We start from the raw sequence: 230,686 nt of genomic DNA, 5'->3' as shown, positions 1-230,686 counted from the left end.
AACATTGCCACGATCAGACAGCCCGAAAAGGTACTAGAGATTGGTACCTCAACGGGCTTTTCGACATTGTGGCTGGCATATGGTCTGCGGCATCAGGCTGAGTGTGACTTTATATCGCTAGATATCGACGAAAGCCGCAGTGAAGCCGCTCGCCAGCATCTGCAAAATACAGGGCTATCTGACTCTGTTAGATTAATCGTGCAAGATGCCTTTATTTTCTTAAATAGCAATGAAGATGTCTTTGACCTAATATTTTTGGATGCAGAGCGGCAATTTTATCTCGATTATATCCAAGGTCTACATAATACTTTGGACATAGGTAGTGTGCTTATTGTCGACAATGTCATCTCTCATCGTGATGAGGTTTGTGCGTTCTTAGCAGAATTCACCAATGATTCTCGTTATATCTGTCATACGTTAGATGTTGGTGCTGGATTATTTATTGCAGTACGCCAGGAACATTGAGTATTATGGATACATCCAACACGACTGCTCTGCGCATCTATCAGACGCCAGTACAGCATCTACCAGACGATCTTTATGTCCCGCCGCAAGCGTTTGCGATTTGGCTAGAACAATTTGCAGGTCCGTTAGATTTCTTATTGTATTTGGTCAAAAAAAACAATGTTGATTTGACGCAAATGCCGATTCTACCCATCACTGAGCAGTATCTTGCCTATATCAGTGAGTTAGATACCGAGCACTTTGAATTGGCAGGCGATTATCTGCTAATGGCGTCGACGCTCATTGCGATTAAAACCGAATTACTATTGCCTACACCTGATACCCCTACCGACGAACGCGATCCGAAAGCCGAGCTGATTGAGCGCCTAGAAGAGTACGCGCAAATCAAAGTGGTCAGTCAGCGCTTAGATGGTTTAGTACGTTTAGAGCGTGATGTTTTTTTAGCAATGGTCAGTATGCCCAGTCAAGACGTTATGAATGCTGAGTTGCCTAGCTACTCGCCTACTCTGCTGATCGATAGCTTGTTCAAAATGCAGCTACAGCCAGACTATCAAATGCATACCATCAAAATTGATGCCGTACCACTTTCTGATCGTATCGCTAGTATTAGCAGGCAACTGAGCACTGATGGTGCCCGCTCCTTTTATGAGCTACTAGACAAAGCACAGGGTAAGATAGGCGTGGTCGTGAGCTTTGTCGCCGTACTTGAATTGATCAAGCGGCAATTGGTTGGTGTGGTACATACAGAACCCAACAATGATGCAAGCACGTTAATGAAATATGATACCGATCCATCCGATATAGACAATCAATCCCAAGAGCTAACCCTACAGTGGTTGGCATAACAAGCATTAGATTAATTTTCTAGCTTGACCGTTATTGAACACATAATATTAAGATAAGAGCATACTTTAGATGGTAGATACTGACGACCCGAAGCAGCATGATAAAGCAGAGCCTACACGTGCCGCTGCTACTGCCTCTATTGAGGATAATCATACCTCTCTTGAAGACGTGAGCAAGCGCATCGAGGTACTCTTACACGCTTCAGAAGCGCCGCTGACAGCACAGGCACTAAAGAAGCATTTGTCATTGTCTAGCAAGGCATTAAAGCAAGCCTTAGAGGTGCTAGAGCGACGGTTAGAGACTGGTGTGCTGAACCTACATGAGACAGCAAGCGGCTACCGCTTACAAATTTCCGATGCCTATAGCGGCTTAATTCAGCAGGTTTTTCCACAGCGTCAAGAGCGCTTGAGCCAAGCCTTGCTTGAAACTTTGAGCGTTATTGCGTACAAGCAACCTGTGACACGTAGTGATATTGAGCAAGTGCGCGGTGTGACGTTATCAAGCAATATACTACGCCAGCTATTTGATAAAGGGTGGATCATTGAGAAAGGCTACAAAGAGACCTTAGGCCGCCCAGCATTACTTCATACCACTGCGCAATTCTTAGATGCATTTGGGCTAAGTCATTTAGATGAGCTGCCCCCAATGCCAGATATGGAATCTATACGAGCTATGTCTTAATTTTTCTGCTGACCAAACTATCATTACGCTCATAAAAAAGGACAGATCACATAAGATCTGTCCTTTTTATTTGGCTATCACTCTTAGGTGCCTTCAATCTTAGATACTTTCAACCTTAGGTAAATAGCAAAATATAACTAATTAGCTGGTCCTTATTGATTGATGACATCAACACCTTTTGGTGGAGTAAACTTAAACTGACTGCTACCAATACTCGGATTCATTTTGATACCACTAAACTTAATAGAGGTCGTTTGACCAAGCGTATCATTCAATACCATCATCACAGGTTTGCCGCCGCTAAAGCTCATTGATAGACTCTTAAAGCTGGCATTATCAGATTTTGGGTACAACACATAGTAGTTCTTATTGCTATATGGCTGAGTGATTTTAAAGTTTTGATCAATCTTACTTGGATCACCTGATAGTAACAGTGCTGGCGTATTACCTACTTGGCTGTCCACATTTTGTTTAGTTGCTTGCTCTAGATCTTTGTCATAGATCCACATAGAGTTGCCATTGGCCACGATCAGCTGATCTGATGGTGACTTGGTTTCCCAGCGAAAGTTATTAGGACGCTGTACACTCATAGAGCCTGTAAACGTACCACTGCTAGCGCCTTTGGTGGTTTGGCTAAAATTAGCTGTCATGCTTTTGGTATTGGTCAATAATTTGTTCAGGCGCTTGGCCGCTGTCATATTATCAGCAGGCGCTGCGGTAGCAGACTGAGTCAATGCCATCATAGGCGCTGCTACGCCGAGTGACGTCATCAAAACACCAGCTAAAGCACCAGTCATCATTTTTTGTTTGGTCGATTTTTTGGTAGATAAAGTCATCAGTAATCCTCTCTAAAAAAGCATCATCGCTTTAAAAATAGTCGCTTAAAAATAAAATAGCTTATTAAAATTTTTCCTATTAATGCCGATTTCACCCTTATAAAACAGGTATCAATCAGCAATGGCAACAGTGTGCCAGTTTTTTTATTACGCGCCTAGTCATGATTTGCAATCATTACTACGCCTGCCATACACACTTGTAACCAAGACAGTTACACGGTAAAAGTTTGCATTTATCATGATAAATTATTAACACTGTGCTAATAAAAAGCCAGTGAGCCAAGTGTTACGAGTATTTATGCTATATAAAATTGCTGACCAAACCTCTAACAAAAATTAGGTATTGATTGAGAAGGTCTTATAAACGCAAAAAGCCCCTACTACCATCAGGCAGTAAGGGCTATTTAGTTATCCAACCATTTCATTCAAAAAATAAAATGACCTAAACGGATAATTATGCGTTTTCAACCGTTACATAACGACGGTTAAATTTACCTTTGGTCTCAAACTTTACAACACCATCATTTAGTGCAAATAAAGTATGGTCACGACCCATGCCAACGCCTTCGCCTGCGTGGAATTCTGTACCACGTTGACGAACGATGATGTTACCAGCTGTGATAGCTTGGCCACCAAAGATTTTTACGCCTAGCATTTTTGGGTTTGAATCACGACCGTTACGGCTCGAACCGGCAGCTTTTTTATGTGCCATGAGAAAATCTCCTTGTTAATGTGACTTATCGCTTATGCGATAACTCTTAAGCATTTAGTGCGCTATTTAGCAAACATTGCTAAACGGGTAATTAGGCATTAATGGCTTTGATTTTTAACAAGGTGTACCATTGGCGGTGACCTTGCTCTTTGTGATAATGCTTACGACGGTTGTGCTTGATGATACGGATTTTTTCGCCGCGACCATGCTCAACAACTTCAACTTCTACGCTAGCGCCATCAACAACAGGCTGACCGATTTTGACGTCATCGCCGTCAACAACCATCAACACGTCTTCAAATTTGATTGTTTCGCCTTTTTCTGCTTTAAGCAATTCAACTTTAAGCAATTCATCGACGACTACACGGTGCTGTTTACCACCAGTTTTAATTACTGCGTACATTGTATGACTCCGTTTAACCCGTGTGCCGTGGCTGATGTTATACCAACGCTTTTACGACGAACACGACAGGGAAAAATTAAAGGCAAGATTTTACGGCTTTTTGCTTATAAAAGCAAGCCGCGCGTCTTGTTTTTGCAAGGTGGTTACACTAAATCACCATCATCTGCATTGTTATATACGCTACAAATTATCAGCCCGTCGTAGACGACAGTACTGATAAAAGCATCATAACAATGGTTATAAATAATGGCTTTAGCCTAACGGGGGCTATTATAACTTATATAATCAGTTACTTACAGCCTTTTATCTATCATTTATGTGACGACAAAACCTCGTGATAAGTTAACAGTCTTACCATCAAACTATTGAGTGGTTTCATCAATTTGCCCTGCCTTCTATGCATGATAATAGGCGCATAAGCTAACTCTGAGCTACCCTTGTGATGTACTTTAACCAACAATTTTCAGAGACAGCTATGCTATGATAAGCGGAACCATACCTTACCCCTAGATAAATGAAGTCAAGGTTATAAAAACTCTCTTTACTCTTATTAATATGACTATTTATTATGACTATTACCTCTTTAAGTAACACCGATTCCATTCCGCAATCAACCCCTAGCTATGCTGATATTCAAAGTATCGTGGCCAATGATTTTGAGGTGATGGACAAACAAGTATTTGGTAGTCTCAACTCAAAAGTACAGCTCGTCATGAGCGTCTCTCAGCATGTAATCAATGCTGGTGGTAAGCGTATGCGCCCGCTGATTACGCTATTGTGTGCCCGTATGTTCGATGACAATCCATCAGAAAAAGCGATGCACCTAGCAGCCATTACTGAGATGCTACATACCGCAACCTTAGTCCATGACGATGTGATCGACGAGTCAGGACAGCGCCGTGGTAAGCCGACAGCAAACGCCACATGGGACAATGCCACCGCTGTGTTAGTCGGTGACTATCTGATTGCGCGCGCATTTAATCTCTTGGTTGGTTTTCAGAGCTTGCCATTGTTACAAGTATTCTCAGACGGGACTTGTGATATTGCTGAAGGCGAAGTATTGCAGCTACAACATCAGCACAATCCTGCCGCAACAGAAGAAGACTACTTACGCATTATCGATGGCAAAACCTCTCGCCTGTTTATGATGGCGACTCAAGGCGCTGCTATTTTGCAAGACAAAACAGAATATATGGCCGCATTAGGCGACTTTGGACAACACTTTGGTAATGCGTTTCAAATTATCGATGATGTCCTTGATTATAGTGGCGATAGCGACGTAATGGGCAAAAACCTAGGCGACGACCTTGCAGAAGGCAAACCTACTCTGCCGACTATCAAAGCCCTTGAGTTACTCAAAGACAGTGATGCTGAAGGTTATGAGCAGCTACGAATCGCTGTGCAAACGGGTAAAACACCAAATGCTGAGCAATTGATTGAGTTAGTACGCAGCTCAGGCTCATTAGATTATTGTAAGCAACGCGCGTTGGAAGAAACCAAACTGGCGCAACAAGCCCTCAGCACACTGCCTGACAATCGCTATCGTACAGGTCTGTATCAATTGACTGAGCTCGCTAGCGCACGATTGGTATAATTAAAGTTGAGTCGTCTGCGTTGTCGACTAATTAAGACAACCAGCTAATCAAAACAACCAGCTGGTTAAGACGACTCATTTTTTAGCAGTGCTTTTAGTAATCAATGAACAGCGACTCCGTAACTTAAAAGCGATACTCTTAAAAAACCACGCTCTTCAAAACCAATGTACCAGCTAAATAGTTACCTTTCTTTAAGTTTCATACATTCTTGCAGTACTATAATCGTATAAGGCTTTTTGGACAGTCGGTCAAAGTTTGATGACGTTTGTTAGAGAGATACTGATAGTTATTTTTTATGACTGTAATTAGGGGTTGCTAAAATTGTCATTTTGTTGACAAAGTCGATTTTCTATCGTTTAAAAACCTTAGTTACTATAGGGTTTTAGATTTATAACAAAAGTTTACAATATATTTTGATACTAGGTTGTGCATGGTTCTATTAGCTGTTAATAGAGACGACGCTTACTATGACGGTAATCTATTAATTCGTAAACTGTAATATTACCGCTTTTCGGTCCAGCTCATATCTGAAACTACTTGACTGTGGGGTTACCCCAATAGTTTATAATGACTCATTAAATTTATTAATCCATTCTGTGGTTTGCTTAAACAATTAATGCTAAATAATCCTTTCGATACTCAATCCATATCGATGTCAGATTTTCTATTAGTCGTATTTCACTGACGGAATAATCTGAAACTGGAATAAATAATGCTAGCTTAGGCTATTTATTCTTTTTATTTAGCATTAGTAAGTTATTTAGCATTAGCAAGACCCTTATATTCAGTACGCCAAACTTATTGATCGATTTTTATACTGTCACTATTTATATATATTGCCGAGGACATTGATGAAGCACTCTTATCTTGCGCTTGTAATAGCATCTGTACTATCTGGAGCTGTACTGGTTGGCTGTGACAAAAACGAGGACGCCGCTGGTGAGCAAGCCGCACAGCAGCAAATGCCGCCTGCGGTTGTCAACGTTCAAACAGTCACTCTCGATACCGTCCCTCAAGTACAAACTTTTTCTGGACGTACTGCAGCTTATCAAACTGCTGACGTCCGCCCACAGGTCAACGGCGTGATTGACGAAGTACTATTCCGTGAAGGAAGTAACGTCAAAAAAGGTCAGCCACTGTATCGCATCAACACCGATAACTATGCCTCATCTGTAACGAGTGGCCAAGCTGCCGTACAGCAATCACAGGCTAACTATCAAACTGCTGTGGCAAACAATGCCAATGCAAAAGCTGAGCTAGTCAGTCGTCAAGCGTCATTAGCACAAGCACAAAATGACTTACAACGTCTGCAAGGTCTGGTCAGTATTGATGCCATCTCAAAGCAGCAGTACGATCAAGCACAAACAGCCGTGCGTACAGCACAAGCGGCAGTACAAAGTGCCGCCGCAGCTGTTGGTCAAACTCAAGCAGGTATTGAGAGTGCAAAAGCAGGAATCCAGACCGCAAAAGCAGGTTTAGAGGCCAGTACCTTAGATCTAAACCGTACAATCGTACGTGCACCGCTAACTGGTCGTACTGATCGCTCTAGCGTCACTGCTGGTACTCTAGTCAGTGCTGGTCAAGCTGATCCTTTAGTGACTATTTCACGCTTAGACCCTATCTACGTTGATATCAGCCAGTCTTCTTCTGAGTTGCTTAAGCTTCGTCAGCAGATCGCAGATGGTACTGCTCAGCCAGGTATGAACTCAGTCGAATTGGTGCTAGAAGATGGTTCTGTCTATCCAGTACGCGGTAAGCTTGCACTGTCTGAAGCCAAAGTTGATGAGTCAACAGGTGCTGTCACCTTACGTGCTATTTTTCCAAACAGCAACAATATCCTGCTACCAGGTATGTATGTCACGGCACGTTTGACGCAGAGCGTTATTACCAACGCAGCTCTCGTCCCGCAAAGTGCGGTCACTCGTACGCCTAAGAGTGAGACACAAGTCTATATCGTTGACGAAAATAATAAAATCCAAGTACGTCCGGTCACCATTAATGGTACTTACGATGGACAATGGGTCGTCACTGAAGGCTTGAAAGCGGGTGACAAAGTGGTTGTGATTGGCGGTGCTAAGGTCAAGCCTGACCAAGAGGTGGTCGCCAAACCACTAGAAAGTGCAAATCCAGCACCAGCTGCTGCAAAGAATGCGCCTAATACCAAAACGCCGCAGCAAGCCGCAAAAACGATGGATAAAAAGCCAGCTGGCGATGAGACTTCTACCAAAAAACCAACAGAAGCCGCTGCCAACTAATTCCATTCAAGACAGGAAGACTTAGGGATACACTATGTCACGTTTTTTTATTAATCGCCCTATTTTTGCATGGGTGCTGGCTGTTTTGGTCATGCTCATCGGGGTGATATCCGTTATTAATCTACCGATTGAACAATATCCACGTATCGCACCACCAACGATTTCAGTCAGTGCAAGCTATCCTGGTGCCAATGCGCAAACCGTAGAAAACTCAGTGGTACAGATCATTGAGCAGCGTATGAAAGGCCTAGATGGTCTGATGTATATGTCATCGTCGAGCTCGTCAAATGGTAGTGCGTCTGTGACGCTAACCTTTGAAAACGGTACCGACTCTGACACAGCTCAAGTACAAGTACAGAACAAACTGCAAGCAGCGATGAGCTCCTTGCCTGAGTCTGTTCAGCGTCAAGGTGTCAACGTCAATAAATCGTCTAGCAGCTTTTTGATGGTGCAAGCATTTATTTCTGAAGATGGCACCATGGATCGGGCAGATATTGCCGATTATATTAACTCTAATGTCGTCGATTCGATCAGTCGTGTAGAGGGTGTGGGTGAAGTTCAAGTCTTTGGCTCTACTTATGCGATGCGTGTATGGCTTGACCCTTCACGCCTACGTAGCTACAACATGATACCTTCAGATGTGGTCAATGCGATACGAGCGCAGAACGCGCAAGTATCTGCCGGTCAGTTAGGTCAAGCACCTGCTGATACCGACCAACAGGTTATCAATGCCACGGTCACGGTGCAAAGCTATCTTCAAACGCCTGAAGAATTCCGAAACATTCTGCTAAAAACAGATACCTCAGGCGCACAAGTACGCTTAGGCGATGTGGCAGATGTCGAAATCGGCAGTGAAAACTATAGCGTTGTGTCTTTATACAATGGTAAAGAAGCAGCCGGTTTAGGTATTTCACTCGCTGGTGGCGCAAACGCCCTTGAGACTCGTGAAGCCGTCGGCGCACGTATGGCTGAGCTGGAAAAAAACTTCCCAATTGGTCTAGCCTCAGTCGTTCCGTATGACACCACACCATTTGTACGCTTGTCTATTGAACAAGTCGTTATGACCCTCATTGAAGCGATTGTGTTGGTATTTATCGTTATGTTCATTTTCTTACAGAACTGGCGTGCAACCATTATTCCAACGCTTGCAGTACCTGTGGTTCTATTAGGTACCTTTGCAGTACTATACGTTGCTGGCTTTAGTATCAACGTATTGACCATGTTTGCCATGGTATTGTCCATCGGTCTACTGGTCGATGATGCGATCGTCGTTGTAGAGAACGTCGAGCGAATACTAGAAGAAGATCCTCACATCTCTATCAAAGACGCAACTATCCAGTCAATGGGTGAAATCAGTAAAATCGTTATTGGTATTGCGCTTATCTTGTCTGCAGTATTCGTACCGATGGCCTTCTTTGGTGGCTCAACAGGTGTGATTTATCGTCAGTTCTCTATCACGCTGATTACCAGCATGGTGCTCTCTGCCATGGTCGCGCTTGTATTTACCCCTGCCCTATGTGTGACATTGCTGAAACGTGGCAAAAGTCATGAAAAAGGCAGTACCGAAAAGCAAAAAGGCTTCTTTGGTTGGTTCAACCGCGGCTTCTTCAAACTTAGCCGTTCGTACGAAAACTTTGTAGGCAAAAGTATTCGTTTTAAATGGTTATACATGATTGGTTATGCAGCCATCATCGGTATTATGGCGGTCGTGTTCTTACGTATTCCAGGCTCGTTTTTACCAGAAGAAGATCAAGGTATTATGTTTACCTTGGTTCAGCTTCCGGCTGGCTCTACATTAGATGAAACACAAGACGTATTGGATAAAGTTAGAAACTATTACGATACCCAAGAAACCGATAATATCGCTTCGGTCTTTACCATTGCAGGCTTTAGTTTTGCAGGTCAAGGTCAGAATATGGGTCTGGCGTTTGTGCGCTTATCAGACTGGGAGGAACGCTCGGGCGATGAAAACACCGCTCAAGCTGTCGCTGGTCGAGCAATGGGGTATTTCTTTACTCAGCTAAACGAAGCACAAGTATTTGCCATCGTCCCACCAGCAATTACCGAGCTTGGTAATGCCAGTGGTTTTGACTTAATGATTCAGGACAGTGGTAACCTCGGACATGACGGGCTACTTGAAGCCCGAAACATGCTCTTAGGTATGGCCGCGCAGAACGATCAAGTAGCGGGCGTACGTCCTAACGGGCAAGAAGATTCGCCACAACTTAAAGTAAATATCAATCAAGAACAAGCGGCAGCCTATGGCCTGTCACTAAGCAATATCAACAGTGTTATCTCAACAGCGTGGGGCTCAAGCTACGTTAATGACTTCATCGATCGTGGCCGTATCAAACGTGTCTATGTACAAGGTGAAGCCAGCAGCCGTACCAACCCTGATGATATTGGTAAATGGTATGTACGAAACGAGACGAATGATATGATTTCGTTTGATGCCTTCTCTAGTAGTGAGTGGCAGTCAGGCTCACCGCGTCTTACTCGTTACAACAGCCTACCGTCAATGAACATCCAAGGTAGCGCCGCACCAGGACTAAGTACTGGTGAAGCAATGAGCTCAATGGAAGCGATGATAGACAAGCTACCTGAGGGTATCAGTTACGAGTGGACAGGTATGTCATTGGAAGAACAGAAGTCAGGTGCCCAAGCGCCGATGCTTTATGCGCTTTCAATTCTAGTTGTCTTCTTGTGTTTGGCAGCTTTGTACGAAAGCTGGTCGATTCCTTTCTCTGTGCTACTAGTGATTCCACTTGGGGTATTGGGTGCAGTGATATTTACCTGGCTACGTGGTTTTGCCAATGATATCTACTTGCAAGTTGGTCTACTGACTGTCGTTGGTCTATCCGCCAAAAACGCCATTTTGATTATCGAGTTTGCAAAAGAACACCAAGAGGAAGGTTACAGTCTCAGAGAAGCCGTCATGACCGCAGCACGCCAACGTTTGCGTCCGATTATCATGACCTCACTTGCCTTTGGTCTGGGTGTTGTGCCATTATTCTTGGCGAATGGGCCAGGTTCAGGCAGTCAAAACGCTATTGGTACTAGTGTTGTTGGTGGGGTAATCACAGCAACCCTCTTAGGTATCTTCTTTATCCCAATGTTCTATATCTGGGTGCGTAGTGCGTTCCCGCATAAGTATGAGAACAACACACCCAATGATAAAGATGGTGGCAATGGTACGCCTAACTCGCATAACCCAACACCTTCTGAGAGTTATCAGCCTGCAAGTCTTGGAGACAATACACAATGAGTGCTCAAAAAACATCTATCACTAACTCGTCATCGGTAGCTATTACAGCTATCGATGCGCAGCCAGCACTATCTCGTTTGCGCAAAAACAGTGGCCGCCTGTTAGGGCTGACTGCATTGGCAATCAGCATGGCCGCTTGTAACACCATTCCAAAAGCGGATATGCGTCCTGTGCTAGCAGAGCCGAATATTCCTATGCAGCAATCTTACGGTGCATTTGATAAAGAGACTGTCAGTAGTGCTGACCAAGCAAGCATTGCCAGTCAACGCTGGCAGAATTTTTATAGCGATGAGCGCCTCAAAGGTCTGATTGCTCTCGGTCTTGAAAAAAACAAAGACTTTGAAAGTGCGCGCCTAGCCATTGAAAAAGCACGTGCACAGTATCAGATTACCGATATTAACGACTTACCAGCTATCAACGGCAGTGCTGGTTATACTCGCTCAGCACAGAATCGTACTGATCGAAACGCTAGTAGTAGCTACAGTGTCAACTTGGGCCTTGCCAATTACGAGCTCGACTTTTGGGGTAAAATCTCAAGCTTAAAAGATCAAGCATTGCAGAACTTTTTGGCGACTACGGCGGCCAAAGATGCGACCCAAATCAGCTTAATTAGTAATATTGCGCAAAGCTACGCCAATCTAAGCTACAGCTTAGCGCAATTAAAACTGGCTGAGGCTACAGTCGAGAGTCGTGAGCGTTCGCTATTTATCGCGGATAAACGTTTTGAAGCAGGTATCGATCCTAAGCTGCCTTCGTTACAGTCTTCTGCCTCATTAGAGAATGCCAAGCTTGCCGTATTACGTGCCCAGACCAGCGTTCTTCAATCACGCAATGCATTGCAGTACTTGGTTGGTGGCGCGATTCCAAACGAGCTTATCCCAACACCTGCCGTCAGCAATATCACCAGCCAGCAGATATTTAATGCCGGTCTACCAAGTGAATTACTACGTTATCGTCCTGACGTCCTACAAGCGGAATACAATCTAAAAGCGGCTGGTGCGAATATCGAAGTGGCCCGTGCCTCTTACTTCCCTTCTATTAGCTTGACCAGTAGTGTGGGCGTCAGTAGCGGCAGCCTAAATGACTTGTTCAAAAATGGTGCCGTTGGCTGGTCATTTGGACCTAGCGTGAGCGTCCCTATCTTTGATGCAGGTCGTCTAGATGCCAATTATGATGTTGCAAAAATAGAACGCGAGCAGACTCTAGCCAGCTATGAGCGCTCTATTCAAACAGCATTCCGCGAAGTGTCAGATGTACTTGCTACACGTGCGACGCTCGGTGAGCAGTTAGAGGCGCAGTATCGTCTGCAAGATAATTTTGAGCAGACATATCAGATAGCAGATGCGCGCTTTAAAGCAGGTCTGGACAATTACTTAGACGTACTTGACGCGCAGCGTTCACTATTCTCTACTCAGCAAGGTATCCTAGATTTAGAGCTACAGAAAATCGTTAGCCAGATTGAGTTGTACCAAGCGCTTGGTGGCGGTGCGAACCTTGATGTACCGTCTGTCATTCCTGTAACGCAGCACACCAACTTGGCACAGATTGTCACTGGATCTGCCAAGAGTGCAAAAGCCAAAGCAACAAATGCTATTCAAGCAGCTGGCTCAGCACCTGTTGTATCTCCACAAGAGGCTTTAGCAATCAAGCAATCTCAAACGACAAAAACCACCACTTTTGAACCTACCGCCATCGTCGATGTGAATGATGATGGTAGAAAAGATGCAGCTGTCGGTGTGGTCACTGAAGAGACTCGCTTCAATGATGCGAGCGTTGAACAAGTGCCTGTGACACAGATTGTCGAGCCTTAAATGATGGGCTCATAATCTCGTGACGTAATCGTATCTTTACGTTGATAGTCGATAAGTATCATCAGCCCTACCGACTTAACTTGGTAGGGCTTTTTGCTTTATTTTGAGCCTGTTAGTTATAGTAAAATCGTTTTATAAGTCGCTTTTTCGAGAAGCCAGTGCCATAAAGCATGACGCTATAAAAAATGACTTATAAAATAATTTTCACTCGAGCAACACCATAACTACTAAAATGATAGTAAGGAATTATTATGAGCTATACCTTTAACCGTCAATACCCTGCCACTCGCTTACGTCGTCTACGCTACAACGACAATGTACGTTCAATGATTCGTGAAGTGGAGCTGCACCCTAAACACTTTATTGCCCCTGTCTTTGTCTTAGAGGGTGAAAACCAGCGCGAAACCATCGCTAGTATGCCGGGCGTTGAACGCTTATCGATTGATTTGCTAATCAACTATGCCAAAGAACTGTTAGCAGAAGGTGTCACAACCATCGACCTTTTTCCTGTGATCGATAACGCTTTGAAAACACCGGACGGTAGCGCCGCTTATGACGAAAACGCCCTAACTGCACGTACGATAAAAGCGGTCAAAGACGCTGTGCCAGAGATGGTCGTTATGACTGATGTAGCGCTAGACCCTTATACCTCACATGGTCAAGACGGTCTGCTCGACGACAGTGGTTATGTTATTAATGATGCAACCACCGAAGTATTGGTCAAGCAAGCCCTTGTGCATGCTCGTGCTGGTGCTGATATCATCTCTCCTAGTGACATGATGGATGGGCGTATCAAAGCCATGCGTGATGCCTTTGAAGCAGAAGGCTTTGTTAATACCGCGATCATGGCCTACTCAGCTAAATATGCTTCTGCTTACTATGGTCCGTTCCGCGATGCTGTTGGTAGCGCTGGTAACTTAAAAGGCGGGCACAAGAAGCAGTATCAAATGGACTTTGGCAATCGTGCAGAAGCCTTGCATGAAGTCGCTATGGACATCAATGAAGGCGCTGACATGGTCATGATCAAGCCAGGTCAGCCATACTTAGACCTCATCCGTGAAGTCAAAAACACCTTTGGTGTACCGACCTTTGCCTATCAAGTCTCTGGTGAATATGCCATGCACATGGCTGCTATCCAGAACGGTTGGCTCAGTGATGCTGTGATTTTAGAATCTCTGATTGGTTTCCGCCGTGCTGGTGCTGACGGTATTTTGACTTACTTTGCATTAGAGGCAGCCCGTCAGCTAAACAATGCTTAATATCAATTAAAATGCCTTTTGCATCGTAAAACACCCCAGCTGCTTCATAGTCGCTGGGGTGTTTTTTATTGAGATTCTATTTATGCTGAGCCTTTCTCACTCACATGTATAAAGCAAACATGTCTATAGCTGATCACGATGATGTGCTGTCGTAAAATCAATAGCAGGGCCAATAGGGATGATACGAGTGGGGTTGATATTGGCGTGGCTGGTGTAATAATGTTGCTTGATGTGCTCCATATTCACTGTCTCAGCGACACCTGGTACTTGGTATAGATCACGCAGATAGCCCCACAGGTTTGGATAGTCGATAATGCGGCGCAGGTTGCATTTAAAATGCCCAACATAAACCGCGTCAAAACGAACTAATGTGGTAAATAGTCGCCAATCAGCTTCGGTGATAGTACTCCCTGTGAGGTAACGCTTATCTGCCAGACGTGCTTCCAGTGTATCTAATGCAGCAAACAGCTCAATCACCGCCTCTTCATAAGCCTCTTGTGTGGTCGAAAATCCAGCCTTGTATACACCGTTATTAATCGTCGTATAGACAAACGCATTAATGTCATCGATTTCTGGCAATAACGATGCTGGCGAAAAATCTCCTGCTAGTGCGCCAACCTCATCAAAAGCTGAATTAAACATACGAATGATCTCTGATGACTCATTACTCACAATCGTATTGGTCTTTTTGTCCCATAAAATCGGAACAGTAACTCGTCCCGTATAGTTGGGTTTTGCTTTAATATAAAGCTCATAAGCATAATCTGCATGGATAAGCGGATCAGCAATCACGCCCTCGCCCTCCGTAAACGTCCAGCCGTGCTCTCCCATAAAGGGATGAACCACAGATATCGGAATGATATCCTCTAGACCTTTGAGCTTACGATAAACCAAAGTGCGGTGTGCCCAAGGACAGGCTAGCGACACGTATAGGTGATAACGATCGGATTCAGCTTTAAATCCGCCAACACCTGTAGGACCTGCACTGCCATCTACCGTTACCCAGTTCCTAAATCCGGCATCTTCACGCTCAAATCGACCACCATTTTCTTCCGTGTCGTACCATTTATCTTGCCACTTACCATCTACCAATAAGCCCATGTTATCCTCCGACTAATTCTAGTTTTCATTGAATGCTTGTTTAACACGAATGACTTTGAGTCATTGCTATTATGACCATCGCATTTGTTAGAGAGATATAATACCAGTTATAGGCGCTGATCCATTAGGTTTCACCCTATTATTAACAATAAAAACTAAACGTGTTAAATTAAATATTTAGAAAACATACATAAAAAACATACTGCAATATTTAATAATGGCGCGCAACATCAAATATTATGATAATAAAATAGAATTATTATAAAAAAGGCTTGCAAAGTCTGAGAAACTTGCTAAAATGCTCAACCTAAATAGGCGTATAGCTCAGTTGGTTAGAGCGCTACCTTGACATGGTAGAGGTCAGCAGTTCGAATCTGCTTATGCCTACCAAATTTAGAAAGCCCCGATCTCACGATTGGGGCTTTTTTTTGTCCGTAAAATATGGGCTGTAGCGGAAAATACTTGTCTTCATCGACTCATAGTCATGATTATACAATCAGATTTAAATCATTTAAAAAAGTGACGGTGACCAAATGGTGACTAAAACGTGACCGACCCTTAAAAACCATTAAAATTAAAACCCTCTTTTTGACCTCTACTTTAAACTGTAAGCTAAAACCTATTTCTGAGTATTTTTCTCTTTATCCTCTTTTACATATTCAAAAATATCCCCCACCTCTACTTCTAAATACTCACAAAGCTTATCTATAGTATCAAAATCAATTCTAGATGATTGATCATTATATATCTTATGTAATGTCGTCTTGCTTACCCCTGTTGCTCGTACGGCATCCGCTACTTTTAGCCTTCTTTCAGCTAACAAAGTTGGGAGATGGTTAACTATCATTCTATAAACTCCAATTATAATTATAAAAAGTACTTGCATAGTTATAAATTTATGGTAAATTACAACTATGGTATTTAAAAGTACCATTATGGTTAAACTTTATATAAGGAACATATTATGTCACATACCTACCTAACTACCCAAGAGCTTTCTGAGCTCATCAAATACAACCCTCGTACTATCCGTAATGAGCTCAAGGATAGTGTGCTTATCGAGGGTATTCATTACATACGTCCATTTGGTGGTCGTAAGATTTTGTACATTTGGGAAGAAATTGAAAAGGATATGCGCACTGGTATCGCCGGTAGCGTCAATGCCATGGCACTTCAATAAGGAGAAATAGAATGGCTAGTATCAGAAGTAGATACGGCAAGCTTGTTGTAGATTTTTACTATATGGGTATACGCTGTCGGGAGACGACAAACCTGACAGACACACCAGCGAATCGCAAGAAGCTTGAAAAAGTGATTGAGAAAATGGAAGCGGAAATCGTTTTAGGACTGTTCAACTACGCTAAGTACTTTCCAAAAAGTGATAAAGCGGCACAGATGGTTGCGTTAAACGATCGCAAGGAATGCATTAGTACCGATACGCCTTCTTTTGAACAGTTTGCAGAATTATGGTTCTCTGAAAAAGAAATTGAATGGCGTGATACTTACAAGCGCAAAATAAAGGAGATTATTGATATGTACTTGATTGTTAAGTTTGGGACTAAGCCCATTCATCTCATAAAAAAGACAGATGTATTAGCCTTCCGTTCATCGCTCGCCAAAGTAACGTACGGAAAAGCTAACAAACATCTGTCAGCGGCACGCATCAATTCGATCATGGTACCTTTAGGTATGATACTAAAAGAAGCAGCGAAACGCTATCAGTTTGATAATCCTTACTACGATATCAATGCGCTCAAACAGCCTAGAACGGATATTCAACCATTCACACTGAACGAGGTTTGGACGTTTATCAACGGCGTAAGAGCAGACTATCGCAATTATTATCTGGTACGTTTTTTTACAGGTATGCGTACGAGTGAGATTGATGGGTTAACGTGGGAGAACATTGATTTTAATCGACGTGAGATTGTGATCAAACAAGCTTATGTTAAAGGCAAAATTGTTCCTCCTAAAACTCAAGAGTCTTATCGTGCGATTCAAATGTCACCTTGGGTCTACGATGCTCTAAAGGAACAGCAGGCCATCACTTATAAGCGATCTGACTATGTGTTTTGCGCGCATACCGGTGAGCCACTTGATTATAACAATGTGAACAAACGTGTTTGGCACCCTACTCTTAAGATTTTAGGTCTGAAGAAGCGTAATGCTTATCAGACTCGTCATACCGCAGCAACGCTATGGTTAGCTGCTGGCGAAAGTCCTGAGTGGATTGCCAGTCAAATGGGACACGCTACGACCAAGATGCTATTCAATACGTATAGCCGTTACGTACCGAATATGACTAGGCAAGATGGTAGTGCATTTGAAGCATTGGTCAATCGGAGTCAGATTGCTCAGGTATCTACTGACAAGGAGACGTCACAATGAAAATGATTGATTACGATAAATTGCATGCGACGTTTAAACCTAGTAGCTATGTCAGTAATGACGCAAATCATATTGCTAACTACCTCATTTGTGAACTCTGTATTCAATCAGGTACTGGTTTGGCTCGTTTCTTAAATGTGGATAGCAGCTTTGATAATCATATGGCAATGCGGGTATGGGTTCAGAAGCGCTTAGATGCCAATCCTGACTATGTCGTTGATGATATGTATAGTCAGCTACAGAGTGAACTTTACGAGTTACTACCACACGCTGGCTATGGGTACTAAGGAGGATATTATGAGCGTAAACTTTGTATTTGATTCAGCTTTTGATGATACAACAAAGCGTTTGTGCCTTGAGTATTGGTCATATGTATCGCCCAATGATTATATCACTCATTTGGAATTACTTTGTTATGAGCACAACATAGAGATTGATGAGTTGTTTACCACGCTTGCGAGATTTCAGGTTTATTTGGATGACATACGCTGTGAGTACTGTAGTCGTCCCTATCAGTTAGATGTACCAGCAGATATTCCTCATGCAAGGAAATTGAATTCTTGGTTTTGTGAAGGATGTATCAGCTTTTCTGGTGGACAGCTTATTGTAGATAGATAGGTTTTTATAGGTAACTTATTGCCAGATAACTTAGGTTGTCTGGTTTTTTATTGCCTTTTAAATCTTTAACGACATCCGTTGTCGTAAAGATTTTTTTATAAGTTGTTTTACCAACATAGTTCCGTTAATGTAAAACCATGACTTAATTATGGCGATATTTCTAACAAATGGAATTATTATGGCAAAACCTACCAATGCTTATACCGACAATAGTTTTGCCTCCTCTGATCTTAAAACCATCTTGCACTCCAAACGTGCCAATATCTATTACCTCTCGCACTGCCGCGTTATGCAAAAAGTGGCTTAGAAATTGCGTATTGATCCAAATCGATACGACCTCGCCTTCACCACCGCATAGGTGGCTTAGAAAGCCATGGGCTGATCTTGCCGCCCATACCGCAACTTCACCACCGCATAGGTGGCTTAGAAACCTAAAAAGCCTGGGGGCGCAGCTAGCCTTACCTTCACCACCGCATAGGTGGCTTAGAAAGCTTGAAATGCTCACAGTGATGCAGGAGGTAGCTTCACCACCGCATAGGTGGCTTAGAAAGCACATGCTATCGCAGTGGCGTTGACCATGGCCTTCACCACCGCATAGGTGGCTTAGAAATTATATACTAAATCGAATTGACGTAACGCCCACTTCACCACCGCATAGGTGGCTTAGAAATCACGTGTCGATGGCTCTTTACTGATTAGTACCTTCACCACCGCATAGGTGGCTTAGAAAGTTGAGAGTATGATTGCTAATACAGGCAAAGCCTTCACCACCGCATAGGTGACTTAGAAATAATCGGATCGCTAGCAATGAATCCAGTCGAGCTTCCTCACCGCATAGGTGACTTAGAAATAAGTTGTGCAAGGATAGCGTAAAGGCATCTACTTCCTCACCGCATAGGTGACTTAGAAAAGTGACAGGTGAGATAGGCGGTGCTGAGTTTGCTTCCTCACCGCATAGGTGACTTAGAAAATAACGCAGATAATTGACGCTTGGCGTAGGGGCTTCCTCACCGCATAGGTGACTTAGAAATATATTACTGAACGGTATTAGTCCTGAGGGCACTTCCTCACCGCATAGGTGACTTAGAAATTAATCCACCATCAGGCATGTTGGAATATGAACTTCCTCACCGCATAGGTGACTTAGAAAAAAGATAAGCCTATTGATATCAAGAAAGGCTTCTTCCTCACCGCATAGGTGACTTAGAAATTAGCAATCTGCCTACCACTGAATCCTAGATTCTTCCTCACCGCATAGGTGACTTAGAAATAACATATCTCCATAAATTGTTACAAGCTCTACTTCCTCACCGCATAGGTGACTTAGAAAACAACTTACCACCCCACTCGTGAAGCTGCTTGTAGAGCTGCTTCCTCACCGCATAGGTGACTTAGAAATCACAGGTAACGCAGCTGCTTATTTTCCTTTCCTTCCTCACCGCATAGGTGACTTAGAAATAAAGTTGTAATAGACATATCACCCTCTGGAGCTTCCTCACCGCATAGGTGACTTAGAAATTTAGTAAGTCAAGCATTTCATCGCAAAATGCCTTCCTCACCGCATAGGTGACTTAGAAATGTAACGGTGGCGGTCATACCAGTAGTCACAACTTCCTCACCGCATAGGTGACTTAGAAAACACAAGCGACCGCCATTAAAGACTGGGTAAACTTCATCACCGCATAGGTGACTTATAAAACTCCTTATTAAGCTGATAGCTTCTAATTTGAATTCTCGGGTATATTCGCGACGTTTGGTAGTCATACCAATTATTCTCTCTAAGATAGTATAACCTCTTAAACATGGTCCGATTTAATTATGCCACTACACTTTAGCAGTGGTTAATGAGATGACAACAGATGAGCGTATGATTGCCTTTGGAAAGCGTGTCCGTGAGATGCGAAAAAGCAAAGGAATATCCCAAGAAAGATTAGCGGAGATGGCAGGTATTGATCGTAGCTATATGGGAAACATTGAGCGTGGTGAAAAAAATATTACTCTGAAGAAAGCATATGAGATATGTGATGCGTTAGATATTGAGATACAGGATCTAGTCCAAGGTTCAGACTAGATTTCGTGAAATTATATACTTTTGGGGATTGATTAGATTATACCTAGGGTTAGGTATATAGCTGCTTAGTCGTCTGTTTCAAATATGTTTTGATCAACATAGGCACTTTCATAGTCTGTTTGAAGTGGTTCCATTATAGCAGTCTATTTTAAGTGGTCTATTAATTGGTTTTTGGCACTTTTTAGGTGGTTCCGCTAGGGTATACCCATAAAATTACTTCAATCTACTATTTTATTATGAATATAAAATTGCATCGAGACTCGGGTATTGCGTAATTAGTGTTCTTCAAGTTTACGAGAAATAACTATAGAAAAGATATTATTGCATCATAAATACGGATAACCATACGATAACGACTAATAAAATGGCTAGTGAGCGGTTAATTAAATGCTCCCATTCAGAAAATTTATTAATTGATTTTGCCGCTTGACCCAACCAACTCCAACTTAACAAGCAAGACATCGCTACAATAAAGAAAATAAGTGCTAAATAAAAAAGTGGTATGGAATACTCAGAGCTGGATGTAGTAAAGATAGCATTGACAGTAATCGCCATGATCCAAGTTTTTGGATTCACTACTTGTAGGATCACACCTTCAACCCAACCTGCTATTTTCGACGGTACTGGCAAATGTGAATGAGTGGTAGAGTGATATAACTTCCAGCCTAACCAGCTCATCCATAAAGCGCCAATCCAAGTTATCAGCGTTTGTAGTAATGGAAAGTCTATAAATAGTGAGGTTAACCCAAAGCCTGATAACCACAAAATCAAAGCTGCACTAAAGGATGAACCAATAACAAAAGGAATCGCAGCTGGGACACCTTGTTTGGAACCGATCATTAATGATATTAAGTTGGTAGGTCCTGGAGTGATAGACGCTACAAAGGCAAATACACAAAAATTAAAATACAAGCTTATCATTGAACACTCACCGCATTTATTAAAAGCTAATCTTGCCTTGTATTCATTTAGCTTTATAGAATAAATGTGCGACGTTGATACTCTGCAGGAGTAAATCTATAGCAGCGTTTGAACCATCGTCCCATGTGACTTTGATCAGAGAAGCATAACTTATTAGCAACATCAGCAGGATTTTCCCCGTGCGCAAGCAATTCTCTTGCTCGTACTAATCGTAATTGAATAAGATAAGCATGTGGGGCAAGACCAAAAATAGCCTTAAACGAACGAGTGAGATGGAAACGATTGACTTTCAGTGTCTCAGCTATCTCTGTAAGACCAATATTAACATTCAAATTAGCATGTAATATTTCTTGAGTTAATAGTGCAATATTTACAGAATCGGTATGCTGCTCTGTCGTTTTGCGCCAAAACATGTGCTCAGTAAGTTGTTTCATCATCTGATCAAGACAGGCATCTTGAATTATTTTAGGTTCTTGATAGTGAATGGCTGCAAAAGCGGATGAGATACTAGCTGATAGTAGATTATCTTGAGATAACGTTTTATTGACCCTAAATTCAAAATTATCAGGAACCTTTGGGAATAACTGTCGAATACGCTGTTGAAATAACTCTGGGCTTATAAATAGCATTCTGTAAGTAAAACCATCTTCACTTGGGGCAGTACCATCATGAATTTCTTCTGGATCTAGCAAAAAGCTGGTTCCTGGCACACATACCTGTTGCTTGGCGCGACACTTAAATTGCTGCACACCCTGTTCAGTAACCCCAATTAAATAGCTATCGTGCCAATGAGGATCATAAGCATGTCCTGTAAAATGAGCTCGAATGGTTTCTATTCTAGAGCAGGGGTCTCTATTAAGCTCATACCAGTCTTTTTGATTGTAGTGGCGCATATTTTTTTCTATCAATAAATTCTGCTTTAATCATACTCATCATGATAGGTTTTTCTAGAAGATTTGTGCACTTTAATTTCTTATTATGAGAATCTATACATGTATGGCTCGTAGGTTTTGGGAACATTGGACTCAAAATGAGACAGATTATCGTGCTCATATTGATTACACTCATACGAATCTTGTTAAATATGGGTATGTTGAACGTGTTCAGGATTGGCCTTAATCATCATTGAGCTATGCTGACAATCATCTATAAACTAACTTGAGAGATTTTAATCAGAAAGCTTAATGAGAATTATCCATTTTATCGATTACATAGTCATTAAATCCGTATCTAACACTAATAGTTTGATACCTGTATAGTGCACCGATTACGAATAGAGTATGTATGGTAAGTACACCATCAAGTACACTGTGACTATTTCAGTGAGTTAAATCGTTGATACCATTACCCTATACTCTAACGTTCAATTCCTCACTAGGGTACCGAATCAATGGAGGACTGATTGGTTAGCCATAGGTATACTCAATAAAATTCAGAGGAGCAATAGACGCTCTAAAAAACAGCGTACGTTCCTGCGTCATTTAGTGTTGTTAACTCTTTTACGCCTGCTGACTCCGACTGTAAATCCTCGATTTTGGATTGTCATTAGTAAAGTAAAAGCATAACTAATGGAGGCTAAAAGGGTATGTATCTAAACCATCAAGGCTTAGGTGGGTTTATTATTTTAGAATAATGAGCATGTAACAGTTGTATTAATTCCTCATTGGTAGCAATTCTACCTTCCACAAAATCGTCAAAAAGGTACTGAGTGTCAGGGTTCGAAGGTATATTGTCTACTGCAAAGCTACCTGCAGTCAGTGCGTTGCTATGCCGGCGCTTCGCAATTTCGGCTTCACTTACAAGGATAGGGCGATCATCAGACATTTTTCTTTCCATTTCATAAGTTGAGTCAGTTATCGCAATTTTTGCGATAACTGCATTTTAGAAAATGGTGTAACTGTCGCAAAATCTGCGATAGTTGCCCATTAACCATTTCTCATTATTTTTTGGGCTCTCGATTTCTGCGTCATTTTGTGTGATAGCGCGTCATTTAGTGTTTTTAACACTTTTTCTTTCTTGGAAATAGCTAATAGTAAGCAGTCCGCTATTTCTTGAATACAAGCTTGGCTCTCTGGAGAGCGACTAGATAACAAACCTTGCAATGTTTAAGCTATTTTATCTGTCTCCCAAAGCTGTCAACAGCGTTACGATAACCTATTTTAACTCTCGCTTTTTATGAATATTGGCTGATAGCTCATGGTACTGCTTATTCAAAGCCTTCTATCCCACAGTAGCTTCGAGCCGATACCTTATAATAGGAAGCCCTGTGATACTACTAAGGCTCATATGATTAAACATAGGTGGTATAGTAGTTGAAATGCGATCTGAAAAATTAGCTACTTCAGGTAACTCAAAATTTGCTTCTACCCAAAGCTTTCTTTCATTAGGAATTTCAGATTCATTGTGAGAAACGTGAAAATCAGGTCTTTTCAATCTGCGTATTGATAGGTCAATAGAAAACATTTTACAAAGTGCTTGTAGTACAGCTGTTTTCCCAGAGCCGTTAGGGCCAATTAACTAAGTTATTTTATCAAATTTTATCTCTGTTGGTTCTTTGCCGAAAGATTGAAAAAAATTGACGACATTGGCGCTGACTACGACTTCATCACCGCTCAGGTGACTTAGAAACATATAAGCAGTCTGTGCGTCTTCATCATAAAGTTCTACTCTAAGTGGCATTTATCCTACCTACCAGATAGTTATTTAAGTACATATCGATCTATACCCGATATCCACTCTCTACTCTTCAAATAGTATTCTGCTTTGTCTCCACTTTCCACCCTAAGCTATCAGCCTAAACTACTTTTCTAGTTATCTTATCCATTCATACACCTATAAGCTCTAGCTAAACTCCTAAAATACTACAGATAAGATCATCATAGATTCTATATAAAAGCTCAAAATTATGGCAAGGCGTCATTAGCTGTCGCTTAGTTCAAGTTTTTGCTTCAAAACCTCACAAACTGGCTTTCAATTGTTTACTAATCCTCGTAAATTATTAGTGGAGGTCATTACACAGGATGTAACGACCAAGTCATCAACTCTATATCTTAGTGGGAAAGATATGAAATCACTATCGATCGCTAAGCTACAAACACTGAATGTGCTTGTATATCCAGAAATCATTAGTCTGTTTAATATTTATACCTGCCATATCAGACCACTTCTGAATAGCCAGGCTATCGAACTTGAGCAAAGTAATGCTTGCTCAAAACTTACCTGCTTTATAAAAGAGGAGGAAAAGTGGTTCTTGCTTAATAACTTTGAGCTATTTCATATAGCAAAAAGCCCTTATATTGATTTTGATGTACTAAGAAAAGAAGTAGCCGTGAAATATATATCAAAGAATCAGTTTGATTTTGACATCAGCTTTTACGAGCTTATCAATCTCATTGCTCAACATAACAAGACAATAGATATCAGGCTTGTTTACTCGCAGCTAAATCAGATCTTTGATCAAGAGATAAACCAAAAATTATTTGGCAAAAATATTTTTGCTATTACTACATTTTGTCAGCTTATAAAGATAAATGCACAAACTTATTACAAGCGACCTTCTGAGGGTGTTTTATGACTGAGAATAATCATGAAGAGCGTGGGCTTAATCTGAAAGCATTAATAGAAATCATTAAAAAAATTGATAATGACCAAAATTTTATATATCCAGAAGCAGTATCGACTGCCATATCTGAGATCACTTTAGCAGTACACAATAGCTATAGCCAGCCAGATGATAATCACCAAAACCTACTAAGATTAATATTACAGGTATTACAAAGAAGGCCAGTTCCTCGGCTTTCTCTGACTATTAGTAGATCAGAATTGGCAAAAAAACCACTCATCATGCAATTGCTTATTCTCATGCAACATTCTATCAATGAACATCAGCATGACTACCTGCAGAAACGGTTAATCTGGCTAGCCATAGCAATGCATACCAGCGTACTACTGATGCAACATAGTACAAAACAACACACCAAAAATATACTGATGCAATTCAAACAGGCACAGTTTTCGTCATCTCCTAGACGAATATGGATTTGGCGGGAATTACCTGATTTACCTCAAATGACCATGAGTGTGAAAACCATATGCACCATTTTCACTGATCTATTAGAGCAGCAAAAAAGCACATTTGAATTACTAAGTGATAAGCAAGCTATTCATACCAAAGAAAAGAAAATAGCAAAAGATAAACTGAGCCAAATAGAAAAAATAACGACCGCATATAAAAATGCGCATGCGTTACGCAAGCCTAGACCCAAGCATAAGAAGCCACCTAAACATATTAAAATTAAAGCCATCAACTTAGCAGACAACACATCGAGATTGCTCTTAGACTCTACTGCAACGAGTCACAACTGGAATACCACGCCTAGCAATGATGCATGGGGTACCACACGTGATGATATAGAACAAAGCGCTATCGCCATAGATCTTGCATTTTTAGAAGCTAATACTGAAAGCCATGAAGGATTAACCACCAGCTTTGAAGAGCGTATTGACCACTATGAAGCACCCTATGTCAGCTATGGCGAATATCCAAATCCATTATTCAAAAACTCTATACCGCTCCAAACTATAGATTTATCGCTACAGCAAAACTACATGTCTCAGCGCAATCTCGCGCTTAACTCTAACACGCGTTTACTCTCCCTTGCCGGCTACCAAGCGTTATTTGCTGCACTCAACCAAGACGCTAGCACCTTACCAGAATCAGAGACTGATAAAACCTGTGCTGGCATTTTATTGCTATCGATGCTTACTAGCCTTCCAGTTAAGTCCTTACTAATACCCGGCTATATCGGTCATCCTAGGATTTTCAATCCTTAAAGGTAAAAAGTATTACATTGAACACAGCTTAGGTATTACCGACAGGTCCACAAGCCAAACACTGCTCGAAAATGATTATGAAAATACTTCTGATACCATCAAAGTTCCACTGCCGTTGTGGCTGATAGATGATTTACTTGCTTGCGAGTTGCCATTAAAAGAAGATTTTACGGCTTATCTTGCCGCCTTACGTAGCAGCCTTGGATTGCCGTACCTGTCCGTCAATCGTATAGAGACTGCACTACATGTCGTGCTCTCTCGCTATACGCCAGATTGCCATGCGCATATCGCTGATATCATCTGTCGTACGCCTGCGCCCCATGCTCCTGCGATGTATTATAGTAGCCACACCAGCGAAGAACTTATGTCTCATTATAAATCAGCACTGTGTATACTTAATAGCAACAGTGATTTTGACTTAACTTATATCACCGCTTGGCATAAATATACGGTTGGCTCAGGGTTTGCGCTGAAGATTGAAACCGTTTGCGACATCGTAAATGAGATAAAGTACTGGACTGATCAAAGTTCAAACGATGAGGAGCACTTTAATAGAACCAGTATTTTTGTATGGTTTGTATTTTGCCTTTTAACCGGTGTGCGACCAAATAACGGTCTTGGCAAGATGTACGATATCGATCTTGATATGGGTTGGCTGCTCATCAATGACAAGCCTGTTAAGAAGGTCAAAAGTGATCGTCTCATTCCGCTGTGCCCTATACTTATACGCCATCTAACAGACTATAGAGCGTATTTAATCAACTATCAGGCAAAGCACCAAGACTATCATGAAGTCAGCGCTATCATTGACAATATCCGTTTAGGTAATGATGAAGCACTACTAAAGCTGTTGTATGAGCGAGCTCCTACTGCTAACTCCCCTACTCTTAAGGACATTAAGCGTGGCGATGCTTATCATATGACCAAGCATATCATTGACGCCAATCCCTATTGGACACGCCACTTTGTTCGTACGCAGCTTGAAAAGCTTGGCGTTTCCTTATCGCTGATTAACACGGTTATTGGTCATGAAAAGGCTCGTCAAGAAGTATTGGGGCGCTTCTCATCAAATAGTAAAGCAGATATTAAGCGTGTAGCGTCCGTGTTTGAACAGATCGCAGCACAGCTTGGATTATCAGATATCACAATCAACCACTATCCAAATCATATTGGCACAAGCACTACAGAGGTTGACCATGCTAATAAATGAAATGCAGCTGCCAAAAATTATTGATGGCTTAGCAAAGTTTGATGGTAGAAAAAAGCGCTACGTGCCTTACCCATCTATACTCAAAGACAGTGACACGGCAAGGAAACGTGAGATACAGCTACTTGCCGACTTACAAACCGAATGGGAGTCGTTGAGAAGGATTCATCCTGGAAGTATCGGATTCATAAAGTCTTTCAATAAATACTACCAACAAGCGCTTTGGCCCAATGAACGCATCTTTTTATTTTCGCCAAGCTCTAGCGATTATTTTGATTTGTCATGGCTATCTTGGAGTCAATCTTTAAGCCAGTTTCAGGGAGCGCTTCATAAGCAACTGGAACCATTGTCTCAAGAAGGATTTGATAAGTTTCAGTCAATCATTGAAAACAAAATTGCAAAAGCTTACGAGTCATCTAGAACACTCAAACATGTCTGGCAAGTCGTCGTTAAGTTCGTTGACTATCAAAATAAGTACCATATGCTTGCTGAGCATCACTATCCTAAGATAATTGCACCACAACCTACTAAAATTAATCCACTAATTACAAATACAGCTTGGTTAAAAGACGGTAAGGCGCTGGTCAAAATTATTCGCGCAGTAGAGCATAATTGGGAGCAAACAGCCGATTATAGCCAAGATCAGATTATAGGATGGCTGATATTCTCAGGAATTGTATATGGCGGCATCAACGAGGTACAAATGCTTCAAGGGTGGCTTATCTCCTTGTTCACCAAAGAATATCAGCCATTCATCAAAGAAAGGATAATGCTCTCGCCACGCTTTGTACAAAAGCGCTTTGGTAACGAGCGCGAAGAAGAAAGTGACCAGCTTTATAACACCAAGCAAATCATTGTAGATATGGTCAGTCAGTGTTGGCTAATGCGTTATCATGAAAAAAGCAGTCAATCAGAGATTAAACCTATCATTGCCAAGCTTTCAAAAGGTAAGATAAAACAATATTTGACCGTGGCTTTGTCTGACGTGATCAAGCCTTTGGGTATTAAGCCACTTCCCTTTTCAAGGTTTTTATATTACGCCAGTTATTACTGGGAGGGGCTGGAGGGCGCTGATATTGATCATGCTTCAGTTGGGGTGCTGCGAGGTATGCATAATACTGCAGGACTGAGTACGCAGGACTTTGGTCGGTTTTTGAACCAAAAATATCAGCATAAAGAGGAGCCGTATGATCTAGAACATATTTTGACGCTATCTATCAGCAAAAACTCTGTTAATCAAAACGAGACACCTAGTAGCTCTACCAAAAAGATAGAGGTTAGAAAGTCTGATTTAATTATGAATCTGACTAAAGACTTCAAAATGGATAAAAAACAGAAACAGAAAAAAACCAGCAGAAAGCCGCCTACTCTTATCGAAAGGGTACAAAAACGCTATGAACAATACGATGACTTGAGTGAAAAGATTTTATTAGATTGGGTACTCAGTTTGCTAAGCCGAGAAGCACCACCGAACAACGTAACTATTTTGAAATATATTAGAACTATAGGCTATGAATGGTTATATTTCACAACAGCGCAGCCGCTTGATATTTGGTCAGAGGAAGAGTTTGAGGAACTTTATGAAGATATTTTAGAGTACAAAGCTGTCGTACGAAACAATACTGACATTGGATATTCTGCCAATTTATTGAAGAGTATGCACAACTTTGCCAAGAGCAAATACAACCTACCCTCCTTGAACTTCCAACACTCCAAAAATGGTCGGCGTGTACGTGCAGAGCTGATATCACCGCAAGCGTACCAAGCCATTATCATACAGATACTGGGTTCTGTAGATATATTGGAGCGAGAGATGTTCGCGCTTTTATTTGTCTTAGTCTATCGTACTGGCATGCGCAAAAAAGAGCTGTTGGGACTTAAGTATAATGACATCGAAGGTCTAAAAGCAGCCACACCCTCAGTGGTAATAAGGCCCAATAGCTATCGTCCAACTAAGACTCAAAGTAGTATTCGCCGCGTTCCCTTATTTGCCCTTCTCAAGCCTGATGAGCTGAATTTTTTTATGAACTTTGTGCAGAGTAATATTGGCGATAGTTCAAACAAGTTTATCTTTACCTTATCATCGGATCAGCGCCCTATTGATGACCATGTTCCGTTGCAATTACTTAAACGAGTCTTAAAAGACATATCGGTAGATGATAATGTTACAGAGCATACCTTTCATGGCTTCAGGCATACGGCAGTGAGTAACCTATCTCTGGTGCTAGTAGGCCATTCAGATCTCGTAGAAGCCCTCACCGATTATGACGAAAGCGACGTACTGCGTATAGAAGAAGGCCTACTCGGGGAGCATAACAAGGGACAAGATCGCTGGTACGCTCTATCAGGCATTATGGGACACCTGTCGCCTGAGCGTAGCTTTGAGTATTACAACCATTTTGCCACGCTGATGGCGACCTATGCGCTTAGTAAAGCAGATATAACATTGCCAGAGGGTACGCTGTATAACGTAACAGGTTTTACGAACAAAAAGCTTAAGGAGAATAATGCAACTGTTAGTAATAGTAGCGTCAGCATACCTAGTATACGTACGCTTTTATTTAAAAATATCATAGAGGGCAAACGTAAGTCACCGAGATTTACAATCGAAACCTGTGGTGAGCCATTTCTCTTGAGTACCAATACGCCAGCTAATAATGAGCTGTTTGGTCGTTATGGTTTAAACCGAGTACAGCTGCTACTACAGACCTATGATAAAGAGATACCTTTAAATAAAGCAGCCCAGCTAGCCAATATTTCTATTCACGATGCAAAGGTTCTAATAGAACGTGCCAGCGAGGTTGCCGCTATCACTACCAAACGCGGCAAACCTCGCTTTGTTAAGCTATCAGATTCAAATACCTCTGTACTGAGCCCACTGAGCATTCAATACCAAAGTGATTTAAGATTACTATCGCTTTTGTTAAATAATGCCTATCGTCTACGAGAAAAATCAGGGACTGAATGGACTTGGTTTATTGAGATATGTAGTCAAAAACTCTCTAGTAGCCGAGCATACCTACCATTTGGAAAAAGAGATGAAAAAGAATTGCAGCGGTTCATTGGTATTGCTGAGAAGCTGTTACCTTTGAAGCGTTGGCTGGTGAGTAGCAACGAAGATCTATTGATGAAAACTATGTCATCTACTGACTATCAAGATATTAAGCAGCAATCTAATGAGTCGAAAAATGCTCTTCATATCGGTATTGCTAGTCAAGACCATAGAGAACAAACGAATAAATGGCAATACTCGCCGCTACTACGGTTTTTTGTACATATGATGCTGATTACAGATGAGAAACTATCTATTGTGAATTAATTTTTCTAAATTATTCACAGATTTTTTTAGATTCAAGTCTAAGGCCAATCATCATAAGAACTAGAATGTGCTTGAAAATTTCATGAGCATATATATGCCCATACCGACCATCATGATGTTTTCGGTCAAAGATACAAAACCAAGCGGTACATTTGAGTTACCACCAACGCAGGCACATTTTAACTCACGCTTGTCTATATAGACGGCCTTAAATACTGAGAGGCCATTGATACCGCCTATAAATATAGCCACGATAGCCGCTACTACACTTAGCCATGCGACACCTGCTAACATGGCAATACCTACAAACGCCTCAGCAAAAGGATAAACGTAGGCGTAACGGACCATCTTACGTGCTAATAAATCATATCCCAAAAATTGATTGGTAAAGCTCTCCAAGTCTTGCAACTTTTGAATAGCAAGCACGATCATGGATAAGGCAATAAACCAAATGATAGTTTGTACCGAAAACAATGTGCTGCTAAACCTCCAAGTCAGTGCAATACTAGCGAGTGCTGTAGTTGCGAATATTGCGATCACTGGCGTGTAGCTCATCTCAGTACTTTCAGAAACCTCTTTGCCAAAAAACGCTTGCAGATCGTCATACCCGCCTATGCGCTCGCCATCGATAAAAATCTGCGGCGTAGTTTTAACATTGAACTTGTCTTTAAGTGCTTGAGTTTCAGCATCATTCGTCAAATGCTTGTCCTCGACCTGATAACCATTACGCTCTAAAAGATCGAGTGCTTTTAAACCAAATGGACAAACATGATCAGGTTTGACCATGCGATAAACCACGGCTGTTTTCATAATACACACTCCTATCTAACATATAGATTCTATCTTTTAAACCTTTTACGCTTCATTCAAGCTCTTCAATCAACTGCTGCATTTCATCAATTTCACGCTTTTGTGCTTTTATAATGTCGTCGGCAAGCTGCTGCACACGCGGATCTTCAATATCAGCACGACTACTAGTGAGAATAGCAATCGAGTGATGCGGTATCATGGCCTGCATCCAATCGACTTGATCGACAGTTGCTTGAGATCTAACGCCCCAAATACCAACAGCAAACATCAACACGCTCAGACCATAGATCATCAAATTGACCTTGGTCTTCTTATACATATTAGTCATAAATGCCAACATGACCACTGCCATACCAGCACCCATGTAGAGCGCCATATAAGCTCGGGTTTCACTAAAATAAATATGACCCCATTCATAAGTGTTGAAATACATCATGATGTACATCACAATCGTAGACGTTAGAATCATCAGAGTGAACTTTACATAAGGGTTCATGCCCTGTTGATGATTCATGTTGTTTTGATCTGAAGCATTCATAGTATATCTCCTATTATTTTAATAATATTAAAACCAGAACTTAACCCCCGCAGTTAAACTACTGCTATCAACCGATTCATTATGTTGACGTCGTTGACCACGAGCCTTGCCAAGCGCTGTCTCATAACTCACACCGATGTAAGGCGCGAGTTGGCGACTGAATGTCTCATAAGTAAGCCTAACTTCCGTTTCCATCTCATTAAAGCCCTTGGTAATGTCATTATCATGGTCATCTTTACTAAAGGCAGTCAACCCCACCTCCGGTATAACTACCCAATGCTGATCCAAACGCCACTCGTATTCTGCACCTAAATCAAGACGAAGTTGACCATCGGTATATAAGTACGCCCTAGCGTCCGTTTCGATGAAATACGGCGCGGTACCGACAATACCTGCCATCACTGCAGATTTGTCGTTTTCAGTATCGTAAGCGACACCGGCCTCACCGTTCCAAAAAATACTCAGTGGTTTCCAATAAGCGAGCGAGCTCAAACTATCGATTTCTTTATCATCTTTAGTCTGAGCACTACCTTCAGTGCGTAGCCTTACACGATTACTATCCGTACCGTACCAGCCCGTTGCTTCGAAGTTGATTTGATCGTCATCAAACTGATAGCCCAAGTCGTCTACTGACACTCCCCATAATGGCATGCTGCCCATCATCATTGGCTTACCATACTGCCCATAGGGAACCCCATTTGAATAGTCTGGACTACGAGCATCAGCCGGTGGTTCACCACCCTGCATACCCGACATGTCCATACTGCTGTGATCCATGCCAGACATATCCATGCTGCTATGATCCATGCCCGACATATCCATACTGCTGTGATCCATATCAGACATGTCCATACTGCTATGATCCATGCCCGACATATCCATACTGCTATGATCCATGATCGGCATCTCAGCAGCATTTGCTAACGGTGACGTTAATAACATCAAAGATGACATGCCAATAAACGGTAGACCTACTTTATATATTTTCATAATAAGGCTCATATTCGAAGGTTTATTAAACAACGGCAACTTCTCTGAACATGCCGGCTTCCATGTGATAAAGCAGATGGCAATGCCATGCCCATCGTCCAGCCTCTCCTGTCACATCAAAGCTAATCTTTTGTGCTGGCTGAACCACAATCGTATGTTTACGTACCTGAAAGTCTCCGGATGGCGTTCGTAAATCACTCCACATACCATGCAAGTGCATCGGATGATTCATCATTGTGTCATTGACTAAGGTGATGCGGACACGCTCGCCCGGCTTAATATTGACAGGGGTTGCATCCTTAAACATGACACCATCTAAAGCCCAAATATAGCGCTCCATGTTACCAGTCAAATGTAGCTCGATCTCTCGAGTAGGCTTGCGCTGCTCCGCAAATATTGCCTCATCGACAGAGCGCAGCTGACTATAATTCAAAACCTCTCTGTCAATATTACGCAGGTTAATACCTGGGTCATCGAGGTTCATACGTGGACTGTCAACGCGCATATCAGATTTAAAGTCATACTCGGTCTTAGCATGGCGTGCTTTGTAGCCTTTATCGCCCATAGCACCCATCATATCAGCCATCGTTAACCATTCGATTTTGTCCATAGCAGGTATCGCAGGACGAGCGCCTTTTTTGGTCGCAAGTGTGGTAGCGACATAGCCTGACCGATCAATATTTTGGGCAAATATAGTATGTGCGTCTTTAGTAGGCGTGACGATGACATCATAAGTCTCAGCCACGCCAATTCGGAAATCATCAACATCGACAGGCGCGACATCATTACCATCTGTTGAGACGACGGTCATCTTCAGACCTGGTATACGCACGTCAAATATCGTCTGCGCTGAGCCATTGATGAAGCGCAGTTTAACAGGCTGTCCCGCTTTCACTAACTGCGTCCAATTGGCGGCTGTCGTCTTACCATTCATCAGGTACGTAAAGGTCTTTTCACCAGATAGGTCGGTAAAATCCGTTGGCATCATACGCATCTGATTCCACATCTTGCGCTTGTCATAAGCGGCCTCTAGATCTGTTGCGGCAATATCAGACAACAGCTTTTTGAAATCTGGCAAGTGGTAGTTATCAAAGTCAGCACGTTGCTTTAATAGCTTTAACAAATTATGCGGATCGCGGTGCGTCCAATCACTTAATAAGATGACATGATCTTCTGCAACAGGATGGCGTTCACGTCCTTTGGGCTCAATAACGATAGCACCGCGCATGCCTGTTTGTTCTTGAAAGCCACTATGGGAGTGATACCAATAAGTACCTGATTGCATCAGCTTGAATTGATAGGTAAAGGTACTGTTTGCTGGAATACCATCGAAGCTAATGCCTGGTACGCCATCCATCTCAAATGGGACGAGCAGACCATGCCAATGGATAGATGTCGATTCATTCATCTGATTATGGACACGGATGGTGACGGTCTCGCCTTCTTGCATCTTAAGTGTTGGCGCTGGCAGCGAGTCATTGATCAGCGTTGCCATACTGGATTTGCCGTTCACGGTAATCGGCTTTTTGCTGACATAAAGGTCAAACTCATTACCAGTTAAGATGGGTACGATATGGTCGGCTTTGTCACTGTTGACGGCTACGTTTTGTTGACCTTTACCGAGCGCACCATTCGCAATAGATGGCAGTGTGGATAGCATGGATACCCCTAACAAAGTAGAGGATCCCGTCAAAAAACGCCTGCGGTTAAGCATATTCTTGTTCATAATGATTTACCTAACTTAATCCGTAAAATGGGAGTTGAGTCTATATATCGGGCAGCTCGTTAATAGAACCAGATGAGCTATTTTAAGCGTCAACCAAACTATATCTGCTGCTGCGGTGATTCGATGGTTGCATAAATAGCTGTTGAGCCATCCTTGTTAAGCTGCATCACTTTATACGGCATAAATTGATCTTGATATTCCATACCAGGGCTACCGACTGGCATGCTAGGTACGGCAAGTCCAATCGCATCACTTGGCGGATTTTCTAGGAACTGCGCCATATATTTAGCAGGGACATGACCTTCAAAAACGTAACCATCTGTGGTGACGGTGGTATGGCATGAGCGCATTTGCTGCGGTACGCTGTATCGCTCTTTAAATAAGGAGACATCTTCAACATTCTGCGCGCTTGCATTTAGCCCATGACCTTGAGCATAACCGACCCACTCTTTACAGCAGCCACAATTGGCGTCTTTATACACGGTAGCTGAGATGTTTTGCAGAATAGTTGACTGGGTATCTGAATGAGCACTGGCAGGTATCATTTCGGCTGTTAGTTGCTCTGCTAGCACGGTCTGCGTAGCGATAGATGCCTCAGTCGCTGGTTTTGGTTCACCAGCAGCGGTATTAGTATTAGGTTGACTACAAGCAGCAAGCATTAGTGAGGATGTCACCATCAATAACAGAACACGACCAGACATCAGATTATGTCCGTTAACAAATGTATTCGTATAGCGTCTCATAAATCTACTCCTGAGCGTTTGTTTGTTCATTAAGTATTCTAAAAACTAGAACCACACCACTGATTATTGAAGTAGTACTGGCGAAACTCAAATCGCAAAAAGTAGCACTATATTTAGCACTGCATTTCTTACGAAAATCAATGTTGCATTCCAGATCCATCACCTGACATATCCATATCACCATCAAAGGTCATGTCCATAATGTCACTATCTATCCTCGTGGTTAGCATCGTATACTGAGCTTCATTTAATTCGGGTAACGACCTAATAAAAGCGACCATTGCCCACATTCTATCATCATCATGAGAAGCACCCCATGCAGGCATTCCTGATGCCATGATGCCATGTTTGATTGCCCAAAAGCTTTGTCTGGCACCAGCCTCATTCTGGTAATGTTTAACGATATTTGCTTTAGTAAAATTCGGCGGTTTTGGATAGAGACCATTACTCAAATCTGTACTTGTGACACCAGGTGATAAATGACAGCCTGCGCACATGTCTTTGTAATCGGCCCCACCTGAACTGATCATTTCTGCCTGTTCTAAGTTTGGAACTAAAATATCTTTACTAGCATGCTCAATTGAACGATTGCGAGCAGTTTCTAAAAAGCCATACATCATTGGGCTATGCTCTTGGTCTGCACCCACATTGACCCTACCACTCGTGACGACAGCAAAAATGCCAATAACAACGGTTACAACAGCAAAGAGTATTCCTAGTAAAAACTTCATAAGTTCATCCAAAACAAATAATTTGTGTGCCCGCATCATCATTTAATAAAACAGATAAAATCATGATAGGTATTTAACAATATTATTTTTTAAGAGTCGCTATCACTGCTCACACAGTGCTTTTGGTACATCTGTTTCATTTTGCCCATGTTGGTCATCATAGCTTTCATCGCAGGATCGTTCATATCCATCTTGCTATGATCCATCTTCTGCATCATTTGCATGTGCTTTTCCATTTTTTCACAGTTCATCTGATCTTTTTCAGCATGCATTTTTGGGTCATGTGCCATAGCAGACGTTGAAACGGCTAAAGCGATAGCGGTTGCTACGATTGATTTAAATAGCGACATAGTAAATCCTTATTTGATTTGGTATGAAATCGACAAGACTTCAAAGTATTAAGTTACTCTAAAGCATACTTTATTGATTCTGACAGAGACATGACCGCAAGATTACAATATTGTCATCTTGAGAATTTTTGATGTTCAAAGCGGGGTTATGCTTTACTATGCTAGGTAAGCGTGAAAGGTATATGGGAAGCTATTATGAAAGTACTGCTGGTAGAAGATGAGTTGAAACTTGGCGAATATATAAAAAAAGGCTTAACTGAAGCTGGGTTTATTGTGGATCATCATCTAACAGGTCTAGATGGCTATCACGCATTGATGACTGAAGAATTTAGCGTGATACTGATGGATGTCATGCTACCGGATGTTAGTGGCTTTGAGCTGGTGCGTAACTACCGAGCGGCAGGTAAGCATACTCCCGTGCTATTTTTAACGGCAAAAGATGACTTAAGCGATAAGATAAAAGGGATTGAGATTGGTGGCGATGATTATTTAACCAAGCCTTTTGCATTTGCAGAATTGATAGTCAGAATAAAAAGCTTATTGCGACGTGCTAATCAAGTCGATTATCAAAGTACGATCATGCAAATAGCAGATCTCAAAATGGATATTGCAAAGCGTACCGTACATAGAAGAGACCAACCTATTAAATTGACCGCAAAAGAGTTCTCGTTATTACAGTTTTTATTAGAGCGCCGAGGTGAAGTCCTACCACGCTCAGTCATCGCCTCTCAAGTATGGGATATGAATTTTGAAAATGATACGAACGTGATTGATGTGGCAATCAGGCGGCTTCGTATAAAAATAGACGATGAACATGAGGCAAAACTGATTCATACTGTGCGTGGTATGGGCTACCGATTAGATGCTGTCAATACAATCGCTGATAGCAGTCCATCTTATGAAGCTGACGATATCTAATATGAGATATTGGCTAGATAATCGACGCTTGCCTCTACTATGGCGCACTGTTTTTCTACTAACTGTATTCGTGATTATCTCTCAAATGATTATTTATGCGTGGGTGCAACGTTCTGTTAGTGGACATTTTGAACAAATGGACTCTGAGATTATCACGCATGCGGCTTTTAACCTGCGCAGAAGCATCAATGATATTGATGCTGAGACAAAGTCAGCAGCAGCTTCAAAACCTCAGTCATTAACTGGCACCAATCATCTACATCCTTCTCGGCTTGATTATGACTTAAAGACTGTCATCGCAAATAAAAGCGGTGCACTATTATCTAGCGATCCAACCCATTTTGCCAACGACTTACCTTCAGATTTCAGCTTGCCACAATTGTGGCAAGTCTATCGTGATCAACAATTCACGGTTGAGATAAAGAATAGAAATTACCGAGCAATTATCATCGAAAACCAAGAGTTTTTGGCGCTTATTGCACTGCCCATTGATGTCCATCACCACTATCTGATGCATTTCAATCGTCAGCTTAGTATGATTTTGTTCGCTATTACATTACTGTTGGTGTCGGTAGCAGCATTAAGTGTGTATTGGGGGTTCGCACCTTTAGCCACTATCGTACAAAAAATGAAAAGGATTAACCCTGAAAGACTAGATGAAAGAATAACCGTCAGTGATATGCCTTTAGAGCTACGACCACTAGCAAAATCTTATAATTCAATGATGGTCAAGCTTGAGAGTAACTTTGAATCCTTGTCTCGGTTTTCAGACAATATAGCCCATGAGCTCCGCACCCCAATTGCAACGCTTAGTACACAAACGCAAGTCATGTTAAATAAACCAAGAGACGGCAATGAATACATTGAGCAGCTACATCATCAACATGACACGTTAGAGCATCTATCGGCTATGATTAATAATATGTTGTTACTGGCAAAAACTCAAAAAGGATTAAGCGACTCGCAAGTTAGTAACGTAGATACCGAGAGTCTAATCACAAAGCTGATTGACTACTATGAAATGCTTGCCGAGGATCGTGAGATAACTTTTGTAAAATCGGGTGAATTTGCGACAGTACTAGGTGATGAAGGTTTGCTGCAGCGGTTATTTGCTAATCTGCTGTCAAATGCCATCTATTACGCCGCTAGTGCCAGTACTATCACAATATCAGCTACCATCATTACCTCAGATATGACTCTTGAGAACTCAAAAGAAGATCCTCTAGCCTCAAAACAACCATTGTTGAGAATAGTCTTGACTAATCGCTTAAACAAACCGCTAGAGCAGAGTGAAGCTGAAAAGCTGTTTGAACGATTCTATCGTCATGATAAGACAAGCAGTCAACATTTAGGGACAGGACTAGGATTGTCTATTGTTCGGGCTATCGCCAATGCCCATAAAGGCAAAGTAAATATTGCTATCAAAGATGAGTATTATTTTGAGGTTACTGTAGAGTTATTGATGGCCAAATATTAACTATCTTCATACTACGATGCTTGAATTTTATGAACTATAAAAATCAATGAGTTAATAAGATATTAAGATATTAAGATATTAAGATATTAATGACGGCACCCTAGTGAGGACTTGAATACTAGGCTATGGGATAGTGATAGCAATGGTTCGAGTTATCTAAATAATTGCAGTGTACTTCACAATGTACTTTCTGAGAAGTGACACAGAATATGGGGTATTCTCTATCAAAGTAAGCCGTTCTAAGCTTACAACAATCAAATAATATTGGAATCAATCTATGAGCCAAAAATACGCCATCCGTGCAATCTCTTATACTTACGACAATTATTTTTTTACGGAAAAACCCGATAGTATCACCATTGATGAAATTTTTGATAGCAAAGAACAAGCACAAAATAGACTCAAAGAACTATTAAGTGACACTTATTGTAAGTATCAGGCAGTTGAACAAAACATACAACATGGCGAAACATTTAGCTCATTTGATATCTTCGCAGGATATGGCTCGGACGATGTGATTCAAAAGCTTGAAGATTTCTACGAGAAAAAAACAGGTGAAACCCTAGAATCCTTCGAGCAACTATTGACCCTGCCATTAACTGACGAAGACATGGTCGAATTTATGATGGTATCGGGTATTAATCAATATGACATGATTGCACTTCTTGATGAGGGAACAGATTTATATGCGGTTTGGATAAACGACGCCCAAAAATACTTTGGACAAATCTATGGACAAACCATTACTCCTTTTAGGGCGTGTTGAACATTGGGAATAAAACGATGGCAAAAAAATAGCAAACGGTTAGTCTTTAAGTTCTCACACAAAAAAGACATCGTTTGCTATGCCTCGTACAATGCTCAAAGATCAACACTGGACAAGACTAAGACCTATATTACTAGAACTTAATATCTATGACAAAGGGAATCTTAGACAAACAGTCGAAGGCGTATTATATCGTATGCGTGTTGGCTGTCCTTGGCGTGATCTGCCACCTTACTTTGGTAAGCCTAATACCGTCTACAAGGCTTATCAGCGCTGGTTTCGTAGCAATAAACTGATTGCGCTGTTTGCTTTATTAATGAAAGACTCAGACTGTGAATGGGTGTTTATCGATGGCACACACATTAAAGCACATCAGCACAGCAATGGTAGCAATGAGGTGGAACAAGCCATTAGTAAAAGTGTGGCAGGACGCGCCACCAAGATTCATTTAGCGGTTGATGCTCACGGCAACCCTATTACTTTTATCTTATCAGATGGTACGACTCACGATGTAAAGGTGGCTCCAGACTTAGTTGATAAGATTAATTTAAGTGGTACAGACAGGCTATGTGCCGATAAGGGCTATGATTCTGATCCGCTGCGAGCGCATATTGAACAAGCGGGTTGCTTCAATAATATTCCTCGAAAACAGAATACTAAGTCCACCAATAACCATATGGACTGGCACTTGTACAAGGCTCGACACTTAGTTGAAAATGCTTTTGCTAAGTTGAAAAACTACCGGGCGGTTGCAACTAGATTTGATAAGCTCAAGCAAAGTTATGAGAATACGGTGGCTCTCGCTTGTGCCTATCTTTGGTTGAAACTTTGAATGTTCAACACGCCCTAGGAATAGTTGCTCTAATTTGCATACTAACAATAATATTTGCCACTAATTTTATTAATCCGTTTGAGTGTGACTCCTACAGTAGGAACCAAACTAGCGTCCGTATTCTTTGCTTACAGTGACGCTCAGTAATTGGCTTTTGAAATATACCGCAATATGACAAGGTGACTAGCTCTGATCTGTCTGTTTGACTACTAAATAGCTTCATTCCCAAAATTTTCGGGTCTATACTCAAAAATGCAATGTATAGATGTTCCAGAATACTACATTTACTACATGGCTTAAATGTCACACGATATTAATACAAGGAGCATTAACAATGAAAATCAAACTATTAGGTTTAATATTATTATCTTTGTTTACTGTTAATGCGCAAGCAGAGGATTGCTATTATGGAGATGATGATACTTCATGTGCTAAAAACATTCGCATATGGGAAGATACGGAATATGATTCTAACGGCTCCCCTTACTTTCCTGATGCTGAGAGAGAAGCAGAAGAAAATGAAGAAAGTTATGTTAAATCATGTGATGCTCCAGAAGGTGTAACTTGTGTGGCAGCAAGATAATTAAACCAATAATATTATTGGTAGCTTTAAAGAATAGTGGATCAACGATTTTTATCGATAATAGCCTGCTTTGATGAGTAGGCTATTTATTTTCACAGAAGTCTGTGACGCTCATATTAAATACAGTTCGGTCCGCCGTACAAGCATCGATCTTTCATCTGTGCCCCAAGTGTTTACGCTGCTTCTTGTCTGATAATGCAATTCATGTACAACAGTATTAACAACATTTGCGAGTCGCTACCCTGATTTTAATGTCATGTTTTTTCAGGTTCTACGATGTTCGAAAACCTATTTTCGAGCAACCGAGCTGGCGGCCTTTTTATACTCCAATCCATTTATCATAAGATCTCTTATAGGAACAAAGAGTGGTTCCTTGGTAAAAAACTGAATATTTGGCTGTAGGCTAATGATAACAATAGCCTACATTATTTATAGCAGCTCAGTGTACATAGCAGTGCACCTTTCAACATGAAGCAATCGTATTTCTATCTTTTGATTAGTCTCTGACAATTCTTAAATATAAGATCGTCTTTAAACCACCATGTTCACACCAATAGCGATCAACACCAAACCGCCTAGCGCTTCTGCCCAACTGCCGAGCCATGTTCCTGACTGGCGTCCTATATAAGCCCCTAAAACACTTAAAATAGCTGTCGTCAGTGCAATGATTAAACAGGCAACATAAGCATTAACGGACAATAGATTCAAAGTAAAACCTGCGCCCATCGCATCAAGACTAGTGGCTATAGCCAACGATAGCAATGTTTTATGACTTAAATGGATTCGAGTCTCATCATCGTTAACTGAACGTGACTCATAGAGCATCTTAATCCCAAGCGCTACCAGTATGACAAAGGCTATCCAAGCCGCTCCTTCAGAAAACCAACCCAGTAAGGTAGAACCAAGCGCATAACCAATCAGCGGCATCACTCCCTGAGCAACCCCGAAATAGACACCAACGAGTAACGCCATTTTCATAAACTGCGACTTAACATCGCTTTTGTGAGTTGAGCCAAGACCGATTGAAACAGCAAACGCATCCGCAGCCAATGCTAACGCCAATAATAGTATTTCTAACATGAAAAAATAGTTCCTTTTGAAATATTGTTATGCCTTTTCTATTTTAGATAAGTTTTTAGTATGGATAACACGTCTTCTACCTCTTGTTGACGTTGCTGTTGGGTAATGTCTTCTGCCCCTAAATGTTCTCTTATATGCTCTTCCAAAACTTCTTTCATAAGACCATTCACCGCCCCCTTTAATGCCGCTATTTGCTGCAAAAGAGCCATGCATTCAGGATTACCTTCTAACGAGGCTTCTATTGCTACCGACTGACCTTTGATACGTCTGATACGTCCTAGTAGCTTGCTCTTACTTTTTTGAGTGTGTGACATTATTTTTATTGCCTCATTTTATACTGGGGGGTAGTATATTTGTTGATGATGTTTATAATACATAAGATTGCCGTCTTTTCATACATAGCTAAGGATTTAAAACGTGAAAGAATCAAGTATTCAGTGGGAACACTCTCATAATTTCGGTGTCGATAGCGCCCAAAACAAATCTAAAGTAAAGATTGTATTTTGGTTGACGACGATAATCATGGTTTTAGAGATCGCTGCTGGTACATGGTCTGGCTCTATGGCATTACTTGCTGATGGGTGGCACATGGGCACGCATTCAGCCGCATTTCTTATCGCTATCTTTGCTTATTCGTATGCTAAAAAGAACGCTAATAATAAATCATTTAGTTTTGGTACGGGCAAGGTAAATTATCTCGGTGGTTTTGCGAGTGCCATTGCATTAGCCATTGTCGCATTATTAATGATTTTAGAATCAGTCCAACGAATAATAGAGCCAAATAATATATATTTTAACGAAGCCATTATCGTTGCTGTTATTGGTCTAATCGTAAACATAGTATCGGCATTTATACTTAAAGATGACCATCACCATCACCATGATGATCATCATGGTGATTCCGACCATGATCATGACCACAATATGAAAGCGGCTTATTTACATGTTTTAGCGGATGCACTCACTTCTGTGCTTGCTATCGTGGCGTTATTAATCGGTAAATATATGGGCATCATCTGGATTGATCCTGTCATGGGCATTGTCGGTGCAATAGTGATTCTTCACTGGTCTTATGGATTGATCAAAGAATCGAGTACCGTGCTTTTAGATAAATCTGTTGATGTTTCAACTTTTGAGAAGATATCGCAGACTCTCGATAAGAGAAATACGATTATTAACGATATTCATGTGTGGAAAATAGCGTCAACCCACCAAGCCGCCATTCTTTCAGTTTCCTCACCATCCCCTTTAAGTACGGAAGAATACAAAAAAATATTATCAGAATCCCTACCTCAACTCTCTCATGTCTCTGTTGAAGTTAATAAAATCTGAATGGGGTGATTCTATGTCTAGGAGAGTACCTTGAATATATGGCTTAAATACGCAATCACTGCCTCACTGGTTGTTATTATCTCTGAGGTTGCTAAACGTAGCGATAGAATAGGTGCTTTGCTTGCCTCCTTGCCTTTAGTCACGCTCCTTACCTTAATTTGGCTGTATGTTGAAAAACAGCCAATCGCTAAGATAAGTAATCACGCCTACTATACCTTTTGGTATGTTCTCGGAACGTTGCCTTTTTTCTTGTTATTCCCTTATCTGCTCAACAAATTTGGTTTTGGTATGGCACTGCTGTCTAGTAGCTTGCTGACGGCTTTATTTTTTGCATTATTCGCAACCGTACTACAAAGCTTTAAGATTACTCTTTTTTAGTCAACAGTAGCACTTGCTTGATTTTTATAGGTATAGCTCATGTCGCCTTTTGTGCTTAAATAGATGTATTATCAATATTTAATTCTGTTAGATTTAGCGTCCTGACTCCAATGCAATGGTAATTAATATAGTCATAGCGGTAAACTGTACCCAAGCAAAGCTTGGGGCTAAACGCTGCCAAGCAACTTGATTACGCATAATACCAACGGTTGGCAGAGCCACTTGCAATATCGCCAACATGAAAGCAATCAGAAAGGTAAAACAACCTAATTCTGTCATTAACATACGGTCTAACCTTGTTTGCTTTAGTGCAGTCACAATTTACTGTGGCTAACGCAATTTATACTATTAAAAGAATCCAAAATCTCTAGAGGTCATCATCGACAGTTCTATCTCTACTAGCATTCTTCTATAAAAATTGTTAAACGCTTTGATTGCTTCCTCACTAGAAATAGTAGCCATATTAAACGCTGTTAGCTCGGCTTTCATAACGAGCATCAAGTCATGGTAAGTTGTCACCAATCGATCTTATCGGCTTTTACTTAGTTATTTTTAGAGGACTTTACCAGTGGAGGCGCTCCCTTAAAGCGCAGTAAACGTAACGCATTAAGAGTAACGAGCACTGTTGCTCCAGCATCAGCCAACACAGCAATCCATAAACCAGTAATGCCGAATACGGTAGTGATTAGGAAGACGCCTTTGAGACCTAAGGCGAAAATAACGTTCTGATGAATATTGGTCATAGTGGCACGCGAAAGTGCAATCAGATGGGCCATGTCCGTAACACGACTTTTTAATAATGCGATATCGGCCGTTTCTAGAGCCACATCGGTACCACCACCCATTGCGATGCCAACATCGGCAGTTGCTAGCGCTGGCGCATCGTTAATACCATCACCAACCATCGCTATTTTGCGGTTGTTCTTCATCTCGTTAAGCAGGCGCAGTTTGTCCTCAGGCAACAGCTCAGCCTCCCATTCCACATCTAAATTACTGGCAAGTGCTTGAGCGGTTAAGCGGTTGTCGCCTGTCAGCATGATGGAGCGCACACCCATCGCTTTGAGCTGAGCCATACCTTCATGGGCGTCGTCTCGTAATTCGTCTCTTAGCGCGATTAATCCAAGCACTTCACGGTTTTGCGCATTGAAAAGAACAGAGACAGTCTTACCCTCATTTTGCAGCGCCTCGATTTGCGCCTGTTGTGTGGATGAAATCAATGCCTCATCGGCTGCGTAAACAGGCGAACCGATAGCTAGCGCGCGCTCCGCGACAGTTGCGTGTACCGCTTTACCGGCAGTTGCAGAAGCTTTAGAGGCCACAGGTATGACCACTTTGGCGGCTTCAGCATGACTGACAATGGCTTCAGCAAGCGGGTGACTAGAACCAGTCTCCACACTGGCAAAAAGTGCCAATATCTCATCTTGACCTTGAGAATTCTGACCTTGAATACTTGAGTCCTCTTGTGTAAAGGCAACAACATCGGTCACGCGTGGTTTGCCTTCAGTTAAAGTGCCTGTCTTGTCAAAAGCGACCGTCTTCACTTGGCCGATAGTTTCTAAAGCACTACCGCCTTTGATCAGCAAGCCACGGCGCGCACCAACAGCAAGACCAGAGGCGATGGCAGCGGGTGTTGATAGTACAAGAGCACAGGGACAGGCAATCAGCAACAGTGCTAGACCGCGATACAACCAAGTCGACCAATCTCCACCCATGGCTAACGGTGGAATGATAATAATTAGTGCGGCAATAGCCATCACTGCCGGTGTGTAATAGCGACTGAATTTCTCAATAAAACGGGCAGTGGGTGCTTTGGAGGCTTGGGCTTGCTCTACCAGCTCAATAATGCGCGAAATGGTGTTATCGGCGGCTGTCTTTTCTACGCGCACTTGGAGCACACCATCGATGTTAATTGACCCTGCAAATACATTGTCACCCATCGTCTTGGCAACAGGAACAGACTCTCCCGTCACGGGCGAATCATCAAGGCTGGACGCACCTTGAACAATGGAACCATCAGCAGATACCCTATCTCCAGGACGCACCAGCACAAGGTCATTCACTTGTAATGAAGTCGCTGGAACGTTACGCTGCCCACCTTGAGCATCAAGTAAAATTGCACTTTTCGGAACCAGCGATGATAAGGCTCTGATGCCAGCGCGAGCGCGATCAGCAGCGATACTCTCAAACAGTTCACCGATTGAGAATAAAAAGACAACTGCTGCGGCCTCTTCAGCTTCACCAATGATAAGTGCGCCAAGCACGGCGACGGACATCAGCGTTTCAATTGAAAAGAATGAACCTGTTTTAGCCAGTGCTAAGGCTTTGCGCGCAAATGGAAAAACGCCTACAATCACAGCGATGGCAAACACCCATATCCCATAAGCGGGCAACAGTAGTGACAGTGCATAAGCGCTGCCCATCAAAATACCGAGGCCAACAACCTGTTTGCCTTTTTGAGTTTGCCACCATTGCTTATCCTGCGGAGCCATCTGATTGTCGCTGTCAATATCAATAGCCGATACAGTTTGTTGACCAGTATTGGCAGAGATGCCGAACCCTAGGCTTTTGATTGTTTTTTCGATATCACTAGCCTGAGTCGGCGCACCAGGGGCTAAATTTAGCTCTAGCGTTTCTGTAGCGAAATTCAGCTGAACATCAGAAACCCCAGGCATACGTTTCAAAGCTGTTTCAATCTTGCCGATGCAACTGGCACAGTCCATACCTTCAATATGATATTTCATAATAATTTACCCTTTGAATAATGATATTATGAACCCTATAGTGGCTTTAGAGTCAAGGTTATTTATCTACAGTTTCGTAATTTTAATTTCTCTAGCGCTAGTCTTTACAGCCACTTTAATTATTTAAATCATAGAGGTTGTTATGACAATCAAAATTGGTGAGCTCGCTAAACGCACAGGTGCCACAGTAGAAACCATTCGCTATTATGAAAAAGAGCGTTTATTACCCGAGCCTTTTCGTAGCGAAGGGAATTATCGTTTATATAATGAAGAGCACATTGAGCGTCTACAATTTATCCTACATTGCCGTACGCTCGATATGGCTTTAGATGATGTGCGAATCTTACTTGAATACTGGGAGTCGCCTGACAAGGACTGCGGCGATGTGAATAACTTGCTAGATGAGCACATTCATGCTGTGGAAATACGAATGGAAGAACTGATGCACTTAAAGCATCACTTGACCGTTTTGCGCCAGAAATGTGCAAGTAGTGCACCAGCGTCATCATGTGGCATTTTAAACGCGCTTGTCGATAACTCCTGTCATGAGTAATGATATCAGTAGTGTTCATTTCTGACGGATCAAATCATGAAAGGTTAAATACGCCCTGATGTTAAGCACAAAAAAACCCAGCAATGATATTAGGATCACTACTGGGTTGGAGGAAAATAATAAATATGTTGTGCTGACTTATCAGGTCTTATTTATCAGCCATAGCAAGGTAGATATTACGATCTGATGCGGATGCGTCATCCACATATTTTGAATCACGCCATGTCGTATAAGCATAGACACCACTGTACGGACTGATGCTGTTCTGACGGAAATCAGAAATCCAATCTTTACCATCAAAGATTTGGATATGGCCATGTGGACGCTTTGATGAGCGATCATAGACAATAACATCACCTACCTGGGTTGGCATATCATTACTGATTTTGCTAAAACCTGCTTTATCAAGCGTGCCACGAGTGGCGTACTGATAGGCTGAAGGATTGGGGGTAAACTCATAACCAGCTGATTGTAGTGCTTTACGTACGTAACGGGCACAATATCCAGAGCTGCCAGATAGAGCCACTCGTGAAGCACGAGCAGCAGCGATAGCGGGGGCTGAATTGCTATCAGGAACTGTATTGACTTGCTGCTGTTGTTTTTCAGCATATAAACGGCTGTTTAATGATGAAAGCTGACTCTCTTTTTGCTGAGCCTGCGCACTTAAATTGCTAATAGCTTGACTGATCTCGTCATTACTAGAAACATAATCACCACTTTTGGTGCTATAGATATTTTTTGATGAACCGTAGTTTGATGCCACAGAAGTATTAGTGATAGTATTATTTGTTTGAGAGATTGTGATGGCAGCACCACTCGTTTGTGCTATGCCCATACCCAGTACTGACAAAATCAATAAAGCCTGTTTCATAAAATTACTACCTACGGTTAATTCAAAATAGTCTGTTATAAACAACAGAGCAGTCAATTAAATTTCAACAACTCAAGTATATATACGTTATAGTGATTGATACTTCTGCTGCATATTATTCATATAAATAATGATTATTGGCGATTGAAGTCTTACGAAGCGATTGCAAATCAAGCTGCTGGCCAAAACACAAAGCCGACTTTAGCATAGGCTATAAAACATGTCACCACTGTTGAAAATCGCAAAATAACCTTCTTTTTGATAAAAAAAACATTGAAAAACCTATTTTACAATGTAAGTTTGTGTAACATACATAGAATCTAGCTGACTAAATTGACAACAATTTCTACTGTTTTATAAGCAAAAAAACGTCTGAGTGTTAAATCCATAATTTAGATTTAACACTCAGACGTTTTTTTATTGGATGAAGTAATTATGCTATATAGGGTTTAACTAATTATTAAAATAATATAATAATTTATAGTATCAATATAGTTTTTAGTTCCCTACTGGCTTATGTAATCTTACGTAATTGTTTCGATACATCCTGTATATTCTTGTATTAACCCTTAATTATTTATCCATTTTAAGGGTAAATAACCGATAAATCAGCTTACATTGTCATCAAAAGTTACAAGTTCAAAGTTATTTTTGCTTTTAAAGTCTCAGTATTTAATGAGTTTTTTGATAAAGAATCATTTTATAAGCAATAGAACAGTCTTATATCTTCCTCATTTGCTTTTAACGCTAACACTATAATCAAAGTATTCTTAACTGCTAACACACTATAATTGCTGCTCTACCGATTCAATATCAGCATAAACTTGGGTCGTCCCGTCTTTATTGAGCTGCATAACCTGATAGGGCATGAATTTATTTTGATACTCCATACCTGGGCTAACAACAGGCATGCCGGGCACGGCAAGACCCATAGCTTGTACTGGCGGATTTTCTAAAAACTGCGCCATATATTTAGCGGGTACATGACCTTCAAAGACGTAATCATCAGTAGTGACTACAGTATGGCAAGAACGCATCTCAGTTGGCACTCCGTAGCGGTCTTTAAGTGATGACAAGTCTTTTGGATGCTCAGCCGTTGCACTCAATCCATTACTTTGTGCATGGTCAATCCACGCCTTACAGCAACCACAATTCACATCTTTATAAACCATTGCTGAAACGCTCTTAAGTAACTCTGGATTACTTACTGACGTTGTCATCATAGGGGCACTTTCAGCGTTTGGTTCAACTTCCTTTAAAGTGAGCTATGCTGAATAACCCGTACACCTAAACTTGGTAAGCTAAACGTATTAACAGGAATTTGCTCATATATCTTGTCTTAATATAATAGACTTGAACCCATTATAAAACCTCTCCAGAGTTAACTCATAGCTCGTACTACGTCCTGAAGCCTCAGATTTTTTCATCATGCCCTTTTCTATCAAATCATTAAATCTTGTAGTAACTAATCCCCTCATCACTGTAGAAAAAAGGCTGGACTATAGTCTGTTTTCTGGTTCTCAAACTATAGATATTTAATACTATCACCGACTAAATAGTCTCCATTTCTGTATCAACCTCAAAAGTAGCAGCTAGCCCTCCTGTCGCCCTTCGCTGAATATCAACTAGGAGAAGGCTCTGCTTACTTATTACTTATGTACTCAATATTGGTATTATCGGTCTGATCTGATAATAGAGTAGAGGTAAAAACACTATAAAAATATAGTGCCTAAATACGTGTTAAATTTTATTCGACTACAGTTTACATTGTGATTATTCAATTATATAATATCTGCAGGCCAATAAAATAGGTACATGTAAGATATCGTCATAATATGTCTTTTGGTCGACCTACTTTGACATGGTAGAGGTCAGCAGTTCGAATCTGCTTATGCCTACCAAATTTAGAAAGCCCCAATCTCGCGATTGGGGCTTTTTTTTGTTCGTAAAATATGGGCTGTAGAGAAACCGCAGACTTTGTATCAGTAGAAATCTTCTGTTTCGTAGTCTTAACAAAAATTATGAAAAAACTTGTGTGCCCAAATTGTGCCTAAGTTGCGCCTGCTCTCTATTTAGCATTTCCTTTAGAATGGCACTTTCGACCTCTACTATAACTTTACTAAAACTCTCTCAAAATTAATTTATATCTCTTTGTCTGTCGGCTTTATGAATTCATTTTTTGTATCAAACCTGCTTATCATAGCGTCCGTTATGGGAATAAAATCCGCTTTTTAATGAGGATTTGAAGCTTTGATTATAGGCTACTGGTATCAACGTTTTGACTCGCTAAAATAATCACAGTGTACATAACACAGCATTTATCTATAAAAAATAAAGAGAGTCTTAATTCTAAAAAATTAAGACTCTCTTTGAGATGTACCATAAAGACAATAAGATAGACGTTTCTTATATTTTTACTACATATCGGCCTACGGATTTTCCTTCTAACATCAATACGTAAGTGGTTTTAATATCTTCTAGACCAATCTCACTAGTGATACTATCTAACGTCGCTATTTTGAACTCACTAGCCAGCTTGTCCCATGCTGCTTGCTTCTTCTCAAGCTTACATTCGACCGAATCGATACCGATTAGTCTTACGCCCCTCAAAATAAATGGAAATACATTAGTATTGAGTTCATGTGATGCTGTGAGGCCGCAGCAAGTAGCAACCCCATCGTATTTTATATATTTCAAGGCATTGGCTAAAATATCACCGCCTACCGTATCCACAACCCCTGCATATCTCTCAGCCATCATAGGCTTTTTAGCATTCTCATTAAAAGTGTCTCTGAGAATAACTTCTGACGCACCAATCTGTTTAAGATAATCAATTTGTTCCTCTTTTCCTGACACGGCAACAACGGTAAAGCCAATTTTTTTCAGTATAGAAACCGCTATAGAGCCTACGCCACCAGTCGCACCAGTGACTAAAATCTCACCGTCTTCTGGCTTTAGACCATTGTCTAATAACTCATTGATACTTAAAGCTGCCGTTAATCCCGCAGTACCAAAAGTCATGATTTCTTTGTCAGTGATCGTATCTGGGATTCTTGCAACCCATGAAGCTGGGACTTTAACAAATTCTGAATGACCACCATCCGTATTCATACCTAAGTCATAGCCTGTAACCAGTACCTTGTCTCCAACGGCGAAGATATCGGATGTCGTTTCGTGCACCACTCCGGCTACATCAATGCCAGTGATATGAGGAAATTTTCTAGTTACTCCAGGATTACCGATGGAGCTTAAAGCATCTTTATAATTTAATGAAGAATAAGTTGTCTTTATGATGACTTCATCTTTATTGCATTCTGGGACAGGAACTTCTTGTATCGCCCCAGAAAATTCTCTATCAGCTACTTTCTCTACTAAAAAGGCTTTCATATTCACTCCTTGTACATGCTTGCGGTTATAACCTCAGTATTTGTGGCAAGAAGATTCTTTGCCTTTAGTTACCTCAGTTAGGTATTAGCATTTCAATAAAATGTTTTAAATTTAATATAATTTCATATATCGATATAAAAGTTATCGTTATGAAAAATAACATAATCGATTTATGATAACAAGATATGTGTGTACAAGCCTTTAAATCACTTCAACAATGAAAAGTTGGCAGCACCATATTGCGTATGGTACTGCCAACCTTTTTTATTATTCTATGCGTTATAGAAGCATAGAAGCATAGAAGCGATGATGTCTTGATTAAGAGTTAATACACTGCTGTATTTTACAAATTACTTCTCTATTCATAATCTATAATTCATAATTTTGATTAAAAATGATGGACAACTCATCAGCAGCCTCTTGCATCAGCGGCAAATAGCTGAGTAATTCATCCATACTTTTTCTGACGGTAGGACCATGGGTAAACAGCGTGGCAAATGCTTGTTGCTCGCCATTAGGAATCATGACCGCACAAGCTACCATTCCTGGAATAAACTCCTCGTTGTCTATACCCACTTTGGTCTCGCGTGTTTTTATAATCGTTTGCATCAGTTGCTGTTTATCTGTCTGGGTATTGGTCGTGAGAGCATGTATCGACATCTTCTCAACGATACGCTCACATTTATCATCCGACAGCTGTGCCAGTAATAACTTACCACTGGCACTGGCCCATACAGGCACATGAGTACCCGACGGTAAAAATATTTGTAGTGGCCAATCCGACATAACACGATCGACATACACCACATCCAAGTCTTGTAAAATCGCAATGCCAACTGTCTCCCCTATTTTCGCTGATAGCTCATTTAGTATCGCCAGCCGCTCATTTTTGAAATCACTATTTTGTAATAAGTTCATCGCAAGCTTATAAGTGCGCTTTCCGCAAGTGACTTTTCCTGGCAGATCCAATTGGATAAACCCAAGGCTCTGCAATTGATCCAGCAATCGATACATACTGGGTACGGGTACCTCTAATGTTTCTGATAAATCACTGACACTCATCGGTCTTTGGGAGCTTGCCAGCACTTCTACGATCTGCAAAACACGCTCCACGCTTGATCCTTTCTTCTTCTTAGCCTCACTCATTACTTACTCCAAACCTTTAGCCGACGCTCAGCAAATAAATTTATTCATTATAGCGATAAAATTTATGCTTTTGCGTCTTGTCATCATAAACATATTCTGTTACCTTTCACATAACGAGAAAATATTTATCGTTATGTGAAATTTTATTGTTAGGCATGATTTATTTTGTCGGCTCTTCTTACGGCGGATAAACGGCCTATCAAGCTAATAATGGAAGTTATTAATACAAGGATGAGTAACTATGTCGCACAGTATCCTTCTGCCAAGAACGATGGAAATTGGCCGCGATGCTTGCCAAAAGCTACCGCAGATATTAAAGAGTTTGGGTATCAAAAAACCCCTGATTATCACTGACGATATGATGGTCAAGCTTGGCTATGTCGATAATATTCAAGGCATTTTAAAAGAAGCGCAGATCAGTGCAGATGTGTTCTCGGACACTGTGCCAGAGCCTACTGAAATGTCTATCAGCGCTGGCGTCTCTCAAGTCAAAGCGAAAGACTATGATGGTCTTATCGCGCTAGGCGGTGGCAGCCCTATCGATAGCGCCAAGGCCATTTCTATCTTAGGTAGATTTGGTGGCGATATGCGTGACTATAAATTCCCGCGTCAAGTAGATGAAACGGGCCTGCCTATTATTGCTATACCAACCACGGCTGGTACAGGCTCAGAAGTTACCCGCTTCACTATCATTACAGATGATCTCAACAACGAAAAACTGTTGTGCGTGGGTATGGGATTCATGCCTATAGCAGCGATTATCGATTTTAGCCTGACGCTCAGTGTACCGCCGCGTACTACCGCAGACACGGGCATTGATGCGATGACGCATGCCATCGAGGCGTACATCAGCCCCAAACGCAATGCCTATAGCGATCAGCAAGCATTGGCGGCTCTACGTCTGATTGGACCTAATATCCAAACGGCTTATCACAATGGTAAAGACGAAGCAGCCCGCGAGGCGATGATGCTCGGCTCTACCTTAGCTGGTATCGCTTTTTGTAACTCCTCAGTTGCGCTTGTACACGGTATGAGCCGCCCGATTGGTGCGTTTTTCCATGTACCGCACGGCCTCTCAAATGCCATGCTGCTGCCAACCATTACTGAATTTGGCATCTCAAGCGCGCCCGATCGTTATGCTGACTGCGCGCGTGCATTAGGCGTTGCTGATTCTAGTGATACAGATAATGAAGCCAATGTCCGTTTGATCGATTTTCTCAAAAACTTAAACAAAGAATTGCACGTTCCCACACTCGCGGAATTTGGTGTGCAGCGCGCCGACTTTGACAAGCTTGTCAACACGATGTGTGAGCAAGCATTTGCATCGGGTTCCCCTAACAATAACCCTCGCATACCCAGTCTTGAAGAAATGATTCAGCTTTATACCATGCTGTGGGATGACAATAGTACGGCTCACGCATAGCGCTCTGTAGTATCAAAGTTGCCTTCATTTACTTATCAACCCATCAATAACAAACCTGTTTAAAGGACATAAACTATGCAAACTATCGGACACTTTATTAACGGTAGCTTAGTCAATAATGACAGCCAAACCCAAGACGTCTACAACCCATCAACGGGTGAAGTCAGTAAAAAAGTTGCGTTAGGTGGCGAAAAAACCATCGGCGAAGCAGTCGCTGCGGCCAAAGCGGCATTTCCGGCATGGAGCAAAACCTCGCCACTAAAACGTGCGCGCGTCATGTTTAAATTCAAAGAGTTGCTTGAGCAAAATGCAGACGAGATTTGCCGCCTAATCGGTGAAGAGCACGGCAAGATTGTCCACGATGCGGCAGGTGAGCTACAACGTGGTATCGAAAACGTTGAATATGCGTGCGCTGCACCTGAGCTTTTAAAAGGTGAGCACAGCCGTAACGTTAGCACCAATATCGACTCTTGGAGTGAATTTCACCCACTAGGTGTTGTCGCTGGTATCACCCCGTTTAACTTCCCTGCGATGGTGCCACTATGGATGTTCCCGATGGCGATCGTTTGTGGTAACACCTTTATCCTAAAGCCATCTGAGCGCGACCCAAGCTCTACCCTATTTATCGCACAGCTACTACATGAAGCAGGGCTTCCAGAAGGTGTTATCAATGTCGTCAATGGCGGCAAAGATGCTGTTGATGCCATTTTGCATCATCCAGATGTTAAAGCAGTCAGCTTTGTAGGTTCTACCCCTATCGCTGAATATATCTACACGACCGCAGCGGCGCAGGGCAAACGTTGCCAAGCATTGGGTGGCGCAAAAAACCATGCGATTGTTATGCCAGATGCAGATTTGGACAATGTGGTCACTTCACTGCTAGGCGCAGCATTTGGTTCGTCAGGTGAGCGTTGTATGGCACTGTCTGTTGCCGTTGCCGTCGGTGATGAAACCGCTGACAAGATGATTGCGGCGCTAAAGCCTGCTATCGAAGAGCTCAAATTCGGTGTGCATTCAGAGAAAAATAACGATTTTGGCCCTGTCATTACTAAAGCGCACAAATCTAAAGTTGTCGGGCACATTCAGAGTGCGGCTGATCAAGGTGCAACCCTAGTTACGGATGGCTCTGACGTTCAGCCAGAAGGTTATGAAGAAGGATTCTTTGTTGGTCCAACATTGATTGACCATGTTACTAAAGACATGGACAGCTACAAATCCGAGATTTTTGGTCCAGTACTGCAAGTCATGCGCGTAGAAACCATGGCTGAAGCACTGCAACTTATCAATGACCATGAATATGGTAATGGTACGTGTATCTATACTCGCGATGGTGAAGCGGCTCGTCACTTTATCGACAACATTGAAGTCGGTATGGTTGGCGTCAATATCCCGCTACCAGTACCCGTAGCATCACAGAGCTTTGGTGGTTGGAAGCGTTCACTGTTTGGTGATTTGGCGATGTACGGACCAGACGGCGTTAGATTCTTCACTCGCCGCAAAACCATCACTCAGCGCTGGCCTAGCACGGCAGTGAGAGATGAGAAACAGTTCTCTATGCCAACTTAATCCTCTTGTCTTTTGAGAGTGCTGAGTTATTGGTGTCCTCAAAAATAGCAAATAATTTGTAAATCACTGGTGCTTGCTTTTTATCTACCTCACCGGTGGATAGATAGCGAGCACTTTAGCGATACAGTTTGGCGACAACTCATCTCTATGCTGTTGCCGCCAAGCAAACGCTTATTTTTATTGTTCTTATTTTTACTAGCTCTAATTTTTAATAGCAATCGCATAATAAAATTCTAAGGATGGATGACTATGCAAGAAACTCGTGAATTGCCACTTAAAGGTGTCAAAGTAATCGATTTTGGTCAATATATTGCTGGTCCTGCTGTAGGTATGATGCTTGGTGACCTAGGCGCTACTGTGGTTCACATAGACCCACCGTCAGGTCCAAAATGGCAAAGCCCTGCCAACGCCATATTAAATCGCAATAAATTGATGCTCAAACTCGATCTCAAAACAGAGGAAGGCTTAGCACAGGCCCGCCAACTCATTTTGAAAAGCGACATCGTCATCGAAGGTTTCCGCCCAGGCAAAATGGCAGAAATGGGACTCGATTTGATCTCGTTACGTGCAGAACGTCCGCAGCTGATCACCTTGTCCATCCCTGGATTTGCGTCAAATGATGAACTACGTCGTGAGCTACGTGCTTACGAAAGTATCGTTTCAGCAAGCTCGGGCGTATTTACCGACATGGGTTTGAACCGTGTTCTCATGGGCATCAACCCATCGTTCTCACCCCTACCACTACCCTCAGCTTATGGTGCCATGTTAGCTGGTTCTTCTGTGGTGTTTGCCCTACAAGCCCGTGAAAATACTGGCCTTGGTGACGCGATTGAAGTGCCGCTTGCCGCTGCTGTTATGGAAGGACTCTGCTACAACTCCATAGAAGTTGAAAACATGCCTGAGCGTTATTTAACTCAGCGCGAAGTTGAAATTCAACGCCGCCGCGTTGAAGGCATCCCAATGAATATGAACTATGAAGAGCTGCAAGAACTGCTCGATCCTTTTTACCGCAGCTATATGTGTAAAGATGGTCGTATGTTTTATGTGGTATGCCCAAGCCACAAGTATCATGCCAAGCGCTGCTTAGAAGTGCTTGGATTGTACGATGAATTGGTGGCAGAAGGACTGACGGAGGAAGATGACACGTATCTACCCTCTAGTGAGTGGACCTCCGACACCTCGCTTGGCGTGTACCCCATGCCAAAGTACTGGGCAGATCATATCGCTGCAAAAATGAAAGACGCCTTTTTACTGCGCACCTCCAAAGAATGGCAAAAAATCTTTGGTAAACGCGGAATCCCTGGCGCGCCGCAGCGTTGGCTACAAGAGTGGATCCGTGATGATCATGCAGAAACGGCAGGCCTGATGATCGAGGTCGATGATCCTACTTATGGCAAGATGATTCAGCCAGGCCCGATTGTGTGGCTAGAAGAATGTGGTGAGCTTATGTTAGAACCCAAGCCGCCAAAACCGAGTACCTTTGATGAAGCCTTAGCAAAGTTCCAGAACTTTAGAACCAAATTGCCTTCAGTCACCGAAACCGGTGAAAAGCGTGGTTGGTTAGACGGCGTTCGCGTCCTTGATCTCTGTAATGTGATTGCAGGGCCACATTCGGCCGCTTACTTGGCACGATTTGGCGCAGAAGTCATCAAACTGGATTCTGCCACTCCACTGTACGACAGCTGGAACACTGTTATTTATGGTCTTTCTCAAATGACAGGTAAACGTTCTATCCTTGCTGATATTGGCAAAGGCGAAGGCCGCGAACTGTTTGAAAAATTGGTCAAGTCGGTTGATGTGATCGTCTGGAATGCCACCGACACACAGATTAAGAAAATGGGATTAGATGCTGAAGGCCTAAAAGCCTTAAATCCTGAAGCCATCTTCTGTAAGTTGGACTGCTTCAGTGGTGTACGTAAAGGCCCATGTAGCGACTTCATTGGCTACGATGACGTGGTACAGGCCTGCACGGGTATCATGCTGCGCTGCGGCGGTGCAATGGACACGCCTGAAGAGCATGCTCACGTCGGTACCATCGACGTTATGTGCGGTTTTGGCGGTGCGATGAGTATTGGTGTGGCGCTTTATCAAAAATTCCGTACTGGACGTATCGGGCGCGGACGGACATCACTCGTTGCCAATAGTGCCTTGCTACAAATTCCTTACTGCTATGACTTTGCAAAACGTGGACTGTTTGATGAGCCATCAGGCCGCGAAACCAATGGTCATGATGAATTAACGCGCTTTTACTATACCTCCTCAGGTAACTATGTATTGTTAAACGCGCATGAAGTTGACGTAGACAACTTCGAGAGAGTCGAGGGCTTAGAAGGCTTTAGCCAATTGGCAAAAAGTGACCGTGCCTCATTCTTGTCTAACGCATTCCAAAAGATACCTGCTCACGAATGGGTAGATCGTTTGCAAGCCGCAGATATTGCTGCCGTTATCTGTGCTGATATCAATGCGTTACGCGCAGAATATAGCCGACTAGCAGATGACACGCCAGGTATTGATCGTGGCAGTTACTCATTCTCAACCTATGAAGACCATCCAAGTGGTCACAAAGTCACCCAGCTTGACCCCTATGCCATTCGTCCCACTCATAGCAAGATATACGCGCTTTCTCGGCCTGAAAAGTTCGGTCATTCAACGCGTCAAATCATGAAAGAGCTTGGTTATAGCGAGTCACAAATTGAGGAAAGTATCGCAAGCGGTTATGTGAGCGATAGCTGGAGTCAAGAATACTTACCAAGTTAGCCTCAAATTTAATGAACCATTTAAATCAGGAAGTGTCATTGTTTGATGCCGCGTTTAGCCCTGTTGGGTTTGTGCATAGGCCAAACAATGACCTTCTTTGAGTGATATGGATTAGGCGACCGGAAGGATTGCGGAACCTAAAACTCATTTCAACGAGAAGCATACTATCTAAAGGATTAGATATGAAATTTAACCGCAGAAAACCTTTAACTAAATTACCCATTAAAGTCGCCACAAAAGGCTTTTATGAAGGGTTTAATAAAGACGTTACGATCACCGCAAAAATTTTACTGGGTCTGCTCATTCTCTGGGCAGTCATTTTCCCTGAAAGCTCGCTTGCCATACTAGGCACTATCAACAGTTTCTTGCTCAGTAACTTCTCGACATGGTATATCTTATCGGTGACCTTTTTCTTACTTGTTGCCATGTTCCTAGCCTTCATTCCGCGTTATGGCAAGCTTGTCTTAGGAGACAAAGGGGACAAACCTGAGTTTTCTAATTTCTCATGGTTTGCGATGATTTTTGGTGCTGGTATCGGTGTGGGCATGCTGACCTTTGCCACCGCAGAGCCAATGTATCACTTTGGTAATAACCCTGAAGTTATTCAAGGTATGGCAACAGGCTATGGTGCTGATAACGTGCGATACGCGTATAAATGGGCCTTTCTCCATTGGGGATTTAGCGCATGGATTTGCTATTCTTTAGTCGGTCTTTCGATGGCCTATTTCTCTTTCCGCCGTAAACTACCCCTTACCATTCGCTCAGGGCTTGCGCCAATCTTTGGCAAAAAACTGTCTGGTAGGCTTGGTGATGCCATTGACATTGTCGCTGTCATTGCAACGCTTTTGGGCGTCGCACAAACACTAGGGTTTGGTGTTGAGCAGTTTGTTTCTAGCATGTACCGTGTTGGCATGGGCGACTGGCTCCTCAACGCTGAAGGCAAATCATCCGCGGCCGCCATTATCGTTGCATTGATTGTAATCGTTGGGGTCGCTACCGTCTCTGCATTGTCAGGGCTTGGTAAAGGGGTCAAATGGCTGTCTAATCTCAACATGTGGCTCAGCTTTATTCTGTTTACCTTTTTCTTAATCTTTGGTTCGACATTCTTTGGTTTGCAATCTTTCTTCTTAGGTTTGTTCGACTATGTGGTTGCACTTCCTGCCCTATTAACAACGATTTGGCAACCAGATGGTACGACTGTCGGTGATACGTTGTCCACATGGCAAAAAGATTGGTCTGTGTTCTATTGGGCGTGGTGGATCGCTTTTGGTCCTTTCGTCGGGGTATTCTTTGCCCGTATTTCACGTGGTCGTAGCATTCGTGTTTATCTATTCGGTACGGTCATCCTACCTGCACTGATGTGTTTTATTTGGTTCTCAGTAGTGGGCGGTACCGCAATCGATTTAACATTAGGTGGTACTGATGCTATCTCAAGCGTCGGTCAAGAGTCTCAGTTGCTTGCGATGCTTGATGTGATGCTATCTCCTAATGCAGCTTGGGCAATGGCTATTTTAGTTCTGGTCTTACTATTGACTTACTTAGTCACCACGCTAGATTCGGCCATTTTGGTTATCAACACCATCAATTCAGGTGGTAATGAAGGTCCAAAAGGTCGTCCACACATTATCTTTTGGGGTGTTATATTAGCATTGGTTGTTGGTGTACTACTGATCAGTGGTGGCTTGGGCGCAATCAAAACGGCAATGGTGATTGGTGCACTGCCTTTCAGTTTCGTCATGGTACTCATGGGAATAGCCCTTATCAAAGCTGTTCTCTATGACACCACTCATCCTGAAGTCGATACGGTAGAGGTAGTGGAGGAAAAGAGTTGAGATTGAAACACTAAATACAAGGCTAAGTTACCTTATAGAGTACTTAAGTAGATGTTTTGAATTTCAACCGTTTGCTTGTTCTGTTATTAAGTCTTTAGATTAGTATATTTACCTTAGACAACTCAATATCAGCGGCTAAAGCCTGCTTATGCTTACCAGACAAAAAAAGCCCCAATCTCACGATTGGGGATTTTTTTGTCTATAAAATATGGGCTGTAGCGGAATGGCCTCTGCTGCCTAATCCGTAAATACTAGCTTAGAAGACTATGGTTTTAAAAAGCACGGGTTACTGTTTATTTTTATTAAGGTATACTTTTTTGTACACCACGGGCACTTTTGCTGGTCCGATTAAACAGTATGCCACCACTGACTCTCATTATTCCATGCCTGAGTCAAAGTGCTACACTTATTTAATGACACTGAAATGAAACTAAGAAGAGCGTAAGAGGAAGCAATGGCAGAGATTAATGGAAAGCGGTTATCCTATCTTTATGAAGCTGTAACGATGGGGACGATACGGGCTGCTGCAGATAAGCTCAATATTGCTCCCTCGGCCGTCAGCCGACAAATATCTCTGTTAGAAGAAGAATTGGCATGCACGCTTATTGAGCGGCACCGTAAAGGGGTAACGCCGACAGAATCTGGTAGTATTCTCTTACAGTTTTATCGAGAATCCCTCTCTGCTGAAGAGGCTTGTGTTTCAAAATTACAGGCGGTGCTGGGACTACAGCGAGGTCATATAAAGCTAGCCGTGGGCGATGGCTTTATTGGGGATTTGATGCTTGGCCCATTGTCTGAATTTTCCCGTCTATATCCAGCACTCACATTATCAATCAGTACGGGTGGATCAAACGAAGTGATTCGTCAGGTTGAGGAGGACGAAGCGCATATTGGGCTAGTATTCCATTCTAGCAGTCATCCGCGCATCCGCTCACAGGTTGTCAGTGGTCAGCCAATGTATGTGATTGTTTCGCCCGACCATCCATTAGCCAATCGAAATACACCGATGCAATTGGAAGCGCTTTTAGAATATCCAGTCGGACTGGCTGAGAGTCGTTTTGGCGTACGCCAGTTAGTAGCAATGGCTGAATTTCAACAAAAGATTCGTTTTAACCCTACCCTAACCACCGACTCATTCAATGTACTAAAGAATTTTGCTCGCTCAAATATGGGGTTTACTTTTCTACCGTATTTTGTCGTGTCCAAAGAAGTCGAGGACGGATACCTGATCGCAATTCCTATAGACAATACGCTACTGGCAAGCGGTGAAGCGCACCTGATTACGCGGCTCGGTCGTCATCTCTCCCAAGGTCCGCATGAATTGCTACAGCATCTAAAGTTATGGATGAAAGACTTATAAGCAGGCTATAGTCAGTGAAAAGCAATATCAATACATCATGCACTGCTCATATCAATTTTCTGGCGCGCTGTGCCTGCGCAGACAGAGGCTGCAAAAATTAATATGAGCAGTAACATAGCGCTTTTATTGTTTTTCAACTACACCTTCCCATCAGGCCGAGCATAGACGATTTTTCAGTGCTATGGCTAGTGCCAAAACACGCCCTTTACAGCAAGGCTTGAGCCACTATGGCAGAACCTAAGAAAGTGCCTGTAAAGGTGAGCAAGGCAACCACTGCGATTTTAAATCCAGATTTTTTGAACAAATTCACTTCCATCTGAGAGATTGCAAACCCAGCATAGGCAAGGACAGGAGTAATAAGTTGCAACACGCCTAACTTATCTGTTTCTACTAAAACGTACTCGCTCATTGGAAACTGTGGCAGAGATATCAAAATAGCCACAATAGATATCCAAGCAATAGCGGGGACATTGACCGGAATGATTTCCTTTAATAAGACGCCAACGATACAGCACCCGAATAGAATCAACATGGCAGGTAGCGCAGAGATGGGATCAACACCTTGTCCTACCCAATTACTGAGTAATAGCACGATACAGATAACCGCCAACAGAGCTAAAGACTGCTTGACTGACAAAATAGATTGCTCTGGTATTTTTAGATCAGGATCTGTTTGCGCCGCAGCAGTAGTGTCATTTTTCTTCTTAAACTTGCTCGTGACTTTATATAAAAACTCTGTGAATGGCAGTGCAATAAATAAACTGACAAATAGCCCTGTCGCGTAAGTCAAAAGGTTGGAGGTCGCTGCGAAGGCGGTAATAGTCTCCGCTTTTGCAGGCACAGTTTCCGCGAGCGCTGCTGAACAAGCGCCCATCATACTGCCACTACCAATACCGCAAGCCATCGCCAATGCACGGATATCCATGATACCCATAGAAGCAATAATACCCGCCATCAGTGAAAAATAGATGGCACCAAACAACGTACCCATCACGTATACACCCATGACGCCGATACCTTCAGGACTCTGGAGCCCGTATTTATCAGCAATGAGGGCAATATTCGGTTCACGAGCAATTGAGTGCGTGGCACCAATAGCCTCTCTACCCATACCAAACACCAATACAGCCACAGGTAAAGCAATAAGCGCAGTCGTTATATTGCCCAATTCTTGTAGTAAAAGGGCGGGGCCTGCGGCTATTATTTCTTCTATTTTAGGACCGACACCAACACCAAACTTTGCAATAAAAGGCATGATACTTAACAGGACCGCATAGCTTGCAAATTTTGCGCGGTCTCTTGAAATAACCGCGGTCATTGACGGTATGACGTTGGGGTTTAACAGTAGCGTAAATATAAATGCATAGAGTAAAGGCAGTAAGACTAGCGTGCCAATACCAATGGGAATCTTAATAATCCCGATCCATTCTGCAAGTAGTGATGCAACGATCACTAATAAATGTAGCTTCCAATCAAATAAGTACTTGGTCATTGTACTTGGTAGCACACTGGTATTATTCATAGCAACTCCCTTTGCAATTTATAGTTTCTACATAACGGTTTCTACTTAACGACTTCTACGTGTTGTGACTACTTATTAGTTTATGCAGACTCAGTTTATGCAGACATTTTTGGTAGTTGAGACTCTACTAAAGACACCCATACTTTGATACCGGTCTCGATAGCATCGTCATTAAAATCATAAGCTGCATTGTGTAATGGTTTGGAGGGGCTATTACCATCAACGCCTAACCAAAAATAAGCCCCTTTGACGAATTGACTCATGAATGAAAAATCCTCAGAAGCCATGGACGGCTCTACATCCGTATTTACCTTATCAGCACCTAACGCTTCAGTAGCAGCTTCTTTGATTTCAAGATAGGCTTGACTATCATTAGTGGTGACTGGATAGCGAATATGGTAATCCATCTCGCCTGTGACCCCATATAAAGGCGGTAGTACAGCAACCATTTCTGTCAGCATGTCTTGCATGGACTGGCGTACATCCATATCAAAGCTACGAACGGTTCCTTTTAAAATAGCGTAATCAGGGATGACGTTGGTCGTGTCACCACTGTTCATCTGCGTGACGCTAATGACACCTGATTTGAGTGGCGATATTCGACGAGAGACGATAGATTGAATATTAGTAATCAATGCCGCGCCTGCTGCTATAGGATCAGCGCCCAAGTGCGGCATCGCTGCATGAGTGCCTTTACCCGTCAAAGTAATCTCAAAGGTATCAAACGACGCCATCATCGGACCGTTATTGACCGCAATCTGTCCAACAGGTAGGCCTGGCCAATTATGTAACCCATAGACGGCGTCCATAGGGAACTTATCAAACAATCCATCGTCAATCATCGCCTTGGCACCGCCTAAGACTTCTTCAGCAGGTTGAAAGATAAAATAAATGGTGCCGCTAAAATTTTTATTTTGGCTCAGATGCTTTGCTGTACCGAGTAGAACGGACGTGTGACCATCATGACCACAAGCATGCATGCAGTTTTCGTGAGTGGATTTATGCGCAATATCGTTTTGCTCTTTTATTGGTAGCGCATCGATATCCGCTCGTATGCCGATAGTCGGGCCTGAGCCGTTCTTTAGAACACCGACAACGCCCGTGCCACCCAACCCTTGATGTACTTCAATTCCAAAGGATTTTAACTTATCAACAATAAATGATGAGGTCTTGAATTCTTTAAAACCAAGCTCTGGTTGACTATGAATCTGCTGACGCCACTGCTTTACTTCACCCAGTAGGGTTTCGTTAATTAACATGTATGTTCTCCTTTGATATAGACGGAATGACTACTGGATTGAGTAACCAAACTGGATAGCAGAGTCTTTTGCTGTTTCGACCCAGACACTTTTGGTCTGTGTATATTCGAGTAGTCCTTCGTAGCCACTCGATCGACCATAGCCGCTCTCCCCAAAACCACCAAATGGCGACATGACGTTGATTGATTTATAGCTATTTACCCAAAATGTCCCCGCATTTACTTGAGCGGCCATCCGATGCGCGCGGCCGACATCAGCCGTCCAAACCGCGCCCGCTAAACCAAACCGACTGTCGTTTGCTATCGCGACCGCTTCTTCTTCTTTATCGAATGAAATGACAGAAACCACAGGTCCAAAAATCTCTTCTTGTGCGACTCGCATGTCATTTTTTACATTGGCTAAAACAGTTGGCTGATAAAAGTAACCATTTTCGCCGCCACAAATTTCGCCTGCCTTGCCACCTGCGGCAACAACTGCCCCTTCAGCAATACCGTCCGACACTAATGAGCGTACGTGGTTGAACTGTTTTTGATTATTAATCGGTCCCACCATCGTGCCTTCATTCCAAGGTAAACCCACAGGTAACTTACCGGCTGCTGAGGCCACACGCTCCACGACTTCTTGATAAACATCACGGTGAACCAATAACCGCGAACCCGATACACAGCTCTGTCCAGCCGCAGAAAACACGGCAGCTTGCGCCCCCACTACCGCCCGATCAAGATCGGCATCTGGATAAATGATATTGGCTGATTTTCCACCCAGCTCCAGTACACAAGGAATGACACGTTGCGCAGATGCCGACGCAATGAGCGCGCCCGTCTTTGGTGAGCCAACAAAAACCACTTTTTTGGTGGCTGGATGCGCAATCGCAGCAGATGCCGTGGTGTGTCCCAATCCATTAATGACATTGACCAAACCACGCGGTATACCTGCTTGCTCAAGGATTTTAACGAGTGCCGTTGTGCTTAGCGGCGTTAACTCAGACGGCTTGAGTAAGATGGCATTTCCTGCACAGATGGCAGGTGCGATTTGCCAACCTCCGGTAAATATGGGTGCGTTCCAAGGAGTGATTTGAGTAACGACACCATACGGCTCATGACGAGTGTAATTTAAGTGAGTGGTTGGTACAGGGATAACTTGTCCCATAATCTTGTCACACCAGCCAGCATAGTATTCAAACATCTCGGCAACTTTTGCTACCTCAACTCGGCAATCACGAATAGGCTTACCGGCAGAGATACACTCTAGGCGTGCCAGCGATTCTGCGGCTTCGCGTATTTTCATACTGCACGTCCACATTAGCTGACCTCTAGCACTGGCCGTCATTGACCACCATACTTTTTGAGCTTTTATGGCAGCAGCGGCGGCGTCAGCAACAATATCTTTTCCCGCATCACGATAGGTTAAAAACACCTGACCAGTTGCTGGGTTAGTCAGATCAATATTGTCTCCATGACCTGCAACCAATTCTCCATCAATCCAGCTACCAAATTTAGAAGTACCTAATAGCTCATGAAGAAGTGCTTCAACTTGCTGCTCACCATTTTTTTCTACGTTAAAGCTCATCATCTATTCTCCCAAGCCAGCATTTTTTACAATGCAGTTAAAGTCATCTTGATCAGGTATGTTTGCTTCACTCTGCGCCCAAATCTCGGCTACCTGCTGCGCCACAGGCAGCGCTAGCCCCATCTCTCCGATCATGTTTTTTGCCAGACGCACGTCTTTACGCATCAGCGCCATCGTAAAACCAGAATCAAAACTTTGATTGAGAATCCAGCGAGGGAAATTCACTTCACTAATCGCACTACGACCTGAACCTGCATTCAAACCAGCAATAAGGTCTGCAGGATTCAGTCCTGCCTTAGTACCCAAAGAGACTGCTTCGGCAGTGGTCACGAGATGTGCAGCACACAGAAGATTATTGATGAGTTTGGCGGCATGGCCATTGCCAGACTTGCCCATGTAGACCACTTTTGAGCTTAAGGCATCCAGATATAACTGGGCACGTTCAAGGGCGCTACTTTCACCGCCAACAAGCATAACCATAGTACCGGCCTCAGCACCCGCCGGACCGCCACTAACAGGGCAGTCTAATAATTGATTGCCCAATTGATCTAGCTCTGCCGACAGTGCTCGCGTTACTTCTGGTTCTGAGGTGGAGGTGTCAATGATAAGGGTGTTGGGCTGAGCATGGTCGATAATGCCGTCTTTGCCTTTAATCACTGCTTGGACATGCTTTGCCATTGGCAAAGATAGAATGATGACGCTAGATTCTGCACATAGCGCTTTGATATCTGTAACGACATTTACACCGATTTCCTTGGCAGCTTGGCGTTGGGTTTCTCCTATGTCCGTGCCGAACACATTAAAACCCTCACGAAGTAAAGACTGAGCCATACCGTTACCCATACGGCCCAACCCAACGATACCTATCGTTCCTTTAGTCATATCTATTCCTTTAGTCTTATATTTTCTGTCAATTTTATTGTAACCAATCAGCCATTAAGTAGAACTATAATGAATAACATTTTGTGTTCTAAAAAAGGCAACACCAACGTGAGCAATGAGAGGGTCGCCTATTCGCTTTATTTAGTTATTTATGAGAACTGCTGAGACGTTATTAAGGTAGCTACGACAGGTCTATAAGGGTTATACAGATTGATGGCTTGGCTTTAATGATACCGTCCTTGCCGTTTTGACGGGCGGGATTTTGTATGGATAAGATCACTTGAATGAATATTGAAGCTAAGGACAAGCATCAAAGAACTACTATGTCGGCCGCCCTAGTCAGCCCGTTAATTGGCAATGATAAGCCTTGAACAGTATGAGGCTACTACATTTGCCAAATTCAAAAAGCCCCAATCCTAAGATTGGGGCTGCTTTATGCTTATGACTTGAGAACGGTAGCGAAAAGCCATCCTGATAAGTGGTTTTCGCTATTGGAATAAGTTGTAATGCTCGTTTATTCTTTGTTCAAAAATAATTAAACGTTAATCTTATTAAAAAATCATATGAGCACATAACGCAATAATCGGTAATGAGATAACCGTTCTTAATAGGAAAATGACTAACAACTGAAAGAAACTAACGGGGATTTTTGTTCCTAAAATCAATCCGCCGACTTCCGACATATAGATCAATTGAGAGACTGATAAGCAAGCAATGACAAATCGCGTTAACTCTGATTCTATCGAAGAGCCGATAATAGCCGGTAGGAACATATCTGCAAAACCCACCATGATCGTTTTTGACATTTCTGCGGCAAATGGGATATTCAATAGCTCTAAGAATGGAATAAATGGCATACCTAAATAATCAAACACGGGCGTTTTTTCTGCAACAATCAAGCCTAACGTCCCGATTGCCATGACGATAGGTAGTATTCCTATCCACATGTCCAAGATATTTTTTAACCCATCGTTTAAAAAAGTCAAAAAACTGGGGCTCTTGTCTGCTTTTTGAACGGCTTTGTGTAAGCCATAGTTGAATAGCGTTTTTCCTTCGGGAATCGCTTCGCAATCCACCTCATCGTTCTTTGTGATATACGTATCTTCAATTTTAGACAACGGGAATAACTTTGGTACGATGAGCGCACAAACGATGCCACATAACGCAACCACGCCAATCATATTGATAAAGTAACTTTCTAGCTTAACTTGAGAAATCACCACCAGACAGAATGTAACCGAAACCGCTGAAAAGCTGGTCGCAATCACCGCGGCTTCTCTTTTGGTATAAAATCCACTTTGTAATTGCTTATCAGTCAACAAGACGCCAATAGTGCCGTCGCCTAACCATGATGCCAAGCAATCGACAGAGGACCTGCCCGGTAAACCAAACAACGGTCTCATGACTTTGGTGCATAAAACCCCAACAAATTCTAATAAGCCAAAATCAAGCAATAACGGCAGTAATAATCCTGCTAAAAAGAAAACAATAAACAATATTGGCATGAGCTCATATAATAATAGACCACCAATACTGTCTGAATATATGCTCTCAAACCCAAATTGAAAATAGGTCACGACGACAAAAAACGCACCAAGTAGTCTAAGCATCAGCCAAGATGTTTTGACGTTCAGTAAGTTATTCAAAAACTCATTCTTTAAAATCAATGCAGGTTTCATGATTTTGGTATATAAGCTACCAACCACCGTAATCATAATTGAGATGACAACGAGCAATGGCAAAAAGTCGCTCATATAACCCTGTATATAATCCTTTAACACAGCGATAGGAATGGTAAATCCGTCTGCATAGCTGACAAACTTACCATCTACATAGGGAATGGGAAATACGAAGACGATCAACCCTATCATAGAGGGTATAAAGAATTTTAAAAACTGTTTGAGATTGATACTGGTATTAGCACTGCTAGCGCTAGCATCTTGATTTGCAGTGCTGGCTTTAATAATGTCCATATTATTTTTACCTTTTGTCCCTTTTTAACTAACCTAAAATTTATGTAATATTTTTTAGGTTAAATACCCTTTAACTCATTCTTGATATTTCATACTAGTAATTATTTAAAAGAGAGTGTGTGACCTCTTCTAAAATTTTAAATATTCTCGTTGAGTCATCTTTTGAATTGTTATATAAGGGATTAATTTCTGCCATTTCCCAGCAACATACTTTTTCATTTTTAATGAGCTCTATATTGAGCTGCATGGCTTGCTCATAAGACAGACCATTCATGGCAGGCGTACCGGTACCTGGGACATATAAAGGATCAACACTATCCACATCAAACGACACATAAATATGATCGCAATACTCTAGTTTTTTGAAGATTTCTGCTACTGTGGCGCTGATGCCTTTTTTGGTTATTTCAGCGACGCTATATAAAGGAATTTTATGTCTTTTGATTAACTCCATTTCCTCTTCTTGATAATCTCTAACCGCACAAAACACCACGTTTTCTGGCTTGATTGATGGCTCGCTCGATGCCATAAATTTTAGTCGCTCCCAATATTCTTTTTCTGCATCAGAGAGCTCGTTGCGTTTACATTCCAAGTTATCGATTGCACAGGCCATTGCCAAAGGCATGCCGTGCATATTCCCTGATCCACTAGTGTATGGTGAATGAAAATCAGCATGCGCGTCTATATACACCACGCCGATCTCAGCATCAGGGTGCGCCATTTTGAGACCATGCATCGTACCTGCACAGCTAGAATGATCACCTGCGATAACGATAGGAAACTGATTCTCCTCTCTTATCTCTTTTATTTTGTGTGCCAATTTAGAGATAACAGGCTCAATCACATCAGCGTATTTTGCATGTTTAAATGGCGATTCTTCTTCATGGATATATTCATTTTTGATACTGTCAAGTTGCAGTTTTTCGTAGTAGTCTGCATTCATCTCTTTTGATGACGCGCGCAATGCATCGATTCCTAGTGACGCGCCTTTTTTATGCCCTGCGACATCTGAATACACTTCTACTATTCGCACGTTTTTCATTAGATCATTCATTATTTCGTCTCCATTAAATAAAACAATTTTTTATCTTTTAGATTTAATTTTTTTCTCACTACTTAGCTATAGTCAGTCCTAAATAAGAAAGATATATTCCGTATCACACGCTACTGAAACAAATTTTTCTGGCTTGCTGTGCCTTCGCAGACAGAGGCGGCGCAAAATTTATTTCAGCAGCGCCTATTTACTTTATAGTGGATCAAACACTTTATAACGGCTCAAACCTACAGCTCCCACTTACGCCATAGACTCAGCTTCATGCGCCACTGTACTATGATCTTTACTGTGAGCTTTCACTACCGAATAGAGGTTTTTAGGATCTTGCTGATGAGGGATCAAATCAAGCAGCTCATAGGCGTCCTGTTTTTTGATCAAATCACGCAAAAACACTAGAGCCGTAAAGTCTTCTGAGGCAAAACCGACACCGTCAAATACCACTAAGTTGTTGTCGTTGGTGCGTATGTCTTTCTCACCTTTTACGATGCGGTGAAACTCTGTCACAGGAAAGTCTGGAGAGAGCTGTTGGATATCGCCTTCGATACGGGTTTGTGGTTCAAATTCTACAATGACATGATCGGCTCTTAGCAGAATGTCGGCATCCAGCTCGGTTTTGCCAGGGCAATCGCCACCGATGGCATTGATATAGACGCCTTTTTTGATCATATCGTCACGCAGGATGGTGGCGTTTTTCTTATCAGCGGTACAGGTGGTGATGATATCTGCCCCTTCAACCGCTTCTTCTACGGTTTTGCAGATGATAATATCTAGGCCTGAATCGGCAAGGTTATGCGCTACTTTTTCAGACGCAGCTGGGTCGACATCATATAAACGTACTTTTGATATTCCAACCACTGCCTTCATACCCATCGCCTGAAACTCTCCTTGCGCACCATTACCAATGAGCGCCAAAGTCTCAGCATTTTTAGGCGCACAGTGTTTGGCAACCAGTGCCGAGGTCGCCGCCGTGCGTAGTGCGGTTAAAATACACATTTCTGTCAACAAGATGGGATAGCCTGTATCGACATCAGACAACACGCCAAAAGCTGCGACCGTCTGTAAATCACGCTTGGTATTAATGGGATGGCCATTGACATATTTACACGCAAACATGTCACCATCGCTGACAGGCATGAGCTCTATGACGCCGTCTTTGGAATGAGAAGCAAAACGACTGGATTTTTCAAATTGATCCCAACGAAGATAATCTTGCTCTAACGCATCTACCAATTCTTTTATGGTCTGTTCGATACCATGATTACTGATCATTTCAGCCATCGCCTGTACGCTAACAAATGGCACACCCTGCTTTTGCGATACGATAAATTTAGACATTAATGTTGCTCCCTTCCATGAATATTATTTGTTTAATCGACAATCAATATCCTACCAACTATAAATGTCAGTTAAAATGTCAATAATTTATTAAATATTGATGTATTTTTGACATATTGATAAATGCTACTTAGCATAATGTCAAAACTTGATGAAGGAAGCACTTTTATGGCTTACTATACTTACGACTCTCTAGACAGCGAACTGATATCTGAGCTTCGACAAGATGGCCGCGCAACCATCTCAATCCTTGCAAAAAAACTCAAAGTTTCGCGTGCCACTGTCCAAAATAGATTGGATAGACTGATTCATAACGGCGCTATTTTAGGCTTTACAATTCGAGTGCATGAGGCGCTAGATAAAGAAACGGTCAAAGCGATGATGATGATCGAGGTGACAGGTAAATCTACGTCACAAGTGATTAGAAAGTTACGCGGCATCCCGCAACTGATTAAGCTACATACGACCAATGGCGCGTGGGACTTGGTGGCAGAGATACACACGACAAGTTTGAGAGAATTTGATGAAGTGCTGCGTCAAGTAAGAGAAATTGACGGCATTCTGAATAGTGAAACCAGTGTTCTGCTATCGAGCTTATAATGTCTATATCCAAGAAATAGGTTTAGAACGGCTTAAAAATGTAATTCCCTAGTATCGACTATATTTATAAACATTTTTTATCCCCTCGTTTCGTGTACTTGTAAGTATACTTTGCGAGCGTCATTCGAGGTTTTCAATGCTTAAACAACATCGACAAGCACTGGTGGTTGAAGGCGGCGGCATGCGTGGCGCATTTAGCAGCGGTGTCTTAGACGCATTTTTACAACAACAATTCAATCCTTTTGATCTGTGTGTGGGCGTCTCTTCAGGTTCAACTAACGTTGCTAACTATTTGGCCGCTCAACAAGGCCGCACCTTGCATATTTACTTGGATCATTCCCTTCGATCTGAATTTATCCATTATGGTCGTTTCCTTAGAGGCGGTGACTTGCTGGATCTAAAGTGGATGTGGGATATGGTGGAACAAGAATACCCACTGGATCAGGCACAGTTATTTGCCAATCATGCTGAGTTTTACATGGTATTAACACATGCTATTTCAGGAGAAGCGATCTACATCAAAGCGGCTAACGACAATATTTTGGATGGATTAAGGGCATCAAGCTCTATCCCAGTGCTGACTCGCCAAGCGGTCGAGATATTTGGTGAGCCTTATTTTGATGGTGGTGTGGCAGATGCTTTGCCCGTACAGTGGGCAGCTGGGCAAAAGAGTATTGATAAGCTCATGGTCATACGTACTCGCCCGCAAAACTATGCTAAAGCAAGCAGTAAAGGCGATCAGCTGTTGGCTAAATATTATACTAAGCAACGACATGGTTTTGCCCAAAGCTTGTTGACGCGAACCCAACGCTATAATGACTCGGTACAATTTTTACAGACGCCATCATCACAGAAAATTTTAGAGATTTGTCCACCCGACTTAAAAAACATGGCGAGCCGATTATCCAAAAATAAAGCCAAAATCCGTTATAGCTATGATGTGGGATTAGAAGTTGGACACAAGGCGATTGAGGATTGGCATCAGCTTTAACCTTTTTGTTTTGAGTAAAGGAGAGATATCAAAAAAACACGGGCTTCGAATATAAGAAATTGGCTTAAACCTTGCCTTAGATAACCTTTGAATCACAAAGGTTAGTAACTAAGCTAAAATAAGATAAGTAATGATATAATGACCCGATAATTGATACTCTATGAAAGGTTTATACGATGGCTCGTACCGCTAGCGCATTGCACATTTTAGTCAAACAAAAAGAGTTGGCAGAAGATATTATTGCCAAGCTCAAAAAAGGCGCGGCATTTGATGTGCTGGCCAAACGACACTCAACCTGTCCATCAGGCAAAAAAGGTGGTCATTTAGGTGAGTTCGAAAAAGGTCAAATGGTAGGACCTTTTGATAAAATCTGCTTCAACGGCGAACTTTTTACCCCTCATTTGGTAAAAACCAAATTTGGCTGGCATGTGGTCAAAGTGCTTTACAGAACGTAAGCGTTAGACTGTAAAAATACAAGTCGCCGCTTCAATGACAAGACGACTGAACCATTCAATTTAGGTTTTTTTCTTAGCAAAAAAGCTTTTCATCAAGTAAAACGGTGCTTTATGTATAACAATTCCTCGACTCGTCTCAATAAATACATCAGCGAAAGTGGGATTTGTTCCAGACGCGATGCTGACCGCTTTGTTGAACAAGGTAATGTATACATCAATGGCAAGCGTGCATCGGTGGGCGATCAAGTGGCTGCTGGAGATGTAGTAAAAGTCAACGGACAGCTGATTGAACCACGCGAGCCTGATGATTTTATTTTTATTGCCTTAAATAAGCCAGTCGGCATTGTCAGCACCACGGAAAGCTCTGAGAAAAACAACATTGTCGATTTTGTGAGACATTCGGTACGTATTTTCCCGATTGGGCGTTTGGACAAAGACTCTCAAGGATTGATCTTTTTGACCAACAATGGCGATCTGGTCAATAAAGTATTGCGTGCTGGCAATAACCACGAAAAAGAATATCTCGTCACAGTAAATAAGCCAATCACGGATAGCTTTATTGAGGGTATGGCGAGTGGCGTGCCAATGCTGGGCAAGATGACAAAAAAATGTCCTGTCACCAAGGTGGCACCCAACGTCTTTAACATCACGCTCATTCAAGGTTTGAACCGTCAAATCCGCCGTATGTGTGAGCATTTTGGCTACGACGTCGTCAAGCTTGAGCGTACGCGGATTATGAATGTAAGCCTTAAGGGGCTTCCTGTCGGCGACTGGCGAGACCTGACACCAACAGAGCTATCGACCCTGCTAAAGGCGGTAGAAAAATCTTCTTCTCAAGACAATCATTCGGGCAAAAAATCGCGCAATGCACCACGAAAAAAACCGCGTACTGATGCTCACTCAAAGTCAAAACCCTCTGCAAAATCAGCGGGTGCTGCAAAGGGACGTAACAAGTACGCCAAGGATGATGCCAGAAAGCCAGCAGGTTCTAAAGGTAGAGATGGGCGTCCTACCGGTCGTGGCAAGAATGCTGGAGGCAATGGCAAACCTGCTGCAAATGGCAGGCGCCCCTCAAAAGGTCGAGGTTCTAAGTGATAGTGATTGTCTAGCTTCATCATATCGCTGTCATGCTGATCAAGACGATGAAGATAAGACACTTTAAAAGAATTAGGGCGATATCCGTTGATAGATACCGCCCTTTTTTTTGCTTTCTCTAATCCAGCTTATATGCACATATCTATATGCTGCTGACCATTCTGTCAGGTGATAAAATTGCCGCTAATTCCTCATCACTAAGCAGTTTCTCTTGCTTGACCAAATCCGCCACGCCTGACCCACTCAGCAACGCATTTCCTGCGATACGACTGGCGTTTTCGTAGCCAATATGTGGTACCAGTGCCGTCACAATACCAATGCTATTTTCGACATGTTGCGCGCAGCGAGCTTCATTGGCAGTAATGCCCTGAATACAGCGCTCATCGAGCATACGAATCGATTTTTCTAACAGACGCGCATTGTTCAGCAGGTTATACACAATCAGTGGCTCCATCGCATTGAGCTGCAACTGCCCTGCTTCTGCCGCCATGGTAATCGTCATATCCGTACCCATCACCTGAAAGGCAGCTTGGGTCATGGCCTCAGGAATCACAGGGTTGACTTTGCCCGGCATAATCGACGAGCCAGGTTGTCTGGCTGGTAAATTGATTTCACCCAGACCTGTGCGCGGCCCACTCGATAGTAGGCGCAAATCGTTGCTCAATTTAGATAACTTAATGGCGAGGCGCTTGAGCACACTAGAGAAAGTAATAAAAGCTCCCATATCGGCACTAGCGGCGATCAAATCTTCAGCAAGTGTCACCGGTAGGCCACTGATATTGGCAAGCTCACTAATCGCTAAGCTGGCGTAACCTTTGGGCGCATTGATGCCCGTACCAATCGCCGTACCGCCCAAGTTCAATTCACATAACTGTAGACAAGCCTGTTCGATTCGAGCCGTTTCACTGCCTAGATCATTGGCGAAGGCGTTGAACTCTTGCCCCAGCGTCATCGGTACTGCATCTTGCAATTGAGTACGACCCATTTTTAGAATGCCGCTAAATTCTTTTCCTTTGATAGCTAAGCTATTTTGTAGCTTGATGATAGCCTCTTGCAGTGGTTTTGCCGCAAACACCATCGCCAAACGTGCCGCGCTCGGATAGACATCATTGGTCGACTGCGAGCGATTGACATCATTGTTAGGATGTAAATGGCTATATTGACCGTACTCAAACCCCATCTTTTTTAAGCCAATATTAGCAATCACTTCATTGGCATTCATATTGGTTGACGTGCCCGCCCCGCCTTGGATGAGATCAACAATAAACTGCTCATGATGCTCGCCGTTGATCAGATCAGTGCACGCGCCAGTAATGGCGCTGAGCTTCTCTTCACTGAGTAGACCGTGTTGATAATTGGCTTTTGCAGCGGCGGCTTTCACCATCGCCAGTGCTTTGATTAAATCAGGAAAATGACTGATTGACATACCGGTAATATCAAAATTTTGCGCGGCGCGCTGCGTTTGAATACCATATAAGGCTGTTGCAGGAACGGCTTGCTCCCCTAATAAGTCCTTTTCAATGCGAGTTTGGGCTTTATTATCGATAAGGTTATCTGTATGTGTCATATTTTTATGGCTTCTTAAAGTATGGAAAGTTGAAGCAGTAGACAGACAATACTTAATTATTTAGGTGCATTGTCTTAGTGCTACTAAAGATTAGCGCCATCGTAACCGAGAATTAAGCACAAGAAAAACGCAAATATTTCGTTCTCAGCCCCAAAAATTTTGATGCTTGATAAAAAATATGACAGACAAGGTTGTTCTATAAAAAAACAATGAGCGCTTTTACAGTAGGTTTTTTGGAGAAAATTTATGTGGCAGAAGGATTTTATGAGAAAATTTTTATAAGAAAGATTGCTGATTGAAAAAGTGGATTAATCGCTAATTATACGTGCCATAAGCAAACACCTAGTCTCAATGAGATAAGCTAGGCATTATAAGGTTCTTGACTCACTTAAAGTCCCAATGCTTGCTTTAAGGCATTGATTTGTGGCTGCTGACGATCCGTATAACGATATGCCAGTACAACCTCGCGCACCAAACTGTTGTCTCCTAAATGGTGAATTTGGACGGGCGGCGTACTTCTAATCCATAGACCTGCATATGGAATCAACGCCACGCCCAAACCCGACTCCACCATCCTAACGATAGCATCAAGGTCATTGATCTCCATGATCGTATTGACCTTAATGTCTTGTTGTTTAAAGAACTTATTTAATTTTGCACCCGCTGAAGACTGCAAGGTGTAATGAATAAAAGGATGTTGCTCAAGCGTCTGCCTGAGGCTATGAAATGGCCATTTTTTAGGGCTAATGAGCACGTAAGGCTCTGTCATAATAGACTGGGTAACGATATCTTTCGGCAAAGCAAATGCCGGCTGTATCGTAATCGCTGCATCTATCTCCCCGACTTCTAGTTTCTCAAATAACTCTATAGCACGCCCGGGGACAATTTCTGTCTGCATTAATGGGGCGAGCAACGTAATCGCCTTTAGCACCTCTGGTAAGATACCCACTTGCACGGAGTTGATCGAGCCAATCCTAAGCTGCCCATAATAGCTGGCAATATCGGTATCTGAAGACAGCTGCATTGTAGAGTAAAGCGCCAAAATCTCTTTGGCGATCGGTAATACGCGCGTGCCTTGCGGATTAAGCGTGATGGCACGAGCAGAACGAGTAAACAATGACAATCCTAAATTGTCTTCAAGCGTTTTGATTTGTGCGCTGACTGCAGACTGGGTCAAGTTGATGTGCCGAGCTGCTGCGGCAAAACTGTCTAGCTCGCAAACGGCGACAAAGGTTTTAAGCTCTCTTATCATTGATATCACCACACTTGTAAGTTATGCCTGACATTTGAATACGGTCTAATTTATCTCAAAGTAACTAATATCTCTTCATTAAAAATAAACCATTGCATCAGTACCGTGACTCTCGAGGTCTACTGATTGACCTTTGTTTATTCCTCTGTTAGATTTTAAGACGATACATAACGTATCATTATTAAAAAATTGCAATGAATAGACAGTAATGTCTGCCTCACTAACCTTTGCAGTATTTTTTGATCATTATATTAGTTGCATTTCGTTCATGCTAAGGATAGCTCTTATGAACAACCGTTTACCGTATTTTTTTCATCAATAAATATTTCTCAAGTACCGATCCGGCAGAAAGCACTGATACTTAAGGGCATTATCCTACCACTTAACTAAAAAATAATAAAAACAGTCCATAGGATTTTATTGAACGGTAAACCACCTAAATCCTATTTCTAAGAAACGATCCGCTTCACAAAGTATAGTTCACCGCCTATTTTTTCCATGGAAGGAAATCAAAATCATGAGTATTTTTGCCATTTTGTTGTCTTTGTCACTGTTGATGTATTTTGCCTATAGAGGCGTGAGCGTCTTAGTTTTAGCGCCTTTACTTGCTATTTTAGCTGTTGTGTTAAGCGGACAAAGCAACCAAACAATGGGCATCTATACTGAAGTATTTATGCAAGGTCTTGGCGGGTTTGCTGTCAAATACTTCCCCCTATTTATCTTAGGGGCTATTTTTGGCAAATTGATGGAAGACTCTGGTTACGCCTATAGCATCGCGCACAATATAGTCGACAAACTGGGCGAGAAACATGCTTTGTTGGCTGTGGTACTGGCTTGTTCAATCTTAACTTATGGCGGCGTGTCCGCCTTTGTGGTGACGTTTGCCATCTATCCTATCGCAGCTGCTTTGTTTAAGCAGACCAATATCCCAAAAAGACTGATACCTGGCGCGATTTGTATTGGTGCTCTGACCTTAACAATGACCGCATTGCCCGGCTCTCCTTCCATTCATAATGTCATTCCCATGCCTTATTTTGAGACGGACGCCTTTGCAGCGCCTGGGCTAGGCATTATTGCCTCGATCGTTATGTTGGGCGGCGGTATGTTATGGATGAATCGCCAATTACGTCTTGCAAGCGCGCATAATGAAGGTTACGGCAACCATACCTTGAATGAAAAAGCGCCGCATTCAGGTATGGATATACCTAATTTTTGGCTTGCGCTGTTCCCCATTATTATTGTGATCGTGGGCAACTATGCGTTTTCAAAAATGATCATACCGTTATGGAACAACAGCTATTTGGCTGATGAAAAATTTGGTGGCGTCGCACTCAGCTCAGTGATTGGTATTTGGGCGATTATTTTGTCATTATTTTTGGCTTGTGTTTTTGTAGTTATTCTAAACTTTAAAAAAATAGACAATGTGGCAGACAGTTTGAACAAGGGTGCGATGGGATCCTTGTTGCCTATTTTCAATACCGCGTCAGAGGTGGGTTACGGCTCTGTTATTGCTACCCTTGCAGGTTTCGAGATTATCAAGCAATCTCTGATGGCCATCTCTCCTGGCAATCCACTCATATCAGAAGCTATCATGATTAACGTTTTGGCAGGTATTACAGGATCAGCCTCTGGTGGTTTAGGAATAGCATTAGAAATCATGGGCGCAAACTATATGCAACTGGCAGAGCAGTATAATATTGACCCAGAACTGATGCACCGTATTGCTTCTCTCGCGTCAGGTGGTCTAGATTCACTGCCGCATAATGGGGCTATCATCACCATGCTCACTATTTGTGGTTTGACCCATAGAGAATCGTATAAGGATATATTTGCTGTCGCTGTGATCATTCCTTTAATTGCTCTTATCTTAGTCATCATACTCGGTACGCTATTCGGTTCTTTTTAAGTGGGGTTTTGTTCATCAGAATCTTTTAGAAACGTTATTGCCTATTCTTAACGCACTAGAAAATTGCTGGTTGTTATAGTGATGTAATGATAGAAGGTCTAAGATGGTTAGCAGATGTCATTGCTAAAAAATTCAATTATAGTAGATATTTATCGCATTCATCTAAATAGACTGAGGGATTAAATCATGAAAACATTAGGATTATGTATTGCCGCAGGACTGGGATTAAGCGCTTGTGCGAGCGGTGGAACGATGGGTAATACCAACCCAAACAACATAGTGACCGAGTACCCTGTTGAGACTGCCATGCTCAACATTTATACCAAACAACGTAGTGAAAATTTGGTTGCCACTATCGGCAATCAGACGGCCTCAGCAGATATTCAAGTCACGCCTAAAGGCAATATGGTCTTCAATAATAAAAAGGTACAAGGTACTGAGATCAACACAATCAATAAAGTGAACAATCAAATCACTAACCAGTCAGTCGCCATCAATTACTTCACCTTGAACCCTCTGGTATTTCACGGTTTTACAGACAGTACAGGCAAATATTCGGTCTCAAACCAAACGACCACTATCCCAAAAATGGCGACGGTGGGCGCCTCAAACAAATTGATTACTGAAAATGTCTATAGCGATAGCAGCATGCGCAAAAAAATAGGAACCTATAACCAAAACTGGTCCCTGACGCGAGATAGCAATCAGACCGCATGGTTCTGTATCGAAACCTCAGACAACATGCTTGCTGGTGGCACCTCTGAGGGCAGCTCAAAAGAATGCTACAAAATCAATGCCAAAGGCGACATACTTGCGAGCAAAGTCACTATCGCACCGCCAGCTGGTAATGGCGGACAGACGATTACGTTTAACAGCAAGTAAGCTGCTTAATGATAAATAAGCCATTTCTTTAATCGGTCATTCATAGATTTTAGATTCGAAATAAAAATAAAACCGATATAAAAAAGGAGCCGAATCATCGGCTCCTTTTTTATATCTTATTGAGCATAACTTAACCACTGTTCTCGCTAATGGTGAAATGGCCAATGGTTAAATGATATTGACCTCATAACTGAACTTTTCTGCCAATCCATAAGATTCTCTATATTCGATAGGGTCCCCTTCTAGATTTTTAGCAACGCGGCATACTTTCACTAAGTTTTCTTGCTTGGTATTGTCCAGATAAGGGTCTATATGATTAGAGATAAAAAACAGCATTTCTACGGCTGACGACACAAACTGACCGCACTTTTTGTAATAAAAAGGATAAAGTAGATTTTCAAAGTCTTCAGGTTCAAGACCGATAAAATCTTGGTAACGACTTTCGGGTAACCAAATTCTTTCACTCAAAATCACTCTGTCTTCGACAATGCGCACACGTTCTATATAAATTAAACTTTCCTTTTCGTGAATATTTAATTCTTTATTGATTGCCTCAACAGGCTCTATCAACATGACCTTTTTGATGACGCCAGTCGGTATGACATAAGAAGCGTCTTTATCGCGGTATTTGAAAAACCTTAATAACGAGCCCTCAAAGTTTGGCCTTTTTAAAAAAGTGCCGCGACCTTGCTGCTTTATCAAAACGCCGTCATCCACTAACTTTTCGACCGCTTTGCGTACGGTGCCCACCGATACTTGGTACTTGTCTGCAAACTCCTGTTCTGTCGGTAAGGGGGTTTTTTCATCCCACTTATTTTCTGTCAGTAACGTTTGAATATGCCACCGCACTTGCTCGTACCGTGGCATGTTAAATTTTTTAAAATTATCCATAATTTTTTTCACCACAATAGGAAGATTTTATTAATACGCCCAATCTTTCTAAGCCCAATCATGTTCATAAGAAATAAAATATCTCTGACACTCTATTTTAAGCCCTTACCAAACTCTATACACATCTCATCGATATTAAAATCTATCTAGATTTTTTGGTCAATCTCACCTAATTAACGGCTCCTTTTTTGCTATTATTCTATTGAGTTATATACACTTAAAAAGCTGATAAGATTTGCTGGCTTAGAAAGCTGTTTGTCAACATTATCACAATGCTCTTTAATCTAAAACATATATATGTATGTAGATATTTAGATGTCATACAGTCAATACCAAGGAGCGAATATGACCCTATATCTTATAGCGGCCATAGTAATTTCTATTGCGTTGGGTTACACCACTAAAATCAATATTGGCTTGTTTGCGATTGTGTTCTCATACCTTATCGGCTGTTTTGGTATGCAGCTAAGCGCTTATGAGGTTATTAAGCTATGGCCTCTGAAGATTTTCTTTGTGATTTTTGCCGTGACACTCTTCTATAATTTCTCCTTGGCGAATGGCGCGTTAGAAAAACTGTGTGAGCATTTGATATACAAGTGTCGACATTTTCCAGCGTTTTTGCCGCTGGCTATTTTCTTTGCTGCGACAATTGTAGCAGCTTTAGGAGCCGGTTATTATACGGTTCTTGCCACGATGGCACCGATGATTTTGTTGTTATCCAAAAGAACCAACTTAAACATTATTATTGCGACCTTGTCTGTGAACTATGGAGCGCTTGCGGGTGCCAATTTTATCACCTCACAGAGTGGCGTTATTTTTAGAGAGCTTATGAGCGGTGCTGGCGTGGCCAATGACAATACCTTTACATATGGTTTGGGTATATTTGCCGCGACCTTTTTGATGCCTGTAGTTTTATTAGGCACTTATAGCTTTATTAATGCTAAAACCAGCAAAATAGCCATTCAGACTATTGTGCCACAGCCGTTTGACAGCAATCAGAAAAAGTCCATCATGCTGATTTTTATCATGATGGCGACGGTACTTATCGTACCCATCTCAAACCTACTCATACCGAACGTAGACGCCATTGAGTTTTTGAACGCTCGGATTGATATTGGTTTTATCGCCATTTTCTTCGCTTTGATGAGCCTATTTTTGAAGCTGGGTGATGAAAAAACCGTGATTGCTTTGATACCGTGGAATACGCTTATTATGATTTGCGGCGTAGGTATGTTGATTAGCCTCGGTGTGGAAGTAGGCGTTATTTATGAGCTGACAGAGTGGCTCAGCACCAACGTTCCTATTTGGATGATACCATTTTTGGTATTCATTATTAGTGCAATTATGTCGATATTTGCTAGCACACTTGGCGTCGTTGCGCCAACTTTATTCCCTATGGTACCTGCCTTGGCTGTGGCTTCTGGTTTGAGTCCTTTTTTCTTGTTCATCTGTATTGTCATCGGGGCTCAAAGCTCGTCCATCTCTCCATTCTCTTCAGGAGGCAGTCTGATACTAGGGGCCGCTCAAGTGCATATAGATAAGAACAAGCTGTTGCATACTTTATTGTTCAAGGCAGTGCCTTTGGATATCGTCGTTGGCCTGATAGCGATTTTCTTTATCCAAATGATGTTCTAATTTCTATTGAAAAAAGACAGCAATAGGGATCATATGTATGCCATTGCATACGATCCAGACAAATGACAACAAACAAATCACAGTAAAAGACGTATTCATTCAGCAAAAAACCCCTAGAATGCGTCTATTTTTATGTCTGTCAGATGATCTTTATGGTCAAAATACAGCATAAGCTTTGTCGCTCACCTCATCTATCCTGCCCCTAACATCAAGCTACCCGTTTTAAAATTAAAATTAGCTTTATGCCAATTGACAATATGCGCCATTTACAACAAACCATAACCTTTTGTTATTGTTGGTATTATAAAATTTCATTTAAAAACCCAAACTGGTTTCTTTGTGACTTCATATTGAAATAGCTATTTGTGCGACTCGTCAGATAGCTAATACTGCTACTTAGAAAAAATTCATACATACATACATATGTTTCTTGTTATTTCTAAATTATTCTGTTACTTTTGCAAAGTGAACAAAAAGACTACTGTTGTAAAGGTTGGTAACATTATTGGTCTGCTTCCAACTTTTTGTATAGTCGCCCTATCCTTTCAATCAAAATTTTATTGATTTTTACTGAAAAAATACACACAAGGAGTGTCGTGTGAAAAAACTATCCTATCTAGCGCTTGGTCTATCTGTACTTACCTTGACAGCTTGTAACAATGCTAACGAAACTGCGAGCGCAGGTGCAGATGAGTTTGCAGGTCCTTCACGTCCAGAATGTATCGCTCCAGCAAAACCAGGCGGCGGCTTTGACTTGACTTGTAAGCTTGCTCAGTCAGGTCTAAGAGACACCGGTATATTGACAGACCCAATGCGCGTCACTTATATGCCAGGCGGCGTAGGTGCTGTTGCATATAACAAAATTGTTGCCAATGACCGCAGCAACGAAGACGCTATCATCGCGTTTTCAACGGGATCAATCCTGAACTTATCACAAGGTAAATTTGGTAAATTCACTGAAAAAGACGTGAAATGGCTAGCAGCCGTTGGTACTGATTACGGTGCTATTGCTGTCAATGCGGACTCGCCAATCAAAGATCTAGCAGGATTGGTCGCTGAACTTAAATCAAATCCAAAAGCAATCAGTTTCGCCGCTGGTGGTAGTGTTGGTGGTCAGGACTGGATGCAAACTGCTATTTTGGCCAAAGCCGTTGGCGTCAACCCTAGCGACATGACTTATGTTGCGATGGAAGGCGGCGGTGAGGCAATTACGGCAGTAATGGGTAACCATGTCACTGTTGTGAGTGCTGGTATCGCTGAGATTATGCCACAAGCTACTGCTGGCAAATTGCGTGTGTTAGCCGTATTTGCTGATGAAAGATTGGGTGGCTCTATGGCTGATATTCCTACTGCAGTAGAGCAAGGCTATGATGTGACTTGGCCTGTCGTCCGTGGTTACTACATGGGACCAGATGTTAGCCCTGCCGCTTACGATTGGTGGAAAGCCTCATTTGATAAAATGCTTGCTGATCCAAAATTTGCCGAATTGCGTGAACAACAAGAGTTACTACCATTCTCTATGACTGGCGATGAGCTTGAACAGTATGTCTATAAGCGTACTGGTGAGCTACGTGAGTTGTCTGCTGAGTACGGTCTTGTTGATGCTGCTGCACAGTAGCATTACTCAGACCATATCCCCTTAATGATTGAATACTAAATTGTTTAGTATTCATCGAAGGTTGAAAGATGAGACATCTCTCAACCTTTTTATTTAAAATTTAAGGAATACCTCTATGACGATGGAACGTGCGTTCTCCGGATTAATGGGACTATTTAGCTTATTTTTGGTCTACTTGGCTATTGGTTACGTTGCTCCCATTGCTTATGATCCTATCGGCCCTCGGCCCTATCCTATTTTAATTTTCTCACTGATGGCACTTTTGACCTTGGTTATTGCCTTTCGTCCAGCACGATTTACCAAAGTCATTGATTTAGGCTATAACAAGGTCGTGCTTAGAAATCTTGTTCTGTGTGTCAGTGCATTATTGATTTATAGTTTGATTTTTGAGCCTTTAGGTTTTGTTGTTGCTACCACCCTGATGTGTTTTGCGGTTGGTCTACTGTTTGCAGGCAATCCTGTTAAAAGCCTTATCTTTTCAGTTGTGATCAGTATCGCCCTGTATGTCTTATTTGACATGGCTTTGGACGTCATTCTGCCACTTGGAATATTATCAGGAATAATGGGATAGCTATTATGGAAACTTTTGACTTTTTAATGCACGGTTTCGGCGTAGCGATGTTGCCCAAAAACTTACTGATTGCGCTTATCGGTGCTTTTATTGGTACGATTGTGGGTATGTTGCCTGGCCTTGGCCCGATTAATGGTGTGGCAATTCTACTACCATTTGCTTTTGCCCTTGGTCTGCCACCAGAGAGTGCGCTGATCTTACTGGCAGCTGTTTATCTTGGTTGTGAATATGGTGGTCGTATTTCTGCCATTCTACTCAACGTGCCAGGGTCTGCTGCTGCGGTGATGACCTCGTTAGATGGTAATCCGCTAGCGGTGCAAGGTAAGGCCGGTATTGCGTTGTCCATCTCTGCGGTCGCCTCGTTTATTGGTTCGACGATTGCAACCCTTGGCGTGGTCTTGTTCGCACCGCTACTGGCTAAATGGGCGGTGTCTTTTGGCCCTGCTGAATACTTCGTATTGATGGTATTCGCGATTTGCTGTTTGAGTGGTTTGGTTGGTGATCAACCGATTAAGACCGCAGTATCAGCCTTGATTGGCTTGGGTCTAGCGACTGTCGGTGTCGATGCGGTGACGGGTATTTATCGCTATACTTTTGACTCCGTTAACCTATCTGATGGTATCCAATTCACAACGATCGTTATTGGTTTCTTCAGTGTCAGTGAAATCTTGATTTTGCTCGAAAGAACCAGTACGGGTGGTAAAATAGTTGCGCAAGGTAAGCGTAGCTTATTTAATATGAAAGAGTTTCTCTTCACCATCGGTGCTATGCTACGTAGTGGTGCAATGGGTTTCTTCGTTGGTATCCTACCGGGTGCAGGCGCGACGATTGCCAGTGCGATGACCTATGCTAGTGAACGTAAAATTGCTGGTGATGATGGCAAATTTGGTGAAGGTGACCTTCGTGGCCTAGCATCACCAGAAGCGGCTAATAACGCATCAGCGTGTGGTTCATTTGTACCAATGTTGACCCTAGGTGTCCCTGGTTCTGGTACCACAGCGGTTATGATGGGTGCGTTGACGTTGTATAACATCACGCCAGGTCCACAGTTATTTACTGAGCAGCCAGATATCGTTTGGGGTCTTATTGCTTCATTGTTCATCTGTAACGTTATCTTGCTTGTCATGAACATCCCTTTGGTTGGTTTCTTCTCTAAGCTATTGAACGTACCAAACTATATCTTGATCCCATCAATCGCTGCTATCAGCTTCGTTGGTGTCTACTCTATCAACAGTACAACGTTTGATATGGTGTTCATGGTAGGACTTGGTATCTTCGGTTATTTCTTACGTAAACTGCATTTCCCATTATCAGCCCTTATCCTAGGTTATGTACTAGGTGAGCTTATGGAATCTAACCTACGTCGTGCTCTCTCTATCTCTCAAGGTGAGATGTCTATTCTGTGGAGCAGCCCAATCACCGTATCACTATGGGGTCTGGTCGTGGTCATGATCTTCATGCCAATCATTCGTAAAATGTATCGTAAACGTTTTAAGAAAAATGCTGCATAAGTTTTTGCCAGTTCGTCTCTAAATGTCTCTCCGGCGGTGGTTATACTCTATGTATGGCCACCGTTTTTTTAAAGATACTTTCACCCTACTTTCAACCGTTATTAGGGACAAGCCCTCAACACTCCTCACTTTTTTGACAGCTGTCCAACATTAGCAAAACATCACTACTTGATGTCACTCATGAAATAGGATTTTATAGTGCCCCTTGTTTTAGATTTATTGCAAACCATTCCAACGTGGCACTTAGTAGGACTATTTAGTGCTGGTATGATCGCTTTTATTATCTCTACGGTATCTGGTGGTGGCGGTGCGATGCTGCTGATACCAGTCACTTCTTCGATGATAGGGACTGCGGTTGCGCCACCTGTGATCAACGTGGCTACCTTTATGAGTAATGCCTCGCGGCTCTATTTATTTTGGCATGATATTGATTGGTCATTGACCAAATACTATGTGCCAAGCGCTATCATAGGAGCGTGGTTGGCGGCATTGGTCTTTAGCCGTTTGGATGCCGGCTGGATTCAGTTATTGGTTGGTGCATTTTTGGTTTCTACCATTTTCCAATACAAGTTCGGTAAAGTAAGTAAAACGTTTGATATGCCAAAAGTCGGTTTTGTACCTGTGGGATTTTTCATTGCCTTTATGAGCACCTTGGTGGGTGGCCTCGGCCCTATTCTTAACCCTTTTTATATGAATGCAGGTCTAGAAAAAGAAAATCTTATTGCGACCAAAACGGCGAATTCTTTTTTTGTCGGTATTGTACAAGTCGTCAGCTACGCCTTTTTTGGCATACTCACAGTCAAGATCTGTGTGTATGGTCTTGTATTAGGACTGGGTGCCGTTATTGGCAACGTCATTGGCAAACGCTTTTTGGCTGGCATCAGTATTAGTCAGTTTAGAATAATGCTGCTGATACTAATGGTGATTAGTGGTTTAATAATGATCATAAGAAACATAAACGTATTGTTTTAATAAGCCTATCATTTGATAGCGTCAGTTTATATATAAAAATAGATAGGCACTTATTACAAAAAAAACGCAGCGCACCGCTTGATGCCCTGCGTTTTTTATTACATTTAATGTTATTAAAGAATACTGGTCCTAAACTGTAGGTAGACTGCTGTTATTGCTTCCGCATCTTCGATCTGAGGATAATGCCCCAACATAGGAATTTCGGTTGCATCAGCATGGGGAATCAACTTACGATAATGATCGATCATATGCTGACCTGAGATCGGATCTTTAGCACCAGCTATCAGCTTAATAGGAACGGTACTTTTGATAATAGCGCCTACCCACCGTTCACGATACTGCTGACGTTGCGGTATATAGTTAATCAGTTTGTGCATCACTGCCAAACCATTATTATGTGTTAACAGCTGCCATAGCGTATCTATCACCTCTGGCGCAGGCTGCATGTTAGGGCCAAATATTCGCTGTAAACTGCGCGAAAATTTTTGCTTATTGATGAGTTTGGACACCAAAGGACCTAATCGCGATATCAATAGTTTTTGAATCAAAATAGGTTTATGGGTTTCAGGAAAAAGCCCTCCATTTAGAAAGCAAACACTACCAATATAAAACTCACTATTAGTATTAACCTGCCTTGCCAGCAGTTCCTGAGCCACTGTATCACCATAATCATGCGCCAATATATGATAGTCGCTGACACCCAATTGTCGCAACACAGCCTGACAAAGATTTGCCTGCTCACTGATTAAATAGCGTGCGTTTTTGGGTTTATCTGACAACCCAAACCCCAGCATATCAAGAGTAATAACATAATAATGCTCAGTGAGCACCTGCCACATACCCTCCCAATCCCAACTGGCACTAGGATAACCATGAATCAGTAGCAATGAAGGCGCGCTTTTGTCCCCTGCATGCCGTATAAAAATCTGCTGATCATCAACAGTAAAATACTCTCCCTGTCGTCGCCATTCGTCCAAGGTTATCATTATTGGCTTACTCCTCAAACGATGGGTCAGTACGGCGTAGCTTTCTTAATAAGGCAGGCCATGCGATATCACCATTCGCTCCTCTGGTCACCTGCTCAGATGCCGCTTGAATACCAGCCAATATTTGTGCTGGTATCGGCGTCAATGCGGTGCCACCGCTTTGCGCCTTGATTTGAATCTCGCAGGCGTTTTGTAAAATATACATATTCAAAAATGCATCAGCGACTGTATCAGCACAAGTCAGCAGACCGTGATTGCGCAAGATCATGAAGTTAGCCTTGCCTAAATCAGCGACCAAGCGGACTTTTTCTTCGGGGTTAAGCGCCACGCCCTCATAATCGTGATACGCCAAGTTAGATAAAGGAAATAATGACTGCTGCGAGATAGGCAATAACCCTTGCTCTTGCGCCGAGACTGCTACGCCATCGCTGGTATGCAAATGAATCACGCAGTGCGCATCATCACGGGCTTCGTGTACGGCACTATGAATGATAAATCCTGCTGGATTGACACTGAACGCTGATGGCGAGACTTTTTCGCCCGCTTTATTGACTTTAACCAGACTAGAGGCGGTAATCTCTTCAAATAACATCCCGTACGGATTGATTAAAAACTCATCTTCGGTGCCTGGAACGCGGGCGGAGATATGAGTAAATACCAGATCATCCCAACCATAAGAAGCGACTAGGCGATAACAAGCGGCAAGATTTACTCGCATCTGCCACTCTTGTTCGCTCATATTATGGTGTACACTCGATGTAGAATCAGTTTGTGTGGTCGTTTTTATCGCTGTTTGCATTGTATAGTCCTTTACAGTTGTAAATAGTCCGAATAATTACTCTACACCATTCTTCAAACCCAAATCTGTCAAAAACATGACACTTATGAATATCAATCATCATTTAAATAACGACCCTTGGTTCGCTGACTTGCCAGCCGACGTGCAAACGCTACTAGCGTATAACGCTGTGCTAAAGGTATACCAAAAAAGCCAAATGATTCATGCGATTGGTGACAACGATGATGCGGTGCTGCACTTTGTCGTGTCGGGTACGATTAGAGTCTGCAATGTGAGTGCTAGCGGCAACGCCATGACCCTCGCTCACCTATCTAGTGGCGAATGGTTTGGCGAGATATCTATCATAGATGACCATCCTCGTACCCATGATGCGTGGACAATCAATAAGGTTACGTTGATTTCTATCCCTAGAAAGGTGGTGATCCAGACGGCGCAACAGTATCCAATTTTATACAAACACCTCGCGCTCATCACTTGTGCGCGTATTCGTAGAGCCTTTGATTGGATTGATGATGCCACCTCACTCAATACATCGGCGCGACTGGCGAGCATGCTCATGGGACTCATCGGTACTTATGGTAAGCAAGTGAATGGCAATATCAAAATAGACTTACGCTTATCGCAAGAAGAGATTGGCTTTATGCTTGGCACAACCAGACAAACCGTCAATAAAATCATTCAATCTTGGCAAAAACAAGCAATCATCGATATGCACTATGGTTTTATTACCATCAAAGACCAGTCAAAACTAATAGCAATGATAAATTCTGAATAACGTGCGCAGACTATAAAGCGTCCAAGCGCGCAGCAAACCGCCTACTACCTCATTCTCTATCATCAGTATTCATCAAACCGCCTTAACATCTTCTTAACAGCACACTTGTTATGGTAAGGAATGACGTTTCCTATCATTCTGTTGAGAAGTATTTGTATGCCAATATCTCAAGCCGCCAAAATCGATACACCTAAAGCCAATAAAAAAAACAGCTATCTGAGTAAGCTCTACGATCATGAGATGAATCTCAGTTATCTTATTATCATCGTTGCCTTATATTTGGTGGCGACTGCCAATATTGGCTTTTTTGAGCAGGTGTTAAATGTCTATCCATTTAGCAAAAACGTCGGTTTTATACTGTCTATTACTGGCCTGTTGTTTGGACTGATGTGGTTGGTATTACAGCTGCTTTGCTATCGTCCGATTGCCAAGCCAGTACTGATTGTGCTGCTGATTACTGCCGCCATCTGTGGTTATTTTACCGATGCTTACGGGACGATATTTGATACCAATATGCTGATCAATAGTCTGGAGACTGATCAAGCAGAGGCCATGGGATTGTTTGCTCCCAGCATGGTTATTCGGGTGCTGCTACTGGGCGTGTTACCAGCATTTATCATTAGCAAAATTCGTCTAAAACGCTTTACTTGGCAACGTAGCATTCTACAAAAAACAGCCACGTTGATATTGTCTATCGCAGTCATCGCGGCGTGTCTTTTACCCTTTGGTGACCAGTACGCGAGCTTCTTTCGTCAGCATAAACAAGTTCGCTCTTATGCCAACCCGATCACGCCTATTTACTCTACGATCAAACTTGGCGAAAATTATATCAATGAGCTGCGGCGTCCTGATACTTTCACATTACATGCAACAGATGCAAAGCGCGTGGTCTCCGCTAATAGCACCGCAAAACCCAAACTGATGGTGTTCGTCGTTGGCGAAACCGCTCGAGCAGATCACTTTGGATTAAACGGCTATACACGCAATACCACGCCGCTGCTCTCAAAACAATCCAACCTTTATAGCTTTAAAGATGCTGTCTCCTGCGGCACTTCTACGGCTTATTCAGTGCCGTGCATGTTCAGTTACGCAAATCGGGAGAATTATGATATCGATACCGCCAAATACAATGAAAATGTACTCGATACGCTCAGCAAGCAAGGGGTCAATGTCGTTTGGCGAGACAATAACTCTAGTTCTAAAGGTGTGGCTGATCGTGTCACTTTTGAGGACTACAAAACGGCTGATACCAATCCGAACTGCAATGTTGAATGCCGAGATATTGGCATGCTTGATGGTTTTGATAAACTGGTTAAGTCAGGTAGCTCACCGAAAGAGACGCCTAAAGACACGCTTATTTTGTTACACCAAATGGGTAATCATGGCCCCGCTTATTACCAGCGCTACCCTAAGGAGTTTGAAACGTATAAACCTGTCTGTATGACCAACGAGCTGTCCAAATGTGACGCCCAGTCTGTGATCAATGGCTATGATAATGCGATTCTATACACCGATTACTTTTTGGATAACGTGATCGATACCCTAAAAGCTTACGAACAAGATTATGATGTAGTCATGGTATATATGAGCGATCATGGCGAGAGTCTGGGTGAAAATAATATTTACTTGCATGGTCTGCCATATAAATTTGCCCCAGATACTCAAAAGCACGTGCCCGCAGTCATTTGGTCACCGGATAGTAATAACATCGATGCGGACAGTCTCTCTAGTATGAGCAGCCAGCCCGTATCACACGATTTTATTACGCCGACATTGCTTAGCTTTTTTGGCATCACAACTGATGCGGTCAAAGATGCACCAACCTTTTTTAAAGTAAATAACTAAATCTGTTTTTATATTGCTCCATCTTTTAGGCTATCACCATCTTTTAGGTAATCACTATTTTTTAGGTCAACACCATGTATAAGATACTCGTTATTGAAGACAACCCCGATATCGTGGCCAATATTTACGCGTTTTTTGAGCCAAAAGGCTTTGAATTAGACAACGCACATAATGGCTACAGTGGGCTAACGCTCGCTTCGAACAATCATTATGACGTGATATTGCTCGATGTCATGCTACCAGGTATCGATGGCACCAAGCTGTGTAAGAAACTCAGAGAAGAATTGCATGACAAAACGCCTGTGCTGATGCTCACTGCTCGCGATACGATTTTGGATAAAGTGGCAGGCTTTGATAGCGGCGCTGATGATTATTTGGTCAAGCCATTTTCATTGATTGAGCTAGAATGCCGTATCAAAGCACTCATACGTCGTCATGAGGATGATCATTTTGTACACAGTATCGCTGTGGGCGCGCTATCGTTGAACAACAGCGAACATACTATTATGCGCGAAGGAAAGTCGATTAAGCTTACCCCAACTGGATTTAAGATATTACATATCCTAATGAGTGCCGCACCTCGCGTCGTCAGCAAGACAGAACTTGAAGAAAAGGTTTGGGGTCTGGATATACCGAGCAGTGATGCGCTACGTACTCATATGCATAGCGTGCGGGCGCAGGTCGACAAGCCTTTTGACAAAACCATGATAGTGACAGTGCCTGGTGTTGGTTACCAAATCATCGATCCCAATAAATCAGAAAACGCGGTAGTATAGCTGAGAGAGCAGCACCTCATACGGTCTACCATCGCTCACTATATCAATTGCCTCCTTCGATTAAGTATCTCTTTACTATGTTCAATATAGACTCGATAGCCAATAAGTTTCGATTGTCCTACTTTATATTCGCGCTGTTGCTATGCGGGGCTTTTGTTAGTATTTTTCTGTACGCGGAAAGTAGAATAGAACAGGAATTAGTTAAGGGTCGGCTATTGCAGCAGCTTGATATCAGCCAAGAAAAGTATGGCGATCGCTCTATTTATACTGCTAATCCAGGTATCACAATTTACCGCTACGACAAGGCACCTGCCAACCTGCAAACCACAGCAACGGCAACGGTGCAAGAGAAGTCTGTCACTATAGACGGTGAGTCTGGCAAAACCCACGGCAACCTTCATTTTTTCGCCTATCAACAAGGCAATCAGACTTACATTTTGACGTACTTGGAAGGGGTTGAGATAGTGATGAGTCACTACCCTGTGCTAGAAATCTTCGAAAACTTAGAAGATATTTTTGCAGATACCCTGAGAGTGGCGGTCATTTTAAGTTTGCTTATCGCTGCTATATTCTCTCATTTGTCCTCCAAACAAATCATCAAACCGCTATTAGATTTAAAACAAGCCGTCGAAACGGATCATAAAAACCTAACAGAACTCACGCATATGCCATCTGAGGTTGGGGTGTTGGCACGTGCTATTGATGAAAAAAACCATAAGCTAGAGCAATATCTCAAGCGCGAGCAACTGTTCACCGGTGACGTCAGCCATGAGCTGCGCACGCCCTTGACCATCATCATGGGTGCTTCTGAGGTATTGGCTTCGCAATTACCAGCAGACAGTCATCTGAACGAATTTACCAATCGTATCAGTAATACAGCCCGTGAGACCTCCGAGATTATCACCGCCTTGCTTCTACTTTCGCGCGCCCCTGAAAAGCTCGATGCACCGCAAACATCTATCAATAGCACTGCTTTAGCCGAAGTGCAGCGATTGACCTATTTGCTACGCTACAAGACCGTCACGTGTCAGATAATCGCTGAGCAAGAGTACAGTGCCTACGTGCGCCCTGAGCTATTAAAAATGGCATTGGGCAATTTGATAAAAAATGCGTTTCAGTACACCGACGATGGCGAAGTAACCATCACTATCGATGACGAAAAAATCATGGTAACTGATACTGGTCTTGGTATTCCTGAGGTGATGATGCCGCTGCTCTACGAGCGCTTTGAGCGATTGACTCATGACTATCAAGACGAGGGTACAGGCACAGCCTTGTCACCGGAGCATGATATCAATCACAAGGTTGAAGGCTCAGGTTTGGGACTAAGTATCGTACAGCGCATCATGTCTCATATGGGCTGGCAGCTGACCCATCAAGCCAATCCCTCAGGCGGCAGCACTTTTAGTATCTATTACAAGTAGCCCATGTAATAGTGCTAGAAATCTCATCTAAAAAATACGCTCTTCCCTATCTAATGTTCATTACCACGTATCCCTGCCTCTTTATAGTCTCTTAACACTTTCTTAATCTCTCTCGTCTTATACTCAAGCGATATCGACTTTGCTTGACTGTTTTTTGGTCATGCAAAGCCGAGCGCGTACCTTGATATTAATAGACCATTAAGAATTCTATATGAATAAAATCACTCCTATTAATCTTGAAGACAAGACAGCCGAGCATCGCTCTATCAAGCAGGCAGCACATCACAATGCGCTCACGACTGATAACTTTGCAGAGAGCGCCAAAGGCAAAACGGGCTTTTACCGAATTATAAAAGCTGCTGGCTATTCAATAGACGGATTTAAGGCAGCATACAAGTTTGAGGCAGCTTTTAGACAAGTCGTGTGGCTCAACTTTGCCCTGTTTGTGGCTATCGCTTTTATGCCTTTTGCAATGAGTATAAAAATGATGCTAGTCATCGCGTCTTTTTTATCTTTGATTGTTGAGCTGCTCAACACGGGGATCGAAGCTTGCGTCGATCATACGTCGACCGCCAAGCATCCACTCGCAAAAATAGCAAAAGATGTCGGCTCTGCTGCACAATTTTTGTCGTTGTTTCTCTTAACCGTCTTATGGTTAATGGCACTGTCTGTCTTTTTATAGCAGCACGCTGGAAGCTATCATCACTTAATATACGTTATCAGGTGTATCCATGACTTTAGAAAACCACTCAATGGCTTGGGGCTGGCTAAAATTACTGTGCGTGACCATCATTGCCACCTTGGTTTTTGAGCATAGCCAGTTGGACATACGCATCAGTGAGCTTTTTTATAGCCATGGACACTGGCTACTAGAAAAGGGCGCGCAGCCTTATGCGTTTATCTTTTATGATTTGCCCAAAGCCCTACTGATCCTACTGGCGGTCTACCTCATAGCAGTGTTAATCATAAAGTATCGACAACCTTTGCCTGACGCCGCCTCGCAACATCGCCGTAAATTTGATAGATTTCTGCTTCCGTTGCCAATTCGGGAGATCGGCTATCTACTGATTATAATCGCGATTGTACCGGCTAGCATTGCCACGCTCAAAGGCGTCACCCATGTGAGCTGCCCAAATGACTTGGTCATTTTTAACGGTGATCTGCCCTACCTTAACCTGTGGCAAAATATCGTAGCAGCTACGCCCGCCAGATGCTTCCCAGCGGCTCACGCCAGCGCAGGGTTTTCCTTATATGGATTGGCTTTTTTGCCGACGTTAAAAAAGTATCGCTATCAAATATTTACCACAGTCACGGTCTTAGGATGGACAATGGGGCTGTATAAAATGCTGTTTGGCGATCATTTCTTTAGTCATACTTTGGTCTCGATGCTGCTGTCACTGACGATAGCGTGTGCGCTTGCCACCCTTTTCTTCAAACACTCGATAGCAAATAAAACTAAAAATACCGACAATCATAAAAACCGTGCTGATATAAAGCTGTCTAACACTCAGACACCCAATATTTAGAATCAATATTGAGATATGAATGTTTAAATATAACTGAAACCAGCGGTTATATATTTACCAAAATAACACTACTAACCGTATGAAAAACAATGTATAAATAATGAATGAGAACTGGCTTGTTACTAAGTAAAACCATGGATGGTGCTCGTTAATAAAACGCTTTATATATCGATAGCCTACAAAGGAATGTAGCCATGCACCTTTTATGCATTGGACAAAAAATCTCGCACATCTACGCCTTGTTGATTGTTCCATTACTACTCATCAGCACTATCGATGACAGTCATGCCGCCAGTTACTCCATCAACCCTACCAATACGCACATACGATTTGCCATTGAACGCTTCAAAACCTCTGCCACTACTGGTGGCTTTTATGATATCAAAGGCCAATTGCAATACGACCCAAGTCTACAAACAGGCGACATCTCATTAATCATACCAATAAACTCCCTCAATACAGGCAACCCTTCTTTTAATAGTAGTCTGACGGGGCCTGATTTTTTTGATGCAAAAAAATTTCCCTCGGCGCGATTTAAGTCGACGAAGTGGTATTTTGATCAAAATAAGAAAAGCCCGCAGGTAACAAGAGTAGATGGCAAGCTGACGCTACATGGCGAGACACACCCTATTAGCCTAAAAGCCACGAATTTTGATTGTTATTCGAGCCCTAGTCTCAAAAAGGATGTTTGCGGTGGCGACTTCACTGCGACAATTGATCGCACAAAATGGAATATAAACAAATTTGTCTGGTTTGGACTGACCAAAAATCTTAACTTAAATATAAAAGTCGAAGCCGCCAGACAATAGCAATCAGTGTTAACTTTACGACATTGCTTTTTCAATATAGATAGTTATCACGTTGCTTTATTTTGCTAGACGCGACTGGCGAATTGCAGGCATATTAGGATGAGGGATTAAGGATGATTTATCAGTATTATAAGGACATTATGAAGCCGCTTTCTGCCGTTATGCCAGCATTGTCGTTTTCATTGGCAGTAGCATTGGGACTGGGATTTAGCTTAGTGTCTACCGTCGTGATGGCAGAGACGGTCAGCCTGCCAATGGACACTTTGCCTAGCAGAATAACCCTACCAAATGTCAGCCCCGCCAATAGTGCGCTTGCCAACCGCGGCGCTTACGTGGCGCGTACCGCTGACTGTATGGCCTGCCACCGTGAAGACTATAGTGGCGGCGTGCCGATTGAGACGCCGATTGGTAATATCTACTCGACCAATATCACACCATCGACGCGCTATGGTATTGGCAATTATACTGAGGCCGATTTTAAAAAAGCCTTGCGAAAAGGTCGTGCACCCGGTCATCAGATCTATCCTGCGATGCCTTACCCGTCCTATCATGGCATGACAGATGACGATATCAGTGCCTTGTTTGCTTATTTCCAGACCGTTCCTATCGTAGACAAACCCCCTGAAAAAACCACACACATCCCTTTCCCGTTGAATATCCGTAGCTTAATGCTGGCATGGAATGTCATCAATGTGCCTTCTACCGAAAACCGCTCAGGACTTACGCAAACCCAGCAACGCGGTGAATATCTGGTCAATAACTTAGAGCATTGTGGCACCTGCCATACCCCGCGTAACTTAACCCAAGGCCTCGATAAAGACCGCTACTTATCTGGTGCACCGCTCGGTAAATGGTTTGCCCCAAATATCACCCCTGACAACGACACAGGGATTGGGCTTTGGAGCGAAATGGACATCGTGACTTACCTGCGTACAGGAACGCTTGATAAGCGCGCTTATGCGGGCGGACCGATGGCGGAAGCCGTGGCGCATAGTACGCGCTACCTCACTGACGAAGACCTGATCGCGATGGCGTCTTATCTAAAAGCTATTCCAGCCATTAAGACCGATGACTACTTGATTCCCGTTACCATCGCTCGCCTACCGCAGCCAGTCAGCGACTCTATTACCTATAACTTACTGGAGCAAAAAGACTATCTGGCGCAGGCTAAAATTAATACTGTCAGCAGTGCCAACAATAGTGGTCTGAATAGCAACTCGCCAAAAGACTTATATCTAGCACATTGCGCCAGCTGTCATGGCGTTGACGGTTACGCTCAGCCTGATGCGCGTTACGCCTCTATCGTTGGCCTCAGTAGCATTCGCCGCGTAAAACCTGATGCGCTCGTTGGCGTGATTGCCTTTGGCGCGAAAGGTGCCTTTAACACAGCACCAAAAATGCCAGGCTTCTCAAAAGATTTAAGCCCTGCACAAATCGCTAGCATTACCAACTATGTGCGAGTCACTTTTGGTGGTTTACCAAACAGCGATGTCAGCGCGGCTGATGTCACGCGTGTGATAAAAGAAAAAAGCTAACCTTAAGAATTGGCATTAAAACTAACTATAAAAATGCGCTCTAATCTTCGCCTTTTTTCATATGGCAAAGACCAGCATGATAAGGATAATCCTATGAATGACCTGCTCCAATCCCCTACGCGTCGGCAACTGCTCTCCATGATTGGCAAGACCGCAGGCGCGACCGCGATGTATCAAGCGATGACCACGTTGGGGTTTGCATCCGAGTCGAGCTTTAAAGAAGAAATGAATTTGAAAGGCGCGCCAGCTGGTGCCAGTATCGTGATTTTAGGTGCAGGATTGGGCGGGCTGACTGCAGCCTATGAGCTACGCAAAGCAGGCTACGAAGTGACCGTGCTTGAGTACCAAAATCGTGGCGGCGGACGTAGCTGGACACTCAATAGCGGTGACAAATATACAGAGCTGGGCGGTGCTGAGGTCACGTGCGACTTTAAACAAGGCAATTACTTTAATGGTGGGCCATGGCGATTGCCCATCCATCACTACGCGGTCTTTCATTACTGCAAAAAGTTTGGTGTGGCATTGCAACCCTTTATCCAGACCAATGATCGCGCTTATCTACACCGTACCAATCACTTCAATGGTGCACCGCAGCGTTTGGGCGAAGTACAGAGCGATATTCGCGGTTATGTGTCAGAACTGCTGTCTAAAGCGGTGAATAAAGGCAGTCTCGACAGTAGCGTTGATAAAGAAGACAAAGAAAAACTACTCGAAGGGCTAAAGGGCTGGGGCGTTCTGGATAATAACTATCGCTATGTCAAAAGCCATGAGACGGGTAAGCATCGCGGCTATAGTGTGTATCCGGGTGGCGGCTTGATGCCTGATGCCAAGCCATCAACGCCCATACCGATGGATAAGCTACTAGACTCAGGCATGTGGTCGGACATTTATAGCAACTATACTGTGCATGTGCATCAACCAACGATGTTTCAGCCTGTCGGCGGTATGGGAAAAATCGGTGATGCATTCACGCGTGAGTGCCGCGATATGATTACCTTTAATGCCAAAGTCACTAAAATCAATCAAGACGAGACGGGCGTCACTGTTGATTATGTCGATAGCAATAGCCCCAATGACGCTACCAAAACCGTGCGCGCCGATTGGTGCATTTGTACGATTCCTTTGTCCATACTGACTCAGATTGATATCAATGTCTCCGCTCCGATGAAAAAAGCGATGGCAGCCGTCCCTTATGACAGCTCGTATAAAGTAGGCTTGGAGTTCAAACGGCGGTTTTGGGAAGAGGACGAGTGGATCTATGGCGGTATCACCTATACTGATCTGCCGATCACCCAAATCTCCTATCCGTCACAAGATATGTTTAGCACAGGCTCAGGTGTACTGCTTGGTGCTTATGGATTTGGCGAGGCTTCATACAAATTTAATTCGTTGACACCCAAAGAGCGCATCAACGCAGCGCTCGCCTATGGTAAACAGATTCATCCTCAATATACCAAAGAGTTCCGCTCGGGCACTTCGGTCGCATGGCATCGTATTCCTTGGTCGCTTGGCTGTTATGGTATCTGGAGCGAGTCCAGTCGTGAGCAGTATTACGAGACCCTCTGCGAGATTGACCACCGCATCGTACTGGCAGGTGAGCACTGTTCGCACATTCCTGCGTGGCAAGAAGGCGCAATCCTGTCTGGCATGGATGCCGCCAAACGCCTGCATCAAAAGGCCAAGAAACTTGGGTAGCAGTGTCTTTTTAATAAGCATTTGGATAACCAGTCTGGCGTTGAAGCAAGGATGATAACAATGAGATTAGGCACATTAGGAATAATTATGAACGTGGTGACAGCAAACTCAATCAAATTATCTAGCTCGCTCAGCTCGAGCAAGGCAATAGTAATGCTCATAATTGGTGGAACGATAGCACTGTCAGGCTGTAGTCAGTACAAAGCAAAAAACGCAGCCACTATCGCCAATCCACAGAAAGCGCCTGTGCTATTTAACAACAGTTTCGACAATCAGGCTAGTCGCAATCAGGGCGCATGGGGCGGCGTATATATGTCCAAAGCAGAGTTGGCTGAGCCCACCACGAATATCGTCGATGTACGCTCAATAACAAAAATGAGCGATGATGCTAGCATGCAGAAATGGCTCACTAAATTTGAAGGCAGCACACAAGGTAAAACGGGGTTTTTCACGACCAATGGTAAAAAGCTCTACGATGACTCCTGTGCAGGTTGCCATATGCAAAAAGGTGAAGGTGCGCAAGGCGCAGGCTACTATCCGCCATTAGCTGACAACAGTAAGATGCAATCGAAGTATTATATTATTAGTATCGTTATCAATGGCCTACGCGGCATGCCATCATTCCACCGCATGATGAGTGATGAACAAATAGCAGCTGTCACACAGTACGTACATAGCGATTTGAACAACTTCACTGACACCGTCACGACTGCTAATGTTGCGCAATTACGCCATAACTTTCCACCAGGTTCAGATCCTAGTGAATAGATGCTACTCGCTGTTTTATAAAGCACGTCAACCGATAAAATAAGAGCAACCTCTTAACATAGCTGCTCTTTTGATGAGGTATCCAAACGCTTACATAGCATTTTAGATACGCTTGGGCGGTACAGAATAGGTGCCGACTACATGAGCCACGACATCGTCTGAGCCTTCTGAATACAGAGATACTTCGCCCACTATCAAGGCTCGCCCTACTTTTAGTAAGGTACATTCAGCTATAATACGTGCATCCGCTGACGGTTTGCGCAAAAAATTGATAGTCAGACTTGTCGTCACTGTCAATGGCACGATACCTATTTTTCCGAGTATCGCAACATAGATGGCGACGTCAGCGACGGCCATCATGACAGGTCCCGATACTGTGCCGCCAGGACGTAGCTCATCTATACCAATCTCGTGTGATAAGGTCGCGCCATTTTCACTGACTGCTTCGACGATACATTTGGTTTGTGGAAACTCTAACGCCATAAAGGCGCTGATTTCTTCTTTGGTTGCAGACATCATTCTTCCTTGAATTGAATTAAACTTTCCTTATTACTTATTATTTCACTGAATACATTCCTTTAATGTATTACTGGCGTACCTTCCGTACTAAAGGCAAATCCTTTATTGCTAAAATTACCAATCATGACCGCTTCGATGACCGGCCTGACGGTTTCATCGACACCTTCGACTTCGATGATGAAGTTGGCACCCGACCCGCCTTTATCTTCTTCTTTTTCGACAATATAGTTGAGCGTAGCCATTGCTGGTAGCTCAATGGGCTTGCTTAGATACGATTTTACCAGTGCACCATCGGTATCGTAATAATCAATTTTATTAATATACAGTGACTTTTTTAGCGTGGTATTGCGCACACTCAGCGTCGCTGACAGTAGCACTTTGCGATTGTCTCTATCGGTATAAATATCAGAATAAATAGGTACATAAAAGGTTTCTTTATAACTGAACTGACTGCGATCCACATCGGAGGTCACCTCTAACGCTTCAATCGGATCTTGTTGGCGCTCGGACAGAAGAACGTTCGGATCTTGCGCGGACGGATCACAGCCTGACAGCAACACCATAACAGTGACCAATAGAACGGATATACTGCGCTTATTCATAAACTTCCCCTGTCTCTTCTCATGTCACTGCGATTGCAAGCCGTTATTTGATTTTCACACCCACACTACGTAAGAATTGGTTGATGTGTTTGTTTGCGCCATAAATGACCAATACATCACGGTCTTGCAATATTTGATCAGGCGTGGCCAGACCTTGCACGCTAGGTTTGGTCTGGGTACGACCAAAGCTGTCTTCATAATACTCATAGCGCAAGGTACTAAGCAATCGGATATTGAATTTTTGCTCCAACCGCAACTCCTCAACCGTCTTACCGATCAACACATTTGGAATCTTAATTTCTACCATACTGAAGTTATCACTTAGCTCAAACGAATCGACAAAGTGGCTTAGTGACAGTCGTTTGGCCCAGCGATTGGCCGCTTCTTTTTCAGGATAAATAATGTCATCGACACCAATGGCTTGTAGGACTTTTTTGTGCAGCGGATTAATGCTACGGCTGATCAAACGTTTTGCTTTTAGCGTCTTGAACAACGCCGTTGCCATCACATTGGCACCTTGATCTTCCCCAATAGCGACAATGACAGTATCGGTATCGACAATCGGTAATCCGCTCACGGTATACTCATCCGTGGCATCCATACAGAGCGTATGAGAGATGACCTCCTTATAGGCTTCTACTCGTTGCATGCTGTTGTCAATGGCAATCACTTCGTGACCTTGGCGGGTCAATGCTGCCCCCAGTGACGCACCAAAATTCCCCAATCCTACGATGATGTATTTCATAACCTTAATGACCTTTTTCAGTATCTTTTGATATATCTTTACTCGTTTTTAAGCATAAAACCGTCTGTTTACGACGATTTAGTTAATCGTGATTTCCTCAGTCGGATAGCGATAATTGCGTTGGCGCATGTTTTTGAGTAGCGCAATAAATATCGTCAGCATACTGACCCGTCCAACAAACATAATGACCGACACCACCACTTTGCTAAAATCTGATAAGTCTGCTGTCAGGTTTAAACTTAAGCCCACCGTGCTATAAGCTGAGAAACATTCAAACACCACTTTGATCAAATCAAGCTCTGGCTGATCATAACTAATCAGCGTCACACCTGTACCGATGACCAATAATGACAACCACATGATAGAGAACGCGCGGCGGACTGAAATCTCCGCAATCTGGCGTTTGAAGACTTCTATCTTCGTTTGCCCACGGGCTAGACTCAATGTATTTAATAGCGCAATCGCAAAGGTACTCGTCTTGATACCACCACCCGTCGAGTTGGGTGACGCCCCAATCCACATCAAAAATATCGTTAGCATAACTGTTGGAAAGGTCAGCTCACCCATATCAATGACATTGAACCCTGCGGTTCGCGGCGTGGCAGCCGTAAAAAACCCTGTGATAAGCTTACCAAAAAAGCTGGTATGGTCAGCGAGCACATTGTTGTATTCAAATACCATCACCCCGATCAGACCAGTCAACAATAACGCCCCAGTCGTAATCAAGGTAATACGGCTGTTGATATTCAGCAACCAAGGCTGATAAATATAGTGCCGGTCATTGCGATATATGAGTCGCTCAGCGCGATGACGCAAATACCGCAGCACATTGACCACAATGGTGAAGCCCATACCGCCAAAAATAAAAGTCATCGCAATGATAAGCTGCAATGGATAATTAAAGCGTATCGAATCGTCATACATGCCAGCACTAAAGGTAGAAAACCCAGCATTACAAAAAGCGGATATCGCATGAAAGACCGAAAAAAATAATTGCTCAGACCAGTCCATATCAGGCATATCATAAATACTGATATAAATGAGTGCCGCCGCCACCGCCTCAACAGCGAATGTCACATATAAGATAGACTTGAGTGTCGACACCACATTACCCATGCCGCGCATGTAAGACATCTCGCTAATACTCGCTTGCGTCTCATAGCTGACACCGCCCTTAAAGAAGTAACTAAAGTACGTCACGAACGTCAAAATACCTAGGCCACCAATTTGTATCAGCCCCATAATAATGACTTGGCCAAACGTCGTAAAATAGGTTGCCGTATCCACCACAATAAGCCCAGTCACACAAACGGCACTAGTCGCGGTAAAGAGCGCATCAATAAAGGACAGCGGCTGCGTTGTCGCATTGGGCATCATCAGGAGCAAAGCACCAACCAGCACAACCGCTAAGAAACTTAAGATAAAAAACTGCGCAGGATTTAGAAAGGTGCGATTGAGATTGAAATTATGATCAGATAGTTCACGGATAAAGGTGACAAACACGGCGATTTTTATCGCAACAAAACCATCAACAGCGGCGTCCAATCCAGAACGCACCAAGTCAGTGAAATGCGCGATCAATAAAATGACAATCGCCGTACTGGTAAAGGCGTCAAACACGGCGACTTTATTAAGCGTTAGCGGTTTTTTTGTGTAAATATAACGGCCAACCGTCACCACAAAGCTCAACAAGATAATGACCAAATAAAAAATATGAAAAACTTGTTGTATCCATGTCGGTAGCGTAAAGCCACTATCTAACAAGGCAATAACTACTCCGATAACACTAATGAGAATCGTAAAATTATTTAATAATTGATAACGTGTGGCTGCATTCATAGCCTGAGTCCATGACAACGATAACCACGATACTTATACTCCTTTTTCATCGTATTCACAAAAACTGATTTGAAATAATCGTAACTAATTATTGAATCAATATAGATCATAATCAGGATTAAAAAAGAATATCAAATACTTGCAAGGATATAGCATACTTACTGATTGTGTCGCTTGATAAGCTAGCTTTCACTCATCCTTTATCGTTACCGTCGTCATCTTTACACCGCCCCATGTCACCAGTACCACACCAATGGCTATTAACGTCGCTCCCAAAAACAAGCCTTCAGGCGGACGCTCCCCTTGTAAAAAAATCGCAATAGGCACACCAACGACTGCTCCCACTGCACCTAATAGACTGAGCAAAACAGGGCCGCCTGTTTTTTGCAAAAGAAATAATAATAAGAACTGACCAGCAAACACCCATGCTTGTACGGCTATCAATCCTAGCGGCAGCCAAGCATCCAAAGATATCGCGACAGAAAAATCAGAGAGCGCACTAAACAAACCTAACAGCAGCGCCGCCGCAACCAGCATGCCGGGTGCGAGCGCACTAGATGAAGCATTGTCAGGCCAGCGTAATGTCCGATAGATATTACCAATGGCGAGTAGCACTGGCCCGCACAGCGCGACTAAAATCCAAAAGACACTAGACTCTGGTGCAGAAAGCTTATGGATAGCCAATACCCCTGCGCCAAAAAGCGCCGCCACTACGCCAAGCGCACGAATGAGATAAAAACGCTCCATACGTAGCAGCAGTGCGCCAAGATACGTTAGCAGTGGGGGTAAAGATATAATTAGGGCAACAAACCCCGCCCCAACATGAGGAATAGCAGAAAATAACAGTAAGTTAGCAGCAGCCACGCTAACAAAGGCAGCGACAAAATAATACTCGATACTATGAGCGCTAAAAGGAAGGGGTTCTTTTCTAAGAAAAGAGACTATCAAGAGAATAATAGCAGCACCAGTGATCGACCAAAACAAAAATGCTAATGGTGTCAGCCCAATGTCACCCGCGTATTTTGCTAGATTGGTCGAAATGCCAGTGAGCGCGCCGCCTGCTAATAGACAAGCAAAAGGAACCAGCCAAGTAGCCTTGCGAGCGTTTTTTTTGAGTAAGTCATTCATCAACTATCCTATTAGATGAAGATATCTTATCTAGCTGGATAACCTTTAGCGGTGTCTATTATCGAGACAACACTATCGAGATAGCACAGTCGCAGGCAAGCTTTGTACCGCCGTTGCTGCTGCATCAATAGCGCCCGCAATATAACCAGGGAACTGCGCTGACCATTCGCTGCCACAGCCTGTTAGACAGTCTTGCCATACGCCTGTTTGTGGCTTAGATGGTGGCGCTACTGCGTGCTGACCATCGCCGCTGACATCAGCTGGCATCGCCGTCAATGAATCTTGTGCCCAATCTTTGAGATACTCAGCGATTGGCGTATCCGCCTGTGCCCCAAATAGCCGTAACAACTGCGCACGGCAGTGTTCTTTTAACACATCATCAGAGACACTTTGGCGCACTTGCGCAGGAACGCCAAAGAAGCCAAACAACGCGCCATTACCTTCTAGCGTAGAAGCGTCATGTATCTCGGTAAGTGGCCCTATCGCACTGCGCGCTGCGCCTGAGAGACCGTTATATCGCCAAAATGGTGACTCATAGACCGCCACATATTTGGCATGAGGTGCCATCCAAGTTGCTGTCTCTTGCCACTGGGTGCTCAGATTCTGCGGTAGCGCTGGTTGAAATGTTATACGACCTTCTACCAACCGAGGTGGTAGCGCAAGTAAAACATGCTGCGCTCGAAGCGTCATCATATACCCAGAGCTATCTTCGCTCTGTACTTCAATATGTCCATCCGTCTTACTCAATTGCCGTACCGTTTGATTGGTCATGATACAGCGAATATCTAAGCGCGCATATAGCGCCTCAATCAAAGCAGCCATTCCACCGACTAGGCGCATAGAAGGCGGCGCACTTTTATAACCTTGCATTCGCATGGGCGGTTGATCAGTAGCGCGCTCCACCATCATATCGCCTACTTCGAACTGCGCAAAGCGCGATAGATTTAATGATTCAATAAGACCACTCAACTGCGGCTGATAGTCTGGCCAAAACCAAGAAGGTCCCAAATCAAACGCATTATTTGACTCTGCATTGTCAGATGTTTTATTAGCAGCCTCTTTGTCAAAAACTGTCTGTTCAGAATGGGTCATACCTGAAGACTTGGCGACTGCAATACGACCACCCAATGTATCACGAGCCTCTAATAATCTATACGCGATGCCTTTTTGCTCTAATAAAAAGGCGGCATATAGTCCACTTAGCCCGCCGCCAACGATCACTATAGGGACGTCTTGCATATTAGATTTATTCCTATTTAGTTGAGGTTACTCAGCCAGCAGTTTTGTGAGTAGCGCATCTATCTCAACCTTAAACTCTTTGTCTTCGATTTTATTGGCCGTGACTTTGGCATTTTGTAGATTTTGGATGGCGGCTTCAGTCTCACCCGTCTCAAGCTGTAGAACCGCCATGGAAAAAGCGATCGATGACATATGATCTTTTGAATTGATCGCCGTGGCTTTGACCAACGCTTTATCATAAATCACCAATGCTTCATCTAAATCCTCTGTGAAATCAGCAAGGGTCTCCCACTGCTCTGGATGATCTTTATCGGTATTTTCGTTGTCGGTACAGATGGCTTTTAGTTCTGCATAAAGCGCAGCAAATTTTGCTTGATCGCCGCGACGATCGGCCTCTAGCAGTTCTTCGGCTAAGGTATAAATGGCTTTGTATATTTTGGTGTTGATCATTTTTTTCTCTATTTTTCGTGAGATAACAAAAAACTGTGTCTCAGTTTATGATTTGGCAGTTAAATTTTTAGTACAGGCAAGCTTAGCACGGTTAGCGATAACGTTGAGCGTTTTCAGACGGTGGCAAAGAGATGTTTTGACTGTATATTTCTGTCCAATCATCGCTCTTGCCAGTGCAACCATAAGCGCATATCTAATTCGAGCTGATGATATTCAGGCTCCATATGACAGCACAGTTGATAAAACGCTTTGTTATGATCGTGCTCTTTAAAATGAGCGAGCTCATGCACCACAATCATGCGCAAAAACTCTGGCGGTGCGTCTTTGAATAGACTGGCTACTGTAATGCTGTTGTGCGATTTAAGCTTACTGCCTTGGACACGGGATTGCATCGTATGGATACCTAGCGCATGCTTTAGTACCTTTAACTTACTGCTATAACTGACATGTGATAGCGGGCCAATCTTACGCATATACTGGTTTTTTATCTCATTGATATAGTGATAAAGCGCCTTATCACTTTGTATTTGATGCTGGGTGGGGTATTTGTTTTCCAAATACTTACCCATTCTGCCATCACTTATCATTTGCGCCGCTTGCGTTTGAATCTGCTCTGAGTAATGCGCTATGTATTTTAATCTGCTCACAACGATATCCTTTGCTTGTGTAAAACCTATCCACTTATTTAATGGATTTTACCTTATATTGGCTATATGTTATCTCTCACTTATGCTGTTTTTCGCTTGTTTTGTTTGTCATAAAAAACCCCATAAGCTGTAGCCAACTTATGGGGTCATTTATTACAAAAGTTTCTTATAAAGACAGTCACCTATCAGCTATCGTGCATATAGTTGATAAGTGATCGTCTAAGCCATTAACGCTCTAAATGTAAATACTGCAAATGACGCTCGTACTGATTTAAGATATCGACCAATACTTGCTCTTTGGTGTAACCGACCAAGTCATACTCTTGCGAGCCTTCACTTAAGAACACCTCAGCACGATAATAATGCTCTGCCTGCTTGTTTGATGTATTCAATGTAAAGTTAGGACGTTCAGCTTTGATCAAGTTAACTTCATAAATAAAATCATCTTCATCGCCATGACCGACGCGCAGTTTTAGGCCGTCTACCTGACCACTGTCTTTATCCATACCGGCATCAATATCTTCACCAATACTGGCAAGGTTATGCGCATCTAACGAGGTTTTGAGGCCGCCTGCTTTAAACTCTTTTTCGACCTCAGTCATCGCTGGCATCACGACTGTTTTCAAGAACTTTTCGACTTGCGCGTGTCCTGGGAAGCTCACAATACGCTGCAAGCGTGCTTTCCAGCCTTTACCGCTATCGAGCACATTGGCAGTACCAATCGTGCTGGCTTTGCGCTTATTGCCCTCTTCTTTTAGTGACTTCCACATGGACATCATGTAGAGCACCAGAATCAGAGAGAATGGCAAGCCTGCAATCACAGAGACCGATTGTAATGAGGCAAAACCGCCCGCAAACAATAATCCTAGTGTGATAAGACCTGTTGCCGCTGCCCAAAACAAACGCAACCAAACCGGTGCATCCGTATCATTGGTCATGCCTCTTGAGCTTAGGTTCGCAAGTACCAACGCGCCTGAGTCAGCAGAAGTCACAAAGAACACCAGACCGATGATTACACCTGCAAATGATAGGACTTCGCTATAAGGGAAGTACTCAAATAGCGCAAACATACCCATCGCGGCATCATTGACGGCAGTTTCACCAAGCGCCGTTGCCCCATTAGCGACCAGATCTATCGCAGTGTTACCAAAGATAGAGAACCATGCAAAAATAAAGCCCAATGGAATGAACATCACGCCAAAGACAAACTCACGTAGCGTACGGCCACGGCTAATACGCGCAATAAATAGACCAACAAACGGTGCCCAAGCCACCCACCATGCCCAGAAAAATATTGTCCAACCTGATTTCCAGTCGGCACCAGCAGTACCGTCATAGGCATAAACATCAAAGGTTTTATATATAATGGTTTGGAAATATTGACCAATATTTTGCGTAAAGGTGTTTAATAAATATACTGTATTGCCCATCACGAGGATGGCAAGCAATAGCAATATTGACGACAGCATATTGAATTCAGACAGACGACGTACGCCTTTTTCGACACCCGTCATCGCAGAGACAGCAGCGGCTACGACCACACCGACAATGATAAGCGCTTGGACCATCTTGCTAGATTCGATACCAAAGACATGAGTCAAGCCAGCATTGGCCTGTAAGACCCCAATACCTAGGCTCGTCGCAATACCCATCAATGTACACACGACACCAAAGGTATCAATCCCATCACCTAGCCAGCCTTTGATCAAGCGTTCACCAAATATCGGTGTGAGCGGTGAGCGTAGCGCGAGTGGCATGTTTTTGCGATAGGCGAAATAAGCCAATGCCATACCAATCAACGCATAGATACCCCAGCCATGTAGACCCCAATGCAAAAAGGTCTGAGCAAGTGCTTGACGCATCGCCTCGGCGCTAGCAGGTTCTAGTCCCGTATGCGGCGTTAGATAATGCATCAACGGCTCTGACGCCCCAAAAAACAGCAGGTCAATACCGATACCCGCTGAAAACAGCATGGCCGCCCACGCTAAGAACGGAAATTGTGCTTTTTCGTGATCCTGACCTAGCTTGATATCACCATACTTAGAAAAGCCGACAAACAAAGCAAAGATACTATAAGCGGCAACCACCAACATATAGTACCAGCCAAACTTATCTGATACCCAAGACATGCTTGAGCTGAGTAAGGTCTCACTATAATCTGGAAAAACAATGGTCCAGATTATCAATAAAATAGAAATAATAGCCGAACCTAAAAACACAGTTTTATTTAGGCTCAAAGGTTTCGTCACATCTTGTGATGGCGAACTGTACATAAAAGACCTCAAATAGGTAAATTAAACAGTGTCCGATATTGCTTTGTCCGGCATAGCATTATGACTTTTAACCACATAACGTATACATAACCGCATGACGCACAAAGCAGTACCAATGAATAAAAGCGAATAAAATGATAAACAGCGCCCATCGTAACGATTTGCATCGCTCCACTACATCAGCGCTGATAAAAAAGGCCTTTACGTGAAAGGCCATTACTTTGAAGTTATCTTATATCGTTATTTATTCAGCAGCGCATCTCGCCCTGCCTACCCAGCCGCTTAGCTTACATCGTTGAGAGGTAATCGCGCATTGGCTCAGAGCGTAGCGGTGCTCCATTAGCGACATAATAATCTGCCGTAGAACGAGGCAGTTGTACGCCTTTCATTTTATCAACGATTTTTTCGGCCAGCATAATGGTAGTGGCATTGAGATTGCCGCTAATAATATTTGGCATAATAGACGCATCGACGACTCGCAAACCATCGATACCATGTACTAGCCCTTCGCCATTGACGACCGAATCGTTATCTTCACCCATCGCACACGTACACGACGGATGGTAAGCCGTCTCGCCATGCTCGCGCACATAGTCATCTAACTGCTGATCGGTGACCAAGTCTTCGGTTGGTGAGATGGCAGCACCGCGATAAGGGTCCAACGCAGGTTGATGCATGATCTCACGCGTGATACGCATCGCCGCACGGAACTCCTGCCAATCCTGATCATGCGACATATAGTTAAATAAAATACTTGGATGCGCACTTGGGTCTTTTGAGGTCAGCTTGACGCGACCACGACTTGGTGAACGCAATGAGCCAACATGGGCTTGAAAACTGTGCGAATCACTGGCGCTACGACCATCGTAACGCACGGCAAGTGGCAAGAAATGATACTGAATATTTGGGTGCGTGAATTTCTCATCCGTACGGATAAAGCCGCCGCCTTCAAACTGGTTGGAAGCCCCAAGGCCTGTACCATTGAATAACCACTCCGCACCAATGGCAGGTTTATTCCACCATTTGTTGGCAGGCGCAATCGACACTGGCAGCTTACATTCGTACTGCATATACAGCTCTAAATGATCCTGTAAGTTATTACCAACGCCCGGCAAATCTAGTATTTCAGTCACACCAGCGTCTCTAAGCCATTGACCAGGGCCAATACCTGAGCGCTGCAATAGCTGCGGTGAGGCAATCGCACCAGAGGACACCACTACTTCACGAGAGGCATAAAACTTTTTGGTTTGGCCTCCGTGCTCTACTTTGACACCGACGGCACGCTTACCATCAAATAAGATCACATCGGTCAGCGCCCCGGTCAAGATCGTGATATTGTCACGCGGCTTGGCGCGATCCAGATAGCCTCGAGCCGTAGATGCGCGGCGACCATTTGGGGTCACAAAGCGATCCATAGGGCCAAAACCTTCTTGCTGATAGCCGTTTAAGTCTTCGGTACGCGGATATCCTGCTTGTACACCAGCTTCGATCATGGCTTGGAACAGAGGATTGACGCCTGGCTTTGAGGTAGTCATCTCAACAGGGCCGCCCGCACCGTGGTAGTCATTTTCGCCGACATCACGATTTTCTGACTTTTTAAAATACGGTAGGCAATCCAAATACGTCCAATCTTCTAGACCTTTTATCTTTGCCCAATCATCATAATCCAGCGCATTACCGCGGATATAGCACATACCGTTGATAAGTGATGAGCCGCCAAGCCCTTTACCGCGACCACAGTCCATGACACGGTTGTTCATATATGGCTCAGGGTCTGTTTTATAGCCCCAATTATAGGTCGTGCCTTGTAGCGGCATCGCAAGCGCCGCTGGCATTTGGGTACGAAAGTCCAATCGATAATCTGGACGACCGGCTTCTAGTAGCAATACTTTGATATTGGCATCTTCGGTCAAACGCGTGGCCAGCACATTACCTGCTGACCCTGCACCAACAATAATATAATCGTACTCAGGGGTGGTTGATGTCATAACATGCTCCATAATATTGAAAAATATAAATCGGTTGGTAGCAGTGAGGTCAAATGCACAGCGTCATCAGGCCCAAACTGCCCTCGTTTTTCTCAATACCAATCATTAAAAGACCGATTCAAACGCACCTAACTCTACCTGGATAGATTTGGTTTGAGTATAATGCTCAAGTGCCTCAACCCCGTTTTCGCGGCCGATACCAGAGTGCTTATAGCCACCGACTGGCATCTGTGCCGCTGACTCACCCCACGTGTTCAGCCAGCAGATACCCGCTTCGATCTGAGCAATGACGCGATGCGCGCGATTTAGATCTGCAGTCACAACCCCAGCTGCCAAACCATAATCGGTATCATTGGCACGGCGGATGACTTCCTCTTCGGTCTCGTACGTCAATATTGACATGACTGGACCAAAGATTTCCTCACGGACGATGGTCATATCGTCGCTGCAATCTGTAAATACGGTCGGTTCAACAAAGGCACCATTTGCCAGTGCCTCTGTTGTGACACGTGCGCCACCTGTTAGTAGACGTGCGCCGCCCTCTTTACCTTGCTCGATATAGCCAAGCACACGCTCCATATGGGGGAAGCTGACCAATGGACCCATGTTGATGTTCTCATCCATTGGATCGCCTAACTTAATGCGCTCAACACGCGTCAAAATGGCTTGCTCAAACTTTTCTTGCATCACTTTAGGGACGAATACTCTCGTGCCGTTGGTACATACCTGACCAGTGCTATAAAAGTTGGCCATCATAGCGATATCAGCCGCGGTATCGATATCGGCATCATCAAATATGATCAGCGGTGATTTACCACCAAGCTCTAATGTCACATCTTTTAAAGACGAGCTTGCCGCGCTCGACATGACTTTTTTACCCGTTGGTACGCCACCTGTGAATGATACCTTGGCGATATCTGGATGATTGGTCAGTGCTTGGCCTACTTCGTAGTTGCCTTGCACGACATTGAATACACCATCTGGTAGTCCCGCTTCTGTCAGGATTTCTGCCAGTTTTAAGGCGGTCAAAGGGGTAACTTCTGATGGCTTAAAAATCATCGCATTACCAGCAGCCAATGCAGGTGCGGCTTTCCACATTGCGATCTGAATAGGATAGTTCCATGCACCAATACCAGCGACCACGCCAAGTGGCTCGCGGCGAGTATAGACAAAGCTCGTATCACGCAGTGGAATCTGACGACCTTCGATCATTGGCGCAAGCCCTGCATAGTACTCAATGACATCAGCACCAGTCACGATATCGACATACTTTGTTTCAGAGTACGCTTTACCCGTGTCTTTTGTTTCAAGTAGTGCCAACACATCATTGCGCGCACGCAATATTTCAACAGCCTTTGAGAGAATACGACCACGTTCAACGGTCGTCATCGCCGCCCAGATCTTTTGACCTTTATGTGCCGCTTTTACCGCGTCATCAATCTGCTCGTTGCTCGTTTGCTGAATGGTTGCTAATACCTCACCAGTCGCGGGATTGATATCTTCAAAAGTGGCGAGCGTGTCATCTACCGCCAAGTAACGACCATTAATATAAGCGGTTTGCACTTTTTCTAAATCGATAATGTCTGTCAAATTGTTGATATCTGTCATAAATTCTCCTTAGGACGATGGGCAAAAGCCGCTATATAAAGGCTCTTACCACATAATGTCGTCATTATTTAATTTTGTGAATATAGTTTTCGTAGTTTTTCATTGGCTAAATGTTTATTAGTTCGAACTTGTATCAAAGTCACGGTGCGTCATTTTTATCAACCGATCATGTAATGACTGCTTGTCCGCTATATGGATGCCTGAAAAGTCCGAGAGCCAAATCCCATCAGCCGTCAAACGAGCCATGCTTAGTGTTTCAGTATCGTCAGTAGCTGCATGTTTCTTTAGTTGAGCATTGGCCCATTTGGCCCACAACTCACGTAACTCGCTATCGCCTAGCATCAATACATATAATGTTGCTTGATTATCGTATTCGGCTTGCGCTTTTTCGCCCAAGCTGATGGTGGCATCTATATACGCACGGGTAAAAGAGCCATAACTCACAGGGTCACTAGCCATGGCGGCATCTACTTCTGCCTCAAATTTCGCCATTGCATCATTAAATACTTCAAGCACAAGGGCGTTTTTGGTCGCAAAATGATGCATCACGCCGCCCTTTGTCACGCCTACGGCATCAGCGACCGCCTGAAACGTTACCTTCGTCAGTCCTTGCTCAAGCGTTATGCGCGCTGCCTGATCAAGTAAGGCACGGCGAACCACTTCTGGCTGTTTTTTGCGCTTATGAGCATTTTCCACTTCTATATTCATATTAATGCACCACAGAGTTAGACAATAAATTCATCACAACAACACCGCCGACGATCATAGCGATGCCAACCACTGCTGCCGTATCAAGGGTTTGCTTGAATAGCACTAAGCCTGCGAGCGATGTCAGCACAATGCCCAATCCACCCCATAATGCATAGGCAATACCTAAGGGGATGACCTTGAGTGTCTGTGCCAATAAGTAAAACGAGAGCGCATAAAGCGCACCCATCATCAGCGTCGGCCCCAAACGAGTAAACTGCTCTGACTTTACTAAAAAAGTCGTGCCAATCACCTCGCATACAATAGCGATCGTCAGATAACCGTAAGCAATCGTCGTAGGACTCATCGTTAGCACACCGCCTTTATCCAAGCATTTACTAATAAATTATAGTAAAGAAACCATATGGTAGGTATTTTATAGCAATATTCTAGCAATGTGAAGGGCTGTCTTGCCCCTTTATTGTGTCAAACGGTGTAGAGATTGCCCTAACAGCAAAATATCGCTCTTTTATAGTTAGTTCGATCGGGTTAGGTTGGTGATCGTGTCGGCGTTGCCTTAATTACTCTTTTCGAAATCTGATGTTTTCTATAAATGTAGGTAGCGATTTGAACAAATAAGTAAACTCGTGCTTTCATTGAGTGAATAAAGGTGCTGAAATGCCCTATCTAGCAAGGGATAAGCGTTTATCTCTACTAATTGCGACAATATTTATAATTAATCGCATAATAAGGTTGACAGCCTCTAACGACTTGGCTAAAATGTGCCCCACATAACGCAAACAAGCCAAGTAATTACTGCTTTATAAAGCTTGAAACACTTGCAGTTATGACAGCTTATTCTCCAATAGCTCAGTTGGTAGAGCAACGGACTGTTAATCCGTGTGTCCCTGGTTCGAGCCCAGGTTGGAGAGCCATATACTAAAAACCTTCATCACTATTTGATGAAGGTTTTTTTATTGTTGCCGTTTTCGCATTTGTCTATAATAATATTCGCATAGCGGCTGTGTTCTTTTAGGCATTTTTGTTGTATGGTAAGATGAGTTCTGATTGTGTTCGTTTTTGTTTGAGTGTTTTACTCCTACTCACTAAAAATAATGGTTTATTATGATACCTGTACGTGTAAAAAATAAGTTTTCTGATCATCCGCAAAAAATCATGCGCCCGATCAGCATTCGTTTGTCTGAAGAAATGATTGGCCTATTGGAAGCGACAACGTCAGAATTGGGCTTTAAGCGCATTCAAGGTCTTATTCGCCTTTATATTCGTCAAGGCTTAGATCGTGACCATCAAGATTACACGCTCGCTCATGACGAAGTATTTATCGAAACGCTACGCAAGCGCGGCGTCAGTCAGCGTATCATTGATGAGGCGATTGTAGTAACCCACAACAACAACATCTCTCACTCTTTATCTGAGTTGCAAGACAACGATCAATAACCAATGTTGAACATGACAGACTAGAAGTCATTATGCGGCCAGATATTAGCCGATAACGACTCTTACAAAAAAGACCAAGTTTGCTAGCGCAAGCTTGGTCTTTTTTTGTGGCTGTTATCCAGAGCTATTATCCAGAATAAAGCTTTATTAAAACTTTTTATCTTTATACATTTTTTTCATACTTAACGGCACTGATTTTTTGACACTATCGTCAGCTTGCTACGGTAGTTAGCCATAATTAAACAAAACCTCTCCTTAAACGAGGTATATTAAGAATAATAGTCGCGATTGTTCGTCAGGTTTTACCATAATAAAAATGTATAAGGAGGTGTACGATGATGAGTTTACAAAATCGTTTTAATAAGACTTTGTGTTTGAGCATAACGGTGGCGATGCTAGCTACTGCGCCTGGCTGCTCATCACCACAAACTGACCCTAGCAAAACAACCATACCGACTGATTCCGACCAGTGGCAAAAAAAGCTAGGGCAAACCTTTGAGCAATTGCCTGCGGCCGATCAGCAAGTGCTGAGCCGATATATGCTGCGAATGAAACTCAGCGAGGCTTATGAATCAGGCGCTATGCCGCGTACCACGATTGAGCAAGCCCTCATACAACAGCGTGAGTACGAGCGTTTGCATCCCAATAATCCAACGGGCAAAAAGAGCCCTATCGTGACTGGTCAGGCGGCAAATGCGACAGCACAGAAATACCCTATCGCCCTATTACCAATTAAGACCAGTGACAGCGATAGCTTAAACCAAGTCAAAATGCAGTTCATGCTATCTAATCATGGCGATGTCGCCATACAAAGCTTCAAAGGCGTGCTGAGCATGAAAGATGCTAATCTTACTCAAGGTAAAAGCTTCAATGTGCCCTTGATACAATTCGATCCAGCTATCGAACCAGAACAATCTGGCAAAATCATTATCGAGAGTAGTATTGAGGACATCAATGTCATGCGTGCGATCAAAACCCCCCACGGCATGACAATCGAAATTGAGGAAGGCAAACTTATATTAGTAGATGATCAAACCGTTGAGTTTGGCAGCTCATTAGCAAAATAGCCGTACAACGTACTATTTAAGATTTTGTAGAGCATGTGATTCAGTCTTTCTTTATATATAGCAGCCCCATAAAAAAAGCCCCAATCATTGCTGATTGGGGCTTTTTCGAATTTGGCGGAGACGGAGAGATTCGAACTCTCGAAGGGCTATTAACCCTTGTCGGTTTTCAAGACCGGTGCATTCAACCGCTCTGCCACGTCTCCATTGGAGCATCATTATATAGATATCATTTTATAATGCAAGCCCCTAAACTAAAAAAATCCAATTAATTTTCGAATACTTGTAAATTGGTGCATTATCGCTTGCTTGAGGCCAGATGTAAGCACATATCGAGCAACCTATTGGCATAACCCCATTCATTATCATACCATGCAAAAACCTTATATTGACCACCCACTTGCATCAGCTGCTGACCATCAATGATTAGCGACTCAGTCTGATGGATAAAATCACTAGATACCAACGGCTCATCGGTATAAGCCATGATGTCATGCAAATGTGCCTGACTGGCAGATTTGAGTACCTCACGGATAGCCTCGACACTAACGTCTGGCGTATCAAATACAAACGTAACATCAATCGCCGCCACATCAATGGTGGGCACGCGTATCGAATGTCCATTTATTTTACCCACCATGGCTGGTAGGACACGCTCTGTCGCAGCGATACTACTGGATGTCGTTGGGATAATGTTATAGCCAGAAGCACGCGCTCGTCTTGGGTCTCGGTGTGCCTGATCGAGCACGGTCTGATCAGCAGTGACCGCATGAATCTCTGTCATCATGGCAGATTTAACACCAAACGCTTTGTCCAGCGTATCAATCAGCGGCACCAATGCCTGCGTGGTACAAGAGACACTAGAGATAATCGGTAGATCAAGCGTGAGCGCATCGGTATTCACACCCATAACAATACAAGCGTCCACGTCATCGAATGGCGCTGCACCAATGATTACTTGCTGTGCGCCAGCCTCAATATGTAGAATAGCTTGCTCATACGAGCGAAAATGCCCAGTACACTCCAGCACCACATCGACATTCAGCGACTGCCAAGGTAAATTTTGTGGATTGGGTTCTGATAGCATATTGATGCAATACGTCAGATTATTTTTGGTCAGACAGAGCTGAGTTCTATTATCCTCATCTGCTCCGCTTTCTACAATCTTGGCATTGACGCCCAATCGACTCAGGCGACCATGCGTGCTATCAAACTTTAATAAGTGCAGCAAAATATCTGCTGGTGCCAAATCATTAATGGCGACCACATGAATGGCACGTCCTAACACCTCAAAGCGTTCTAGCAAGGCACGCAGTACATTGCGCCCTATACGACCGAAGCCATTGATAGCGACTCTCAGTGGCTGTGAGTGTTCACCAGTGGTACGATACGTCGCCGCTATCGGGTCAGAGGTCAGTTGATAAGTGGCGCTAGAAAAATCAGGCATAACAGTTTATCGCTATAAAGGGATATAAAGAATGATCGCTTTCGTTTCGAAAACGCTCTAATAGTTGGTTCGATACTAATTTTTCAAAACAACTACAGTGTCATAAAATCTATCATGTCATAACAAACTATCTTGTCATAAAAAGTTACGGCGTGATAAAAATCAATGCCAAACGAATGGTGTTGTAATCGATGCTTTGTTTGAGATGATCAAATATTGGGCGCAGTTTGATACTACCATCATCATTAAAATCGTTTGGATTGTTCGCGACTTTTATGGCGACATAAGCATTGCCAACCGCTGTCATGACCTCATCCTCTGGACGTAGATGATCGCAGGCAAGGCTTGGGTCTTGCGATTTTAGCTCGCCGATATGGCGCATGATCGTCGATTGCGACAGTTGACGCGCTTGCGAGATTTCCGCTATGGTCAAACTCTCTTCCAATAGCACTCTGGTTGCACGCAAGGTGCTTTCTGACTTATCAGAGACCTGATTGCCTAGTTTTTGTTTTTTATCGATTTGCGCTTGCTGCTGTTCGCGGCGCTTTTTTTGCAGTGCGGCATAGGCATCAATCACGGATTTACTCAGTGTACCACCTGACTTTAGGACAAACTTCTCGTGGGCCTGCTGCATGCTTTCTTCATCGAGCATCGCATAGTTGGCATCGGCTTCTTCAGACAATACCAAAAAACGCTTGTCTGCGCCGCGTGCCAGCGGATCGAGTTGCAAGCTCATGTCATTCATACCTAGTAGCTGCAATCCTGCCAATGATTTGAGGCGTGATAATGCCACGTAGCCTTGCCCCAACTCAAAGGTACGCGACAAGTCGATTTCAGCAGCATCAAGGGTCATGCCTTGCGATTTATGAATCGTAATCGCCCATGCTAGACAGAGTGGTACTTGTAAATAACTTGCCAGCACGTCACCCGTTTCATCTTCGATGATCCATTCTTCAGGCTCAGCGATGACTTCACGTCCTGAGTTTAGCCTGACCACAGGCATTTTTTGTGTCGTTGGTTTTTTTGCTTTTGACTGCTCGGCTTCTTTTTTGGCAGCGCTTTTTTTGTCTTTGGTCGTCTTTTTATCCGTGGTTTCGTCAGTATCTTCACTGTCACTACTGCTATCATCTTCAATTAATGCATCACTGCTGTCTTTACCGTCCTCTATCTTGACCGTAGCAAACCCAATCAGCTCACCCATCGTTCCATTAGACACGCCAAGCTCGGCATTGTTTTTGATAAACATCACCTTTGCACCCACTTTGAGAATCAGCTCGTCTTGGGTGCGTACGGTCTTTTTTAAGGTCTCAACCAGCTTACTGTCACCAGTGGTCGTCGCCTCAAAACGCATCATCTCTCCGTCTAGCAATGCCAACTCTTTGTCATTGATTTTATTGACATTGAGATTGTGTGTATAGAGACGAGTGCGTTTGATATCGACGCTTTGATCGTACGTATTCTCTAAGGCGGCAATCGCCTCAAAGGTCACTTCCTGACGACGGATTTGGTTGAGAATATCATCCAAATCAAGCCCGCCATTTGCCGCTTCACTGACTTGACGATGCTGCTCTGATAAATAGCAAATATGGAACTTGGCATCGAGCCAAGCCTCAGACATAAAGGCGAATTTTTCACGATTGGTCTCCCCTTTACTACCAATCGGCGGTAACTGAAAAAAATCTCCTGCGACGACGACTTGGATGCCGCCAAAGGCTTTGTCGTTTTTACGAATATGCTTGAGCACTTGGCTGACCAAGTTAAGCTGCTTGGCATGCAGCATTGATATCTCATCGATGACCAACACAGCCGTGTCTTTTAATCTGTCTGCCAAGAACTGTTTGCGTGACAAATTAGTCAAATCGCGATCGCTCAGCTCATCTTTGATACCAATGCCTGACCAACTGTGAATCGTCGTGCCATTCATATGCGTGGCGGCAATACCAGTACTGGCCGTCACCGCAACAGGTACCCGGCGAGCGCGTAGATAATCGATGTATTGATTGAGGGTATACGTCTTACCTGAGCCTGCCGAGCCAGTCAAAAAGACGTTTTGACCTGTTTTTAAGATATCAAGAGCAGAAGATTGACGCATAGATCCAAACCAACCAATATTATGAAAAAGAAATAGTATAAAAAAGAAAGCCACCGTGATTAAGGCAATAACCACAGTAAGCCAAAGTAGATGCCCACAATTATAACAGCTGCACTCACTTTGCGGACCATTTTAACTGACCCGCACTATATAACTTAAAGTTATGTGATACAAAATATATCATTATAAAAAGTCATTATCGTTCTGCCCAAAAGCTCAGTACGATAGAGGAATAATTGGTTCAGGAAGACCAAGGATTCATTTTTAAATGGCTGTCTATAAATAGCCATATTTTAAATAATCATCATACACAACAAGGAGTGGTTAATGTTATACGCTTATCCCAATACTGAAAACAGTCCCGTCCAATTCCGCGAAAAATACGATAATTTTATCAATGGTGAGTGGACCCCTCCTGTCGATGGCGAGTACTTTGATAACCCAAGCCCCATCGATGGTAAGGTTATTTGCCAAGTTGCCCGTTCAAAAGAAGCCGATATCGAAAAAGCCCTAGATGCCGCCCATGCTGCCAAAGATGCTTGGGGCAAAACCAGCGTCGCTGAACGTGCCAATTTGTTATTAAAAATCGCAGATAGCATGGAAGCCAACCTAGAAGCCATCGCCATTGCTGAATGCTATGAAAACGGTAAGCCGGTGCGCGAAACCTTAATGGCAGATATTCCACTCGCTATCGATCAATTCCGTTATTTTGCCAGTGCCATTCGTGCGCAGGAAGGCGGCATTAGCCAAATCGATGAAGACACGGTTGCTTATCATTTTCATGAGCCGCTCGGCGTCGTGGGTCAGATCATTCCATGGAACTTTCCTATCCTAATGGCGGTATGGAAGATTGCCCCTGCACTAGCCGCGGGTAACTGTATCGTGATGAAACCTGCTGAGCAAACCCCAGCTTCCGTTCTGTATATGTTAGAGACCATCGGTATTGCTGATATCTTACCTAAAGGCGTGCTAAACATCGTCAATGGCTTTGGGGTCGAAGCGGGTAAACCACTTGCCTCAAACCCTCGTATCAATAAAGTCGCCTTCACTGGTGAGACCACGACTGGTCGCCTCATCATGCAGTACGCGAGCGAAAACATCATTCCAGTAACGCTAGAGCTTGGCGGCAAAAGCCCTAACATCTTCTTTGCCGATGTCATGGATGAAGACGATGATTTCTTGGACAAAGCGGTCGAAGGTCTAGTCATGTTCGCGCTCAACCAAGGCGAAGTCTGTACCTGTCCATCGCGTGCACTCGTTCATGAGAGTATCTATGATGAATTTATCAAACGCTGTATCGCTCGTGTCGAAGCCATCAAAATGGGCAATCCATTAGACACGGATACCATGATTGGTGCGCAAGCCAGCTCAGATCAGCTAGAGAAAATTCTCTCTTATCTTGATATTGGTAAAAAAGAAGGCGCAAAAGTCCTAGTCGGTGGCGAGCAAGCCAAACACGATGGCGACTTAGCAGACGGTTACTATGTCAAACCGACTATCTTTGAAGGCACCAATGATATGCGCGTGTTCCAAGAAGAAATCTTTGGACCTGTGCTCGCAGTGACTACCTTTAAAGACGATGACGAAGCCATGCAAATTGCCAATGACACTCTATATGGTTTAGGCGCTGGCGTGTGGACACGTAGCGTACATAAGGCATATCGCTTCGGCCGCGGCATCCAAGCAGGCCGCGTATGGACCAACTGTTACCACCTCTATCCATCACATGCGGCATTCGGTGGCTACAAACAATCAGGTATTGGCCGTGAAAACCATCTGATGATGCTCGATCATTATCAACAAACCAAAAACATGCTGGTTTCGTATAGTCCTAAAAAAATGGGGTTCTTCTAATCTAACCTGCGAAAAGATGACAGTAGATAGAAAACAAATGCAATCTGTCGCAGGATAGGTTGCATTTTTGCTTTAAAGCCTATTAGAGACAGGTCAAGCTAAAGCCCGAAGTTTAGTCACTATATGGCTTTTAATCATCGTATGATTTTTAGCGATAGTTTTTGGCTATTGCAAGTGTAAGTAGTTAAGGAGTTGATGATGAAAATTATGGCAACAGAGTCCTGTGAGGCACTCATTGAGCTATTGCAATCGAAGCATGGCGATTTGATGTTTCATCAATCAGGCGGCTGCTGCGATGGTAGCTCGCCCATGTGCTATCCATTAGGAGAGTTCAAAGTGGGTGGTCAGGATGTGCTGGTTGGTGAGCTTGCTGGCTGTCCATTTTATATGGGGCGCGCACAATACAATCTATGGCAGCATACCGATTTGACCATTGATGTCGTCAAAGGACGCGGTGCGAGTTTTTCGCTAGAGATACCTGAAGGCAAACGTTTTATCGTTCGCTCGGAGGTGTGCTCGGTATCAGATGATATATCATAAATTCCAGTCGATAAGCTGAGTATCAACATACCAGCGTACTTTCCTATACTCGTGTAAACCTTTACTGATATAAATAGATACCACCGAGTCATTTATATTTTATTATTTCTACAAAATAATGGATAAGGTAAAGCTTAAACTATTTTGATTAGCATGGACGCTATAAGGAATATGACATGGAATCTGACACACTATTTGATTACGTCATCGTCGGCGGTGGGTCTGCAGGTTGTGTATTGGCGAGCCGCCTCACCGAAAACCCAAACATCAGCGTTTGCCTATTAGAATATGGAGGTGATGGCAAAGATCTGGCGGTACGTGTACCTGCTGGATTGATTCTGATGGTTCCTGGCAAGCCGCTCAAATTGAACAACTGGTGCTTTCACACTACGCCTCAGACGCATCTCAATAACCGTCGCGGTTTTCAGCCACGCGGGCAATGCTTGGGTGGCTCCTCTGCCATCAATGCCATGGTGTATACGCGGGGCAGTAAGCTAGATTATGAGCGCTGGGCAGAGCAAGGCTGTACTGGCTGGGGATTTGATGATGTGCTGCCCTACTTTATCAAAGCCGAAAACAATATTCACGGTAGTGATGCCTTGCATGGTGACAGTGGACCGCTGCATGTTAGCGACTTATTGAGTCCACGAGACATCTCAAAAGCCTTTGTAGAAGCTGCCGTCGCCAATGGTCTCGACCATAACACCGATTTTAATAGCGAAAAACAAGACGGTGCGGGGTTATATCAAGTCACCCACTTTCATGGTGAAAAACAAGGCCAACGCTGCTCTGCTGCTGCGGCTTATTTGCACCCTGTGCAAAACCGTCCGAATCTCACCGTGATTACCCATGCGCAAGCCAACCGCGTCATTATCGAAGACCATCAAGCCACTGGCGTCATCTACGAAAAAGATGGTGTGAAGCATACCGTTCAGGCGCGTCATGAAGTACTCTTATCAGGGGGTGCGTTTGGCTCGCCCAAAGTCCTGATGCTGTCTGGTATCGGCCCGGCTGAGCATCTAAAGTCACATGGCATTGATGTCGTGGTAGACGCACCTGACGTCGGTGGCAATCTACAAGATCATTTGGATGTCGTCTTTGATTACGAGGTCAATACCACTGATGTCATCGGCATCGGTCTGGCAGCCATGGCGACATTGCCCAAGAGCATTCGGCAGTGGAGAAAAGACGGTACAGGGATACTATCTACCAATTATGCAGAAGCAGGTGCCTTCTTTAGTGTGGGTGACGCGCCAAAAGAGTGGCCAAATACCCAGTTGCATTTCGTCATCTCGCGCGTGATTGAGCATGGTCGCGATTTGAGACGTGGCTATGCCATTTCTTGCCACAGCTGCTACCTGCGTCCTGAGAGCCGCGGCACCGTGAGACTAGGCTCAGCTGATCCTTCTGACGCCGTACTGATTGATCCCAACTACCTCTCACATCCAAAAGACGTCGAGCATATGGTGGCAGGTGCCGAGCGTACTCGCGCTATTATGCAAGAGTCCGCACTCGCCAAGTACATCATTGAAGACTACCCTGCTCCTTATATCGAAAAAGACGGCATGCTCGGTTATATCCGCAATAAGTCAGACACTATTTACCACCCCGTAGGCACTTGCCGTATGGGTGCGGATGATAAGTCAGTGGTTGATTTGGAATTAAAAGTACGCGGTGTGAGTGGATTAAGGGTTATTGACGCTTCAATCATGCCGACACTCATTAGTGCCAATACCAATGCGCCAACCATCATGATTGCTGAAAAACTGGCTGATTTAATAAAAACAAATCATAGCAGCACCTAATAACCACAGCATCTAATAGCTACCGCACCAAATAGTCAGCAGCTGCTCAATAATCCACTGATTTTTACAAATTATTGTCATTTATACGCTTGTCTATCACAACAATAAAAACATTTGTATCCGAACAGTAACTAATTTATTCATATATATTTATATTAATAACTTTTTCTTATGAATTTTACTATCAGAATTCGTAAAAGTTACCTTTTTTGGTTGTATTAGCTCTCTAAAATAATAGAAATCGTCTTTTTTATTATTTTATTTCAAATGTTTCTTGCATTACGGCTATTTATGAGAGTATATTCGAACAACTATTCATATCGTTATGTTTTTAACTATATCAATTAAAGTTATATCAACTTTATTTTTGTATTATTTTGTAAAAATATATCGTTAGAATAAATACTCAAAGTCAGTTTCGTGCTTGCTCATTATATTTCTCGCACATTGTGTTCATGGTCGAATACAAACTAGGTAAATATATGAGTGACTACCTATCATTACATGGGACGTAATAATGCAAAAATCACTCTTTAAACTTACGATGTTGGCCACACTTATCTTGGGTGTAAGCGCCTGTAGCGGTGACAACAAAACCACTGATGAATCTGCTGTCAGCTCAGATGCAAAAGCCGCCAAAACCTTGCTTTATTGTTCAGAAGGTAGCCCTGCTGGTTTCGATCCCGCACAGTACACCGCAGGTACAGATTTTGATGCGAGCGCCTACCCTATTTATAACGGTTTGGTACAATTTAAAAGAGACGGTACTGAGATTCAGCCAGGACTCGCTGAAAGCTGGGATATTAGCGAAGACGGCAAGACTTACACCTTTAATCTACGTAAAGGCGTCAAGTTCGGTAAAACAGATTATTTCACGCCAAGCCGCGACTTTAACGCAGACGACCTTATTTTTACGCTAGAACGTCTTACCAACCCAGACTATGAATTCAACAAAGCCTATCCCGCTGAGTTCCCTTATTCAGTTGGCATGGGACTGCCTGATATTATTTCTAACATTGAAAAAGTTGACGATTACACGGTAAAAGTCACTCTAAGCGAGACCAACGCGCCATTTTTACAGAACTTAGCGATGCCGTTTGCTTATATCAATTCTGCTGAATATGCAGACAAATTGATGGCTTCTGGTAATGCCGCTGACCTTAATACCAAACCAGTTGGTACTGGTCCTTTCGTCTTCACTTCTTATCAAAAAGACGCGCAAATTCGTTATACCAAAAACCCAGACTATTGGGACAAAGACAACATCTACATTGATAATCTCGTATTTGTTATCACCAAAGATTCAGCGGTTCGTGCGCAAAAAGTTCAAGCGGGCGAATGTCATGTATCGGCATATCCAAAACCTGCCGAAATTGAATCGGTCAAAAAATCTGGTAAAGCCACCGTTCTTGATCAACCAGGTTTTAACGTCGGTTATGTGGGCTACAACGTCGAAAAACCGAAGCTTAGTGATCTTAAAGTTCGTCAAGCATTAGATATGGCGATTAATAAAGACGCGATTATCAATGCCGTCTATCAAAGCGAAGGTATCAAAGCCACCAACCCAATGCCACCAACGCAGTGGGGCTACGACAAGTCGCTTAAAGATGCGCCTTATGATGTCGAAAAAGCAAAAGCGCTGATCAAAGAAGCTGGCGCGGACAATATGAGCATCGACTTGTGGTATATGCCTGTTCAACGTCCTTACAACCCCAATGCCAAGCTCATGGCTGAAATGCTGCAAGCAGATTGGGCGAAGATTGGCGTCAATGCCAAGCTGGTCACTTATGAGTGGGGCGAATACCTAAAACGCGCGGCAAAAGGCGAGCCTGATGTGATCTTGTCAGGTTGGACGGGCGATAATGGTGATCCAGACAACTGGCTAGGCTCGTTACTGTCTTGTGACGCTGTCGGTGGCAATAACTACTCACGCTGGTGTAACAAAGACTTTGATAATTTAGTCGTGAAGGCGCGTCAGGTCACCAACCAAGATGAACGCATCGATGACTATGTACAAGCTCAGCAAATATTCAAAGAACAACTTCCTTGGACGACAATGGCGCATTCGGTCGTAACCGTATTCACTGCACCAAACGTTGTGGATTTCAAAATCAGCCCGCTTGGTGCTGTACGCTTCGATGGCGTGAAGGTCGAATAGCCTTAGCTAATTAAGTCCGGTACGACATGCACTATTATTTAATTTGTATTCGGCTGGCTCAGAATCTCTGTTCCAGCCGTATTTATATGCGTTAAATACTTTTCATTTAAGTGCTTATCATTTAAGTATTTGTCATTTAAGTGCCTTTCACTCAAGTGCCTTATGACTTAAATGCATGGTCACGGACGACTTCATTCATTGCTACCACTCCACTCATTGAATCACAACTACTGAGCAGCCCATGCTACTTTATATTCTGCGCCGTATTGCCATTCTCATTCCTGTCTATCTTGGCCTCACGCTATCAACCTTTACGTTGATTCGTCTCGTACCGGGCGATGCTGTCGAGATCATGATGGGCGAGCGGATGGTCGATCCAGAGCTACATGCTCGCGCCTTAGAAAGACTTGGATTAGATAAACCACTCGTTGTCCAATACTGGGACTATTTGACGGGTATATTGACTGGTGACTTTGGTCAGTCTTTCCGGACTCGTTCTCCCGTATTACAAGACTTTTTTGCGCACTTCGTACCAACCTTAGAGTTGGCGTTGTGCGCGATTGTCATTGCTAGTGTCATTGGTGTGAGCTTAGGTATTTTTGCCGCATTACGCCGTGGTACTTGGATTGACTATACCCTAATGTCAGGAGCACTGGCAGGATACTCGATGCCGATCTATCTATTGGGACCTATCCTGACTGGTATATTCGCTCACTATCTGGGCCTTTTACCCGTTGCTGGGGTAATTTCTGTCGCACAGTTCTTGGATGTCCAGCCACTATACGGTTCATGGTTACTCGGCTCTCTCACCTCAGGAGAACCTGGCGCATTCTGGAATGTGGTCAAACACTTTATCTTGCCTTCAATTGCCTTATCGACCATCCCACTCGCCATGATCGCGCGGATGACACGCTCTGCGATGCTGGAAGTGTTGGATGAAGACTATGTGCGTACGGCTCGTGCCAAAGGCTTATCACCGCGCCGCGTAATAATGATACACGTGATGCGTAATGCGTTGATTACCGTGGTCACTGTGGTTGGCTTGCAAATGGCGACGCTGCTTGCGGGCGCGATTATCACTGAAACTATCTTTAGCTGGCCGGGCGTTGGTAATTGGCTCCTCGATGGCTTTTTCACTCGTGACTACCCCATTGTGCAAAACGGTATCTTGTTGGTCGCCACTGCCTTGATTTTGGTCAGTTTATTTATTGATATTTTGTATGGTCTGATCAATCCACGTATTCGACATACCTCTTAATGTCACATTGATAAATACTCATATTATAAATAGTGATGATTGGCGCTGAAGTGATGTTTTAGCAATGCTTAGTACTTTTTTAGGAACAAAATTCTAAAAAATGTCACTGCGCTAGCCACTATAGGAACTGCTCATGAAGCCTTCTGTTCTCCCCTCTGATGTCAATCTCATGGCCGCTACACCGCCATCATCTTGGCAGCTATTTTTATCGACGTTTTGTCGCAATAAAGGCGCAGTACTTGGTTTTATTGTATTGGCATTGATGGTCATCATTGCCATACTCGCGCCTACCATTGCACCCCATGACCCTTATGAATTGTTTACTGGTCAAGAGCAGCTGCCGCCAGCCTTCTTGAGTGGCGGCGATGCGATGTTTTGGCTAGGCACTGATGATGCTGGACGAGATACCTTGTCTCGGGTGATGTATGGCGCGCGTTATTCTTTATTTATCGGTCTGAGTGCGACGACCCTTGCGATGCTAGTCGGTATTTCATTAGGACTTAGTGCCGCATTTTGGCCCAAGGTTTGGGGCAAAGCGGTCATGCTGGTCAATGATATTTTGATGTCTTATCCCAGCTTGCTTTTAGCCATCATCATTGCTGCTATCTTAGGGCCATCTATGACCAATACGATTATTACCATCGCTTTGGTCTGTACGCCGCCTTTTATTCGTCTGACTCGCGCCACCGCGATGGTAGAGTTGCAACGTGAGTACTTTATCGCTTCGCAAGTGATGGGTGCTGGCGTACTGCGCCTATTGTTTATCACTATTTTGCCCAACTGTATGGCGCCGCTTATCGTACAGGCAACAATGATTTTTTCTTCTGCTATTTTAGAAGCAGGTGCGATTGGTTTCTTAGGGTTTGGTGTACAGCCACCTGATGCTGAATGGGGCGCGATGCTCGGTACGGCTCGTCAGTACATTCAAAGCAATGTTTGGCTCGCTATTTGGCCAGGTGTCGCTATCTTCTTGGCTGCATTGTCGATTAACTTGACGGGTGATGGCCTGCGTGACGCGCTCGATCCCAAATTAAAGCAGGTGACCTAAGATGACTGATCCTTTAATTAAAACGCCTACTACTCATACTTCTATGAATGGCGCATCAACAAAAGACGCGCCGTTGCTGTTGGACATCGAAAATCTGTCGGTCACTTTTGGTCAAGGAAAGCGTGCCTTTCGTGCCGTCGATGACGTGTCTTTAAAAATCACACAAGGTGAAGTCATCGCTGTCGTGGGTGAATCCGGCTCAGGTAAGTCGGTCACGATGATGGCGCTGATGGGGCTACTGCCGCCGTCCGCGACCGTCCGTGCCAAGCGGGTGATGTTTGATAATAAAGACATGATCAGTATGCCTGCCAAAGAAAAACGCGGCATCATTGGCAAAGACATCTCTATGATCTTTCAAAACGCGATGTCTTGCCTCAATCCAAGCTTTACCGTTGAGATGCAGTTGGGCGAAGTACTGCGCAAGCATCTTGGTTTGCGCGGTGCAGCAGTACAGGCACGTATATTAGAGCTGCTAGAACTGGTCGAAATGCCTGACGCCAAAAACCGACTCAAAGTCTATCCGCATCAACTCTCAGGCGGTATGAGCCAGCGCGTTATGATTGCGATGGCGCTTGCGTGTGAACCAAAACTACTCATCGCTGATGAACCGACCACCGCACTTGATGTCACCGTACAAGCACAGATCATGGATTTGCTGGGTCGTCTACAACGCGAGAAACAAATGGCGATGGTTTTGATTACCCATGATTTGGGCCTTGTCGCACAAAACTCACGTGATGTCGCAGTCATGTATGCCGGACAAGTGGTTGAAACCAGTACCGTACCAGAGATTTTTCAACATCCTGCACACCCTTATACTGAAGCATTACTTCAAGCCATTCCTGAGCTGGCTATTGGTCAAGATCGCCTGAACAGCTTACCCGGTGTTGTACCAAGCCAATACGACCGCCCAAGTGGTTGTTTATTGTCTCCCCGTTGCCCGTACAAAGAACCAACGTGTGACGTACCGCCGCCTATTTTGGATACACCAAATGGTAAGGTACGCTGTATTCATGCTGATCCCTCTTCTCGCACCCCTATCTCTCACGCTGCTATTTTGGAGTCACAAGTATGAGTAATAAAGTGGTTTTAAAGGCAGACAATTTGCACAAGCATTACCCAGTATCACAAGGGTTAGGTAAACCAAAAGCGTATGTCAAAGCTCTAAACGGTATCTCATTCGAGCTTGAAGCTGGGAAGACGCTCGCAGTCGTTGGTGAATCCGGCTGCGGCAAATCTACCCTTGCCCGCCAGTTGACGCTGATCGAAGCGCCTACGCAAGGCGAGTTATTTATCAATGATGAAGGCACCACTGGCTATAGCAGAAAGGCGCTCAAAGACTTACGTACCGAAATTCAAATGGTCTTCCAAAACCCTTATGGTAGCTTGAATCCGCGTCATACTATCGCCTATCAACTGACGGAACCGTTGGATATTCATACCAATCTGTCTAAAGAAGAAAAGCGTGACAAAATCAACGAGATGATGAGAAATGTCGGCCTACGTCCTGAACATGCTGGGCGTTTTCCACATATGTTTTCGGGTGGTCAGCGCCAGCGGATTGCCCTTGCCCGCGCCATGATGCTCAATCCTAAAATCGTCGTCGCTGATGAACCCACATCTGCGCTCGATGTGTCCATTCAAGCGCAAGTCTTAAATCTATTTATGGACTTACAGGATGAGTATCGTACCGCTTACGTCTTTATCTCACACAACTTGTCAGTAGTACGCCATGTCGCTGACGATGTGATGGTGATGTATTTGGGTCAAGCGGTCGAGCACGGTCCTAAAGAAGCCATTTATAATGCGCCAAAACATCCGTATACCATCGCGTTACTGGCAGCTGCACCCACGGTAAATGGTCATAAAAACGATTTAACCCTACAAGGTGAGCTACCAAGTCCGCTCAATCCACCAAGTGGCTGTGCGCTACATAAACGCTGCCCCTATGCCAAGCAGCAATGTAGCGAAGTAGAGCCACAACTGCGCGAATGGGATGGTCGATTAGTGGCTTGTTTACGCTTGGAAGAGATATATGGTTAAGGTGACTAAGGTTAGGATGATTAACGACTAATCAATATTCACCACGCCGCGACATTTAGGAAACTGTGCGCACCCATAAAAGGATTGTCCTTGGCGTGCGCCATTTTTTGCCACGCGTTTGACCATTTCGCCATTACATCTTGGGCAGGTTGGTGTTTGAACAAGATTAGCCTTATGGTCTGTCGCTTCAACTGTTGCAGGTTCATTCACTTTTGGCTCAGATTCTACAATCTCAAACGGCGTCATAAACACTTTATTGGCCATATCATGTGACATACTGGTATGTGATGTAATTGTTTGCTTGGTATCCAGATTATTAACGGGTAACTCGCTAGATTCAATCTCAGTTTGACCAGACCATCGATGCACTTCTCTACTTTTTAGGATAGTTCTATCAACGGTTTCTTTTATTATAGGCTCAGGTGCGGGATTATCAGTACTCTCGCTTGGGTTACCATGCTTATCTTTTAGATAGGCTTTGTGCTGGCGATTGGTGCGCCACGACTTGCTAAACCTATTGCTATTAATCTGCTCAACGATGGATGTAACCTCGTCTTCGGTCAGTAGCTTATCTTGTTTCTTCTTAACATAAGAGACCATACCACTCGTCAATACATGCTCGGGTAGCTCATCACGGGTTTTCAACTCGCACTCACCGATGAACGCAATCATCGAATGGAAGTAGCTCAGCTCCAAGCCTAATAAATCTGCCAGCGTCTTGATGTGCAAGTAGTTTTGGCGCAATGGATTTTGGAATTTGAATTTACTTCCATTAGGAAAGGCTTGCGTCCACTGTCTTTGATTCTCGCTACCGTATATCCAGCCTTTATAGTTTTTGGTCTCAATCACAAAGATGCCATATACAGAAACTATAATATGGTCGATTTGCGTACTGCCACCATTGGCTCGTGGCAAGGTAATACCGTTTAATCTATGGTAAACATCTTTTTCAAGCTTAAGCCACATGGCGACGTTGATAACGGTTTCACCTAGGAAGCCTTTAAAGCTAGATTTTAGGGACATGGTGGATTTCTCAAAGCATGGCTTATTAGGTTAATACCCGTTAAATGAAAATCTTTAGCCCATATAAAATAGCTATAAATACCATTACGCTAATTACAATCTTCATTAGATTAATTCGTCCACTTCCTCCTTCAAGTTCAATACTACTCAAAATACTTAGAGAGTCATTCAATTGCTCATTCCAATTACTCTGTTCTTTATCAACATGATATAAACCTGGCTTATATGGCTTCTCTAATTCTAATAAATATTTTTCCAATTCCTCCCACTGTTCGTTCGGATAACTTTGCATAGCTAACTTTATTATCTTTGCATCATTAGTTGCGTAGGATAAAGGAATAGGGTTGAAGTCTAGCCAATGTGCTAAATCGTCATTAGTTGAGGCAGTATAGAGCGCAACTGTTGGTACTCTATCGCCAACAGACACATTTTTTAATGAAGTACATTTCATTATTTTGACTACTGGGAAATGACCGTAACCTTTAGTTAAATTTGTATTAACTGCAATGAGAGTAGGATAAGTATCTACAACAATACCTCCATTTGAATCTCCACTTAGAAAATGCTCCTTTTTATTTACCCAGTAATAAAGGTTCATCACTACTGCAATAACAGTAACTAAGAAATACATAACATCGATGACCATCGTAGCTAATAATGAGCAAATTAGAAATAGTGTCAATAAGCTTACGAACATTTTATTATGACAAAACCATACCCATTTATTTAGCTCTGTATTACCGGGATTTGAAGCAATGCTATTGTCATCGACTGTATAATTATTGCTCATTTAATATCTCGCTCATCAAACTTGGTGTGCAACTAAAAAGAGCTATTAGACTACTCTAACGGCTCTCTTATAAACTAAAAATTTAGTTTATGCTTAAATTACAGTAAACTCTTTATAGACATAACAATCTCAGATATATAGTTAGTCATAATAAGACTCTTTAATCATATCTGCGGTATATCTAGCATTCACTTTATTCAATAAACTAGTCGCAGTAGGAGCTCTATTATTAGATAATCCAAAATCTATAAATGTTGGCATATTAAACTTTAGTGGGACGCTTCCTTCATAGCTGTAAGTAATCTCTTGGTTGATTTTTCCATTTTGACTAACATCTACTAGAGTTTTAGTTAAGTATCCTGCATTATTATATTCAGCTTTATTAGTAACATTCTGAACGTTAGCTCTAAACCCTTCATATGTTTCCGTAGCACTAGTCGCTAAGCCTAAATTATTATAAGAAACTTCAATATCGATAACAGATGGTTCGTCATTAGTTGTCTTTCTAATAATATTTTTTTGATTATCATAGCTATAGGTAACAGCTCGAACACTTCCATAATCGATTGAGCTATCAACAACTTTTGTAACATTACCTTGATTATCGTAGCTGAACTCTAAAGTATTACGCAATTCTCTAACATAATTGTTAGTATTTTCATCAACTCTTACAAAAGATAGAGCAGACTTAGCTAGGTAATTATTAATATCAAAAGTTATATCTTCAACTCTGTCTATACTACCGTCGTTATATTCATCCGTCTCAATTTTTTCTAACTGATTAGAGCTATTATAAGTATATGTTCTTGTTGAATTATAGAAAAATCTCGAATCACTTGAATCCTTTTCTACTATCTGTTCGATATTACCGTTTGAATTATATTGATAAGTTACTGTTCTCTCAAAAATACTATCTCCATCAGAATTAGTATTGAACTCAGTTAGCTGACCTTTTTGATCATATACCCATACTTCGATACCATCATTTCGCTTATCGAGACCACGGGTTTGTTCGCGGCGAATTAGGCGATCTTTATTGTCGTAAGTAAACTGCGTTGAGGTATTAGCTCGATCAGGATTGCTAGATGATAGGTATTCTTGCTCAACCAGCTGATTTTTGCCATTAAAGTAAAAACTTTCAGTTGCATTTATATAGCCAAAACCGTCTCCTTTATAAGATTTAGTGCTGATGCCAGCAATAGTGGCATCCAAAGGTCTTGCGTCTTTTGCATTCACAACGCCGTCACCATCGATGTCATCGTCGCAGTCGTCAATGATTCCATCTTCGTCTAAGTCAGCCTGCCCTGAATTACTAGCAGTTTTGTCTTTGCATTTATCGGTGGACGTAGGAGTATTAGGCTTAACAATGTCATCATTATTTTCACTTCCAGAGCCACCCCCAGAACCCCCACACGCAGCTAAAGAGATAGTAAAAAAAATAGTGAAAAGGGTTAAACCAAGGTTTTTATTTACGCGAGGATATGGCATATGAGTACTCACTCAAAGGAGCTGTTTAAAGGTTCGTGCTACGCATCAAACCATGAATATTTGTTACATATCAAAAACTTAAAATAACTTTTTACTACAAACTGAATTATAGATTCTTATAAAAATTAGTCAACATATTTTCATCTTTCCATCATAAAAAAAGAGCCACTAGATTTCTCTAATGGCTCTTTTTTAGACTTCAACTAAGTTAGGTTTATTACACCAAACTATTCACCGCTTCGATCACAGCATCAGTCGTAATACCAAACTCTTTATATAGATCGCTAGCAGGAGCAGATTCGCCATAAGTGGTCATACCAATGACTTTGCCATCTAGACCAACGAACTTATACCAATAGTCTACATGCGCCGCTTCTACTGCGACGCGAGCACGGATATTGGCAGGCAATACCGCTTCACGGTAGCTCGCCTCTTGCTCGACGAAAATCTCAGCACATGGCATAGACACCACACGGACGCCAACACCATTTGCGCTCAATGTTTCATACGCTTCCATCGCAAGGCCAACTTCTGAACCAGTGGCGATGATGATAGCTTGTAGCTCGCCTTGCTCTTTTGCCAGTACATAACCACCTTTAGTGATGTTCGCTACTTGCTCGCTGTCACGTGCTTGATGTGGCAAGCTTTGACGGCTAAAGATCAATGCTGATGGATTGTTTTCTGATTTGATCGCCTCTACCCAAGCGCTGGCAGATTCAGTCGCATCACACGGGCGCCATGTACGTAGGTTTGGCGTGGTACGTAGGCTAGTCAATTGCTCAACTGGCTGATGCGTTGGGCCATCTTCACCCAGACCGATAGAGTCATGCGTATAGACATGAATGACGCGCTGCTTCATCAGTGCGCCCATGCGTACCGCGTTACGTGCGTATTCCATAAACATGAGGAACGTCGCTACGTAAGGGATGAAGCCGCCATGCAATGCGATACCATTGGCAATCGCGGTCATACCGAACTCACGTACGCCATAATAGATGTAGTTGCCATCAGCGTCTTTCTCAATGCCTTTAGCGCCTTTGAATAGCGTGAGGTTTGAACCAGCTAAATCTGCTGAGCCGCCCAATAGTTCTGGCAATAATGGCTGCAAGCTATTGATAGCGTTTTGGCTGGCTTTACGACTAGCGACATCACCGCCCGCTTCTTGCGTTTGCTGAATATACGCTTGTGCTTGGCTAGCAAAGTCAGCAGGTAACTCGCCATTTAGACGGCGTGATAGTTCTGCTGCAAGCTCTGGATAGGCTTTTTTATACGCTTCAAAGTCTGCGTCCCAGTTCTTTTGCTGTACGTCGCCTTTGGCTTTAGCATCCCACGCTTCATAGATCTCATCATCGAGCTCAAATGGGGCATGTTTCCAAGACAATGCATCACGCGTCAGGGCAATTTCGTCATCACCGAGTGGCGCGCCATGACTGGCGGCTAGACCTTGTTTGTTCGGGCTACCAGCACCAATTGTGGTTTTACAAATAATTAGACTTGGCTTGGTGCTCTCTGCAAGTGCTTGCTCAGTTGCCTGCGTGATCGCATCGGTATCGTGACCATCGACTTTGATGACTTGCCAACCGTATGACTCAAAGCGCGCTTCGGTATCATCAGTGAACCAACCTTCGACATTACCGTCGATTGAGATACCGTTATCATCATAGAAGAATACCAATTTGCCAAGACCCAAGGTGCCAGCTAGTGAGCACACTTCATGACTGATACCTTCCATTAAGCAGCCATCGCCTAAAAACGCATAAGTATGATGATCGACAATATTATGGCCTTCACGGTTGAACTGTGCAGCGAGCGTCTTTTCTGCAATCGCAAAACCAACGGCATTAGCAATACCTTGACCTAGTGGGCCTGTCGTCGTTTCTACACCAGGTGTGTAGCCAAGTTCAGGATGCCCTGGGGTTTTTGAATGCAGCTGACGGAAACCTTTTAGATCATCAACGCTGACGTCATAACCTGATAAATGTAGCAATGAATAAATAAGCATCGAGCCATGACCGTTTGACAGTACAAAGCGATCACGGTTGTGCCAATTAGGATCTGCTGGATTGTGCTTCAAAAATTTGCGCCACAAAACTTCGGCAATATCAGCCATACCCATTGGCGCACCCGGATGTCCAGAGTTGGCTTTTTGAACCGCGTCAAACGACAGTACACGGATGGCATTGGCTAGTTTACGTTCGCTAATTGGAGCTGGCATAGAGTGTCCTAATATTCGAATGAGTCGTATAAAGATAAGAGGAGAGTTTACTCAGAGGATAATCCACCAAAAACGCGGCGTGCGTCCTCAGTGGATAGGCTATAAAATAAAAATGCAATATTAACATATTTGCTATAAGCCTAGCCAAAAATGCGGTGACAATACCGTTTCTATTTAGCAATGACTTACATCAGTTTTGTTAAACGATAGACAGTTATAGATTTTAATTTAAGTTATCAGTCAAAAGCTGCAAGCGACCTAAGTGACAAGCAGCTCATCACTTATAGTCAATGTATTAAACTGAAATAGTCTCAGCACCGCCCATAAATGGACGCAATACTTCTGGAATCGTGATGCTACCGTCAGCATTTTGATGATTTTCCATCACTGCTAGTAGCGTACGACCAACCGCCAAACCTGAACCGTTTAAGGTATGCGCCAAGCTGGTTTGCTTGCCATCTTTGACACGCGTACCCATACGGCGCGCTTGGAAATCACCACAGTTAGAGCAGCTAGAGATCTCGCGGTACGTGTCTTGGCTCGGTAACCATACTTCGATGTCATAGGTCTTTTGTGCGGCAAAACCCATATCACCCGTACATAGTTGTACCGTACGGTATGGCAACTCAAGCTGCTGCAAGATATATTCAGCCTGCCCTGTCATCGCCTCTAGCAAGTCATCAGATTGCTCTGCGGTGCAAACATTGACCATTTCCACTTTTTCAAACTGATGCTGACGGATCAGACCGCGAGTATCACGACCGTGCGAGCCTGCTTCACTACGGAAACATGGCGTATGTGCGGTGAATTTTAGCGGTAGTTCTTTGATATCCAAACGCTCGCCGCGTACCAAGTTGGTCATCGGTACTTCAGCCGTTGGGATCAAATAAAAATCCATCTCATCGTTATTCGTGTGATTGCTTAGCTTAAATAAATCATCTTCAAACTTAGGCAGCTGACCCGTCCCTTTTAGACTATCGCTATTGACAATATAAGGCACATAAGTCTCAAGATAGCCATATTTCATGGTATGGGTGTTGAGCATGAATTGGATCAGTGCGCGGTGTAGCTGCGCCAATTGACCTTTTAGCACGTTAAAACGGCTACCTGTCAACTTTGTTGCTGCTTCAAAATCCAGCATACTAAGCGTCTCACCGATATGAGTATGATCTTGAATCTCAAAGTCAAACGTACGCGGTGTGCCCCACTTACGCACTTCTACGTTATCGTCTTCTGACGTACCGACTGGTACATCTGCCGCTGGAATATTTGGAATCTGTAGCGCCGCTTGAGTGAGTCGCTCTTGTAAGGTGCGTAGCTCGTCTTCAGCAGCTTTGAACTCACCGCTAACGCTTTGCATCTCAGCCAATAGCTCACTGGCATCTTCGCCTGATTTTTTGAGAGCACCGACTTGCTTAGCGCCAGCGTTACGGCGCGATTGTAACTCTTCTGTTTTGACTTGTAGAGACTTGCGCTCGGATTCAATCGACTGCCAAAACTCCATATCAAGCGTATAGCCACGAGTGGCCAGTTGTTGCTGTAAATCGCTTAAATCGCCGCGTAAGAGTTTTGGATCTATCATAATAGTTGCCTGTAACACTAAGAGTGAATAAGAAGTTTAAACATTATTAGTATAATTATTGGTCAGCTTATACTTATTGCAAAGCTTGATAACGCAATAACTACCTTGCCATGCTGCCATATTTTTTATCAAACTATATGGGTGCCGCTATCATACCAAGACCCAACAGATTTGACCATGCTTTGAGCTTTTTTGAGCGCTTTTAGCATGATTTTGGGCTACTACTTTCATTATCCATAGCCAGTTATACTTACCCGAAATATATATCCTAAAGTTCAACTTACTTTAATAAGACTCATCCACCTTTATTAAAGCCATTAATATAGCCACTATCAGTGAACAGATCCGCTTATATGTTTCATTTGAGAGTACTTTTCGGTAAGATAAGCGCATACCTTTATTTACCTACAGCCAAGTAGTACATCATGACTTGGCTTTGGCGATGTAAACCCAACACTTTTAACACAAGCATCTGAGAAACCTTTATGGCCCTGTATCCTTACACACTCCAACCTGTCGCCTTAAACCTGACTGAAGCTGAATTTCTTCAAGCCCAATATGAACTGTTTGCCAGTGCCAGCCCCTCTTTTGGTCTGTCGAGCTTTAAGACCAAAGAATGGATCATTATGGCTGTGGTTGTGGTACTCGCTATTGCAGGACTGATCTTTGTAACAGGCTACTCAACCATCATTTTTTGGTTGATGCTCGTTGGTGTGGTGATTTATCTATTGGCGCGTACTTTGGGTTTTAGATGGTATGTAAAAAGAGAATTTGAAAAACAAATTGCTGATCAAGAGATGCCAGATGAAATGCGCCAAATGAAGCTAGGTGTACAAAAACATGGTCTAGTCATGGCGATGCCAAGCAACCAGCCTGAGATGATGAAAAACTCGCAAATGCGCGGTATGCAAATGCGTGCAGGTGCGACCCAGCAAGCGGTTATTCCGTGGACTGCTATCAAGAGCTGGGATGAGACTGACGACTATATCTTTATGATGTTTGAGATGAAAGGTCAACAAGGTAGCCAAATTCTTCCGAAACGTTTGCAAGCGCAAAAATTCCCTATCGATACGGTACGTCAACATTTACAAGAAGTGGTTCCGGTTAAAGGCTTAAATCCTGAAAAATTGCAGCCGCCAGCATAATGGCTATTAGCTCTCTCTATTGTTTAGAAAAACGATAGAGAGACTCAATTATAGTTTTATAAAATCAATCGTAAAATTGCATTTATTATATTTAACTTATTAATGATAGTTTGCTATTATTATAAGCATCAAAGGAAGAGCTAGAGCTTATATAGATATTAATAAAAGTTAAGATATTTTTATTTCTATATTAATTAACTACTACTCGTCTTTTTTCAATTTCATATAACAACACTCACACTATAAGGACAATATTATGAGTAATACTAATAACGCTACTAACCAGATCGGTTTAGAAAAAGCTGACATGAGCGAAGTTATCGCTCAATTAAACAACTTGCTATCAACATATCATGTGTTTTACTTAAACGTACGTGGCTATCATTGGAATGTAAAAGGTGAGCATTTCTTTACTTTGCATCCAAAGTTTGAAGAATTATACACAGCGCTGCAGTTACAGATTGATGAGATCGCTGAGCGTATCTTGACTCTTGGTGGTACACCACTTCACGCTTATAGCGATTTTGTACAACACACGAGCATCAGCGAAGACAAAAACGTCAAAGATGGTACATCTTGCGTTAAAGGCGTGGTAACTGGTTTACAAGCCTTAATCGCAGAGCAGCGTCAAGTATCCTCATTAGCAGCAGAAAGCGATGATCAAGGTACCGCTGACCTGGTCGATGCCTATGTTCAAGAGCAAGAGAAACTGGTATGGATGTACAATGCATTTTTGGGTTAATACTTTATTAAGCTGATTATGTATCGCTTAAATTAAGCCAAATAATAGTAAAATTTAGAGCCATAAAAAAGCACCCAGTTGGGTGCTTTTTTATGCTCAGCAATCTGTAACAGATTGATTTACTGTTGAATCCATTGACGCATCTTTTCACGCTCAGCAGGTGTTGCTTGTAGCCAAATCTGCATAAATGAATCTAATGTATTGGTAGAGGTATTCACACTCGTGGTTTGCTTGATATTGGTCGTGCCAACATTAGCATTGCTTGGCATTGCTGCTGGTTGATCTAACGCAGCAATCGCACGTTGATTTTGTAGCTCGGCATCGCCCGCCCCACCAAACACACCACCTAGCGCCTTACCAAGTCCTGAAAGTAGTCCACCTTGATTACCAGCCATACCCTGTTGACTTGCGATAACCGTGTTGTTCTGCTGAATAGCGAGTGTTGGCTGCTTAGCATAATCTTTAGCGGCTTCGTAATCTTCTGGCTGGTTCGGCATTGTCAAACGATACGTTTGGTTATCTGCCAATTCCGCCGTCACGCTGACGTTACCTGAACGCAGATAATCATGCTCATCACGCAGCAAGTTATATAAGCGGTCATACTTAGCAGTGATAGCGTGTTGACCCGGCTGTAGCGTAAACTTCTTGGTTAATGGCTGAAAAGCGCTCTGCTGAACTTCCTGTCCATTGATGGCAGTCACTTTGATATGGTCATCAACCAATAGCGTCACAGCGGCTTGTGACATCATAGAGACTGAGGTCGCACCCACAAACAACATACCAATAGTCAATTTTTTTAGCAAAGAAGCATTCGATTTCATAGGTTATTCCATTAATAGTGAAAGCAGGTTGGATAAAAAGTTCGTATTCTTACTGTTATTTGTATTTTTGCTGCTAAAAGTCTTACGGCTAAAAATCAAGTGGCATCGTGTGTTGGTCTTGATCCGTCGTATCATTGTCTATTTGCGTCTCTTGGGCTATATCAGCCAGCTCTGCTGCAAGCGTTTGCTCATCAATGGTACGTAGTGCGTCACTGATCACTGCTTTTGATATATTACTGCGGCCAAGGTTAGAAAACATTGGCTGAATATAATTAAGCACTTCCATCATTGCACCGATACGATGTGGCCCTTCAGTCAATAAATGATTGATAATTCGATCATCAAACTGCCATCCGCGCCGACGCAAAATGGATTGGAGCAATGCTTGACGGTCTGCTAAATCATGACCAGTAGGCACTTTAAAGGCTGGTGCTTGTGCCAAACGCGTCAATAAATCTCTGAGTTGAAACGGCAAGTCACCTGCTGGCTTATTGGCCGCAAATAAAAGCTGGCGCTGACCTTCGCGGCTACGGTTGATCAGATGAAAAAGCGCTTCTTGCCACTGGCTACTTTGCTCAAGCACTTCTAAATCATCGATAGCAATCAGATCAAAATTTTCTAAAGAAGATAATACATGGACATCGGTATGGATCAATTCATTGAGTGACAAACAGATAGCCGATTTGTCCATTTCAATAAATGACTCACAAATAGCGGAGAGCAAGTGAGACTTACCCGTCGCAGGGCTACCAAACAGGTATAACTGACCGATCAGGCCGACATGTAATTGCCGCACTGCATCAATAATAGACATCCAACCGGGACCGGCAAAGTCGCTGAGACTTGCATCATGCTTAATGTCCAGATTGAGACTTAGCTGTGCTTCTGCCATGAATCATCAACTCGTGTTGCGTAGTGCAATATAAAAGTGCAGTAGAAAAAGGAATAAATTGCTATTCAGTACTATCCATACTACCTGATAAAAATGTGTGCAGTGGATATATAGCTTTTTTATGATGGATGAATTGCCTTAATCAGGCTAATCTTGATAAAAAATATAGCAACGGCTGATACGATCAACACTGCGACTATATATAACATATTTGCAAAATGACTGACAAGTCTTTTACCCATTAAGCCTTATCAATCATTTGCTTTGTGCTTCCTATTTGTACGCTATCCACTCACTATATTCAATAATAGAATATTTACTTCTTCTCAAACAATAGCAGTTGTTTACGACCTTTATAAAAATCTGTCGTGCGATAATATGCATACAAGTGACGGAACAATACATTCAAGACAGCAGAGACCGGTAGCGCGATTAACATACCCACAAAACCCAATAGACTGGCGCCTGCCAATACCGCAAAGATAACCCATAATGGTGATAAACCAATCTTATCACCTAATAGTAGCGGCTGCAGAATATAACCTTCTGCGGCTTGTCCGACTAAAAATGCCCCAACGACCAATAACAGGTAGGTCCAATCCAATCCAAACTGAAACAAGCAGGCGATGATAGCGGCCACAAATCCAATACCAAAACCCAAGTAAGGCACAAAGCTAGCAATACCAGCCACCATACCAATGATAAGTCCAAGCTCTAGTCCAATAAGCTGCAGCTGTATTGCATAAATAGCACCCAGTAGCACCATCACCAATAGCTGGCCTTTGATAAATGCCATCAATGCCTGATCGCACTCTTTGGCGATGCCAATGACTTGTTTGCAGTATGCTCCCGGTATCGCCATTTTCCACGTCTGTAAACGCTGATCCCAATTGAACAAAAAATAAAACGTTAAGATTGGCACCAACACGATCAGTCCTGCACTGTTAATAAAGTTCATACTTGAAGTCAGTACTTGGCTCATCATGGTACTGGCATCAGCAAACTTATAATTCGTTTGCATATACTCGACCAGCGTCTCAGAAAAATCCTTAGACTCTAACACAGGCAATTGAAAGCGAGTATTGCTGTTGAACCACTCTCGTACTACTTGGTTATACCAGCTAGATATCTTAGGTAGATACTCCCAAGCGGCTTGTAGCTGATGCCACAATGTCGGTACCAACCACCAGAGCAACAGCGCCATCCCTACAGTGATGGTAGAGTAAACAATAATAATTGCAATCCAACGTCTGAGATGTTTTGACAATCGCTTTACCAAAGGATTGAACAAGTAAGCCAGCATAAAAGCAAATATAAACGGCACAATGACTGGTATCATCAGGTAGAGAAGGAACAGCGCCACAACCAAAGCGACGACGATAAATAAACGTCTGAAAAAAGGGTCGATTGGTTGGTTCATCATGATAAGTAATCCTATACGTGGGCTGATTTGAGATAGTGACAAAAATTGCGGTACTTGAGCCGTCAGGAGTCGTAAATTTAGCGTTTTATTATCGCAGAGTACAACAAAAAATCAGTCATTTTTTGTTTCTTAACCGCTTATTTACCACTTAATGCAAATCTTAGCCAAATATTGGCAAGTTGCTTTGCGAGTACGGTCTGTTTTTGGGTATAATGCGCGCACTATCTTTAAACTTTGCCTTTAAACTTTATCTCGCTGATTTTAGCGTGATTGACTCCCTTACTTTTTAATTCCAATTATCTATCCCCAACTGTGAGATGACTATGAGTGACAAGCCTTCTTTAAGCTACAAAGACGCCGGCGTTGATATCGATGCAGGTGATGCTTTGGTTCAGCGAATCAAGTCCGTTGCAAAAGCCACTACTCGTCCTGAAGTCGTGGGTGGACTTGGCGGTTTTGGTGCGTTATGCCGTATCCCAACAGGTTACACTTCTCCGTTATTGGTGTCTGGTACTGATGGTGTGGGCACCAAACTAAAATTGGCATTACAGCTCAATCGTCACGATACCATCGGTATTGATTTGGTCGCGATGTGTGTCAATGATTTGTTGGTTTGCGGTGCAGAGCCACTATTTTTCTTAGATTACTACGCAACAGGCAAGCTGGATGTTGATGTAGCTGCGACTGTGGTCACTGGTATTGGCGATGGTTGTAAACTTGCTAACTGTGCGCTTATCGGCGGTGAAACTGCTGAAATGCCAGGTATGTATCAAGACGACGATTATGACCTCGCTGGATTTTGTGTGGGCGTGGTTGAAGAAAGCGAGGTCGTGACTGGTGACAACGTTGCCGAAGGCGATGTCCTGATTGCACTGGCTTCAAGTGGCGCACACTCAAATGGCTACTCACTGGTACGTAAAGTGATCGAAGTTAGCGGTGTGGATGTTACGAGTAGCGACGAGCAACTAGATGGTCAACCTATTCAAGATGCCTTGATGGCCCCTACTCGTATCTATGTTAAAGCAATCAAGGCATTGCAAGATACCCTTGGTAGCTCAGCGCTTCATGCTATGTCACACATCACAGGTGGCGGTCTCACTGACAACTTGCCACGTGTACTACCTGATGACCTAGCTGCTAGCATCGATACCAGCAGCTGGCAGTTTTCAGAACTATTCACTTGGTTACAAACTCAAGGCAATATTGAACAAAGTGAGATGTACCGTACCTTTAACTGCGGCGTTGGTTTTGTCATCGTGGTGCCTAAAGATAAAGCTGAAGCAACGATCAAGACATTGACTGACGCTGGTGAGAACGCTTGGCAACTTGGCGAAATGGTTAAACGTGAAGCCGATGCCGTGGTATACCGTTAATGTCAGTTGATAAAACAAGCCAACCTATCAAGCCATTACGCATTGCCGTTTTGGTCTCAGGAAGTGGTAGCAACCTGCAAGTGCTCATAGATGCCATGCAAGCAGGTGCGCTACCGATTGAGATCGTTGGTGTCATTAGTAACCGTGAAGACGCTTATGCGTTGACACGTGCTAAAGATGCCAATATTCCAGTTGCAGTATTGTCACATGTTGCGAGTGGCAAACGTATGGGCATTAAGACCTTTGAAGCTCATGCCAACGAACAGCTTGTCGCATGGCAACCTGATCTGATCGTTTTGGCTGGTTTCATGCGTGTATTGAGTGGCTCATTTATCGATAATGCGCCTGCCCCAATGATTAACTTACACCCTTCTCTACTGCCAGTTTATAAAGGCCTAGATACGCATCAGCGAGTATTGCAAGCAGGTGATCGCTATCATGGCTGTAGTATTCACAAGGTGACAGCGGAGCTGGATGCAGGTCAGGTATTGACCCAAGCCGTACTGAGTGTCGATATCAACGATACAGCAGAGAGCTTACAGTCACGGGTACAGAAGCTAGAGCATAAGCTTTTACCGTGGACGATATTGCTGCTGGCAAAAAGCGTCTTGTCACTTGAAGCCGAAAGCACTTCACAAGCTAATCAATACCTACCAACCCTACCTTTGCAATTATTTATCACTTCATAGAATATAAGTGATGCATAACATATAGACAGATAAAACCTTTGGTTGTTTAAGCCATTTTTTATGGTATAAAACAACAAAAAGCCCAGTTACTCACAGTGAGTAGCTGGGCTTTTCTTATTTAGTGACCACCTATAAAAGAGTATAAATGGTCATTCATGATAAATTTCTATCTTCTTAAAATACATGTACTGCTTTAATGTTTACAAACTCTTTGATACCAAATCCACCATGCTCACGACCATAACCTGAGTTCTTCACACCACCAAATGGCAGTGCAGGATTGGCAAGACCGTAACCATTGATATACACCATACCAGTATCAAATTGCTCACTGGCTAGGCGAATCGCTTTTTCTTCATCTTTTGAGAAGATAGCGCCACCTAGGCCATAACGGCTGTCGTTCGCAATGCGCATCGCATCGTCTTGGTCTTTGGCACGAATGAGCGAGGCTACTGGACCAAACAGCTCGTCGTCATAAGCAGGCTGGCCTTTCTCAACGTTCTCTAGGATAGTCGCTGGATAATAACTGCTTTTGCCTTCTGGTAATTGACCACCAACGGCTATCGTCGCGCCTTTTTTCAAACTCTCTTCCACTTGCTCATGCAGTTTTTCTTGCAAATCTTTGCGCGCTAATGGACCGATGTCTGAGCTGTCATCCATTGGGTCGCCAGATTTTGTACCTTCAAACTTCTCTACGATACGCTTACGGAATTCATCATAGACGCTATCAACGACAATGAAGCGTTTCGCTGCTACGCAAGTTTCACCGTTATTAATTAAACGGGCTTGGGTACAGGTTTCTACAGCGGTTTCTATATCGGCGTCTTCTAGTACGATAAAGGCGTCATTTGAACCGAGCTCTAGTACTGATTTTTTGATTGCTTTGGCTGCTTGTTGACCAACAATACGACCAGCATCATCACTACCTGTGAGCGTTACACCACGTACTTTGTCATTTTCGATCAGTTTTTCTGATTGATCATGATCAATCAAAATCGTACGGAACAAATCATTTGGCAGTTCAGACTCATGGAATATTTTCTCGATCAATAAGCCAGAACCTGTGACGTTTGCTGCATGTTTAAGCAGAACGCTGTTACCTGCCATCAAATTGGCAATGGCATAACGGAATACTTGATATGCTGGGAAGTTCCAAGGCTGCATACCATAGATGACGCCGATTGGCTGATAAGTGACGATACCTTTTTTCATGTTTTCGATATCTCGCTCATCATCTGCAAGCGCAGCGACACCATTTTCAGACGTATAGTCACAAATCGCTTTGCAAAGATCTACTTCTTGCTGACTTTGACCATATAGCTTACCGCGCTCTTCGGTCATAAGCTTAGACAGCTCTTCTTTGTACTCCATCAGCTTGTCACCGATAGACTTAATGACACGACCACGTTCTTCGTGGCTCACAGTACGCCATTCTAAAAATGCATTATGTGACGCATCAACAATCTTGTTAACTTCGTCGTTGCTCATGTAATCATAACTTTTAATATCTTCGCCCGTTGCTGGGTTAACAGTAGTAATATCTGACATATGGATGTCCTTATTATTTGATTTTATGTATTTAGTATTATTGTCACTTTTAATTATTTGGTGTTACATCGATAGGACAATTTAATAAATGAATCGATAAGTTGTTTTCTATCTGCACCTATCATAACAAGGTATTTGGCGAAGAGTTTTACAATATATTGTGAAGTGTGTTGAAGATGTTAATAGTGTGACTATCTTATTAAGAATGGCTAAATATTGAATAAGACTACATAGCAATACTAAACAAAAAAAACCAGCCTAGTGGCTGGTTTGGTTTGTTGAATATACCAAATAAAGGTTAAACAGTAATATTCAAAGTAAGCTAATTACTTACTATAAAATACTTACTACTTTATAAAAACTCTCATTAAAACAAGTGATTAATGACAGGTATTTCTTGTGGTGGATTTTCTTCCTCAGCCACTACTTGCCGTGCCACATGCATGATTAATTGACGCAACCAACGGTGAGCAGGATGGTGCTGTAGCAATGGTGACCATGCCATGGTCAGCTCAAACTCAGGAATAAAAAATGGCGGCTCTTCCATCATGATACTGTCGTTATTGGCCTGCATTCTTGCCACACGGGTTGGCAATGTTGCTATCAAATCTTTATTTGCGGCAAGCATGGCTGGCATCTGATAGTGGCGGGTGAAGACACTAATTTGGCGTTTTTGGCCCAAACGTTGTAATGCCTGATCAATCGAGCCTAGGCCGCCTGATTTTTCTGGGTTGACCCCAAAACCCACGCCCATCCCTGTTTTAGATACCCATACGTGCTGTGCTTTAAGGTAGTTTTTCAGATTAAAACGATTGGCATAAGGACTTTCAGACGATAGCAAACAACTAAATGTATCACGCCATACCAAAACCTGATGAAAGCTTTGTGGTATCTCATTAAAACGATTGATCGCCAAATCAACACGCCCCTGTTCCATATCGCGATAAGAGACATCTGATGGTGTCAAAAAATCCAAAATGACGTTGGGTGCTTCTGAACGTAACGCCTTCACTAGCTTCGGCACCAAAGTCGCCTCAGCATAATCTGACGTCATAATACGAAAGACGCGTGACGTACTATAAGGACGGAATTCAGTGCGTGGCTCTAGTACTTGAGTCAAATCTGCAAGTATCTCACGGATGCGTGGCTGCAACTCAAGGGCGCGCTCAGTCGGTGTCATCCCTTCAGAGGAGCGCACCAGCAACGGATCATTAAATAACTTACGCAGACGGCGCAAAATATTGCTCATGGCAGGCTGGGTGATACCAAGCTGCTCAGCTGCGCGAGTGACGTTTTTTTCTCGTAACAACACATCTAGATGGACTAATAAATTTAAATCAACCCGCTGCAAATTCATATGTATTTCTCTTAGCTTTTAAAAGATAAGCACTACGGCACGCTTGGTATTATCAGTGCTGAAATGGTGATTTTCGATCTAGGACAGCATAATTTTGCGAATTTTTATTGGTTTTACCGCAAAAGATACTCAGCATAACTCAATTTCATCACCATAAGATACTGTTATAACTACATTATAACCTATAAAAATACTAAAGATAAGTATCATAAATTAGATAAATCTTGGTAAGGCAGTTATAGTGAGTTCCATGAAGGATTTGCGGTACAAACCACAAACCTGAGTTTTATGAACGGGTTATCGTCCAAAAAACAACATAGTTAAATAGTATAGTAACGGTTTATCTCGACAGTGAAACACTACCAAGTGTCAGTATAATTGTAACATCTCTTGTTGCTAATTATGACAACGCTGTTTATTAAATGCTCAAACATCTTTGATAGACGTGGACAAGCTGAATCAGCACTATAAATCAGCAATTATTTGTCAACTGCTGAGTTCAGCAATCTTCTTGTATTCATGCACAGGTTTGTTTAGGGTAAAGAAGACCTTTACGAGGTATTGATACCACCACTACCGAATTTATTGACAACACAAATTATTATTTTAACGCTCAATTTATTATTTTTTACACCCTACCAAGGAGACTATAGATGTCAACTGCATATAAATCAGCGATCGAACTAGTACGTGAATTAAAGCAAAAGCACGGCAACTGGCAGAACATTAGCGAAACTGATGCCGCACGTATGATGTCACAAAACCGTTTCAAAACGGGCTTGGATATCGCAAAGTATACTGCAAAAATCATGCGTCAAGACATGGAAGATTATGACAATGATACGTCTCAGTACACACAGTCTCTAGGTGCGTGGCATGGTTTTGTGGCACAGCAAACCATGTATGCTAAGAAAAAATACTTCGGCACTACCTCTAAAACTTATATCTATCTTTCAGGTTGGATGGTAGCGGCGTTACGTTCTGAGTTTGGTCCACTACCTGACCAATCTATGCACGAAAAAACATCAGTGCCTAAGCTAATCGAAGAAATCTACACTTTCTTACGTCAAGCTGATGCTAAAGTATTGAACGACTACTTCCGTGAGCTAAACGCTGCTGAAGAAGCGGGTCAAGACACCTCAGCTATCCTAGAAAAAATCGAAAACTTTGATTCACATGTTGTGCCAATCATTGCAGATATCGATGCAGGTTTCGGTAACGAAGAAGCGACTTACCTATTGACCAAGCAAATGATCGAAGCTGGTGCTTGTGCCATTCAGGTTGAAAACCAAGTATCTGACGCTAAGCAATGTGGTCACCAGGCTGGTAAAGTCACCGTACCGCATGAAGACTTCATCTCTAAGCTAAACGCTATTCGTTATGCATTCTTAGAGCTTGGTGTTGAAGACGGCGTTATCGTTGCTCGTACTGACTCTGAGGGCGCATCACTCACGCAAAAAATCCCAGTATCAAATGAGCCAGGCGATCTTGCTTCTAAATACATTGATTTCATCGAAATGGAAGAAGTATCTCTTGAAGATGCCAAAGAAAACGACAGCTTACTTAAGCACAACGGTAAACTAGTACGCCCAGTTCGTCTACCTAACGGCCTATATCAGTTCCGTGAAGAGACTAACATTGACCGCGTTGTACTTGACTGTGTAACTGCTCTAGAAAACGGTGCTGACCTACTATGGATCGAAACACCGACTCCAGACGTTGCACACATCAAATCAATGGTTGACCGTATCAAAGAGCAACAGCCTAAAGCGAAGCTTGTATACAACAACAGCCCATCGTTCAACTGGACGCTTAACTTCCGTAAGCAAGTTATCGCACAGTGGGAAACCGAGGGCAAAGACATCTCTGCATACAATAAAGACGACTTGATGAGTGCTGATTATGACGGTACTGAACTTGATGCAGCAGCTGACGTAGCCGCTAAGAACTTCCAACGTGATGCGTCACGTGAAGCTGGTGTATTCCATCACTTAATCACGCTACCGACTTACCACACTACTGCTCTTAGCGTTCATGAACTTGCTAAAGGCTATTTCGGTGAAGAAGGCATGCTTGCTTATGCAGCTGGCGTACAACGTAAAGAAATCCGTGAAGGCATCTCTTGTGTTAAGCACCAAGCAATGGCTGGTTCTGACCTTGGCGATGATCACAAAGAAATCTTCTCAGGCGATAACGCACTGAAAGCTGGCGGCGGCAAGAACACGATGAACCAGTTCTAATAACCGACAGACTAGCAGCATTTATCAAAAAGCCGCCCTACATAATGTAGGGCGGCTTTTTTATTGCGGTTTAAATAATCAGAGAGTGGTAGACTAATAATTATCAAGCAAAAGTTAAATCAAAGCCATCAGTCAGAATTATTAGGAGCCAATATGCAAGAGATAGAGCTGAAGTTTTTGGTACCAGAGTCACGTCTAAAGGGTTTAATGCGTCAAGCAAAAGTTAAATCCTCACAAGTGACACCACTGGCTGCACACTATTACGATACCCCTGACCAACAACTTGCACAGGCAGGTATCGGTCTGCGTATTCGCAAAGAAGGCGATACTTGGGTACAAACCATCAAAGCTGGTGGCGATGGCATTGCCGCTCGTTTGGAGCACAATGCTGTGTTAGACGACAAACAAGTACAGGAAATGCTTGATAATAACGAGCTAATGCCTGATTTGACGATATATGCAGAAACTTCCATCGCCTCTGCACTGGCTGACTTTAAACTCAAAAAGTTATCAAAAAACCTAACACGACTCTATGTCACCGATGTCGAGCGCACCACTCGATTGCTCACAGAAGATAATGATGATGAAACTGATAGTTGTATCGAGATGGCTTACGATCATGGAGAAATTATCCATGGTACTGACGACTCTCAGCGAAAAACCATTCAGGAGATAGAGTTCGAATTGGTGTCAGGAGATATAGATTTTTTATTTACGACAGCCAAAACATGGTGCAAACGCTACAAGCTGTGTCTATCTACCGTGACCAAAGCTGAGAACGGTGGCTTGCTCATCAATGGACAGAACCACAGTCCAGCGGTTAGCGCTGACCTTAGCCAACTAGATGTGAACAAAGACAGTAGCATGCCCGCCTTTATACGAGCAGCCGTACACAACTGTTTATTACAAATATTACCAAATAGTAGTGCTATCGTCGCTGGAAGTATTGATCACGAGCATATTTTGCAAACACGCATCGGTATTGATCGTATGCAAGCTGCATTAACAGCATTTGCTGAATTTTCCGATGAAATCAACCCAGAATGGCTACCGATACTAAAGCAAACCTCGACGTTGCTTGACAATTATTACCAACTCGCTCATATCGAGGCCTATATCGAACCTGAGCTACAGGCACTTGGTGCGCCTGCTGTTGACTGGACGACAGATATCGAAGATATAAAAATCACACCGATCAATACGCTGCAAGCCAATGACTTTCAGCTAACCTTGCTAGAGCTGATTGCCTTTACCATGAGTGACCCTAGTATTGAGCCTCAAACGGATAAACTTGCTCTCGACAAGCTAGCAAAAATTCTATCCAAACAATATAAGAAGTGCCTCAAAGCAGATAAAGAAACTGATGAAGTGAGTGATACCGAGATTGTGAGCGATGATGTAGATGTTGATACGGATATCTCTGAGGATAATCAGGACGAAGCGCTACTATGCGATCACCTAAAAGCGTTACGCTACATAAGTGAGTTCTCTGCGCCTTTGTTAAGTAAGAAAAAAGCCAAAAAGAAAACCAAGCGTTGGTTAAAGCGTCTGATAAAAGCGCAAATAGCGCTAGAGCAACGCAATGATGACAATCAATATCAACAGTTCTATGCCCTAAAATCGGCCACAGATGCCAATGCCCTATACGGTGCAGGTTGGTTTGCTGCCATGCTCACAGATGACCCAAGTTATATCGAAGCACGTTTGGTCAAATTTAAAGACAGCTCAACATTTTGGTAAAACGTATTACCCAGTAAAGATACCTCGGTAAAGATACCTTGATAAAGATACATTGCTTAGTAAAAAGGACAGCTTTTATCAATGAAGCTGTCCTTTTTTATAGATACACCATTTTATTTTTTCACTTTGATCTTATTGTTCAATATTGATATCTTTCACTACCATCCTTAGCCAACATCGGATTTTTTGGGCTCAAATACCGATAAATAAATATGCTTTAGAAATAATGAGTACGATTAATCTTAGTTAATCTGCAACGATCATTACTGGCATACCCTCTTCGACTTGCTCAAATAATTCCACGATATCTGTATTACGCATACGTATACAGCCATGTGAAAGCGGTATACCCATCGGCTCAGTATCTGGTGTGCCGTGGATATAGATGTAGCGCTCATAAGTATCACAGCCGCCTTGACTGTTGCTACCTTTATTCGAGCCTTCTTCCAAACCGCTCAACCAAAGGATACGGCTCAGTATCCAATCACGTTTAGGATGTAACGTGCCAAGAGCGGCATCATATACCTCGCCAGTTGGCACACGGCCCACAAACACAGCATTCATAGGCTCACTGCCACCTATTTTTTTTGCAATACTATGCTGACCAAGAGGCGTGCAGCCGCTATCTTGCTGACTACCGATGCCGTTCTTTGCCGTAGAGACGGTGTATTCAGTGACCTCAGCTTGCTGCTTATAAATTGTTAATGTCTGCTTAGCAATGTTAATCACTAGATGCTTATTAAAAGTTTCATTATTCGTCATAAATGCTTCCCGCCATCAGTCATCCATAAGATAACTGTTAAGGTAATTGGTAAAACTGATTCAAAATTTCTATTATCAAGGGATTGTGTCAATGCTTTTGGCACCGTAATATAGAGGCACACTTTTTGATGCTAGCAGATTATGACGACTATTTCACCGACACGTGTGTCGATGTATGATTTTTTATATCATGATACCAAGCCTATGCTGCCACTTTTGGCTGATGCCGCACAGCTTTCGTTGCCACAAGCGAGGCTGGCAATGGATGCCAGTTTACAAGCTATTGTGAGCGCACTTCTTGCCTATCAGCAGCAACATCAAGGACAAGCACTCAGCAAAAGGCTATTTGGACGTGCTGCTGTCAAAGAGTTACGACAATACAACTCCATGAATTTTGCGACTCTTAAGGCGACGTTATATCACCGAAACGATGCGGCAGACGCCGTTTTTAATAACAGCGCCCGTGTGATAAAAATCAGTGATCATATTGCTGAAAATATTCATGCAAAAACGCAGCAAGTTCAAATCTTACTCACCTCTTTATGCGTGATTGTCCTTCGAGAATTGGCTATCTTGGCAGAATACAGTCAACTCGATACTGACGAGATGAATAAATGGTTTGCCCTACAGCCACAGTTTTTGTCCGCAGCACGCTTTAGCGATGAGCAAACGCAAGCAGTGCCTACTCTTAAATCAGAGCGTGCTAACAGTGAGCCGGCCACACTGACAGAGTCTGTAGAAGACAAAGAACCTTTGGAAAATCATACAGAGAGTGCAGAGCTCAAGCTATTAAACGCTGAGCAGCTGTCAAGCACCCCGCCACCTTTTGATAGCCACTGGTACGAGTTGACAGGGTTCGAACCTAAAAACCATGAACCTGTACAAGACTTGCAATTGGCAACGGGTAATTACCTAAAAGCCATTGGTCGCTCACCGGATAACTTGCCGCAGGGTCGTCATAACGACATGCTGGTATTTGAAGAGATGCACGCTATTGCTTTGCCACATCAGCGCTGGTTATTACAGCTGGCGAAAATCTCTGATATCTATCTTAGCCGAAACCGACTGCGCATCAACTCTGAACCCGCCAATCCACCAAAGCCGCCGTTGGTAAGCTTAGGATTAATCGGTGGCAATAATGACAACACGCCAGCGACAACGAGCGAAAAGCCGATAGAATATGACGCTTCCACACCGCTTTGGAAAAACCCTGTCATTCTTATTATTATACTTGTCATTGGTGTACTGGGGGCGCTTGCTACTCTCAAATATCAATCGCAAAAGTCTGATGGCGTCGTGCTCGCCACCGAAGAGATATTGGAACAAGATATCACTGATGAGCGGCAGCAACAAGATGTCGCTATTGTGAGAATGGACGATGAAGAGTCTAATACGGCAGAGACAGCACAAGCTCAATAAAGACATGTGATTAATAAAATGATGTTCAAAACAGAGTCTTGATAGAAACGCATCAGCCATAAAAAAAAGAGGCGCTATTTATATAGGCCTCTTTTTTATTGCTATTGAGCTAAATACTTAATTAACTACGTACAATCGAAATGCTTATTTAGACAAATCTCGACCACGACTAGCTTCGATAGCCAAACGTAGACCATTTAGACGGATAAAACCTTCTGCGTCTTTTTGATCGTAAGCACCCGCATCATCTTCGAAAGTTGCGATTTTTTCGTCGAATAGCGAATCATCTGACTTACGACCGACGACGCTCACAGCACCTTTGTACAATTTTACACGTACCGTACCGTTGACGTATTCTTGTGATTTGTCAATCAATGCCTGTAGCATCATACGCTCAGGGCTGAACCAATAGCCATTGTAGATGATTTTTGCATAACGTGGCATGAGCTCATCTTTTAGATGGGCGGCTTCGCGATCAAGCGTTAGAGACTCGATACCGCGATGGGCTTTTAGCATAATCGTGCCAGCTGGCGTCTCGTAACAACCACGTGACTTCATGCCGACATAACGGTTTTCAACGATATCTAAACGACCGATACCATGTTTACCGCCAATTTCATTCAGCTTAATCATTACTTCATAAGGCTTTAGCGCTTCGCCATCGATAGCAACGATGTCACCTTTCTTGTATTCTAGTTCTAGATATTGCGCTTCATCAGGCGCTTCTTCTGGGCTGACAGACCAGCGCCACATGTCTTCTTCTGCTTCGGTATACGGCTCTTCTAGAACGCCACCTTCATAAGAGATATGTAGCAAGTTGGCATCCATTGAATAAGGAGATTTTTTCTTATTGCCTGCATAATCGATAGCAATGTCATGCTCTTCGGCATATTGCATCAAGCTTTCGCGGCTTGATAAATCCCACTCACGCCAAGGAGCAATCGTTACCACGTCTGGTGACAAAGCGACAGCACCTAGCTCAAAACGAACTTGGTCATTACCTTTACCAGTTGCGCCATGACTGATGGCATCGGCATTGTGTTCTTTGGCAATCTCAACCAAACGCTTAGCGATTAGTGGACGGGCGATAGACGTACCGAGTAAATACTCACCTTCATAGATAGCATTGGCACGGAACATCGGGAATACATAATCACGGGCAAACTCTTCGCGCAAATCTTCGATATGGATGTGCTTGATACCCATTGCTTGAGCTTTGGCTCTTGCTGGCTCAACTTCTTCGCCTTGACCGATATCAGCGGTAAAGGTGATCACTTCCGCATCATAGGTTTCTTGCAGCCATTTAGCGATGATTGAGGTATCAAGACCACCTGAGTATGCCAATACGATTTTATTAATATTTTTTGGATCAAGTTGAGCCATGAAAAACTCCTGTTATGAGAATTTAGTTTTAGTAAACGCGCTAAGATCAAATCGAAAGCAAGTTAAAAAGAAATTACCTGCTCAGTGTACATCATATTTACTATAGGCAAAAGTCTAACTGCCATAAGGCGTATGCTTTTGGCTTAAATCTTAAAAAGGGTTAAATAATACTCAATGAATTATGTACAGATATTTCGCCTTATATTTAGTCAACTGGGCAAATCTGTTATGATAGTCGCACAGTATTATCCTCTTTTTTTCCTTTATTTGACGATATAGAGCGCTTTGACACTATGACTGATTCGATTAGAGAATTAACCATCCTTCAGCCAGATGATTGGCATATTCACTTGCGCGACGAGCAGGCTTTGAGCACGACCGTACCGCACGCAGCAGGTAGCTTTAACCGTGTGATCTGTATGCCAAACCTTGTGCCGCCAGTCAAAAATGCACATGATGCGCAGGCTTATCGCACGCGTATCATGGAAAGTTTAGCAGCAAGCGATTTAAGTCTTGAGCGAAAATCAGCCTTTGATCCACGTATGACTTTATACTTAACGGACAATACCACTGCTCAAGATATCGAATTGGCCGCACAGTCAGGCATCGTACAAGCGGTCAAACTTTACCCTGCTGGAGCAACCACCAATTCTGCCGATGGTGTTACCAACATCAATGCCTGTGTCGATGTGTTTGAAGCACTAGAAAAGTACAATTTACCACTACTGATACATGGTGAAGTGACGCAAGAACATATAGATATCTTTGATCGCGAAAAACGCTTTTTAGACGAAGTACTGGCGCAAATCATCGTCAAATTTCCAACATTAAAAATCGTGGTAGAGCATATAACGACCAGCGATGCAGCAGATTTTGTATTGGCTCAAGGCAACCATGTTGCTGCCACTATTACCCCGCAGCATTTAATGTTTAATCGCAACCATTTATTGGTTGGTGGTATCAAACCGCACTTTTATTGCTTACCTATCTTGAAGCGTGAAAGCCATCAAAAAGTCCTGTTGGATGTGGCCACGAGTGGTAATCCGAAATTCTTCTTGGGTACCGACTCTGCGCCACATGCTACCGACAAGAAAGAGGCCGCTTGTGGCTGTGCTGGTTGCTATAGTTCAGCAACTGCCCTACCGCTATATGCCACTGCTTTTGATAGCGTTGGCAAAATAGACAAGCTAGAAGGCTTTGCCAGTCGTTTTGGCGCGCAGTTCTACGGTCTACCTCTAAACGAGAGTACCATTACACTCGTCAACACGCCTATGCAAGTACCGAACGACTACCCTTACTTTGATGGTGCATCATTAACGCCGCTTATGGCGGGTGAAACGTTACCTTGGTCGCTTAAGGTTTAGTAGCCACACAGCCTAGCACTGACAAAGCAACCTATTATTTTTTCTATAATGCCAATGATACCTTTGTACTAAACATCCTTAGTGCAAAGGCGTTATCGATGTTATGAAATAATGATGTGCAATTCCATATACCAGCACGACTGATAAAAGTGATTGAACTTGATATGACCAATCAAAATACAGCAACCTTGCCTGACGCAGATGTCTCAAATTCTACGGATGATGACTTGAACGTAATCCCAAGTGCTGCTACTGAAGACAAGAGCGACGACGAACAAACACCCTTGAGTCTAAAAGACCGGTTTCGTAAGTTTTTGCCTGTCGTCGTCGATGTCGAGACAGCGGGTTTTAACTCTCAAACTGATGCGCTGTTAGAAATCGCCTGCATCCCTGTACTACTTGATGAGCATGGCGTATTTTATTCAGGTGAGGCATTCAATGCTCATGTTGAGCCATTTGAGGGTGCAAATTTAGAACCCAGTGCCCTTGCGTTTACTGGCATCGATCCTAACAACCCAATGCGTAAAGCCATTGCTGAAGATGAAAAAACGGCCCTTCGCCGTATCTTTAAAGGCTTAAAAGAAGTACGCCGCGAAGAAGAGTGCCGTCAATGTGTTCTGATTGGACACAACGCGCATTTCGATTTGGCATTTCTAAATGCAGCTGTGCTACGTACCAATAGTAAGAACCACAATCCTTTTCACAATTTTTCAGTGTTTGATACCGTGACTTTGTCTGCACTGGCATTTGGACAAACTGTACTAGCACGGGCATGTAAGGCAGCCGGACTCGAGTTTGATGGTAAAAATGCTCACTCAGCACTATATGACACTCAAAAGACGGCCGAGCTGTTCTGCCACATACTCAATAATTATCCTATGCTCGCTAATGCAATGCACAATGAAGAGGCTAAAGAAGCGCCAGCTGATAACGATAGTAAATAAGTCACATATCATATATTGCCAATCATAGATAATAGTGCTATTTGTAATACTTGATGGCTTTGACATCTTGATTTGATAATCAATAGGGATATGATTGATATCACGATAAGCAGATGGAATTATTTTGTATGATAATAAATGTCATATTTTTGGACGGCTAATATGACTACTTATGATGAGTGTCGCGCTTAAGCGATGCAGTTATATCCTATAGATAGTTCAAGTTGCTCACTCTGCCTTGATAGCGAATACTATCGAGGCCTAATAGGAGGGACTTTATTATGGATCCACAGCTCAAGTTATGGGGAACCATCCTAGGCTATATGTTGCTCGCTTTAACTATTAGTGCTTGTACTTCCCTATGGATTCGGTATCATTTAAAGCGCAATGATCTCCATCCTCGCCGTGCAATTAAAAAAAGATATTTAATTTTAAAAAGACGTAGAAAAAGGCTTGACAGGAAACGCAGACGCTATTAAAATACGCACCACTTCAGCATAAATGGTGAAAGCAGTTGAAGTGTTGTTACTAGTCCCCATCGTCTAGAGGCCTAGGACACCGCCCTTTCACGGCGGTAACGGGGGTTCGAATCCCCCTGGGGACGCCACTATTTGGCGTCACTTGTTAGCAATCAATAAGACTAACAATGGTACCACCAAAAACCCCACTCATAATATATTATGAGTGGGGTTTTTTATGCCTGATCTTGATATCCAAACTATTCTTAATATCCAAGCTATTTGTTTAAACAAGAAAAAGCCAGCATTGACTCAATGCTGGCTTTTTCTTATTCGTCTGCTCAACTAGATATAATTAGTATTTAGCTCGATGAGCAATCGTATTAACATACTTAAAATCATAAGAGAGTTGACTCCTATGATTATATTATCTATCGATTACAGCATTAGCCATAATAATGTGGCAGCTATCATCAGGCCGAGTACCGTCTGAATTAAAAAGAATGCCTGATGTTGACCTACAACCTTACTCAACGTCACGCCTAGAGTATTATACTTAATAGGTACCGTATCGATATTGCCTGTTCTGTTCTGCTCTTCATAATACTCTTGCAAAATATCTAAGAATTTCTGCCACTCATTAGCATTCCAATCATAAGGCTTAAACGGCATCAGTTTTTTGAGCTCAGACTCTTTAGTCATCCAGCGCTCAAGTGTGATAGAGCGTAATGACCAACTGGCAAAACGGCGCTTTGTGATTTCCGAGAAGTCTAAGATTTCTAATTCTTTATGTCGATCATCTGTTAGCAATCGATTTTTTAAATTTGTTAGTGCTTGTTCTGACCCTTCTACGCACTGCAAAAAGTACCCATTGCCATAGCAAAGAATACCGGTAATGTTATCGGCGTGGTTACGCTCAACTGCGGTCTCTGAGATGTCATTAAGCGTGCTAGGACTTGAAAGACCAGTAGAAGTAATCCGGCTTATATATACAAGCTGGCAGAGATCTGTCGTTACTGGATTTGTCGAATCGTTGATTGTTGACAATCAGCTTCTCCCTATTATTAGGTAAATGTCGCTAAAACAATCATACTAACTTCAGAAAATATAGAGACAACATCACTAAATGTAATGAATTTCTCTGATATATTATTGATTTTATAAGTTTTTATATTAATTGTATTAAGTTAGTTACATCATAGGTTAGATTGGTCATCAAAGCAACCTCTTATTAATTAATAACCTTGCTTATATACAAAAAACATGTTTTAAATATATATTATATATTAAATTAATATATCTTAACTTCTATTGAGGCTGAAACTTGCCGTAAAATTGATGCGATATTGACAGTCATTACCTTGAACTATCTGATATAAATACGAAGCAAATCTATAAATTTGATTAATGTGAGGATTGGATATCAAGAATTGCTGCCAGTAAAATGGCGTCATCAGGATACGTAAGCTTGATGTTTTGTCGACTACCAGGCACCAAACGTATAGGTAGCTCTAAGTGCTCAAAAGCACTGGCTTCGTCTGTAATGCTGAGCTGATGTTCAGACACATAGCGTAGGACGCGTTTCAGCTGACCTAAACGAAAGACCTGCGGGGTTTGTGCTTGCCATATGTTGCTACGGTCAATAGTGCATTTCGCGTAAGGAATCAGTTTATCATCCTCAGTAGGTGTGGTTTGCTGATAGGATGTCTTCAACGTATCGGCCGCCGGTGTCGCTAAGATAGCACCATAAGGCTCCATCATCGCCGCTTTAATAACTTGATCGATATCCACACTCGGTACAGCGGGACGTGCCGCATCATGAATGAGTACTAAATCCGAATCATCGGCGCCTGACTGACTGATGGCCTCTACCCCTGCCTGTACTGATTGCCAACGTTCGGCCCCACCAACTGCATAATGTATAGGAAGCTCAAACTCTAGCTCCTGAGCTGTGCTGTCGTCTGCTGCTACGACCAATAGACATTTATGAATATAATTGCTATGGCTAAGCCTAGCCACGCTGTGCTGCAATAACGTCTGACCTTCTAGCATTGTATATTGCTTGGCGATAGACGCACCAAAACGGCTGCCGCGACCAGCTGCGACGATCATGGCATGTATATTAGGGGTTTTATTCATAGTGTGATACTCATGGTTGAACCCATGACGATATATTTACAGAGAGATAGTGAAAATGATAAGAATGACGGATGGCTCTATAATCAATGATAATGCTTGATATCACATCATACAGATCGATAGCTAAAGTTTAATAGCTACTATGTGTCGTTGGTGCAGTTGATACTTGGACAAAAGTTTCATTTGGTTTGATTAAACCCAAATCTAAGCGAGCGTGCTCTTCCACCGCCTCAAGTCCAGTTTTTAGATCTTGCACATCGGTACGTAATAGATTGTTTGCTGCCACTTGATTGTCATTTAAGCGTTGTTGCTCTTCAATTTGAGCCGTCAACTTGTTATGTTCAAAATGGCCATTTTCTCCCAGCCAATACTGATATTGCAATCCCAAAAGCACTGCAACGGCTAAAGCAAGTAGTATAAATTGGCTAAAATATTTCATAAGATGACAACGCCAAACAACATAGAAAGAATGAGATTAAAGTTTTAAGCTAATTAGGCGATACACAAATGATTATATATCGCCTAGATTCAATGATAAGTTCGGCTTTTAAGCTTAGACTTTTTGACGTATATTACACGTTAAAAAGCCAAGTCAGTCTGTTAACCGCGTAGGCCGATAAACTCTTCACGGCCACGATAGCTTGCACGTACTTGCTGCTCGATGCGTAGCAATTGGTTGTACTTAGCAACGCGGTCTGAGCGGCATAGTGAGCCTGTTTTGATCTGACCGGCAGCGGTACCAACTGCTAAATCTGCAATGGTGCTGTCTTCGGTTTCGCCTGAACGATGTGAAATGATGGTTGCATAGCCATTTTTCTTCGCCATATAAATCGCATCTAGCGTTTCTGACAGTGTACCGATTTGGTTGAATTTAATCAGAATTGCATTGGCAATATGCTTATCGATACCTTCTTGCAAGATTGTAGGATTGGTCACGAATAGATCATCACCAACCAATTGGACTTTATCACCAATCTGCTCGGTCAGATACTTCCAACCATCCCAATCTGACTCATCAAGACCATCTTCAATAGAGATAATAGGATATTGACGTGCCAGCCCAACGAGATAGTCTGAGAACCCTTGGCTATCAAAAGCTTTATTGCCTTCGCCTGCCAATACATATTGACCATTTTTATAAAACTCACTAGCCGCACAGTCTAGCGCAAGATGAATGTCTTCGCCCGCTTTGTAGCCAACTTGCTCGATCGCTTGCATAATGACGGTGATGGCTTCTTCGTTGCTACGTAGATTTGGTGCAAAACCACCTTCATCGCCGACAGCGGTATTTAAGCCTTGTGATTTCAACACAGACTTTAAGCTGTGGAAAATCTCTGTGCCAGCACGCAGCGCTTCTGAAAAGCTGGTAAAGCCAACTGGCTCAATCATAAACTCTTGAATATCAACGGTATTGTCCGCATGCTCGCCACCGTTTAGGATGTTCATCATTGGCACAGGCATAGTCAATGACGTCTGATTACGCAAGTTAGCAATATACTGATGCAATGGTAGATTCTGTGACTTGGCAGCCGCTTTGGCAGTAGCAAGTGACACTGCTAGCATGGCATTCGCACCAAGGCTCTCTTTGTTTTCTGTGCCGTCTAGCGCAATCATGGCATCATCAATGGCCTGCTGTTCAGTCACATCTTTATCAATCAAAGCACTACGAATCTGACTGTTGACGTTAGAAACGGCTTTTTTGACGCCTTTACCCATATAGCGAGATTTGTCGCCATCACGTAACTCAAGCGCTTCGCGTGAGCCTGTTGATGCGCCACTTGGCGCCGCAGCACGGCCGACAGTGCCATCAGCTAAGATCACATCAGCTTCGATAGTTGGGTTGCCGCGCGAGTCTAAAATTTCACGAGCGCGAATGTCTTTAATTGCGGTGACGTTGTTGGTTTCTTCAGCGTACATAATGTCTGTTAATTCCTTTGGTCATGCCAAGTTTGTGAGATAAATAACGGCAGTTAGCATACAAAAAAGATAAAGCAAAATATCATATAGCCAATATACCTAGAATTCCTTCAAACCTTTCTGCCATATGACTATATTTGCATATGATGGAAAGCTTATTGAACAGATTAACGGTTGGCTATCGTGCTTGGCATCATAGCATATATTTTATCAAACTTCCCTTATCTTACACTGACTTGCGGTCATAAATATCATCATAGATAGGTATATCTCAAATACTCGTTTGGTCTGTGTTGATGAAATATCAGCGCTAATACAGTAATTATTATTTCGCTAAACGCGTTTTATTGGTGTGCGGGGCAGATACCGTATTATCTAGCTCAACCTCTGTTTTAAAGCGTGTCAATCGTAGCGCATTCATCAAAACTGAGATAGAACTAAGCGCCATAGCAGCAGCCGCAATCATCGGATTTAAAAATCCAAACGCAGCAAGTGGAATCCCAAGACAGTTATAAATAAAAGCAAAAAACAAATTTTGCTTGATATTGCGTAGCGTTGCTTGAGCGATTTTTTGCGCGGCATCGATATGCATAAGCGACTCACCCATTAGACGGGCAGAAGCGCTGTGCTGCGCGACATCAGTCCCTTCAAACATCGCAAAACTGGCATCAGCGGTGGCCATTGCTGGCGCATCATTGACGCCATCTCCTGCCATCGCCACCTTATGACCAGCCGTTTGCAATAACGCAATTTGGCTGGCTTTGTCACGCGGGCTCATCTTGCCATAAGCCTTATCAATGCCCAACTGCCCTGCCACATGGTCGACAACGGACTGCTTATCACCACTCATCAAGATCACATTGATACCAGCATCTTGTAGCGCAGTGATTGCTTGTAGCGTGTCCGCTTTCAAGTCATCAGCTAGTGCAAACGCGCCTAGTGGTTCATCATTAATACTAATCGCAACGGTACTGGCGATTTGCCATACTTTTGGCATAAATCTTGGCAACGTCAAGTTCGCAAACTCTGCCGTACCAACTTTTATCAGCCCAAGCCCTTCGATATTCGCTTGTATACCAGCACCTTTTATCACACTGATATCAGTCACGTTGAATAGAGACAATTGACGGTCTTTAGCAGTATTGATCAGAGCTGTTGCTAGTGGATGACTGGCGTGCGCCTCGACACTGGCTGCAATTTGCAATACATCATCAACGGCCAGTGACTTATCCACCATGACCTGATCGACGATAGTCGGCTTACCAATCGTCAGCGTGCCTGTTTTATCGAGCACTACTGTATCAATATTGCCTGCCGCCTCGAGACTTTGCGCATCTTTGAACCAAACACCGTGACGCGCAGCAACCCCCATACCTGCCATGATGGCTGCTGGCGTGGCCAAACCAAGCGCACAAGGACAAGCAATGACCAATACCGATACGGCGTGCATCAAGGCAGTATCGATCATGCCTGTCAGCCACCATGTTAGGCCAAAAGTAACCAAAGCAATGGTCACTACAATTGGCACAAACACTGCGGTCACTCTGTCAGCCAGCCTCGCCAAGTTAGCTTTTGAGCCTTGCGCATCACTTAATGCTTGCACCATATCACCAAGCTTGGTGTCACTACCCTTGGCACTCACACGATAGAGCAAGCTACCATTCTCCACCAAAGCACCTGCCAGCAATCCATCGCCCACTTCTTTTTCGAGCGCTATTGACTCACCTGTTAAGTGACTCTCCACGCACCAGCCGCTACCATCTGTGACGATACCATCGGTCGCGACACGGCTGCCTTGCTTGGCACGCAAGATATCGCCTATTTGCACATCAGACAGCGCAATAGAATGAAAATCGCCATTTGGTTGCTGCTGCTCAACTTCATCAGGCGTTAATGACAATAATAAATCAATGCTGTTGAGGCTATGCTTCTTAGTGCGTTCCTCCAAGTATTTACCAGTCCGCACAAAAGCAATAACCATCACCCCTGCTTCAAAATATACGGCTGGGCTATTACTAGCAACGTGTCCGCCCATGTGTCCACTTTGCAAGAGGCTACTTAACGTTCCATCGCCGTGAGTGAGCCACAGATAGGTCGAATATGCCCATATCGTCACGGTACCTATCACTACCAGTACATCCATATTGGCAAGACCACCTTTGATGGATGCCCATGCGCTCTTATAAAATGGTAACGCAAAGCCGAACTGTACAATCGTCGCTAAAATAAACTGAATCCAAATGGGCGGCATCCACGTCATCCCAGCACCCACCAACATGCCTATCATGCTCACCAAAAATGGCACCAAGCATAGCCATAATCCGATCAAACGCCATGGATATTGGGTGGCTGTGTCTTCATCTGTTTTTGCAAATAAACTGTCGCTGGCCTGTAGATTGGCAACAAAACCCGTCTTGTTTACCCATTCCGTGACCTGTTCTGGCGTCGTTTGCGTCGGATCATAATCTACATTTGCAGTCTCACCAGCAAAATTCACACTCACTTCATACACCGAAGGCTTTTTATTCAACACCTTTTCGATTCGTGAAGCACAGGCCTGACACGTCATGCCATCAATCGCCAATTGCAAATGCGCACGTTGCGGCGCAAGTGGCGTATTTGATTGGATGTCAGTCTCGACATCGTAGGATTCATCATTAGTGGTATGGGTAGCATCATTCATAACATTCATAAAAAGAACTCTTTATAGCGTCTATATGTTCATAGCAGCCATAATAAAATATCAGTGGATTGACAAAAAAATCAAATGAAACAAGTAAAACACGATAACAATCAGTATGAATACGCTGTTTAGGCTATCCAGTGATTATAGACAGACATATTGCAATATATTCAGATAGCGGCTATTAGATGGTCACAACCATCATCTATTCAAGTAAGCCTCTATCATTTAGTAAATAGCAGCAAACTAGGACAGTCATGGACGTAATCTATAATCAGAATTTTTAACCATTAAAAAAACCAGCTATCATGCTAGTAATAACATGATGGCTAGTTTTTTTAATAAATGATGCAATCTATGAGTTAGCGACTGTTGCCTCAAATCCAGCATCATCAATAGCCGTAGCAATGGCCTCTGCACTGGTTTTGCTATCATCAAAAGTGACCGTCGCTAGATTGTCAGCTAGATCAACGGTGATCGTATCTAAACCGTCAATGTCGGCAGTAGCAGTATGTACACTTGCCACGCAACCGCCACAAGTCATGCCATCGATTTGAATAATACGTGTTTGGCTTACCATGGTTGGCTCCTTATTTTTATTAGTGAAAAGTAGCCTTGATAGCTGTTCTTCAATATTTACTTCTCAAAACCTATCAAAGCGCCACCAAACAAGCATAAGCCCTATCATCATCGACAGCAAGACACTTTGGTTGTTACTTTATTAACGAGTCAGCAACTTATTAATAAAAACGTAAGCGCTACTCATTGCTTATGTAGCATCCAGATCGCCCATATATCTTAATCGTTATGATGCGGATTTTGCGGCGCATCGATAGGAAATGGCTGAGTCACATAGTCCACCATACTAATCGCCGCCGTTAAGGCATGGATACTCGTATCCGTATCATCATAACTGACCGTTGCGACATCATGCACGGGATCTAGATCGATAGCCGTCACGCCTGAGATATTTTTAAGAGCGGTCATTACGCTATCTAGACCATCTTCATCGTCGATATTTTCTATACTGACTTTTGCCATCTGAATTGCCATTGCCTAATCCTCTTTTCACTTACCGTATCAATGCGTATCTAACACATCGAAGCCTTTGACTAAATCATCAATTTGTTTGAGCTGACGCAAAAACGGCTCTAGCTGACTCATACGCAGCGCACATGGCCCATCACATTTCGCCGTTTCTGGATTTGGATGTGCTTCTAAAAATAACCCTGCCAATCCTGTTGCCATACCTGCACGTGCCAGTGTGGTAATCTGCTCACGGCGGCCGCCTGCACTATCACTACGCGCGCCTGGCTGCTGCAAGCTATGTGTCACGTCAAAAAATACGGGGATATCCATTTGCTTCATGGTATCAAAACCTAGCATATCGACGACCAGATTGTTATAACCAAAGGCACTACCACGCTCACAAAGTATCAGCTTATTATTACCGCCTTCTAGACACTTATTGACGATATGACGCATCTCATGAGGGGCTAAAAACTGCGCCTTTTTGATATTAATGATGGCATCTGTTTTTGCCATTGCATGGACTAAATCCGTCTGACGCGACAAAAAAGCAGGCAGCTGAATAATATCAGCAACTTCAGCGACTGGTGCTGCTTGATGAGGTTCATGTACATCAGTGATAATCGGTACTTGGAATTTTTCTTTGATTTGCCCGAGCCAATCGATACCTTGCTCTAGTCCCGGCCCTCGGTAAGAGTGCAGGCTTGAGCGGTTAGCTTTATCAAAACTCGCTTTAAACACATAGCCGATACCCAAGCGCTCACATATCTCAACGTATTGCTCAGCAATCTCAAACGCCAACTCTTTAGACTCTAAGACGTTCATCCCACCAAATAATACAAAGGGTTGATCATTACCAATAGTGATCGTCTTATTATTAGGCGTGTTAAGTGCAATGTGTGATTGCGCCGTTAATAGATTTTCCATTTAGCCATTACCTCTTATTTTGTTATGAATATGTCTGTCCCATATTGTAACGGATAGCTTAATGAAAAAAAGTATGCAAGCGTAATTAGATAGCATCAATATCGATAATCATTAAGTAACTATTCGCATTGCTCATCGCATTGCTCAAAATTGAGCCAAAAAAAAGACCGATCCGAAGATCAGTCTTTTTTATAATGAACGCTTTCAATACAAATTACATTCTGAGAACTACTTTGCTTCGCTGTGGTTCTTCGCCGCTTTTACAAAGCTATTAAACAGTGGATGACCACCGCGTGGTGAGCTAGTAAATTCAGGATGGAACTGAACCGCGACAAACCATGGATGCTCGCTAATCTCAACCGACTCTACCAAATGCTGCTTAGCAGAATAGCCAGAAATCGTCATACCCGCTTGCTCTAGTGGCTCTATATAACGGTTGTTCATCTCATAGCGGTGGCGATGACGCTCAGTGATATTGTTAGCGCCATAGATTTGGCTTAGCTTGCTACCAGAAACCAATTCAGCCTGCTGCGCACCTAGGCGCATCGTGCCACCAAGGTCTGAGTCATCACTGCGAATCTGTAGCTCGCCGCGCTCATCTAACCATTCGGTGATAAGCCCGATGATAGGCTCAGCTGTCTTACGATCAAACTCAGAAGAGTTGGCATTGATATTAAGTACATTACGCGCATACTCAATCACAGCAAGCTGCATACCAAGACAAATACCTAAATATGGCACATTATTTTCACGAGCATAGGTGATGGCTTTTATTTTACCCATCGTACCGCGCTCACCAAAACCGCCTGGTACTAAGATAGCATTGGCATCTTTTAGCTGCGCTAGTAGAGTGTCGTCATCTTCTAAACGCTCAGCATCGATATAGTCAATCTTCACATCAACTTTATGCGTGATACCTGCGTGTAGCAATGCTTCGTTGATCGATTTATAAGCATCTGGTAGCTCAACGTATTTACCAACCATCGCAACTGTCACTATCCCTTCAGGATTTAGCTGGGCTTCAACCACTTTATCCCAATCGCTCAAGTCCGCTTCAGGCACATCAAGACCGAAACGCTCACAGATGAGATCATCAAGGTCTTGCTCATGTAGCGTACGCGGTATTTGATAGATGCTTTGCGCATCTTCACACATAATGACCGCACGCTCTTCAACATTGGTAAATAGCGCAATCTTACGACGGTTGTCTTGTGAGATATGGTGATCAGAGCGGCAGATTAGAATATCAGGCTGTAGACCGATAGAACGCAGCTCTTTTACAGAATGCTGTGTTGGCTTGGTTTTGGTCTCACCGGCACTAGCAATATAAGGTACTAGAGTAAGATGCATCAGCATGGCTCTGTTACGGCCAAGCTCTACTTGCATCTGACGTACGGCTTCCATAAATGGAAGTGATTCGATGTCACCAACCGTACCGCCGATCTCGATAATCGCGATATCGTAGCCTTCGCCACTAGCAAGAATTTTACTTTTGATTTCATCGGTAATATGCGGAATAACCTGTACCGTACCGCCTAGATATTCACCGCGACGTTCTTTATTCAAAACGTTTTGATAAATACGGCCGCTAGTAAAGTTATTACTTTTACTCATTTTTGAGTGACGTAAAAAACGCTCGTAATAACCCAAATCCAAATCAGTCTCTGCACCATCTTCGGTGACGAACACCTCACCATGCTGAAACGGACTCATCGTACCTGGATCGACGTTGATGTACGGATCCATTTTGGTCATCGTGACAGTCACGCCACGTGCTTCTAAGACCGCTGCAAGAGAGGCTGCGGTGATACCTTTTCCTAGTGAGGACACTACCCCACCGGTCACGAATATAAACTTGGTCATAGTACTCTGTCGGTAATTGGTAAAGAAGGATTTTACTAAAAATACGCCATAAAATATAGGGCAAAAATGCAAACTATCTGAAACTCTTATTTTTCACGCTGATGATAAACATTTTTCTGTTATTCATACTCTATACAACAAAAAAACTCACCCCGAAGGATGAGTTTTTTTAACGTCAGATTCTAGTTCATACTAGAATAAGTATTCTAGGCCAGCACCAACTACAACTACTTGTGCATCACCGTTTGACGTTTCGAATATATCCTTCTGAGTGTCAACGTCTTTAACACCAGTATTGTATGTATATCCAACATTATCAGCATTGTTTACGCCAGCATAGGCATGAGCAATGATGTTATCTTTGTACATGTATTTACCACCAACAACGATCTGATCTGAATCTGAATTGTTAAAACCATTCAAGTTGTCAGTTTTGTTGTACTGTGCGTATACAGATGCTGGACGAGCAAAGTTATTTAGACCCATTTGAGCGCTAACAACTAGACCTTTCTCGTCTTTATCGCCACCATCATAGTCGCCTACTTGGTACAATGCACCTAATTGTACTGGGTAAGCCATGTATTTGCCTAGATCAACAGTCGCTGTACCACGGATGATATCACCATCGATGTTCTGATCTTTATCGTATGCAATACCAGCTGTGAAGCCAGTACCTTGATCGAATAACATAGCAACGCCAAAGCCTGCGTCGTCATTACTATTTTGATCATCAGAGCTATACATTGCAGAAAGCTGTAACGGTAGTCCATCGTATTTTGGTGCAGTCCAAATGATTGAACTATTGATACGGTTACTATCCGCCATATTTAGAGCACTAACAACTTCACTTTCATTTTGAGTTTGGCCTAGATTATCCCAGTAACCTTGGTTAACAACAACATTGTCAATACGAGCTAAGCTTGATTGGTTCTTACCAACGCGGAACTCACCAAATTGCTTGTTCACAATACCAAGATATGTATCACGGTTAGTGAAAGTAGCGTTATCACCATCAAGGCTTGTGCCATACTCTAAACGATAAATAACATCAGTATTAGCAGTCATGGCTTCAGAGCCTTTAAGACCGATACGTGAAGCATGAGAGTTAATCTGCACTGTATCTTCGTCATACATGTTGCCAGCAGGACCATCAAATTCAGCATTCTCATAGTCAGCTGCTAAAAAAGCTTTACCGTATAGGGTTGGTGCTGCGTTTGCTGCTGATACAGATAGGGCTGCGATTGCTGTAGCTAAAAGTAGTTTTTTCATGGGGTATCTCCACTTTACAATTGTAGTAATGAGCAAGCTATTATTAGCTGGCGCCCATAATGGTATCGTCACAAATCCTCAAAGATATAATGTGTAACTGGCTACCGAGATTAGTCAGAAACAAGTGTGGCGAATCTTTATTACAGCAAGATGAAAAGAACAATAATTTACATGACTGGGATTAAGAGCGTAACTGCCGTGTAACCTGTTGTCTTTATCACTCCATTGCGTAACATCCGTTACCAAACTCATACTTCGAGTACAAGCATAACAACTTTGACATAATTTGCAACATATTTTTTCGCTTTTTCGATACACCCGGTATCAAATGACAAGTAATCTATAAAATCCAAATAGCCACAAGAAAAAGCGCTATCTACTCAAGCAGATAGCGCTTTTATTGATTAATATTATTACTTATAATATTAAAATTTTTTAATAAAAACAAAGCAATTGCCCAAAAATGAGCGCTACCTATTGATAAATAAATAACGCTCATGAAGAATAGGCTAACGTATTTATGACATATTTAGAGTCACAAACGAGCAAGATTAGATACTATGCCTTGGATTTCAGCATACGCTAAAATACCCATTGCTGAATCTACTTCTCTAAGCATTGGCTTTTAGATCAAGGCGCGCTTGATGCAACAATGGTTCAGTATAACCACTAGGCTGCGCGCGTCCCTTGAAGACCAAATCACAGGCTGCTTTGAATGCATAAGAGTTATCAAAGTTATCTGCCATTGGCTGGTAATCACTATCGCCTGCATTTTGTTCGTCGACGACTTTTGCCATACGTTTCATCGTATCCATCACTTGCTGCTCGCTCACCACGTCATGATGCAACCAGTTGGCAATATGCTGGCTAGAGATACGTAAGGTGGCGCGATCTTCCATTAAGCCGACATCATTGATATCAGGTACTTTAGAACAGCCTACGCCTTGGTTTACCCAGCGTACTACATACCCTAAGATACCTTGAGCATTGTTTTCAAGCTCTTGCTGCTTTTCTTCCTCTGTCCAGTTGGTATTTTTTGCTAATGGAATGGTCAAAATATCATCTAAGCTGGCACGCTCACGCGACTTTAAGCTATCTTGCACATCGGCCACGCTGACTTGATGATAGTGTATGCTATGTAAGGTAGCACCCGTTGGTGATGGTACCCAAGCCGTACTGGCACCAGATTTAGGATGAGCCGCCTTAGTATCCATCATCTCTTTCATTTCATCAGGTTTGGCCCACATGCCTTTACCAATTTGAGCATGACCTTGCAAACCAGTCTCTAGACCGATATCGACGTTCCACTGCTCGTAAGCGGGTTGCCATGCTTGCGACTTCATGTCGCCTTTTGGCACAAATGGACCAGCATTCATACTGGTGTGCATCTCATCACCGGTGCGATCTAGGAAACCTGTGTTAATGAAAATAACGCGTTCTTTTGCTTGGCGAATCGCTTCTTTTAGATTGACCGTCATACGGCGCTCTTCGTCCATGATACCGATTTTGAGCGTATTACGCTCTAGACCTAGCAAGTCTTCTGATGCATTGAATAAATCATTGGCCATTTTGACTTCTTCAGGGCCGTGCATTTTTGGCTTAACAATATACATAGAGCCTTGGCGTGAGTTTGATAGCTCGTTTTTGCCTTTGATATCATTGAGTGACAACAGTGGCGTGATTAAACCATCCATTAAGCCTTCAAATATTTGCTCTTGGCCATTGCCTAAATCAACCAAAATTGCGGGGTTCTGCATGAGATGACCCACGTTACGAATCAGCAATAGCGAACGCCCTGGCAAAATTAGTTTGTCGCCATCAGGTGTATTATATTCACGATCTGGGTTTTGTTTGCGAGTACGGGTTTTGCCACCTTTTTCAAAGGTTTCTTGTAGATCGCTATTCATCAACCCAAGCCAGTTACGATAGACTTCCACTTTTTCTTCCGCATCTACAGCAGCGACCGAATCTTCACAATCTTGAATCGCGGTCATGGCTGACTCAAGTAGCACGTCTTTGATATTTGCTGGGTCATCTTTGCCAACTGGATGATTACTATCAATCTGAATCTCAGCATGTAAGCCATTATTCTTTAGTAGTACACCAGTAGGCTGTTCAGCATCACCGACGAAACCGACAAATTTGCTAGTATCTTTTAACTCTGTGCTGCTATCACCTTGTGCGACTTCAAGCTTGCCATCGACCACTTTAAAACCAGTCACATCATTGTATGAACCGGATGCGAGCGTGAAATGCTCATCTAGGAACGCTTTGGCATAGGCCACAACCGCAGCGCCGCGCTTAGGATTATAACTGCCTGTCGCTTCTTGTCCATTGTCATCACTGATCACATCTGTGCCGTACAAGGCATCATATAGGCTGCCCCAACGCGCATTGGTCGCATTTAATGCATAACGAGCATTACGTACTGGTACGACCAGCTGCGGACCTGCGATATGAGCAATTTCGTCATCGACATTTTCTGTACTGACCGTAAAGTCATCACCTTCTGGCAGTAGATAACCAATCTCTTGCAAGAATGTCTTATAAGCTGGATAATCGATTTCGCCATCTTTTGCAGGGTGTTGTAGGTGCCACTGGTCAATCTGTGCTTGAATCTTGTCTCGTTTTTCTAGTAACGCTTTATTACGTGGCGTAAATTCCTTAATAACCTTCTCAAAACCTGACCAATAACTGTCTGAATCAACACCAACTTTTGGCAGCACTTCGTTTTCAATAAAGTCATACAACTGTTGGTCGATGGCAAGAATGCCTTTTTGAATGCGATTGGCGTTAGAAGACTGGCCCATGTTGTTATCCTTATCTATTGGTGAGTATTGGTAATACTAAATTGCTACAGCGACTATTTAAGACTCGTTATTTTTATCAACAATTATTCATATAATAAAAGATATCATTGCTACATATGGTATTTAATGTTGATACATAATTATTTATTAAAGAGGTTTTTATCAGCGTTCAAGTAGACTGTATAAATCTTCTGTTTTAATACGAGAATTGTCATTGGTATAATGCTTGCCATTCTCTACTAAGTGCTATTGATAGCAAGACACTGTGGCTAAAGAGCAAAATCTCATCCTACTATCAAATAATAAAATAAACAAGCAAACGCCATTTAGCAAATAAATATTGGGATTGTATAATAATGATATCGTATAAGATATAAGCCTTATAGACCATGAATACTATCTAGAAATTAATGAATGCTCAGTTGAGACTAAACTGTAAGTAATCATTACCATCTATAGTTAGATTTAAATACTGTCCATTATCCAGACAACTTACTTAGCCGTATTAACTGTAATCCATTATTTTGAAAGCAGCTATAAATTAGTTGCTTTAAACTCTCATTTATAAAAAAGCCCTTTTAGATTATGACTATAAACCAGCCCGACCTCTCATCCTTACAATCATCAGCGCATGGTACTGATCACTACGAGATGCATAAGGATAATCCCGAAAAAGAAGCGACCCTTGCACCAGTAAATGTCATTAACGAAAGCAGTATGGACGTAGAGGAAGATAGCGTCGATATTACGCATCTGCGTACTCCTATAAAGGTAGACCTATCCCCTGTTTATAATTTTTTGGGTGCGCGCACGATGCAAGCTTGGGTAGATGCCGCTATCGAAAACTTACCACTGATCATTCAGGATCATGCCAATTGCGAAAAGAAAGCCGCAGGCACCGCGATGAATTTGATATTTCGGTATGAGTTCTCTTATGATTTGCAACGTAAATTGGCACAGCTTATACGTGAGGAGATGCTGCATTACGAGCAAGTGCTAGGCATCATGAATGAGCGCGGTCAGGACTGGAAGTATCTGAGTGCAGGTCGCTATGCCAAGGGCATGTTGAAGCATAAGCGCACTTATGAGCCAGCAGCGATGGTAGATGTATTGATAATCGGTGCATTTATCGAAGCGCGCTCTTGTGAGCGTTTTGCAGCGTTGGCTGAAGTCATTGATGATGAGCGTTTAGCAAAATACTATCGCTATCTACTAAAGTCAGAGAGCCGTCATTTTGAGGACTACCTTGCGCTTGCCCAGTCATTATCAGATGATAATATCGATGAGCGCGTTGCGTTTTTTAAAGAAGTAGAAGCTGAATTAATAGATAGTCCAGACGCTGAGCTACGCTTTCATAGTGGCACGCCTGCCTAAGAGCCACTTATGACTGATATACGCTTATAATTTATAGGTTATTAGAACGATAAAAGGCACTGCAATTGTCTGAGTTACATACTCTAGTCAATTGCAGTGCCTTTAACTTTATACTTGGAAAATAAATATAAAGAATACCAGTACTTAAGTAATAATGAGCATTACTGTATTTATGATCTTACTTGTTATCTTCCATCAATGAGCTGTCGTACTGCTTATCACTTTTAGCCACATTATGTGGGTCATGATCTCCAGCTGCTTTGTCTGCTGCCGCTGGATTTACTTTTTGTAGCGCATCGTCTGGTACGATACCATTGTTATCGTCTGCATCTTTTAAACTATACTCGTCAGTGACAGGCTTGTCGTTTGGCATATTTGTCTTACTCCCTATTATTATAACTATCCATCCAATATTGTAAGCGCCTTTAACTGTTATCTAAATAATATAGATATCAGTCGATAATTACGCAAATATCATAGGTCTTTGCTCAGCTTTCTATTGTCGGTCTAGTCTTTGTCATCAGAATTTAAGGTGCGAGTCTGAGCATTATCAACATTAGCATAGCGATTCATGTTGTTAATTTTTTGGCTATCAGGTCCTTCGCTTGCAACGGTACTTTCATTGATATTGTCATCAAAACCATTACCCGGTTGATCACGACGATCTGGCTGGCGCGCTGGGTTGTCATTTTTATTGACATGCTCAGATGCGACTACCCCTTCTTCAAAAGTATCCGTACCTTTATTTTCAGTAATATTTTCTTCCAACTCATCATGGCTCTTAACCGTTTGAGAGCCATCAACTGTCTCATGAGTATCAGTTTCTGTTATTATATTTTCATTTAAAGCAGGGTCTCTGGTTTCCATTATCTTGTCCTTATCGTTGTTATAATTATTACTCATATCATTAAGAGATTAGCATAGCGTGGGTATTAACGATATCAATGGTTAATTGTCTTCTTGACTTAGATCATAAGCATTTAGGTCTGAGACATTTTTACCGCCGGCAGGTAAATTCTCTTCTTTGCGCGGATCAGCATATATCTCATCAGTTTCTTGTGAGTCTTGTTCGGGGCCATCTATCTGCGGCTCGTGCTTGCGCCCCTCATAGCTACCCTCAGGATTTTCTGGTGCAACTGCTGCTGGATCATCCACGATTACTTTTTCTTCAGTGGCTGCTTTTTCTGGAATTGTCATAGCGTCTCCCTTGCATTTTTATTTGTTATTGCTGCTTGAATAGATATTCGAACTTAACTTTCTAAAATTGCTAGGTCAGCTATTACTTGTCAGTGCGTAATTCGTCGTCAATGAAAGGGGTCCGCTCTTCTGAATTAAGCGACTCAGGAACGTCGGCTGTCTTTTTGTTTTCTAGGTTCTTTTCGATTTCCTGACCATCTGCTTGCTCAGCCGCTTTTTTGATATCTGAAGTGTCGTTGTCAGTAGTACTCATAATGCGTTCCTTGTTTTTATTGTTTATTTACCTTAAAGATTCTGTAGCGCTGTACGAATATGTGTTTAAGCATTCTTGGACAAAAAAGTTATCAAGCTTTTGATACAACATATTAAAACGCGCCAAAACTGGTATCAATTATAGGTAAGATATTGTGAGCTGCACCAGTGTGCTGCCGTATCAATATGTGAATAAATGTGAGGTTGCAAGACAGTTTGTAACTTTTACAGCGCATTAACCAAAAAAACCAAGCATTGGTATGTACCATTGCTTGGTTAAATAGTGTTTGGCTAAGTAGTGTTTGGCTAAGTAGTGCTTGGTCAAATGATAAGGATAGCTTTCAATCAGTTAGCTGGACTCTTCAACACCATTAATCACTTTTAATAAGTGCTCTTGTGCGACGTGCGGCGTCTCACCTGCTGCTGGCTGAAGCTGCTGCCAAACGCCTGTGCCATCCAGTGTCCATGCTTGAGTGTTGTCTTGTAGATAGTTTAGTAGCCCATCCTGATAAATTTGCTTAAACAGTTTCTTATTTTCAATCGGGAACGCGACTTCGACCCGATGGAACAAGTTACGATCCATCCAGTCTGCACTGCCACAATACAAACGCTCATCACCGTCATTATAGAAATAATAAATACGGGTATGTTCCAAAAACCGACCAATGAGTGAGCGCACTGTGATGTTTTCAGATAAGCCTTTGACTTGTGGGCGTAGACAACACATAGAGCGCAAGATCAGCTCAATTTTGACGCCTGCCTGCGACGCATCGTACAATTTATCAATCAGGCGACGCTCTGTCAGAGCATTGGCTTTGACAATAATATGAGCGCGCTTGCCTGCTTTTGCATGGGCAATTTCATCATCAATAAAGCTCATTAATTTTTCATGCAAAGTAAATGGTGCATGCAGCAATTTTTTTAGATTGGCAGGTTTGCCCATTCCTGTGAGCTCTTGAAAAATCTTATGCACATCTTCTGAGATATCAGGATCGGCGCTAAACAAGCCATAATCAGTATAGACCTTGGCATTGGCCGCGTGATAGTTCCCTGTACCTAAATGTATATAGCGGCGGATTCGATCGTCCTCACGGCGCACGATGAGCATGAGTTTAGCATGGGTTTTGTAGCCGACAATGCCGTAAACCACAACGGCGCCTGCTTCTTGTAAGTAATTGGCAACAGCGATATTGGAGGCTTCGTCAAAACGCGCACGCAACTCGATGACGGCCGTGACTTCTTTACCATTACGAGCAGCGGCGGCCAGTGCTTTTACGATTTCTGAATTGGTACCTGAGCGATATAGTGTCTGTTTAATGGCCAATACTTTGGGGTCGCTAGCTGCCTGCCAAAGCAAATTGATAATGGGAGAAAATGCATGAAACGGGTGATGCACGAGCACATCGCTTTTACGCATAGCAGCAAACATACTGGTCGATTTGTCTGACTTGTCCATCTCTCGGCGAAATGCTTTGGGTATGGCATGAGTAAACGGCTGATAGCGCAATGCTGGGATATTAAAATCAAACAGCAAGCGCGTCAGATTGACGGGGCCATTGACACGGTATAGCTGATTGTCATGCAGTTCAAACTCATTGAGTAGATAGTCGCTGATGTGATTTGGACAGTCGGTTGTTACTTCCAAACGGACTTTGTCACCGAAGCGGCGGTTTTCAAGTTCTCCCTCTAATGCTTTGGCGATATCTTCTACATCATCTGCCAAATCCAGATCGGCATTACGCGTCAGTCTGAATTGATGACAGCCCGTCACACTCATACCTGGGAACAACTCACCGATATGCTCATGAATGATAGCGGATAGCATGACATGATGCTCTTTGCCACCTGTCAGCTCATCTGGTAGACGAATCACGCGTGGCAAGCTACGCGGCGCTGGTACAATCGCCAAGTTGATGTCGCGGCCAAAAGCGTCTTTGCCTTCTAGTGTGGCGATAAAGTTCAAGCTTTTATTCACCAAACGCGGGAATGGATGCGCAGGATCAATGCTAATCGGAGTCAATACTGGCACGACCTGCTCAGTAAAATAGCGCTTCATCCATGCGGACTGCTCAGCATTGAGCTCATCACGTTTTAGATAGCGGATATCTTCGAGTGCAAGGGCGGGTAAGATATCCTCATTCAGAATGCGATACTGCTCATTGATGGCGTCGTGAGTGATAGCAGAGATCTCGTTTAACACCTCGCTTGGACGCATACCATGCGCACTGGTCGACACATCACCGATATTGAGCTTTTGCATGATACCCGCAACACGAATCTCAAAAAACTCATCGAGGTTGGACGAAAATATAATCAGAAAAAATAAACGCTCAAGCAGTGGATGTCGAGGACTCGCTGCCTGCGCCAATACACGCAGATGGAACTGTAATAAAGACAGATCTCGGTTGATATAACTGCTGGGTGAATAGCTGCCGTCTTCTGAGCGTTGCCAGTCGATGTCGGCCAGATCATTATGGTTACTGCTTACGCTAATATCTTTGTTAAAGCTTTCGTTGCCATTCTCACTCATACTATTAACGTCGATCATATCGTTAATATCACCACTGTTCTCATTATTATTTATCTCTACCACGTTACTACTCCTTTTGCGTTATCGATACGCCATCATCTTATATATCGTCTTAAAGATTATTAACTATTATTCTTTTACGTTATTCTTATTGTTAAGGCTTCTTTTAAAATATTAAGACGCTTGCGGTAATACGGCATTTTTCATGCGTTTTTTGATAATACGTTGTTTGTTACGCAAGCCTCTGTCGCCTTGATTGTCTTCATAATACTTCGGATTGGTAAGCATCCCAATGAGGAGCGCTGATTCGTCTCGGTTCAGATTGGCCGCAGATTTATCAAAATAATGATGCGCTGCGGCATCGATACCATAGATACCGTTACCAAATTCTGCCACATTAAGATAAGCGGTCAAGATACGCTGCTTGTCCCACAGCGTTTCTATCATGACGGTAATGACAGCCTCTTCCGCCTTACGCACATAAGAGCGATGCGAAGTCAAAAATAGGTTTTTTGCCAGCTGCTGCGTAATCGTTGAGCCACCAGCGGACATTTTGCCCGTTTCTTCATTTTTCTTTTGTGCCGCTTTGATACCTTTAATATCAAAGCCATTGTGCTGACTAAACGTCGAGTCCTCACTCACGATCGCCGCTTGCTTGGCAGACTTAGCGATGGCATCGTACTCAGCCCATGTCTGCGTGACCGTGCCACCCGTTAGGCGATGCGTCAACATAAACATGCTGTTGTTAATCGGCTGCGTTTTCCAGATTAGTAGTAGTCCGGTGACCAAAATATGGAATGCGACAACCAATAACATAATAGCCAATAACAGACGTTTGATGAACTTGCCAAAACTTGTCATGCGCGATATCCGAGTGATTAAAAAAGTAATAAGATAATATAGGTCATCTGCTAATGACTAAAAACAGCAACTATGAACCAATAGTCCTAAAATAACTGTCATTGCCTTTTATTAACAGGCAGTCATTAGTAACGACCAATAGCAGGTCATCTTACCTAATCTCACAATCGCTGTCATTATTTACACCATTTCTTTATGATGTAATAATAACCCAACTATTTTTTACTTTTTATCAAAACAGCCTAATAATTAGTATTTTTTGGCATACTTCAAGCTCAGAGATCTCACCATGCATAATAATAGTATAGAAATATTACGAGCACGTGTTATTGCCGCAAGCCCAAACCTCAATATCGATGAAAATAGCAATCAATGGTGGCTACTAGGGACCTCTGGTTGTCATTTATGTGATATCGCTGAGCAAATACTTGCACAGTTTCAGTCGGTACAACCAATCACTTATCAAAATGTCGATATTGCAGACTTCGATGAAGCGCTTATGATGGATTTTGCCACGACTATTCCAGTCATTTTGACCCCATCACAGCGGTTAAACTATCCGTTTTCAGTGATGGATTTGCAGCAATTGCTTGCGCCTTAGCATAAAGCCATCTATCTATTATTTGCAGTGAGGGTTCCATGATAAATCTAGAAAAAATGACAGATATTGAAGATTTGCGCCGTGTCGCTGAGCGCAAAGTGCCGCGTATGTTCTATGACTATGTCGATTCAGGCTCGTGGACTGAGACCACCTATCGTAATAACGAGACTGACTTTGACCGTATCAAGCTGCGCCAGCGCGTATTGGTCGATATGGATAACCGCAGTCTGGCAACGAGTATGATCGGTGAGCCAGTCAAGATGCCGGTAGCCATCGCCCCAACGGGGTTTACCGGCATGATGTGGGCAGATGGTGAGATCAAAGCGGCACAAGCAGCAGAGCAGTTTGGCGTGCCCTTCTCGCTCTCGACCATGAGTATCTGCTCTATCGAAGATGTCGCTACTCATACCAGTAAGCCGTTCTGGTTTCAGCTCTATGTCATGCGTGATCAGGCATTTATGGCCAATCTCATTCGCCGTGCCAAAGAAGCCAATTGCTCAGCGCTGATTCTCACAGCAGACTTGCAAGTGCTTGGTCAACGCCATAAGGACATCAAAAATGGTCTATCCGCACCGCCCAAACCCACATTAACCAATATCATGAACCTCATGACCAAGCCGCAATGGTGTATGAATATGCTAGGCACCAAACGTCGCACGTTTGGCAATATCGTCGGTCATGCACAGAATGTTGAGGATCTGTCATCACTCTCTGCTTGGACGGCAGAGCAATTCGATCCGCGTCTGAGCTGGGATGATGTCGCGCGTATCAAAGACATGTGGGGCGGTAAACTTATTATAAAAGGCATCATGGAGCCTGAAGATGCGATCATGGCTGCTCGCAGTGGCGCAGATGCACTGGTTGTCTCCAACCATGGTGGTCGTCAATTGGATGGTGCGTTGTCTTCTATTTCTGCCCTCGCAGACATCGTGCAAGCTGTCCACGCAGAAAACAGCGATATCGAGGTGTGGCTAGACAGTGGCATTCGCTCTGGTCAAGATGTGTTAAAAGCTATCTCATTGGGCGCAAAAGGCACGATGATCGGTCGCGCTTTTCTCTATGGATTGGGGGCTTATGGTGAAGATGGCGTACGCCGAGCGCTTGAAATCATCTATAAAGAGTGCGATATCTCCATGGCTTTCTGTGGTCATACCGATATCAATACCGTCAGCGACGATATTTTGGTAAAAGGCACGTATGAAAATCTTAAAGTTGGCCGTTTTTAGAGCGGCGTATTGTAGAGCGATCGACGTTTAAAACCGGCTATACATAACATAATTTGCTCATACCCTTTATACTGTATCTATAACATTTTGATGACAGTTAGCCTTTATGACCATTCAGCAATTATTAAAAACAGCGCCCGTCACTACCCTGCTATTAGCCAGCTTTATCGGGCTGTTTGTCATGCAGCTAGTCACGGGCGTCGATGCCAATAACCCGTCAACTGAAGCGTTAGTCAAATGGGGTGCCAACGCCTTACCCTTAACGATGATGGATGACCCATGGCGCTTGGCCAGTAGTGCGTTTTTGCATATCGGTCTCATGCATTTACTATTTAATGGCTTTGCCATGTATTTCTTTGGGCAGATTGCCGAGCCGATGTTTGGCTCAGCCAAGTTTTTGGCCTTGTTTTTGTTGGCAGCCATCGGTGGCAACTTGCTCAACAACTATGTCACATGGCAAGGTATTTTGGATGGAACAGGACAACCCGGCCTATCAGCGGGTGCTTCTGGTGGTATCATGGGGATTGGCGCAGCATTACTGATCGCTGCCTTGTTTAAGATATCGGTCAATGGCATGGTACTCAATCTCAAAAGCTTGATCATCATCATGGCGATTAATTTGGTTTATGGCTTTGCCGTACCGGGTATCGATAATGCTGGTCATATCGGCGGCGCGATCACAGGGCTTGTTATTGCTTTGGCTTTTGCGATTGGTTACCGTCAGCGTCTCGCGGTCGCTATGCAAAATGCCGCTATTCAGCAAGCGCAAAGTCTCCACCCTTATCAAACTACCTATCACTACGGTGACCAAGGCAGTGATCAATATAATAGTCAGCATAATGAGCCACTCGATAACTCAGACCGTTATGGCAGCAGCCCTATCGATCAATCATTTTCCCTCAATACTGATTCGATCAAGCAAAATGCTGAATTGGATAACAACGACTCTAGACTGAATAACCGCGATATAAATACGCCAGATATGCACGGCAGTGATATGAAAAGAGTTACTGCTGTAAATTCAGCTTTAAATGATAATGCAACTCACAACACAGTCGAGTCTAAAGACCCTATAAAACCCTCTTTTATTTGGCAACTATTGCCATGGCTTGCGATGCTGATTATTAGTATTGGCTTTGTCTGGTGGTGGCAAGATATTCATCAGCAAATCCTACAAGTGCTAAAAGCCATTGAGTAAATGCGCGTATTTATCTATCATTGCTAAATAACTACCAATAACAGCCGAATCATTTAGACCATTTATTCTTATTCGCTTTTTGCTCGTTTTTTACCTGACCTTACTACCCCGTTATTTCTACTCACCCACGAGACCCAATTATGTTAAAACTTGCAGCGCAACCTCACTTCTCTACGCGAGCCATGCTGAGCATGTTAACCGCTACGGCATTACTCAGTGTGTCTAGCCTGTCTAGTGCCATTCCTTTTCTTAATAAAAACCTACCGACTGACAAAGACGCCGAATTGAGCGTTGGGGTCAATGTCATGGCGGTCAAATCAGCCTACGATCTCGAAGACAGCACTGAAGTGCGTGTGCTACCGGGCATTTTTTATGACAATAATAGGATCTATGCGCGCGGTGCTCAAGCGGGTGCGTACTTGATCAATGATGGTGTCAATCAGCTGTCTGCTTACGCGCAGCTCGCAGGGAATTCGTTTGATCCTGATGATGCTAATGGTGCCCTGCAAGGTCTCGACGAGCGTAAACTATCTGCAGAAGCAGGTATAAGCTACCAGCGTCGCACGCCTATCGGTGCGTTTCGTGGTCAGTTTGCGACCGATGTGTTGGACGAAAGTGGCGGCAATACGGGGCGCTTAACCTACCTTGCAAAGATCACGAGAAACAAGCTGACGGTCTATCCAAGCATTGGCTTTGAGTATCATGATGCGGCCTACAATGAATACTATTACGGCGTCAGTGAAGAAGAGTCAGCAGAAACAGGCGTTGCCGCTTATAAATCTAACTCAAGCTTGAATCCGTATGTCAGCGTTAGTGCCAACTACGACTTCAATGATAAATGGGCAGGATTTGCCAATCAAAGCGTGAGCTATGTACCAAACGAGCAATATGATAGCCCAATGGTAGACTCACGTACGGAAGCAGCGACAACGCTTGGTTTGTTGTATAAGTTTTAATTGAGATTGAATATTTGATATAAAAAAAGACCTTGCCGCGTGATGTGGTAAGGTCTTTTTTGTTTAATAAGTTAGAGAAGTATAAATTATATCTAATTACTCGAGTAGAAGTACCTCTATTAACCTTTTTAAATTAGTAATTTATAAAAACCACTTTTTCCAAACTCATTAATTCTAGCTTTGCGTACAAAACCAAGAGCTGAACCATCCGTCATCACAAAACCTCTATTCTTATAATTTATACATCTAGACCATGTAGGTGGGGCAACGTGTGCAGGCTGACAATGTATTAAAGCTTCTTCATACTTTTTTGCTTCAGCGAAGTCTACAACTTTAAACGTCTTCATATCACCATCCATTTTATCCAAAATAGCATAGTTAATTTTGTGACTTTGTGCAGGCTTTATATCTACCACCCTATTATGAAGACACTCTAAGTACTGCAGGCTATTTGTATCTTCCGTATATAAATTTGCTCGGCAATGTAGTATCTGTAAATAATTAAAAGAGTCAATATCAAATGAATTTTTAAGTTGAACCCATTGTCTTATATTAGGAACATAATAAACATCTGCATCGTACGCTAGCATAAGTAGCTTAGGAGTAAGCGGGAGAACTAATAAGTTGCCTGCAGATCCTAAACCAAAAGACTGAAAACCTGCTTTGCGATCTAGTAGGTGCCATCGATTTGTTAATACTGCTGGGTCGTCTGAAGTAATGAAGCTAGTATTAGTTTCATTTCTGAAAATACACACCTTTAGGTCATTCACTATATTCTTAATTTGGAAAAAGGTGCGCATTGACTGCTGAACTGCTTCTTTCAATTCCATTTTTAGTTCTGGAACATCCGTAGTATTTTTTAGTTCTTCAACTAGCTCAACATTACGTTTAGATGCAGCTTCGGTTCTTAAATATTGGAGTAACCAAAAATGCTTAAGAAATGACTCATCTTTCTTTGTCAGGGTATAGTTTGGCTCCTCAATAGTGCGTACTATTTCGGAAAACTGACCTTCAATCGGCTGTAACGCTTTTTCCAATGCAAGATCTTCACCATAGAAATAGTTCCTCGAACATTGATTTTTTATAGGTGCACTTTTAATTAGCTTTTTTCTGTCCAAATTATAAACACAGATGGCCGCTTTTGATTTATCTATGGAGAAATTTTTTAGGTAGCACTGAGGTACATAATGTTGGTTCTTATTGGAAGCCATTTTTTGCCTCATTGAATGTAATTTTGATCTTGAGAGTAAACTTAATACGATAATAAGTAAATCGTATTATCTCTATAGCAAATGAAACAATTAATAGCTAAAAGTAGTATCAGATCCAAAATCGAAAACAAAAAAAGACCTCACCACTTGGCAAGGTCTTTTTACTATTCTAAAAAACTATTAGATAGCTTACTTAGGGTGTACCATATCAGCAGGAATGACCCACTCATCAAACTGCGCTTCAGTTAGTAGCTCTAGCTCGACCGCCACTTGCTTCAAGGTTTTGTTTTCTTTATAAGCAGTCTTAGCGATTTTTGCTGCATTTTCATAACCAACATGACGGTTCAATGACGTCACTAGCATCAATGAATTGTGCAAGAAGTCATCAATTTTGTCTTTTACTGGCTCGATACCAACGGCACAGTTTTCGTTGAAGCTGTTGCAAGCGTCGCCAAGCAGTTTGATAGACTGCAATAAGTTAAACGCGATAACTGGCTTATACACGTTTAACTCAAAGTTACCTGACGCGCCAGCCATGCTGATAGTCGTGTCATTACCCATGACCTGAGCGACAACCATGGTCATTGCTTCTGACTGCGTTGGGTTTACTTTACCCGGCATGATAGAAGAGCCTGGCTCATTTTCAGGAATCGTCAATTCGCCAAGACCACAGCGAGGACCTGATGCCAACCAACGTACATCGTTAGCGATTTTGTTTAAGCTAGCGGCTAGCGTTTTTAGGGCACCTGACGCAAATACTTCGGCATCACGAGCGGCTAGCGCTTCAAATTTGTTTGGTGATGTCACAAATGGCAAGCCAGTCAAAGTCGCTAGTTGCTCAGCTGCTTTTACTGCATAGTCAGGATGGGCGTTTAGACCAGTACCAACCGCGGTACCACCTAGTGGCAATTCATATAGACCTTGTAGCGCGTTGTCGATACGAGTCAATGAATGATCAAGTTGGCTTACATAGCCGCTGAACTCTTGGCCTAGGGTCAAAGGCGTAGCGTCTTGCAAATGCGTACGACCGATTTTTACGATGCTATCGAATTCTTTGGCTTTTGCAGCCAATGTATCGCGCAATGCTTGTACCGCTGGGATCAACAAGCTGTTGATTTGACGCGCAGCAGCCACACGAATCGCTGTTGGGAAGCTGTCGTTGGTAGACTGTGCATGATTCACATGGTCATTTGGGTGAATTGGCGTGTAGCTGCCACGCTCAGAACCAGCGATTTCGTTAGCACGGTTGGCCAATACTTCGTTCATGTTCATGTTTGACTGGGTGCCAGAACCTGTCTGCCATACAACCAATGGGAACTGATCGACCAGACCACCATTGATGATTTCGTCAGCGGCTTGTACGATAAGATCACGCTTGTCGCCTTCGATACGCTCTAGGTTTGCATTGGTAATCGCAGCGGCTTTTTTGACCAGCGCCATCGCTTCAATCATTGGACGCGGCAAAGTCTCACCACCGATTTTGAAGTTTTCGCGGCTACGCTGAGTTTGCGCACCCCAATAAGCATCAGCTGGGACTTCTACGTTGCCCATGGTGTCTTTTTCGGTACGAGTTGCCTGATTCTGTGTCGACATAACTACCCTCTTTACTGGTTTGTTGTTAGATAACTGGACGATAAAAAGTGCAACAGCTGCTGCACATAAACGGAAATACGATGTAAAGTGGCGTTATGATAGCATGACTAAGGCGTGTTGAATATTCACAAATCGCCTTGGTCAATGCCTAAAAACGAATGTCTAAAAGCGCCCCTCATCAATCTGATATGTCATTGGATAAGATACCTATGCACTCTGAAACTATGCCCACTGAGTCAAAAACTCTTAACTCACAAGAACCCACGCTAAATAATCCACCCAGACGACACTTTACTCGCCAGCGTCGCCAGTTAAGTGAGGGCACCCGTAGAAATTTGGCGCAAGCAGCGAGCTTGCATTTGAGCAAACTACAGCAGCGGCTACCAAAACATGCACGTATCGGGTTATATTATGATGGCTTTGGTGAGCTACCTACTCAGCCACTGCTGGATTGGTGCGAGCGCTTAGGCTATTTACCTTATTTACCTGTGGTTGGTTCTCTCGGTCGTACTAGTAATGGCAGTGATGATAAACGGTTGCGTTTTGTGCCTGTTTACCACTCAAAACTAATCAATGTCCCCACTCGCATTCATCAGCTCGGCATGAAGCAAAATCACAGTCGCGCTCTGCTATGGGCGACAGAACTAGACGTGATTATTTGCCCGTTAGTCGCGATCGATAAACACGGCAACCGCATGGGCATGGGTGGCGGATTTTATGATACAACGCTTGGCAAAAGCTATCGTTCTGGGGCTTCAAGGCCACTTAAAATTGGCTGGTGTTATGATTTTCAGGTAGTTGAACAATTAGCGCGTCAACCGTGGGATGTGCCATTAGATGGCTTAATTACGTCAAGCAGCATAAGGTGGTTTTAATGAAAGACGATAAACAATTTGAAAAAGCCTCTAGTGCTACTGATTCCAGTGCAAACAGTGTGGATGAATATTTACAAACATTAGGCAATGATGACGCTAGAGAGATACGTTACTACAGTCAAGAGCAACCTTTTAGCTCTGAGGAGATGACACGGCTCGTCAATGAAGAACGCTTAAATGAATTGCTCGCGCAAAGTGATGCGTTTTTGAGTAGTTTGAATAGTGAGATTGGGGATTTTGATGAATAACATATATCACTGATGGAGCACAAGTTGAAGAAACGCGGTTATAGAGTGGTTTGATTTGATCGACGCTTGCTTTTTATTACCAAACTATTGTTTATATATGGCCTATAAATTATAATTATCGCAAATAATTATCATTACAATATAGGTCGTTGAACGTGGACAAAGTAAAAAAAGAGTTTATGTCGCCCGCTTCGCTACAAGTTTGTTTTTATCTGTTTGTGCTATTACTACTGGCCACGCCTGCGGCTTATATTTATGATTACAACGGCTTTGATTTTGCTGAACTAAGAACCTTTTTGCTAGCGCTTGCAGTATTTTATACCTTCGCGCTTAGCACCCATATTGGAATACGTCATATAAAGCCCTCTAGCAGCACATCTTTTCTACGTTTTTCGATTCCTATATCCCAATGCTTTTCTTTTATTCTACTATCTTTGTTTGCCTTCGCTACTATTGAATACATCAACGGTGATTTGAGGCTAGATCGTGTTTATGACCCCTTCATTACGCTGTTTTTTGTATACCTGTTGCGCAAAAATATAGAAAGTATAAAGCAAGATATCGGTACTTAAGATAACCGTCTAATTTAATTATTCTAACAGTCCTATAACTAATGCAAAAAAAAAGACGCTTACCTATAAGCGTCTTTTTTGTTGGCTACTTGGATTGAGTTAAAGGGCTGACCAAATCACTTACAACACCATCGCTGCAATCCAACCAAATGCCAGTAGCGGAATATTGTAATGCAAGAAAGTCGGTACCACACTGTCTTTGATATGGTCATGCTGTCCATCAATATTAAGACCAGAGGTTGGCCCCAATGTCGAATCTGACGCAGGAGAACCAGCATCACCCAGCGCGCCAGCCGTACCGATAATCGCAACCGTTGCTAATGGCGAAAATCCTAAAGAGATACATAGCGGCACATAAATCGCCGCCAAAATAGGAATAGTCGAGAATGACGAACCGATACCCATGGTCACAATCAAACCAATGAGTAGCATGATAAATGCTGCCATCGCTTTATTACCACCGAACAGTGACGCCGCCCCATCAACGAGTGGCTGAATCTGCTCAGTGGCTTTCATGACTTCAGCAAAACCCTGCGCGGTAATCATAATAAAACCAATCATCGCCATCAGCTTGATACCGTCATTAAAGACGCCATCAGCATCACGCCACTTCACCACACCTGTTGCCATAAATACGCCAAAGCCAAACATTGAGCCAAGTAGTAGCGAATCAGTGTATAACTGCACGACGAAAGCCGTCACGATAGCAACCAATGCGACCAGCGTCTTTAACTTGCTTTGCGACTGTGCACCAGCGGCGGTTTTGCTTAGAGCATCGCCTTCTACGACGGCATCATGCGCTTGCTGGTCTATCGCTATTTGCTGATACGCACGTGGCTTACGATAACTAATAAATACCGCGACCAGCAGACCAATGAGCATGCCGAGCGCAGGAATCGCCATGGCCTTCACCACAGAAATATTGGCAACATCAATGCCCGCTTCACCCACGTTTTTTAGCATAATCTGATTGAGGTAAATATCACCGAACCCATAAGGAATAAACATATAGGTGGTGACCAGTCCAAAAGTAATCAGACAAGCAATCAGACGTCTATCAATCTGCATTCGATTAAATGCCAACAGTAGTGGCGGTACAAGCAATGGAATAAAGGCAATATGAATGGGGATTAAGTTTTGGCTAAAGCAGCTCATGGTGATAAGACCTGCAAACAGCATGTACTTAATCATCCCGCTCGTGCCAGCGGCGTCAATGCGTCTAATCACTGTCCCTGCCAACGATTGCGGCAAGCCCGAATGCGCAATCGCTACCGCAAAAGCACCTAGCAAAGCATACGATAGCGCAATTTCCGCCCCATTACGGATACCTTCTTGGAAGGCGTCTAAAGTATCGGTGATACCTAGACCCGCTAACAGGCCACCTGCCAGCGCCCCGATTAATAGGCTGAGCACTACGTGCACTCGCGAAAGTGACAGTCCTAGCATAATGATAACTGCCAGCAGTACCGCATTGATGGCCATGTGTTGCCCCTTGCTCTTTATAGCTTGGTCTCATTGAGACCGATGAATATTGACACTGATGAATAGCGCTGTGCTGTCTAAAATGTCTTAATGTCGGATCGTTTCTCAGACGCGCTTTTAGACGCGCGCCAGTTTACCTTATTTTAGGTATAAAGCCTACGTATAGAACCAAGCAGACATCAACAGCATTCAAGTGTCATCCACATTTTTTAAGCCCTCTATATTTGCTGTCTGTATTGTCACTTATAAGCCAATCACATTGTTAATGACTATGTACCTAGACAACTATTTAACAAAGATAAGCGTGCGACTTTATCAATGAGCCTTGCAATTTTATCTGTGGACACCATTTATCTAGACATGAACCACGAACTTGACTTTACAAGTCTGGGGAAAGAGGAAAAATATATGAGTGAACATAAAATAACCCAAGACCATATCGACATTGATGTCGACGTTTCAACGCCTACTGCAGAAAATAACGAGGCAGATACCTCGTCTAATGATGCGCTAGAGACAGCGTCAACAGATGTCAAAAACACTGATCTTGATAGTACTGATTCTAATAACAAAGACGTAAACGACAACCAAGATGAAAGCTATTTGCCACTCTTGGCATTGCGAGATGTCGTCGTTTATCCACACATGCAGATTGCCTTATTTGTGGGACGTGCGCCATCGGTGAAAGCCGTTGAGCTGGCACAGGCTGAGTATGGCAACAAAGTACTGGTCGTCGCGCAAAAAGACTCATTGACCGAAGACATTGATCAGGACAACTTGTATCAATACGGTACGGTGTGCCGCATCGTTAGCACCATGCCGCACGATAGCGATGAGAACTGCATCAAAGTACTGATCGAAGGTCAATATCGCGCCCGTGTCGATAACATCGAAAGTCATGATGACTTATTGATGGCGAGATTTGAGCGTGCTGATCTTGATGTCACCATGGATGAGAGCCAGCAAAAAAACACTATTCAGGCGTTGACCACCCTGTTTGAAGGTTATGCGGATGCGCGTCTGCGTAATGCCCGTGAGCTGACCCGCGTGGCGAAGCGTATCGATGATTTGCTTGAGCTTGTGTACTTTATCTCAACTCGCGTGTCAATGGATCTGGATATCAAGCAGTCGTTCTTAGAAGAAAACGATATCAAAACGCACATCAACACCTTGACGGAATATCTGGTCAAGCAAAGTGCTGAGCAAAATATCGAACAAGATATCCAAGATGCGGTCCGTCAGCAAATGGAAGACAATCAGCGCGAATACTTCTTGAATGAAAAAATGAAAGCCATCAAAAACGAACTGTCAGATATGAATGACGGCGCGTTCGATGGTGAAGATGATGTGGCTGAGTTAGAGCAGCGTCTCGAAGATGCTGACCTGCCAGACGATGTGCGCAAAAAAGCGGAACAAGAGTTCAAAAAGCTCAAAATGATGCCACCTGCATCAAGCGAATCGTCAGTCGTGCGCAACTATATTGAATGGATTTTGGACACGCCGTGGAATGCGACGACCAAAGTCTCTATCAATTTAGACAAGGCAAAAACGGTCTTAGACGAAGATCATTATGGCTTACAAGATGTGAAAGACCGCATCTTAGAATATCTCGCCGTACAATCACGCGTGAAAAAACTACGTGGTCCGATTCTTTGTCTCGTCGGCCCTCCAGGTGTCGGTAAAACTTCACTAGGCGAATCTATCGCCCGTGCAACGGGTCGTAAATTTGTCCGTATGGCGCTTGGCGGCGTACGTGATGAAGCTGAGATTCGCGGTCATCGCCGTACCTATATCGGTGCGATGCCGGGTAAAATCGTGCAATCGCTTGCCAAGGTAGAAGTCAAAAACCCGCTGTTCTTATTGGATGAAATCGATAAGATGGCGCAAGACTTCCGCGGTGATCCAGCATCAGCTTTGCTCGAAGTATTGGACCCTTCACAGAACGACACCTTTAACGACCATTATTTAGATATGGACTTAGATCTGTCGCAAGTGATGTTCATCTGTACTGCCAATAGCATGGATATTCCGCCTGCGCTGCTTGACCGTATGGAAGTGATTCGCTTGCCAGGTTATACTGAAGAAGAAAAGGTCAATATCGCGCAAAAATACCTCGTGCCAAAAGCCATTAAGAATAACGGTCTCAAAGAAGGTGAGATTGAGATTGTTGAAGCGGCGCTACACAGTATCGTGCGTAGCTATACCCGTGAAGCAGGTGTGCGTAACCTTGAGCGTGAAGTCAATAAAATCTGCCGTAAAGTGGTTCGCGGTTCGGTTGAAAACCATGGCGCGCGTGCTCCGAAAAAAGCGGAACGTCAGCTAGTGACCGTCGATGACAAAAATATCGATGACTATCTCGGTGTACATCAGTACGACTACGGTCTGGCGGAAGAAGAGCCTGAGATTGGTCGTATCACTGGTCTTGCGTGGACACAGGTCGGTGGCGAGCTGTTGACCATCGAAGCGGTCGGCATGAAAGGCAAAGGCGAGCTGAGCTTTACTGGTTCACTCGGCGACGTGATGAAAGAGTCTATTCGTGCGGCGATGAGTGTGGTACGTGCTCGCGGTGATAGCTTAGGTATTGACTACGAGACGATCAAAACCACGGACATCCATGTACATATGCCAGAAGGTGCCACGCCAAAAGATGGCCCCTCTGCTGGTGGTGCATTGACGACAGCGCTGGTCTCTGCGTTGACGGGTATTGCCATTCGTCCAGATATCGCGATGACAGGTGAAATTACCTTACGTGGTAAAATCCTACGTATCGGTGGTCTCAAAGAAAAACTACTTGCGGCGCATCGCGGTGGTATCAAGCATGTCTTGATCCCAGCGACCAATGAGCGTGATTTGGCCGATATCCCTGATAACGTCAAAGAAGGCTTGACCATTCAACCAGTTGCGACGATTGAAGAGATTTTAAAGGTTGCTTTGGTAGATATGCCAAAACCCCTAAAACCTGCAAAAGTGACGGTCGATAAAACCTCTGGTAAAGCGTTACATAACTAATTACGTATTCGTTAGTCAAATTCTTAAAAAATAAGAGCCGCTCATCACTATAATGGGCGGCTTTTTTTTGGCAATAATAAACAACAATCTTGCTAACATACTATGATATATTTCAAACAAATGTTTATTTATTGGGAAGTTATAATGTCAAATAATTTACGGATGCCTTTAGCGATAATAAGCGCCTTATTACCTCTCGCCCTACTAGGTTGCCAAACAAACAGTCTCAATCATTCAGCGCAAACCAGTACCGTCATTGACGATAAAAACTGGTCAGCTGATACTCCAATACCTAGGCTACTTCAAACGCTCACCAAATATGAATGGCAATTGACTCGCGTCAGTAATAACGATGAAAAAATCAGCCCTTTTAATCATAAGCCACCATTGGTCATGAATGTGCGTCCCGATACTTTGTTATTCCAAGAAGGCTGTCACCGCTATAAAGGTAATTTTGAGGCTTGGCGCCCACTACCTTATCCTTACTCGCTGCCTGATATGTCAGATATGTCAGATATGCCTAATAACTGTGAGGTAGCGACGACCAGCTCAGGTAAAAGCAACTCAAATAAAGGCGAGGTTCAGCAAGCTTTAGATATCGTATTTGCGCCCTATTCAAATTCTTACTTTAGATTTGACCCTATATTACCAAACGATCTGCTTTTCTCTAACAAAGTATCGAAACAAATGAGGTTGACTACAGATAAAGGCAAAGTATTTATTTTTTCTGGTAGAGCAAAACCTATTAAGCAGACCTCAGGATTAGCTATCACCAATGAGTTATTAGAGCGCTATGATTGGCATCTTATACGCGCAACTGATAATGCCAATACTTTGATTCATGAGCTTAATAATCCCAATGTACCTATCACCGCAAGCTTTCGGCTTGATACTCATAACCAAGGTGTTAGCTTTTTAACTGGATGTAATGGCGTTGGTGGGTCTTATGCTCTATCGACTAACCATACATTGCTAATCGGTGCATCACCATCAACATTGATGGGATGTGGTGAGTTGGTGGATGGTATTGAGGACTACCTTGATCGTATTATGCATGACAGCACTAGCCACCTAACCTTGACTCATACCGATAATAACCCGATAGCTAATTCTGTTAATGAGATAAAATCTAGCTACTTACTTACCCAAACCTTAGATTCTGGCGAGACATTAATTTGGAAAAATGAGCCAAAGAAAATCCCTTAATACATTTCAAACCCATACGTTATTTACATTTATTAACTGATTGTTGCGCATTTGATGAATAACTATAGGGTTTGCTTGGCTATACTGACGGTGATGTTAACGAATATCGATACGAGCTTTAACAGAACAATAAATACAGATATTTGTGATTTTAATCACGTTCTAGATAATGAATAAAACAACTGGAGATAATAATGAATAAGACAATGCTTGCAAGTGCCCTACTATGTGGTTCAGCGTTAGCGATGACTGGTTGCCAAACAGTAGAAAGCCAAATGCAAACGGGTAACCCTTTGTCTCAGCCTACTTTGAAATCAACCATCAAAGCGGTAAGCGGTGATAAGAACGAAGTCGGACAAATGTTCCTACGCCCTGTCGACGGCGGCGTACAGGTCTATGGTAAGCTGATGAATCTACAGCCGGGCCAAACAGTGGCACTGCATATCCATGAGACAGGCAGCTGTGCTGACATGGGTAAAGCGGCAGGTGGTCACTTTAACCCAGACAACAAACCACACTCTAATCCAGATGACATGAATGGCCATGCGGGCGACCTGCCTAACCTAACAGCCAATGAAGATGGTGTGGCTACTATCAACTATGTGAATAAAAAAATCACTGCTGATGAAGCAGGTAAATATAGCGTCAATCGCTTGGCCTTTATCGTACATGCAGGCGCAGATGACTACATTAGCCAGCCTTCAGGCGCATCAGGTGATCGCGTTGCTTGTGGTATTATCGAAAAGAATTAATAGCGTCTACACTTAGCTATTATTGATAGCACAAAAAAACCTCTTAACATCTAAGAGGTTTTTTTATGGTCGATAGAAAAGTGGTTACTCTTCTACCCACTCGCCTTTACGCCAGTACACACCCCAACGCGTGGCCTTACCATTCTTTTCAGAGCCGATGTACTGCTCTTTTTTCTTACGCGACCAGCGCAAGATGGTTGGGTTACCCTCAGGATCTTCATCTGGTCCTGCAAACAAATATTGAAACTTGTCTTCCATCTTGTCTTTAATTTCTCGTAGTTCAGCGAGCTTTGGCGGACGTGTCTCGCGCACTTTTGGAAACTTAGAGGCCGCGAGGAACATACCAGCCGCGCCTTCACGCAAAATGAAGTAATCATCATGCTTGGTCGATTTTAGCTCCGGTAGATGGATTGGATCCATACGTGGCGGTGCTGCTTCGCCTGTTTTGAGTACCTTACGAGTGTTATCACAGTTCTGACAAGCAAAGTATGGGCCAAAGCGTCCTGTCTTAAGCTCCATCTGCCCATCGCACTTATTACAGTCAATGGTTGGTGCATCTGAGCCTGGTACTTCAAATTTACCTTCTTCTAGGATGTAGCCATCGCAGTCAGGATTATTGCCACAAATGTGTAGCTTAAGTCCACCATCGACGATATAACCATTCATCGCCGTGCCACATTTCGGACAGCGTTTTTTCTCCATCAAATCTTTAACTTCTGCCGCTTCATCATCGCCTTCTGCATCATCTAAGTTGGCAAATGCTTCGACTGGCATTAGATTTTTGGTGCCTTTACAGCGTTCTTTTGGCGGTAGATTATAGCCAGTACAACCCAAAAATACGCCTGTTGACCCTGTACGCAGCTGCATCGGACGATCACAAATATCGCAATGCACATCTGGCACATCGGTTGGATCATTCGGACGCATACCATCTTTGCCTTTGGCATGCTCAAGGGTGGTTTTGAACTCACCATAGAAATTATCGAGCACGTCTTTCCAGTCTTGCTCACCTTCTGCCACATGATCGAGCTTGTCTTCAAGCGCAGCAGTAAAGGTATAATCCATCAAGTCTGGGAAGCTGGCCGTCAATCTATCGGTGACGATATCACCCATTTTTTCGGCAAACAGTCGCTTATTCTCAAGCTTCACATAACCACGATCTTGAATCGTTGAGATAATTGAGGCATAAGTCGATGGACGACCGATACCTTTTTTCTCAAGCTCTTTGACTAGGCTTGCTTCAGTATAGCGAGGCGCAGGCTTAGTAAAGTGCTGACTTGGATCAAGCTTATCTAAGTTTAACTTATCGCCTTTTTTGACATCAGGCAGTAAGGTATCGTCAGTCTTGGCTGGTGGCATCACTTTTGTGTAGCCATCAAACACCATGGTGCGACCACGTGCTTTTAGCTCGATATCGCTTGCACTGACAAACAGGTTCACTGATAGATATTTGGCAGGCAACATCTGACACGCCACAAACTGACGCCAGATCAGCTCATATAGACGTATCGCATCTCGCTCCACACCTTTGAGCTGCGTTGATTTCATATTGACATTAGAAGGACGAATCGCTTCATGCGCCTCTTGTGCGCCTTGTTTATTACCATAGAAGTTTGGCTTTTCTGGCACATATTTTGCGCCATAGCTGTCTTCGATATGACCACGGACAGCGGCGAGCGCGTCGCCTGATAAGAACGTCGAGTCGGTACGCATATAAGTAATATGACCTGCTTCGTATAGACGCTGCGCTAAAATCATGGTCTTTTTAACAGAGAATCCCAAACGCGTACTGGCGGCTTGCTGCAAAGTTGAGGTGATAAAGGGCGCACTTGGACGTGATTGCGTTGGTTTCTCTTCACGCTCTTTAACGATAAAGTCACTCGCTTTGAGTATCTCTAAGACTTTATCGGTCTGCTCTTTGTTACCAAGCTTTAGCGTTTTACCGCCTTGTTTGGTCGCCTCTAAACGAATACCGATTTGCTCAGCGTCTGAGGCTTTTTTAGCATTGCCATTAGCAATGTGCGTGTCTGCATGGATTTGCCAGTACTCTTCTGGAATGAACGCGCGAATTTCATGCTCACGCTCAACAACCAAACGCATGGCGACCGACTGTACGCGGCCTGCTGATAGTCCGCGAGCAATCTTTTGCCATAATAGCGGCGATACCATAAAGCCAACCACACGGTCCAAGAACCTGCGCGCTTGCTGAGCATTGACGCGATCGATATCTAGCTTTGATGGTTGCTTAAAGGCGCTTTGGATGGCTGATTTAGTAATCTCGTTAAAGACCACACGTTGATACTTGCTATCAGGACCGCCGATGACTTCTTTTAGATGCCAAGCGATCGCTTCCCCTTCTCTATCCATATCCGTTGCCAGATAGATTTTGTCAGCGTCTTTGGCAAGTGCTTTAAGCTCTTTGATGACCTTGGTTTTGTTTGGCAATACTTCATAGACGGCCGCCCAATCATGCTCTGGATCTACGCCCATACGGCGCACCAGTGCTTGCTGTGCTTTTTCTTCTTTGGTCAGACTGTCATCTTTTTTAGCGGTCGTTGCTTTCTTTGCGCTTTTGCTCGCACTGACCGGCAAATCACGGACGTGACCGATACTTGAGCGTACGATAAAGTCATCGCCAAGATATTTATTAATCGTTTTTGCCTTGGCTGGTGATTCTACAATCACCAAAGACTTGCCCTTTGGGCTGTCAGCAGCTGATGCTGCGGCTTTTTTGGTTGTGGTTTTTGCCATATTCGACGACACCATAATATAGGTAAATTAAAAAATATAAGTAAACTAAAAGTGAAATTACAGTCAGCAGTAAAGTAATTTATAATAATAATGGCTGCTGATAAAAAAGGTTATAAAACAAATTATAACCATAAAATAAAGATATAGTTATAAAGACGTTACACTGCTAAGCGTTAAACTGTCAACTTTAAATAAATTGAATATGAAAAACTACTTGCAGATCGCCCTTTAATGGAGACAAAAAAGCGCTTTACTAGCCTTTCACGTCTTTTTGCATTTGTATCGCCCACTTCTCAAGATTGGCTTTGAGCAATAGCAGATCTGCCTCAATCCGTTGCTGATGATACGTAGGATTAGAGTTTGGGCGCACGTAAGCAATGTCTTCCCAATAGATGATAATGCTATTTGCCTTGGTCATCAGCCCTTTAACAAACGGCTCAATGCTCATTGGCAACTCTAATGGCGCTTTGTCCAAGCTAAAATCAGTTTTTTTCACCGTCACATGACTGCTGCTTTGCGTAGAGCGAATGGCACTTGGAATATGGAGTGTTTTCGCATCATCGCTGGTATCAACGAAACTGCTATCTGGTCGCCATTGTCCATCGATAACTTGGTAGCGTGTATGCGGCAGTTTGGTCTCTTCTAATATCAGACAATACTGTCCCAGCATACCGCGACCATATTCATTATCACGACCCTTGATCCAATCAGGGCAAGTAACGAGCTTTGGATTAAGCTGCAAACGGCGCGCGGTCATACGCAGCTTATCTAAACGCTGATCAATACCATTCGGTTTGAGCGCCATCATACTCCCTAAGACAAATAGTACGATGATAACGCCAATCACTGTTCCCATGATGCTCTGGCCTTTTTACTAAATAAAAATGATGCTAAACAATATCAATATAACTGTCACAGCTGATAACCACTGTCTACGCTAACAGTAAAAATAACTACTGTATAAATAGCTATCCTATAAATAGTTAACGTGAACTGGCGGCTACTCACATGACAGATAACGATATAGCAAGACTTATAATGAGCTCGAACCCGCAAAAATCAAGCACTACCACTCAACTACTACTCAAAAACTGGCTGTATGGCTCACTCTTTATTTTTCAGTTATACTGTTAAATCAGACATTTAGCGTGCCTAGTAATAAGTGTCATAGCCACATACAAAAACCAGATACAAAAAGTGGTCGGCGTAAAAAAGTGCTATGATAAACCATAATTTTAAACGCGCGCAGGTTTATTATGAATTATCTTATTAAGTCAAACTCATCAAGCGCTTATCACGTGAGCAAGCTGACAGGTAAAATCCTGAGCAAAACTGGCATAAGCTTATCGCTACTTGGCGCAATCGTGCTGACAGTGTCAGGCTGTGCCACCACCCAAAGCCTGACCCCGCAGCAATGTCAAAGCAGCAACTGGCAAGAAGTCGGTTATGCTGATGGTCTACAAGGTCGTTCAGGAGCTTACTTTGGGCACTATACCAACAGCTGCGCCAGTGTCGGCGGCGCTAGTCCCAACCGCATACAGTGGGAGCAAGGACGACAACAAGGTCTGAAAAACTACTGTACCGAGCTGAATGCTTATAAGCTCGGTCGCGAAGGCTATGACTGGCAGCCAGTCTGTCCATTAGAAGGTATTGAGAAGTTAGAAGAAGCTTATTCTCAAGGACGCTACTACTATATACGTCAGCGCGATCTGGATTACTTGCGCTCGCCTTATCCGTTTGGTTACGGACATCTGGGCTTTGGCTACCGTCCATTTGGGTATGGCTGGTAAAAAGAAAACCTCAGTGATGACTTAATTTGAGGTTTAAGTCGTCACTGAGGTCGGAGAAAAGCTTATTATTTTAATCGTTCTTATTATTGTTATGGCGCTCGTTCTATTCATTGGCTTGTTAATTTATATCGCCAATTTTTTGCTGTAACGGACGTTGCATTTCGCTACTTATTACTACTTACTACTGTTTATCGCTGCTATTATTCATTGACAAAGGCAATCTTGGTAAGTCCTGCTTGACTGGCAGCCGCCAAGACCTGAGCAACCGTATCATACTTACCTTCTTTATCTGCGCGCAGTTGAACTGAAGGATCTTTGCCGGTTGCGCCTTGCTCTTGCAGACGCGCCTCTAGCGCTTCCATGCTAATGGGATCGCTATCCCAAAATATGCCCGCGTCTTTATCAATACTGATTTGAATGGCTTCTGGCGGTGTTTGATTGACCTCAGCACTGGTCTTTGGTAAATCTAAAGGAACCGTCGGATTCAGCACGGTCGCTGTCAATAAAAAGATAATCATCAATACCAGCATGATATCGATAAGCGGAATGAGGTTCATCTCATTCATACCTTGAACGTCATCATCACCCAGTTGAAATGCCATAATTATTCTCAATACTTGTGTTTATTGTCATGCCGCCAAGAGGTGCTTTTTTATTCTGCCACAGAGCTGCTGTAGTGACGCGCTTGCTGCGTATCTACTGTTGCATCGACAGCATTTGAGCGATTGCCTTTAACCGCCTGCACCGATGTTGCCCCCGCATTCGGGCTAGTAGACGATGGCACAGGCTCAGCAGACCCGGACAACAGATCATGTGCTCTATCATTGGCTTGATACATCACACGGCGATTGATACGTACTGCTAGGTTGTAAAACACCACAGCTGGAATAGCCACGGCGATACCCAATCCGGTCATAATTAGTGCCTCACCAACGGGTCCAGCCACTTGTCCCAATCCTGCCTGTCCACTCATACCAATATTATGCAGCGCGTGGAAAATACCCCACACCGTGCCAAATAAGCCGATAAATGGTGCGATCGCGGCCGTCGTTCCAAGAATAGGTAAGCCGCGCTCGCTTGCAAAACGGTAGCGCCCTATGTGCTTGAGTAATGTCTGCTCGGTCACCAAACGGCGCGTCGCTGCATCAGAGCCAACCAAATCGGCCTGCTTTGCTTGTAGTTGTTGACTCAAGTCATCTGCCACACTGGTCGCCAGTTTGCGACTTTGCAATACGCGGACGATACCTGTCACCCAAGAGAGAATAGATAACGCAAGTAACACAAAGAACAACGTCTTTGTCACCATGTCGCTGATCTGCCAGTATTGCATAAAGTCCATGTCAGACTCCTTAATGTTTTATGCCATCACATGCTACTAAAATGAGTATCATGCCTTGTCTTATTATGAAAGATTATCAATAAATACGTTGTTATAAAATATAAATACTTAAGGAACCGCATAGCTGATCGGCAAGGTCACATTGCCCACCACTGGTGCGCCATTCTTGGTAAAGGGTTTGAACTTGCCAGAGCGTACTTGACGCTGGGCTTCTTTATCCAGCAAAGTATTGCCTGAAGACTGCGCCACTCGCACGCTATCGATACCACCTTGTTTATTGACGCGCAGTACCAATACCACGTTGAGCGTATCACCTGAACGCGCTCTACGTGCCGCACGATCAGGAAAGCTAAAGTTCGGTGCAGAGGCCCAATTGGCAGCGCTCGCAGTAAAGCTCACAGGCTCATTACTCTGTGCTCGAGCAGCAGCCTCAGCTGCTTCTCTAGCGGCTTGTGCTTGAGCGGCGGCTTCTGCTTCTCTAGCAGCTTTGGCTTGTGCCTCAGCCTTAGCATCCGCGACTCTTTTAGCTTCTTGCGCCGCTCTGTCTTGTGCTTCTTGAGCGGCTTTTTTGGCTCGGGCAGCAGCCTCTTTGCGCTGTTCATCAGCAGCCGATGTATCGACTATCGGTTCTGGGCTTATCTTTTTGGGTACTGCTTCTTTTGGTACAGGCTTTTGACTACTCTCAGTAGATGTTTTTTCGGTTGCGATGATCGGCGGTGTTTCAGATACTTTTTTCACCACAGGCTTCGCTGGTTCTATAGGTGTCTCGACACGCTTCTTAGGCGGTGGCTCTGCTTTCGGCTTTTGTACAGGCTTAGGTTGCACTTCTTTTTTGACGGTGACCTTTTGGACTTGCTGCACAGGTTCTTTCGTTTCTGCTATAGGCGCTGCGCTTTTAGTCGGTAGCGTGACGAACTCTATTTCGACCGGCGGTATGTCTTGTTTTGGCTCAGGCTGTAGTTTGGGCGCTTTTATGCTCACCAATGCAACTGCTGTTAGCACATGCAGCCCTACTACTACTAAAATAGAGAGTAGGATCGATCTGATTGGTGGGGCCTCTAAATCCGTTGAACTCATAACAGCCTAATATTTATTGTCCGGGATGGAATGGCGTAGATAATAATGCAAACGATAATTATTATCAATAATAATTTACAATATTTCTTTGCTTGCCAACTTTTTTAAGCTTCTTTTGCTGAGCTTATTTGATTAACCAACACCTCTATTTTGATACATGTGACTCATCTACTGCCTGTCTTTAGGAAAAAGTATTAACTATTCAATGATACAAATATTGACTCACCTTGTAGACAATTATTTATAGATAGCCATCTATTGCTAATAAAAACCATTATCATTTGTATTGATAATGAGTCTCAACTACTTTATCATAGCGGCTGTTCTGCCTAGCAGTCCTATTCTAAAAAATGATTTATATAAGAATATTCAAACTATAAAAACGCCTAACCTATAAGAACAAGGTTAGCAGGCAGAACCGATGAGATTTCTACCAGCCTATCTCGAATGTATTCGAAAGCATGCTTAATAACTCTCGTCATTCTCCTATTTTTTATTGTCCTACATGTGCAACTAGATTGTTAAAAGATTGCCTAAATACACGATATACCGAGTCTATTATGTCTACTACTTCATTATTAAGTCGCTCTACCAGTCCTTTTTTTAAGCGTCCATTATTGGCTACTATGATGACAGCTTTAGTCGCTGCTATTAGTGTGACAGGTTGTAGCTCACCTGAGTCTGACGCCTCTGAATCAGCTGATGCTACAGCTACCAATCAAACGGCCAATGAGTCTGCAAACGTTGCCAACAACGATGCCGTATCTGCTGAAAAAATCACGGTGAATACGGTTAAGGGTGATGTTGAGCTGGCAATGAGTCCCTCACCACTGGTGGTTTATGACATGACCTTGATGCAAGACTTGGCGGCACTAGACGTGGCTGTTGACGGCATGCCTGGTAACTTGCGATTAGACAATTTACACTCAGAAACGCAGCCTGAACCAAAAGCGGTCGGTACTGTGTTTGAGCCAGATCTTGAAGCATTAAATGCCATGCAACCACAAGCAATCTTGGTGGGCTCACGCATGGCAGAAAAGTATAACGAGCTGTCAAATATCGCGCCGACGTTGGATATGTCTATTGATACGGCTAATATTTATGAGTCGAGTAAGCAGCGTCTGCATGATTTGGGTGCGTTGTTTGGCAAAAGCGATCAGGCAGCTACACTACAACAAAACATAGATACGCTGATCGACGAGACAAAGGGTGTCACTAAAAATAAAGGCACTGGTTTGGTCGTTATGGTCAATGGCAATAAAATGTCAGCATATGGCGATAAATCTCGTTACGGGTTTATCCATACGGTGCTAGATGTGCCAATGGCAGATAAGCAGATTGCCGATGCCCCTCATGGACAGCCGGTCTCTTTTGAATATATCCAAAAAGCCAACCCAGACTGGTTGTTTGTTATCGATCGCAGCGCCGCGATTGGTGAAGATGGTATCGGTGCCAAAGCCGTATTGGACAATCCGCTGGTCGCGCAGACCAATGCGTGGAGCAAGCAGCAAGTGGTTTATCTAAGCCCAGACTCTTACCTAGCATTTGGTGGCTATTACCAATGGATGCAGGATCTCACAACGATTAAAGATGCCTTTTCTAACGCCAAGTAACTGTGCTTATTGTTGAATAACCGCCCTACTACTAAGTCGTTGCGCAAGTAATTGCACAAAACGTAGGCAATTATTACTACCGTTATCACTGCTCATTTTTAAGCCAATAGAAATTATGTCGTTATTTTCACACCGTGCTCGTGCTAGGCTCAAACCTAGCGCTTCTTTGCCAGTATCAAATTGGCAAGGAAGCGCTAGCCATACTTTAGGCTCGAAATATCGACGTGCCGCCATACCACCGTGGTTAATCAATACCGCAAGCCTCATTATCATGGGGCTTTTGGTGTTATTGAGCTTATCTATTGGTGTGGCTGACTTTTCGTGGTCGGGTATATTGCAGAGTCTTCTAACTCAGAGTGCCAATTCTGATAGCTCGCTACTACTGGTCAGCCGTATCCCGCGTACCGTTGCGATTATTTTGACGGGCATTGCGATGGCAGTGGCAGGAATGATCATCCAAGTAGTGCTAAAAAACCGCTTTGTAGAGCCGTCCATGGTCGGCGCAACTCAGAGTGCTGCACTTGGTTTGCTGGTGGTCAGTCTGCTGTTCCCTGCCAGTGCGCTCATTGTGAAGATGAGCGTGGCGACCATCGCCGCTGTATTCGGTATGATGCTCTTTATGCTATTGATTCACCGTATACCGCCCACTGATTTTTTGATGGTTCCACTGATTGGCATTGTCTTCGGCGGCATTATCGAAGCAGTCACTACCTTTATCGCCTATCAAACTGAGTCGCTACAGATGCTCAGCGTCTGGCAGTTTGGGGATTTCTCAGGCGTATTGGCAGGGCGCTATGAGCTGTTGTGGCTCACGGGCGCGCTGTGTGTGCTCGCCTATATCATCGCCGATAAGCTAACCATCGTCGGTTTGGGTGACAATATCGCCTTGAACTTAGGTATTAGTAAGCGCCAAGTCACATGGGTTGGCGTGGGTATGGTAGCCATGATGAGTGCCGTTGTCGTCGTGACGGTCGGTATGATTCCTTTTATTGGCCTCGTCGTGCCAAACATTGTGAGCCGACTGATGGGAGATAAGTTGCGTCGCAGCTTGCCCGCAGTCGCGCTACTAGGCGCTTCGGCAGTATTGCTATCCGATATTATCGGTCGCTCGATTCGCTATCCATTCGAAGTGCCTGTTGCCACTGTCTTTGGCGTGGTCGGTACGGTGCTGTTTTTGTGGCTATTATTGCGCGCGCCAGCTGAGTAATAAGACTGAGCAGTAAAACTGAATAATAAAACAGCAATCGTTAATCGATTAACCATTTATTTAATGCCGTTCATTTTTTGCTTGAGTAGATAAGCTTGGCACCATAGGATTTATTTATGTTCTCATCAACTAAGCTTACTTCTACCAAGACTAATGCTACCAAAACTAGCACAGCGATAGATAACTCATCTTCAGCAGATAGTCAGTATTCAGCTGCTGCCCAAGGTCAGTTGGCAAAGCTTTGGGCACGGATAGCTGCGCATCCAAAATCCATTGCAGCTATTATTCTACTGATCTCGATGACCTTGTTTATGACACTCAATGTCAATGGCTATTGGGATTTTGCGCTACCATTACGCGGCAAAAAACTGCTGGCACTAATGGTAGTTGGTTATGCGATTGGCGTATCGACGTTACTGTTTCAGACGTTGACTCACAATCCAATTCTAACGCCTTCCCTACTCGGGTTTGATTCACTCTATGTTCTTTTGCAGAGCTTACTGGTTTTCTTTTTAGGGGCAATTAGTTTTACCAGTCTCGATCCTATTGCCAAGTTCATGCTAGAGATTGTCCTGATGTTTGGGGCATCTTTATTATTGTTTAAGCTATTATTTTCTAAAAGCAGTCAGGATTTGACGCGGCTAATATTGGTGGGTGTTATCTTTGGTGTGTTGTTTCGCAGTCTATCAGCACTCATTGCACGGCTGATTAACCCTGATGATTTTGTGGTCTTACAGTCCGCTAGCTACGCGCAGTTCAATACCGTCAATCCTCAGCTACTAGGCATCAGCTTATTTATCTGTGCCATCACTGCGGTGTTTGTGTGGCGCTGGCGTTATCAGTGTGATGTGCTGATGCTCGGACAAGCCCAAGCCATTAACCTTGGTATCAATTATCAACGTCTGGCCTTTGGTCTATTAACTGTCATTGCTGTACTGGTTGCCACGGCCACTGCACTGGTCGGTCCAGTGACTTTCTTTGGTCTGCTGGTTTGCGCACTGACCAATCGTATGGCACGACATATGTATCACACTGAGCGGCTGATATTAGTCAGTTTGGTTGCCATGATTTGCTTAGTGCTGGGTCAAACACTCTTTGAGCAAGTGCTAGACATGGCAGGCGTATTGTCCGTCGTGATAGAGCTAGCAGGTGGCCTCGTGTTCTTGGCATTGATATTTATGTCCCAGCGCCGTTCAGTATGACCACTTAACTGATACTGTTAATAAAGAAAGCCCTAAGATTTTTTAAAATAAGATGATTATGATTAAACTGAATAATATCTCTCACTATATTGGCAAACAACAAATCTTGCATGATATTACGTTGTCCCTACCAACGGCGCAGGTCATTGCTTTGATTGGGCCTAACGGCGCTGGAAAATCGACGTTGTTTTCCGTCATGGCTCGCTTGCAACCGTTACAGGCTGGACAAGTAAGCTTTGCTGTAGATAATGAGGAACGTGACATTGTCAGCTGTCAGGCGCGCACACTGGCCAAGACGGTCGCTATGCTTGGACAAGACAACCATGTGCAAGGACGCCTACGCGTGCATGAGCTGCTGATGTTTGGTCGTTACCCTTATCATCAAGGACAGCCAACCATAGACGATCAGCAAAAAGTAAAAGAAATCCTCGAGCGCTTTGAGCTGGAGCCACTTGCCGAGCGTTTCTTGTCAACGCTATCAGGTGGACAGCGTCAGCGCGTGCTGATCGCGATGATTGTCTGCCAAGACACGCCTTATCTATTGCTCGATGAGCCACTAAATAACCTAGATATGTATCATGCTGGTCGGCTGATGCGTGAGCTACGCCAGCTTAGCCATAGTCAGCAAAAAACCGTGGTAATTGTCCTGCATGATATCAACCAAGCGGCACAGTTTGCCGATACGGTCGTTACAATGAAAGCAGGAGAAGTGACGGCTGTTGGTCGTCCTTCTGATGTTATTACTCAAGAAACGATGAAAGATCTGTACAACGTTGATGTCACTGTCCTAAGTCATCAGGGTCGTCCTGTGATTGTGGATACGGTTTAAGTACAGCATTTCGCAAACAACAGAAGAAATTATCGATGCATAAAGCGCTATTAAATAATCGATGGATAAACTACAAAAACCTATCTCTATTAATTTTAGTGATTAGCTTTTGCCTGTTCATTTATTACGCTTTAAATAAAGAGGTGTCAGATACCTTTTTTTGGTTAGGAATGACTTTATATGTTCTAAGATTGGTGGTTATTCCTATGGATTTTACTCAAGACATCGCATCAGTAGATTACACAAAGAACTATGATAAAAATAATAGTTGGCATAGATGGGTCATGATAGGTGAAAAGTTTGCTTGCTCTATTTTCACTGTTTGCATAGCATACGACATATTTTTATTATTAAAGTGATAACTAGGGTATGGTTTTCATTTAGTAAATAATGATCTAAATGAAAACACACCCTAAGAATATAAATATATTATCGGCCCTTTTGCAACGCCTTTAAACGTTGCTGTCGGCCTTTCCACCAGAGATACACACCTGTCCCTGATAGCACCGCAACTGCCAGTCCAATCATTGCCAAAAATGCTTGATACAGTCGATGGCTCCAACCTTGACCGATATGTCCCATATGCAGCGTTGACAGCCATTGGTCTACTTTATTGCCAAAACCGCTTTGATAACCAAAATTAACGCGCGCGACCTCTCCTGTGGCAGCATCAACCGTAATAGATGACGCGCCGCCGTGTGTACCAATATCTCTATCTGTTTTGAAACGCATCTGCCATTGCTCGTCCTCTGCAACCCAGCGGATACCCAATAACTGCTGTACAGCCGTACCATTCTGCCGCGCCGCAATATCGGCTTGGGCACTCAGATAGGCAATGCTATTGCTCTTATTGACTATTTGAGCGGTGGCGTCCGCTGTATTGCGGCTATCGTTAACAGTCGTATTTGAGTTTATAGACTTATCTGCCCTACCCTGATTTTCTACTGTTTTATTCGGTTCAGGCTTGGTTGGCGGTCGCCCTCTTTCTCTTGGCGTCAGACCGACCACTGCCTGCATCACAGGTTGATAAACGGGTTTTAGATTAAACCCAACGCTCGACCAAGCGATGACAAATAGCATAACCCATAGCCACAGACCAAAAGCATGATGCAAATCATAGTTAAGCTTAAAGGTATTGGTTTTGCGGCGAATTTTCCATGCAGGTAGCCAGCGCTTCCAAAAAGACGCACGTTTTTTCTTAGTTAATAACACCGTAGCGCGTTTTTTGGTAGCACGCGGGAACGTCAGATAGAACCCAATAAAACAATTGAGCGTCCATACCAGCGCGACGATGCCCAATGTCAGCCTACCAATATCACCAAGCAATAAATCACGGTGCAGCCAAAACACTTTCCACATGGTGTTGTGCCATGCCCAAGTATCTTTATTCCGTGTGCCGATGATGTCGCCAGTATGAGGGTCAACATAAACCTCATCAAAGGTTGGCTCAGGTGCGTCTGAACTGGCATTACCGCGCCATCTGTCTACAGCAAATACAACCGATTTACCGTCATCAATAGCAGTCGGCATACTAGAAAATGTGTAATCGGGATACGTCGTTATTACTGTGTCATGTAGCGCTGCGATGGAGCGTGGCGGTGTGTTTTGCGCCTCGATACTGGCCAGCTTGTGATTAAACACATCATCAAGCTCATGATGAAAAGCGAGCAGCGCACCCGTGAGACTGGCAATGATCAAAAAGGCTGCTATAGCAAGCCCAGTATAACGGTGAATCCACAAGCAGGCTTGGCGAGGATTGAATGTGATCATTGGTCTTGGTTCTTTATTATATGTTGTTTGGGTAGGTATTTATCAGTCAGCACGTCATTGCTGCTATAGCCAATTCAAAAGCCAGTAGGCAATAAAAAGCCAGCTCCCATGTAAAGACAGCTGACTCTATAAGTACGATTAGACTCAAACCAGATAAGCTATATTAAAACTGATACGTTAAAGACGTTTTGATATTACGTCCCATTTCAAAATCAGTATAGGCATCATCGATAGAGTTGCGCGATGCATGGCTTGCATAAGTCTCATCAAAGATATTGTATACACCTAGCGTGGCCTTTAGACCTTCGATTTGAGTTGGCGCATAAGTCATAAAGATATCATGCACGTCATAGCCTGGTTTTTCGTTGTCATCACTGGCGGTATTTGGTGTCACATCGGCGACATAAGTACTGCGCCAGCCAAGCTCGGTGGTACTGGTTGGAGCGTAACCAAGATTGACCATGTACTTGTCACCAGACTCTGAGCCACTGCCACTGACAGAAGAGATATTGTAACCCGTATCTTCGCCTTTGCTACGCGCACGAGCATAGCTTAGCCCCATGTTGAAGTTATCTGCTCGATAGTCGGCTGATAACTCTACGCCTTTGATTTTGAAATCTTCGTCATTATTAATAACACCTTGGCAGGCTTCAGGGGCAGCACTTGTACCTAGTTGCCCAGTGGTACAATTCATACCAGTTCTACTGCCACCTGCACGTACGAACTCAATATAGTTTTCGATATTGGTTTCAAAGTACTTAGCGCTCAGTTTTAAAGAGTCATCAGCCATCGTCAAACCACGCAGCGTTGTCGCAATACCGACTTCTGCATTGTCACCTTCTTCTGCTTTTAGGTCATTGTTCACATAGGTATCAACACCGTCGGAATTAAAAATCGTTTGGCTAAGATCTGGACCATTAAATAACTGCGTATAGCTCGCAAATAGCTGAGTGCGCGGTGCAATCTCATAACTGGCAGCCAATGCGCCAACGACATTGTCATAAGTCTTGCCAGCCGATACATACTCTGGAGACTCATAACGGTCGTAACGGACGCCTGGCGTTAAGCTAAGCTTGCCCATTTGCCATTGGTCTTCTAGATAGACTGAGGTATTGGTTGCCTCATCAGTGCTCGCCTTGCCAAAATCGCGCGCCATCTCAGATTCTTTTTTGTAATGCTCAACCCCAGCGATGAATTTATGAACCCCTGGCACACCATTGATGATACTGCTATCAACGATACTGGTGTTCTGTACTTTGCCGCCTGTAGTTTTGACTTCCGCATCAAACTCAAACCCAGGTATGCCATCAGAGTTACGCAAAATCTGTGTGCTGGTCTGATATACATTGGCGTCTACATCGACCAACTGGTTGGCAGGACTATAAGCGTAGTCAAGCGCATAGGTATCGCGTTTGACTTCCTGCGGGATGATTGGGTTCCAGTCACCAGCAGGAAAATCTGGACGTAATGGGAACTTACCTTTGTTTTCGGTACGGCTAAAGCTAGCGCCTACATGATGATCACTACCGACATACGCACCCGCTTTTAATAAGATGTTTTCGCCTTCACTGTTTTCCGTTTGGATTTTACGGCCTTTACCATCTTCACCAGCGTCCGCATTACGTTTGCCATAATAAGCCAGCAAATCAATATTTTCTGTTGGCGCACTATACACAGTAGCTGAGGTTAACAGCTCATCATTGTTACTGCCGTAGCCTGCATGCAGCTTAGCACCTACTTTTTGACCAGGCTTAAGTAAATCTGCCGCGTCGACTGTCTCAAAAGCAACCGCACCGCCGATAGCATCATTACCGAGCGTCACTGAGTTATTGCCCACTGACACCTCTGCTTGTTTTAGCAGATCTGGATCAATCGTGACATCACCCATGTGGTAGAACAACGCGCCTTCTTGACGTGCGCCATCAATCGTTACTTTTAGATTGGTATCATCAAGACCACGTACACGAATACGTTGGTTGACTGATGAGGTACCGCCTACGCTTACTCCCGGTACAACGTCTAGAAAATCGCTCAGATGGCTTGCTTGAGCTGCTGGCGTATAGTCATCTATATAGACAGAGTCTTCTTGTACATTATCGCGGACAGAGCTATTTGCTGTCACGGTAATCGTTTGCAACGTCGTATTTGGCATATCTGCTGCCGTTGCAGCACTGGCAGCTTGTGCACATAATACCGCTGCTACACCCATAGATAGCACAGTCAATCTGCTAGATAACTTTACTTCGCGCATAACACATCTACTCACTTTGTTTACTGTCAAAAATTAGAATTATTTTTAAAACCTATCATCAAATAGCCCTTAAAATAGCGCCTATCAGAAGATTCAACACCTTAAAAACACTTAATCATATCGTGCAAATAACACTATTAATGCTAATGATAATGATTAGCGTTTAAATAAAGAGAGGTATAATAACTAAGTATTAACACTTTGGCAATAATTAATATCATACATTCTCAATTCTAGTACTTAGTACGCCAAGTGAACGCAGCAATACAACGCAGCAACGCTTGGTATTAACTATAAATAGGCTATCGAATATGATAATGACCACGAGTTGAATCTGTATAAGCAGAGCTTAAAAATCATCACTTCTACAGCAGCCTGCTATTAACTCAGCTCGTCACTTGTATTTCTTGTACTACTGTACTAGAATGCTGATACAAGCCGAGAGCATCATGGCTATACTGACTGTTTTTGATTAAGACGACTGATTATAAGACGATAAATTATGAGTACCGACCCTTATCACAGCTTACTGAGTCATCTGGCAAATTGTACTGATAGCGCAGATATCGAAAAGCTACTCAGTGCCCTGCTGACGGATAAAGAACAGCACGACATTGCTAACCGTATTCGTATCTTTGACTTGCTTGATCGAGGTATCACGCAGCGTGACATCTCTGAGCAACTAGGCGTTGGTATTGCTACTGTCTCTCGCGGTGCTAGAGCCATGCACAGCCATGATGTGAGTGCATTGCTTGCGACCCATAGAGAACGCGCTTAAACCACCGATCTCGATATCTTCTACCCTTTTACTCATTACTTTATTAATTGTTGATTGACACATATTTGAACCATTTTGGACTTTATTATGACTGCTAGTACGCCCATACATACCCAACCTGCACCTATCGATATCCCGAGCAAACCACAACGCATCAAGCTCACGCAGGATATTGATTTTTTTGCGCTATTCAAACGTATCGAGAGCGCTTTCGACACCTGTTATTTGCTCGAGTCATTGGGCGAAGACAGTCATATCTCACGCCACCATGCCATCGGCTTTGACCCTGTGACCACCATCGCTGCTATTGACCGTAATACGCTCGCGATTACCGATAACAAAACGGCTGAAACCACCCGTTATCAAACTGACAATCCTTATCAATTGCTCCGCACCATCACGCCGCAGCACGTCATTGCTCGCGATCAAAGTGGCGGTCTCGTCGGTTATTTGGGCTATGACTGTGTGAATTTTTTTGAGCCAAGTCTAGAAGCGAAAGCCAGTGAAGACTTTGAGCCGTTCAAATTCGGCGTGTATCTAGATGGATTGACGCTAGATAAGATGACCGGCGAGATTTTCTATTTTTATTATCCGACCGCTCAGCAAAACAACCGCATCGAGCAAATCAAAGCCCTACTTGATGAGCCAGTTCCCAGCTACGAAGCGCCCACCGTTGAGTTTTTGGGCGATGGTATGAGTCAAGAGGAGCATGCCAAGGTAGTGATGCAAGTCAAAGAAGACATCATCTCTGGTCGTATCTTTCAGTGCGAGGTTGGGTTTAAGTCCAAATATCGTATCGCTGGCGACAAAATGCCCATCTACGAAAAACTGCGCGCGGTCAATCCGTCACCGCACATGTATTTTATGAAATTTGCTCAGCAGTGCATCATTGGCGCTTCCCCTGAGCTACTGTTTCGCTTGCGTCAGGGAGAGATGGAAACTTACCCACTCGCAGGTACTGCCAAGCGCGGCGTCGATGTGGTCGAAGATCGCAAACTTGCCCGTGCTCTACTTAACGATGACAAAGAAATTGCCGAGCACAATATGCTGGTCGATTTGCATCGTAATGATATTGGTCGCGTGGCGCGATTTGGTACGGTAAAAGTGCGTAGTTTGATGGACATCAAGCGCTTCTCGCACGTACAGCATATCTCCTCTGAGATCGTTGGTATCTTGCACCCTGACGAAGATATGTTCAGTGCCCTTGCCAGCAACTTCCCCGCTGGTACGTTATCAGGCGCACCCAAGGTAGAGGCTATTAAGGTGATTAATGAGCTCGAGCCAGATGGGCGCGGTGCTTATGGCGGCGCGCTGGGTTCATTTAATTTTAATGGTGATTGTATCTTTGCCATTCCTATTCGTAGCCTGTTTATTAGCGGCGAGTCAGCCTACGCGCAAACGTGCGGCGGTAATGTCTACGACTCAAACCCAGCCGATGAGTACCTAGAGATTCAGCGCAAACTGTCGGCGATGAAAGTCGTATTAGACAGCTTTATGCAACCGTAATTACCCCTATTTTTATCAAAGAGTTTATGACCCATGAATGTTTTAATTATTGATAACTACGACTCGTTTACCTTCAATCTCTACCAATATGTCGGCGAGATTCTCCAAACCTTGAGCGATGATAAAGAAACCAGCGTCATCGTTAAGCGCAATAATGAGATTACCCTTGCAGAGGTAGAAGCGATGAATCTGGATAGAATCATCATTTCACCAGGTCCAGGTTCCCCTGATGATCCTGCGTATTTTGGTATCTGTAGCGAGGTCATCGAGAAACTGGGCAAAACTGTGCCACTACTGGGCGTATGCCTCGGAATGCAAGGCATCGCGCATGTGTTCGGCGGTGATGTGGTACGTGCCAGTGTGCCGATGCATGGCAAGGTCTCATCGATTCGCCATGATGGTGCCGGTATTTATCAAGGATTACCGCAAGAGCTTGAAATTATGCGCTATCACTCACTGGTGGTAAAAGCCGATACGATCCCAAGCTGCTTAACGATTACCTCAGTCGTCGCCAATGAGAGCCGTGCTGATTTAAGCTTTGATGAATCTGCACTGACAGGTGATGAGATTATGGGACTAAAGCACAAAGACTATCCAATTCAAGGCGTGCAATTTCACCCAGAATCTTTTGCCACTGAAGGTGCTAAGCGTTTGCTAAGTAACTTTCTATTGCAGGTGTAAGCGCTACTATCCAGCCACGCCTTCCATTTTAAATGACAGTCGATTAAATTTAGACCACGCCCTAGTAGCAGTTTACAATCTTTTAATGATAGACTAAAAGAACAAACAAAAGACAGCCCTTGAACCGGTTGTCTTTTCTTATTGCAATATGGCTTGGCGCGCTTACATCACAGGCGCTTTGGCAACCCTCAATGTCATTTAGATCGCAAGAAGAAACCATTATGGCAAATATCGACAGTACAGCGGCGATACACTCGCATCAGTCATGGATAGGCATTGTTCAAATCATTACCGCGGCAACCTGTTGGGGGACGCTTGGGATCTTCTCAACCTACCTCAATCAAATGGGCTTTAGTGGTTGGCAAGTAACGATATTACGCATTGTGACGGCAGCAGTGATTATCTTAGCCATGCTACCGACCCTATGGCCACAGCTGATCAAACTACGACCCAAGCAGTGGTTTGGGCTGGCACTTCAGTCCCTGATTGGTGTACTGGGGATGTCCGTCTGCTATTTTTTTGCCGTCAGTTATGTTGGCGCGGGCCCTGCGGTGGCTTTGCTCTACACCGCGCCTGTGTTTAGCTTGTTATTCTCAAAGTTTTTGCTCAGTGAGTCCATTACGCGAAAATCTATCGCACTGGCATTCATGGCGGTTTTTGGGGTTGGGTTGACGATGCTGGGTGAGCAAGCACAAGTCAATTGGGGTGTTTTACTCGGGTTGGCAGCAGGGATGTGCTACTCACTATACGGCGTACTCGGTAAGCGTGCGATGCATGATGCGCACCCTGCCCCTTTGGTATTTTTCACTTCCGTAGTGATCAGCGCGTGCGGGCTGCTACTACTGCCCGAAACGTATCACACCTATGAGCAGCTCATGTCCTTGCCACTACTGACTTGGGGCTATGTGTTAGGGCTATCACTCTTGGGTACTGTCGTGCCCTTTGGCCTTTATATGAAAGCATTAGAGAAGCTGCCCGCCTCTCGTGCTTCTGTTTTTACGATTTTTGAGCCGTTGACGGCGATTGCGCTGGCAATGATACTGCTACATCAAGCTCTGTCTTGGATTCAATATCTGGGCGTGACGCTGATTTTGCTAGCGGCGTTGTTAAATGCAGTAGTTAATGGCACAACCACGCGCGTCCCTCGTTGGCTTAAAAGACGGAAAACGGTCTAGCTTTATTATTTGGTGGTCTGGCAGGATGCGATAGCCAAATCTAGATTAAAAAAGCGACGCAAAAGATAGACTCGATTAAAAGGTATTTTTCTCGCTTGCTGTATCTACGCTGACAGAGGCTATGTAAAATTTATTCCAAACCGTCAAACTCAAATTATAGACACAAAAAAAGCCCTCAATGGGCTTCTTTCTAACTAAACATATTGCAACAATATAAATCGCTTACTGCTCGATACGTTGCAAAAACGCCTGCGTCCGCGGATGCTTTGAATCTTCAAACAACTGCTTAGCGCTGCCTTCTTCGACAACGACACCGTCTTCGATTAAGACCACGTGGTCTGCCACATCACGGGCAAAGTTGATTTCGTGAGTGACCACGACCATCGTCCAACCTTCAGAGGCGAGCTGCTTCATGGTTTCAAGGACATCCTGTACCAGCTCTGGATCTAGTGCAGACGTTGGCTCATCAAACAGTAACAACGACGGCTCAATCGCGAGCGCACGGGCGATACCAATACGCTGCTGCTGACCACCAGATAGCTGGAATGGATAGAGATCGGCTTTGTCTGATAGCCCTACTTTATCTAGCAAGACCAAAGCCTGCTCTCGTGCTTGCGCTTTGCTTTGTCCTTGCACGACAGTAGGCCCAAGCATCAAGTTTTCAATGGCTGTCTTATGCGGGAACAAATTATAAGACTGAAACACCATGCCAGATTTACGCTGCAAAGCGAGCAGCGTTTTTTTGCTTGGCTTAGTCGCAAAGTCAACTTTTAAGCTGTCATCATCAAACGCAATGACACCTTTATCAGGAATCTCCAGCGCATTAAGACAACGCAAAAATGTGGTTTTACCAGAGCCTGAAGGTCCTAATATGACGACCACTTTACCTTTATTAATGGTCAAGTCGATGCCTTTTAGCACTTGATTGCCACCAAAGGCTTTATGAATATTAGTGACTTTGATCATAAAAATTCCTGTTGTGCTAGGGCGTGTCATCAATTAGCCCATTCAATCATTTAGCGGTCTTAAAATGGCTAAACCTTATCAAATATCGTCAAAAATATTGTGAATATACCTATATTCTCTGCAATTTTTTCCTCATTTGACTACTATTTATCTCATTTTAAGCCTCGCTATCGAAATGATGATACGCCCTAGTCTATATTTGCGAATGTCTATTGAGCCATAACTTACTTTACTACGTAGCTTATTTTGCTACATAACGATCAAGGCGCGTTTCAAGCTTGCCTTGGATAAAGGTCAAGAACAGACAGATACCCCAATAAATAATCGCCGCTTCGGTATACACCAGCATAAACTCATAGTTACGAGCCGTGATGATCTGCGCTTGTTTAAATAGCTCAGTGACCAATACCAGTGAAGCAAGTGAAGTATCTTTTACTAGACTGATAAAGGTGTTAGACAATGGCGGCACCGACACGCGCAGCGCTTGCGGTAAAATCACATGACGGAAAGTCTGTAGATATGTCAAGCCAACAGTTGAACCCGCTTCCCATTGCCCTTTTGGAATAGACAAAATCGAGGCGCGCACCGTCTCTGATGCATACGCACCAATATTGAGCGAGAATGCAATGATCGCTGAAGGAAACGGATCGAGCTTGACGCCCACACTTGGTAAACCGTAGAAAATAATAAACAGTTGAACCAGCATCGGTGTACCACGAATCGCGGATACATAGATACGAGCCAAGCGATAAATGATCTCATGGAACCAACCAGCACGCGGTACAATCCGAATCAATGCGACGGTCAGAGCAATCGCCATACCGATAGCAAATGAGATCAATGCCAGCGGTATCGAATAATAGATACCGCCTTTGAGCATTGGCCAAAACGACGAGATGACAATCTGTGCTCGATCAGGACTCATAAATGGCAATAATGCCAATAGTTCAGCGAGCACAGATGTGATAGAAGCCAACATTACTTTTGTTGACTTACATCAGCACCAAAGAACTCTTCACTAAGTTTGGTGAGTGTACCATCAGCGGCAAGTGCTGCCATTGCTTCATCCAATTTTGCCACAACTTCATCATTACCTTTGATAAGCACGAGACCTGAGCCTGTTTGTTCACTTGGTGGGGCTGTCAGTTTGATCTCAAGATCAGAATCCGGGAATTTTTTGAGATAATCGAGTACGGCTAGGTTGTCATTCATCGTAAAGTCAGCGCGGTCTTGTTTAACCAATTGGATCGCTTGCGCCATACCATCGACAGGGACGATTTCTGCGCCGTATTTTTCTGCTAGCTCACCGTAGTTACTGCTAAGTGACTGCGCCGTACGTAGACCCTTTAGGTTATCCCAAGAGCTATAACGGTTGTCATCAGTCGGTGCCAATGCAACCGCGCCTGACCAGCTATAAGCCATAGATTTGTCATATTTAGCTTGACGTTCCGGCGTCGTTAAGCTGACTTGGTTGGCCACCATATCAAAGCGTTTTGAATCCAAACCTGCTAGCATCGCATCCCACTGAGTCTCTTTAAACTCAACATTAACGCCCAGTTTGTCCGCGACCGCACGCGTCACTTCGACGTCATAGCCTGTCAGCTTACCACTCTCATCATGATACGTGAACGGAGGATACGTACCCTCTGTACCGACGTTAATCGTGCCGCCGTTATTGATACGTTGCAGCAAATCAGAACCGCCTGTCGACGCAGTGTCAGTGGCGGTAGTATCGGCTTCATTAGTATTAGACTGACCACAAGCAGCAAGCAAAACAGTACTAGCAGCAAGGGCTAAAAGAGTACGACGTTTCATAAGACGTCCTTATAAGAGTAAATGAATAAGTGAAAATGGTTAGCGCCAACAACAAATAGGGAAAAGCCGATACAAGAGGACAATATAATAAACGCCCTGCAATATTCGGCTTTGGCTGCTCGATTTGAGGATGCTCAGCATATTTTTCAATGCGGCTTCCCTATTATTTTTGAATTTTTTAAGCGTATTACGATCAGAGTGCTCTTCAATAAATCGCTACTGCTGCTAAGTAAATCGCAGCTCATGGATATAGTATCTCACTTTAGACAGAAAAAACGTACAAAATCAGTGAGCATACGTCAGGTAGTGACTGTCATTCACGGACGACTACAGCTCACCCGAGAATTGATAGCGATCACCGGCATGCCACATCTTCACAAAAGTGACGACCTGACCGGCTGAATAAGTCTGGCGACGCAATACGAGCGTTGGTGACTGCGCGGCAATCTGTAAAGCATCTGCTACCTTTATTGGTGCCGCAAGCGCACGTATGGTGTAGCTACCACTCTCTAACGGTATTTTGGCAACCAAATAATCACTGGTATTAACCACGGTAAAATCTTGTTCAATGAACTCAGGCACTTTTTTGGCATCGACCCAGCGCTCTTCGAATTGTATGGGCTGACCATCTGCAACGTGAATGATTTTCACCTCGTATAAAATCGGTGCATCACTAGCGTCTGTATGAGCCATTATAGCCATTTCATCAATACCAAACTTACGGCGCAACTCATCATCGAGCATCGAAGCAGTCACCGCGCGCTTACTCACTACTTTTGCTTCGTAATCGCGATTGGCAGATTTGAGATCCTCTGCGATATTACGCACTTCCACAAAGGTATGATTGAACTGCTGCTGTGCGACAAACGTCCCTGAGCCTTGACGGCGCTCCAATACACGCTCCTCGCTCAGCTCTTTGAGCGCGCGATTCACCGTCATCCGAGAAACACCAAACTCCTCAGCCAGTGCCATTTCTGTAGAGATCGCATTGCCTGCTTGCCATTTGCCAGAGTGAATATTGTCTAATATCGCATTTTTAATCCGCTGATACGCCGGAATCGTTTTTGTCATATTTGTTTTAAACCGTCAGTTCCGCTAATAAGAGTAGCGCCATAATATCACGACAATCATGCGAACTCTTATTCATATCACTCTATCAGTTATGCTCTTTTTTTCATTAATTCTAATTTTTATCAAAAAATCCTTGCATGAAAAAACTATCTTTGATAATTTGTATATACAACTTATAGCAAGTCTAACAATCTTGACCTAGCTACTCTATATTTCGATGCGTTTATAGACTGACTGTAAAACACCTACTCTGATTATTTTATCGCCCTATTAGTTACCACAAGGATATGACCATGACTACTGAAAACGGAACCAACAATAAACTTACCCGCCGTGATGAGTCTCGCGATATCGCCGCGCCTACAGGCAGCACGTTGCATTGCAAAAGCTGGCTGACCGAAGCCCCGTATCGTATGCTGCAAAACAATCTACATCCTGATGTAGCAGAAAACCCAAAAAGCCTTGTGGTGTATGGTGGTATCGGACGCGCAGCCCGTAACTGGGAAAGCTATGATCAAATCCTAGAATCGCTAAAAGAATTAGAAGACGACGAAACCTTACTCGTGCAATCAGGCAAACCTGTGGGCGTGTTTCAAACCCATGAAAATGCACCGCGTGTATTGATTGCCAATTCTAACCTTGTGCCACGCTGGGCAACATGGGAGCATTTCAATGAGCTCGATCGCAAAGACCTATTTATGTACGGTCAGATGACGGCAGGTAGCTGGATTTATATCGGTACCCAAGGCATCGTGCAAGGGACTTACGAGACCTTTGTCGAAGCAGGTCGTCAGCATTATGATGGCAGCTGGGAAGGTCGCTGGATTTTGACCGCGGGTCTGGGCGGTATGGGCGGCGCGCAGCCACTAGCCGCAACCTTTGCAGGCGCAACCTCATTGAACATCGAATGTCAGCAATCGAGCATCGATTTCCGCTTGCGTACTGGTTATGTCGATAAGCAAGCAGACGATCTTGACCATGCTTATGAATTGATCAAACAACATACGGACGCGGGCGAAGCCGTCTCTATCGCCCTACTCGGTAACGCTGCAGATATATTGCCTGAAATGGTCAAGCGCGCTAATGCTGGCGGCATGAAACCTGATTTGGTCACCGATCAAACCTCAGCGCATGATTTGATCAATGGCTATCTACCAAGCGGCTGGACGGTTGAAGAATGGAAAGCAGCTCAAGAAGATCCGGAGCAACACGCAGCCCTCACCAAAGCCGCTGCTCAATCTTGTGCGGTACACGTCCAAGCGATTTTGGATCTGCAAGCGATGGATATCCCAGCGACTGATTACGGCAATAATATCCGTCAGGTGGCGTTTGATGAAGGCGTCAAAGATGCCTTTAACTTCCCCGGTTTTGTCCCTGCTTATATTCGTCCGCTGTTTTGCCAAGGTAAAGGCCCATTCCGCTGGGTAGCGCTATCAGGTGATCCAGAAGATATCTATAAGACCGATCAAAAAATCAAAGAGTTGTTCCCTGAAAACAAGCATATCCATCGCTGGCTCGATATGGCAAAAGAGCGTATTCAATTCCAAGGCTTGCCTGCGCGTATCTGCTGGTTAGGTCTGGGTGAGCGTGACAAAGCAGGTTTGGCATTTAATGAAATGGTCAAAAATGGTGAGCTCAAAGGCCCTATCGTCATTGGTCGTGATCACCTAGATACTGGCTCTGTCGCCAGTCCAAACCGCGAAACAGAAAGCATGAAAGACGGCTCAGACGCGGTATCTGATTGGGCGCTATTGAACGGTATGCTCAATGTCGCAGGCGGTGCTACTTGGGTATCACTACATCATGGCGGCGGTGTCGGCATGGGCTACTCGCAGCATTCAGGCATGGTCATCGTTGCAGATGGTACAGACGCTGCGGCCAAACGCTTGTCGCGCGTGCTGGTCAATGACTGCGGTTCAGGCGTTATGCGTCATGCCGATGCAGGTTATGAGTTAGCAATTAAAACCGCGAAAGATTACGGTCTAAACCTGCCAATGATTAAATAGTTTGTTCCTTGCCCTTATGAGCGATGAATTGACATAAGGACATAACCGCCGATTTATCAAGGAGGATAATATGATTGAGCAAAATACAACATCTGATCTGCACGATGACAATGCAACGACATCGTCAAAAAAACTGCTCTCGACCCCTGTGGCACTGATACAGCTCATTGTCTTTAGTGCTATCGGACTGGTGATGTTTTTTGTGCCGTTTACCATTGGTGAAAAAAGCACGATTTTGTTCGATCATGGCGCGACCTATTTGGTTAATCAGCAGCATACTCTGTCGGTGACGTTACTGTTTTTACTTATGCTGTATGGCGTGAGTAAACCATTTATCGACGGCTCGTGGAATAAGAATATCACTCACATGATTATGACTGGTTTTAAGGTCATTGGTCTGATATTGGCGGTGATGTATGTTGCTGGCGCTGCGCCTGCCTTCATGATGGAAGCCGACATGCTGCCGTTTTTGTTTGAAAAACTGGCATTACCAGTCGGCATGATTGTACCAATTGGGGCATTGATATTGGCATTTTTGGTTGGGTTTGGTTTGCTCGAGATGGTTGGTGTACTTATGCAGCCCATTATGAAACCTATCTGGAAAACCCCTGGATCATCGGCGATTGATGCCGTCGCTTCCTTTGTCGGTAGCTACTCTATCGGTCTACTCATTACCAATCGCGTGTACTTACAAAAGCAATATTCAGCGCGTGAAGCCATTATCATCGCGACTGGATTTTCGACGGTATCAGCAGCGTTTATGGTGATTGTGGCCAAAACGCTTGGGATCATGGAATTTTGGAATGTGTTTTTTTGGTCAACGCTAGTGATTACCTTTATTGTCACTGCGATCACCGCTCGAATTCCGCCCATCAGTCTGTTTGATGATAAGGTTGATCGTCCAACCCTCGATCACGCGAGAGGTAAACGACTAGCGGCAGCATTTGATTTGGGTTTGTCTACTTCTCGTCAAGCAACTGACCTCAAACAAATTTTGTGGTCTAATTTTCGTGATGGCCTGACGATGGCCGCTGCTGTTGTGCCTTCTATCATTGCGGTCGGCTTAACTGGATTGCTATTAGCAAAATATACGCCCGTATTCGATGCGTTGGGCTTGCTGCTTTATCCGTTCACATGGCTTGGCGGTCTACCAGAGCCGCTGGTCGCTGCCAAAGGAATGTCAGCAGGTTTGGCTGAAATGTTCTTGCCAGCACTACTGCTAAGTGACGCAGATATACTGACGCGCTATGTGGCAGGGGTCATCTCTATTAGCAGCGTACTGTTTTTCTCAGCCATGATACCTTGTGTGCTGGCAACTGAAATCCCAGTCTCTGTTGCTAAAATGGTCATCATTTGGTTCGAGCGCGTGGTTCTTAGTATTTTGCTGGCCGCAGCGTTTGGACAATTGGCGCTGTATATGAACTGGATTGGTTAATGAAAATGACATCAAAGAAGATATATTAAATGATCTAAAAGCGCCCAAACAGCTTAACCTCACAACGATATGCCTTAAAAATAATATAATTAACACCGCTTACAATACTAGGATTACCCCCATGAGCAATATCAAACAATTAACCTTACACCCACGCCAGCTTAGCTTTGAGATGCTACGCGATATCTATGAGCAGCCTGTCATATTGACACTGCCTGAGAGTGCTTATGCAGCCATAGATGCCTCGCATGAAGATGTGCGTACGATCATTGCTAGAGACAAAAGCGCCTACGGTATCAATACTGGTTTTGGTCTGCTTGCCAAGACGCGTATCAGTGATGACCAGCTTGAGCTGCTACAGCGCAACCTGATCGTTTCTCACTCGGTAGGTACGGGTGACGCGCTACCAGATGGCGTGGTACGACTAATTATGGTGATGAAAGTTGCCAGTCTGGCACAAGGCGTTTCTGGTGTACGCCGCGAGGTAGTTGATAGTTTACTTGGCTTAATCAACAACCAAATCACGCCCAATATCCCAGCCAAAGGTTCAGTCGGTGCGTCTGGTGATTTAGCGCCACTATCGCACATGACGCTTGCGATGATGGGTGAAGGTCACGTCTATGTCGATGGCAAAAAAGTCCTTGCCGCTGATGCCTTAGCGCAGCATGGACTTGAGCCGATTACATTGGCAGCCAAAGAAGGCCTTGCACTCATCAACGGTACACAAGTATCAACAGCACTGGCATTACGTGGTTATTTCTTAGCGCGTGATTTACTTGAGACAGCAACCATCGTCGGCTCACTGTCGATTGATGCGGCTAAAGGCTCGGACTCACCATTTGATGCGCGTATTCACGAAGTACGTGGTCATCATGGTCAGATAGAGATCGCCAAAGCACACCGTCAATTGATCAAAGGCAGTGCTATTCGTGCCTCGCACGATGGCGAACAAGACGATCGCGTACAAGACCCTTACTGCTTACGTTGTCAGCCGCAGGTCATGGGTGCTTGCCTTGATATCATCAACCAAGCAGGAAAAACGCTACTTATCGAATCCAATGCGGTGACAGACAACCCACTTATCTTTAATAACGAAGATGGTCCTGTCGCCATTTCAGGTGGTAACTTCCATGCGGAGCCAGTGGCTTTTGCCGCGGATATTTTAGCCTTGGCAATTGCTGAGATTGGCTCGATGTCTGAGCGCCGTGTGGCCTTGCTGATTGATGCAACGCTGTCAGGTGGCTTACCGCCATTCTTGGTCGATAACGCTGGGGTCAACTCAGGTTTTATGATTGCGCATGTGACCGCAGCAGCACTGGCCTCAGAAAACAAATCTATCGCCCATCCAGGCAGTGTCGATAGTATCCCGACTTCTGCCAACCAAGAAGACCATGTATCCATGGCAACGTATTGTGCTCGCCGACTATACGAGATGGCGCAAAACACCGCCACCATCATCGGTATTGAGCTGTTGGCTGCTGGTCAAGGTATCGACTTCCATCGAGGACTCGAGACATCAGAGCCATTGACAGTGGCGCATCAAAAGCTACGCGAGCATGTGACGTTTTATGATAAAGACCGCTACCTAGCCCCTGATATCGAAGCCGCCAAACAGCTAGTACTAGACGGTACACTTGCTCATCACTGGCAAGAACTGCGTCGCGACTGGTACGAGTCTAAGTAACAGTTAACTGGTTAAAGGAGAGCAATGATGACAGTAGCAACCACACCCATTAGCCATACAGGCGCTGATATGACTCAGTGGACAGGCCGTGCTGAGCCGTTTGAGACTATGCGTGCCCGCTATTGGTATCAGATAGCCCAGCCTTATCAGAATCAGCAGATTGGCCTAATCGGTTTTGCGTGTGATCAAGGTGTCAGACGCAATCAAGGGCGCGTGGGTGCAAGAGCCGCACCGCCATTGATTCGACGGGCGTTCGCTGCATTGCCAGTCATTGCTGAGTTGCAACAACGCTTTAATGATCAACTACCATCCTTACTTGGTGATGCTGGTGATATTCACTGTCATGACAACGATGGCTTTGCCGAGCGTACCCTTGAGCAAGCTCAGATCAAATACGCCGATGCAGTCAGCACTATCGTCAAGCAAGGTGGTCTACCCATCGGATTGGGCGGTGGTCATGCCATCGCTTATGGAAGTTTTTTGGGATTGTGGCAGGCCTTAGAAAATACCAGCGAAGCAAATGCCACTCCTACTATCGGAATTATTAATTTTGACGCGCATTTGGATATTCGTCAGTCTGATGTAGCGACTTCTGGGACACCGTTTCGTCAAATTGCTGAATATCTTGACGCACACGATCAGCCCTTTCATTATTGCTGTATAGGCGTCAGTCGCTTTTCTAATACTGCCGCGCTCTTTGATCGTGCTGAGCAATTAGGCGTACAGGTCATTAGCGATGAAGACTGTCACTATCAGCCTTGGGACACACTTTCTGAGCAAGTAAAGCGCTTCATCGATCAGGTCGATATTATTTATCTCACCATCGATATGGATTGCCTACCCTCTAGCGTTGTCCCAGGTGTGAGTGCGCCTGCTGCCTTTGGTATTGAGCTTGGTTTTGTCGAGCGTATGGTCAAGCTGATTATGTCATCAGGTAAAGTGAAAATTGCCGATATTGCTGAGATCAACCCGACCTTTGATGTTGATATTCGTAGCTGCAAAGTTGCTGCTCGACTGCTGGCAACCATAGTAGAACAACACTTACTTGTCACTTAAATCTTACGAACAAAGGTCTTACAAACAAAGATCGCTCGCCTCCCAATCATTAGGAGCATACTATGAATGAATCAGAGAATTTTAATGAGCAGACGCTCGACGAATCTACTATGACATCGTTTGATCAACTCATTATCAATGCCAACATTGCAACGTTTTCAGCGCACTATGGTTTTGGTATTTATGCCGATAATCAAGCTAATAGCATCCCTTACGGACAACTACTAAATGCGTCCATCGGTATTAAAAACGGAAAAATCGCTTGGGTTGGCACACACGATCAAATTACTGCTCATTTATCTAAATATCAAGATAGCCAAATCACGGATGTAAATGGTAAATGGATAACGCCCGGACTCATCGATTGCCATACGCACATTGTCTATGGTGGCAACCGCAGCAATGAATTCGAAGCGCGTTTGCAAGGTGCCAGTTATCAAGACATCGCTGCACAAGGTGGCGGTATTGTCGCGACCGTTAGCGCGACACGTACTGCCAGTATTGAATCGCTATTTGCTCAAAGTGAAAAACGTCTAGTCGCGCTAATGAAAGAAGGCGTCACCAGCATCGAAATCAAATCGGGCTATGGTTTGGACTTAGACACTGAGCGCAAAATGCTCACGGTCGCACGCCAGCTTAGCGAAAAGTATGACATTCATGTGAGTACCACTTATCTAGCAGCGCACGCCTTACCACCTGAATACAAGTCTCATATGCAGGACCGTGCGGACGACTATATTGAGCAAGTCTGCGAGTGGCTGCCGATTCTACATGCAGAAGGCTTAGTCGATGCGGTCGATGGTTTCTGTGAAAACATTGCGTTTAGTAGCGATCAGATTAGACGCGTTTTTGAAGTCGCGCGCTCCTTAGACCTGCCAGTCAAACTACACTCTGAGCAGTTATCTGATATCGGCGGTAGCGCTTTAGTTGCCGAATACAAAGGGCTATCTAGCGACCATCTAGAACACTTATCAGAAGAAGACATCAAAAAAATGGCTGCTAGTAATACGGTTGCGGTGATATTGCCCGGCGCGTTTTATACGTTACGTGATACCAAGCTGCCACCGATTGAGGCACTGCGCACGCATCGCGTCCCGATGGCGATTTCGACCGATTGTAACCCCGGCACCTCACCCTTAACGTCGCTGTTATTGACGATGAATATGGGCTGTACGCTTTTTTACCTCACCCCTGAAGAAGTATTGGCAGGATCAACGGTTTATGCGGCGCAGGCTTTGGGGCTACCTAATAAAGGCAAAATCGAAGTGGGCTGTGATGCCGATTTGGCGTTATGGGATATTGCCCGCCCTGCTGACTTGGCCTATCAGATGGGGCTGAACCCTATCCAAGGCATTATGGTTCAAGGACGATGGAGCGAGACCATATAATCAATACACTTTTATCTATCTCAATTAAGAAGCCCCAGTCACCCAATGACTGGGGCTTTTTTTGGTAAAAATATTAAGAAATTTATGAAACTAATGAAAAAATCTTTATAACCTTAGTTTAAATAGGGATTTACTATATCAATATTTTTAGTAAGGATTTATAATACCCTTTTTTAAACAGGGTTATTTTTGGCTAACTATAGTTCATAAATAAAAATTAACACACAGTATAGAGAAAGCGATATGCGTACAGATTCATTTCAACAGATATTGGAAGACTTAAACAGCTCATCAGCAGATGTTGAAGCATCTGCCCTAATCTCTAACGATGGTCTGATGATTGCTTCAGCTCTACCAACCGGCGTTGATGAAGACCGTGTTGGGGCGATGTCAGCAGCACTATTATCACTAGGCGACCGTGCAGGCCGCGAATTGGCACGCGGCAGTATCGATCGCATCATGATTCAGGGCGAAAAAGGCTATGTGATCATGACTTCATCAGGCGAAGAAGCAGTGCTCACCATCATGGCAAAGCCCAATGCCAAGCTTGGCTTGATATTCTTAGACATCAAGCGTGCTTCAGAAGCCCTTGCAAAACTCATTTGATTGGTAGCTTTAGCTTTTGATAAGCACCTTATCTATTCGCTTTTTAATTATTATAAACATAGTCGGTTCAATATGATTTGGATACAAGCAAGCCAAGTGAAAGCCCTATAAGTAGTAGACTAAGCAAGGCTGACACCGTATCCAATTGATAGAGGATTGACGACATAACGACTAATAAAGGAGATGACCATGGGTTCTCCAATCCCTGATGCACACAAGCCTGAACTGCCTGCTGAGCAAATCACCCTAACCTATTATGATGGAACGTCACGAACTGTCTACGATACAGGAATAGAACGCCCTTATCCCGACGGCAAATTGATTGTCTCGCGTACCGATTTAGACGGTATTATTACTCACGTCAACGATGCCTTTGTCGAGATTAGTGGCTATAGCGTTGATGAGCTCATCGGTCAACCGCAATCTATCTTGCGCCACCCTGATATGCCAAAAGCCGCCTATAAAGACCTATGGGATACCGCTGAGTCTGGACAAAAATGGCATGGTTACGTCAAAAACTTATGCAAAGACGGTAGTCATTATTGGGTATATGCCACTGTCGTGCCCAATGTTCGCCGCGGCGAAACCGTTGGCTACACCTCAGTACGCCGTAAGCCATCACGCAGCAAAATTGAAGCGGCGCTGGCTCAGTACGCTCAAATGAAACAACATGAGGAAGGCTAAATCATGACGACACACAATATGTTAATCGCCCCTGATTTTTCGCCTGAGCGCTTTGCTGGCTGGCACATGTTTAATACGTTGATACAAAAACGTGCCAACCTCAACATGCACCTCAATATTCCAGCATCACATGCTGAGCAAGAAGCATTGATTGAGGCAGGTGATATTCAAATTATCTACGCCAACCCTTTTGATGCAGCCGCCCTGATACGCGAGCAAGGCTACCGAGCCATTGCACGCCCCATCGGTAAATCCGATGAGATGGTCATTGCAGCAGCAGACGATAGCAACATAAACTGCTTAGAAGATATCTATGCGGGTGCAACTGTGGCGATGGCAGACAACCGCGACGTCAAGCTGATTGGTTTACGTTTACTAGAAGCTGTCGATATAGAAGAATCTGATCTTAATTGGGATGTGACTGAGACCTATCAGGCAGCGGCCCGCAAAGTGATCAAAGGCGATGCCCAAGCGGCTTTTTTCTTAGCGGAAATCTTTCACAGCTTCTCGCGCTTAACCAAAGCTCAGCTATCGGTACTGATTGAGAGTGATTTGGCAGATATTAGCCATGTCCTGCTCATTAAAGAAGACTTTCCAGATGCGCAACTCTTTATAGATGCGATTCTTGATTTGCATAGCGATGACGATGGCAAAGAAGCCTTGACTGAGCTTGGTATGCCGCAAGGATTTGAGGCGATGAGTGAAGAAGATGCTGAATTCATGATTGATTTGATGCAGACGTTATTGGACTGATCGCTTATCAGCTTTATTGATATCGCACTTCGTTTTACGGAATTAGGCTGTGGCTTGTTGCGCTTATTGCCATCACGGCTATGATACAAGGATACTATGATGTCTGATGCAGACCTGATCAAAGAAAATGAGAAAGTCGCGCACCGAGTATTTCGACTTTACTCGCGCAAGGTGTTTTTGGCACCCAATAACCGTCACTTTCACGAGCAGCGCATCAACGCCGCCTTACTGATGACTGAAAAAGAGCCGTTACAAGGCGCTGTAGCGGACTTTTTCTATGGTTGCTGGTTTGATATTCCGTACGATGTCAATAATCTATTTACGCGTATTAAGGATCGCTTGTACCCTGATGCCCAGCAAGGGTTTCGCGATTGTATTGATAAAAAAAGCTACATTCAGCGCAACAGTATGCTCGCCACTCGCTGGAGTGTACTGGTATCACCGTCGCTCAATGAGCAAAAACAACGACTGCGTATCAGTAGCGATGATGCCAAAGAAATCGCTAAAGACATCACAAGCGAGTTGATGCAAGCACGTGCTAGCCAAGACTGGGGAACCATTGAGCAAATTGAAAATGAGTTTTTTGCCTATTGTACAGCGCGCAATGATCGTCTGGCATTTTCCTTAGTATGGTTTAGCTTGGGCAAGCGTGATTGGCAGTTTGATAAGCGCTGGGACAATTGCCAACAGCATCTTGATCAAACCATTAGACCTTCTACTACACGATAGATCATCATTCGTTTATAACCTTAAATATTTTTTATCACCCTTTCATCACTACGGTAGCCGCTATGTCCTCTTACTTGAATGCTGATAAAACCTATCTAACCTTAACGCCCGCTGGTATTTTTGAGGCGTTTTCACAAAATGAGCCGACTGACGAGCAGTTGGCGCTACAAGATTTATTGTCTTATGGGCAGACGCTACTCGCCGCTGATTGGTTGCAGCGTTATTCTGATATATGGCTACAAAGCTTTATCGAGCAAGGCTGGATTGAAAAATTGTCTTTGCTTTTGCCAGCGCCCAATCTACCATTGGATCAGTTTTTGCCTTACGTAGTCGCGAGCTTATCTGGTAAACGCCGTGCCGCAATTGGCTCTGATGAAGGGTTTTGTCTGGCACGGATTGGCTACAGTCAAGAAGAAGCGGACATGCTCAGTGTCGCTGCTGCTGATTTTTCAGGCTTTATGCTTCGCCAAAAACAACGCGGCTGGGCAGTAGAGAGTCAAGCGATCTCGTTTTTTCAGCAGGTCGACTTACTTATTCCTGAAACCAGCTTTGTGTTTTTATGGATTGATGGCGCGGGCTATGTGCTCATCATTGATGGCGAACCCTTGACCAACAGTCGCGCCTTTGTAGAGCTGGTATGGGCACTCAAGACATCTGGTCTAAAGTTTCTTAGTTGATGGAGTTAAGCCATTACTCAACACAAATCCTTTATACCATAGCAATATAAGTGCGCTTGTCTTAGGTCGAACGCACTTTCCTCTCTTATAACCATCCGCTTCTTAATGACTTTCCTTTCTAGTGCTGGACGATTTTGCGCAGCAATAACAATACCTTCAGAATTAACAATAACTTGTCAATATTTGATGCATACTCTTCGCACGCTTATCTTGTTGCCGATTAAATTTCTGCAAGATATCAGCTTCTACAAAATCGAGTTTATACCATTTCAAAGATTTAAATTATCGCCTCCAACGTCCTACCTCATCGACAGTGGCAACCTTTGCCAAACCTTGCATTCTTGCTTATTTTTTAGGACAGTTTATGACTTCGCTGACCACCGTGCGCGTGCGCTATCAAACGATCGAAATTGGCAATACTGACATTCATGTTTGCACCCTGCGTGACAATCAGCAATTTAGCGACCCTGATGATGAGGCGTTAAATTTGGGCATTTGCTCGGCGTCTTGGCCGATGTTTGGCGTCATATGGCCATCAAGCTTGGTGCTTGCCAATCATATGCTCGATTACGATATCGCGAGTAAACGGATTTTGGAAGTGGGCTGCGGCATGGCGCTATCGAGTCTGCTGCTCAATCATAGACATGCTGATATCACAGCGACTGACTATCATCCAACGGTTGAGTATTTCCTTGATAGAAATACCACGCTGAATAATAACAAAGAGATTAATTTTGAGCGTTTAGACTGGTCAGAGGACAATAGCCATCTTGGCAAATTTGATATCATTATCGGCAGTGACTTACTCTATGAAGACCAGCACATCGATATATTGGCGGAATTCATCGAGCGTCATGCGCTGCCAACCTGTGAAGTCATCGTAGTCGATCCTGGTCGCGGCCGCAAAAACAAGCTGACGAATAAAATGATCGAGTTTGGCTTTAGCAGTAAGCATGTCAAACCTGAAAATACGACTTATCTAGAGTTGCCGTTCAAAGGGCATATTTTGACGTTTTCAAGATCGGCCGTATAAGATAAATAGTCAGATACATAGAGTCCGTTATGCGCTAAGGGCTTGCCACTGCTGCCGTGTAATCTTGTACAGGACATGCTCAGCAAGTGGGTGCTTGGCATCAAGCATAGGATGATAAAAATTGTCTTGCGTATCAGTCATACCAAGACGCTGCATAAGCTTTTGCGAGCGCTTATTAATAACGGCAGTAAAGGCAACGACTTCGCTAAGTTCTAAAACATCAAAAGCATAGCGCAAAGCTGCCTGTGCGGCCTCGGTCGCATATCCTAATCCCCAATAATCATTGTGCAATCGCCAACCAATCTCAACAGCAGGAGAAAACGGCATGTTGGCATGCGCGTTATTTAACCCAACCATACCGATAAAGTCATCGTTTTTATTTGAGCCGCCTTTGCGACTTACCGCCCAAAACCCCCAACCATTATCCTCAATCAGCGTCTGGCATTTTTTGGCGATAGTATTACTCATGGAAGTGGTTAATAGTTTGGGAAAGTATTCCATCACTTTAGGATTGGCATTCATCTTAGCAAATGGCGCAAAGTCGCTCGCTTGCCACTGTCTTAGGTACAGTCGTTCGGTTTCTATCATGCTTATCATATCGGTCGCTTAGTACTCACTATCATTAAAATTTCTTATCAAGCCAGCCTTGCTGTTTGGCATAGGTTAGCTGCTCGGGCGTATCAATATCATAGGTAAGACTATCGTTGATAACTGTATCTATTTGATCGGCTGGTAACCCTCTAATCAGATGCCGTAGCCCTTTATCGCCCATCAATGCCGCTTTCCACTGTCTAAGCAGCTTATAATTGATCACCAAAGGCAGACCGATAATATCGCTTCGAGGCTTACTGGTAGTAGCGCCTTTGTTTGATACTACTTCATCCAAATTTTGGTAGTTTTCTAGATCTTGCCAGCTATGCCAACTATAATAGCGACTTGCCACTACAGACTGTTCACCAGCCAATAAAGCCGTTAAATGTGACTCATCTAGTAGAATTTGATCAACCCCCATGATAAGCACGCGCTCGATTAACGCAGTGTCAATACCAGCGATGGCCTCAATACCCAAACGCAAACTGTCCGCCATACCTGTCTCAGGTTTTGGATTTACTACCGTTCGAACCGTTGGATATTGCACAGCTAACTCTACAACTGCATTGGCTATCGAACGATGATTATCAGGTATGATG

195 protein-coding genes, 5 tRNA genes, 2 pseudogenes and 1 CRISPR repeat array (2 of these 203 only partly in view) are annotated in these 230,686 nt (G+C 43.4%); of the genes and pseudogenes, 107 read left to right on the top strand and 95 right to left on the bottom strand.

Annotation, left to right across the window (positions count from 1 at the left end; all coding sequences use genetic code 11):
• The 3 genes from ACTXGK_RS19630 to scpB form a co-directional block, all read left to right on the top strand.
• On the top strand, window positions 1–465 hold the 3' portion of the coding sequence (locus ACTXGK_RS19630) for an O-methyltransferase (RefSeq protein WP_443516491.1). 147 nt of this gene lie to the left of the window's left edge; only the last 465 of its 612 coding nucleotides appear in the window; the start codon falls outside the window, past its left edge; its stop codon occupies window positions 463–465.
• Between the two features lie 5 nt (window positions 466–470).
• A complete protein-coding gene (locus tag ACTXGK_RS19625; protein ID WP_443516489.1) occupies window positions 471–1,310 on the top strand; it encodes a segregation and condensation protein A in 840 nt (279 codons plus the stop codon).
• 70 nt (window positions 1,311–1,380) lie between these two features.
• A complete protein-coding gene (gene scpB / locus ACTXGK_RS19620; RefSeq protein WP_443516487.1) occupies window positions 1,381–1,992 on the top strand; it encodes an SMC-Scp complex subunit ScpB in 612 nt (203 codons plus the stop codon).
• Between the two features lie 152 nt (window positions 1,993–2,144).
• Here scpB and lolA read toward each other — a convergent pair whose 3' ends face one another.
• The 3 genes from lolA to rplU form a co-directional block, all read right to left on the bottom strand.
• Complete coding sequence (gene lolA / locus ACTXGK_RS19615; protein ID WP_520883229.1) at window positions 2,145–2,792, bottom strand: outer membrane lipoprotein periplasmic chaperone LolA; 648 nt, start codon at window positions 2,790–2,792, stop codon at window positions 2,145–2,147.
• Between the two features lie 490 nt (window positions 2,793–3,282).
• Complete coding sequence (rpmA, locus tag ACTXGK_RS19610) at window positions 3,283–3,540, bottom strand: 50S ribosomal protein L27 (protein ID WP_058025936.1); 258 nt, start codon at window positions 3,538–3,540, stop codon at window positions 3,283–3,285.
• A 91-nt stretch (window positions 3,541–3,631) separates the two neighbouring features.
• A complete protein-coding gene (rplU, locus tag ACTXGK_RS19605; protein ID WP_058025937.1) occupies window positions 3,632–3,943 on the bottom strand; it encodes a 50S ribosomal protein L21 in 312 nt (103 codons plus the stop codon).
• A 568-nt stretch (window positions 3,944–4,511) separates the two neighbouring features.
• Between rplU and ACTXGK_RS19600 the strand changes: the two genes are divergently transcribed.
• The 5 genes from ACTXGK_RS19600 (at window position 4,512) to hemB (ending at window position 14,128) form a co-directional block, all read left to right on the top strand.
• Window positions 4,512–5,537, top strand: a complete 1,026-nt coding sequence (locus ACTXGK_RS19600) for a polyprenyl synthetase family protein (RefSeq protein WP_443516485.1) — start codon at window positions 4,512–4,514, stop codon at window positions 5,535–5,537.
• Window positions 5,538–6,389: 852 nt separating this feature from the next.
• Window positions 6,390–7,793, top strand: a complete 1,404-nt coding sequence (locus tag ACTXGK_RS19595) for an efflux RND transporter periplasmic adaptor subunit (protein ID WP_443516483.1) — start codon at window positions 6,390–6,392, stop codon at window positions 7,791–7,793.
• 34 nt (window positions 7,794–7,827) lie between these two features.
• Entirely contained in the window at window positions 7,828–11,058 is a 3,231-nt protein-coding gene (locus ACTXGK_RS19590; RefSeq protein ID WP_443516481.1) for an efflux RND transporter permease subunit, read from the top strand.
• Window positions 11,055–12,869 carry an efflux transporter outer membrane subunit gene (locus ACTXGK_RS19585; RefSeq protein ID WP_443516479.1) on the top strand — a complete coding sequence of 605 codons (1,815 nt, stop codon included), beginning with the start codon at window positions 11,055–11,057 and terminating at the stop codon, window positions 12,867–12,869. The genes ACTXGK_RS19590 and ACTXGK_RS19585 overlap by 4 nt, the downstream gene beginning before the upstream one ends.
• Window positions 12,870–13,120: 251 nt before the next feature.
• On the top strand, window positions 13,121–14,128 hold the full coding sequence (gene hemB, locus ACTXGK_RS19580) for a porphobilinogen synthase (protein WP_443516477.1): 1,008 nt from the start codon (window positions 13,121–13,123) through the stop codon (window positions 14,126–14,128).
• A gap of 123 nt (window positions 14,129–14,251) precedes the next feature.
• Here the strand turns inward: hemB and ACTXGK_RS19575 are convergent, their stop codons facing one another.
• Window positions 14,252–15,229 (bottom strand): glutathione S-transferase family protein, encoded by a 978-nt coding sequence (locus ACTXGK_RS19575; protein WP_443516475.1) that lies wholly within the window; start codon window positions 15,227–15,229, stop codon window positions 14,252–14,254.
• A 313-nt stretch (window positions 15,230–15,542) separates the two neighbouring features.
• Here ACTXGK_RS19575 and ACTXGK_RS19570 point away from each other — a divergent pair.
• A tRNA-Val gene (locus ACTXGK_RS19570) sits at window positions 15,543–15,619 on the top strand.
• A 229-nt stretch (window positions 15,620–15,848) separates the two neighbouring features.
• Here ACTXGK_RS19570 and ACTXGK_RS19565 read toward each other — a convergent pair.
• Window positions 15,849–16,076: a helix-turn-helix domain-containing protein gene (locus tag ACTXGK_RS19565; protein WP_075107579.1), complete on the bottom strand. Its 228-nt coding sequence runs from the start codon at window positions 16,074–16,076 to the stop codon at window positions 15,849–15,851.
• Window positions 16,077–16,193: 117 nt separating this feature from the next.
• On the opposite strand from ACTXGK_RS19565, the gene ACTXGK_RS19560 reads away from it, so the two are divergent.
• The 6 genes and pseudogenes from ACTXGK_RS19560 (at window position 16,194) to ACTXGK_RS19535 (ending at window position 20,306) form a co-directional block, all read left to right on the top strand.
• Window positions 16,194–16,409: a hypothetical protein gene (locus ACTXGK_RS19560; protein ID WP_075107543.1), complete on the top strand. Its 216-nt coding sequence runs from the start codon at window positions 16,194–16,196 to the stop codon at window positions 16,407–16,409.
• 11 nt (window positions 16,410–16,420) lie between these two features.
• The gene (locus tag ACTXGK_RS19555; RefSeq protein ID WP_443516473.1) at window positions 16,421–17,617 is read left to right on the top strand and encodes an Arm DNA-binding domain-containing protein; all 1,197 of its coding nucleotides are present in this window, start codon (window positions 16,421–16,423) and stop codon (window positions 17,615–17,617) included.
• A complete protein-coding gene (locus tag ACTXGK_RS19550; protein ID WP_443516472.1) occupies window positions 17,614–17,904 on the top strand; it encodes a hypothetical protein in 291 nt (96 codons plus the stop codon). The genes ACTXGK_RS19555 and ACTXGK_RS19550 overlap by 4 nt, the downstream gene beginning before the upstream one ends.
• A 10-nt stretch (window positions 17,905–17,914) precedes the next feature.
• Window positions 17,915–18,235: a hypothetical protein gene (locus ACTXGK_RS19545; RefSeq protein WP_443516470.1), complete on the top strand. Its 321-nt coding sequence runs from the start codon at window positions 17,915–17,917 to the stop codon at window positions 18,233–18,235.
• A 178-nt stretch (window positions 18,236–18,413) separates the two neighbouring features.
• Window positions 18,414–18,533 (top strand): annotated as a pseudogene (locus ACTXGK_RS19540) (type I-F CRISPR-associated endonuclease Cas1f); the annotation flags it as partial.
• 44 nt (window positions 18,534–18,577) lie between these two features.
• Window positions 18,578–19,933: direct repeats of the CRISPR family, unit length 28 nt; unit sequence CTTCCTCACCGCATAGGTGACTTAGAAA.
• A gap of 151 nt (window positions 19,934–20,084) precedes the next feature.
• Window positions 20,085–20,306 (top strand): helix-turn-helix domain-containing protein, encoded by a 222-nt coding sequence (locus ACTXGK_RS19535; protein ID WP_443516468.1) that lies wholly within the window; start codon window positions 20,085–20,087, stop codon window positions 20,304–20,306.
• Window positions 20,307–20,624: 318 nt separating this feature from the next.
• Here ACTXGK_RS19535 and ACTXGK_RS19530 read toward each other — a convergent pair whose 3' ends face one another.
• Together ACTXGK_RS19530 and ACTXGK_RS19525 are read right to left on the bottom strand one after the other, a co-directional pair.
• A complete protein-coding gene (locus ACTXGK_RS19530) occupies window positions 20,625–21,227 on the bottom strand; it encodes a LysE family translocator (RefSeq protein ID WP_443516466.1) in 603 nt (200 codons plus the stop codon).
• Window positions 21,228–21,280: 53 nt separating this feature from the next.
• Window positions 21,281–22,120: an AraC family transcriptional regulator gene (locus tag ACTXGK_RS19525; protein ID WP_443516463.1), complete on the bottom strand. Its 840-nt coding sequence runs from the start codon at window positions 22,118–22,120 to the stop codon at window positions 21,281–21,283.
• Window positions 22,121–24,291: 2,171 nt separating this feature from the next.
• On the opposite strand from ACTXGK_RS19525, the gene ACTXGK_RS19520 reads away from it, so the two are divergent.
• From ACTXGK_RS19520 to ACTXGK_RS19505, 4 genes are all read left to right on the top strand, one after another.
• Entirely contained in the window at window positions 24,292–24,801 is a 510-nt protein-coding gene (locus tag ACTXGK_RS19520) for a hypothetical protein (RefSeq protein WP_443516462.1), read from the top strand.
• Window positions 24,798–26,060: a hypothetical protein gene (locus ACTXGK_RS19515; protein WP_443516460.1), complete on the top strand. Its 1,263-nt coding sequence runs from the start codon at window positions 24,798–24,800 to the stop codon at window positions 26,058–26,060. The genes ACTXGK_RS19520 and ACTXGK_RS19515 overlap by 4 nt, the downstream gene beginning before the upstream one ends.
• A 115-nt stretch (window positions 26,061–26,175) precedes the next feature.
• Entirely contained in the window at window positions 26,176–27,270 is a 1,095-nt protein-coding gene (locus tag ACTXGK_RS19510; RefSeq protein ID WP_443516458.1) for a site-specific integrase, read from the top strand.
• Window positions 27,257–30,586, top strand: coding sequence for a tyrosine-type recombinase/integrase (locus ACTXGK_RS19505; protein ID WP_443516456.1), 3,330 nt, complete (start codon window positions 27,257–27,259; stop codon window positions 30,584–30,586). The genes ACTXGK_RS19510 and ACTXGK_RS19505 overlap by 14 nt, the downstream gene beginning before the upstream one ends.
• 60 nt (window positions 30,587–30,646) lie before the next feature.
• Here ACTXGK_RS19505 and ACTXGK_RS19500 read toward each other — a convergent pair whose 3' ends face one another.
• The 7 genes from ACTXGK_RS19500 to ACTXGK_RS19470 form a co-directional block, all read right to left on the bottom strand.
• A complete protein-coding gene (locus ACTXGK_RS19500) occupies window positions 30,647–31,396 on the bottom strand; it encodes a MauE/DoxX family redox-associated membrane protein (RefSeq protein WP_443516454.1) in 750 nt (249 codons plus the stop codon).
• Window positions 31,397–31,448: 52 nt separating this feature from the next.
• The gene (locus ACTXGK_RS19495; RefSeq protein WP_261869610.1) at window positions 31,449–31,934 is read right to left on the bottom strand and encodes a DUF305 domain-containing protein; all 486 of its coding nucleotides are present in this window, start codon (window positions 31,932–31,934) and stop codon (window positions 31,449–31,451) included.
• 27 nt (window positions 31,935–31,961) lie between these two features.
• A complete protein-coding gene (locus ACTXGK_RS19490; RefSeq protein ID WP_443516453.1) occupies window positions 31,962–32,924 on the bottom strand; it encodes a copper resistance protein B in 963 nt (320 codons plus the stop codon).
• 25 nt (window positions 32,925–32,949) lie between these two features.
• On the bottom strand, window positions 32,950–34,650 hold the full coding sequence (locus ACTXGK_RS19485) for a copper resistance system multicopper oxidase (protein ID WP_443516451.1): 1,701 nt from the start codon (window positions 34,648–34,650) through the stop codon (window positions 32,950–32,952).
• A gap of 98 nt (window positions 34,651–34,748) precedes the next feature.
• The gene (locus tag ACTXGK_RS19480; RefSeq protein WP_443516449.1) at window positions 34,749–35,393 is read right to left on the bottom strand and encodes a DUF411 domain-containing protein; all 645 of its coding nucleotides are present in this window, start codon (window positions 35,391–35,393) and stop codon (window positions 34,749–34,751) included.
• Window positions 35,394–35,530: 137 nt separating this feature from the next.
• Window positions 35,531–36,124, bottom strand: a complete 594-nt coding sequence (locus ACTXGK_RS19475) for a c-type cytochrome (RefSeq protein WP_443516447.1) — start codon at window positions 36,122–36,124, stop codon at window positions 35,531–35,533.
• 89 nt (window positions 36,125–36,213) lie between these two features.
• The gene (locus ACTXGK_RS19470) at window positions 36,214–36,474 is read right to left on the bottom strand and encodes a hypothetical protein (RefSeq protein ID WP_443516445.1); all 261 of its coding nucleotides are present in this window, start codon (window positions 36,472–36,474) and stop codon (window positions 36,214–36,216) included.
• A gap of 195 nt (window positions 36,475–36,669) precedes the next feature.
• Here ACTXGK_RS19470 and ACTXGK_RS19465 point away from each other — a divergent pair, with 195 nt between their 5' ends.
• From ACTXGK_RS19465 to ACTXGK_RS19445, 5 genes are all read left to right on the top strand, one after another.
• Window positions 36,670–37,392 carry a heavy metal response regulator transcription factor gene (locus ACTXGK_RS19465; protein ID WP_443516443.1) on the top strand — a complete coding sequence of 241 codons (723 nt, stop codon included), beginning with the start codon at window positions 36,670–36,672 and terminating at the stop codon, window positions 37,390–37,392.
• 1 nt (window position 37,393) lies between these two features.
• A complete protein-coding gene (locus tag ACTXGK_RS19460) occupies window positions 37,394–38,869 on the top strand; it encodes an ATP-binding protein (protein ID WP_443516442.1) in 1,476 nt (491 codons plus the stop codon).
• Window positions 38,870–39,146: 277 nt separating this feature from the next.
• Entirely contained in the window at window positions 39,147–39,635 is a 489-nt protein-coding gene (locus ACTXGK_RS19455; protein WP_443516440.1) for a hypothetical protein, read from the top strand.
• Window positions 39,636–39,714: 79 nt separating this feature from the next.
• The gene (locus ACTXGK_RS19450) at window positions 39,715–40,467 is read left to right on the top strand and encodes an IS5 family transposase (protein WP_443517754.1); all 753 of its coding nucleotides are present in this window, start codon (window positions 39,715–39,717) and stop codon (window positions 40,465–40,467) included.
• Window positions 40,468–40,801: 334 nt separating this feature from the next.
• The gene (locus ACTXGK_RS19445; RefSeq protein WP_443517741.1) at window positions 40,802–41,050 is read left to right on the top strand and encodes a hypothetical protein; all 249 of its coding nucleotides are present in this window, start codon (window positions 40,802–40,804) and stop codon (window positions 41,048–41,050) included.
• A gap of 531 nt (window positions 41,051–41,581) precedes the next feature.
• Here the strand turns inward: ACTXGK_RS19445 and ACTXGK_RS19440 are convergent.
• A complete protein-coding gene (locus ACTXGK_RS19440; protein WP_443517742.1) occupies window positions 41,582–42,130 on the bottom strand; it encodes a manganese efflux pump MntP in 549 nt (182 codons plus the stop codon).
• A gap of 38 nt (window positions 42,131–42,168) precedes the next feature.
• Window positions 42,169–42,444 (bottom strand): metal/formaldehyde-sensitive transcriptional repressor, encoded by a 276-nt coding sequence (locus tag ACTXGK_RS19435; RefSeq protein WP_443517743.1) that lies wholly within the window; start codon window positions 42,442–42,444, stop codon window positions 42,169–42,171.
• 103 nt (window positions 42,445–42,547) lie between these two features.
• On the opposite strand from ACTXGK_RS19435, the gene dmeF reads away from it, so the two are divergent.
• Both dmeF and ACTXGK_RS19425 read left to right on the top strand, forming a co-directional pair.
• Window positions 42,548–43,462, top strand: a complete 915-nt coding sequence (dmeF, locus tag ACTXGK_RS19430) for a CDF family Co(II)/Ni(II) efflux transporter DmeF (protein ID WP_443517744.1) — start codon at window positions 42,548–42,550, stop codon at window positions 43,460–43,462.
• A gap of 30 nt (window positions 43,463–43,492) precedes the next feature.
• Window positions 43,493–43,840 (top strand): DUF3147 family protein, encoded by a 348-nt coding sequence (locus ACTXGK_RS19425; RefSeq protein ID WP_443517745.1) that lies wholly within the window; start codon window positions 43,493–43,495, stop codon window positions 43,838–43,840.
• Between the two features lie 93 nt (window positions 43,841–43,933).
• On the opposite strand, the gene ACTXGK_RS19420 is transcribed toward ACTXGK_RS19425, so the two are convergent.
• Together ACTXGK_RS19420 and ACTXGK_RS19415 are read right to left on the bottom strand one after the other, a co-directional pair.
• On the bottom strand, window positions 43,934–44,125 hold the full coding sequence (locus ACTXGK_RS19420) for a hypothetical protein (protein WP_443517746.1): 192 nt from the start codon (window positions 44,123–44,125) through the stop codon (window positions 43,934–43,936).
• A gap of 257 nt (window positions 44,126–44,382) precedes the next feature.
• Window positions 44,383–46,581 carry a heavy metal translocating P-type ATPase gene (locus ACTXGK_RS19415; RefSeq protein WP_522909877.1) on the bottom strand — a complete coding sequence of 733 codons (2,199 nt, stop codon included), beginning with the start codon at window positions 46,579–46,581 and terminating at the stop codon, window positions 44,383–44,385.
• Between the two features lie 142 nt (window positions 46,582–46,723).
• On the opposite strand from ACTXGK_RS19415, the gene cadR reads away from it, so the two are divergent.
• Window positions 46,724–47,134, top strand: coding sequence for a Cd(II)/Pb(II)-responsive transcriptional regulator (gene cadR, locus ACTXGK_RS19410; protein ID WP_007394845.1), 411 nt, complete (start codon window positions 46,724–46,726; stop codon window positions 47,132–47,134).
• Window positions 47,135–47,282: 148 nt separating this feature from the next.
• On the opposite strand, the gene ACTXGK_RS19405 is transcribed toward cadR, so the two are convergent.
• Together ACTXGK_RS19405 and ACTXGK_RS19400 are read right to left on the bottom strand one after the other, a co-directional pair.
• On the bottom strand, window positions 47,283–48,005 hold the full coding sequence (locus ACTXGK_RS19405) for a CHAP domain-containing protein (protein ID WP_443515457.1): 723 nt from the start codon (window positions 48,003–48,005) through the stop codon (window positions 47,283–47,285).
• Between the two features lie 785 nt (window positions 48,006–48,790).
• Window positions 48,791–49,246: pseudogene (locus ACTXGK_RS19400) on the bottom strand (DUF411 domain-containing protein); the annotation flags it as partial.
• Window positions 49,247–49,814: 568 nt separating this feature from the next.
• Between ACTXGK_RS19400 and ACTXGK_RS19395 the strand changes: the two are divergent.
• A tRNA-OTHER gene (locus ACTXGK_RS19395) sits at window positions 49,815–49,906 on the top strand.
• A gap of 505 nt (window positions 49,907–50,411) precedes the next feature.
• Here ACTXGK_RS19395 and ACTXGK_RS19390 read toward each other — a convergent pair.
• Complete coding sequence (locus tag ACTXGK_RS19390) at window positions 50,412–51,392, bottom strand: YhdH/YhfP family quinone oxidoreductase (protein ID WP_443515459.1); 981 nt, start codon at window positions 51,390–51,392, stop codon at window positions 50,412–50,414.
• 369 nt (window positions 51,393–51,761) lie between these two features.
• On the bottom strand, window positions 51,762–52,538 hold the full coding sequence (locus ACTXGK_RS19385) for an IclR family transcriptional regulator (RefSeq protein ID WP_371532034.1): 777 nt from the start codon (window positions 52,536–52,538) through the stop codon (window positions 51,762–51,764).
• Window positions 52,539–52,779: 241 nt separating this feature from the next.
• Here ACTXGK_RS19385 and ACTXGK_RS19380 point away from each other — a divergent pair, with 241 nt between their 5' ends.
• The 5 genes from ACTXGK_RS19380 (at window position 52,780) to ACTXGK_RS19360 (ending at window position 61,476) form a co-directional block, all read left to right on the top strand.
• On the top strand, window positions 52,780–53,961 hold the full coding sequence (locus ACTXGK_RS19380; RefSeq protein WP_443515461.1) for an iron-containing alcohol dehydrogenase: 1,182 nt from the start codon (window positions 52,780–52,782) through the stop codon (window positions 53,959–53,961).
• Between the two features lie 75 nt (window positions 53,962–54,036).
• Entirely contained in the window at window positions 54,037–55,527 is a 1,491-nt protein-coding gene (locus ACTXGK_RS19375; protein WP_371532032.1) for a CoA-acylating methylmalonate-semialdehyde dehydrogenase, read from the top strand.
• Between the two features lie 249 nt (window positions 55,528–55,776).
• On the top strand, window positions 55,777–58,284 hold the full coding sequence (locus ACTXGK_RS19370) for a CoA transferase (RefSeq protein ID WP_443515464.1): 2,508 nt from the start codon (window positions 55,777–55,779) through the stop codon (window positions 58,282–58,284).
• 182 nt (window positions 58,285–58,466) lie between these two features.
• Entirely contained in the window at window positions 58,467–60,116 is a 1,650-nt protein-coding gene (locus tag ACTXGK_RS19365) for a BCCT family transporter (protein ID WP_443515466.1), read from the top strand.
• Window positions 60,117–60,570: 454 nt separating this feature from the next.
• Entirely contained in the window at window positions 60,571–61,476 is a 906-nt protein-coding gene (locus ACTXGK_RS19360) for a LysR family transcriptional regulator (protein WP_443515468.1), read from the top strand.
• A gap of 205 nt (window positions 61,477–61,681) precedes the next feature.
• Here the strand turns inward: ACTXGK_RS19360 and ACTXGK_RS19355 are convergent, their stop codons facing one another.
• The 7 genes from ACTXGK_RS19355 to ocd form a co-directional block, all read right to left on the bottom strand.
• Complete coding sequence (locus tag ACTXGK_RS19355) at window positions 61,682–62,998, bottom strand: DUF3100 domain-containing protein (RefSeq protein WP_443515470.1); 1,317 nt, start codon at window positions 62,996–62,998, stop codon at window positions 61,682–61,684.
• A gap of 95 nt (window positions 62,999–63,093) precedes the next feature.
• The gene (locus ACTXGK_RS19350; RefSeq protein WP_443515472.1) at window positions 63,094–64,257 is read right to left on the bottom strand and encodes a M20 aminoacylase family protein; all 1,164 of its coding nucleotides are present in this window, start codon (window positions 64,255–64,257) and stop codon (window positions 63,094–63,096) included.
• Between the two features lie 30 nt (window positions 64,258–64,287).
• Window positions 64,288–65,829 (bottom strand): aldehyde dehydrogenase family protein, encoded by a 1,542-nt coding sequence (locus tag ACTXGK_RS19345; protein WP_443515474.1) that lies wholly within the window; start codon window positions 65,827–65,829, stop codon window positions 64,288–64,290.
• Window positions 65,830–66,741: an NAD(P)-binding domain-containing protein gene (locus tag ACTXGK_RS19340; protein WP_522910230.1), complete on the bottom strand. Its 912-nt coding sequence runs from the start codon at window positions 66,739–66,741 to the stop codon at window positions 65,830–65,832.
• 518 nt (window positions 66,742–67,259) lie between these two features.
• On the bottom strand, window positions 67,260–68,681 hold the full coding sequence (locus ACTXGK_RS19335; RefSeq protein ID WP_443515475.1) for a YjiH family protein: 1,422 nt from the start codon (window positions 68,679–68,681) through the stop codon (window positions 67,260–67,262).
• Between the two features lie 94 nt (window positions 68,682–68,775).
• Window positions 68,776–69,735 carry an arginase gene (locus ACTXGK_RS19330; protein WP_201510022.1) on the bottom strand — a complete coding sequence of 320 codons (960 nt, stop codon included), beginning with the start codon at window positions 69,733–69,735 and terminating at the stop codon, window positions 68,776–68,778.
• A gap of 240 nt (window positions 69,736–69,975) precedes the next feature.
• On the bottom strand, window positions 69,976–71,070 hold the full coding sequence (gene ocd / locus ACTXGK_RS19325; RefSeq protein WP_443515478.1) for an ornithine cyclodeaminase: 1,095 nt from the start codon (window positions 71,068–71,070) through the stop codon (window positions 69,976–69,978).
• A gap of 168 nt (window positions 71,071–71,238) precedes the next feature.
• Between ocd and ACTXGK_RS19320 the strand changes: the two genes are divergently transcribed.
• The 4 genes from ACTXGK_RS19320 (at window position 71,239) to rluF (ending at window position 74,211) form a co-directional block, all read left to right on the top strand.
• Window positions 71,239–71,670 carry an Lrp/AsnC family transcriptional regulator gene (locus ACTXGK_RS19320; RefSeq protein ID WP_087040231.1) on the top strand — a complete coding sequence of 144 codons (432 nt, stop codon included), beginning with the start codon at window positions 71,239–71,241 and terminating at the stop codon, window positions 71,668–71,670.
• A gap of 136 nt (window positions 71,671–71,806) precedes the next feature.
• Complete coding sequence (locus ACTXGK_RS19315) at window positions 71,807–72,661, top strand: patatin-like phospholipase family protein (RefSeq protein ID WP_443515480.1); 855 nt, start codon at window positions 71,807–71,809, stop codon at window positions 72,659–72,661.
• A gap of 176 nt (window positions 72,662–72,837) precedes the next feature.
• A complete protein-coding gene (locus ACTXGK_RS19310; protein WP_201602839.1) occupies window positions 72,838–73,116 on the top strand; it encodes a peptidylprolyl isomerase in 279 nt (92 codons plus the stop codon).
• Between the two features lie 111 nt (window positions 73,117–73,227).
• The gene (gene rluF, locus ACTXGK_RS19305; RefSeq protein WP_443515482.1) at window positions 73,228–74,211 is read left to right on the top strand and encodes a 23S rRNA pseudouridine(2604) synthase RluF; all 984 of its coding nucleotides are present in this window, start codon (window positions 73,228–73,230) and stop codon (window positions 74,209–74,211) included.
• Between the two features lie 142 nt (window positions 74,212–74,353).
• Here the strand turns inward: rluF and ACTXGK_RS19300 are convergent, their stop codons facing one another.
• Together ACTXGK_RS19300 and ACTXGK_RS19295 are read right to left on the bottom strand one after the other, a co-directional pair.
• Window positions 74,354–75,778, bottom strand: a complete 1,425-nt coding sequence (locus ACTXGK_RS19300) for an aspartate ammonia-lyase (RefSeq protein WP_443515484.1) — start codon at window positions 75,776–75,778, stop codon at window positions 74,354–74,356.
• Between the two features lie 388 nt (window positions 75,779–76,166).
• Window positions 76,167–77,030, bottom strand: coding sequence for a LysR substrate-binding domain-containing protein (locus ACTXGK_RS19295; RefSeq protein ID WP_443515486.1), 864 nt, complete (start codon window positions 77,028–77,030; stop codon window positions 76,167–76,169).
• A 514-nt stretch (window positions 77,031–77,544) separates the two neighbouring features.
• Between ACTXGK_RS19295 and ACTXGK_RS19290 the strand changes: the two genes are divergently transcribed.
• Together ACTXGK_RS19290 and ACTXGK_RS19285 are read left to right on the top strand one after the other, a co-directional pair.
• Window positions 77,545–78,936 (top strand): GntP family permease, encoded by a 1,392-nt coding sequence (locus ACTXGK_RS19290; protein ID WP_443516017.1) that lies wholly within the window; start codon window positions 77,545–77,547, stop codon window positions 78,934–78,936.
• Window positions 78,937–79,122: 186 nt separating this feature from the next.
• The gene (locus ACTXGK_RS19285) at window positions 79,123–79,818 is read left to right on the top strand and encodes a hypothetical protein (RefSeq protein WP_443515487.1); all 696 of its coding nucleotides are present in this window, start codon (window positions 79,123–79,125) and stop codon (window positions 79,816–79,818) included.
• Between the two features lie 168 nt (window positions 79,819–79,986).
• On the opposite strand, the gene ACTXGK_RS19280 is transcribed toward ACTXGK_RS19285, so the two are convergent.
• Window positions 79,987–80,709 carry a GntR family transcriptional regulator gene (locus tag ACTXGK_RS19280; RefSeq protein ID WP_394212857.1) on the bottom strand — a complete coding sequence of 241 codons (723 nt, stop codon included), beginning with the start codon at window positions 80,707–80,709 and terminating at the stop codon, window positions 79,987–79,989.
• Window positions 80,710–81,054: 345 nt separating this feature from the next.
• On the opposite strand from ACTXGK_RS19280, the gene ACTXGK_RS19275 reads away from it, so the two are divergent.
• From ACTXGK_RS19275 to ACTXGK_RS19250, 6 genes are all read left to right on the top strand, one after another.
• The gene (locus tag ACTXGK_RS19275) at window positions 81,055–82,344 is read left to right on the top strand and encodes an SLC13 family permease (protein ID WP_201602111.1); all 1,290 of its coding nucleotides are present in this window, start codon (window positions 81,055–81,057) and stop codon (window positions 82,342–82,344) included.
• Window positions 82,345–82,381: 37 nt separating this feature from the next.
• Window positions 82,382–82,516, top strand: coding sequence for a hypothetical protein (locus ACTXGK_RS19270; RefSeq protein WP_443515489.1), 135 nt, complete (start codon window positions 82,382–82,384; stop codon window positions 82,514–82,516).
• A gap of 426 nt (window positions 82,517–82,942) precedes the next feature.
• On the top strand, window positions 82,943–83,962 hold the full coding sequence (locus tag ACTXGK_RS19265) for a Bug family tripartite tricarboxylate transporter substrate binding protein (protein ID WP_201602109.1): 1,020 nt from the start codon (window positions 82,943–82,945) through the stop codon (window positions 83,960–83,962).
• Between the two features lie 115 nt (window positions 83,963–84,077).
• Entirely contained in the window at window positions 84,078–84,533 is a 456-nt protein-coding gene (locus tag ACTXGK_RS19260; protein ID WP_075107518.1) for a tripartite tricarboxylate transporter TctB family protein, read from the top strand.
• Window positions 84,534–84,538: 5 nt separating this feature from the next.
• Complete coding sequence (locus tag ACTXGK_RS19255) at window positions 84,539–86,044, top strand: tripartite tricarboxylate transporter permease (protein WP_443515492.1); 1,506 nt, start codon at window positions 84,539–84,541, stop codon at window positions 86,042–86,044.
• Between the two features lie 198 nt (window positions 86,045–86,242).
• On the top strand, window positions 86,243–87,016 hold the full coding sequence (locus tag ACTXGK_RS19250; RefSeq protein ID WP_443515494.1) for a sulfite exporter TauE/SafE family protein: 774 nt from the start codon (window positions 86,243–86,245) through the stop codon (window positions 87,014–87,016).
• Between the two features lie 113 nt (window positions 87,017–87,129).
• Here ACTXGK_RS19250 and ACTXGK_RS19245 read toward each other — a convergent pair whose 3' ends face one another.
• Together ACTXGK_RS19245 and ACTXGK_RS19240 are read right to left on the bottom strand one after the other, a co-directional pair.
• Window positions 87,130–88,002: an alpha/beta fold hydrolase gene (locus ACTXGK_RS19245; protein ID WP_443515495.1), complete on the bottom strand. Its 873-nt coding sequence runs from the start codon at window positions 88,000–88,002 to the stop codon at window positions 87,130–87,132.
• A 7-nt stretch (window positions 88,003–88,009) separates the two neighbouring features.
• Entirely contained in the window at window positions 88,010–88,801 is a 792-nt protein-coding gene (locus tag ACTXGK_RS19240; RefSeq protein ID WP_443515496.1) for a class II aldolase/adducin family protein, read from the bottom strand.
• Window positions 88,802–88,886: 85 nt separating this feature from the next.
• Between ACTXGK_RS19240 and ACTXGK_RS19235 the strand changes: the two genes are divergently transcribed.
• The 10 genes from ACTXGK_RS19235 (at window position 88,887) to ACTXGK_RS19190 (ending at window position 99,954) form a co-directional block, all read left to right on the top strand.
• Window positions 88,887–89,576, top strand: a complete 690-nt coding sequence (locus tag ACTXGK_RS19235; RefSeq protein ID WP_443515498.1) for a Crp/Fnr family transcriptional regulator — start codon at window positions 88,887–88,889, stop codon at window positions 89,574–89,576.
• Between the two features lie 156 nt (window positions 89,577–89,732).
• Window positions 89,733–91,421, top strand: a complete 1,689-nt coding sequence (locus tag ACTXGK_RS19230; protein WP_443515500.1) for a phosphoethanolamine transferase — start codon at window positions 89,733–89,735, stop codon at window positions 91,419–91,421.
• A 74-nt stretch (window positions 91,422–91,495) separates the two neighbouring features.
• On the top strand, window positions 91,496–92,197 hold the full coding sequence (locus ACTXGK_RS19225) for a response regulator transcription factor (protein WP_443515502.1): 702 nt from the start codon (window positions 91,496–91,498) through the stop codon (window positions 92,195–92,197).
• Window positions 92,198–92,412: 215 nt separating this feature from the next.
• On the top strand, window positions 92,413–93,621 hold the full coding sequence (locus ACTXGK_RS19220; protein WP_443515504.1) for a sensor histidine kinase: 1,209 nt from the start codon (window positions 92,413–92,415) through the stop codon (window positions 93,619–93,621).
• Window positions 93,622–93,832: 211 nt separating this feature from the next.
• Window positions 93,833–94,303, top strand: a complete 471-nt coding sequence (locus ACTXGK_RS19215) for a diacylglycerol kinase (RefSeq protein ID WP_443515506.1) — start codon at window positions 93,833–93,835, stop codon at window positions 94,301–94,303.
• Window positions 94,304–94,352: 49 nt separating this feature from the next.
• Window positions 94,353–95,147, top strand: coding sequence for a PAP2 family lipid A phosphatase (locus tag ACTXGK_RS19210; protein WP_443515507.1), 795 nt, complete (start codon window positions 94,353–94,355; stop codon window positions 95,145–95,147).
• A 194-nt stretch (window positions 95,148–95,341) separates the two neighbouring features.
• The gene (locus ACTXGK_RS19205; protein WP_443515509.1) at window positions 95,342–95,956 is read left to right on the top strand and encodes a YceI family protein; all 615 of its coding nucleotides are present in this window, start codon (window positions 95,342–95,344) and stop codon (window positions 95,954–95,956) included.
• Window positions 95,957–96,096: 140 nt separating this feature from the next.
• A complete protein-coding gene (locus ACTXGK_RS19200; protein ID WP_443515511.1) occupies window positions 96,097–97,491 on the top strand; it encodes a c-type cytochrome in 1,395 nt (464 codons plus the stop codon).
• Between the two features lie 93 nt (window positions 97,492–97,584).
• Window positions 97,585–99,186: a flavin monoamine oxidase family protein gene (locus tag ACTXGK_RS19195; RefSeq protein WP_443515513.1), complete on the top strand. Its 1,602-nt coding sequence runs from the start codon at window positions 97,585–97,587 to the stop codon at window positions 99,184–99,186.
• Between the two features lie 153 nt (window positions 99,187–99,339).
• The gene (locus ACTXGK_RS19190; RefSeq protein ID WP_443515515.1) at window positions 99,340–99,954 is read left to right on the top strand and encodes a c-type cytochrome; all 615 of its coding nucleotides are present in this window, start codon (window positions 99,340–99,342) and stop codon (window positions 99,952–99,954) included.
• Window positions 99,955–100,056: 102 nt separating this feature from the next.
• Here ACTXGK_RS19190 and ACTXGK_RS19185 read toward each other — a convergent pair whose 3' ends face one another.
• The 13 genes from ACTXGK_RS19185 to ACTXGK_RS19125 form a co-directional block, all read right to left on the bottom strand.
• On the bottom strand, window positions 100,057–100,470 hold the full coding sequence (locus ACTXGK_RS19185; protein WP_058023760.1) for a PaaI family thioesterase: 414 nt from the start codon (window positions 100,468–100,470) through the stop codon (window positions 100,057–100,059).
• A gap of 62 nt (window positions 100,471–100,532) precedes the next feature.
• Window positions 100,533–101,075, bottom strand: coding sequence for a DUF3124 domain-containing protein (locus ACTXGK_RS19180; protein ID WP_201602075.1), 543 nt, complete (start codon window positions 101,073–101,075; stop codon window positions 100,533–100,535).
• Window positions 101,076–101,118: 43 nt separating this feature from the next.
• Window positions 101,119–101,820 (bottom strand): potassium channel family protein, encoded by a 702-nt coding sequence (locus ACTXGK_RS19175; RefSeq protein ID WP_201602073.1) that lies wholly within the window; start codon window positions 101,818–101,820, stop codon window positions 101,119–101,121.
• Between the two features lie 78 nt (window positions 101,821–101,898).
• Window positions 101,899–103,659 (bottom strand): TrkH family potassium uptake protein, encoded by a 1,761-nt coding sequence (locus ACTXGK_RS19170; RefSeq protein WP_443515518.1) that lies wholly within the window; start codon window positions 103,657–103,659, stop codon window positions 101,899–101,901.
• A 189-nt stretch (window positions 103,660–103,848) separates the two neighbouring features.
• Window positions 103,849–104,787: a DMT family transporter gene (locus ACTXGK_RS19165; protein WP_443515520.1), complete on the bottom strand. Its 939-nt coding sequence runs from the start codon at window positions 104,785–104,787 to the stop codon at window positions 103,849–103,851.
• 72 nt (window positions 104,788–104,859) lie between these two features.
• Window positions 104,860–106,026: a flavin monoamine oxidase family protein gene (locus ACTXGK_RS19160; protein WP_443515522.1), complete on the bottom strand. Its 1,167-nt coding sequence runs from the start codon at window positions 106,024–106,026 to the stop codon at window positions 104,860–104,862.
• 27 nt (window positions 106,027–106,053) lie between these two features.
• Window positions 106,054–106,476, bottom strand: coding sequence for a tetratricopeptide repeat protein (locus ACTXGK_RS19155; RefSeq protein WP_443515524.1), 423 nt, complete (start codon window positions 106,474–106,476; stop codon window positions 106,054–106,056).
• 158 nt (window positions 106,477–106,634) lie between these two features.
• Window positions 106,635–107,123 carry a M48 metallopeptidase family protein gene (locus ACTXGK_RS19150; RefSeq protein WP_443515526.1) on the bottom strand — a complete coding sequence of 163 codons (489 nt, stop codon included), beginning with the start codon at window positions 107,121–107,123 and terminating at the stop codon, window positions 106,635–106,637.
• Window positions 107,124–107,350: 227 nt separating this feature from the next.
• On the bottom strand, window positions 107,351–109,396 hold the full coding sequence (locus ACTXGK_RS19145; protein WP_443515527.1) for a choline BCCT transporter BetT: 2,046 nt from the start codon (window positions 109,394–109,396) through the stop codon (window positions 107,351–107,353).
• 287 nt (window positions 109,397–109,683) lie between these two features.
• Window positions 109,684–111,384, bottom strand: a complete 1,701-nt coding sequence (betA, locus tag ACTXGK_RS19140) for a choline dehydrogenase (RefSeq protein ID WP_443515529.1) — start codon at window positions 111,382–111,384, stop codon at window positions 109,684–109,686.
• Between the two features lie 105 nt (window positions 111,385–111,489).
• On the bottom strand, window positions 111,490–112,992 hold the full coding sequence (gene betB, locus ACTXGK_RS19135; protein WP_443515531.1) for a betaine-aldehyde dehydrogenase: 1,503 nt from the start codon (window positions 112,990–112,992) through the stop codon (window positions 111,490–111,492).
• Window positions 112,993–113,109: 117 nt separating this feature from the next.
• Window positions 113,110–113,700 (bottom strand): TetR/AcrR family transcriptional regulator, encoded by a 591-nt coding sequence (locus tag ACTXGK_RS19130; protein WP_443515533.1) that lies wholly within the window; start codon window positions 113,698–113,700, stop codon window positions 113,110–113,112.
• A gap of 1 nt (window position 113,701) precedes the next feature.
• Window positions 113,702–114,046 carry a DMT family transporter gene (locus tag ACTXGK_RS19125; protein WP_443515534.1) on the bottom strand — a complete coding sequence of 115 codons (345 nt, stop codon included), beginning with the start codon at window positions 114,044–114,046 and terminating at the stop codon, window positions 113,702–113,704.
• A 492-nt stretch (window positions 114,047–114,538) separates the two neighbouring features.
• Here ACTXGK_RS19125 and ACTXGK_RS19120 point away from each other — a divergent pair.
• The 3 genes from ACTXGK_RS19120 to ACTXGK_RS19110 all read left to right on the top strand — a co-directional run bounded on the left by ACTXGK_RS19120 (window position 114,539) and on the right by ACTXGK_RS19110 (window position 116,204).
• A tRNA-Asn gene (locus tag ACTXGK_RS19120) sits at window positions 114,539–114,614 on the top strand.
• Window positions 114,615–114,804: 190 nt separating this feature from the next.
• Window positions 114,805–115,137: a CopG family transcriptional regulator gene (locus tag ACTXGK_RS19115; RefSeq protein WP_201599496.1), complete on the top strand. Its 333-nt coding sequence runs from the start codon at window positions 114,805–114,807 to the stop codon at window positions 115,135–115,137.
• Window positions 115,138–115,472: 335 nt separating this feature from the next.
• Window positions 115,473–116,204: a hypothetical protein gene (locus ACTXGK_RS19110; RefSeq protein ID WP_443515536.1), complete on the top strand. Its 732-nt coding sequence runs from the start codon at window positions 115,473–115,475 to the stop codon at window positions 116,202–116,204.
• A gap of 112 nt (window positions 116,205–116,316) precedes the next feature.
• On the opposite strand, the gene ACTXGK_RS19105 is transcribed toward ACTXGK_RS19110, so the two are convergent.
• From ACTXGK_RS19105 to ACTXGK_RS19095, 3 genes are all read right to left on the bottom strand, one after another.
• Window positions 116,317–116,407, bottom strand: a tRNA-Ser gene (locus ACTXGK_RS19105).
• 92 nt (window positions 116,408–116,499) lie between these two features.
• Window positions 116,500–117,648 carry a type I glyceraldehyde-3-phosphate dehydrogenase gene (locus ACTXGK_RS19100; protein ID WP_443515538.1) on the bottom strand — a complete coding sequence of 383 codons (1,149 nt, stop codon included), beginning with the start codon at window positions 117,646–117,648 and terminating at the stop codon, window positions 116,500–116,502.
• Between the two features lie 145 nt (window positions 117,649–117,793).
• On the bottom strand, window positions 117,794–119,740 hold the full coding sequence (locus ACTXGK_RS19095) for a DEAD/DEAH box helicase (RefSeq protein WP_443515540.1): 1,947 nt from the start codon (window positions 119,738–119,740) through the stop codon (window positions 117,794–117,796).
• 327 nt (window positions 119,741–120,067) lie between these two features.
• Here ACTXGK_RS19095 and exaC point away from each other — a divergent pair, with 327 nt between their 5' ends.
• From exaC to ACTXGK_RS19055, 8 genes are all read left to right on the top strand, one after another.
• Entirely contained in the window at window positions 120,068–121,594 is a 1,527-nt protein-coding gene (gene exaC / locus ACTXGK_RS19090) for an acetaldehyde dehydrogenase ExaC (RefSeq protein ID WP_394212705.1), read from the top strand.
• A 195-nt stretch (window positions 121,595–121,789) separates the two neighbouring features.
• Window positions 121,790–122,134 (top strand): DUF779 domain-containing protein, encoded by a 345-nt coding sequence (locus ACTXGK_RS19085; RefSeq protein WP_520883029.1) that lies wholly within the window; start codon window positions 121,790–121,792, stop codon window positions 122,132–122,134.
• A gap of 176 nt (window positions 122,135–122,310) precedes the next feature.
• Window positions 122,311–123,939 (top strand): GMC family oxidoreductase, encoded by a 1,629-nt coding sequence (locus ACTXGK_RS19080; protein WP_443515544.1) that lies wholly within the window; start codon window positions 122,311–122,313, stop codon window positions 123,937–123,939.
• Between the two features lie 517 nt (window positions 123,940–124,456).
• On the top strand, window positions 124,457–126,097 hold the full coding sequence (locus ACTXGK_RS19075; protein ID WP_443515546.1) for an ABC transporter substrate-binding protein: 1,641 nt from the start codon (window positions 124,457–124,459) through the stop codon (window positions 126,095–126,097).
• A gap of 241 nt (window positions 126,098–126,338) precedes the next feature.
• A complete protein-coding gene (locus ACTXGK_RS19070; protein WP_114700462.1) occupies window positions 126,339–127,355 on the top strand; it encodes an ABC transporter permease in 1,017 nt (338 codons plus the stop codon).
• 133 nt (window positions 127,356–127,488) lie between these two features.
• Window positions 127,489–128,403 (top strand): ABC transporter permease, encoded by a 915-nt coding sequence (locus ACTXGK_RS19065; protein ID WP_114700463.1) that lies wholly within the window; start codon window positions 127,489–127,491, stop codon window positions 128,401–128,403.
• 1 nt (window position 128,404) lies between these two features.
• A complete protein-coding gene (locus ACTXGK_RS19060) occupies window positions 128,405–129,478 on the top strand; it encodes an ABC transporter ATP-binding protein (RefSeq protein ID WP_443515548.1) in 1,074 nt (357 codons plus the stop codon).
• Entirely contained in the window at window positions 129,475–130,446 is a 972-nt protein-coding gene (locus ACTXGK_RS19055) for a peptide ABC transporter ATP-binding protein (RefSeq protein WP_443515550.1), read from the top strand. The genes ACTXGK_RS19060 and ACTXGK_RS19055 overlap by 4 nt, the downstream gene beginning before the upstream one ends.
• 27 nt (window positions 130,447–130,473) lie before the next feature.
• Here the strand turns inward: ACTXGK_RS19055 and ACTXGK_RS19050 are convergent, their stop codons facing one another.
• From ACTXGK_RS19050 to serS, 5 genes are all read right to left on the bottom strand, one after another.
• The gene (locus ACTXGK_RS19050; RefSeq protein ID WP_443515551.1) at window positions 130,474–131,469 is read right to left on the bottom strand and encodes an NERD domain-containing protein; all 996 of its coding nucleotides are present in this window, start codon (window positions 131,467–131,469) and stop codon (window positions 130,474–130,476) included.
• Between the two features lie 40 nt (window positions 131,470–131,509).
• On the bottom strand, window positions 131,510–132,259 hold the full coding sequence (locus tag ACTXGK_RS19045) for a DUF3239 domain-containing protein (protein WP_443515553.1): 750 nt from the start codon (window positions 132,257–132,259) through the stop codon (window positions 131,510–131,512).
• A gap of 141 nt (window positions 132,260–132,400) precedes the next feature.
• The gene (locus ACTXGK_RS19040; RefSeq protein WP_443515555.1) at window positions 132,401–133,747 is read right to left on the bottom strand and encodes an RHS repeat domain-containing protein; all 1,347 of its coding nucleotides are present in this window, start codon (window positions 133,745–133,747) and stop codon (window positions 132,401–132,403) included.
• Between the two features lie 217 nt (window positions 133,748–133,964).
• A complete protein-coding gene (gene tkt, locus ACTXGK_RS19035; protein ID WP_443515557.1) occupies window positions 133,965–135,962 on the bottom strand; it encodes a transketolase in 1,998 nt (665 codons plus the stop codon).
• Between the two features lie 295 nt (window positions 135,963–136,257).
• Window positions 136,258–137,544, bottom strand: coding sequence for a serine--tRNA ligase (serS, locus tag ACTXGK_RS19030; RefSeq protein WP_443515559.1), 1,287 nt, complete (start codon window positions 137,542–137,544; stop codon window positions 136,258–136,260).
• 485 nt (window positions 137,545–138,029) lie between these two features.
• Here serS and ACTXGK_RS19025 point away from each other — a divergent pair, with 485 nt between their 5' ends.
• Entirely contained in the window at window positions 138,030–138,689 is a 660-nt protein-coding gene (locus tag ACTXGK_RS19025; protein WP_371531979.1) for a YcxB family protein, read from the top strand.
• A 256-nt stretch (window positions 138,690–138,945) separates the two neighbouring features.
• Window positions 138,946–139,431 (top strand): Dps family protein, encoded by a 486-nt coding sequence (locus tag ACTXGK_RS19020; protein WP_201599508.1) that lies wholly within the window; start codon window positions 138,946–138,948, stop codon window positions 139,429–139,431.
• A gap of 119 nt (window positions 139,432–139,550) precedes the next feature.
• On the opposite strand, the gene ACTXGK_RS19015 is transcribed toward ACTXGK_RS19020, so the two are convergent.
• The 3 genes from ACTXGK_RS19015 to ACTXGK_RS19005 all read right to left on the bottom strand — a co-directional run bounded on the left by ACTXGK_RS19015 (window position 139,551) and on the right by ACTXGK_RS19005 (window position 142,567).
• Entirely contained in the window at window positions 139,551–140,252 is a 702-nt protein-coding gene (locus tag ACTXGK_RS19015; RefSeq protein ID WP_443515561.1) for a DUF2057 family protein, read from the bottom strand.
• A gap of 88 nt (window positions 140,253–140,340) precedes the next feature.
• Entirely contained in the window at window positions 140,341–141,144 is an 804-nt protein-coding gene (gene hda / locus ACTXGK_RS19010) for a DnaA regulatory inactivator Hda (RefSeq protein WP_443515563.1), read from the bottom strand.
• Window positions 141,145–141,460: 316 nt separating this feature from the next.
• Window positions 141,461–142,567, bottom strand: a complete 1,107-nt coding sequence (locus ACTXGK_RS19005; protein ID WP_443515565.1) for an AI-2E family transporter — start codon at window positions 142,565–142,567, stop codon at window positions 141,461–141,463.
• Between the two features lie 323 nt (window positions 142,568–142,890).
• Between ACTXGK_RS19005 and purM the strand changes: the two genes are divergently transcribed.
• Together purM and purN are read left to right on the top strand one after the other, a co-directional pair.
• Window positions 142,891–143,940, top strand: coding sequence for a phosphoribosylformylglycinamidine cyclo-ligase (gene purM, locus ACTXGK_RS19000; RefSeq protein WP_443515567.1), 1,050 nt, complete (start codon window positions 142,891–142,893; stop codon window positions 143,938–143,940).
• Window positions 143,940–144,629, top strand: coding sequence for a phosphoribosylglycinamide formyltransferase (gene purN, locus ACTXGK_RS18995; protein ID WP_443515569.1), 690 nt, complete (start codon window positions 143,940–143,942; stop codon window positions 144,627–144,629). The genes purM and purN overlap by 1 nt, the downstream gene beginning before the upstream one ends.
• Window positions 144,630–144,803: 174 nt before the next feature.
• On the opposite strand, the gene ACTXGK_RS18990 is transcribed toward purN, so the two are convergent.
• Together ACTXGK_RS18990 and ACTXGK_RS18985 are read right to left on the bottom strand one after the other, a co-directional pair.
• On the bottom strand, window positions 144,804–146,177 hold the full coding sequence (locus tag ACTXGK_RS18990; RefSeq protein WP_443515571.1) for an NAD-dependent succinate-semialdehyde dehydrogenase: 1,374 nt from the start codon (window positions 146,175–146,177) through the stop codon (window positions 144,804–144,806).
• A 367-nt stretch (window positions 146,178–146,544) separates the two neighbouring features.
• Window positions 146,545–147,534 carry a LysR family transcriptional regulator gene (locus ACTXGK_RS18985; RefSeq protein WP_058025743.1) on the bottom strand — a complete coding sequence of 330 codons (990 nt, stop codon included), beginning with the start codon at window positions 147,532–147,534 and terminating at the stop codon, window positions 146,545–146,547.
• A 653-nt stretch (window positions 147,535–148,187) separates the two neighbouring features.
• Here ACTXGK_RS18985 and ACTXGK_RS18980 point away from each other — a divergent pair.
• Complete coding sequence (locus ACTXGK_RS18980; protein WP_443515573.1) at window positions 148,188–149,774, top strand: isocitrate lyase; 1,587 nt, start codon at window positions 148,188–148,190, stop codon at window positions 149,772–149,774.
• Window positions 149,775–149,927: 153 nt separating this feature from the next.
• Window positions 149,928–151,514, top strand: a complete 1,587-nt coding sequence (locus ACTXGK_RS18975) for a CYTH and CHAD domain-containing protein (protein ID WP_443515575.1) — start codon at window positions 149,928–149,930, stop codon at window positions 151,512–151,514.
• 246 nt (window positions 151,515–151,760) lie between these two features.
• Here ACTXGK_RS18975 and ACTXGK_RS18970 read toward each other — a convergent pair whose 3' ends face one another.
• Complete coding sequence (locus ACTXGK_RS18970; RefSeq protein ID WP_443515577.1) at window positions 151,761–152,276, bottom strand: L,D-transpeptidase family protein; 516 nt, start codon at window positions 152,274–152,276, stop codon at window positions 151,761–151,763.
• Between the two features lie 141 nt (window positions 152,277–152,417).
• On the opposite strand from ACTXGK_RS18970, the gene ACTXGK_RS18965 reads away from it, so the two are divergent.
• A complete protein-coding gene (locus tag ACTXGK_RS18965) occupies window positions 152,418–153,695 on the top strand; it encodes a hypothetical protein (RefSeq protein WP_443515578.1) in 1,278 nt (425 codons plus the stop codon).
• A gap of 144 nt (window positions 153,696–153,839) precedes the next feature.
• Here the strand turns inward: ACTXGK_RS18965 and ACTXGK_RS18960 are convergent, their stop codons facing one another.
• On the bottom strand, window positions 153,840–155,078 hold the full coding sequence (locus ACTXGK_RS18960; RefSeq protein ID WP_443515580.1) for an argininosuccinate synthase: 1,239 nt from the start codon (window positions 155,076–155,078) through the stop codon (window positions 153,840–153,842).
• A gap of 293 nt (window positions 155,079–155,371) precedes the next feature.
• Between ACTXGK_RS18960 and pyrC the strand changes: the two genes are divergently transcribed.
• The 3 genes from pyrC to ACTXGK_RS18945 all read left to right on the top strand — a co-directional run bounded on the left by pyrC (window position 155,372) and on the right by ACTXGK_RS18945 (window position 157,993).
• Window positions 155,372–156,442 carry a dihydroorotase gene (pyrC, locus tag ACTXGK_RS18955; protein WP_443515582.1) on the top strand — a complete coding sequence of 357 codons (1,071 nt, stop codon included), beginning with the start codon at window positions 155,372–155,374 and terminating at the stop codon, window positions 156,440–156,442.
• A 164-nt stretch (window positions 156,443–156,606) separates the two neighbouring features.
• Window positions 156,607–157,386 (top strand): ribonuclease T, encoded by a 780-nt coding sequence (gene rnt, locus ACTXGK_RS18950; protein ID WP_443515583.1) that lies wholly within the window; start codon window positions 156,607–156,609, stop codon window positions 157,384–157,386.
• A 531-nt stretch (window positions 157,387–157,917) separates the two neighbouring features.
• Window positions 157,918–157,993, top strand: a tRNA-Glu gene (locus ACTXGK_RS18945).
• A gap of 289 nt (window positions 157,994–158,282) precedes the next feature.
• Here the strand turns inward: ACTXGK_RS18945 and ACTXGK_RS18940 are convergent.
• From ACTXGK_RS18940 to ACTXGK_RS18890, 11 genes are all read right to left on the bottom strand, one after another.
• Complete coding sequence (locus ACTXGK_RS18940; RefSeq protein WP_443515584.1) at window positions 158,283–158,891, bottom strand: BLUF domain-containing protein; 609 nt, start codon at window positions 158,889–158,891, stop codon at window positions 158,283–158,285.
• Window positions 158,892–159,248: 357 nt separating this feature from the next.
• Window positions 159,249–159,983 carry a 2-C-methyl-D-erythritol 4-phosphate cytidylyltransferase gene (gene ispD, locus ACTXGK_RS18935; protein WP_443515585.1) on the bottom strand — a complete coding sequence of 245 codons (735 nt, stop codon included), beginning with the start codon at window positions 159,981–159,983 and terminating at the stop codon, window positions 159,249–159,251.
• A gap of 130 nt (window positions 159,984–160,113) precedes the next feature.
• Entirely contained in the window at window positions 160,114–160,422 is a 309-nt protein-coding gene (locus ACTXGK_RS18930) for a septum formation initiator family protein (protein ID WP_058024088.1), read from the bottom strand.
• A gap of 161 nt (window positions 160,423–160,583) precedes the next feature.
• Window positions 160,584–161,900 (bottom strand): phosphopyruvate hydratase, encoded by a 1,317-nt coding sequence (gene eno, locus ACTXGK_RS18925; protein WP_238038165.1) that lies wholly within the window; start codon window positions 161,898–161,900, stop codon window positions 160,584–160,586.
• Between the two features lie 325 nt (window positions 161,901–162,225).
• Window positions 162,226–164,583, bottom strand: a complete 2,358-nt coding sequence (locus ACTXGK_RS18920) for a heavy metal translocating P-type ATPase (RefSeq protein WP_443516019.1) — start codon at window positions 164,581–164,583, stop codon at window positions 162,226–162,228.
• Between the two features lie 355 nt (window positions 164,584–164,938).
• Complete coding sequence (locus tag ACTXGK_RS18915; RefSeq protein WP_394212755.1) at window positions 164,939–165,163, bottom strand: heavy-metal-associated domain-containing protein; 225 nt, start codon at window positions 165,161–165,163, stop codon at window positions 164,939–164,941.
• Between the two features lie 218 nt (window positions 165,164–165,381).
• Window positions 165,382–165,636, bottom strand: coding sequence for a heavy-metal-associated domain-containing protein (locus ACTXGK_RS18910; protein WP_238038162.1), 255 nt, complete (start codon window positions 165,634–165,636; stop codon window positions 165,382–165,384).
• 27 nt (window positions 165,637–165,663) lie between these two features.
• Window positions 165,664–166,539 (bottom strand): 3-deoxy-8-phosphooctulonate synthase, encoded by an 876-nt coding sequence (gene kdsA, locus ACTXGK_RS18905; protein ID WP_443515588.1) that lies wholly within the window; start codon window positions 166,537–166,539, stop codon window positions 165,664–165,666.
• A 228-nt stretch (window positions 166,540–166,767) separates the two neighbouring features.
• The gene (pyrG, locus tag ACTXGK_RS18900; protein ID WP_443515589.1) at window positions 166,768–168,402 is read right to left on the bottom strand and encodes a CTP synthase; all 1,635 of its coding nucleotides are present in this window, start codon (window positions 168,400–168,402) and stop codon (window positions 166,768–166,770) included.
• Between the two features lie 192 nt (window positions 168,403–168,594).
• Window positions 168,595–169,671 (bottom strand): porin, encoded by a 1,077-nt coding sequence (locus ACTXGK_RS18895; protein ID WP_443515591.1) that lies wholly within the window; start codon window positions 169,669–169,671, stop codon window positions 168,595–168,597.
• A gap of 611 nt (window positions 169,672–170,282) precedes the next feature.
• Complete coding sequence (locus ACTXGK_RS18890) at window positions 170,283–172,481, bottom strand: malate synthase G (protein ID WP_443515593.1); 2,199 nt, start codon at window positions 172,479–172,481, stop codon at window positions 170,283–170,285.
• Between the two features lie 717 nt (window positions 172,482–173,198).
• Here ACTXGK_RS18890 and ACTXGK_RS18885 point away from each other — a divergent pair.
• Entirely contained in the window at window positions 173,199–173,855 is a 657-nt protein-coding gene (locus ACTXGK_RS18885; RefSeq protein WP_443516021.1) for a MiaE family protein, read from the top strand.
• 178 nt (window positions 173,856–174,033) lie between these two features.
• Here ACTXGK_RS18885 and ACTXGK_RS18880 read toward each other — a convergent pair whose 3' ends face one another.
• The 6 genes from ACTXGK_RS18880 to mtgA form a co-directional block, all read right to left on the bottom strand.
• Window positions 174,034–174,228, bottom strand: coding sequence for a hypothetical protein (locus ACTXGK_RS18880; protein WP_443515595.1), 195 nt, complete (start codon window positions 174,226–174,228; stop codon window positions 174,034–174,036).
• Between the two features lie 134 nt (window positions 174,229–174,362).
• Window positions 174,363–174,722, bottom strand: coding sequence for a hypothetical protein (locus ACTXGK_RS18875; protein ID WP_443515597.1), 360 nt, complete (start codon window positions 174,720–174,722; stop codon window positions 174,363–174,365).
• 81 nt (window positions 174,723–174,803) lie between these two features.
• The gene (locus ACTXGK_RS18870; RefSeq protein ID WP_443515598.1) at window positions 174,804–175,052 is read right to left on the bottom strand and encodes a hypothetical protein; all 249 of its coding nucleotides are present in this window, start codon (window positions 175,050–175,052) and stop codon (window positions 174,804–174,806) included.
• Window positions 175,053–175,134: 82 nt separating this feature from the next.
• Window positions 175,135–175,305 (bottom strand): hypothetical protein, encoded by a 171-nt coding sequence (locus ACTXGK_RS18865; RefSeq protein ID WP_443515600.1) that lies wholly within the window; start codon window positions 175,303–175,305, stop codon window positions 175,135–175,137.
• Window positions 175,306–175,653: 348 nt separating this feature from the next.
• The gene (ppk1, locus tag ACTXGK_RS18860; RefSeq protein WP_443516023.1) at window positions 175,654–177,834 is read right to left on the bottom strand and encodes a polyphosphate kinase 1; all 2,181 of its coding nucleotides are present in this window, start codon (window positions 177,832–177,834) and stop codon (window positions 175,654–175,656) included.
• A gap of 174 nt (window positions 177,835–178,008) precedes the next feature.
• Entirely contained in the window at window positions 178,009–178,695 is a 687-nt protein-coding gene (gene mtgA, locus ACTXGK_RS18855; RefSeq protein WP_394212768.1) for a monofunctional biosynthetic peptidoglycan transglycosylase, read from the bottom strand.
• Window positions 178,696–178,984: 289 nt separating this feature from the next.
• Between mtgA and ACTXGK_RS18850 the strand changes: the two genes are divergently transcribed.
• From ACTXGK_RS18850 to ACTXGK_RS18835, 4 genes are all read left to right on the top strand, one after another.
• Complete coding sequence (locus ACTXGK_RS18850; protein ID WP_443515602.1) at window positions 178,985–179,296, top strand: glutaredoxin family protein; 312 nt, start codon at window positions 178,985–178,987, stop codon at window positions 179,294–179,296.
• Window positions 179,297–179,334: 38 nt separating this feature from the next.
• A complete protein-coding gene (locus ACTXGK_RS18845) occupies window positions 179,335–180,522 on the top strand; it encodes an alpha-hydroxy acid oxidase (protein WP_443515603.1) in 1,188 nt (395 codons plus the stop codon).
• Window positions 180,523–180,628: 106 nt separating this feature from the next.
• Window positions 180,629–181,720, top strand: a complete 1,092-nt coding sequence (locus ACTXGK_RS18840; RefSeq protein ID WP_443515604.1) for a rhomboid family intramembrane serine protease — start codon at window positions 180,629–180,631, stop codon at window positions 181,718–181,720.
• 140 nt (window positions 181,721–181,860) lie between these two features.
• Window positions 181,861–182,676, top strand: coding sequence for a MipA/OmpV family protein (locus ACTXGK_RS18835; protein ID WP_443515606.1), 816 nt, complete (start codon window positions 181,861–181,863; stop codon window positions 182,674–182,676).
• Between the two features lie 128 nt (window positions 182,677–182,804).
• On the opposite strand, the gene ACTXGK_RS18830 is transcribed toward ACTXGK_RS18835, so the two are convergent.
• Together ACTXGK_RS18830 and fumC are read right to left on the bottom strand one after the other, a co-directional pair.
• Entirely contained in the window at window positions 182,805–183,887 is a 1,083-nt protein-coding gene (locus tag ACTXGK_RS18830; RefSeq protein WP_443515607.1) for a DUF4238 domain-containing protein, read from the bottom strand.
• 189 nt (window positions 183,888–184,076) lie between these two features.
• Window positions 184,077–185,480, bottom strand: a complete 1,404-nt coding sequence (gene fumC, locus ACTXGK_RS18825) for a class II fumarate hydratase (protein ID WP_443515609.1) — start codon at window positions 185,478–185,480, stop codon at window positions 184,077–184,079.
• Window positions 185,481–185,689: 209 nt separating this feature from the next.
• Between fumC and ACTXGK_RS18820 the strand changes: the two genes are divergently transcribed.
• From ACTXGK_RS18820 to ACTXGK_RS18810, 3 genes are all read left to right on the top strand, one after another.
• Window positions 185,690–186,355, top strand: coding sequence for a 5-formyltetrahydrofolate cyclo-ligase (locus tag ACTXGK_RS18820; protein WP_443515611.1), 666 nt, complete (start codon window positions 185,690–185,692; stop codon window positions 186,353–186,355).
• Window positions 186,355–186,603, top strand: coding sequence for a hypothetical protein (locus ACTXGK_RS18815; protein WP_443515613.1), 249 nt, complete (start codon window positions 186,355–186,357; stop codon window positions 186,601–186,603). Before ACTXGK_RS18820 ends, ACTXGK_RS18815 begins: the two co-directional genes overlap by 1 nt.
• Before the next feature lie 155 nt (window positions 186,604–186,758).
• Window positions 186,759–187,175, top strand: coding sequence for a hypothetical protein (locus ACTXGK_RS18810; RefSeq protein WP_443515615.1), 417 nt, complete (start codon window positions 186,759–186,761; stop codon window positions 187,173–187,175).
• A 120-nt stretch (window positions 187,176–187,295) separates the two neighbouring features.
• On the opposite strand, the gene ACTXGK_RS18805 is transcribed toward ACTXGK_RS18810, so the two are convergent.
• Complete coding sequence (locus ACTXGK_RS18805) at window positions 187,296–188,657, bottom strand: Na+/H+ antiporter family protein (RefSeq protein ID WP_443515617.1); 1,362 nt, start codon at window positions 188,655–188,657, stop codon at window positions 187,296–187,298.
• A 408-nt stretch (window positions 188,658–189,065) separates the two neighbouring features.
• On the opposite strand from ACTXGK_RS18805, the gene lon reads away from it, so the two are divergent.
• From lon to ACTXGK_RS18790, 3 genes are all read left to right on the top strand, one after another.
• Complete coding sequence (lon, locus tag ACTXGK_RS18800; protein WP_443515618.1) at window positions 189,066–191,666, top strand: endopeptidase La; 2,601 nt, start codon at window positions 189,066–189,068, stop codon at window positions 191,664–191,666.
• 144 nt (window positions 191,667–191,810) lie between these two features.
• Entirely contained in the window at window positions 191,811–192,872 is a 1,062-nt protein-coding gene (locus ACTXGK_RS18795) for an META domain-containing protein (protein WP_443515620.1), read from the top strand.
• Window positions 192,873–193,066: 194 nt separating this feature from the next.
• Window positions 193,067–193,624: a superoxide dismutase family protein gene (locus tag ACTXGK_RS18790; RefSeq protein ID WP_443515622.1), complete on the top strand. Its 558-nt coding sequence runs from the start codon at window positions 193,067–193,069 to the stop codon at window positions 193,622–193,624.
• An 84-nt stretch (window positions 193,625–193,708) separates the two neighbouring features.
• On the opposite strand, the gene topA is transcribed toward ACTXGK_RS18790, so the two are convergent.
• Window positions 193,709–196,375, bottom strand: coding sequence for a type I DNA topoisomerase (gene topA / locus ACTXGK_RS18785; RefSeq protein WP_443515624.1), 2,667 nt, complete (start codon window positions 196,373–196,375; stop codon window positions 193,709–193,711).
• Window positions 196,376–196,628: 253 nt separating this feature from the next.
• Complete coding sequence (locus tag ACTXGK_RS18780; protein ID WP_443515626.1) at window positions 196,629–197,231, bottom strand: hypothetical protein; 603 nt, start codon at window positions 197,229–197,231, stop codon at window positions 196,629–196,631.
• A 400-nt stretch (window positions 197,232–197,631) separates the two neighbouring features.
• Here ACTXGK_RS18780 and ACTXGK_RS18775 point away from each other — a divergent pair, with 400 nt between their 5' ends.
• Window positions 197,632–198,165, top strand: coding sequence for a DUF2799 domain-containing protein (locus tag ACTXGK_RS18775; RefSeq protein ID WP_443515628.1), 534 nt, complete (start codon window positions 197,632–197,634; stop codon window positions 198,163–198,165).
• A 200-nt stretch (window positions 198,166–198,365) separates the two neighbouring features.
• On the opposite strand, the gene ACTXGK_RS18770 is transcribed toward ACTXGK_RS18775, so the two are convergent.
• From ACTXGK_RS18770 to ACTXGK_RS18760, 3 genes are all read right to left on the bottom strand, one after another.
• Window positions 198,366–198,767, bottom strand: coding sequence for an ExbD/TolR family protein (locus ACTXGK_RS18770; RefSeq protein WP_071002155.1), 402 nt, complete (start codon window positions 198,765–198,767; stop codon window positions 198,366–198,368).
• 50 nt (window positions 198,768–198,817) lie between these two features.
• Window positions 198,818–199,504, bottom strand: coding sequence for a MotA/TolQ/ExbB proton channel family protein (locus ACTXGK_RS18765; protein ID WP_443515629.1), 687 nt, complete (start codon window positions 199,502–199,504; stop codon window positions 198,818–198,820).
• Between the two features lie 108 nt (window positions 199,505–199,612).
• Entirely contained in the window at window positions 199,613–200,581 is a 969-nt protein-coding gene (locus ACTXGK_RS18760) for an energy transducer TonB (protein ID WP_443515631.1), read from the bottom strand.
• A gap of 560 nt (window positions 200,582–201,141) precedes the next feature.
• Here ACTXGK_RS18760 and ACTXGK_RS18755 point away from each other — a divergent pair.
• The 4 genes from ACTXGK_RS18755 (at window position 201,142) to ACTXGK_RS18740 (ending at window position 205,432) form a co-directional block, all read left to right on the top strand.
• On the top strand, window positions 201,142–202,194 hold the full coding sequence (locus ACTXGK_RS18755; RefSeq protein WP_443515633.1) for a siderophore ABC transporter substrate-binding protein: 1,053 nt from the start codon (window positions 201,142–201,144) through the stop codon (window positions 202,192–202,194).
• A gap of 115 nt (window positions 202,195–202,309) precedes the next feature.
• The gene (locus ACTXGK_RS18750; protein ID WP_443515635.1) at window positions 202,310–203,401 is read left to right on the top strand and encodes an ABC transporter permease; all 1,092 of its coding nucleotides are present in this window, start codon (window positions 202,310–202,312) and stop codon (window positions 203,399–203,401) included.
• Window positions 203,402–203,517: 116 nt separating this feature from the next.
• Window positions 203,518–204,603 carry an iron chelate uptake ABC transporter family permease subunit gene (locus ACTXGK_RS18745; RefSeq protein WP_443515637.1) on the top strand — a complete coding sequence of 362 codons (1,086 nt, stop codon included), beginning with the start codon at window positions 203,518–203,520 and terminating at the stop codon, window positions 204,601–204,603.
• 58 nt (window positions 204,604–204,661) lie between these two features.
• Window positions 204,662–205,432 carry an iron ABC transporter ATP-binding protein gene (locus tag ACTXGK_RS18740; protein ID WP_443515639.1) on the top strand — a complete coding sequence of 257 codons (771 nt, stop codon included), beginning with the start codon at window positions 204,662–204,664 and terminating at the stop codon, window positions 205,430–205,432.
• A 429-nt stretch (window positions 205,433–205,861) separates the two neighbouring features.
• Here the strand turns inward: ACTXGK_RS18740 and ACTXGK_RS18735 are convergent, their stop codons facing one another.
• A complete protein-coding gene (locus ACTXGK_RS18735; protein ID WP_443515641.1) occupies window positions 205,862–207,202 on the bottom strand; it encodes a PepSY-associated TM helix domain-containing protein in 1,341 nt (446 codons plus the stop codon).
• 163 nt (window positions 207,203–207,365) lie between these two features.
• The gene (locus tag ACTXGK_RS18730) at window positions 207,366–209,453 is read right to left on the bottom strand and encodes a TonB-dependent receptor, heme/hemoglobin family (RefSeq protein ID WP_443515643.1); all 2,088 of its coding nucleotides are present in this window, start codon (window positions 209,451–209,453) and stop codon (window positions 207,366–207,368) included.
• Window positions 209,454–209,955: 502 nt separating this feature from the next.
• Between ACTXGK_RS18730 and ACTXGK_RS18725 the strand changes: the two genes are divergently transcribed.
• The 4 genes from ACTXGK_RS18725 to ACTXGK_RS18710 all read left to right on the top strand — a co-directional run bounded on the left by ACTXGK_RS18725 (window position 209,956) and on the right by ACTXGK_RS18710 (window position 213,593).
• Window positions 209,956–210,231, top strand: a complete 276-nt coding sequence (locus ACTXGK_RS18725; RefSeq protein WP_201578751.1) for a Trp family transcriptional regulator — start codon at window positions 209,956–209,958, stop codon at window positions 210,229–210,231.
• A gap of 87 nt (window positions 210,232–210,318) precedes the next feature.
• Entirely contained in the window at window positions 210,319–211,737 is a 1,419-nt protein-coding gene (locus tag ACTXGK_RS18720) for an anthranilate synthase component I family protein (protein ID WP_443515645.1), read from the top strand.
• A 33-nt stretch (window positions 211,738–211,770) separates the two neighbouring features.
• The gene (locus tag ACTXGK_RS18715; protein ID WP_443515647.1) at window positions 211,771–212,418 is read left to right on the top strand and encodes an anthranilate synthase component II; all 648 of its coding nucleotides are present in this window, start codon (window positions 211,771–211,773) and stop codon (window positions 212,416–212,418) included.
• Between the two features lie 191 nt (window positions 212,419–212,609).
• Window positions 212,610–213,593 (top strand): DMT family transporter, encoded by a 984-nt coding sequence (locus ACTXGK_RS18710; RefSeq protein ID WP_443515649.1) that lies wholly within the window; start codon window positions 212,610–212,612, stop codon window positions 213,591–213,593.
• Between the two features lie 222 nt (window positions 213,594–213,815).
• Here ACTXGK_RS18710 and ACTXGK_RS18705 read toward each other — a convergent pair whose 3' ends face one another.
• The 4 genes from ACTXGK_RS18705 to hutC form a co-directional block, all read right to left on the bottom strand.
• Window positions 213,816–214,559 carry an amino acid ABC transporter ATP-binding protein gene (locus ACTXGK_RS18705; protein WP_443515650.1) on the bottom strand — a complete coding sequence of 248 codons (744 nt, stop codon included), beginning with the start codon at window positions 214,557–214,559 and terminating at the stop codon, window positions 213,816–213,818.
• Window positions 214,560–214,800: 241 nt separating this feature from the next.
• The gene (locus tag ACTXGK_RS18700) at window positions 214,801–215,538 is read right to left on the bottom strand and encodes an amino acid ABC transporter permease (protein ID WP_075106828.1); all 738 of its coding nucleotides are present in this window, start codon (window positions 215,536–215,538) and stop codon (window positions 214,801–214,803) included.
• Complete coding sequence (locus tag ACTXGK_RS18695) at window positions 215,538–216,374, bottom strand: amino acid ABC transporter substrate-binding protein (RefSeq protein WP_443515653.1); 837 nt, start codon at window positions 216,372–216,374, stop codon at window positions 215,538–215,540. The genes ACTXGK_RS18700 and ACTXGK_RS18695 overlap by 1 nt, the downstream gene beginning before the upstream one ends.
• 327 nt (window positions 216,375–216,701) lie before the next feature.
• Complete coding sequence (gene hutC / locus ACTXGK_RS18690; protein ID WP_443515655.1) at window positions 216,702–217,445, bottom strand: histidine utilization transcriptional repressor HutC; 744 nt, start codon at window positions 217,443–217,445, stop codon at window positions 216,702–216,704.
• 293 nt (window positions 217,446–217,738) lie between these two features.
• On the opposite strand from hutC, the gene hutU reads away from it, so the two are divergent.
• From hutU to ACTXGK_RS18635, 11 genes are all read left to right on the top strand, one after another.
• Window positions 217,739–219,451, top strand: a complete 1,713-nt coding sequence (gene hutU / locus ACTXGK_RS18685; RefSeq protein ID WP_443515656.1) for a urocanate hydratase — start codon at window positions 217,739–217,741, stop codon at window positions 219,449–219,451.
• A gap of 70 nt (window positions 219,452–219,521) precedes the next feature.
• Complete coding sequence (locus ACTXGK_RS18680) at window positions 219,522–220,886, top strand: YjiH family protein (protein WP_443515657.1); 1,365 nt, start codon at window positions 219,522–219,524, stop codon at window positions 220,884–220,886.
• 121 nt (window positions 220,887–221,007) lie between these two features.
• A complete protein-coding gene (gene hutH, locus ACTXGK_RS18675) occupies window positions 221,008–222,570 on the top strand; it encodes a histidine ammonia-lyase (protein ID WP_443515659.1) in 1,563 nt (520 codons plus the stop codon).
• A gap of 24 nt (window positions 222,571–222,594) precedes the next feature.
• Window positions 222,595–223,626: a formimidoylglutamase gene (gene hutG / locus ACTXGK_RS18670; protein WP_443515661.1), complete on the top strand. Its 1,032-nt coding sequence runs from the start codon at window positions 222,595–222,597 to the stop codon at window positions 223,624–223,626.
• Window positions 223,627–223,688: 62 nt separating this feature from the next.
• Window positions 223,689–225,014 carry an imidazolonepropionase gene (gene hutI, locus ACTXGK_RS18665; RefSeq protein WP_443515663.1) on the top strand — a complete coding sequence of 442 codons (1,326 nt, stop codon included), beginning with the start codon at window positions 223,689–223,691 and terminating at the stop codon, window positions 225,012–225,014.
• A 243-nt stretch (window positions 225,015–225,257) separates the two neighbouring features.
• Window positions 225,258–225,620 (top strand): roadblock/LC7 domain-containing protein, encoded by a 363-nt coding sequence (locus ACTXGK_RS18660; RefSeq protein ID WP_040641606.1) that lies wholly within the window; start codon window positions 225,258–225,260, stop codon window positions 225,618–225,620.
• Window positions 225,621–225,809: 189 nt separating this feature from the next.
• On the top strand, window positions 225,810–226,304 hold the full coding sequence (locus ACTXGK_RS18655) for a PAS domain-containing protein (RefSeq protein WP_443515665.1): 495 nt from the start codon (window positions 225,810–225,812) through the stop codon (window positions 226,302–226,304).
• 3 nt (window positions 226,305–226,307) lie between these two features.
• Window positions 226,308–227,057: a PhnD/SsuA/transferrin family substrate-binding protein gene (locus ACTXGK_RS18650; protein ID WP_443515667.1), complete on the top strand. Its 750-nt coding sequence runs from the start codon at window positions 226,308–226,310 to the stop codon at window positions 227,055–227,057.
• A 99-nt stretch (window positions 227,058–227,156) separates the two neighbouring features.
• Complete coding sequence (locus ACTXGK_RS18645) at window positions 227,157–227,786, top strand: hypothetical protein (protein ID WP_201599567.1); 630 nt, start codon at window positions 227,157–227,159, stop codon at window positions 227,784–227,786.
• Between the two features lie 62 nt (window positions 227,787–227,848).
• Window positions 227,849–228,463: a hypothetical protein gene (locus tag ACTXGK_RS18640; protein ID WP_201599568.1), complete on the top strand. Its 615-nt coding sequence runs from the start codon at window positions 227,849–227,851 to the stop codon at window positions 228,461–228,463.
• A 364-nt stretch (window positions 228,464–228,827) separates the two neighbouring features.
• Entirely contained in the window at window positions 228,828–229,496 is a 669-nt protein-coding gene (locus ACTXGK_RS18635) for a class I SAM-dependent methyltransferase (RefSeq protein WP_443515670.1), read from the top strand.
• 27 nt (window positions 229,497–229,523) lie between these two features.
• Here ACTXGK_RS18635 and ACTXGK_RS18630 read toward each other — a convergent pair whose 3' ends face one another.
• Window positions 229,524–230,084 carry a GNAT family N-acetyltransferase gene (locus ACTXGK_RS18630; RefSeq protein WP_443516025.1) on the bottom strand — a complete coding sequence of 187 codons (561 nt, stop codon included), beginning with the start codon at window positions 230,082–230,084 and terminating at the stop codon, window positions 229,524–229,526.
• Window positions 230,085–230,118: 34 nt separating this feature from the next.
• A protein-coding gene (locus ACTXGK_RS18625; RefSeq protein ID WP_443515672.1) for a nucleotidyltransferase family protein crosses the window boundary here: on the bottom strand, window positions 230,119–230,686 show its 3' portion. It continues 182 nt past the right edge of the window; the window shows 568 of its 750 coding nt (coding positions 183–750); the start codon falls outside the window, past its right edge; its stop codon occupies window positions 230,119–230,121.

The sequence above is a fragment of the Psychrobacter sp. T6-5 genome (genome assembly GCF_052258485.2).
GTDB lineage: Bacteria > Pseudomonadota > Gammaproteobacteria > Pseudomonadales > Moraxellaceae > Psychrobacter.
This window is presented reverse-complemented; position numbering and strand designations above follow the sequence as displayed.

Bases quoted from the DNA above. Each gene is read 5' to 3' on its own strand.
- ACTXGK_RS19500 (WP_443516454.1), bottom strand. From the start codon at position 31,396: ATGAAAACAGCCGTGGTTTATCGCATGGTCAAACCTGATCATGTTTGT.
- ACTXGK_RS18980 (WP_443515573.1), top strand. From the start codon at position 148,188: ATGTCAACTGCATATAAATCAGCGATCGAACTAGTACGTGAATTAAAG.
- ACTXGK_RS19025 (WP_371531979.1), top strand. From the start codon at position 138,030: ATGGCCCTGTATCCTTACACACTCCAACCTGTCGCCTTAAACCTGACT.
- ACTXGK_RS18775 (WP_443515628.1), top strand. From the start codon at position 197,632: ATGAATTATCTTATTAAGTCAAACTCATCAAGCGCTTATCACGTGAGC.
- lolA (WP_520883229.1), bottom strand. From the start codon at position 2,792: ATGATGACTGGTGCTTTAGCTGGTGTTTTGATGACGTCACTCGGCGTA.
- ACTXGK_RS19195 (WP_443515513.1), top strand. From the start codon at position 97,585: ATGAATGACCTGCTCCAATCCCCTACGCGTCGGCAACTGCTCTCCATG.
- hutU (WP_443515656.1), top strand. From the start codon at position 217,739: ATGACTACTGAAAACGGAACCAACAATAAACTTACCCGCCGTGATGAG.
- ACTXGK_RS19345 (WP_443515474.1), bottom strand. From the start codon at position 65,829: ATGATGAGCTTTAACGTAGAAAAAAATGGTGAGCAGCAAGTTGAAGCA.
- ACTXGK_RS18830 (WP_443515607.1), bottom strand. From the start codon at position 183,887: ATGGCTTCCAATAAGAACCAACATTATGTACCTCAGTGCTACCTAAAA.
- ACTXGK_RS18780 (WP_443515626.1), bottom strand. From the start codon at position 197,231: ATGGGAACAGTGATTGGCGTTATCATCGTACTATTTGTCTTAGGGAGT.
- ACTXGK_RS18985 (WP_058025743.1), bottom strand. From the start codon at position 147,534: ATGAATTTGCAGCGGGTTGATTTAAATTTATTAGTCCATCTAGATGTG.
- ACTXGK_RS18635 (WP_443515670.1), top strand. From the start codon at position 228,828: ATGACTTCGCTGACCACCGTGCGCGTGCGCTATCAAACGATCGAAATT.
- ACTXGK_RS19275 (WP_201602111.1), top strand. From the start codon at position 81,055: ATGACCCTATATCTTATAGCGGCCATAGTAATTTCTATTGCGTTGGGT.
- ACTXGK_RS18990 (WP_443515571.1), bottom strand. From the start codon at position 146,177: ATGTCAGATATTACTACTGTTAACCCAGCAACGGGCGAAGATATTAAA.
- rpmA (WP_058025936.1), bottom strand. From the start codon at position 3,540: ATGGCACATAAAAAAGCTGCCGGTTCGAGCCGTAACGGTCGTGATTCA.
- ACTXGK_RS18915 (WP_394212755.1), bottom strand. From the start codon at position 165,163: ATGGTAAGCCAAACACGTATTATTCAAATCGATGGCATGACTTGTGGC.
- ACTXGK_RS19215 (WP_443515506.1), top strand. From the start codon at position 93,833: ATGAATAAAATCACTCCTATTAATCTTGAAGACAAGACAGCCGAGCAT.
- serS (WP_443515559.1), bottom strand. From the start codon at position 137,544: ATGATAGATCCAAAACTCTTACGCGGCGATTTAAGCGATTTACAGCAA.
- ACTXGK_RS19445 (WP_443517741.1), top strand. From the start codon at position 40,802: ATGAAAATCAAACTATTAGGTTTAATATTATTATCTTTGTTTACTGTT.
- ACTXGK_RS19555 (WP_443516473.1), top strand. From the start codon at position 16,421: ATGGCTAGTATCAGAAGTAGATACGGCAAGCTTGTTGTAGATTTTTAC.
- ACTXGK_RS19205 (WP_443515509.1), top strand. From the start codon at position 95,342: ATGCACCTTTTATGCATTGGACAAAAAATCTCGCACATCTACGCCTTG.
- ACTXGK_RS18655 (WP_443515665.1), top strand. From the start codon at position 225,810: ATGGGTTCTCCAATCCCTGATGCACACAAGCCTGAACTGCCTGCTGAG.
- ACTXGK_RS19270 (WP_443515489.1), top strand. From the start codon at position 82,382: ATGCCATTGCATACGATCCAGACAAATGACAACAAACAAATCACAGTA.
- ACTXGK_RS19155 (WP_443515524.1), bottom strand. From the start codon at position 106,476: ATGATCAACACCAAAATATACAAAGCCATTTATACCTTAGCCGAAGAA.
- ACTXGK_RS19475 (WP_443516447.1), bottom strand. From the start codon at position 36,124: ATGAAGTTTTTACTAGGAATACTCTTTGCTGTTGTAACCGTTGTTATT.
- lon (WP_443515618.1), top strand. From the start codon at position 189,066: ATGAGTGAACATAAAATAACCCAAGACCATATCGACATTGATGTCGAC.
- mtgA (WP_394212768.1), bottom strand. From the start codon at position 178,695: ATGACAAGTTTTGGCAAGTTCATCAAACGTCTGTTATTGGCTATTATG.
- ACTXGK_RS19360 (WP_443515468.1), top strand. From the start codon at position 60,571: ATGGCAGAGATTAATGGAAAGCGGTTATCCTATCTTTATGAAGCTGTA.
- ACTXGK_RS19320 (WP_087040231.1), top strand. From the start codon at position 71,239: ATGGCTTACTATACTTACGACTCTCTAGACAGCGAACTGATATCTGAG.
- ACTXGK_RS18640 (WP_201599568.1), top strand. From the start codon at position 227,849: ATGTCCTCTTACTTGAATGCTGATAAAACCTATCTAACCTTAACGCCC.
- ACTXGK_RS18975 (WP_443515575.1), top strand. From the start codon at position 149,928: ATGCAAGAGATAGAGCTGAAGTTTTTGGTACCAGAGTCACGTCTAAAG.
- ACTXGK_RS19505 (WP_443516456.1), top strand. From the start codon at position 27,257: ATGCTAATAAATGAAATGCAGCTGCCAAAAATTATTGATGGCTTAGCA.
- ACTXGK_RS19310 (WP_201602839.1), top strand. From the start codon at position 72,838: ATGGCTCGTACCGCTAGCGCATTGCACATTTTAGTCAAACAAAAAGAG.
- betA (WP_443515529.1), bottom strand. From the start codon at position 111,384: ATGACATCAACCACCCCTGAGTACGATTATATTATTGTTGGTGCAGGG.
- ACTXGK_RS18720 (WP_443515645.1), top strand. From the start codon at position 210,319: ATGACTGCTAGTACGCCCATACATACCCAACCTGCACCTATCGATATC.
- ACTXGK_RS18730 (WP_443515643.1), bottom strand. From the start codon at position 209,453: ATGCGCGAAGTAAAGTTATCTAGCAGATTGACTGTGCTATCTATGGGT.
- exaC (WP_394212705.1), top strand. From the start codon at position 120,068: ATGTTATACGCTTATCCCAATACTGAAAACAGTCCCGTCCAATTCCGC.
- hutI (WP_443515663.1), top strand. From the start codon at position 223,689: ATGAATGAATCAGAGAATTTTAATGAGCAGACGCTCGACGAATCTACT.
- ACTXGK_RS19490 (WP_443516453.1), bottom strand. From the start codon at position 32,924: ATGAAAATATATAAAGTAGGTCTACCGTTTATTGGCATGTCATCTTTG.
- ACTXGK_RS19235 (WP_443515498.1), top strand. From the start codon at position 88,887: ATGAATATCAATCATCATTTAAATAACGACCCTTGGTTCGCTGACTTG.
- ACTXGK_RS18910 (WP_238038162.1), bottom strand. From the start codon at position 165,636: ATGGCAATTCAGATGGCAAAAGTCAGTATAGAAAATATCGACGATGAA.
- ACTXGK_RS19065 (WP_114700463.1), top strand. From the start codon at position 127,489: ATGAAGCCTTCTGTTCTCCCCTCTGATGTCAATCTCATGGCCGCTACA.
- ACTXGK_RS19350 (WP_443515472.1), bottom strand. From the start codon at position 64,257: ATGTTAATTAACGAAACCCTACTGGGTGAAGTAAAGCAGTGGCGTCAG.
- ACTXGK_RS19460 (WP_443516442.1), top strand. From the start codon at position 37,394: ATGAGATATTGGCTAGATAATCGACGCTTGCCTCTACTATGGCGCACT.
- ACTXGK_RS18790 (WP_443515622.1), top strand. From the start codon at position 193,067: ATGAATAAGACAATGCTTGCAAGTGCCCTACTATGTGGTTCAGCGTTA.
- ACTXGK_RS19335 (WP_443515475.1), bottom strand. From the start codon at position 68,681: ATGGACATTATTAAAGCCAGCACTGCAAATCAAGATGCTAGCGCTAGC.
- ACTXGK_RS18885 (WP_443516021.1), top strand. From the start codon at position 173,199: ATGGACGTAGAGGAAGATAGCGTCGATATTACGCATCTGCGTACTCCT.
- ACTXGK_RS19530 (WP_443516466.1), bottom strand. From the start codon at position 21,227: ATGATAAGCTTGTATTTTAATTTTTGTGTATTTGCCTTTGTAGCGTCT.
- ACTXGK_RS19595 (WP_443516483.1), top strand. From the start codon at position 6,390: ATGAAGCACTCTTATCTTGCGCTTGTAATAGCATCTGTACTATCTGGA.
- ACTXGK_RS19585 (WP_443516479.1), top strand. From the start codon at position 11,055: ATGAGTGCTCAAAAAACATCTATCACTAACTCGTCATCGGTAGCTATT.
- ACTXGK_RS19245 (WP_443515495.1), bottom strand. From the start codon at position 88,002: ATGATAACCTTGGACGAATGGCGACGACAGGGAGAGTATTTTACTGTT.
- ACTXGK_RS18870 (WP_443515598.1), bottom strand. From the start codon at position 175,052: ATGACAATTCCAGAAAAAGCAGCCACTGAAGAAAAAGTAATCGTGGAT.
- ACTXGK_RS18835 (WP_443515606.1), top strand. From the start codon at position 181,861: ATGTTAAAACTTGCAGCGCAACCTCACTTCTCTACGCGAGCCATGCTG.
- ACTXGK_RS18765 (WP_443515629.1), bottom strand. From the start codon at position 199,504: ATGGACTTTATGCAATACTGGCAGATCAGCGACATGGTGACAAAGACG.
- ACTXGK_RS18650 (WP_443515667.1), top strand. From the start codon at position 226,308: ATGACGACACACAATATGTTAATCGCCCCTGATTTTTCGCCTGAGCGC.
- ACTXGK_RS18815 (WP_443515613.1), top strand. From the start codon at position 186,355: ATGAAAGACGATAAACAATTTGAAAAAGCCTCTAGTGCTACTGATTCC.
- ACTXGK_RS18850 (WP_443515602.1), top strand. From the start codon at position 178,985: ATGCATAATAATAGTATAGAAATATTACGAGCACGTGTTATTGCCGCA.
- ACTXGK_RS18645 (WP_201599567.1), top strand. From the start codon at position 227,157: ATGTCTGATGCAGACCTGATCAAAGAAAATGAGAAAGTCGCGCACCGA.
- ACTXGK_RS19115 (WP_201599496.1), top strand. From the start codon at position 114,805: ATGATACCTGTACGTGTAAAAAATAAGTTTTCTGATCATCCGCAAAAA.
- ACTXGK_RS19020 (WP_201599508.1), top strand. From the start codon at position 138,946: ATGAGTAATACTAATAACGCTACTAACCAGATCGGTTTAGAAAAAGCT.
- ACTXGK_RS19550 (WP_443516472.1), top strand. From the start codon at position 17,614: ATGAAAATGATTGATTACGATAAATTGCATGCGACGTTTAAACCTAGT.
- ACTXGK_RS19390 (WP_443515459.1), bottom strand. From the start codon at position 51,392: ATGAAAGCCTTTTTAGTAGAGAAAGTAGCTGATAGAGAATTTTCTGGG.
- ACTXGK_RS18680 (WP_443515657.1), top strand. From the start codon at position 219,522: ATGATTGAGCAAAATACAACATCTGATCTGCACGATGACAATGCAACG.
- ACTXGK_RS19625 (WP_443516489.1), top strand. From the start codon at position 471: ATGGATACATCCAACACGACTGCTCTGCGCATCTATCAGACGCCAGTA.
- tkt (WP_443515557.1), bottom strand. From the start codon at position 135,962: ATGCCAGCTCCAATTAGCGAACGTAAACTAGCCAATGCCATCCGTGTA.
- ACTXGK_RS18630 (WP_443516025.1), bottom strand. From the start codon at position 230,084: ATGATAGAAACCGAACGACTGTACCTAAGACAGTGGCAAGCGAGCGAC.
- ACTXGK_RS19535 (WP_443516468.1), top strand. From the start codon at position 20,085: ATGACAACAGATGAGCGTATGATTGCCTTTGGAAAGCGTGTCCGTGAG.
- ACTXGK_RS18750 (WP_443515635.1), top strand. From the start codon at position 202,310: ATGTCGTTATTTTCACACCGTGCTCGTGCTAGGCTCAAACCTAGCGCT.
- ACTXGK_RS19060 (WP_443515548.1), top strand. From the start codon at position 128,405: ATGACTGATCCTTTAATTAAAACGCCTACTACTCATACTTCTATGAAT.
- ACTXGK_RS18715 (WP_443515647.1), top strand. From the start codon at position 211,771: ATGAATGTTTTAATTATTGATAACTACGACTCGTTTACCTTCAATCTC.
- ACTXGK_RS19415 (WP_522909877.1), bottom strand. From the start codon at position 46,581: ATGAAATATCATATTGAAGGTATGGACTGTGCCAGTTGCATCGGCAAG.
- betB (WP_443515531.1), bottom strand. From the start codon at position 112,992: ATGACAGATATCAACAATTTGACAGACATTATCGATTTAGAAAAAGTG.
- ACTXGK_RS18725 (WP_201578751.1), top strand. From the start codon at position 209,956: ATGAGTACCGACCCTTATCACAGCTTACTGAGTCATCTGGCAAATTGT.
- ACTXGK_RS19565 (WP_075107579.1), bottom strand. From the start codon at position 16,076: ATGATAGTTAACCATCTCCCAACTTTGTTAGCTGAAAGAAGGCTAAAA.
- ACTXGK_RS18695 (WP_443515653.1), bottom strand. From the start codon at position 216,374: ATGAAACGTCGTACTCTTTTAGCCCTTGCTGCTAGTACTGTTTTGCTT.
- ACTXGK_RS19370 (WP_443515464.1), top strand. From the start codon at position 55,777: ATGCAAGAAACTCGTGAATTGCCACTTAAAGGTGTCAAAGTAATCGAT.
- ocd (WP_443515478.1), bottom strand. From the start codon at position 71,070: ATGTCTAAATTTATCGTATCGCAAAAGCAGGGTGTGCCATTTGTTAGC.
- ACTXGK_RS19125 (WP_443515534.1), bottom strand. From the start codon at position 114,046: ATGAGTCCTACGACGATTGCTTACGGTTATCTGACGATCGCTATTGTA.
- ACTXGK_RS19385 (WP_371532034.1), bottom strand. From the start codon at position 52,538: ATGAGTGAGGCTAAGAAGAAGAAAGGATCAAGCGTGGAGCGTGTTTTG.
- ppk1 (WP_443516023.1), bottom strand. From the start codon at position 177,834: ATGAGTGAGAATGGCAACGAAAGCTTTAACAAAGATATTAGCGTAAGC.
- eno (WP_238038165.1), bottom strand. From the start codon at position 161,900: ATGTACGCTGAAGAAACCAACAACGTCACCGCAATTAAAGACATTCGC.
- ACTXGK_RS19280 (WP_394212857.1), bottom strand. From the start codon at position 80,709: ATGGATAATTTTAAAAAATTTAACATGCCACGGTACGAGCAAGTGCGG.
- scpB (WP_443516487.1), top strand. From the start codon at position 1,381: ATGGTAGATACTGACGACCCGAAGCAGCATGATAAAGCAGAGCCTACA.
- ACTXGK_RS19225 (WP_443515502.1), top strand. From the start codon at position 91,496: ATGTATAAGATACTCGTTATTGAAGACAACCCCGATATCGTGGCCAAT.
- ACTXGK_RS18965 (WP_443515578.1), top strand. From the start codon at position 152,418: ATGACGACTATTTCACCGACACGTGTGTCGATGTATGATTTTTTATAT.
- ACTXGK_RS19515 (WP_443516460.1), top strand. From the start codon at position 24,798: ATGACTGAGAATAATCATGAAGAGCGTGGGCTTAATCTGAAAGCATTA.
- ACTXGK_RS18740 (WP_443515639.1), top strand. From the start codon at position 204,662: ATGATTAAACTGAATAATATCTCTCACTATATTGGCAAACAACAAATC.
- ACTXGK_RS19300 (WP_443515484.1), bottom strand. From the start codon at position 75,778: ATGACACATACAGATAACCTTATCGATAATAAAGCCCAAACTCGCATT.
- ACTXGK_RS19330 (WP_201510022.1), bottom strand. From the start codon at position 69,735: ATGAATGATCTAATGAAAAACGTGCGAATAGTAGAAGTGTATTCAGAT.
- ACTXGK_RS19600 (WP_443516485.1), top strand. From the start codon at position 4,512: ATGACTATTACCTCTTTAAGTAACACCGATTCCATTCCGCAATCAACC.
- ACTXGK_RS19405 (WP_443515457.1), bottom strand. From the start codon at position 48,005: ATGAAACAGGCTTTATTGATTTTGTCAGTACTGGGTATGGGCATAGCA.
- ACTXGK_RS18930 (WP_058024088.1), bottom strand. From the start codon at position 160,422: ATGAAATATTTTAGCCAATTTATACTACTTGCTTTAGCCGTTGCAGTG.
- ACTXGK_RS19085 (WP_520883029.1), top strand. From the start codon at position 121,790: ATGATGAAAATTATGGCAACAGAGTCCTGTGAGGCACTCATTGAGCTA.
- ACTXGK_RS18840 (WP_443515604.1), top strand. From the start codon at position 180,629: ATGACCATTCAGCAATTATTAAAAACAGCGCCCGTCACTACCCTGCTA.
- ACTXGK_RS18820 (WP_443515611.1), top strand. From the start codon at position 185,690: ATGCACTCTGAAACTATGCCCACTGAGTCAAAAACTCTTAACTCACAA.
- ACTXGK_RS18970 (WP_443515577.1), bottom strand. From the start codon at position 152,276: ATGACGAATAATGAAACTTTTAATAAGCATCTAGTGATTAACATTGCT.
- pyrC (WP_443515582.1), top strand. From the start codon at position 155,372: ATGACTGATTCGATTAGAGAATTAACCATCCTTCAGCCAGATGATTGG.
- cadR (WP_007394845.1), top strand. From the start codon at position 46,724: ATGACAATCAAAATTGGTGAGCTCGCTAAACGCACAGGTGCCACAGTA.
- ACTXGK_RS18660 (WP_040641606.1), top strand. From the start codon at position 225,258: ATGCGTACAGATTCATTTCAACAGATATTGGAAGACTTAAACAGCTCA.
- ACTXGK_RS19050 (WP_443515551.1), bottom strand. From the start codon at position 131,469: ATGTCCCTAAAATCTAGCTTTAAAGGCTTCCTAGGTGAAACCGTTATC.
- ACTXGK_RS19525 (WP_443516463.1), bottom strand. From the start codon at position 22,120: ATGCGCCACTACAATCAAAAAGACTGGTATGAGCTTAATAGAGACCCC.
- ACTXGK_RS19100 (WP_443515538.1), bottom strand. From the start codon at position 117,648: ATGCCTGATTTTTCTAGCGCCACTTATCAACTGACCTCTGACCCGATA.
- ACTXGK_RS18890 (WP_443515593.1), bottom strand. From the start codon at position 172,481: ATGGGCCAGTCTTCTAACGCCAATCGCATTCAAAAAGGCATTCTTGCC.
- ACTXGK_RS19255 (WP_443515492.1), top strand. From the start codon at position 84,539: ATGGAAACTTTTGACTTTTTAATGCACGGTTTCGGCGTAGCGATGTTG.
- ACTXGK_RS18760 (WP_443515631.1), bottom strand. From the start codon at position 200,581: ATGAGTTCAACGGATTTAGAGGCCCCACCAATCAGATCGATCCTACTC.
- ACTXGK_RS19190 (WP_443515515.1), top strand. From the start codon at position 99,340: ATGCTCATAATTGGTGGAACGATAGCACTGTCAGGCTGTAGTCAGTAC.
- ACTXGK_RS18960 (WP_443515580.1), bottom strand. From the start codon at position 155,078: ATGGCTCAACTTGATCCAAAAAATATTAATAAAATCGTATTGGCATAC.
- ACTXGK_RS19160 (WP_443515522.1), bottom strand. From the start codon at position 106,026: ATGCAAGACGTCCCTATAGTGATCGTTGGCGGCGGGCTAAGTGGACTA.
- ACTXGK_RS19165 (WP_443515520.1), bottom strand. From the start codon at position 104,787: ATGAATGACTTACTCAAAAAAAACGCTCGCAAGGCTACTTGGCTGGTT.
- ACTXGK_RS19070 (WP_114700462.1), top strand. From the start codon at position 126,339: ATGCTACTTTATATTCTGCGCCGTATTGCCATTCTCATTCCTGTCTAT.
- ACTXGK_RS19145 (WP_443515527.1), bottom strand. From the start codon at position 109,396: ATGTACAGTTCGCCATCACAAGATGTGACGAAACCTTTGAGCCTAAAT.
- ACTXGK_RS19080 (WP_443515544.1), top strand. From the start codon at position 122,311: ATGGAATCTGACACACTATTTGATTACGTCATCGTCGGCGGTGGGTCT.
- ACTXGK_RS18705 (WP_443515650.1), bottom strand. From the start codon at position 214,559: ATGATCAAAGTCACTAATATTCATAAAGCCTTTGGTGGCAATCAAGTG.
- hemB (WP_443516477.1), top strand. From the start codon at position 13,121: ATGAGCTATACCTTTAACCGTCAATACCCTGCCACTCGCTTACGTCGT.
- ACTXGK_RS19285 (WP_443515487.1), top strand. From the start codon at position 79,123: ATGAAAACATTAGGATTATGTATTGCCGCAGGACTGGGATTAAGCGCT.
- ACTXGK_RS19180 (WP_201602075.1), bottom strand. From the start codon at position 101,075: ATGAATAAGCGCAGTATATCCGTTCTATTGGTCACTGTTATGGTGTTG.
- ispD (WP_443515585.1), bottom strand. From the start codon at position 159,983: ATGAATAAAACCCCTAATATACATGCCATGATCGTCGCAGCTGGTCGC.
- ACTXGK_RS19005 (WP_443515565.1), bottom strand. From the start codon at position 142,567: ATGATGAACCAACCAATCGACCCTTTTTTCAGACGTTTATTTATCGTC.
- ACTXGK_RS19110 (WP_443515536.1), top strand. From the start codon at position 115,473: ATGATGAGTTTACAAAATCGTTTTAATAAGACTTTGTGTTTGAGCATA.
- ACTXGK_RS18755 (WP_443515633.1), top strand. From the start codon at position 201,142: ATGTCTACTACTTCATTATTAAGTCGCTCTACCAGTCCTTTTTTTAAG.
- ACTXGK_RS19170 (WP_443515518.1), bottom strand. From the start codon at position 103,659: ATGAATGCAGCCACACGTTATCAATTATTAAATAATTTTACGATTCTC.
- pyrG (WP_443515589.1), bottom strand. From the start codon at position 168,402: ATGACCAAGTTTATATTCGTGACCGGTGGGGTAGTGTCCTCACTAGGA.
- hutC (WP_443515655.1), bottom strand. From the start codon at position 217,445: ATGACAAAAACGATTCCGGCGTATCAGCGGATTAAAAATGCGATATTA.
- ACTXGK_RS19210 (WP_443515507.1), top strand. From the start codon at position 94,353: ATGACTTTAGAAAACCACTCAATGGCTTGGGGCTGGCTAAAATTACTG.
- ACTXGK_RS18710 (WP_443515649.1), top strand. From the start codon at position 212,610: ATGTCATTTAGATCGCAAGAAGAAACCATTATGGCAAATATCGACAGT.
- ACTXGK_RS19470 (WP_443516445.1), bottom strand. From the start codon at position 36,474: ATGTCGCTATTTAAATCAATCGTAGCAACCGCTATCGCTTTAGCCGTT.
- fumC (WP_443515609.1), bottom strand. From the start codon at position 185,480: ATGTCGACACAGAATCAGGCAACTCGTACCGAAAAAGACACCATGGGC.
- purM (WP_443515567.1), top strand. From the start codon at position 142,891: ATGAGTGACAAGCCTTCTTTAAGCTACAAAGACGCCGGCGTTGATATC.
- hutG (WP_443515661.1), top strand. From the start codon at position 222,595: ATGATGACAGTAGCAACCACACCCATTAGCCATACAGGCGCTGATATG.
- ACTXGK_RS19480 (WP_443516449.1), bottom strand. From the start codon at position 35,393: ATGAGACGCTATACGAATACATTTGTTAACGGACATAATCTGATGTCT.
- ACTXGK_RS19435 (WP_443517743.1), bottom strand. From the start codon at position 42,444: ATGTCACACACTCAAAAAAGTAAGAGCAAGCTACTAGGACGTATCAGA.
- ACTXGK_RS19575 (WP_443516475.1), bottom strand. From the start codon at position 15,229: ATGGGCTTATTGGTAGATGGTAAGTGGCAAGATAAATGGTACGACACG.
- ACTXGK_RS18805 (WP_443515617.1), bottom strand. From the start codon at position 188,657: ATGGCCATCAATGCGGTACTGCTGGCAGTTATCATTATGCTAGGACTG.
- ACTXGK_RS19485 (WP_443516451.1), bottom strand. From the start codon at position 34,650: ATGAACAAGAATATGCTTAACCGCAGGCGTTTTTTGACGGGATCCTCT.
- purN (WP_443515569.1), top strand. From the start codon at position 143,940: ATGTCAGTTGATAAAACAAGCCAACCTATCAAGCCATTACGCATTGCC.
- ACTXGK_RS19450 (WP_443517754.1), top strand. From the start codon at position 39,715: ATGCCTCGTACAATGCTCAAAGATCAACACTGGACAAGACTAAGACCT.
- hda (WP_443515563.1), bottom strand. From the start codon at position 141,144: ATGGCAGAAGCACAGCTAAGTCTCAATCTGGACATTAAGCATGATGCA.
- rnt (WP_443515583.1), top strand. From the start codon at position 156,607: ATGACCAATCAAAATACAGCAACCTTGCCTGACGCAGATGTCTCAAAT.
- ACTXGK_RS19375 (WP_371532032.1), top strand. From the start codon at position 54,037: ATGCAAACTATCGGACACTTTATTAACGGTAGCTTAGTCAATAATGAC.
- ACTXGK_RS19075 (WP_443515546.1), top strand. From the start codon at position 124,457: ATGCAAAAATCACTCTTTAAACTTACGATGTTGGCCACACTTATCTTG.
- rplU (WP_058025937.1), bottom strand. From the start codon at position 3,943: ATGTACGCAGTAATTAAAACTGGTGGTAAACAGCACCGTGTAGTCGTC.
- ACTXGK_RS18745 (WP_443515637.1), top strand. From the start codon at position 203,518: ATGTTCTCATCAACTAAGCTTACTTCTACCAAGACTAATGCTACCAAA.
- ACTXGK_RS19230 (WP_443515500.1), top strand. From the start codon at position 89,733: ATGCCAATATCTCAAGCCGCCAAAATCGATACACCTAAAGCCAATAAA.
- ACTXGK_RS18920 (WP_443516019.1), bottom strand. From the start codon at position 164,583: ATGAATGATGCTACCCATACCACTAATGATGAATCCTACGATGTCGAG.
- ACTXGK_RS18895 (WP_443515591.1), bottom strand. From the start codon at position 169,671: ATGAAAAAACTACTTTTAGCTACAGCAATCGCAGCCCTATCTGTATCA.
- ACTXGK_RS18865 (WP_443515600.1), bottom strand. From the start codon at position 175,305: ATGAGTACTACTGACAACGACACTTCAGATATCAAAAAAGCGGCTGAG.
- ACTXGK_RS19420 (WP_443517746.1), bottom strand. From the start codon at position 44,125: ATGTTAATGACAGAATTAGGTTGTTTTACCTTTCTGATTGCTTTCATG.
- ACTXGK_RS19040 (WP_443515555.1), bottom strand. From the start codon at position 133,747: ATGCCATATCCTCGCGTAAATAAAAACCTTGGTTTAACCCTTTTCACT.
- ACTXGK_RS18875 (WP_443515597.1), bottom strand. From the start codon at position 174,722: ATGGAAACCAGAGACCCTGCTTTAAATGAAAATATAATAACAGAAACT.
- ACTXGK_RS19015 (WP_443515561.1), bottom strand. From the start codon at position 140,252: ATGAAATCGAATGCTTCTTTGCTAAAAAAATTGACTATTGGTATGTTG.
- ACTXGK_RS19365 (WP_443515466.1), top strand. From the start codon at position 58,467: ATGAAATTTAACCGCAGAAAACCTTTAACTAAATTACCCATTAAAGTC.
- ACTXGK_RS19260 (WP_075107518.1), top strand. From the start codon at position 84,078: ATGACGATGGAACGTGCGTTCTCCGGATTAATGGGACTATTTAGCTTA.
- ACTXGK_RS19520 (WP_443516462.1), top strand. From the start codon at position 24,292: ATGAAATCACTATCGATCGCTAAGCTACAAACACTGAATGTGCTTGTA.
- ACTXGK_RS18880 (WP_443515595.1), bottom strand. From the start codon at position 174,228: ATGCCAAACGACAAGCCTGTCACTGACGAGTATAGTTTAAAAGATGCA.
- ACTXGK_RS19545 (WP_443516470.1), top strand. From the start codon at position 17,915: ATGAGCGTAAACTTTGTATTTGATTCAGCTTTTGATGATACAACAAAG.
- ACTXGK_RS19315 (WP_443515480.1), top strand. From the start codon at position 71,807: ATGCTTAAACAACATCGACAAGCACTGGTGGTTGAAGGCGGCGGCATG.
- ACTXGK_RS18795 (WP_443515620.1), top strand. From the start codon at position 191,811: ATGTCAAATAATTTACGGATGCCTTTAGCGATAATAAGCGCCTTATTA.
- ACTXGK_RS18700 (WP_075106828.1), bottom strand. From the start codon at position 215,538: ATGTTGGCTTCTATCACATCTGTGCTCGCTGAACTATTGGCATTATTG.
- ACTXGK_RS19560 (WP_075107543.1), top strand. From the start codon at position 16,194: ATGTCACATACCTACCTAACTACCCAAGAGCTTTCTGAGCTCATCAAA.
- ACTXGK_RS19200 (WP_443515511.1), top strand. From the start codon at position 96,097: ATGAAGCCGCTTTCTGCCGTTATGCCAGCATTGTCGTTTTCATTGGCA.
- ACTXGK_RS19455 (WP_443516440.1), top strand. From the start codon at position 39,147: ATGAGCCAAAAATACGCCATCCGTGCAATCTCTTATACTTACGACAAT.
- ACTXGK_RS19590 (WP_443516481.1), top strand. From the start codon at position 7,828: ATGTCACGTTTTTTTATTAATCGCCCTATTTTTGCATGGGTGCTGGCT.
- ACTXGK_RS19095 (WP_443515540.1), bottom strand. From the start codon at position 119,740: ATGCGTCAATCTTCTGCTCTTGATATCTTAAAAACAGGTCAAAACGTC.
- ACTXGK_RS19495 (WP_261869610.1), bottom strand. From the start codon at position 31,934: ATGAATGCTTCAGATCAAAACAACATGAATCATCAACAGGGCATGAAC.
- ACTXGK_RS18770 (WP_071002155.1), bottom strand. From the start codon at position 198,767: ATGGCATTTCAACTGGGTGATGATGACGTTCAAGGTATGAATGAGATG.
- ACTXGK_RS19355 (WP_443515470.1), bottom strand. From the start codon at position 62,998: ATGAATAATACCAGTGTGCTACCAAGTACAATGACCAAGTACTTATTT.
- ACTXGK_RS19240 (WP_443515496.1), bottom strand. From the start codon at position 88,801: ATGCAAACAGCGATAAAAACGACCACACAAACTGATTCTACATCGAGT.
- ACTXGK_RS19295 (WP_443515486.1), bottom strand. From the start codon at position 77,030: ATGATAAGAGAGCTTAAAACCTTTGTCGCCGTTTGCGAGCTAGACAGT.
- hutH (WP_443515659.1), top strand. From the start codon at position 221,008: ATGAGCAATATCAAACAATTAACCTTACACCCACGCCAGCTTAGCTTT.
- ACTXGK_RS19175 (WP_201602073.1), bottom strand. From the start codon at position 101,820: ATGAAATACATCATCGTAGGATTGGGGAATTTTGGTGCGTCACTGGGG.
- ACTXGK_RS18845 (WP_443515603.1), top strand. From the start codon at position 179,335: ATGATAAATCTAGAAAAAATGACAGATATTGAAGATTTGCGCCGTGTC.
- ACTXGK_RS19185 (WP_058023760.1), bottom strand. From the start codon at position 100,470: ATGTCTGCAACCAAAGAAGAAATCAGCGCCTTTATGGCGTTAGAGTTT.
- ACTXGK_RS19045 (WP_443515553.1), bottom strand. From the start codon at position 132,259: ATGAGCAATAATTATACAGTCGATGACAATAGCATTGCTTCAAATCCC.
- ACTXGK_RS19380 (WP_443515461.1), top strand. From the start codon at position 52,780: ATGTCGCACAGTATCCTTCTGCCAAGAACGATGGAAATTGGCCGCGAT.
- ACTXGK_RS19055 (WP_443515550.1), top strand. From the start codon at position 129,475: ATGAGTAATAAAGTGGTTTTAAAGGCAGACAATTTGCACAAGCATTAC.
- ACTXGK_RS19130 (WP_443515533.1), bottom strand. From the start codon at position 113,700: ATGAATATAGAAGTGGAAAATGCTCATAAGCGCAAAAAACAGCCAGAA.
- rluF (WP_443515482.1), top strand. From the start codon at position 73,228: ATGTATAACAATTCCTCGACTCGTCTCAATAAATACATCAGCGAAAGT.
- kdsA (WP_443515588.1), bottom strand. From the start codon at position 166,539: ATGGAAAATCTATTAACGGCGCAATCACACATTGCACTTAACACGCCT.
- topA (WP_443515624.1), bottom strand. From the start codon at position 196,375: ATGGCAAAAACCACAACCAAAAAAGCCGCAGCATCAGCTGCTGACAGC.
- ACTXGK_RS19465 (WP_443516443.1), top strand. From the start codon at position 36,670: ATGAAAGTACTGCTGGTAGAAGATGAGTTGAAACTTGGCGAATATATA.
- ACTXGK_RS19440 (WP_443517742.1), bottom strand. From the start codon at position 42,130: ATGTTAGAAATACTATTATTGGCGTTAGCATTGGCTGCGGATGCGTTT.
- ACTXGK_RS18735 (WP_443515641.1), bottom strand. From the start codon at position 207,202: ATGATCACATTCAATCCTCGCCAAGCCTGCTTGTGGATTCACCGTTAT.